This window comes from Paenibacillus favisporus (assembly GCF_040545415.1).
Taxonomy (GTDB): Bacteria; Bacillota; Bacilli; order Paenibacillales; family Paenibacillaceae; genus Paenibacillus_AQ; species Paenibacillus_AQ favisporus.
Window position 1 is genome coordinate 1,033,086 of the sequence record NZ_JBEPLV010000001.1, and the last position, 230,686, is coordinate 1,263,771.

The following is a 230,686-nucleotide window of genomic DNA, read 5'->3' on the forward strand; positions in this document are numbered from 1 at the left end:
GGACTAAAGAAAGAGGGAAATGCGAAAGGCCGAAAGACAAAAATCCTCTTGATCTCCCATGAGACGGGAGGCCAAGAGGATCGGAAAGTCCCCCTGCGGGGCTCAGAGGACCTGATCAGTTCTCCTGCTGGATGACTGGATGACGCAGGATGGTTCTCATTTTATGGGGAGGTGTTCTGCGCGGATCCGACAAATAAATTTCGTGATGCCGCCCCTTTGGTGTCAGGCGCTGGGCCTCAATATACTTGGAAATCTGCCGGATCGTTTCCGGCTCGGTACTGAACGGACCGACATGCAGCATCTGCACACAATCGCCCTCATACAGGCTTTCGAAGCTCACGGAGTGAAGGGGGGCAAGATGCGGTTTCTTGTTCACAGCCAGCATCCGGGCTTCTTCGAATCGTTCGGCCGATATAAAGTCCGGCATCCGGATCAGCAGCTTCCACATCCAATCGTCCCTTGAAGCATACATGGCGTCTTGTCCGGAATGGGACCTGGCCCACCAGAGTCCTTCGAGCTTGGCTACGGTAAAATCCTGATCCTCCGGTTTACACATCCCTTTTATGCCATAAGCTACGGTGTAGAGGGCTTCGGTCGCTTCAGCAAATCCTGGTCCGTTTGGATCGCCCTCACCGTCGATCGTGAGATAGGGGATCTCATCAAAATAGCATTTTTGCGGGACTTGAGGGGCGGAATAATACGAGGGGTACGCTTTGGTCAAATCCAGCTTGCGGTTATCCAATTTCATAAGGTTAGACTCCTTTCTTGTATTACAGGATAACCGCATCATACGACAACTTCCCTGACAGCTAGATTGTCAGGGAAGTTTAGGGCTTGTATGATGTTCGGCAATTTCGTGACAGAGTTCAGCGATCCGTTCTCCCAGCAGGGATGGTTCCAGCACAGATACGAGCTTACCGAAGGAAAGAAGAAGGTGGGGCATGTAGGTCAGCATCACGGAGAGCGGCATTTCGAATCGAAGCTCCCGGTCCGTGTGTTCGGTCAGAAAAGGCTGTACGAAATATTGATTCCCGATGGACTCCAATACGTCCGAATCGCCGCCAATTCGCACCGTAACCCAGGATGGGTCCGTTTTCGAATGACCGGCCAAAGTATCCCTGGCCAGATCAGTAAACGAAACATCTTCCGGCTTCTCAAACGTTTCATCCGTTACCTTCAGCTGTTCGATCCGGTCGACGCGAAACATTCGGACAGAACCCCGCAGCTCACAGTAAGCGGCGATATACCAGCGGTTCGTCCGGTAAGCCAGGCGGTAGGGGTGGATGCGGCGCATTCGCTCGGCATCTCCAGTCGTGTTGGCATATTGAATGCAGCACACACGGGAATGGGCGGCCGCTTCTTCAAGGTCGGAAAGTAACCGCTTAATCTCCCGGCTTGTTGAATAGGGGACGGCTTCCAGCCCGGCCTGATGTCGCCTTAATTCTTCTCCTTGGTCCTCATTCAGCCGGTGGCTGATTTTATCGAGAGCATGTTCCAGAGCGTCTGCAAACGGATACCCTGCCTGGGAAGCGATCCGCGCGCTGTGAGTCATCGCTTTCAGTTCATTGGTGTCAAAAAACAGCGGCGACTCCCGAAAGGAGTCCGGAAGCGTGAATCCGCCCCCATGACCCGGTTCCGCGACGACCGGAACGCCGCTCTGGCATAGGAGGTCGATGTACCGGTAGACGGTGCGGACGCTGACTTCCAACGCTTCGGCCAATTGTTCCGCCGTCATTTTACCCCTCGACCGCAAAAGCCACAGCAGCGACAGCATGTAATCCAGTTTGGGCATATGATGAGCCATCCTTCCATTTTCATAGTAACAATACAAATAAATGGGATATTTATCCGTTCCCCGTTTGTATGATATTCCCACAGTACCATGGGCGCGTCCGCGATGCAAAATCGATCCTAAAACCGCTTCAGCACACATATGGTGTAGGTAGAAGGGAGTGGGAAGATGGACAAGATCGTTGACAAGTATTACCTGCTGAAGCAGCGGCAGAGAGAAACGGAGCAGGAGCTTAAGCAGCTTCGCGAAGAAATTACCGCCTATTGTGAAACGCAGCAGGCGGATCAGCTGGAGATTGGAGCCTATAAGGTGAAGCTGGTATCGCAAATCCGCAAGGAATACGACGACCAGAAGCTGTACGAAGCGCTGCCGGACCCGGATTTGTGGCGGCTGATGTCCAAAGCCGACGGATCGAAAATTTCCAGTCTGGTCCGCCTGCGTGTTATCCCGGAAGAGAGGCTGGAGAATACGTACGAGGTCAAGCAAATCAAGCTGCTGCATGTGGATAAAATATAACTTCGAGATAGGAGGCTGCCCGGGTAAGGGCAGTCTTTTTGTTGATCCCGTATCGCTTCTCACACCAGGCCAAACAGCCTCTCCATAGAGAAGCTGTTGGATGTGTACCATATCACGCAATCGATCGCAACCGGCTTGCTTACGACTTCAACAACCATTACTTCTTCTCAAGCCGCTCAAGGAACGATGTTGCATAATAATTCAAAGTGAATGAAGCCTCGGAAGAAAGATACGCCTGCGTATTCTCTTTGCCGAGCTGCTCCAAGTACTTCTCTAAAAAGGATGCCGCCTGCTTCTTCGAGCCCTGCTCTAAATGATGTTTGACTTGCTTCAGGCTGTTTGTCAGCTGCGGGGCGAGGGGGCCTTTGAGGTCGCCTGTCGCCTTGAACTGCTCCGTATAATTCTCCAGCACCGTCATTAACCCGGGCGTGACCGTCACGCGGTTGGACACTGCGGATTCTCCGGCGCCGTTCTCCGCCTTGAGGTAATAGGTGTATTCCACACCCGGCTCGGCCGTGCGGTCATAATACGTATGAACCTTGGCATACCCGAGGTTGACGACCTCGCCGCCGCTTTCCCTGTACACGTTGGTTTGGGTCTCACCATTTTGGGATGTCCAGATGAGTCCGACAAAAGTGTCGCCCACCAGGCCCACTGTGAGATCGGAAGGGGCTGCCGGTACGGGCATGGCGATCCGCAGCCCATCTGTCTGATCCGTCTCACCCATTTCGTTGACAGCGGATATTTTGTAGGTATAACCTGTACTGCTTACGCTGATGCTGTCATCGATGTAGTGTGTCGAAGTTATGCTGTCCATCTTGGCAAAAGACTCCTCGTCATCCGCTTTCCTGTAGATGTTATAGTTCTCCGCGCCGGCCGCTGGCTCCCAGCTGATTTCGAACGCCGAAGCCGAAGCCGATCCAGCAGCCAGCCCTGCAGGCACTTCAGGCAGAAGAACCGGTGCTGCTGTTGTTGCTGCAGCGACGCCCGACGCCGCGGACTCGCCGCCTATTCCAGTCGCCGTTACTTTGTAGGTATAGTCGTGAGAAGGACTTACCGCTTTATCGGTGTAAGCGACGGCAGCAGCAGTGCCGATTTTGCTGTAATTGCCGTCCGTTCCGGCTCTGTAGACGCTGTAGCTCATCGCACCCGCCACCGGCTTCCATTCCAGCTCGACGGACAGGCTTCTCGCAACCGTGATGCGAAGATCGGACGGAGCCGAAGGCGCCGGTTGCGAAGCGTCGAAGTTAAGCACTTCCGCGGCTGCGGAGAGTGGAGATTCGCCGCCGGCATTTAATGCGGAAACGCTGTAAGTATACGTGACTCCCTGTTCAACAGCGGTGTCCTCGTAACCAGCCGCAGGGGTGCTTGCAACAGCTCTGGACACCGGATCCTTGGATGAGGAGCGGTAGATGAGATACGCACTCGATCCATCTACGGGAATCCAATGCAGCGATACGCCGGCACCGCCAGCCGGCTCACCTGCCAGACGGGAGGGGGCGTCCGCAGGCGGCTTCATTTCCGGATTCGCCGGTTTCAATATCACAAAATAAGGGCATTTCGACGTGTTATTATTCGCTCCCATAATGACATGAGAGCCTGCGGGGTAACGCTTTTTGTAGAGCTTATACTCCACCGGCTGACTGTCTGCGATCGTCTCGCCCGTCACCTCGTAGTTTGCGGTCAGCCAATCAGGCTCCGTCGTTATCCTCGAATCGTACGCGACATACACATCTGCGTCCGCCGCCAAATAGAAGGAGACCAGATCGCTGCTCGTCGAGCTTCTGGAGCCTACGGCCGAGCGGATCCACTCTAGGCCCTTCAAATGCTCCGGGACGGAATCAAACTTATAAATCTTGCTGCTGCTGCCGGTCATCCGGTCGCCGAATACGATGTCTCCAGGCTGGAGGTCATCCTGAACCGACCAGTTCGCCGCATTGGCGCTTCCGCTGCTGCTGTTGTCATTGATGATGACATTGCGGACCGATTTACCGTCCATGCTCGGCGCAGGCACCGGATCGGGGTCCGGTTCGGCAGGCTCTGCCGGCGGAATAAACGGTGGGCCGGACCATGCGGGAGGCGACATCGGATAGCTGGCAGGGAAGCCGGGAGCCGCCAGTTCGTTCAAATAGGCTTCCAGGTTCGTGTAGCCATCCCCGTCAAAATCGCCGTTTCGGTCTGCCGGGTTGGCCGGATTGAGATCATGCGCGAGCTCCCATTCATCGGGCATTCCGTCCTGATCGGCATCGGCAGGTGCCGTACCTTGCTTCAAAGGAGGAAAACCTCCCACATCATCCTCGTCACCGATGATCACGCCCGTCTGATTGCGGACACTGTTGATCACGCGTGTATCTACCGCATCCCTGACAAGGGACGAGCCGGCGTAATGCAAGATATGATCATAAGCTTGTTCCGGAGCCTCCGTATGAACCAGCGGGTACTCAAAACGTTCAGATACGACAACGCTCGGCCTCTCCGCCTCGACGATACCGGTTCCGGCATCTTTGCCGTTCAGCACACCGTCTTTGTTGCTGTCGATCCGGTTGTTTTCGAGATACACCTGATAATTCTCATTACCGCGAACGACGGCGTATTCGGGAGCGGCGGAATTTTTGCCGGCAATAAAATAATTCCCGACCACGTTACCGTAGCCCTTGGTCCCGGATTCGCCGCCCGCCACATACGGAAAGTCGCCCCAATTGTAGACGATGTTGTTCACAAAGTCGATTTGGCCCTTCGTTTTCGGGTTCCGGTCGTTATTGTGGGCATAGAGGTTATGGTGCATCGTGATCGTATTCATCTCGATCAGGCCGCCCATCGAGTGGGTGAGCAGGCCTTCGGAGATGACGGACCATTGGACGGTGATATTTTTGGACAGCGGATTTTCGTAGTTCTTGCTCTTGATGGACAACACTTCGTCCGTGCCCCACGAAAAACTGGAGTGGTCGATGATCACATTCTGGCAGTTTTCAAAATACATCGTATCGTCGTTAAAGCTTAGGTCGCCCATGCGAAAACGCAAATAGCGGATGACGATATCGTGGGAATCGATGAACCGGATATTGTTTCCCCGGATCGTTACACCATCCCCGGATGCCGTCTGACCGGCGATCGTAATATGGGATTTATCCTTCACGACGATTTGAGGGATCGTAATCTCGCCGGAGATGTCAAAAACGATCGTGCGCGGCGTATCGCCGGCTGTCATCAGCGCATCATGAAAGGTGCCCGGGCCTGTGAGCTCGTAGCTCGTGACATGATAAACTTCCCCGCCGCGGCCGCCCGCAGTCGCATAACCGAACCCTTCAGCGCCCGGAAAGGCCGGGAGCAGGGAGTTATCAGCCCGTGCCGTCGGCGATTGCAGCGGGTACATCGATAAAGCCCATACCAAGCATAACAAGAGTGCCAGATAACGCTTCATTTGCAGCCTCCTCAAATTTGAATTGGGATGCTATTCCCGTAAACTCCGCTTTTCCATCCTCCTCTTTTTGAAATGTCAACTAAAATTCATGTCCATTATAGATAGCGCTTACATTTGGCGGCAATCAATGATTCGTACAGCGGGTGTGCAATACGCGGAAATGGGAGAAGGTGTTGAATTTGTTGATTCTGCAGCGGATTGGTTTGTTGAAAGCGGAGATCGAAGAGATTTGCAGGTGTTCTGTAAGTGAAATGGTTCTGTCCGGCCAACCCCAAAATATGTTGTTATGAAAACCTGAAATGCTAATACACATACATAGTAAAGCGCTTTACTCCAAGGCTTCAAGGCAGAGATCCCAAGGCTTTACATCAAAAAGGAGGGGCAAGTATGGTCAAAGGGAAAAAGAAATGGCTGCTCGGATCCACCGCGCTCTTCTGCGCGTTAACGGTGGCGATGGCAGGCTGCTCAAGCGGCAGCGGCGGTACGAAGACGGCGGAGCCGGGGACGGACACGACGACGACCACGACCACCGGCAATACGGATTCTTCAGGTGAAGGAACCGCCAAGACGAAAACGACGATATCGATCACTTACCGGGACGACGGAATCGGGGAGAAGGGCACGTTCTACAAATGGCTGAAAGAGCTGTCCGAATCGTATCCGAACAAGGATGTGGAAATCAAGCCGACGCCGATCCAGGCATCCGAGGGAGATTATTTTGCCAAGGTCGCTCTGGCGCTGAAGTCCAAGGATACCGCTCCGGATATCGTTACGGAGGATACGTTTATCCTCAATTCCGATGCCAGCGCCGGTTACCTGGAACCGCTGGATGATAAGGTCAAGGCTTGGGAGGACTGGACGAACGGCTCCTTTATCGAGGCGATGAAAAAAGGGGTTACGGCCAGCGACGGCAAGGTATACGGAGTACCGTACAACACCGATTCGCGGGGACTGTGGTACAACAAGGAAATTTTCAAACAGGCGGGACTTCCCGAGGACTGGCAGCCGAAAACGTGGGACGACGTGCTGAACGCGGCCCGGACGATCAAAGAGAAAACGAAGGATGTCGTGCCGATCTGGATGAACATGGGCAAGGCGACAGGGGAAGCCACCTCGATGCAAACGTACGAAATGCTGCTGTACGGCACCGGGGAGCGTCTCTATGACAACGATACCAGCAAATGGATCATCAAAAGCCAAGGCATCATCGACGCATTGACTTTCATCCAGACGGTCAACAAGGAGAAGCTCGGACCTCCGCTGTCCAAAGTGCTGAACGGCCAGGCGGGCAACACCGCGTCCCGCGAATATTTGCCGAAAGGCAAGCTGGCGATTTCGCTCGACGGATCGTGGATTACCGGCAACTACTTTGATACCGGAGCAGCGCCTTGGCCGGAGTATAAAGACGTGCTGGGCTTTGCCCCGATGCCGACCAGCAAAGGCCAGGATCCGGGTTCCATCACGCTCGCCGGCGGATGGGCGCTGTCGATCCCGAGCAACGCGCAGCATAAGGACGAAGCATGGGACTTCATTAAGTACGCTTTGAACAAGGACAACACGAAAAAGCTGGTCATCGCTTCCGGCAACATTACCGTCCGTGCGGACGTCGCCAAGGATCCCGAATATACGGCTCAGCCGTTTAACGGTATCGCTACCGAATACCTGCAGCACGCCGAATTCAGACCGGCGCAGGACAAATATCCGGAAGTGTCCACGCAGATCCAGACGATGGTCGAGAGCGTCGCCACCGGAACCTCTCCTGCGGATGCTGCGAAGAAATACGCGCAGGACGTAACCCGGATTGTCGGAGAGGACCATATCGTAGAGAAGTAACGTATCAAAGCTTGCTCATGCTGCAGCTTCCGTCGGGAAAAGCGCGTGGGCAAGCGGTTTTATTTTCAGCTTAGGGGAAGGAGACGTAACCTGGATGAGCAGTTTAACCGTATCTTCCGTGTACAAAAAAAGGAAGTCGTATACATGGCTCTACTTCCTGCTTCCTTCAATCGCGATCATGCTCGTGTTTTTCATTTATCCGATCCTGTTAACGTTTTTCTATTCATTCACCAACCTGGCGTTGACGGGGGAAGCGGCCAAGGAACTGAAATTCGTCGGCTTCGACAACTATGCCCGCATGTTCCATGACCCCACGGTCCGGGTGAGCATTTGGAACACGCTGATCTTCCTGATTGGCTCGGCTGTCATCGGCCAGCAGGTGCTCGGATTTATCATTGCGCTCTTGATGAAGCACAAAAACCGGCTGTTTCGCCGGGTCATCGGCACGATCGTATTGGCTGGATGGGTCACGCCGGAAATCGTCTGCGCGCTGTGTTTATACAGCTTTTTCGGCGATGAAGGGACGCTGAATGCCATTCTCTCCTTCGTCGGGATCTCCGATGTGACCTGGCTTTATACCGTACCGATGCTGACCATCATTTTAGCGAACATTTGGCACGGCACCGCCTTTTCGATGCTGGTATTCCAGGCTGCACTCGACGACGTGCCGACGGAGATCGAAGAAGCGGCCGTCGTCGACGGCGCCTCCCGGCTGCAAATCTTGTTCCGGATCACCATTCCTTACATAAAAGACACCATTCTGACCAATATGATGCTCGTCACACTGCAGACGCTGGGCGTCTTTGGCCTGATCTATGCGATGACGGGCGGGGGACCGGGAACGTCGACGACGACGCTGCCGATTTTTATGTACAACCAGGCCTTCGTCAATTACCAGCTCGGGTACGGCACGGCCATATCGCTGCTGCTCCTCCTGTTGGGCATCGTGCTCAGCCTGTTCTACATCCGCTCGATGAAAGAGCAATAAACAAGGAGACTTCGTATGAACGCGAAACAACGCAATCTCATCTACCGTATTCTGCCGTATTTGATCCTTACCGTCATCGGGATCTGCTTTTTGCTTCCGCTGCTGTGGGTGCTGGTCGCGTCCGTCGATCCCAATGCGATGCAATCGCTCAAAATGCCAACCCGGCTCACGGGGGCTAATTACGGTGACGTGATCACGAACGGCGAGAACCAGCGCGCCTTTCTGATCGGCCTTGTGATGTCTCTGGGCCAAGCCGTCATCGTTGTCATTCTCGGTCTGCTGGCCGCCTATCCGCTGTCCCGGTATCAAATGAAGTATAAGAAACCGTTTATGCTGACCATTCTGTTCATGACTTCGCTGCCGATTACGGCAGTTATGGTTCCCGTGTATCAGCTGTTTCTCAGCCTGAAGCTGTACAACAATATCTTTGGCGTCATTCTATTCTACGTCGCTTCCTCGATGCCGTACGGCATTTGGATGCTGAAAAATTTTATGGATTCCGTGCCGAACGATATGGAGGAGGCCGCATGGGTCGACGGCGCCTCGGTGTTCACCGGCATTCGTAAGGTTGTAGCCCCGCTCATGATCCCCGGGATCTGCACCGTGGCCATCTTTACGTTCTCCGGAAGCTGGGGCAACTTCTTCGTCCCGTATATCCTGCTGCAATCCCCGGAGAACTTTCCGGCGTCGCTCAAGCTGTATCAGTTTTTCGGCCAATACGGCATGGCAGATTACGGCAAGCTGGCGGCATTCTCCGTCCTTTATGCGCTTCCGTCAGTCGTGCTGTATATTTTGTCCCAGCAGTTTATGTCCAAAGGGTTTGGGCTGCAGGGAGGTACAAAGGGGTAAACGGTGCGTTTTGTATTAGATGGGCTGGGCCGAGACTACTTGCCGGGTCTATGTCACAAGACGTGAAAAAGCAGGCAGAGGAACGGGAACGTTCCTTTGCCTGCTTTTTTTGGTCAAGCGGGGTGTTTCCGGCGTGATAGTTTCTTCGTTAGATAGATTTCCATTGGACGGGCAGTTGGCTGCTTACAACGTTTTGGCCAGCTCGTTCAGCTTATTCATCGTATTCCAGTTTCGCGACGTAGCCGGAGCGTCAGCCTTGGACAAATTCGCGGCAAGCTTGGAGTCCCGGATACTTTGCCGAAGCATCAGGTATACGACATCGCCGACGGTGTGGAAGTCATCTCCGCCTTTGTCTAAGGCTGCCAGCTTGTCCAGCGCTTCCTGGCTGGGCTGTGAGGTGCGAATGGAGACATGGATGCTTTCACCTTCGCCCAAAGCAGAGGCGTCATATGGACATCCCGCGATGATCTGTTGCATTTCCTCCGCAGATTTCAGGGCGACCGATACCGGCTTGCCGATCGCCTTTTCCAAAAACTGCTCCATTTTGGACTTCAGTCCATGCGGCTCTTCATCGCTTTTAAACAAGACGTTCCCGCTTTGAATATACGTTTTGACATCGTGGAAGCCCATGTCCTCGAACATTTTCTTGAGCTCGGTCATTTTCACCAGATTATGTCCGCCAACGTTAATGCCCCGCAGCAGTGCAATATATACTGTCATCAATCGGCCGCCCCGTTTCGTTTTTAACACAGTATACCATACATTAACTGGAATTCCGTTTAGGGATTCACGTGTGATCGCTCAGTTGTTCCAGCCTTTTCTCTGCTCTGTGAACGGACAGTGGGAGCACTTAAACCAGCCCAACCGGGCTGAAATTCGGCAGAATGGGTGAGTTCAGTGCACATCGATCATTTCTTCACATCTGTCCGGACCTCGTCAGGGAGCTTCAGAGTAAGAGTTCCGGACTGCTCCCGAATCTCCCCGTCTTGCGTCAGCTTATATGCCAGCTTGTTCAACTTTCCATCCGGATCTAGACGTCCCGCCGTATACGTATTGATGTTCACGATGCTGCCTTCGCGGTAATAAAAATAGGTCGTATCCTTCCAAGGTAACGGTCCGGTTGCGTCCGTAAATTTCTGCTGTGCAAATAGCTCCTCCACAGGTCTCATGCCCGGTGTGATGTGCGCCTGCCAAGTGACGATCTTCATACCACCTTTTAACTCGATCCTAGACACCAGGTTGTTGGAAATGACATAATACCGGGTGCCACCCCTTGAGGGAACAAAAAGATGGTGCTGAACCTTGAAAAAGACAAGAGGTTACCCGATTAAAAATGTTGATGTCATGACTTGCGCTGGAGACGGCTCCAGCGATTAGAATGCTTGAGAGAGGGGCTTGCTCCCCCTCAATCTATCCATCGCAAAGGAGAATGACCATGAAAATAGGTGTGATCGGAACGGGACACATGGGTGGAACGCTCGGGAAAAAATGGGCCGCAGAGGGGCATGAGGTGATGTTCGGCACTCGGGATCCGCATCATGAGAGAATTCAAGCTCTGCTTCAGGAGGCCGGCCCTCAAGCACAGGCAGGAACCGTGCAGGAAGCGGCTTCTTTTGGCGAAGTCATTCTGCTGGCCGTAATGGCGGACCAAGTGGAAAGGGTGCTGGCGGAAGCCGGGGCTCTAACCGGCAAAATTTTGATCAATTGCACCATCCGTTTCGACGGGCAGTCGGCAGATAAGGAAGTGCGTAGACTGGCGCAGGAGGCCAGGGTTGTCCGGGCATACCATACCCTTACTTGGGAAGTGCTTGCCCAGCCCCGATACGAGGAGGGCAATGCCACCGTTTATATCAGCGGGGAGGATGCCGAAGCAAAGGATACGGTTGCCCGGTTGTCCCGCGACATCGGGTTGGATCCGGTGGATGTCGGCGATTCCGAAAATATGGAACGGATAGAGGCTGGGATCGGCATGCTGTGGCAGGCGCTATCGCCCGTGTTCGGACGCGATTTCGGATTTCGCCTGCTCCGGCGGGAATCGATGGATGCTTAAATCCGGGAGCGGATCCATCATTGCTCATCCGTGAACGGTATCTCAGGCAGCATTCCGGTTTTCAACTACGACAAAAAGCCGATAAACCGTTTGGATGCAGCCGAGAGGGGAACGTTTTTGAGCGTCGCAATCCCAATGTGCCGAAGTGGAATCGGAGGTGTCAAAGGGATTTCTACCAGCTTGCCCGAGGCTAACTCTTCGGTGATGAATTGGCGCGTAATGAAGGTGAGCCCAAATCCGCTCTGGGCAAACTGGACTAAGAGATCGAGGCTGCCAAGCTCGAATTCCGGATGAAGGGTCGTGCCGTGCGCCCCGGCGTAGCTGTCAAGAAATCGGCGCGTACTTCCACCCGGTTCCAGAAGCAGCAGCGGGTACTGGTGAAGCTCCGCCAAAGGCAGCGGCTGCCGGGCCAGTTCCGCATACTTCGGATGCCCGACAAGGCAGTCCTGCTGGGGAGCGCTTGGCCGAAAATCGATTTTGGGGTCGTCCGCAGGCAGATTCACGATCCCGAAGTCGATTTTTCCTTCTTTTAACAAGGTGATCGTCTCTGGCGTCGTCCGGTTCGTGACATGCACCCGGATGTCCGGATACTGCTGGTGGAACTGTTCGAGGCATGGCAGCAGGTAGTGTTTGCACAAGGTGTCGCTCGCTCCAATATGGATTTCCCCAAGCAGCAGACTTTGCATCTCGGCCATCTTTTTCTCCCCGATGTCCAGCATCTGCATGGCCTGTTCCACATAGCTGTACAACACTTCGCCTTCTGCGGTTAACGTGACTCCTTTTGCTGTCCGGAAAAATAAAGCTCCACCCAGAGCACCTTCCAATTGCTTTAACGTATGGCTGACCGCAGGCTGGGTAATATGCAGCTGCTCTGCCGCCTTTGTCAAACTGCCTAGCTTGGCCGTCCAGTAAAAAACACGGTACCATTCCATTTGAATATTCATCGTCATTACCTCAATTTATATAGATCATTATTAATATCAATTTTACTTATGTGACCAATCCAAATTATAATGATCGCTGTAAAGGAAAACAAGAGGAGGCCAAATCATTGACCGTAACAGCGATTGTTGGAGCCAACTGGGGCGATGAAGGAAAGGGCAAGATGACGGACGTGCTGGCAGCCAAATCATCTTACGTGGTGAGATATCAGGGCGGAAGCAATGCCGGGCACACGATTATTAACGAATACGGGAAGTTCGGACTGCATATGCTGCCTTCCGGCGTATTTTATCCGCATGTGACGAACGTGATTGGAACTGGAACGGCGTTGGACGTGAACGTGTTGGTGAGCGAACGGGAAGCTTTGCTGGCAAGAGGCGTCCCCGAACCGAAACTGGCCATATCGGATCGGGCGCAGGTCGTCCTGCCGGTTCACCGGCTGCTGGATGAATTGGAAGAGGAACGCTTGGGGGCACGGAGCTTTGGATCGACGAAGCAGGGGATTGCCCCGTTTTACGCCGATAAATACGCCAAGCTCGGCGTGCAGGTGGCCGATCTGTACGATGAAGAAAGACTTCGGCGCCGGCTGCAACAGATGCTGGAAGCCAAAAATGTTCTGCTGACACATCTTTATGGTCATCAGCCTCTAACTCCGGAGGATCTCATGCCAGCATTACTGGAGCAGGGCGAGAAGATTCGTCCGTTCGTTTGTGATACGGCCCAAATGCTGAATGAGGCCTACCGCAAAGGGGAAGGCATTTTGCTGGAAGGACAGCTGGGAGCGCTGCGGGACCCGGATCACGGCATTTACCCGTTCTCCACGTCCTCCTCAACGTTAGCAGGATTCGCGCCGGTTGGTGCCGGCCTGCCGCCGTATGCCATATCCCAAGTGGTGGCGGTGGTCAAAGCTTATTCGAGCTGCGTCGGTGCCGGCCCGTTCGTGACCGAGCTGGCAGGCGAAGAAGCCGAGGAGCTGCGCCGGCGGGGTGGCGATGCGGGCGAATACGGCGTATTAACCGGACGTCCGAGACGAGTGGGCTGGTTCGATGCGGTAGCAACCCGCTATGGCTGCATGATTCAGGGAGCTACCGAGATCGCGTTAACCAACCTGGACGTGCTCGGGTACCTGGACCAAATCCCTGTATGCATCGGATATCAGCTGGCTGACGGGACGGTGACCGACCAGTTTCCAGTGAGCGCGAAGCTGGATGAGGCCAAGCCGGTTCTGCAGCATCACAAGGGCTGGAACTGTGACATTACCGGCATTCGTTCCTTTGAAGAGCTGCCTGAGGCGGCGAAGCGATATATCGAGATCATCGAAGTGACCGCACGGGTGAAAGTAAAATACGTATCCGTGGGGCCTAAACGGGACCAGCTGATCACGCGTAATCTATAGAGCTCGGGCGATTCGCCGATGGAGCTGCTTCAGCCCGAAAGCTTCCAGGCGGTCGCGGAGCGGCTGCTTCATAAGAAAGACGAGGAAGAAAATAATCACACGAGAACCTGACCGAGACTCCGGCAGTGTTTTCCGAGTAACCAAGCGTCAGAACGGTTCCCTCCGCGAAGGGGCCGTTTTTTTGTTTGTACAAGCGGCAGGCACATGAATAATTTCCCTCCAATGGCAAACAATACGGGGTAAAGGGAGGCTGATGCTTCATGTGTCAACGTTTTTCAATGGCCGCCGAGCTGCCGGAGGTTCAGGAGCATTTTCAAATCGAACGGGTGATGTATTACTATAAAAATCGCTACAACATCAGTCCGACGCAGCATATGCCGGTGGTGCTCCAGCAGGACGGGGCGCGGATTCTGGATGAATTCCGCTGGGGCTTTATCCCCTATTGGGGAAAAGACGCGATCAATGCGGACCTCCGGAATGTGCACCAGAACCCCAGCTACCGGAAAATGGTGGACAAGCAGCGTTGCGTGATCCCCTGCAACGGATTTTACTACTGGAAGAGAGAAGGCAAGAAGTCCTATCCCGTCCGTGTAGTGATGAAAAACCGCAGCATGTTCGGGGTGGCCGGATTGTATGAAATTTGGCGGGATACGCGTGGAGAGCCGCTGCGCACCTGCACTTTGGTCATGACGGATGCCAATCCGCTGATCGGTGAATTCGACGCCCGGATGCCGGCGATTCTGTCTCCCGGTGACATGGAGCGCTGGCTGGATGAAAGTACGATGGATCTGGACGCGCTGGATCCGATTCTGCGTACGCATTCGGCGGAAGAGATGCATGCATATGCGGTCACGCCGCTCATCGACAACGACACGCACGACACGGAGGAATGTATCCAGGAAATGAACCTGGAGCGGGCCTGGGTGAAACGATAATTCTTAGCAGTTTATCACTGCTTACGAAAAAGCCTTGCGGCTGAGGAGCGGGAGGGGATCTAACGCCTTTCCGAGCTGAATCAGCCCTAAGGCTTTTTGAGTTTGTCGCCGATGGCCAGCAAATTGACAACCCGGTATCTAAGTCAACGAAAAGGTGGACGTATCATGTCTCCGCGCACCAAAGAGCAAAATGAGGAAATCCGCAGGCAGCAGAAATCCAGATCCGGGTCGACCGGGGGGCAGCGGTTATGAAGCGTACCATTGAACTGAAGCATTGAACAACGTGTAACTAACAGGCAGGTCCATTCGTGATATCAGCGGATGGGCCTGCCTTTTTGATGCAAACAATCCCAGTGGGTCCGCATATTAAAAAAGCCGGCTGGGAAAGTTAACCGGTAACGGCCAAAGTTCATTTTCCTTGGTCCAGGCACATTGTCGCCAGATATATAACATGGAGGTAAGAAAGAGCGATGCCCAAGGATTTTATCGAAGCACTGAAAAGAAGACGTTCCATCTATACCATCAGCAAACAGAACGTGACCACCGATGAGCGTATTCAGGAAATCGTGGAGGACGCGGTCAAGCATGCGCCTTCCTCGTTCAATTCCCAAACCTCCCGCGCGGTCGTTCTGCTCGGGTCCAATCATGACCGCTTGTGGGATATTACGGAAGATATTTTGCGAGAGGTCGTCAACAATCCGGAGGCGTTCAAATCGACCGAGCAAAAGATCGGTTCGTTCCGCAGCGGCTACGGCACCGTTTTATTCTATGAAGACATGGACGTCGTCCGCAAATTTCAGGACCAATTCGCCGCCTACAGCGAAAACTTCCCGATATGGTCCAATCAAACCTCGGGGATGGTGCAGCTGATCGTTTGGACGGCGCTTGAGCTTGAAGGCTTCGGCGCTTCGCTTCAGCATTACAACCCGCTGATCGACGAGCGCGTCCGCGGCGAATGGAACCTTCCCGAATCCTGGAAGCTGATCGCCCAAATGCCTTTCGGCAAACCGACGGCCCCGGCGGGGGACAAGGACTTCCAGCCGATCGAAGAACGCGTGAAAGTGGTTCGCTGATCCATTGCGCTCATACCAGTAAACAATACCCGGTGTCCTTTATGAGGATGCCGGGTATTTTTGTGTACCATTGCATACCAGTTGTATCCGACTGGCGTGAGCACCTCTTTATGTTATAATATTTATTTTAGAAGATGACTTGAGTGTAAGGGTCCTCAGCGAAGGAGGAATGAGAATGAAACGGTGGAAACAATGGACGGGCATGGGTCTCCTGTTCTGTTTATTGCTCTCTGCCTGCACATCAGAGAAGGAAGAACCCGCGTCTGTACCTGTCCCGAATCCCGAGCCTGCGGAGCTGGGGCAAACACTGACCGTGGTCCCGACAGAATCAGCCAAGGCCGCTGCGGAAGATCCATCCCAATACCAGATACAGACTCGCTTGACGGACTTCCAGCTCCTAAGCGGGACGACGGGTATCGCGTGGGGACTGACGAGAAATGAACTGCGGATGTACCTCACGGAAGACAACGGAAAAACGTGGGTCAACATCTCGCCGGCTTCCAATGTACAATTTCCCGACAATTTAAAATATGGAAGAGACCTGTATTTCAAGGACCGGATGAACGGCTGGGTGGTCCGCAGCGCTTCCGGCACGTCGGAGACGATCGTGCTGCATACGTCGGACGGAGGCGGTTCCTGGAAAGTGGCCTCCATCCCGGACAAGAACAAGGTGACCTCGATCTTTTTCGATTCCAATCATGTCGGCTGGATTATGCTGACCGCGGAATCATCGACAGGCAAACAGGATAAAAAGCTGTATAAAACCGAAGACGGCGGAGCCAAATGGAAAATGGTGATGCATAATTATATCAGCAGCAATCAGACATCGACGCAAGGTGCTATTCCGCCGCTCGGCTATGCGATGGGCATGACCTTTACCAGCCCGGCAAAAGGCTTTGCGATGATTCAGGAGCTTGGGGTGCCGAAGCTGTACCGTACACAGGATGGGGGCAGCGAGTGGAGTGAAGGACCGGCGTTTTTTAACCGGGACAAGCTGGCGTCCTGCAGCGGATTTATTCCGTCAAGCCCGGAATTTTTCGATACGTCAAATACGGAAGGCTGGATTCCGGTCGGCTGCCAGGTCGGCGATTCAGCTAAGTACAACGGCTTTTTCACGACGGACCAAGGCCAGACCTGGACTTTTGCCCCTTTTAACCTGGGTTGGAATAAGGGCGTAAACCAGTCGCTCCGGCCTTCATTTATTAATTCTACACAAGGCTGGGCTCTGGTCGGCAATCTGGTGTATCACACCGAAGACCAAGGGAAGACGTGGATGCCGCTGCCCGCAAGCCGCGTGCTGACCAGCATATTAAAGGAATATCCCGAAGTCGGTAAGCTGCAGTTCAGCTCCCAGCGAGTCGGCTGGATGCTCGTTATGAAAAATGACGAAATGCGATCGCGGCTCCTTCAGACGATTGATGGGGGAATTACATGGAAAGTGCTCTGATCCCGTAAGATTGGCATCAAGTTCTTCAAATGGACGCATATACTGTTAATGACCATGCTATGCGTGTCACTGTGAAGCTTGAAGCTGGTGGATGGAAGGGGGAAGAGCATGGGAGATACGTCTTTCTGGATGTTCGATTTCTTCGGAAAGGTCATGCCGATCTTTTTTGTCGTTGTTATCGGAATTATTGTACTGTCTGCCGGAAAAGGTATTCTGCAGTGGGGGCGCAACAACAAGCAGCCCGTGCTCACCGTGGATTCCCGGATTGTCAGCAAACGCAGTCAGGTCAGCCATCATCAGCATCAAGATACCAATGACCATCTATCCAGCTATACGAAAACGACCTATTACCTTACTTTCGAAGTGGAGAGCGGCGACCGGATGGAATTTGCGGTCAGCGGCGAACAGTACGGTTTATGCGCCGAGGGCGACGCAGGCCGTCTTACCTTCCAGGGAACGAGATACCTGGGATTTCAGCGCTACATGCGCGTATCCGGAGAAGAAGGCACCCCCAGCGCTTTTCGGAGGATGAACCCATAGTTTCGGAACACGAATCCAAAGCATTGAATGGATGCGTCTTCGGCAGATCGCTCTGCCGGAGGCGCTTTTTTTCTGATTTGCGCGGGCGGTGTGCAGCACGGACGTTTCTTGATTCCCCGGCTGCGTTAAGGTTAAATAGAGACATCGAGATTAGATCTAAAGGAGGAATGGTCATGTCATTCGAAGGAAAAGTTGTCGTGGTAACCGGGGCGGCACAGGGAATCGGAGAAGGGGTTGCCCGGGCTTTTGCCCGGCATGGCGCGCTGGTCGTCCTGGGAGATCATCATGAGGAGAAAGGTGCGGCAGCTGCCGCCTCCATCCGCCAGGACGGGGGACAAGCCGTGTTTTGCCCGTGCGACGTGCGAAGTGAAGCGGATATCAAGCGGCTGATGCAGACGGCGCTGGACGAATACGGGAGACTCGACGTCGTGATCAACAATGCCGGCGTGTCACGCTGGAAGTCACCGTACGATCTGACGGTGGACGAATGGGATGACGTACTGAACACCAATGTCCGCAGCTGTTTCCTGGCGACCAGGGAAGCGGCCCGGATCATGAAGGAGAAGGGGAATCATGGATCCGTTGTGAACATGGCGTCGACCCGTTCACTCATGTCAGAGCCTAATTCCGAGGCGTATGCCGCCTCCAAAGGGGCGATCGTGGCCTTGACCCATGCGATGGCCGTCTCCCTTGGGCCGGACGGGATTCGTGTCAACTGCATCAGCCCGGGATGGATCGAAACGGGTGACTCCGCCCTGCGGGAGGAGGACCACAGTCAGCATCCGGCGGGACGAGTAGGTAAACCGGATGATATCGCCCGTGCCTGTCTATATTTGGCAGATCCGGACAATTCTTTTGTAACCGGGACCCACCTCGTAGTCGATGGGGGCATGACCCGCAAAATGATATATGAACCGTAACTTTTCGACTAATCAAAAGGTACTAATCCTTTCCAATTTTTCTCTATAGCCTTGTAAAAGGAAAAAATTAACTGGAGAATTTAGTTCCTTCTATGCAGTCGGGAAACCTGCTGCCCGAGGTGAGCCCAGCCTAATAAGGACTTGGGCTCATCTCTTTTTTCGACATCAATGCTATAATTACTCCGTTCTGCTAGAGATCTATAGGAATGGAGGGAAATTATGATTGTCAAAAGTTCTCGAATCCTGCTGACCGCGCTGATGTGCCTTTCGGCTTGGCTGCTGATGGGGTTTTCATCCCCGTCCGGACCGGTCAAAGCCACATGGGTATGGCAGACGGAGCTGATCGAGGATGGCGGGAAGGACCTGCTTGACTTTGCCCAAAACCAAGGAATCAACTTGATTTACTTACAGATTAATCGGGACATGCCGGCAAGCGAATATGAAGCTTTCATAAAAAATGCTCATGCGGACAGCATTGCCGTGCATGCGCTCGGTGGTGACCCGGGTTGGGCACAGACCAAGCACCGTGACCGGCTTGTGGGCCTGGTGGATTGGGTAAACGATTACAACAACGCTGAAGCGTCCGACGCCCAGTTCGACGGTATCCATCTGGACATCGAACCTTATGTTCTTCCGGAATGGGGCACCGACCCGGAAGGGGTCATCGGGACCTGGATCAATAATATACAAGCGTTCCTGGATGCGGCGCACGCTTCAGGCTCCGAGCTGGACCTCGGGATCGATCTTCCGTTCTGGTTTGACGGGTATACCGTCCCGGGCCAGGGCGACGAGAAGCTGAACGAATGGTTTATGAAGTCGTTTGACCATGTTACGGTTCTGGCTTACCGCAATACGGTTGATTCGGAACACGGCATCGTGGAACTGGCCAGGGACGAGATGGAATCCGCCCAGCGGCTCGGCACCAAAGTCCTCGTGGCCGTCAATACGAAGCAAATGCCCGGTGAGGAACATACGTCCTTCTACGGAAGCGGTAAAAGCGAAATGGATCAATCGCTTGCATCGCTGTCGGGCACGCTGGAATCCTATACCTCGTATGGAGGCATCGCGATTCACGACTTCCGCAACTGGGAGAACATGCCGGACGGCGGAGAGCCGGGAGGCACCAAACCGGATCCCGCACCTAATCCAGATCCGGAACCTGAGACACCTTCAGACGGCCAAGTGCCGGACCCTGATCCCGTTGACAGGGATAAGCAGGTGCGAGGTACATACGTATGGGAAGCCAATCAGGTCATGGAACACGGCCAGGAAATTATCGAATTTGCCAAGGAGAAGAAGCTGAACTGGCTGTTCGTCCGCCTGGACCTTCAGCAGCCGGTCGAAGCGTATCGTTCGTTTGTGAAGGAAGCCTCGGCGGCTGGCATCGAAGTTCACGCCATGGGCGGTCACCCGATTTGGGCACTGACGGAGAGCCGGCCGAAGATGATGAAACTGGTGAATTATGTGAAGAAATATAACCAGGAGGTGGCAGGGGACGAGCGTTTCCACGGTATCCATCTGGATATCGAGCCGTACGTGCTGCCGGAATGGAGAAAGGATCCGGACCACCTCCTTGAGGAATGGACAGGGAATTTGAGCGCTTTTGTCCAGGAAATCAAAAAGGATTCGAATCTGCAGGCCAGCATGGATTTGGCCGTTTGGCTGGACAAATACAAGGTCCCCGGCACGGATGAATCCATCAGCAAGTGGATGATCGACAAGATGGATTTTGTATCCCTGATGGCATTCCGCGATACGGCGGGAGGAACGAATGGGATCGCAGCCGTCTCCAAAGAAGAGATCGCCTTTGCCAATGAGCTTGGCAAGCCGATTCTCATCTCTGTCGAAATGAAGGACAGCGGGGAAGGGAACCATATTACTTTTGCCGAGGAAGGATCCGCCTACATGGAGGAAGAACTCGCGAAGTTGCCTGAGCTGCTGGCCGACTCGCCGTCCTATTCCGGAAATGTTGTTCACGCTTATGACTACTGGAGAACCGCGAAGCCTTAACCTGTTTTCCCTAGGCATTCACACAGATCTGCCGCCATGCATAACATAGGATGTAAACATTTTCGGACGACAAAGGAGTGTTGACCCGTATGGCGGATCAAGTGAAGCATTATTTTGCGAGAGGAAATACGGCGGACGGTTTATATACGCTGTTTGATTCGGTGCTGAGCGGCTTGGATACGGTCTTCGTACTGCAGGGCCGGGCAGGGACGGCGGTCTCGGCATTTCTCTCGGAGCTTGCGGAAGCATGGAGCCAAAAGGGCTGGAGCCTTCACTATATTCATCATCCGTTGAACCGAGACTGGCTGGAAGGCCTCATCCTGAAGGATATCGGCATCGGGGTTGTCGACGGCAACGCCTGGAGCGCCGATCCGGTTCTCGAAGGAACCGAAATCCGCATGATCGATCTGGAGGATGCGATTTCCACGGAGCTGCTGAACGAGCATGCCGGCGAAATGGAAGAAGCCGAACGGCAAACGAGCGCGCTCTACAGCGAAGCCTACGATACGTTCCAAAAAACGCTGCGGATCCATGATGAATGGGAAGCCTTCTATATCCAGAATCTGGATCGGGCCGTCATGGACCGGCTTGCCGAAGAGTGGGCGGAAGAACATCTCGTTCCGATCCGGCCAAGACGTGCCCATGCCGTTCACCGCTTCCTTGGAGCGGCTACCTGTGAAGGGGCTGTCGATTATGTTCTGAATTTAACGGATGGCCTCAAGAAGCGCGTCTTCGTCAAAGGCCGCCCGGGTTCCGGCAAATCGACGCTGTTTAAACGCCTTGCCAAAGCGGCGGAGGAGCGAGGGGTCGACACGGAAATCTATCACTGCGGCTTTGATCCGAACAGCCTGGACATGATTATTTTTCCGCAGCAGAGCCTGGCGATCTTTGACAGCACGGCGCCCCATGAGCATTTTCCGAGCCGTGAGGGCGACGAAATTCTCGATGTTTACGAGCTGGCGATTACGGCAGGAACCGACGAACAGTATGAGGATCAGATCGCCGAAATTCGCGGGCGCTACTCCCGCTCGATGAAGGAAGCGATCGCCCTGCTGGCCACAATCAGAGAAGTTCAGGAGCCCGTTCTGCGAATTTATGACCAGGCGGTCGACCGGGAGGCCATCCGCCGTTTGGCCAAAGGAATCTCGGCCGAAGTGGATGCCTTGACGAACTCGTCGGTCGTCGGCGATTAATTACGGTTATCCGCGTCTTTGCATCATAGGAAAGCCCCGGTTTCCAAATCATTGGGAACGGGGCTTTTTGGTGTATGGCTATCCCGCAGCGGCTTTACTTGACTTGCCTATGTCTGCTGTCTATGATGATACAAGCTCCGCAATCCATGAGAAGAGGGAGGAAATGAACCAAATGGACAAGCGCTCCTTTGTTTATGTCACCTATATTGCTGCGACGCCCGAAAACCTTTGGCAAGCGTTGACTGATGGCGACCTGACCGAAAAATACTTTTTCGGAACACGGGTGGAATCCGAGTGGACAGTCGGATCAGCTGTGAACTATCTGCGGGGCGGCGAGGTAACGGATTATGGTGAGGTACTGTCCTGCGATGCGCCCAAACAGCTGTCTTTTACTTGGACCTATAAAGGGGACAGCACGCCACGGAACAGCCCGGGCGTTGTCACCTTCGAGCTGCAGCCCATGGGTTCGGTCGTGAAGCTGATCCTCCGGCACGAGAACTTGCTGGACAGCGACTTTGTTGATGAGGAACGAACCTTTGAAGGGTATAACAACGGCTGGCCGGCGATCCTCAGCAATCTCAAAACCTTTTTGGAAACAGGCAAGACGATGCCGCCGATCTCCCTATAACGGCTTGCGGACACTAATTCCTTCAAAAGACAAAACGAAAGCCGGAGTTCTCGAGAAGAGAACTTCCGGCTTTTTCTGTTTGTTGCTGCTATAAGCGTTGTCTTCGCCAACATAAGAGGGTCATGCTAAGGGTTCAAGCTATTAGTTGACCTTAATGGACAACCGTTTTGTTATATTCCTCGATCTTGCTCGTAATTTCTTTGGCGGCATCATCCAATGCCTGCTTGGACGTTTTCTTGTTGTTAAGCACTTCCTCGATTGCCGTTTCTGTCAGCTGACGCGCTTCGGGGAACACACCCATCACCGCGCCTTGGGTAGCGAGGCTTGGTTCGGTTTGATGCAGCTGATCTACGGCCGTCTGGAACTGCGGGTACTGCTTCATGTTGTCTTTCACGTTCTGTTCGTCATAAGCTTTGGTCGTGATCGGGAAGTAGCCGGTATTGATATGCCATTCCGCTTGAGATTTCGGCTCGGCCAGAAATTTGATGAACTCCCAGGCTGCTTTTTGTTCGGCTTCCGGCCGATTGTTCAGGATCCAGTTGCTCGCCCCGCCGACAATGACTCCGCCTTTCGTTGCGGCGTCCGGCTTCGGCAGGAAGGCGGTGCCGACTTCAAACTTATTACCAGCAGCCTTAACGATGCTGCGCAGCGAAGCCGTGGAATCGAGCGTCATGGCGATTTGGCCGGCGGCAAATGCTTTGGACGTATCATCCGTCTTGCGACCGAGGTTCAAGAGCGACTTGTCGTCCACCATTTGCTTCCACCAATCAAGCGTCTTGACGGCCGCGTCACTGTTCAGCTGCGAGGCGGTGGCCATACTCGTTCTGCCGTTGCCGTTGTTCAGGAGCTCTGCGCCCTGATTGGCCAGCAGCTGCTCCATAAACCAGCCGTAGATCGCGAAGGAACCGCCGGCTTGTCCCTGCTTGGTCAGCTTCTTCGCCGCTTCCGCCACTTCGGCGTACGTGGCCGGCGGCTTCTCAGGGTCCAGTCCGGCTGCTTTGAACGCATCTTTGTTGTAGTACAAAATCGGGTTGGACGTGTTAAACGGCATAGAGTACAGCTTATTGTCAAATTTGTAATAGTTCAAAATGTTCGGTTCGAGGCTGGAAATGTCAAATTGGTCCGCATCAATGAACTGCTGTACGGGTGTAATCGCCTTGGTGTCGATCATGAAGCGGCTTCCGATCTCGTACACCTGAATCAGGGAAGGACCGCTGTCCGAGCCGAGCGAAGCTTTGAGCTTGTTCTGGCTCTCGTCGTACGTCCCCTGGTATTCCGCTTGAACGACGATATCTTTATGAGAAGCGTTAAATTCATCCACCAGCTGCTGTGCCGCTTTTCCCACATCTCCGCTCATGGAATGCCACCAGACCACTTTTACAGGACTGCTGCCGCCGGATGCGGAAGCAGCGGCATTTGCCGTATCTTCCCCGGAAGCTTGGCCGCCGCTGGATGTTCCGCATGCCGCCGTAATCAGCATCATGCAGGACAGCAGCATCATGGCGAGTGATTTCTTGCCGAATGGTTTCATCTTCAACAATCTCTCCCTTTTTGAAATCGTTAATTAATATATCGGAAATTATAAGCCGGCCGGAACGCCAACCGGCTTATAACAACGATCCGGTTCATTGAGTGTAAATGGACTGAATGTGCGTCGATAGACGTTTTCCTCATGCCACTAGCCTTTGAGCGCACCTGCCGTAATTCCCCGCACTAACGGCTTCAGACCGATGATCAGGAGCAGGAGGGACGGCAGCAGAAGCACCACGATGCCGGCCATGACGACGTTCCAGGCAGTGACCTCCTCAAACTGCAGCATGCCGATGCCGATCTGTACGGTCCGCATGCTTTCCTTGTTTGTAATGAGCAGAGGCCACAAATAATTGCTCCAATTCGTTAGAAAGGAATAGACGGCAAGGGTCGCCAGGGCCGGCGCCGACAAAGGCAGCACTAACCGGGAAAAGATGCGGAGATGGCCGCAGCCGTCCATTTTTGCCGCCTCGAACAGTTCTTTCGGCAGCTGCAAAAAGTACTGTCTGAGCAGGAACGTGCCGAACGCCGAAGCGATAAAGGGAACGATCAAGCCTTGATACGTATCGACCCAATGCCAGCTGCGTACGGTCAAATAATTGGGAATCATCGTGACTTCCCATGGAATCATCATCGTCGACAGAAACAGGGAGAACAGCAGCGCCTTGCCGGGAAAGCGCAAGAACGCGAAGGCATACGCCGCCAGGCTGGCCGTCATCAGCTGGCCGAGCATGATGGCCGTGGCGACGACGAAGCTGTTGCCGATGAACCGGGCCACCGGAATGGTCTGGAACACCTGAACGAAGTTGGCGAAATGCAGTCCCGACGGAAGCAGCCTGGGCGGGTACGCCGCCGATTCTGCACTGCTCATAAAGGCCGACGATAGCGTGTACAGCAGCGGAAACAAAATCGCCAGAGACGCCAGGATCAGGAGAAGGTACAGCAGCGGCTGGTGGATTCTGCTAAGGGTCATTGGTAATGCACCTTCTTTTCGCCGAATTTAAACTGCAGAATCGTCAGCGCCGTGATCAAGACGAACAGGATCAGCGCCTGCGCACTGCCGCTGCCGAAGCGATAGTTGATGAATGCATCCTGATAAATGTTATACACGAGCACGTCCGTGCTGTTCATCGGGCCGCCTTTGGTCAAAATGTTGATTTGGGCAAAGGATTGGAATGCGCTGATGACCGACACGACCCCAACGAAGAAGAGGGATGGAGAGATCAGCGGCAGCGAGATCCGGAAGAACGTTCGCACCGATCCGGAGCCGTCGATCTTGGCGCTTTCGTACAGGTCGTCCGGAACGCCCTGCAGGCCGCTCAGCAGCACGATGTAGTTAAAGCCGAGGTTCAGCCAGACGGTCATAATCGCGATCGAAGGCAGGGCCCACTTCGGATCGGTCAGCCATTGGATCGCCGGAATGCCGAGAAAGCTGAGCCCGTAATTCAGAATGCTGAGGGTCGGGTGGTACAGAATCATCCAGATGACAGAGCCTGTTCCGACCGAGACGGCCATCGGCAGAGAAAAGATGAAACGGAAGATCTTCATGCCTCTAAGCTTCTGGTGGGACAAGGAGGCAAGCAGCAGGGCCGCCGCGGCGCCGGTCGGCACGGTGAAAAGGATGTATTTTACGGTTACCCACAGGCTGTTATAGAACTGGTCCGAGCTCAACACGGCCTTGAAATTGTCGATTCCGACGAATTCGGCAATCCGGCCCTGCGGATCCGTCAAAAACAAGCTCAGGTAGACGGATTTACCAAGGGGGTAAAACAGGAAGATGCCGAAAACGATAAGAGAAGGAGCCAGGAAGCAATAGGCCAGCAGTCGTTCTTTCCAGCGGGAAACGCGCAGCGATTTCAGCGGGATGGCCCCGGCATGGGCGCGGGATCGGGGAGGATTTGGTAGCGTCATGTCTTTTTCCATCAGCCTGGTTCGACCTCACTTTATAATGATGTGGACTTTCCTTACCCAGTATAGAGAGGCGTTGTTAACGGGAAATCAGACGAATGTAAAGCTTTCCTGCGGAACGGACAACTTTGTCAAATGCTTGTAAATGAGCCGCATGAAAGGACAAGAAGCGCAATTTTTCTGGTCACCAACTGGGCGGATGCACATACACTGTAGAGGAAAACATCGAAGCAAGGAGGATGGACCTTTGGCTGTCATCAAAACCAATTCGGAGCAAACCAGGCTATTGGCACGGCTTATGAGAGCGGAAGCGGAATCTGAGGGAGACCTGGGCATGCTGATGGTCGGCAATGTCGGGGTGAACCGGGTGCTCGGCAACTGCCTGGATTTCAACAATATCCGCAGCATTCGGGATATGGTATTTCAAAGTCCCGGCGGGTTTGAGTCCACGCAAAAAGGGTACTTCTATCAAAGAGCGAGAGACGCCGACATCAGGCTCGCAAGGCGGTCGATTAACGGTGAAAGAACCTGGCCGGCTTCCAATGCACTGTGGTTTTTCCGACCGACGGGAGAATGCCCGCCGACCTGGTTCAACCAGCAACAAACCGGACGTTTTAAATCCCACTGCTTCTTCAGCCCATCCGCCGCGGATTGCCCACGAGTCTATGGATAGACCTTCAAGCAGCACATGGGACATGGTTTTCCAATCTGTTATATATAAAGGAGGAAGCAAAACACAATGATACCGCAACCGTTCCGACCTGTTACGTATTCTGGAGGAGGTTATCCCGGGGTCTCCGGCATGGGTCCGATGGGCCAGCACGTAATGATGGGTCCAATGGGGCAGCAAGGGATGATGGGTCAGCAGGGGATGATGGGACAGCCCGGAACTACGGGAACCGTTCCTCCGCCGGTGACCAGCGGCAGCCCGATGACACAGACCGGTGCTGTCGTCCAGGCACCGCCTTCCCAACAGTTTGAGCAGTCGTACGTAGAGAACATACTTCGCCTGAATCTGGGCAAAACGGGCACCTTTTACATGACATACGAAAACAACTCGCAGTGGAATGCAAAAATATTCACCGGCGTCATCGAGGCGGCAGGCCGTGACCACATCATCATCAGCGAACGTTCGACAGGCAAACGGATTATTTTGCTGACGATCAACCTGGACTACATCACATTTGACGAGCCGCTGACCTATCAATATCCGGGTGTTATCGGCAACCCGCCGACAACCCGTTAAACCGCATTTCGCCCATAAATCCCATAGCAAATGACGAAAAAGCCGTCCCTGGTGTCTGAATTGACAAGGGACGGCTCTTTTAGCCTGGCAACCGCTCGATTGCTTGAAATATCAGGCCGTCCCTGAATGATGCAGTCATACCTTGCCGTTTGACTGTGTAGTGTATAATTATATAATTAAGTATAGTGTATAAATTAAGCTAAAGATTTCGTTTATTTGAAGGGAGATGAATCCATTGGGAAGTTGACGGCCTATTCGCAGCAGTGGATAACGGTGGTTCGCCATTTTAACTTACGAAGGAGGTGTACCTATTTGCCGGTCAAGGATGACGGTGAATAGGAAGCAGATTGGGAGACCCCTTACCGAGTTTGATATGGGTTTTTATACTCGTATTATTGAACGGTTTTTTTGTATCGGTTGAATTTGCCATGGTCAAGGTCCGGAGCAGCCGGGTAGAGACCTTGGTAGAAGAAGGACGACGAGGCGCGGTGTATGCCCGCAAGATCGTCAACAATTTGGATGCGTATTTGTCCGCATGCCAGCTGGGCATTACGCTTGCTTCGCTGGGGCTTGGATGGCTCGGCGAACCGGCGGTCGCGACGCTTCTCAGACCTTTGCTTCATTCGCTAGGGTTTGGGGAAGCAGCTGTACACGGCATTGCGGTCGTCATTGCATTCCTGCTCATTACGATTCTCCATATTGTGCTTGGAGAACTGGCGCCGAAGACGATGGCCATCCGCAAGGCGGAATCGGTCGTGCTCATGTCGTCGGCCATCATGATCTATTTCAACAAATTGATGTACCCGTTCATTTGGGTATTGAACGGATTGGCAGGCAGCCTGCTGCGGGTGTTCCGTGTCGCCCCGGCTTCCGAGTCGGACTCGGCGCATACGGAGGAAGAAATCCGCATTCTGATGAAAGAAAGCAATAAAAACGGACTCATTGACAATACGGAAATGGCACTGGTTGATAACATATTCGAATTTGCGGAAACGACCGGACGGGAAATCATGATTCCCCGAACGGAGATGATCTGTCTGAATACTCAGCTGTCCCGGGAGGAGAATCTCGAGATCGCTTATGAAGGAATGCGGACCCGGTACCCTGTCTGTGACGGGGATAAGGACCATATCATCGGCTTCCTGCACATTAAAGACTTATTACATTCCACAACGCTTGAATACAATACTTTGATACGTCCGATCCTGACTGTGCCCGAATCCATTCAGATCAGTGCATTGCTGAAACTGATGCAGCGGGGCAAAACCCAGATCGCCATCCTGATTGACGAATATGGAGGCACATCCGGGCTGGTTACCCTGGAAGACATTATGGAAGAGATCGTCGGTGAAATTCAGGACGAATTCGACGAGGAGCGTCCGGGAATCGAGAAAATCCGCGACGACGAATATTCGATTGACGGATTGATGCTGATTGAAGAAATTAACGAACGCTTTGGTCTGGAGCTGGATACATCCGATTACGATACGATCGGCGGCTGGCTGTACTCACGCATCGAGGCGATTCCTCCGCAGCGAGGACTGTCGGCAGAACTGGACGGCCACATTTTCATAGTGGAAGAAACGGATAATAAGCGCATTTCAAGGATTAAGCTCCTGAAGCCAGAGGTCATGGTCGAGGAAGCGGGCGCGTAGAGTTGTAACATATAGGGAGAAGTTTACGGGAGCAGTCCGCGGATTGGCGGGTGCTTTCTAAAGGGCACAGTGCTGCGGCGCTGTGCTCTTTATATTCACAGGTTGGTCTTCAATTTTTCTTAGCAAATCGATAAGAAATCCTTATATTAAGTTCCATTTTGTGCTGAAAAGACAGCATTTCGATCGAATGCCGTTTGGACTATCGCACGGTGATTCGTTAAAGGAGTGGAACATCACGGAGTATTCACGTTATAATGATTACTAATTTGAGAGGGGGAACCGAGGATTGGATTACCGCATTGACATAAAATTCGAGCCCGTACATGAATTTATGAACAGCCTTCATACCTATATTTGCCGGGCGTCCTACAAAAAGATCGATCTGTCCCCTTCGTGGGCAACGGCCACCAAGAAACAGCTCAAGCCGGAATTTGCCGCCATGCTGGACGAGATGCTTGTGAATGGCGACTGGTGGAGCTTTGCTTACCTGCTGGGCCTCCTCGTTCCGGAGGGCAGGGGCGTCGAGGGATTCCTGGACTGGCTGGAGAAACTGACGATTCAGGACCTGGTCCAGCTGTTTACGGCGAATGGCAATGAGTTTCCGGACGAGGATCTGGAGGTTTTCCTGGCCCGGACGCGGTCGATGTTTGAGCAGTGGTACGAGCAGTATTTCCGGAACGTGGATCCGGCCATTCTGCAGGCGCTGGAACGGGAGAAAGAGGAGCGGCTGCAGCAGCTGACGGACGCGGACGGGGCGGATTTTGTCGACGAGACGACCAACGGCATGCTGTTCAAACCGGTGGACAGCGCGGACGAGCTGGTGCTCATTCCGCAATACCATTTTCAGCCGGTCAACATGGTGACTCATTATGGACGGACAATTTACTGCCATTATAATTCCCGCATTTATTTGGGAGACGATGATTATATTCCGACCCATGACCTGCGGATGATCCGCAGTCTCGGCGAGAAAAGCCGGCTTAAAATTTTGCGCTTTCTGCATGGAGGACCGCGGACGTTTACGGAAATCGTCAGTCATGTCCAGCTGTCCAAAGGCATTACCCATGACCACATCTCGAAGCTGCGCACCGCCGGGTTTATCTACGCCCATTTTGAAGGGGAGAACCTGACCGAATACAGCCTGAGAAAACGGGCCATCCATCAGATGCAGGAACGGCTGCTCGGGTACATAGAAGAAGGATGAAGCTTCGATACCGATTGGAACAGCAGAGCATGAGGGACCGGACCCTATTACACGAAGGGGGCATTCGGCAGCAGATCGTATAGACAGATGCGAGCAGATATAATTATAAAAAATAGCCTGGCCGTAGATTTACGGAACCAGGCTATTTGTACGTTAACCATTTACGGCCGGCTAAGTATATGATCTTTGGACTCTATCGCCGCTTTGAGCTCGTCCAGAAGCTGAAGCCACGTACGGACATGCCACTGCCTTGCAGCCATGCCTTGCGGCGTATTTTTCCATCCGATATGCATCACGCTGAGGCGGGTAAGGTCCTCCAGCTGTTTGAAATTGACCTGCACCATGGTTAAATCCCCGTTCAGATTCATCGTCTCCGCAAAAATTTCAGGTCCTTTCCACTCAAACTGCAGCACCCGCGGTTTCTCATATTTGAGCAGTTTGCATCCGGTCGGTGTCTGATCATTCGGGTCAGGGTACAGCTCGTATTTGCCGCCTTCCCATGGTTCAATCCGTGCTGCAGGAGCCAGCCACGCCTTGACGCGGTCTTCTTCCGTCCAAGCCCTCCATACCAGATCCAGCTCTTTTTCAATGAATATTTCGTGTTTAATGGTCACTGTAATGAAGTCTCCTTTGGCCAGTCGTCAATGAATCTATGATTTACCTTATCCTAGCATATTTTTACGGCCGAAGTCATGCCGAAACGGGAACAAACTGGGGACATCTCCTCAACGTTGAAACGGGCTGTTTCCCTTACAGAAAACGCATATGACAAACTTTCAGAAAAAAACTTTTAGTTCTCTATTTACAGAACTCGAAATGGTTTCTATAATAACGATATCATCTACAAATATAAATCATACTTAATTCATCGGAATGGTGAGTAAAAACGGGAGGTTATGATGATGAAAAAAGGAGTGTACTTGCTAACTTCGCTGTTGATCGTCGGATCAATGCTGGTTACGGCATGCTCGAACAATAGTGATGACGGGGGTTCATCCAGCGGAACGGCTCAAACGGAGCAGGGTACAAAAGATACAGCAGCTTCGTCCGATGCCGGAGGAACCTCTGCACTGACCGAGCCTTACACGGCAGCCGACTTGTCCAAACTGCCCGATGTGGCCAAGCAGCGTACGGACACAATTATCGTGGCGCTGACCGACCCGAGCGGCGCGTTCACACCCTATTTTACCCAGAGCGGTTATGACGGCAACGTCAACTCCCTGCTGTTCGGTTCGCTGGTGACGGTGGACGATAAGGGATTGCCGGTTCCGGACCTTGCGGAGAAATGGGACATTTCCGAAGATCAGAAGACGATTACATATCATCTGCGGAAGGATCTGAAATTCAGCGACGGCTCGCCAATGACGGCTGACGATGTCGCGTTTACGTGGACGATCCTGTTCGACCCGTCCTATGACGGGGATTCGATCATTCCGAGCACGATCGCGATCCAGGGCGCGCAGGATTATAAGGATGGCAAGGCGAAGAGCATTTCCGGCATCAAGGTGGTCGATCCGCAGACGATTTCCGTCACGCTGGATAAGCCGAACGCAACGGCGCTCGTCACGCTCGGCTCGAACATCTTGTCCAAGGCATACTACGGCAAGGATTATAAGTTCGGTGACCTGAGCTACATCAAAAACCTGCATCAAACGCCGGTCGGCAACGGCCCATACAAGCTGGAGAAATTCATTCCAGGCCAGGAAGTCCGTTTTGTCGCCAATGAGAACTACTATAAAGGCAAGCCGAAAACAGAGCACTTTATTTATAAAACGTCCGAAGGCGACGCTTGGCAGTACCTGGAGACCGGAGAAATTGACTACACTTCGTTCCCGGCTACAACCGAAAATATCGAGAAGCTGAAGTCCCTCGGCTTCACCAACATTTTGCCTTACACGGCCAGCAACTACGGTTACCTGCAGGTCAACTTGGAACACGAAGCGCTGAAGGATAAAAAAGTTCGCCAAGCGATCGCGTACGGCCTCGACCGTCAAAGCATCTACGTGGACGCGAACGAAGGTGCCGGTGCAGTAGCTAACATTCCGGCTCCGCCGATCTCCTGGGCTTACACCGAAGACGGCATTAACCCGTACAAATTTGATTCGGAAAAAGCCAAGCAGCTGCTGGACGAAGCCGGCTGGAAAGTGGGCGCAGGCGGCATCCGCGAGAAAGACGGCAAGAAGCTGACGATCCACTACCTGGGCTCGAAGAGCAAGCAGACGGATATCTTTATTCCGGTAGCTAAAGAGAACTTCCAGGCGATCGGCGTCGACTTCCAGCCGGAAGTGTTCGCCGACTTCAACTCCCTCGTGTCCAAAGTGGAGAGCGGGGATTACGATCTCGTATCCTTCTCGACTCCGCTGCTGCAGGATCCGTCGGACGGCGTCATGCAGTTTATCGACGGCGAGATCAAAGCCTACGACAATCCGAAGGTGAAAGAGCTCTATGACAAAGCGCTCGCGACTTCCGACATCGAAGAGCGCAAGGCCATCTACAAAGAGCTGTTCCAGCTGCTGAACGACGAGCTGCCGGTCATCTTCACGAACTACAAGAAGACGGTGTACGGTTACAACGGCCGCATCGAGAACCTGAAGGTCAGCCCGTTCGTCGGACTTGCCAACAGCTTGCCTGACTGGTCGCTGAAGCCGGTACAATAATCAGAAGGACCCACAATGGAGTCCCCCGACCGCGAAGCAGCCGCTTCTGCGGCGGGGGACCATGTAATTAGGAGGCGAATGATGGGCACTTATTTGACGAAGCGTATCATTTACATGATCGTCATCCTGTTTGCGGCATCCTTTTTGATCTTCAGCCTCTACGCGCTGACTCCGGGGGATTTTATCAGCAGCAACATTAAGCTGAGCCCGGAACGTAAAGCGGAGTTAAGGGAGATTTACGGACTGAGCAAGCCGCTGCTGGAACGGTACGGCATATGGATGAACAACGTATTTCACGGAGATTTCGGTTTCTCGCTGGCACAGCAGCAGCCGGTGCTGAAGCTGTTTAACCAGTATATTTGGAACTCCTTCCTGCTGGCGGTCGTATCCACGTTTTTGACCTGGGTCATCGCCGTGATCATCGGGGTCGTTTCCGCTTATAAGCAGTATTCGTGGTTCGACACGATCGTGATGGTGGCTATTTTTGCCGCCATGTCGATCCCTTCCTTCTTCATCGGCTTGTTCCTGATCAAGATTCTGGCCGTCGACCTGAAATGGCTTCCGCCGGGCGGGATGTTAACGACGGGAAGCAACGCGACCGGCTGGGCTTATATTAAGGAAGTCATCCATCATATGACGCTGCCTGTGATCGTCATGACGCTGCTCGGCGTCGGCTCGCTGACGCGCTATTTCCGCAGCAATATGATCGACGTCATCAAGCAGGATTATATCCGCACGGCCCGGGCGAAAGGGCTGAAGGAAGACAAAGTGCTGTTCAGACACGCTCTGCGCAATGCGCTTTTGCCGGCCATCACCCTGGTTGGCTTTGAGCTGCCGGCCCTGTTCGGCGGATCGATTATTATCGAAAAAATCTTTAACTGGCCGGGAATCGGCCAGCTGTATATGCAGTCCTTCAGCCTGCGGGACTATCCGCTGCTCATGGGCTTCACGATGCTGCTGGCCATTCTGACGGTTATCGGCACGCTGCTGTCGGATGTGCTCTATCACATCGCCGATCCGCGCGTGCGGCTGCATTAGGGAGGGGAGACGCTTATGGCCATTAACAGTACACCAATGACCGATGCCGTTCCGGCTGCAACAACGACGCCGAAGTCTTCCTCCTTATTTAAACAGTCGATGCGGAGGCTGCTGCGTAACAAGCTGGCGATTTTTGGACTTGTCGTCGTGGTCATCATGTTTATCGCTTGTTTCCTGGGGCCCGTATTTTCGCCTTATGCTGATAACAAGATTCATATGAACGTGATGAACAAAGCGCCAAGCATGAAGCACTGGCTCGGTACCGATGCCCTGGGGCGTGACGTGCTTACGCGGGTGCTTCAGGCTGGCCGCATTTCCTTGACGGTAGGTCTGGCTTCCATGTTCCTGTCCGTGTTTATCGGTGCGCTGCTCGGCGCGATCGCCGGCTACTACCGGGGGATTGTTGACCAAATCATTATGCGGATCGCCGATTTGCTTCTGACGATTCCGGGACTGCCGCTGCTGTTTATTTTCGGCGCGCTTCTGTCGGAGTGGAAAGTGCCGACGAATTATCGCATGTATATCGTCATGCTGATGCTCGGTCTCGTCAACTGGCCGGGGCTTGCCCGGATGGTGCGAGGGCAGATGCTCAGCCTGCGTGAGCGCGAATTCATGCAGGCCGCCGTGGTGCTCGGTCTGCGCGACCGCCGCAAGCTGTTCAACCACCTGCTGCCGAATATCGTTCCGCTCCTGATCGTCATTGCGACGCTCAATATTGGCGGATCGATCCTCAGCGAGTCGGTGCTAAGCTTCTTCGGCCTCGGCGTCATGCCGCCGACACCGACTTGGGGGAATATGATCGACGCGGCGAACAATTTGATCGATTTTCAGGAGCATCCATGGCTGTGGATTCCTCCAGGATTTTCTATTTTTATCACGGTAATTGCCATTAACATATTTGGAGACGGACTCCGGGATGTGCTGGATCCCAAACAGAAGAGGTAGGTGAACAGCGTTCTATGAAAGATCTCATTAAAATCGACCATCTGCGCACGCATTTCTTCAGCGACAAAAACGTGATCAAAGCCGTAAATGACGTCAGCCTGCGCGTCCGGGAAGGCGAAACGGTATGCGTCGTCGGCGAGTCGGGCTGCGGTAAAAGCGTTACCGCCATGTCCATCATGGGTCTGATTGAGGAACCGGGAGGTAAAGTGGTTGGCGGAAGCATTGAGTTTGACGGCCGGGACCTGCTGAAGCTCAGCAAAAACGAGCTGCGTACGATCCGCGGGAATGACATCTCCATGATCTTTCAGGAGCCGATGTCTTCGCTGAACCCGGTTCTGAAAATTGGGCAGCAGATTATGGAGCCGCTTATGGTGCACCAGAAGCTGAGCAAGAAGGAGGCCCGCGCCCGTGCGATCGAACTGATCGAGCAGGTGGGGATCTCGCGGGCAGAGCAAATCGCCGATTCCTATCCGCATGAATTGAGCGGCGGTATGCTGCAGCGGATCATGATCGCGATTGCGATCTCCTGCGGTCCGAAGCTGCTGATCGCCGATGAGCCGACGACGGCGCTGGACGTTACGATCCAGGCTCAAATTCTGGATATGCTGCGCGAATTTAAAAAGAAGTCGAACATGTCGATGATGCTGATCACCCATGATCTGGGCGTCGTGGCCGAAATGGCGGATTACGTCGTTGTCATGTACGCTGGCAAAGTCGTGGAAGAAGGCGAAGTGGTGAAGCTGTTCGAGTCGCCGAAGCATCCGTATACGCAGGGGCTGCTCAAGTCCAAGCCGATCATTAATCAGCGGCAGGATGAGCTGTATTCGATCCCGGGGCAGGTGCCGAATCCGCTGGATCTGACCGAATCGTGCTATTTCCATGACCGCTGCGCGCACTGCATGGACATTTGCAGAACGAAACAGCCGGCGCTTAAGGAAGTTGCGGATCAGCAAAAAGCCGCTTGCTGGCTGTATGAGGAGGCGGTTGTTCATGTCTGATGCATTGCTTGAAATCAGCCATTTGAAAAAATATTTTCCGATCCAGAAAGGTCTACTGAACCGCACTGTCGGTCACGTGAAGGCCGTTGACGATATCAGCATCACGATCCGGCCGGGCGAAACGTTCGGGCTGGTCGGCGAGTCCGGCAGCGGCAAAAGCACGGTTGGCCGCACGGCCATCCGCCTGATCGAGAAGACGTCAGGGGAGGTCAAGTTCAAGGGTATCAATATTTACGATCTCCCTCCCGAGGAACTGCGCAAGCTTCGGCCGAGCATGCAGCTGATCTTCCAGGATCCGTACAGTTCCCTGAACCCGCGGATCCGCGTCGGAGACGCCATTGGCGAAGCGCTGCTGGATCACGGCCTGGTGCCCAAAGCGGAGATTCGCGACCGGGTGCTGGAAGTGCTTCAATCCTGCGGATTGTCCTCTTATCATATTGACCGGTTCCCGCATGAATTTTCGGGCGGTCAGCGGCAGCGGATCGGAATAGCCCGGGCACTGGTGCTTAATCCGGATCTCATTATTGCCGATGAGCCCGTCTCGGCGCTGGATGTATCCATCCAGGCACAGATCATCAACCTGTTTCGCAAGCTGCAGGAAACCCGCGGGCTTGCGTACTTGTTCATTTCCCACGACCTCAGCGTCGTGGAGCATTTATGTACGCGGATCGGCGTCATGTACCTGGGCTCCATGGTCGAAACGGCCACCCGGGATGAGCTGTTTAAAAATCCGCTGCATCCGTATACGAAGGCGCTGCTGTCGGCCGTGCCGGTTCCGATTCCGAAGCTGAAGCGGGAGCGAATCGTGCTCAAGGGCGACATTCCGAGCCCTTCCAATCCGCCTTCGGGCTGCAAGTTCCATACGCGCTGCCCGTTTGCGGAGGCCCGCTGTAAAGAAGAAGTGCCGAAGTTTCGCGATGCGGGCGGCGGTCACTTCGTTGCTTGTCACCTAGTGTAAAATACCCCTTGTTAGGGGAAGGGAAACCCCCGTTTCGATCGAAACGGGGGTTTTTTAGTGCTTTTAATGAAAATGTGAGAAAAAGCAAAGAAAATGATGAAAAAATGATGAAACCTCTGAAAGGAGGCTGCCGTTAATAGTAGTGAAATTCAATATTTCCTAAAGGTAAGGTGAGAGTCATGACGAAGAAATGGATCAACCACAAACTGCTAGCCATTATTGCCGCCACTACCGTACTCAGTATGCTTCTCGCGACCGGGGCGGGTGCCGAACCAGCCGGATTCGATGATGCGGACATTTCCGCAGCCGCCGTAAAAGAACCGGGAGCCTTAACCACTCCTCCGCCTCCTGAACACTTCATCACGAGCTTCGCGTCTTTCACATACTTGAACAACTGCTATGCGTCAGCCTCGCTCGTCAATAGCACAACCGTGGCTTTAAAGGCCAGCACTTACGCCAAACAGAGCGTTGACAAGATTGGTCTCGATCTAACCCTGCAGCGCTGGACCGGATCTGCATGGGTCGATATGGAAACGAGACGGTACCTGGACACTGGAAACAGCACTATATCCGGGGATTACAACGGTACGGTGATCACGGGATATTATTACCGCGCCAAAGCCTACCATACCGTATATCAAGGATCTGCTTTCGAACAGACCACCACGTATTCCCCACAAGTGTTGGCCAAATAGGATAATAAATAAAAGTGACCGCCTGCGGGCGGTCACTTTCTGGTCACGCTGAATAGGGGGATGCCAACAAATCATTCATTAGGGAAGCGGCTCAACCAGGTTGAGAATTTCCTCTTTACTCGCCGTGCTTATGATGTATAGCTGCACTTTATTATATTTCATGATCAGCGAATTCATGTTGCTTTCGGTATAATAGGCTTCATAACCGTTCTTGAGCTTGATCTTGACAGGTTCTCCGTTCGTGAAATAACCTGTGCTGGAATTCGGGAGAACTCGGCTCACGGTAATAAACAGATTATCGTCTTCCTTTGGCCCGGTATAAAGCATGGTAATTTCGTTATATTTCTTTGTTTCGAGATCTTTTGCTATGACGGTGGATTGCTTGAAATGATAACGCTCCGGAATTCGGCCGCTAAAATCCGGAATGGTAAAGCTCAATTCTTTCTGCACTTCACTGAGCGAGCGCGTTGTGGGGACACCCTGTTCCGAAGAAATGATTTTCCCATCCCATGGCAGCGGTTCCGGCTCCCCGTCCATATAATTTGGCGGTGGAGGGGTTTTCGCGATACCTCCCGTATCAGTCTGATCGTCTTGGAGAAAAGCCACATTCTTAACGCCGTCTCCCCAGTCAACAATGGAGTCGATCAGCGGAGAAATGGCCTTCGTCACGGCTGTGGAGCTGAAAATGACCGCTCCGGCCACGAAAGATGCGGCCACCACACCGCCAAGCTGCAGGTGCCGATTACGTCTGCGGGAACGGTTCACTTCGTTCAGCCGGGCTTGAACCTTGTTCCAAGATGCCTTCTTGCTATCTTCGGACGTCAAGGAAGTTGAAGAGGCTGCCTTCTCGAAGGCGGAATCGAACCAATCTTCAAATTTTTCGCTTTTCATCCTTTACCCCCCACTCCTTAAAGAGCATTTTCTTGATACTTTCGCGTGCCCGGTACAGACGTTGTTTGACGGCATCCTCGGTAACTTCAAGCAGATCGGCGATTTCCCGGTATGACAGGCCCTTTCGCCAGCGATACTCGACCAGAACCCGGTATTCCGGTTTCAATTCCCTTAAATACTGAATAATCGATTCTTCCATGAACTTCGTTTCTACCGTATTTTCGATTGACACCGTCGGCTGTGCAATCTCTTCTTTATACATAAAGACACCTTCGACATCGACTTGGTTACGGTACTTTTTATTTTTTCGTAAATAATTTATGGTCGTGTTGCGCGTCACGACTTTGAGCCAGGCTTTCAGCTTGGCTTCATTTTCAAACACGGGTTTGCTTTTGATGATCTTAATGAAAGCATCCTGGATAATATCTTCCACCACGGAATGGTTTTTCACGATATACATGATCATGCCGTAGGCATAATCATAGTACTCATAATAGATTTCTTCCTGTAAATCCCGGCTGAGATCGTTGTAATCCGTAGACACAAGAAGCCGGATCATGTTCGGCATGGTTTTCCCCTCTTTCCCATTCGCCCGTCTCTCGTCTGTTTTATCTCATCTTTCCCATTTTACATGATATGTCCAGTTTAGCCTATTCTTTCATGTGAAACGGATACGGAAGAGACAGGGTGAATCAGGCTTAAATAGCCGCATTTTCTTCCGAAAAAGACGCTAGATCGGGCAATACCAATACAGGGTGAACCAAAAAGGGCGGTGAACGATTTTACAAAGATGGCTGTGAACAGGTAAGATTCACCACATATCAACAATGTGCAGAAGGGGCTTGAGCCATGGGGGATTACAGACGCAAATCGCCTGAAGAAATTCTCGAAGAAATCCATAGACTGCGGCGGGGGAGGCTCAAAATCATCATCGGGGCGGTAACCGGTTCCGGGAAAACCTATCACATGCTCCGCGAGGGTCAAACCCTGAAGTCCCAGGGGATTGACGTCGTCATATGCGCGGTGTCCACGCTGCAGCGTACGGAAACGAAAAAGCAGCTCGCCGACCTGGAGAGGGTGCCCAGCATCCACTGGAATGAAGGAGAAACGGAATACAAGGATCTGAATCTGCCGGGCATTGTAAGCCGGAATCCCGAAGTTGTGCTTGTAGACGGATTAGCTCATCGAAACCGCAAGCACGCCGAGCATCGAACCCGGCTGGAAGATATCCAGTTTCTGCTGAATCACGGCATCAGCGTCATCACGACCGTCAATGTGTATGAAATTGAAGGCATTCATGAACTTGCCCGCAAATGGACCGGGGTAGAGGTCAGGGAAACCGTTCCGCTAACGACTCTGGGTATGGCCGACGAGGTTCGGCTGATCGACGTTTCTCCGGAAACGCTCATCTCCAGGTTAAACGAAGGCCATTTGCGGAGCCTCCGGGACGGGGCGTCCTTTTCCCGCAAGGATTTGGCCCTCCTTCGGGAGCTTGCGCTGCGCTTGATGGCCGACGATGTGAACCAGTCGCTGGAGAAGTTCCGCGAGCACGAGGGCATCAGCGGTCCCTCCGGTGCCTCGGAGCGTATCCTGGTGGCGGCGCAATACCATTGGAACGGTTCGATCTATGTACGACGCGGACAGCAAATCGCAAAGCGCCTGAACGGCGAACTGCTCGTCGTTGTCTTTACGCGGCCCAAGCCGTTACTGTCACGCGAGCAAGAGGCATTTAAGCGTTCTTTGCACAAAATGGCGGACAAGACGGACGCCAAGCTGGAGGAGCTGCCTTTGTCGTCTCCAAGACGGTTTGCCAAGTCGCTGATCCGGTATGCTTTTGATAAAAAAGTGACCCGGATCGTGCTCGGGCATTCCCGGAAAAGCCCCTGGCAGGAGCTGTGGCAGGGTTCGGTGACGAACGGCATTCTGAAGCATGCGCATGGCATCGACGTGTTCTGGGTAGCCGACCGCACGGCGCAAGGGGAACCGCGGATTCTGCCGGCCCGACGAACGCAAAACAAGCAGGGGAAGGGGTATCACCGTCTCAGCCGTGAGGAAATGAACGAGAAAGTGAAGCGGATCGAGCGCGGCCGATTCAAAATTTATATCGGCGCGGCCCCCGGCGTTGGCAAAACGTACACCATGCTTCGCGAGGGGAATGACATATTGACCAAGGGAACGGATGTGGTTATCGGGTGGCTCGAGACGCATGGGCGCGCGGAGACGGCGGCGCAGGTCGGCAGTTTGCCTGTTATCCCACCGAAGGAGATTTCCTATAAAGGCGCTACGCTGTACGAAATGGATACAGAGGAGCTGCTGGCAAGAAGTCCGGAGCTCGTGCTCGTCGATGAGCTGCCTCATACCAACATGCCAGGCAGCCGTTTCCGCAAACGGTATGAAGATATTTTGCTTCTGCTGGAGAACGGGATTTCGGTCATAACAACCTTGAATGTTCAGCATTTGGAGAGCCTCAACGATGCCGTCGAGCACATCGCGGGCATCCGGGTCTCCGAGACGGTTCCGGACACGCTGCTGTCAATGGCCGATGAGGTGGAGCTGATTGACGTTACGCCGCAATCGCTGCAGGAGCGGATGAGGGAAGGGAAAATTTATGCGGCGGACAAGGTCGATCAGGCGCTGGGTTCCTTTTTCCGAACGGGGAATCTGATCGCGCTAAGGGAGCTGGCCCTCCGGGAACTGGCCGACGATGTGGACGAGCGGCTGGAGTCCTGGCAGCGGAATATGTCCCTTCGCGGACCTTGGAGAAAGGAAGAGGTGATCTTTGTGTGCATCCTCCCCGGGACCTCTGCCGAGCGTCTCATCCGGCGCGGATTCCGGATCGCATACCGCCTCAAGGCCGCGCTTCACGTGACTTGCGTCCGCATGGAAGGCCGGGATTGCGACCTGGGGCGATGGCAGGGGCTGACCGAAAGCTTGCAGGGGCATTTCGGCATTCTTGAAACAGACGGGTGGAAAGGACTGCCGGCCAAAGTGCTGGGACAGGCCGAACAAATTCATGCAACCCAGATGATTCTAGGACGCTCAGAAGAAGGAATCATGACTAGATATGCACGCCGAAGAATGCTGAAACGGCTGATTCATGGGGCAAGCCGGATCGATGTGCTTCTCGTATAATGCCACAAATGGTATATTAGAAGAACATTCCTTTTAATCATGAACAGGAGGAGAACAAGTTGACACAATTTGCGGCATTTGAAGGCGATTTTAATGGGGAAAAGGCGATCTGGCTGAAGCATGGGAAATACGAAGCGGCGGTGCTGCCTGAGATCGGCGCCAATCTGATTTTATTCCGTGATACCGAGCAAAACTTCAAGTTTTTGCGGGAACCGGAGGCCGGTGAAATGGAAGACTTCAAGGCAAATCCGGGTGTTTACGGCATTCCGGTACTGTTTCCGCCCAACCGTTACGATGGCGGCAAATTCGAATGGGAGGGCAAAGTCTACCAGTTCCCAATCAATGAAGAAGCCACGGGCAACCAGCTGCACGGATACATGCATACGATCCCATGGACCGTGGATTACATAACCAGCGACGCTTATGAAAGCGCAGTCGTAGTGTCCCAGCGCGTAGGAGAAGGGCATCTGTATAAAAAGTATCTGCCTTTCGATTTTACGATTACGCTGCGATACTCCCTGAACCGGGAAGGGCTGCGGCAGCAGGTCACCATCACCAATGACGGCAAGGAAAAAATGCCTGTACTGCTGGCGTTCCATACGGCGGTCAATGCCCCGTTCGTGCCGGGAAGCGAAGCGAAGGATTACCGGGTTAAAATTACGATCGGCCAGCGGCGTGAGCTGGATGACCGGATGCTGCCGACAGGCGCTTTCCAGCCGCTCTCTCCGGAGGAGGAGCAGCTCAAAGGAGAAGGCGTGTTCCCTTACTTCACCGAAATGGACTTCCATTATACGGCTGAACCGCAGGACGGACGCAATCGGATGGAGCTCACGGATACACGCACCGGGGACGTGCTGATTTACGACGTAGGTACCGGCTATAAGCACTGGATGGTTTGGAACCAGTTCGCCGGCGGCAAATTTTTCTGCCCTGAGCCTCAGATCAACCTCGTCAACGCTCCGAATATCAAAAATATTCCCGCAGAGGAAATGGGACTGTTCGGCTTGACCCCAGGCGAGAAGTGGGAAGAGACGAGCTTTCTGTATGCGCTCAAAAGAAATTAAGCATCGCGGCCGGGCTTCCTGATCCGCTCTTGAATAAACGACAAAACGCCGTGTCCCTGCTGCAGTGAGGGATACGGCGTTCTCTGATTTACCTGATAAATTACTCGTGCTGAAGCTTATGACCGCAGCTGCGGCAGAAATGATCCGAAAATGAGGCCGGTTCTCCGCATTTGGTGCAGTAGGCGCTTTTGGGAATCGAGTTTGAGGCGGCTGCCGGCTGAACGACCACCGTATGGAACTGCTGTCCGCAGAACGGACAGTAGGTTGCGTCCGCGGGAAGCATCTTGCCGCATCCGCATTCCTTCAGGTTTTGCAGGTGCTGGATTTTCCGCTGCAGCTCTTCCACTTCTTCTTCCAAGGCAAAAATGGCCTCCCGGTATTTCTGGATCTCCGCGCTCGGGATCGTGCCGTCCGGTTTCTCCAAGGACTGATGGACGATACGGCCGATTTCCGTATAATTTTTTTCGATTTCCTTTTCCTTCGCCGCCGCTTGAAACTTCAGGGTTGTGGATTCAACCGTGTTCTGCGCTTTCTTGCCGGCATCCGAAACGCCCTGCTTGATTTTGTTGAAAAAGTTGGACATGACGGGTTTTCTCCTCCTTGCGTCCGTGTTCTGATGAAGCCCCTGCGTCGGTCACAGCGGCTTTTCATATCCTGTCCAGTCGTTTGACTCGCTTTTATGCTATTGTATGGCTCTTCCCAATGCATTATAACTGAGCCGGGGCCGAAGGGAAAGTCCCGCCAGCGTCCTATACCGCGTCATTCGACAACTTTTGCATTATGTTAAAAAAGAAAATTCGGCCAAACATTAGTGACATCCAAGTTGTCACCAATAGGCTGATACAATGATTCTACAGCGTAAAGAGGTGAAAAACATGAACCGTATGGACCGCCTGATGGCGATACTCATCGCGCTTCAGCAGGGAAACCAGACGGCCGCAGGGCTAGCCGCCAAGCTTGAAGTGTCGCGGAGGACCATTTTGCGGGATATGCAAGCCCTCTCCGAAATGGGCATTCCGCTTGCCGCGGTGAGCGGCCCCCAAGGCGGATATTATCTGATGGAGGGCTATCAGCTGCCGCCGCTGCAGCTCAATTCCCGCGAAGCCCTCTGCCTGCTGTTCGCGCTGGAAGGGTTGACCCGTTACGCGGACACGCCATTCAATTCGGAGCGGTGGACCGTGATGGACAAAATCAAGGCCGTCCTGCCCCGGGAAACCGCGGAGACGGTCCATCCGATGCTGGATCGCCTGGAAGTGGAGGTGCCCAAGCGTAAGTATACCGTTCCGCACTTGAACGAGCTGCTGGATTATGCCTCCAGCAATCAATGGGTATCGGTGTTCTACCATTCGATGAACAACCGACGCAGGCTGCTGATCCATCCGCTTAGGATTTACGCCGCCAACGGGTTTTGGTACTGTGATGCCTACTCGCAAACCCACGGGGAGCAGCGGATCTTCCGGATCGACCGGATGACGGAGCTTCGTCCGGAAGACCCGCCTGAATTGGGTGAAGGCGATGGCGATCGTCATCAAGGAAAGTCGGAGCCGCGGACGGTCCATATCCGGGCGAAGCTGACCTACCGCGGAATGCTTCAGGTCGAGCGGGACGAGCATGTCGGGGAGAAAATCAGCGCGGTCGGAAACGAAGAGTGGCTGGCGGATTTTCATCTGCCGGTGTCGGAGTGGCATTGGGCCGTACAGCTTTTTTACGCGCTTGGTACGGAGGCGGAGGTGCTTGAGCCCGAGGCTCTTCGCCGGGAGGTTTGCGCCAAGGCTGCGGGTCTGCTGACAGTCTATGAGTCAGACCATACATAAGACGTTGGAGGAGATGATCAGGTGCTTAAGGAAAATGAACAAAAACCGCTGCACATCGAACGGTACGAGGACGCTTGCGATTTAATCGCCCGTGTCGGCATCCTGCCGCTGGCCGGCTTGATTCCGGGACATCCATCCCTGGACGGGGTCACTCCCAAGGAGAATTGGCATACGGGAACCGAACGGGATCCCTGGCTGTGGCGCGCCCGGTTTCCCGGCGACGGGACGGCGGCTTACGGCAAATTCATCAAAAAGAAGGCGGTGCTGATCGCGGCGGATTGGTTTCCGCAGGTGCTGCGGCTGCTTGGTAGTGAAGAGGATCCCGAGAAGCGTTACCGGGACGGCTTGCTATCCAAGCCGGCATGGGAGCTGTACCAGCTGATCCGGGACGACGAAGGGATCGAGACGAGGGAGCTGCGGGCCCGCGCGGGCATGAAATCACCGGACCAGAAAAAGGAGTTTGACCAGGCACTGGCGGAGCTGCAAGGGCAGCTCGCCATCGTCATTTCCGGTGTCAAGGAGAAGCGGAACCTGCTCGGAGAGAAAAACGGCTGGAGCAGCACCTCCTATCAGACGACAGAAGATTGGATGCGTCAGTATGGTATCGAGCGATTCCGGGGAACGAGGGAGCAGGCGCAGACTGAGCTGAAGATGAAAATGGAGGATGCATGTACACCGGAAGCAGCAGCGTACATGCATAAAGCGTTCGGCATCCGTTAATCAGAATTTAAGGAGGAACTGTTGATGGGAGCAAAGGAAGGAAGGTCAGCCCGTCTGGCAAAAGCCAGAGCATTCGTGCTTGCCAACGCGCGGCTGCTGGACCGGCGTCGTTATGAAATGGGGTTCGAAGGAGGTTCCGCAGATGGGGTTATTGCTGCGCTCAAAGCCTACCAGAACCCTGACGGCGGGTTCGGCAATGCCCTGGAGCCTGACATGCGTACATCCGCAAGCCAGCCTGTAGCGGTGGAGCAGGCACTCTGGATCATGGACGAGGCGAACCGGTTTGATCCGGATATCATCGCGGGGATCGCGTCATATCTCAAATCGATTACCGTCCCGGTCACAGGCGGTTTGCCCCGGGCGCTGCTGTCCGTCAATGACGCCCCGCATGCTCCTTGGTGGATAACGGAAGACGACCAGCAGCCATCGCTGAATCCGACCGGAAATATTCTCGGTCTGCTTTACAAGCAGACGGCCGTGAACGATTTCAAGCAAGAGGAATGGTTCACACGAAGCGTGGAATGTATCTGGAACCGGATTCCCCAGGCAGATCAGACGGATTATCATGACCTGCACCAATGCATTACCTTTTTGCAATATGCTCCCGATCGTGGAAGGGCTTCAGCGATGCAGGAGGAGCTGAATCGCTGGCTCCGGCAACCGGACGTCATTGAGCTTGACCCTCGCGCGGAAGGCTATGTCCACAAAGTGCTCGATTGGGCGCCTGTTCCGGCCAGCTACGCCGCGGAACTGATCTCCCCGGCGGATATCGAGCGTCACCTGGACAATTTGGAAGAACAGCAGGAGGCCGATGGCGGGTGGAAGGTGTCTTTCCCATCTATCAGTCCGGGCAATGGGGCGGAATGGCGGGGGCTGATCACGGTCAACCGGCTGATCACACTGCGGGCATACGGCAGGCTGTAGCAGCGTCATTTCATATAGGAATGGTATAACGCAAAAAAACAAAAGGACAGCATCCGGCTGTCCTTTTACTGTCCACGCTTCGATAAAGTTTGGTATGTAGCATCTAAATGGCCGGCATGACGTTGCCGCCGTTCACCGGAATGTAAGCCCCGGTAATAAAGCTCGACAAGTCGGACGCCAGGAACAGGACCGCATTGGCAATTTCCTGGTCGGTGCCTCGGCGCTTGAGGGGAACGCTGCTCGAATACCCTTCGCTGACCTCGGTGTTATTCTCCCGGTCGCGGTCGCTGATGGTCCACCCGGGTGCGACCTGATTGACCGTAATGTTATGCTCGCCGACCTCCTTTGCAAGCACGCGGTAGACGCCGTCCATACCGCGCTTGCCGGCAACGTAAGCGGATTGGCCGGGGAAGTTCTGCATGGAGCACTCGGTGTTGATCCCGATCATCCGCCCCTGCTTGCGCTCGATCATGGCCGGGATGAAGGCTTTGGCCAAAAGGACATTCTGCAGCACGCAGGATTCGAACTGGCTCCGGTAATCCTCGGCCGGCTGGTCCAGCACGCTGGTCCATTCATACTGAATGACAGCGTTTGCGACAACGATGTCAATCGCCTGCCACTCTCCCAGCAGGCGGTCTTTCATCGCCGTAACCGATTCGGCATCGGTGATGTCGGCTTGAACGGCGATGCAGCGCCGGCCCAGCGCCTCAATTTCCTGCTTCAGCTCCAGCGCTTTCTGTTCGTTGCCGCGGTAGTGGACGGCCACATCGGCCCCGGCACGGGCCAGTGTACGGGCCATGACCCGTCCAAGCTGGCCGGAGGCGCCGGTGATCAAAGCGGTTTTCCCCGTAAGATCTATGGATATCATCAAACTGCTCCTCTCCATGGTAGGTGAATTCGTACAAATCGTACCACCGGCATCCGGGAGCGTCAAATGGAATCCATGATTATACCTCAACGGGAGGGAGGAGGGGGGCGGCGTTTTGTAAACACAAAAAAGCACCCCGTCGGTCATGCGACCGTCAGGGGTGCTGCCAGTGAATTATGCCCAGTTTCCGTTGACAAACACCGGCTCTTCTTTGCCATCATGGGTGATTCCGGTAATGTTCATTTCGGGGGAACCCATCATGAAGTCGACGTGTGTGATGCTTTGGTTCATGCCTTGGGACTCAAGCTCGTCCTGTGACATCGTCTTACCACCTTGTATATTGAAGGCGTAAGAGCTGCCGATTGCCAGGTGGCAGGAAGCATTCTCATCATACAAAGTCGTATAGTACAGGATGTTGCTTTGTGAAATCGGAGACTGGAACGGAACAAGGGCTACCTCGCCAAGGTAGTGAGAGCCTTCGTCCATCTCGATCAGGCGTGCGAGCGTGTCCTGGCCTTCTTCCGCTTTGTAATCTACGATACGGCCGTTTTCGAATGTCAGTGTAAAGCGGTCGATGATGTTGCCGCCGTAGCTGAGCGGTTTGGTGCTGCTGACGGTTCCGTTCACGCCGGTTTTGAGCGGGGCGGTGAACACCTCTTCGGTCGGGATGTTGGCGACAAACGCCGTACCCTGCTCATTGACGCTGCCCGCCTGCGCCCAAATATGGCCTTCGGGAAGCTCGATCGTCAGATCCGTGCCCGGTGCCGTAAAATGCAGCTTTTGATACTTTTTGGCGTTCAGCTCATCCGATTTTTTCTGCAGCGTATCGATATGCTCTTCCCAAGCGGCGATCGGATCTTCGCGGTCCGCGCGGCACGCATGGAAGATGGCGTCCCACAGCTTGTCGACCTGCTGATCCTTCGGCGCATCCGGGAACACCTTCGCGGCCCAGTCCGGGGAAGGGAAGGCAACGCCCGTCCAGCTCATTTTATCCGCCTGCTGAAACTGGCGGTATTTCGCCATCGCCTGACCATAGGTGCGCTGATAATCGGCGATTCTTCCAGGCTCTACTCCTTTGAGCAGGTCGGGACTGGAGGAGAGAACGGTCAGGAAAGCGGCTCCGTTCTCAGCGAGCTCGGTCATTTCGCCCGCATACCAAGTCGGGGCTTCAAGGAAAGATTCCGCCGGTGCCAGATCGTACCGGAGCCGGGTGACCGCCTCGTCGGTATAATTGACTTTGACGAGCTTGGCGCCGATCTCATACGCCTTGCGGACGATCAGGCGAACGAGCGGGGCGGCGTCGATCGTTGCATTGACGACCAGCGTTTGTCCGGGCTGCACATTTGCGCCGATTTTGACGGCAAGCTCGGCATAATTGTTTAATTTCTCTTCGAACGAGAGCATAGGCTCTACCTCCACATATGTATTCAATTCTTCCTCATTATAAATTAACCACTGGATAAATAAAACACCTGACTACAAAAGAGCCCTCCTGTCATCGCTCCAGGAAGGCTCTTGCGGCTCCAATATTTCATCGTATGCAGAACAAGGATTCACAGCATTAATGGACCGATTGGAGTCAGTCCTTAAAATGCCCAGTTTCCGTTTTTAAATACAGGCTCTTCCGAACCGTCGGCGTTAACGCCGAAAATGTCCATTTCCCCCGAACCGATCATAAAGTCGACATGGGTCACGCTTGTGTTCAGACCGCGCTCAGCAAGCTGCTCCTGATTCATGTCCTTGCCGCCTTCAACACAGAAGGCGTAGGCGCTGCCGATCGCCAAATGGTTGGAGGCGTTTTCGTCAAAAAGCGTATTGAAGTACAAAATGTTCGACTCGGAAATCGGTGATTGATGCGGAACCAACGCGACCTCGCCGAGGTAGTGCGCGCCTTCGTCCATTTCGACGAGATGCTCCAACGTTTCCTGCCCCTGTTCGGCACTGACGCTTACAATCCGGCCATTCTCAAATGTAATGGAGAAGTTGTCGATGATGTTGCCTCCATAGCTCAGCGGCTTGGTGCTGCGCACCGTGCCGTTTACGCCCGTCTTCAGCGGCGCGGTGAACACTTCCTCGGTCGGCATATTGGCGACGAAGCTGTGTCCTTTCTCGTTGATGCTCTCGCCGGCTGCCCAGATATGTCCTTCCGGAAGCTCGATGGTCAGATCGGTTCCCGGTGCGATATAGTGGAGCTTCTTATATTTTTTGGCGTTCAGGATGTTCGATTTTTCTTCCAATGTGGCCAGATGCTGTTTCCAGGCACCGACCGGGTCTTCCTGATCAATGCGCACCGTATGGAAAATCGCTTCCCACAGCTTCTGCACCCGTTCAGATTCGGGAGCGTCAGGGAACACCTTTGCAGCCCATTCCGGCGAAGGGACAGCCACGATTGACCAGCTGAACTTGTCCGCCTGCTGGTAAGCACGGTAAGGTGCCATCGCCTGGCCGCGTGTTTTTTGGTTCATGGCAATCCGCTCCTGCTTGATCCCTTTCAGCAAATCCGGGTTCTCGGCAATCACGTGCAGCACGGCTGCCCCGTTTTCCACGAGTTCGATCATTTCCCCTGCAAACCATTTTGGTGGAATCGCGAAGACTTCATCGTCGGCCCGTTCATACTGCAGACGGGTAACGATTTCGTCGCTCCAATTGACTTTGACGAGCTTGGCGCCCGCATCATACGCTTTTTCCACGATTAAGCGGACAAATTCCGCCGACTGGATCGATGCGTTGACGACCAGCGTTTGGCCCTTTTGGACGTTGACGCCTACACGGACGGCAAGATCGGCATATTTGTTTAATTGACTGATGAAATCGGTCATGGATTCATCCCTCCAGATACTGGTTATCAACTGACACAAGTAGTATTGTACTAAATTGTTCCGCATAATGAAAACCTAAGCTCTGCCGTTTGATGGAAACGGCCGCCTCCATGGTATACTATAGTATCAAATACACCACTTAGAAGGAGCAATGGATTCATGGACTTTACAATTATCGAAGCCGGGATGAAGCTGGACGAGGAACGACACTACGTGGGGCACACCATTTTTACTTTGGAGGGGCATAAGTCCAAGTATGAGGTTACCTTTTTCAGCAAGAAGGGCAATGATTGGGATTACAGCCTGAACTATGCGGACGAATCGGGCATCGAAGAGGAGATGCTTCAGGCCGATGCGCGGCTGGAAGAGGATGACGACCTGTTTGATGCGCTGCTTGATGCCGCGATGGATACGATGGAAGACGCCGAATAGTCGGAAGGCTGGACGGAGCAGTCTATATTTTAAGTCATAAGGAAAGGTGAGCCGACGTGAACAATGAAGATGAGCTGGGTCTGTCTGAAACGATACAGGTCCATCTGAAAAAGAGCCTGTCCACTATTAAGGCGGAAATCGAGAGCATGCTGGCGACGATCGACCAGAAGGAATGCTGCATTCTGAACGAGTTTGAGCAGATCCACAGCGTCTTTACCGACATGCAGATGACGGCCGCATCCTATTATCTGAATGCGTATCTGTCGCCTTATACAGATCGCTATGTAGCATTGTCCACGGCGCTGCAGCATCTGTCGGAGCGGAATCACGGGGCGCTCATCGTCGTCAAAAGAAACGATGCGCTCCCGCCGCTGGTGCATTCCGGCATACCGGTCGGGGCAGACGTGTCGCATACCCTGCTGGAATCGATTTTTTATCCGGGGGGACCTCTGCACGACGGGGCGGTGCTGGTCGACAAGAACCAAATCGTCTCCGCCGGCAATGTACTGCCCGTTTCTAAAGCGCTGCGCGAGGGGAAACTTGGAACCCGTCACCGGGCCGCATTGGGGCTGTCAGAAATATGCGATGCGCTGATCCTTGTCGTTTCAGAGGAGACGGGGAGGGTTTCTTTTGCCCTGAACGGAACGCTCTACCCGGTACGCCCGGGGGAAATGGATTCACGGCCGGTGTTCAGCCCGGATGTAGCCGTCCCTGGAGGGGATTGAGGCAAGTTCGTGGCAGCCAGCAGATGCAGGATGGGAGTCAAACTTGTGTACGCAGAGCGATCTGACGCATAATGGACATACAGGCATGCTGCATGGCTCCATTAGAAAGGGTCGGCATCGGCGTCTCTACCCGATTTGTTCCTTCGCTGAACAAGGGGAAATGAGACAACGGACGCAGAGGGAAAGAGGTGCATCATTATTTTGTTTTACATCATATCGCTGATCGTCATTGCGATCGACCAACTGAGCAAGCTCTGGGTCCGCTCATCCATGGTCGTCGGAGGTTCGAGGCCTTTTCTTGACCCGTACGTTCATTTTGAGTACTACCAAAATTCCGGTGCCGCATTCAGCTCGTTCCAGGGCTACGGCAAGTTATTTGTCGTATTTGCGGTGTTTGTTACGGCCGTCATTATCTATTACCGGACCAAAGGCGTGCTTAAGGGGACATGGATGGAGCTGGCCACGGGCTTTCTCGTCGGCGGGGCGATCGGCAATGCGATCGACCGGGTGCTGTTCGGCAAGGTTACGGATTTTATCGTCCTCGGCCGCATGACAGGCATTATGAATATCGCGGATATCGCGATTAATATCGGCATCGTGGCCATTATTCTGTCCGTGATTTTCCGCCGCGAGCCCAAGCAGTCTTATTCCTGATGCCCTGTTAACGGACATTTGGAATCATGATGTGCAGACAGCAGACTCCCGGGAAGCCGGGAGTTTTTCGCGAGCTCGGGTTTTTCGGCTGTAAACGAAACAAATGGGCTACAATATGGTTAATAGTTTGATAGCGTGATCGGTCATTGAAGCAAGTCGAATCGACGCCATCATGGTATACGTACATATGGGGGTATGCAGATTGAAATCCAGATATTTGGCCGGGTATTCCCTGGCTGTTATGGGTGCGGGCTTTCTCGTCATGCTTTTCCTGCCGCAAAATTCGTGGGTCAAGCTGCTGCTGGGAGGCTTTGAAGCCGGACTCGTCGGCGGATTTGCCGACTGGTTTGCGGTCACCGCCTTGTTCCGCCATCCGATGGGGATTCCGATCCCCCACACGTCGCTGCTGCTTAAAAATCGCAACAAAATCGTCAATTCGCTCATCTCTGCATTGGAAACCGAACTTCTGAATAAGGAAAGCATCACGTCCAGACTTCGGCAGATGAAGCTGTTCCAGTCTGTGTCGACCGGGCTGTTCAAGCTGATCCGGCGGAAAGAGGTCCGCATGAAGCTCCTGTCTTCGCTGGAGCAGGCCGTTCGCGAACTGCCGCTGGAGAAAGCGGCCCCGCACATCCGGGACATGGTGCTTCGGTACATTCATAGCCGGAACATCACCGAATTGTTAAACCGTGTGGTCAAAGAGACGGAAGCGCACCAGTTGGACGAGAAGGTATTGGACTACGGACTGCTGTACGCCGCAGAATGGGTGAACAACCCGGACAACGAAATGATGCTCGGCAAGCTGGCGCATGCCAAACTGGACGAGCTTCAGCTTGGAGGAATGAAAGGCTTTGCCGTTCAGGCGATGCTGGGCTTTATGAACGAGGAAAAATTGGGAGCGATTTTGAAGAAGCTGATCCTCTCGGCATTGCTTGAAGTGGCGAATCCGGAAAGTCCATACCGGGAACGGGTTGTCAAAGGCATCCGGGAGCGTTTGGCCCAAGTAGCCGACAGTCCTGAAACGGAAAGCCGCATAAAGGGTTGGCTGGATGACAAGCTGAGCTCTGAGAACGCGGAAGCATGGATTGCCGGCCAGCTGAACCATATGCGTGAACGTCTGCTGCTGTGGATGGAAGCCGAACGGGAGCGAGGCGGGCGTATATGGATTCGTCTGTTCCGCTGGTGCCATGATTTGCTGAAATCCAAGGAAGAGTTAACCCTCCGGTGGGAACAAGGGGTTCTGGCAATGATCGTTCAGCTGGTGGAATCCAATTATTACCGAATCGGCGTGCTGGTGCGGGAAAATCTGGACAAGCTGGACGATCAGTCGCTCGTCAACATGCTGGAGGAGAAGGTCGGCAGCGACCTGCAGTGGATCCGGGTCAACGGCGCGATTTGCGGATTCGTGATCGGCATCGTGCTGAGCGCCATTCATTTGCTGATTTTAAACGGGTAAATTCAGGGGAAGGGACAGGTGAAGTTAATGAAAAGGAACCAATTGGGAACATCGGAACTGAACATCAGCGAGATCGGGCTGGGCTGCATGTCCTTGGGAACCGATGAGGCGCAGGCTGAGCGAATCGTTCACGCGGCGCTGGAGCGGGGCGTGAATTTTTTGGACACCGCGGATCTTTACGACAGCGGCAGAAACGAAGAAATTGTCGGTAAGGCGATCCGCGGGCGCCGGCAGGACGTTGTTCTGGCGACGAAGGTAGGAAACCGGAGAATTCCCGGTAAAGAAGGTTGGGTATGGGACCCTTCTAAAGCGTATATCCGCTCTGCGGTAAAAGAAAGCCTTCGCCGCCTCCAAACGGATTATATCGATTTGTACCAGCTCCATGGCGGTACGCTGGACGATCCGATTGACGAGACGATCGAGGCGTTTGAGGAGCTGAAGCAGGAGGGCGTGATCCGCTATTACGGCATTTCGTCGATCCGACCAAACGTGATCCGGGAATACGTAAAGCGTTCCGGAATCATCAGCGTCATGAGCCAGTACAGCATTCTGGACCGCCGCCCGGAGGAAGAGGTGCTGCCTTTACTGGCCGATAACCATATCAGTGTCATCGCACGTGGTCCGGTGGCTTCCGGTGTCCTGACCGAACAGGGCGGAGCGAAAGTGGCGAAGGGGTACCTGGATTACAGTTCCGACGAACTGATCCAGATCCGCGAGCAATTGCAGCGCCTGGTCAAGAATGACCGGAGTATGGGGCAGACCGCGATCCGGTACGCCTTGGCGAATCCGGTCGTGTCGACGGCCATCGCGGGAGCAAGCTCCCTGGAGCAGCTGATCCACAATACTGCGGCTGGAGACGCTCCGGCGCTCACTGACGAGGAGATCGAGCAGATTCGCAGCTTTAGTAAGGCTAATCAGTATACAGCGCACCGTTAATCACATTATTTTTCTTTATAAAAAGGAGCCGTCCCCGGGTCGTGAATGACCTTTGGACAGCTCCTTATTTTTTTATATGTTGGGACTTATAAAGAGACTTTATGGATTGTCAATAAGAGCATAGAAGTGCGGCTAAACGTTCTGAGTCAGCTTTAAGGCAGCCATCAAATCCGCTCTGCGTTCCGTCCGATTGACAAACAGCTCCCCGTTTTGGATATGGTCGATGTACAAAATCCCGTCGAGATGGTCCATCTCATGCTGAATGCAGCGTGCCAAATAATCCTCTGCCTCCATCACAATCGTTTTGCCCTCACGGGTTAACGTACTGATCTTCACGTATTTCGCCCGCTTCACGATACCGGTATACCCGGGGTAGGATAAGCAGGCTTCCGGTCCGGTTTGCTCCCCGGCGTGCTCGAGCAGCACCGGATTGATCAGCTCAATGAGCCCGCCCCCGCAGTCCATGACGATCACCCTGCGGAGAATGCCGATCTGCGGTGCGGCCAGGCCGGCTCTGCCTTCTTCCGCGTACAGGGTATCCGCCATATCATCCAGCAGCTTGTAAATTCTCGGCGTTATTTCCGTAACGGGTTTTGCTTTTTTGCGGAGAATCGGATCTCCGAAGGGAAGAATTTCTTTTTCCGACATGCTTGTTACCTCCAGTTTCAATAAACGTCTAGGCCCCTCTAACGTTCGATGGGGTATGATGCCATAAGTCGCTAGGAGTGCAGTCGAGAGCTGTGCACAGCGCATCCATCGTATCGGCCTTTATCTGCTTCGGATTGCCGTTCAGCAGGGCGCTGATCGAGGGGGGAGACAGCTCGTAGCCGGCTTTGTCTTTCAGTAGACGGGCCAGTGCGGCTCCCGTCCAAATTCCGCGTTCTGCCATCACTTGGCGCAGCATCCATATGAGCATCGCTTTCAAACCACCTTTGTATGTTCAGTATATGTATATTCAATCATTTAGGTGCTGCCTAATATTTTTAGGTACGAACTAATATAACACAACCAAGTGGCAAAAGGGAAGAACGAGGATATAAGCATAAGGGCGGTTAATATTGGGCAATTCTCGGAACCTTGTTATGGATCCATCTGTAAAATATAGCCATTCCATGCAGGGAAGCTTGTAGAATTTTGACTAACGGGAAGTGCTTTCACGAACATTAAATTTTTTTTGACGTATCTGTTGTCTAAGCCTGATTCTCTAGTATAATGGTAACGAAAGCCAATCAAGAAGGGATGCGTGATGCATGAAGTTCAGCGAGTACGAATACAAGCGGCCAGACGTGAAAGAAATTGAACAACGGTTTAAACAACTGATCCAGCAGTTCGAGCAGGCGGCTTCCTTTGAAGAGCAGGACAAGGCCATGTCCGATATCAACAAGCTGCGCAGCGAATTCGAAAGCATGGCAGAGATTGCCGTCATTCGCCATTCCATCGATACGAACGATGAATTTTACAAGGCCGAACAAGAATACATCGATGAAGCAAGTCCGGTCTATCAAGAATACATAACCGATTATTATAAAGCGCTGGTAGAGTCCAAATTCAGAAGTGAACTCGAAGCCAAGTGGGGAACGCAACTGTTCAAGCTTGCCGAGCTGGCGCTTAAGGCCTTCCATCCGGATATCATCGAGGATATGCAGCTCAATAACAAGCTGGCCACCGAGTACAGTCAGCTCATCGCCTCTGCGAAGATTCCGTTCGAAGGCGAGGAGCGGACGCTGTCCCAGCTGCTGCCGTTTGAGCTGTCGCCGGACCGCGACCTGCGCCGGAGAGCGTCGGAAGCGAGATATTCCTTCATGGCGGAGCATGAGCAGGATTTTGACCGGATCTACGATGAACTCGTGAAAACCCGGACGCGCATGGCTCAAAAGCTCGGATATAAAAATTACGTTGAGCTTGCCTATATTCGCATGAACCGTACGGATTATGACGCCGACATGGTGGCCAACTTCCGGAAGCAAGTGCTGGAACACATCGTACCCGTAGCCCAAAAGCTGAAGGAACGCCAGCGCGAGCGGATCGGCGTCGATTCCCTGCGAATCTATGACGACAATTTCAGCTTCAAGACTGGGAATGCGACGCCAAAAGGGGATGCGGACTGGATTCTGGAGCAAGGGAAGAAGATGTACGCGGAGCTGTCTCCGGAAACCGATGAATTTTTCAAATTCATGGTAGACCGGGAGCTGATGGATCTCGTCAGCAAAAAGGGCAAGCAAAGCGGCGGATACTGCACGTTTATCAGCAAATACGAATCGCCGTTCATTTTCTCCAATTTCAACGGCACTTCCGGAGATATTGACGTTCTCACGCACGAAGCCGGCCACGCCTTCCAGGTCTATTCCAGCCGTCATTATCAGGTGCCGGAATACCTGTGGCCTACGTATGAATCGGCCGAAATCCATTCCATGAGCATGGAGTTCTTCACGTGGCCGTGGATGGATAACTTCTTTAAGGAAGACACGGAGAAATACCATTTTGACCATCTGTCCAGTGCGCTTCTCTTCATTCCGTACGGCGTATCCGTCGACGAATTCCAGCACTTCGTGTATGAGAATCCGGAGGCGACACCGGAGGAACGCAAACGCGCTTGGCGTGAAATCGAGAAGAAGTATTTGCCGCACCGGCAGTACCCGGACAACGAATACCTGGAGCGGGGCGGCTTCTGGCACAAACAGGGGCATATCTTCCAGGCGCCGTTCTATTACATCGATTATACGCTGGCGCAAATTTGCGCGTTCCAGTTCTGGAAGAAGATGAACGAGGACCGCGAAGCGGCTTGGGCGGATTACCTGAGACTGTGCCAGGCGGGAGGATCCCGTTCCTTTACCGGACTTGTGGAGCTTGCCGGACTGCAGTCGCCGTTTAAAGACGGCACCGTCGCTTCGGTGATCGGCGTCATTGAGAACTGGTTGAACAGTGTGGACGACAAAGCTCTGTAAAATTAAATACTTGCGAATAAAAATGTAGAAAGCAGGCATTGGGGATGAGCCCCATGCCTGCTTTTTGTGTATGACGTAATTTTGGTGCACACGTTTTCCGCTGACCGGAATCGGGTAAGCATCAGTAGCAGGAGGGTGGTTTTCCCATTAAGTTGGAGATTACTGTACAAAGCGATCCATCCTGGTTTATACCACCTAAAGCAGGCAAACAGGTATTTGTCCTCACGGAGCATATGCGTTATTGCGGTGAATATACTTGTTCTAAGGCTTATGTGCGTAAATGGGACGTAAATGAATGAATGGAGGTGATCTTTTGACGATGGTTAGTGAACATGGTGCAGGCAGGGCATTGATTCAGGGCATCGGTACGGCGCTTCCGCCTCACCGCCTTTGCCAGGATGACGTATTTGCCAAAATCGAAGCTTCGTTAAGGGAAGATCCCCACGCGCTAAGGTGGGCGAAAAGAATATTTAAGCAATGCGGAGTCCAGGTCAGGTACACCTGTGAGGAGGATTTTCTCAAACCTGCCGATCAGTGCACGTATCTGTCCACGGACAAGCAGCAGGCTGCCCCTTCGACCTCCAAGCGGATGGAGGTGTACCGGAGAGAATCGGTTCCTCTCGCGGAGAAGGCGGCGGAAGAAGCTATGCGTGATGCGGGAGTGGAGGCTTCCGGAATCACTCACATTCTGACGGTAAGCTGCACCGGTCAATTTCTTCCCGGATTAGACACCGCCTTGATTCATCGGCTTGGATTGTCTGCGCGGATTCAGCGGATCCCGCTTACCTTTCAAGGCTGCGCCGCCGGTTTGAGGGCGATTCAGTTAGCACAGCAAATCGTGTCTGCGAGCCCGGCCGCGACGGTGCTCATCGTTTGCGTCGAACTGTGCACCATCCATTTGCAGCCTTCAGGATCCCGTGAAGCCTTGTTCGGCGCTTCATTTTTTGGGGACGGGGCTTCGGCATGTATCGTCAGCTCCGGTGAAGCCGACCAACAGGGAGGGTTCGAACTCGGCGGAGGACACTCTGTGCTCCTTCCGGACTCTGCAGACGAAATGATTTGGGAGGTCGGGGACACCGGTTTTGATTTATACCTCTCCCCCAATATCCCCAAGCTGCTCAGAACGTTCCTGCGGGATGAAGTGGACCGGCTGCTGGACGGAGGAGCACTTCCGCCATTATGGGCGATCCATCCGGGAGGACGGGGCATCGTAGATGCCGTCCAGGATTTGTTCGGACTGGAGGACAGCCAGACCGAATTCAGCCGGAACGTGCTGCGGGACTCCGGGAATTTATCCTCGGCGACGCTGCTGTTCGTATTAAAAGGAATGAGAGAGCGTTTGAGGGAACAAGGCGAGGGTGAACGGTCCGGAGTGGCCCTGGCGTTTGGCCCGGGCTTGACTGCAGAACTCCTTCGATTTACGTATGTTCCATCATTCGTTACGAAACGGGAGTCAAGTTATGAGTATGCCGGCCTTTAAGCGGTTAAACCGGCGGGCCGTGGAAGAGGAATACATGGACGACTTCAGCACGGGCGGCGACGAGCTGCTGGAAGCGCTGCGCCATTTGCGACGGCTGAACCGGATCTTTGGTGCTTCGTCTCCATCCTTATACGGGTTCAAGCGGTTGTGGCGTCAATCCGGCCGACCGGACAGGGTATCGGTGCTGGATATTGGCGCCGGCTCGGGAGATGTGAACCGCCGCATTCTGCGCTGGGCTGCCCGAAACGGGGTCGATGTCCGGATTACATTAGTGGACATTACGGAAGAAGCCTGCGAGGAGGCCAGAAACCTGTACCAGCGGGTACCGAATATTACGGTCAGACGCTGCGATTTGTTTGACCTTCCGGAAGGCAGCGCCGATATCGTCATGTCATCGCAGTTCCTACACCACTTTGACGACGTCCGGCTTCCCGAAGTGGTGGGGCAGATGCTGAATGCATCCCGTCTGGGCGTCGTGATCAGCGATATTCATCGGCACTGGATTTCGTGGTCCGCCGTTTGGGTCGTGGCGCACCTGGTTTCAGGCAACCGTTATATACGGCATGACGGGCCATTGTCGGTTGCGAAGGGTTTCAAGTCTTCCGATTGGATCAGGCTGAGACAGCGGCTGCAGGAGCGGGATATTCAAGCGGACTTGCTGTACAGCTGGAAGCCGTTATTCCGTTATGTGGCTGTTGTTCATAAAACGGGAAAAGTATAAATCAGCGAAAGGAGATGATTCCCATGCAGGACGCGGTCGTGATCGGAGCTGGCCTTGCCGGCTGCAGTTTAGCTATCCGGCTGTCTGCCCAAGGGTGGAAGACCGTGCTCATAGACCGACAGTATTTTCCCCGTCATAAGCCATGCGGGGAATTTCTGTCTCCGGAGGCGAGAGAGACGCTGGCCAGCCTTGGTGTAGCGGAGGCTGTCGAGCGAATGGAGCCGAATCCGATTCACCGGGCCCGCCTGGTGCTGAGGCATGGACAGGTGCTGGAAGCAGCGCTCCCCGGTACAGGCTGGGGCATCAGCCGTTATACGCTGGATGCCGGCCTGCACAGGGCTGCAAGGGAGGCAGGCGTGGAAATACGGGACGCGACGACGGTCACAAGCATTCATGCCCGTGAGGATGGAGGCGGATATATCGTCGGGACCCGGACCGGCGGACTCAGCGATACGCTGGAGGCGAGGACGGTGATCGCCGCCTGGGGCTGTCACCGCCGGCCGGATTTGATCGATTATGAAGAAATAGGGCAGGACGGGCATGCCTACATCGGGATTAAAACGCATGTGACCGGGCTTGCAGGGACGGAAGCCGTGGAACTTTATCTGGTTCCCGGAGGCTACATCGGGATCGCCCCTGTGGAAGCGGGCACCTATAATGTAGCCGCGCTTCTGCGGCGGGATCGGTTGAAAGGCGCGGGAGTGAAGATGAAAGAGCTGCTGGATTTTGCGGCAAGCGGCAATCCCCAGCTTGCCCGCCGATTGTCGGAAGGAACACCGACCGACGGGACGATGATCTCGACCGCGCCGGTATATTTGTCCCGCCGGCCTCAGCCCTGGCGGATGATTCCGCATGCCGGAGATGCCTGCGCGATGATTCCGCCGCTCTTCGGAGACGGGATGAGCGCCGCCCTGCGCTCGGGCATTCTGTGCGCCTCGTTTGCCGACCGCTATTTGCGGGGCGAGCTGAGCATGCAGGACTGGGAGCGGCTGTATACCGAGGCTGTGCACCGTGAATTCAGCGGTATTTTGCGAAAAGGGCGCTTTTTGCAGGCGATCAGCGGCCGGCCCTCTGCCGGAAGGATTCTGTCAGGCTTTGCCCGGCTGTTCCCGCCGGTCGCGGATTCATTGGTCAAAGCGACGCGGCTGAAGAACACGATGTCTTAGTTGGATTGCAGACCGCATGCCGACAGGAGGAGGGAATCGGGTGATTTACCGTTTCATAACCGGACTTGCTCTCCGCTATCCTGCGTGGGTGCTGGCATGCTGGACTGCGCTGCTCGTCCTGTGCGGTTCGGCAGCGATATCACTGCCTTCCATCCTGAAGGATCACGGGCTGCGTACGGAGGGAACTTCCGCACAGGTCGAGCGGATCCTGTCGGAAGATTACCAACTCCCCAATGAACCGGCCGTTGTCGTCTTCGAACGGGAGCCCGGAGCCTCCCGCGCTTCGTTGGAATCGGGAATCCGGACTGTATTGGAACATCTCCGGCGGGTGGACGGCAGTCTGACCGTCATTTCACCCCTGGAGCATGAGGGGATGCTGGACAACCAAGCCGCCTATGCCCTGTTGGGGTTGAACAACCAGGATCAGACCGCCGGGACGGGGCTTGACGCCATTCGTTCAGCTTTGTCCGAGCCGCCCGGTGTGAAGATTACGCTGACCGGCAAGCCTGTCGTGCAGGACGATGTCAACCGGGCGAGTATGCACGACTTGAAGAGGGCAGAGCTGATCGGTCTGCCGCTGGCCTTTCTAATCTTGTTCTACGCGTTCGGCGGCTGGATCTATGCCCTCATCCCCATCGCAGCAGGGTGCACGGCCGTGGGCGTTTCGATGGGGATTCTTTATTGGCTTGGGAGCGGCGTGCAGCTGGAGCTGTCCAACTTCGTGCTGAACGTCATACCCATGGTCGGCCTGGCGCTCGGCATCGATTTTGGACTGATTCTTGTCAGCCGCTTCCGTGAGGAATGGGGAGCATCCAGCGGCCGCATAGAGCTGGCGCTGTCGGTCACCATCAGGCAGGCTGGCAGGGCTGTGCTCTATTCGGCCGCCTGCGTGATCATGGGGCTCATCGCCATTACATTCATCCGGATGCCGATGTTCCGTTCGGTCGCCGTCGGGGCAATGGTGGTCGTTTTTGTATCGGCTCTGGTGAATTTAACGCTTGTCCCGGCCTTTTTGACCTTATGGTCACCGGTGATCCCGATTCGGCGGAGTTCCGCAGCGGCAGCAGCCACCTTCAAGCCCGGACTGATGCAGCGATGGACCCGCTACGTCATGGAGAGGCCAGTCCGGATGACGCTGTTGTCCGCAGCGCTTCTGCTGACAAGCATCCTGCCGATTCGCTACTTGCAGACCTCCGTTCCTGATGCTGCCTCTCTGCCGTCAAGCTATCCGTCACGGCTTGGTGCGGAGCTGGTCGATTTCCGTTTCAACGCCCCTTTTACCTCAGTGATCCCGATGGTGGTGATTGGACGCGGGAATGCCTTGTCGGCAGCGGAATGGAGCGCAGCTTACAAGCTGTGGCAAAGGTTGAAGGCGGACCGGGATGTGCTCCGGGTGGATTCCATCTTTTCCAATATCCCCAAGTTCAATGATCAGTCGGGGGTCTTGTTAAACCCCAAAATGCTGCAGCAGCTGCCACAGAATACGAGCCAACCGCTCGTTCGTAAGGACAACCTGTTGATGTCAGTAACGCTTCGGCCAGGCATGGATGATAAGCAAACCGAGGCGTGGTTGCAGAAGTGGGAAATTCAAGGACAGAGTGAGAAGGACATTCGGATACTGCTTGGGGGAGAAGCCAAGTACCGGCTGGAAGTAAGTGAAGAGATCAAAGCCAGGCTCCCTTCGGTGCTTCTCTGGATGGCTATAACCAATTTTGTGGTGCTGTTCGCAGGTTTTCGTTCGATCATCATACCGGTCAAAGCACTGCTGATGAACCTGCTCAGCCTTACGGCTTCGTTCGGGGTGCTGGTGTACTTTTTTCAAGATGGGATGCTGGGGGGCGGATCAGGCAGCATTGCTGTCATGATCCCGGTATTTATCTTCGGATTGGTGTTCGGGGTAAGTATGGATTACGGCGTTTTCCTGCTGTCCCGAATGACCGAGGTGTTTCATCGTACAGGAAATGCTGAAATGGCGATAGCTGCGGGACTCTCTTCCACAGGGAAAGTGATCACTTCAGCGGCAGCCATCATGATCGCCGTCACTTTGCCGTTTACCGCAGGGGACGTCGAAGGAGTCAGACAGCTTGGGTTCGGTATCGCTGCGGCGATCCTGATCGATGCGACCCTGATCCGCTTTATGCTCGTTCCAGCGTTAATGAAGCTGATGGGGCATGTCAATTGGTGGCTGCCGCATCAGCTTCGCCGCTGGTTATTTACGGAGTAACACCTGCTGGATCTGATGATCCGGCCCTTTTTTTAAGATCAGCTTGGCACGCGCCTTCGTCGGCAAAATGTTCTCCATTAAATTTTTAAGATTGATCGTTCTCCAGATTTCCGACGCGTTCTGCACGGCTTCCTCTTCGGAGAGACTGGCAAATTTGTGAAAGTAGGACCTTGGATCTTGGAAGGCGGTATCGCGCAGCAGTTGGTAACGCTCGATATACCAGCTGCGGATGTCCTGCTCTTCGGCATCGATATAGATCGAGAAATCAAAGAAGTCGCTGATAAAGACCGGCGCCTCCGTATTGACCTGAAGGACGTTAATCCCTTCCAGAATGAGGATGTCCGGCTGGTCGATCAGCTGCTCCTCGTCCGCCAGAATATCATAGGCCAGGTGCGAATAGACCGGGGCCTTCAGTGCAGGCTGTCCGGATTTGACGCTGCTAATAAACTGCATCAGTTTCTTGATGTCGTAGCTCTCCGGAAATCCTTTTTTGTTCATGATGCCTTTTTCCTCAAGGACGCGGTTCGGGTACAGAAAGCCGTCCGTCGTCACCAGGTCCACGCGCGGATGCTCCTGCCATCTGGACAGCAGCGTTTGCAGCAGGCGTGCGGTCGTGCTTTTGCCTACGGCTACGCTGCCGGCGATCCCGATGATATAAGGCGATTTGGGCGCTCGGATGCCGGTGAATGTGTTCATCTTTTCTTGAAGCTGCTGGAAAGCACTTACATACAAATGAATGAGGCGGGTCAGCGGAAGATAAATGTCGCGCACTTCCCGCAGCGAAATTTTCTCATTCAAGCCTTTGAGGCGTTCAAATTCCTCTTCTGTCAGCGGAAGTTTCGAGTCCTCTTGTGCCGCCTTCCAGTCTTTCCGGTCAAATGTATAATAAGGGGAGTATGTGTTCATGGTACACTCGCTTTCTAAACAAAGTAGGGCCATGCCAAACCAGCTCCTGTCGTTTCAAGAGTATGTAAACGGGAAGTGAATCCCAAAATAAACTGTGACATTGCGCGTTACTAATGCGAACTGAATTATAGCATGTTAAGCGGCTTAAATAAACCTTAGGGTTAAAAATGGATACCAGAAAAACCGTTCAATCGACAAAAGGGTTTGGGCTTTCGGGAACAAGAGGTATAATAGGATCAGTGCAAGCCAAATCATGCGAGAGCGGGACAAGTGAGCTGAGGACGATGGACATTGAAAGACAAAGATTAGCAATTGAGGCAGCCAGACTGTATTACCAGTCCGATTACAGCCAGCAGGATATCGCCGAGCGGCTTGGCGTTTCCAGGCCGACAGTTTCGAGACTGCTTCAGCATGCCAAGGAACAAGGATACGTGCGGATCGAAATTGTCGACCCTGGCGAAGATTTAAACGTACTGGGCCGGAAGCTGAAGCGCAAATACGGCTTGGATACGGTACAGGTCTGTTATTCCCCGTTAAACCAGTACGAGGAGATCAAGAAGCATATCAGCAAAAAGGCAGCCGAATTCCTCCACGAGATCGTCCAGGACAAGGATATTATCGGGGTCACTTGGGGGACCACAATGCATGCTGTCGCGCTTCAGCTTGCGCCCAAGCAGGTAAAAGGCGTCGAAGTCGTACAGCTGAAGGGCGGTGTCAGCCATTCCCACGTCAACACCTACGCGGCGGAGACGGTGAACCTGTTTGCGGAGGCGTTCCAGACGGTAGCGAGATACCTGCCGCTGCCGGTCATCTTCGACAACATCGAGCTGAAGCGGATCGTGGAGGAAGACCGGCATATCAGCCGGATCATCGAGCTTGGCAAACAGGCGAACATTGCCGTGTTCACGGTCGGTACGGTGAAGGAAGACGCGCTGCTTTTCCGGCTGGGATATTTTAACGAGCAGGAGCAGGAGCTGCTGAAGAAGTCCGGTGCCGGAGACATCTGTTCACGTTTTTTTGATGAAACGGGCCAGATCTGCAGCGAAGAGATCAATAACCGGACGGTTGGTATCGATCTTCACGAGCTTCAAAAGAAGGAAAAGTCCATTCTGGTTGCCGGTGGAGAACGCAAGGTGGAGGCCATTCAAGCGGCTCTCGCGGGCAATTACGCAAACATTTTGATCACGGATCAGTTTACAGCGCAGGCTCTGATCTCTTAGAAAATCATTCATTTCATATCGATTGCTTTTTTTGAATTCCGTCCGGATTACATAGGGCGGATTTTTTTTGCACACATTACGGGAGTGGGCAGAACGATTTGTGAACATAATTTCACGATCTATTTACATATGTTCAGGCCGGTGTTATGATAGTCGTGCAGCTTGAAAGAAAAGCTTTTCAATTCCAGGGAATTGGATAAATAAAAGAATAACCTATCATGAATCAAGGAGTGGATCAGAATGACAAATTTGGCGGGAATGATCGATCATACCCTTCTTAAGGCAGATGCCACCCGGGCCGAGATCAGCAAGCTGATTGACGAAGCGAAGAAGTATGAATTCGCATCGGTGTGCGTGAATCCGACCTGGGTCAAATTCGCTGCAGAACAGCTGAAGGATTCCAAAGTAAAGGTTTGTACGGTCATCGGTTTTCCTCTGGGAGCCACGACTTCGGCCGTCAAAGCATTTGAAGCGAAGGACGCGATCGCTGGCGGCGCAACGGAAGTTGACATGGTTATTAATATAGGCGCGCTGAAGGACGGCGAGGACGATCTCGTGGAAGCCGACATCAAAGCGGTAGTAGATGCGGCTGCCGGCAAGGCTCTGGTCAAAGTCATTATTGAAACCTGCCTGCTGACGGACGAAGAGAAGGAACGCGCAAGCCGCTTGGCGGTTAAGGCGGGAGCCGATTTCGTAAAAACTTCGACGGGCTTCTCCACGGGCGGTGCTACTCCGGAAGACGTTCGCTTGATGCGCCAAACGGTAGGTCCGAACATCGGCGTCAAAGCATCCGGCGGCGTGCGCAGTCTCGAAGACATGAACAAAATGATCGAAGCGGGCGCAAGCCGTATCGGTGCCAGCTCTGGCGTCAAGATTATGGAGGGCGGCCAATCCTCGGCTTCCTATTAATAAGGAAGGTAAGAATCTCGCGCTAAAGTAAAGTGTGCATGAAATGAACGGAAGCGGTTCACATCGGAATATGGCAAACCGGGTCGGAAAGCTTCCGTTTCTATTAATACCAAGCCTGTAAGCGCTTAATAGATTTGGTTTCATAAAAAATTTCAACTGGGGAGACAGCTATGAAATATTTGATTGCGGTACTAGGGTTACTTGTTGTTTTTGCCCTGTCTTTCGTGGCCAGCAACGACAAGCGGAAGATCCGCTACCGCCCGCTGGTGATTATGATCATTCTCCAGATTATTCTGGGGTACGTTCTGCTCAACACCGTTCTCGGCACCGTGCTGATCAAAGGCTTTTCCGGTATTTTTGAAAAGCTGCTGGTCTATGCCGGAGAAGGGGTGAACTTCGTGTTCGGCGGTATCGCCAACGAAGGACAGGCGCCGTTCTTCCTCGGCGTGCTGCTGCCGATCATTTTCATATCGGCACTGATCGGCATCCTGCAGTATTTTCGCATTCTGCCGTTTATTATCCGGTACATCGGCCTCGTGCTGAGCAAGGTGAACGGGATGGGCAAGCTGGAATCGTATAACGCGGTCGCTTCCGCGATCCTGGGCCAATCCGAAGTGTTCATTTCCGTGAAAAAGCAGATCGGCCTGCTGCCGAAGCACCGGCTGTACACGCTCTGCGCCTCGGCCATGTCCACCGTTTCAATGTCGATCGTAGGCGCCTATATGACGATGATCGAGCCGAAATACGTGGTTACCGCGCTGGTGCTGAACCTGTTCGGCGGGTTTATCATTGCTTCGATTTTGAACCCATACAAGGTGACCAAGGAAGAAGATGAACTTGTCGTTCAGGAAGAAGAAAAGCAGTCCTTCTTCGAAATGCTGGGCGAATACATTATGGACGGCTTCAAAGTCGCCATTACGGTTGCAGCCATGCTGATCGGCTTTGTCGCCCTGATCGCCCTGATCAATGGCATATTTGACGGCATCTTCGGCATTTCGTTCCAGGAACTGCTGGGTTACATCTTTGCACCGTTTGCCTTTGTTATGGGCGTTCCATGGAAGGAAGCGGTGGAAGCGGGCAGCATTATGGCCACCAAGATGGTGTCCAACGAGTTTGTTGCCATGCTGGAACTCGGCAAACATACCGCATTGTCCGCACGCACGACCGGCATCGTATCCGTGTTCCTCGTTTCCTTTGCAAACTTCTCATCCATCGGTATTATCGCTGGTGCGGTCAAAGGCCTGCATGAGAAGCAGGGTAACGTCGTCGCGCGTTTCGGCTTGAAGCTGCTGTATGGGGCGACGCTGGTCAGCGTCTTGTCCGCGATCATCGCCGGACTGTTTCTATAAAAGACTTGCGTCATGTATACTCAAGGATGAAGGAGTGATAGAAACTTATGCCAAACTTTAAACGTATCCACCTGATTGTTATGGACTCCGTGGGGATCGGTGAAGCGCCGGATGCCGCCCAGTTCGACGATTTTGACGTCGATACCTTCGGGCATATCGCCCGTGAGCGCGGCGGCTTGAACATGCCGAATATGGGCAAGCTCGGCCTGTCCAATATCCGCGAAATCGAAGGGATTGCCAAAGCGGACAAGCCGCTGGCGTATTATACAAAAATGCAGGAAAAATCCGCAGGGAAAGACACGATGACCGGCCACTGGGAGATCATGGGGCTGTACATCGATACGCCGTTCCGGGTGTTCCCCGATGGCTTTCCGGACGAGTTGATTCAGCGAATCGAAGAGAAGACAGGCCGCAAAGTCATCGGCAACAAGCCGGCGAGCGGCACTGAAATTATCGACGAGCTCGGGGAAGAACATATGAAGACGGGAGCGCTCATCATCTACACCTCAGCGGATTCCGTGCTTCAAATCGCGGCTCACGAAGAGATCGTGCCGTTGAAAGAACTCTATGAAATTTGCGAATTCTGCCGGGAAATTACGCTGGACGATCCGTACATGCTGGGCCGGATTATTGCCCGTCCGTTCGTGGGCCAGCCCGGATCCTTCAAGCGTACCGCCAACCGTCATGACTATGCGCTGAAGCCGTTTGACCGCACCGTGATGAACGAGCTGAAGGATGCGAATTTCGACGTGATCGCGATCGGCAAAATATCCGACATTTATGACGGGGAAGGCGTGACCAAGGCGATCCGCACCACATCTAACATGGACGGCATGGATAAGATCATCGGTGTTATGGATGAGGACTTTACGGGACTCAGCTTCCTGAACCTGGTGGACTTTGATGCGCTGTACGGCCACCGCCGCGATCCGCAAGGATACGGGCAAGCCTTGGAAGAATACGATGCTCGTTTGCCTGAAATGTTTGCCAAGATGACGGATGACGACCTTCTGATCATCACAGCGGACCACGGCAACGATCCGACATACCGCGGCACCGATCATACGCGTGAATACGTACCACTGTTGGTATATTCACCGCGCTTCGCCAATGGAGGCAGTGAGCTCGCGCTTCGGAAGACGTTTGCTGATATCGGTGCAACCGTGGCCGAGAACTTTGGCGTCACGATGCCGAAATACGGCACCAGCTTCCTGGGAGACCTGAAGTAGCACGATTTTACAATATACATGAATCCATGATCTATGGGGAGGAAAAGAAATGAGCACTCATATTGGAGCCAAGGCAGGAGAAATCGCAGAAACGATCCTTTTACCGGGGGATCCGCTGCGGGCCAAATTTATCGCGGAAACGTATTTGCAGGATGTGCAATGCTACAACGAAGTGAGAGGCATGCTCGGTTTTACAGGCACGTACAAAGGACAGCGTATTTCCGTGCAGGGAACCGGCATGGGAATTCCGTCGATCAGCATATACGTCAATGAACTGATCCGCGAATACGGCGTCAAAAATCTGATGCGCGTCGGCACGTGCGGCAGCATGCAGGAGCATGTACATGTGCGTGACGTCATCCTTGCGCAGGCTTCCTGCACCGATTCCGGCGCCAACCGCCACCAATTCGGAGGATACGATTTTTCGCCGATCGCAAGCTTTAACCTGCTGAAATCCGCGTACGATAAAGGGATTGAAAAAGGTCTGAAGCTGCACGTAGGCAACGTATTCAGCTCGGACATCTTCTACCGTGACGATAAATCCATCGTTGAGAAGCTGATGGAGCACGGCGTTCTGGCCGTTGAGATGGAAACGACAGCCCTGTACACGCTGGCAGCCAAGTTTGGCGTCAATGCATTGACCCTGCTGACCGTTAGCGACCACCTTCTGACCGGTGAAGAAACGAGTGCCGAGGAGCGCCAAACTACGTTTAACGACATGATGGAAGTGGCTCTGGAAACGGCGATCGGACTGTAAAGGCAGCATTCTTTCATCCCATTCACAGACTAACAATCCCATGGAAAGCGAGGCAGACATCCGATGAGAATGGTTGACTTGATTGAGAAGAAACGGGACGGCGGCGAGCTGTCCACGGAAGAGATTCATTTCATTATTGATGGATATACCAAAGGGGATATCCCCGATTACCAAATGAGCGCGTGGGCCATGGCTGTATTTTTCCAGAACATGACGCAGCGCGAGCGCGCCGATCTCACCATGGCTATGGTGAATTCCGGCGACACGATTGACCTGTCCGCCATCGAAGGCGTCAAGGTCGACAAGCACTCCACCGGCGGTGTGGGCGATACGACGACGCTGGTGCTGGCACCGCTCGTAGCGGCGCTGGACATTCCGGTGGCCAAAATGTCGGGCCGCGGTCTGGGCCATACCGGCGGTACGATCGACAAGCTGGAGGCGATTGAAGGCTTCCACGTGGAGATTGACCGCGAAGAATTCGTTCGTCTGGTGAACCAGGACAAAATCGCCGTTATTGGGCAGACCGGTAACCTGACGCCGGCCGACAAGAAGCTGTACGCTCTGCGCGATGTGACCGGCACGGTCAACTCGATCCCGCTGATCGCTTCCTCGATCATGAGCAAAAAAATAGCCGCTGGCTCAGATGCCATCGTGCTCGACGTTAAGACGGGCGCCGGCGCTTTCATGAAAACAGTGGACGATGCCAAGGAACTGGCTCACGCCATGGTCAGCATCGGCAACAACGTCGGCCGCAAAACGATGGCCGTCATCTCTGACATGAGCCAGCCGCTCGGACTCGCGATCGGCAATGCGCTGGAAGTGAAGGAAGCCATTGATACGCTGCAGGGCAAAGGACCGAAGGACCTCGAAGAGCTCTGCCTCGCCCTGGGCCGCCAAATGGTGTTCTTGGCGAACAAAGCAAGTTCCCTGGAAGAAGCCGAAGAGAAGCTGAAGGAAGTTATCAAAAACGGCAAAGCGCTGGAGAAATTCAAGGAGTTCATCAAGAACCAGGGCGGCAACCCGGATGTCGTCGACCATCCGGAGAATCTCCCGCAGGCTAAATACCAGATCGAAGTACCGGCGAAGGAAGACGGCGTAGTCGCCGAAATCGTCGCCGACGAGATCGGTACGGCGGCCATGTGGCTGGGAGCCGGCCGCGCGACCAAGGAATCCGAGATCGATCTGGCCGTCGGCCTGATGCTGAACAAGAAGATCGGGGATTCTGTGAAGAAGGGTGAGTCGCTCGTCACGATCCATGCGAACCGCGAAAACGTGGACGACGTCATCGCCAAGATTTACGAAAATATCCGAATCTCCGATCATGCCGAAGCGCCAACACTGGTGTACGGCATCATCACAGAATAAGCCCTACAGGCTGGAGCCTGGAACTTGCAGAAGTTCCAGGCTTTTTATATGGCTTCAGGTTTCATTGACCAAGCCGTTAAATCAAGGTATACTTCAGCATATGTAGTTGATTAGTAAACAATTTTTTCGAGGTGAAGAGTATTGGAGCAGACAGGCAGTGTTTCCAGGTGGATATCGGTGCTGCACCGCCAGTTTCAAGTCTATTTGAACCGGGAATTGAAGGAGCATGACATTAATTCGTCGGAGTACATTTTCCTGGTCAACTTGTATATCGAGGACGGGGTATCGCAGGAGAAGCTGTCGGCCAACCTGTTTATCAACAAAGCGGCGACAGCACGGGCTATCAGCAGGCTGGAGGCGCTCGGTTATGTCAAGCGTATTCGGGATCCTCAGGACAGCCGGGCGTATTTGGTGACCCTGACCGAGAAAGGGCTGGAGAAGCGGAAGTTTATCAGGTCGAAGCTGAAGGCGTGGACGGAGATCATTTCGAGCGGCCTGACCTCCGAGGAGACCGATGACATGATCCGCAAATTAAAGATCATGTCCGCCAATGCGGTCGCGGAGACGAAGGGATTGACATAAATCAGCCGGCCGAGCAACGCAGCGCTCTGTCCGTGGAACGCCCAACTGCGCAGAAAACGTACTGAATTTTTAAAAACAGAAAAAGGAATGGGCTACGGGATGCCTCATTCCTTTTTGTGTACCCGTTTGGACGGGAGTTATGCCGTTTTCACTCTTGGTACGGTAGACATAACGTCATATAAAGTGGACGAGTCGATATCCGATCCGAAGAACGCGACCGCGAGCACGACGAAGAGCAGAATCAGGCCCCATAGGAGCACGCCGATAATACCGCACACGAGCCCGGCAATCGCCATGCCTTTTCCTTGTTCATACCCCCGTTTGAGTTCCTTAAAAGAAAGGGCGGCAAAGATGATCGCCAGAATCCCCAGGATAAATCCTATGTACAAAATCATTACGCTTAGGATGCCGAGCACCATTGAGGCAATGGCTTTGCCATTCGTCTTGGGCGGCGTCATTGGCGGCTGCGGCTGAAAATGTTGATACGGGTCTGGTGAATGTGGATCCAACTGTGATTTCCTCCTCCTGCATTTGGCAGAACGTTTTATGTTTATATATTCTGCTTAACATGTCTATTATCACTTAGCCGGACCTATTTGTCGATATTTTTTCGGACGAAATTCCCAGATTTGACGCACTTTTGCCTGTTTTATCCGAACACAGGAAGCAATCATGAAACCAGTGCTTTCTATACGCTGAAACTCTTTCGGAGCTCCGAGGGGGATACATGCTTGTATTTTTTGAAGGCCCGGCTGAAATAATAGATGTCCTTGAAGCCGGAAGACAGGGCAATCTCCGAAATGTTCATTCTGGAGTTGCGCAGCAGGTATTCGGATTTGTTGATCCTAAGCGTGTTGACGTATTCGGTCACCGTCCGCGCCGTAAGCTCCTTGAACAGGCGGCTGAAATGAAAACGGCTGAGGCCGGCCAGCCCGGCCAGCAGATCGACGGACAGTTCTTCTTGGTAATGCTCCTCAATATATTGAAAAATAGGGGTAAACCGCTCCAAATTTTTCAGCCTGTACAGGCTCTCTTCCGGAGAAAGCGTATCTTTGCCGTAGCGGCGCAGCAGTATGGCTAGCAGACGGTACAGATAGGATTTGATCGACAGCTCATAGCCGAGTTCCCGTTCGTCCATTTCCCGGATCAGGGATGTGGCGCACTCGGTAATTTCCGGATCGCCGGAAATTTTGCTTGCGAACATGATCTGGTTCTGCGTAATCGGCGTAATAAACTTCGTTTCGACAGCGTCCGGTGTCTGGCTCTGCAGCAGTTTGATATCGACGATCATCGCATAATAGACCAAATCATCGGACAGGCATACCCCGTAATGCAGGTCGTTGCTGTTCACGACCACCATCTCACCCGCTTGAACTTCATAAGGAACCGAGTTCAGCTCGATGAGCGCGGAGCCTTTGGTAAAATACAGAAACTCCATATGATTGTGCCAATGGTGGGTAAACAGCGTTTTCCCGTATTCCTTGGCGGTACAATAATGGATCTTCATCGGAAAAAAACGGTCGGGCATATCCATCGGCTCCAGCAGAGCAAGGGGTCTATCCATCCAAGTCACCTCAAAATCGCACAATAAGATAAATTATTAGCATAGCTCTTCATGGCAGTTCCGCCTGTTCTTATTATAATTCAATATATATAGGTTGAACTAATCTTTTTACACCGTTATAGCCTGATCGTGTTTGCCTTTTTATGGGTGACATTCACGCGCAGGAAGGACTGCATGGGTTCAATCTACATTTGGAAGCCAAATGCGAGAACCAAAAGGAGAGTTGAAAACGCATGGATAAAGTAAGAGTAGCTGTAATCGGAGCAGGGTCCATATCGGAGTCCCATTTAAACTCGTATCAAAACAACCCGGAGGCAGAGATCGTCGCGATCTGCGATTTGAACGGGGAAAGAGCCAAGGCCGCTGCCCAGAAATACGGAGCTCCGAAAACATATACCGACTATCATGAACTGCTGGCCGACCCGGACATCGATGCCGTGAGCATCTGCACATGGAACAACCAGCATGCCGAAATCAGCATTGCGGCCGCCAAAGCGGGCAAGCATGTCCTGGTGGAAAAGCCGTTGTGCAGAACGGTTGAGGAAGCGCTTCAGATCCAGGAAGCCGCGCATGCCGGCGGAAAGGTGTTCCAAGTGGGCTATGTGCGCCGCTTTGACCCGAACGTCGCAGTGCTGCAGAGCTTTATGGAGAGCGGCGAAATCGGTGAGCTGTACTACGCCAAAGCCTCGCTCCTGCGCCGTGTAGGCAATCCGGGCGGCTGGTTCGCCGACAAGGAGCGCTCCGGCGGCGGACCGCTGATCGATATCGGCGTGCATGCGATCGACCTGTGCTGGTATATGATGGGCAAGTCGAAAGTGAAATCGGTGTCCGGCAACGTATACCACAAGCTGGGCAACCGCAGCCATGTGAAGAACTATTCTTTTTACAAAGCGGCCGACTACGACGCCAGCAAAAACACCGTAGAAGATATGGCGAACGCCTTGATCCGTTTTGAGAACGGAGCGTCGCTGCTCGTGGACGTAAGCTTTTCCCTGCATGCAAAGCAGGATGAAGCAGCGATCAAGCTGTTTGGTACGAACGGCGGCTTCGAAATTGATCCGGCTCTGGTCATCGTCACAGAGAAAAACGATACGATCCTGAACATTGAGCCGCAGGTGGACCATAAAGGCTTTAACTTTGCCGCCGCTTTCCAGAACGAAGTCAATCATTTTATCGAAAATATTAAAAACGGCACGGAGCCGATCGCCACGGTCGACGACGGCGTGGAAATGATGAAGATTCTGAACGGCATTTACGAATCCTCTGAGAAGGGAGTCGAAATTCAGCTATGAAAATCGGAGTAAGCACATACAGCCTGTACCGTCCGATTCAATCGGGTGAAATCACGGTTCTGGGCGCGATCGAGAAAATCGCCGAGATGGGCGGAGAACACGTGGAAATCGTTCCGATCGGATACACTTTGACCGGGAATCCGGAGCTGGTGGATCAGATCGTGGCCAAGGCGAAGGAAGTCGGGATCGACGTATCCAACTATGCGATCGGCGCTAACTTCGCTGTGGACACCGAGGAGGCTTACCGTAAGGAAATCGAGCGCGTCAAAGGAGAAGTGGACATCGCCGCACGCCTTGGCGTGAAGCTGATGCGCCATGACGTAGCCAGCCGCCAAGACACATCCATCAAACAGTTCAACCAGGAGGTTGGACGTCTGGCGGAGGCATGCCGCGAAATCGCCGATTATGCGGCGCAGTATGGCATTACGACAAGCGTGGAAAACCACGGCTATTATATCCAGGCAAGCGACCGGGTACAGACGCTGGTTCAAGCCGTGGACCGGCCGAACTTCCGGACGACGCTGGACGTGGGCAATTTTATGTGCGCGGACGAAGATCCGGTGGCCGCCGTCAAGAACAACATTCCTTATGCTTCGATGGTGCACATCAAGGACTTTTATCTGCGTCCAGCGGCCCTTAATCCGGGTGACGGATGGTTCCGCACGGCCAGCGGGAATTTCCTGAGAGGCGCCATTGCGGGGCACGGAGACATCAACCTGCGCGAATCGATTCGGATCATCAAGGAATCCGGATTTGACGGGTATTTCTCGATCGAGTTTGAAGGAATGGAAGACAGCTTTCAGGGGACAAAAATCGGCCTGGAGAACGTCAAACGCTTCTGGAACGAGGTATAGGCCGGGAATCAAAGCAGCCAATCTTTTAAATGATTCAGCATAAACAAGGGAGAGGTGACTGGAATGAACAATAAAATCGGCGTTATTGTCGACAGCTTCCGGGTCGGGGTCCGGGAAGGACTGGCCAAGGCGAAGAAGGTAGGAGCGGACGGTGTGCAGATCTATGCCGTGAGCGGAGAAATGGACCCGGCTAACCTGTCTGCGGCGCAGCGCAAGGAACTGAAGAGCTATATCGAGTCTCTGGGACTGGAAATTTCGGCGCTGGTGGGCGACCTCGGCGGATACGGTTTCCAGGATAAGACGGTCAACGCGGAGAAAATTGAGAAGTCCAAGCGGATTCTCGATCTGGCGGTAGAACTCGGAACCAGCGTAGTAACGACGCATATCGGACTTGTACCGGAGGACAAGAACAGCGAAATCTACCAAACGATGCACGATGCATGCGAGGAACTGGCTTCTTATGCCACCAGCATGAACGCTTTCTTTGCGATCGAAACAGGCCCTGAGCCTTCCGCACGACTGAAGGATTTCCTCGACGGGCTTGGCTCGAAGGGCGTATCCGTCAACTTCGACCCGGCAAACATGGTCATGGTTACCGGCGACGATCCGGCTGAAGGGGTGCACAACCTGAAGGATTACATCGTACATACCCACGCCAAAGACGGTATCCGTCTGAAAGAAGTACCTGCCTATTACATCTATGAAACCCTTGGCTTCGAGCCGCCGGCCAACGAGAACAATACTTTTGTTCCCGGGGAAGGGCAGTATTTCCGCGAAGTGCCGCTTGGCGAAGGCAGCGTGAACTGGCAGAGCTATTTGCAGGCGCTGAAAGATATCGGCTATCAAGGATACTTGACCATTGAGCGCGAGGTCGGGGAGGATCCGGAGGCGGACATTTCCAAAGCGGTGCAATTTTTGAAGCAGTTTCGGGGATAATCAGCCACTTGGCATGTATGAACTACTCCTCGAAAAATGAACGAATGACAAAACAGCGAATGCGATCGATAGGATCGGCATTCGCTGTTTTTTGCTATTATTCATCTTCTGTGTTGACGGCAATGCTGATCGTTTCGGATACCCATTCCCGTTCATAGACGCATCCGTCGACTTCCGCCAGGGTCCGGAACAGAAAATAGCCGTTTATTTCCTCAAGCTGTCCGTCCACCGGATCGAGAATCTTGGCTGCATACCTGAACGTGAGTGAACCGCCAGGGTCCACGGAGCCCAACAGGACATCATGGGGAGGATTAATCGCTTTGCCGTTTACGATCACGGTGCCTGCCTGCAAAAGATTGGGATCCTGCATCCAGCCGACGAGAACCACGGACGCTCCTAAGCTTCCACTGTTATTCAGTTTGACGGTAATCAGCAGTTCATCCCCTGGCTCAAGTACGTAATGGGCGGCATGTGCCGTTGCGGTCAGGCTGGGGGCCAGCAGCTCAACTATGGCCGTATCGGGTGAGGTGCGCTGGCGGACGATCCGGCCGTCGGGCAGGTGGAAGGCGTAAGATACGGTTGCTTCGTTTGGTACACGCAGCGGGGCTGCAGACGGTATAAACGGGTCAACGCTTGCTTCATAAGTGATGCTTACTTGCTGCCCCGGAGAAAGGGTCCCCAGGAAGAGCCCATCCATCAATGGTGACCCTTCCAAGTTTTGACCATTTAGCCGTACGCTTCCCGGAACGAGGGATAATCCCTGGGGAAACGCATCCTGCAGCGTTGCATCTACCGCTTGGCTGCTCGTATTCTGCACCGTACATTCGTAACCGATCATACAGCCGATGGTTGCCCGGTTTCTGTTTGACTTCTTGCTGAGACTGACCTCAGGGTCGATCACGTTCACTTGAAGCTCATTGGCCATCGCCGTATACTCCATCCCGTCAATGTAATACTTCATGCAGCTTTGGATGACCACGGAATCGGTGTCCACCATCCCGACTCTTAAGCTGACTCTGATGCGGATGGAAGCGCCGGGAGCGATCGTCCCGATCGGAATTCCATTTTCGGGCTGCACGTCCGGGTATAGGACGTCATTGATGACGACACTGCCCTGTACAAATGTTAATCCCGGTGGGAGCGTAATAAAGATCACCGCTTTGGATAGCGGTACACTCCCTTGATTTGTCACCAGAAGTTCGTAGAACAGTATGTCCCCGATAAACGTTTGGTAGGTGCTGACGTCGGCGATTAGCGATACGGAAGAAGGTAACACGGACAGCGTCACCGGGTTGGAGGCGATGGAGCCGCGTACCGTTCTTCCCCCGAGGGATTGGAACGTGTACTCAGCACGTCCTTCATTGGTGATTTGCAGCGATGGGGGGATCGCCACCACGATCGCCTGAAACACAACATACACCGAAGCATCAGGCCCCAACATGCCGAGATCGATACCTGAACCGGGGTGAGCCCCCGGGACGGGGGCGCCGTTCTTCAAGACACTATTCGGAATAAACGACAAACCGGCTGGCAGCGGATCGTACAATATCAAGCCGGCTTCGCGATTGCCATCATTGCGTATTGAAAAGCTGTAGGTCACCATTTGATTCAGCGAAACGACGCTATTTTGGACAAACTGGCTGAACTTCAGCAGTGGGCCGATCCATGGCGTATCGACGGTATTGGAGTAGGCAACCGACTCGGCTCCACCAACGCTAAAGCGGACCATGGTTTGATTTTTTAAAATAAAATCAGATGTCAGCCCGGACTTCATAGGGTCGTCACCCGTACCTGGAACGACACGATCACAGTGTCTCCAGCCCCGATGATGCCGACTGTAATGCCTGTATTCGGATTGGCGGTCGGTCTAGGCGTTCCGGCGACCGTAACACTGCCTGGTACAAACGCCGAACCTGTCGGTACCGGGTCAACAAGAACAACGTTGTTGACGGCTTCGATTCCGTTATTTGTGACGGAAATAGAGTACGTAATGATGTCTCCGACGACCGCGTCAACGGACGGTGTGCTTTTGACGACGGAAACGTCAGGCGAAGAAACCGGAATCGTCAGCACGTTGGATAGGGAAGTTCCGGTAACGACCACCCCGTCCGGACGCGTAAAGGAGAAGTTTACGGTTGCCTGGTTCACGAGCTGCTGCGGGTTTGGCAGGGTATCCACCGTCACTTCCATGGTAACGGTCACATGGACGGTCTGGCCAGGATTGATCGTGCCGATGGAGAATCCGGTTGAAGGGTCCGCACCTGGCAGCGGCACGCCGTTTACCTGAATACTGTTAGGGACAAAGACAGCTCCGTTGGGAACAGGATCGGTTAATGTTCCTGTCGCCGCAATGTTGCCTGTATTCGTCAGCGTTACCGTATAGACGATCGTATCTCCAACCGTGGCGTTCGTCGTATTGGCCGTTTTGTCGGCACTGATCATAGCCTGATAGACAGGGACGGACGTAACGTTGGAGAACGCGGTGCCGGTGAATGTGCCAGAGTTGAACGTTACGGACGATTGGTTGGTCAGGTTGCCGTCGTCAGGGATGGACAGGACGGTTACGTTAAACGTCACGGTTACTACAGCACCAGGGGCGATCGTACCCAGCTGGATGCCAGCCGCCGGATTGGCCGAGGGCTGGGCAGTTCCGTTAACCGTTACGCTGCCCGTTACAAACTGGCTCCCTGCGGCGATCATATCCGAGAAGACCGCATTGGTGACATTTTCAATTCCATTGTTGGTTACAGTGATGGTATAAGGAACCACCGTGCCCACCGAAGCTTCAGCAGCACCGGAAGCTTTGACGACGGCGACGTTTGGTGCAGATACCGGAATCGACAGCGTATTGGAGGCAAAAGAACCATTGATGACCCGGGAGTCCGGGAGCGTGAAGGTAAAGGCTGCGGTCGCTTGGTTGGTCAGCTGCTGGGTTGGCGGTACCGCATCAATAACTGCCGAGAATGTGACGACCGCATCTGTCACGACAACCCCAAGGGGGATTCCCGCAGCCGGATCGGCTCCCGGCACCGGCTGGCCGTTGAGAATTACGCTGTTTGGCACAAAAGTCGTTCCGGCAGGAAGTGTATCCGTTAAGGTGACGGCCGCACCGAAATTGCCTGCATTGTTCATGCTAACGGTAAATACGACCGTATCGCCGACGGTTGCATTGGTCGTGCTGGAGGTCTTTTGCGCGGTGAAGATCGGCTCAAATACCGGGGTAGTAACGGTATTGGAGAAGGTGACCCCGGAGAAGGTACCCGACGTAAAGCTGACCGAAGACGTATTTGCGAGCTGGGCAGGCGTTGGCAGCGAGGTCACCGTGATGTTAAAAGACACGGTAACCGTGGCTCCCGTAGCAATCGTGCCGATGATGATGCCTGTGGCCGGATTGGCTGCAGGGCGGGGTGCACCGTCGACTGTGACGGAACCGGGCACTAAGGCGGCACCTGGCGGAATCGGGTCGGTAAACAGGACGCTGCTGACCGTCTCAATCCCGTTGTTCGTGATCGTCGTCGTGTAAGTCGCCGTATCGCCGACCGTCAGCGCGGTTGACGGCGTGCTTTTGACGACCGTAACGTTGGGAGCGGATACCGGGATGGTCAGTATATTGGATACGGCTGTCCGGGTAAAGGAACGGCCGTCCGGAAGAATAAAAGTGCCTGAGACGGCGCCTTGGTTTACAAGCTGCTGCGGGGATGGCAGCGAAGTGATATTAACCGAAAATACGGCTGTCGCCGCCTGTCCCGGATTGACGACGCCGACAGGTATACCCGTGCTGGGACTTGCCCCCGGAATCGGTGCCCCGTTAACCAGAACGCTGTTTGCGACGAAAATGGTCCCTGACGGAATGTTGTCCGTTAACGTGATCTGAGCAGGATAATTTCCTGTGTTTCCGATCGAGAACGTATACGTGATGGTATCGCCCACAGTGGCATTTGCGGTACTTGCCGTCTTGGCCACAGTTGGCACGCCGTTGAGTACCGGAGTGGTCACACTGTTGGAGTCGGCAAGTCCCGAGAAACTCCCTGACGTAAACGTTACAGTTGCCTGATTGCTTATGATCCCGCTGACGGGAACGGAATTTACGGAGACGCTGAAATTTACCGTGACGGTGGCGCCGGAGTCTATCGGGCCGAGCGAAATGCCGGCGGACGGATTTGCTGTTGGGGCAGGCGTGCCGTTAATCGTTACGCTGCCGGCCACAAATGACGCGCCCGCCGGAATACTGTCGGTAAACTGGACGTTGTTGACCGTTTCGATCCCTTGATTGGTGATTACCACAGAGTATACGATGGTATCCCCAACGGTCGTCGAAGTCGTGGCCGTCGATTTGACCACGCTCACGTTCGGCGCGGATACGGGAATCGTAACGGTATTGGATAATGCGGAGCCACTCAGCGTCCGGCCGTCAGGCGGCGTATACGTAAAATTGGCCGTCGCCTGGTTCGTGATGAATTGCGGGCTCGGCAGCGAGTTGATCACCACCACAAAAGTCAGAACTGTGCTTGCTCCGGGCGCTAGAGTCCCTAGATCGATGCCGGCTGCCGGGGATGCGCCCGGTATTGGAAAGCCGTTTACGATGACGCTGTTGGGAGTAAACGTAGTCGAAGCCGGAATCGTATCCGTCAGCGTAACGGCTGCTCCGAGATTGCCGCTATTACTGACCGTTACCGTGTACGTAACGGAATCACCGACGGTGGCATTGTTCGTATTGGCACTTTTGGTCACAGCGATTTGCGGTTGTATGACAGGCGTCGTCGTAATGTTCGAAGACGCGGTTCCTGAGAACGTGCCAGATGTAAAGCTTACGGTTGACTGGTTGTTGATCTGCGATGGAATCGGCATGGTTATCCTCACCTCAAAAGTTACGGTAGCCGCAGAACCAGGGGTCAGGGTACCGATTGAAATGCCCTCGGACGGAACTGCTGACGGGCGCGAGGTACCGTTAACAATTACGCTTTGAGGAATAAACGAAGCGTTTGAAGGGACGTTGTCGATCAGGTTGACGTTGTTGACATTGGACGTTCCGTTATTCGTGACCGTGCTTGAAAAAGTCAGGACGTCCCCCACGACAACATTCGGCCTCGAGGCTGTTTTGACAACGCTAACGTTCGGAAGCGCTACAGGAATCGTTACTGTATTGGACGCTGCAGATCCCGTAACTTGCCTGCCGCCCGGTAATGTATAGGTATAGGATGCCGCCGCCTGATCCGTAAGCTGTCTCGAAGCGGGCAGGGAAGTAATCGTAACAACAAAGCTGACCGTTACCGCAGTGCTGGCCGCGAGAGAACCCAGAGGAATTCCGGTCACGGGACTAACGCCTGGAACGGGATTGCCGTTAATGAGCACGCTGTTTTCAATAAATACGGAGCCAGGCGGAATGTTATCGGTCAGCGTGACGGCAGCAACCGTGTTGCCGGTATTACTTACTTGAAACTGGTAGGAAAACGTGTCTCCAACCGTGGCGTTTAGCGTACTGGCCGATTTCACAATGTTGATGACCGCCAAAAAGACGGGGATAGCCAGTGTGTTGGACAGGGAGGTACCGCCAAAGGTGCCGGACGTAAAAGCGACGCTGGCCCGGTTACTCAGCTGCCCTGTGCCTGTCAGGGAATTGACGCGGACTTGGAACGTTACGACGGCAGTGGCCCCTGCACCCAAAGATCCGACGGACACGCCGCTCGCGGGATTTCCGCCGGGAACCGGGGTTCCGCCTACCGTCACGCTCCCGCTGATCAACGATGTCCCCTCTGGTATCGGGTCCGATACGATGACATTGCTCACAGGACCGATCCCGTTATTGGTCGCTGTAATGGTGTAGGTTATAACGTCCGATACGGTCGCCGCCGACGTGTTGGCGCTCTTGACCACCGTCACGTTTGGCGCAGAGGCCGGAATCGTCAGCGTGTTGGAGGTTGCCGATCCCGACAGGGTGCGCCCGCTTGGCAGCTGGTAGTTATAACTGGCTGCTGCCGTATTGGCCAGCGACGGCGGAGAAGGGAGCGAGTTCAGCACGACCTGGAAAGTGACGGGAACGGAGCCCCCTGCTCCCACGGTCCCTGCGCTTATGCCTCCGGTTGGAGTGGCCCCGGGCACTGCTGCTCCTCCAACCGTAACCGAGTTCGCTACGAAGCTGGTTCCTGAAGGAATGTTATCGGTCAGTGTAACCTGGGCTGCCCGGTTCCCGCTGTTCCGGACCAAAAGCGTGTAAGTAATCGTGTCGCCAACCGTGGCGCTTGAGGTTGAGGCGCTTTTGGCAATCGTGATGACCGGCTGGTAGACGGGGGTCGTCATCGTGTTCGACACCGCCGTCCCTTGAAAGGCACCTGAGCTGTACGCTACGGTCGACTGGTTCGACAAGGCCCCGGATGCGGGGACGGATTGAACGGCAATCTGAAATGTTACCGTAACGGAGCTTCCTGCTGCCAGAGTTCCCAGGGATACACCGCTGGCGGGATTAGCTGATGTCACCGCTGTGCCGCCGACGGTTACACTGCCGGGTACGAAGGCGGCACCGGAAGGAATGGCATCGGTGAATACGGCATTCGTCACGGCTTCTGTACCGTTATTGGCTACTGCAGACGTATAGGTCAGCGTCTCTCCTACGGCAATATCCGAGAAATTAGCGCTCTTCGTAACCGTAATATTCGGCAGGGTTACCGGGAGCGTGAGCGTGTTCGACGATGCAGAACCCGATATCGTTCTTCCCGCTGAAGGCGTGAACGTATATGCAGCAACGGCCTGGTCGACAAACTGCGGTGGAGAGGGCAGAGAGTTCACCTGTACCCGAAATGTTACCATCGCAGATGATCCCGCACCAATACTGCCAAGCGCAACGCCTGCCGCAGGATTTGCCCCTGTAATGACCGTTCCGTTAACCGTGAACGTGCCGGTAACGAAAGAACTGCCTGTCGGGATGTTGTCGGTGAGCGTGACATTTGCGGCGATATTTCCGGAATTGGCCACCAAAATGGTGTATGTAACGGTGGAGCCTACTGTCGCATTGGTCCGGTTGGAGCTTTTGGTCAGCGTAAGGGCCGGCGATACGACGGTAACAGTGACCGCATTCGATGGGATTACGCCGGTAATCGTCGACCCGCCAGCAACGCTTTGGAAGGAGAAGGAAGCGTTCGCTGTGTTGACTAGCTGGTTGGAGGATGGCTGTGCCGTTACCGTTGCCCGATAAGTGACTGTTGCTGAAGTGCCAAAGTTTAACGTCCCTAGCGGTGATCCTGCAACAATATCGTAGGTCGGGCGGGGTATACCCCCAACCGTTACACTGCCGCTGACGAAGCTCAATCCCGCCGGCAGTGCATCCGAAAGGACAACGCTGTTGGCATTGGCGGTACCTGTATTGCTTACCGTCACCGTATACGTGATGACATCGCCGACAACGGCAGTCGTCGTGCTGGAGCTCTTGGCTACGGTGATGGCCGGCGCGTTGATGTCCACTTGAATCGCATTCGCGTTTACCGCATAAGCATCTCCTGAGGTCGTGAGGATCAGTACTGCTGATGACTGGTTGTTGACAAGCCGGGAGGAGACGTCGACATTCGTGATATCCCAGCCCTGACGGCCCCCAATGATGTTGCTTCCGGGCGCTCCGTTGGTCTGGTTGCGGGTCCCGAACGTCCCGGTCGTATTCAATTGGCCGGCATCGTTGTTAATCTGGGATGCGAAAAAGTTGTTGGCAAAGTTGTTTGGGCCAGACAAGGCGGAAGCCGTATTAGATGTCGGGCCGAACAACGCCTGATCTCCGGTCCGGTTGGCATCGCCTTCCTGGGCGCTGAACAGCGCTCTGCCCCCCAACGCGCCCGAAACCGGGGTAGCAAACCCCGTCAGGGTCGTCGTAACCGGGTCGGAGTTGGCCTGAACCAGGACGGCGCCCGCACGGATCGACATGTTCCGGAAGGGAAGGGAGGGATTCTGGTAAATGACGCCCAGCGTCCATCCGGCGTGATTTCCTGTAGGATCGTTAGCGATGACGATGGTTCCCACAACGCCGCCGGTCGTATAAGTACCTGCACCTCCTTGCTGAACCAGCGATGTAACATTCGCGGACCGGACGTACGCCGTCATTCCGTTTCCGAAATCTATGGAATTGGCGGTTGCCGGATCGGGAGTAACGCTGTTCGTTCCTGCCGGCGTAATAAACGTAACGGGATTGTTAATTGAGCTGCTGAGATTAACGCTGCCTGAAATAATGTAAGATCCGCCCCAGATCAGTTCGGCATATAAAACCGTACTTCCGGTGGGAAGGGATAATACAGCCGAAGAACTGTTGCTCTGAAAAGCGTTCGTCGTTCCTGCCGGATAGCTTCCAAAAACCGAGCTGGTGTTGGTCGTCGCAAACGCACCAATACTGTCGAGCGTTCCCGGAACGCCCGTCGTGTCCGATCGGCTGAGTCCGAGGGTATTCCCGGTAAACGTGACCGCTCCCGTAGCATTGAAAGTTGCTCTAACGATTAGAGGAATATGATCACCCCCTTTGTGTCAAATCCGGAAGAGACGAAAGAAAGGACCTGAATAACAGAATGGCACAATTCAAGGTATGAAGAATGAACCGGGGGTATGTGAAATTGCGGGGCTGAAATAAAAAACTTATCATTCCGATCGCACAAAAAAGATCCGCAAGCTTATCCACACACAGCGATCTCATCCCAAATGAGAAGTTTGTGGCAGACCTTGCGGATCATCGGTGGGCTTTGCGGATTTTATAGACACATTTTCGGTCGCCCATGGCGAGACACTCGTCGCGGGATACCTCGGCCCCAAGCAGCGATTCGAACAGCTTCAGCTCGCAGGCGCACGCATGATTGTATTTTTTCGCAATTTGCGATATCGGACAATTATGCTCAAATAAGGTATACTCATCTTCATTGTTTTTTTGAAGCTCAACCATATAGCCGTTTTCGTTTTGAATTTCGGCCAGCTGTTCGACCTTTTCGGCAAAGTCTTTGCCTTCCATTTTACCGGCATGGTTTTTCAGCAGCGATTCGCCCCGACGGTCAAAGAGGTGGTTCACCATTTCCGTCCCTGCATCCTGCTCGAGTTCCCCGAGAAGATCCAGTGTAAGCGAATGATACTTGTTGGGAAAAAAATCTTCAGCCTGCTCTGTCAGACGATAGATCGCGGAAGGCCTTCCCATCGGCTGCCGAATCGTCTTGGATTCGATCAAGCCTTCTTTTTCTAGCGTGTTGATATGGCGTCTGACCGCCATGCTGGTGATACCAATAAACTCCGTAATTTCCTTTGCACTGAGTTCGCCTTTGGTTTTCAGCATCTGCAGTATTTTGTCCCTGGTTGAAATATCCAGCTGTTGATTCATGTTAACACCGCCTATTCACTGATCCGGGCCATACATTTCTTTGTAAAAATGAATTCAAAGTATAAACAGCCTGTCGATTTGGAAATCAACAGGCTGAACCAATCGCAAATCGTCAATTATTTGGATTTGTAGAAGTTTTCCGCTTTTTGGATCATATGTTTTTCTTCTTCCGGAAGATCGGTATCATAGTATACCGCACCTACCGGGCAGGCAACTTCGCAAGCACCGCATTCGATGCAAATATCCGAGTCAATAAAATATTGATCCGGACCTTCCTCGATACAATCGACAGGACATACATCCACGCAATCAGCCGCTTTTTCGTCTATGCAGGCCGAAGTAATTACATAAGACATTTGTTTCACCCTTTCAAATTAATTAAATATCATGGTTAATAATTCTCTGAGCCAAATTCATAAAAATACGCCATTGCTCGCTGTCATCCCCAAATACGGCCGGGGATTTCTCCGGGTCCGCCGGCTGGCCGGGCGCAGAAAGCGGGATCTCAGCCAGCAGCTTGGTGTTGAGCTGCTCCGCGAGAGCAGCTCCGCCGCCTGTGCCGAACAGATCATGCCTCTGACCGGAGGGGTCGGTAAAATAAGACATGTTCTCGATGACTCCGAGGATCGGATGGTTGGTCTGAATCGCCATCTCACCGGCCCTGGCAGCAACATGATTGGCAGTAGGGTGGGGCGTGGTCACCAAAATTTCCGAGCACTGCGGAATTTTATTGTGAACATCCAAGGCAATATCACCTGTACCCGGAGGAAGGTCCAACACGATGAAATCGAGCGGACCCCATTCCACTTCATTCAGGAACGTGCCGAGCATCTTGCCCAGCATCGGGCCGCGCCAGACGACGGGCTTGTTGCCTTGTACGAAAAATCCGGTTGAAATAACCTTGATTCCGTGCCGTTCTACCGGTACGATTCGGTTATTATGCTTCTTCGGGAGATCATGAATTCCCATCATTTCCGGAATACTATAACCATAGACATCCGCGTCGATGATTCCTACGCGTTTACCCTGCTTGGCCAGTGCCGTAGCCAGGTTGACGGTTACCGTAGATTTGCCGACACCGCCTTTGCCGCTGGCGATCGCGATGAACGTCACGCCAGAATCGGCGGCGACGAGCGGGGAATTCATCAGCGTTGGTGCACGGCGTACCGATTTATTCAGCTTAATTGCTATAATATCATTTTTTTCTTCATTTGAAATGGCTTTAAACCGGATATGCACGTCCGCGATGCCGATTCCCTTCAAGGCGCTGACAATCTGTTCCCCGATGCTCTCTTTGCTTGCGGACATGTCGGGATCCAGAAGCACCGATAGAGCCGCATGGTCCTTATTGATTGTAATATCCCGAATCAAGCCGAGCTCAGCAAGGGGGCGCTTATGCTCATGGTCTTTCAAATGGGTCAGGGCAGCGACCAGGTCTTCTTTGGTCATGGTTGATCACCTTCATTCTCTATCTATGATAGATTGAACTGGTGCATGAAACGTCGTTTCTTCAGTCCATTCTATCCCTATTACAGTATGGCTCAAAACAGCAGTACAGACCTCCTGTAGATAAAACCGGCGATTTCTAGCCCTTTTACGGATCAGTTCCCGTCGTGTTTTCCCATTACAGAACAGGTATGTACTATTATCAGAGTAATTGTAGTTCACACGGGTAATATAGTCAACATATATGTATATAAAGTAAAGAATATTTACGGAACAAGTATTGACAAAGAGAACGCTCAATTATAATAATTAGTATACGTTTATGTTTACTAATTAGGGGCTCACACCCGTGAAGGGAGGTTCAATTCCCCATTGGACTCGAATATGAATCAGGATCCCGGACAACGGGCGGATCAGGGGAATCGGGAAGCGCGCCCGACGTCTTTTTATGAGCAAATGGGCGGCGCAGACACGATGAAGGCGCTGGTGGAAGCCTTTTATCCCAAAGTGGTGGAGCACCCGCTGCTTGCTCCGCTGTTTCCGGAGAATATATTGCCTGTCATGAAGAAGCAGGAAATGTTTTTGACCCAGTATTTCGGAGGACCTCAATTATACACGATGCAGATGGGCCATCCCCGCATGCGGGCTAGGCATCTTCCGTTTGCCATCACGCCAAAGCGCGCGGAAGCCTGGATCGGCTGCATGCAGCAGGCCATGGAAGAGGTTATTGAGGATGAAATGCTGCGCCAGCAAATGATGGAGCGGCTTGCGATGACTGCATTCTTTTTCGTCAATACGGATGAAGGCGAAGTCGAATATTAAGGAAACTACAAACAGAAAAGGAGTTAACATCATGAAGCTGGTTGGAATATCTGGCGCGATCATCGGCAGCAAGACGGCTCTTGTGGTGAACAAAGTGCTGGAAGAGGTCAAGAAGCAGTATCCCGATGTGGAGACGGAGCTGCTCGATATGAAAGATTACGATGTGCAGTTCTGTGACGGACGCGATCCATCGGCATATACAGGCGACACGAAAAAAGTGATCGATGCGGTCATTTCCAGCGATTTTTGCTTGATCGGCACACCGATCTATCAGGCGTCGATGTCCGGCGTGCTGAAAAACCTGTTCGACCTGATTCCGGTCACGGCGCTGCAGCAAAAGGTCGTAGGATTCGTCGCCACAGGCGGAACGTACCAGCATTATCTGGTGATTGAGAACCAGCTGAAGCCGATCGCGGGATTTTTCCGTTCTTATGTGGCGCCAGGCTATGTCTACGTCCATGATGATCATTTTAACGAATATAAAGAGATTACGGATCCGAACGTGTTGGAGCGGATTGAGCGGCTGGCCCACGAGCTTGTCTTTATGCAAAAACGGCTGAAAGGTTCCGAATAATACCTTTCACCAAAGAAGCGTACATATTTTAGCGTTGGATGAGTCCTGATCGAAAAGATCGGGGCTTTTTTTGTCGTATCTTCCTCCAATATGTCGTATAATAGATCCGGGTATGATAGATTTATAGATTGATAGAAAGCCGTGGTCTTGAATCACGCGGTATTATTTGAGGTGAACACATGCGAAAATGGGCAACATTGATCGTCGCGGTTATCATTGTCGGCGGCGCGCTGATCTATTTTGCGAACAGCAGAGGAACGGCCAAGGATGAGGCGACCGTACAGAATCCTCCGGCTCTCGCCCAGGGCGGCGGAGACCAAAGCGATAATGGCGGTACAGTAGATCCTGAAGGCACCAGCGGAGACGGAGATACTGCATCGGATAACGGCAGCACATCGGATACGGAAGGCACGAGCGGTACCGGCAGCGATGCCACGGGAGGCGCCGGTGACGGCACGACCGGCCAGAATGCCGGACAAACGGATGATGGCAAGGATTCCGCTGCAACCGGCGGCAATTCAGGCCAGGATGCAGGGAATGGATCGGACGAACCAGCTGGCGGAACATCGGACAACAGTGAATTTGTCAATACGTACGACGTTGAGCATGTCGTATCCAATCCGACAAGCGATACGGTACTGGTCAATAAAACGTATCGTTTGCCGGAAGGTTACGTTCCACCGGACCTCGTCTATCCTGACGTAGCATTCACGTTTTCGGAAAAAATAGACAAGCGTAAAATGCGCAAAGTGGCCGCATACGCTCTGAAAGAGCTGTTTGACGCGGCCAAGCAGGACGGCGTTTACTTGGCCGGCGTATCGGGATACCGCTCCGAGTCCCGCCAGACGACATTATATAACAACTATGTGGATCGGGACGGCGTCAAAGCAGCCGATACCTACAGCGCGCGACCAGGCCACAGCGAGCATCAAACCGGTCTGAGCATTGACGTGTCAGGAACCGACGGCAAATGCGCCGCGGAGAGCTGCTTTGCAGGCACGAAGGAAGCGAAATGGCTGGCTGACCATGCTTACGAATATGGCTTTATCATCCGTTATCCGGAAGGAAAAGAATCGATTACCGGCTACAAATACGAGCCGTGGCATATTCGCTACGTCGGCAAAGACATTGCCGAAGACGTGACGAAGAAGGATATCACGCTCGAGCAGTATTTTGGAAGCGCGGTTCCGGTATCCAAATAAAGCAGGCTGCAATAAACAGCAGAAAGTTATGAAGGAAGCCCAGTTTATGCTTCTGATCATGACATTCTGCTGTTCTTTGTTGGGTTTGTCCAAATGGAAGCTGTATCGCACCAGGGCAAGGCTTATTTGCGTTTTTTTTCAGCGATGTGTACGATGGAATTTGCGGGTTTAACAAAATATCAGGCTGATGCCAATGATGAATATAGAAGGGTTGTGTCATGATTATGGATTCCGATTTGAATATTAAATTAACATCTTATTCCAGCAAGGGCGGATGCGGCTGCAAAATCGGCCCTGCCGATCTGAGCCAGGTGCTTCGCGGCTTGCCGCCGGCAGTGCATGATCCGAATCTGCTGGTTGGGCTCGATACGAGCGATGACGCCGGCGTATACAAGCTGAATGACGATTTGGCGCTTGTACAGACGCTTGATTTCTTCACGCCGATCGTGGACGATCCGTATTCTTTTGGTCAAATCGCCGCGGCGAATGCGTTAAGCGATATTTATGCGATGGGCGGAAAACCGCTGACGGTGCTCAATATCGTCGCCTTCCCGATATCCACGCTGGATAAACGCGTGCTGACCGAAATTCTCCGCGGAGCGGGGGATAAAGTCAAGGAAGCGGGCGCCACGCTCGTTGGCGGACATTCGATTGACGACAAAGAGCCGAAATTCGGTTTATCGGTCACCGGACTGGTGCATCCTGATAAAGTAAGAAGCAACGCGGGAGCTCGGCCCGGAGACAAGCTCATCCTGACCAAGCCGATCGGCGTGGGCATCATGACTACTTCGATCAAGAAAGATCAGCTCACCCCGGAAGAAATCCGGCGGGTGACGGAAGTCATGTCGACGCTGAACAAGAAAGCGGCAGAAATTATGGACGGCTATGATGTCCATGCCTGCACCGATGTCACCGGGTTTGGCTTAATGGGCCACTCGCTTGAGATGGCCAAAGGCAGCGGGGTGGAAATCCGGATTCGCAAGCAGGATGTTCCCGTCCTGCCGCGGGTTCGTGAGCTTGCGGAGCAGGGACTGGTTCCAGGCGGATCAAAAAATAACTATGCGCATGTGCAGGACCATGTGATTTTCCCGGAAGAGATGGACGAGACGGACCGGTACATTTTGTGCGACGCGGTTACCTCCGGCGGCTTGCTCATTTCTGTAGGGCCGGATGAAGCGGAGCGTCTGCTTCAGGAGCTGGTGGATGCCGGCGTGGAAGCGAAACTTATAGGTGAGGTTACCGCACAACATAGCGGGCAAATTGTGATTGAGTAAGGAGCTGTATCATGTTTCAGGATATACAGATCGAGAAGCTTAATGAACTGAGAGCAAAAAATGAAATCACCGTCATCGATGTCCGGTCCCCGTCCGAGTATGCGGAATCGACGATTCCGGGAAGCATCAACATCCCTTTCTTCAATGATGAAGAGCGGGCGGAGATCGGCACGCTGTACAAGCAGGTGAGCACCCAGGCTGCGAAGGAGCGGGGCCTCGAGATTGTGTCCGCGAAGCTGCCTTCCTTCGTAAAGCAATTTGCTGAAATTCAAGGGAATAAGGCGGTATTCTGTTGGCGCGGCGGCATGCGGAGCCGTACGACGGCGACAGTGCTGTCCCTGATGGGCATTCATGTGCACCGGCTTGAGGGCGGCTACCGGACTTACCGGAAATGGGTGGTCGACACGCTTCAGAGCATGGATTTTGCTCCGGACGTGTACGTGATCCATGGCAACACCGGAACGGGGAAAACCTTGATTCTCCGGGAACTGCAGGAGAAGGGCTACCCGGTCGTTGATCTTGAAGGGATGGCGGGGCACCGCGGTTCCATTTTCGGCGAGATTGGCCTGAAGAGCAGCAACCAAAAGACCTTCGATGCCCTGCTGGTGGAGTCCCTGATCCGATATCAGGATTCTCCGTACATTCTGCTTGAGGCGGAGAGCAAGCGGATCGGAAAGGTGGTCCTGCCTGAATTTCTGGTCCAGAAGAAAGAGATGGGGCGGCATATCGTGCTCGAAGCTCCGGTGGAGCTGCGGGTGAAACACATTTTGGACGATTACCGCCCGTGGGAGTATCCTGCGGAAAGCCTGCTTGCTTTCTCAAAGATCAAGTCGCGGATCCATACGCCGATCGCCCAGGAAATCGAATTCAGCATGCAGCAAGGAAATTATGGAGCAGCCGTGAGACTGCTGCTGGAATACTATTACGATCCGAGATATGCGCATACCACCGAGGCTTACGGGGAAGCTTTCCATCAGGAACCGGTACTTGCCATCGGGTCGGTTGAGCAGGCGGTACAGCTGGTCGAGGAACGGATTCAGAGAGACCAGGAGCATGTCCAGGCAGCGGCGGAAGATGTACAAGTGAAAAAGCATCAATCCGTATAAAATTTAGGAATGGGAAGGGCCAGGGGACTGGTTCACCCGTACAATGCAAAAAGAAGGAATGCGCTGATGAGCGCATTCCTTCTTTGTTTAAGAGATCAGAAAGTATAAGTTTCGGAGCTTCTGCTTCCTGATCTCGCAAGAAAAACTTCAGCTAAACGCGGTCTGTCTTCATTGAAGGTACGTCGATAGATGTTTTTCTCATGATCGTAAGCACGGATCAGCGTTACATGCTGGCCCAGAGACTGCGCCGCAGCTCCGCCGGTCTTGAACCGGCCGTGCGTGCGTTCAGCAGTTCTACGAGCTCCTCCGCGCACCGCTCCGGCCGGTAAACCTCGCGTGGAACGGAATGGTACGGGCTCATGCGGAAGCCGTGAGGTGCTGTAGCCGTACCGCCGGTGCTGATGGCATGCAGCCACCGGTCCAGGACAAGCGGGCTCAGGACTTCCCCATAGCCGCCGCTGACAAAATATTCGCAGTTTTTCTCCTCTTGGCCCGGAATGGACTCACAGAACAGCATGGGCAGCCCTTTGGCCATCGCTTCGGTGCAGGTCATCCCGCCCGGCTTTGTAATGAGCAGGTCGGAGGCATCCATCCATTTGCTGACTTCCTTCGTCTGCCCGATCACAACGATATTTGGATGCGAGAATGCAGGCGAGCTCTTTAATTTGGTTAGCAGCTTCTGGTTATTCCCGACACAGAACACGAGCTGTACGCGGTCCTTCCACTGGGCGAGCTGGTAGAACAGCTCCTTGTTTGCGACCAATCCCCAGCCGCCGCCCATAATGAAGACCGTCGGCATGTTTTTCAGCTTCAGCTTCCGCCTTACCGCCGCTTTATCTTCCTTCGTCCAAAACGTCGGATGGACCGGGATGCCGGTTACGTTCACGCTGTTTGGATGAACCCCGCGTTTCAACAAAATCCGGCGGACGGATTCCGTCGATACGAGGAACTGGTCCACCTGACGGTTCATCCAGGAGCCGTGTGCGTCGTAATCGGTAATGACCGTGCAGAGCGGAACGTCCAGTCCGGAAGCCTTCAGCCGTCCGATGATTGCGCTGGGGATCGGATGGGTGCAGACGATGAGGTCGGGTCTCAGCTGACGGATCACATCAGCCGTATGATTGTAGAACAATTTATGGAGCGCCAAAGCGGTCAGACGCTTCAGCGGTTTGTCATGCTGTTTTCGATAAAGCATGCCGACAAGGGCCGGATTGGTGCTTACCGTGAGACGGTAGGCCGACAAGATCCATGGAGCTACGGTAGGATTCAGAAAAGAGCCAAGCTCGATCACCTTGGTATGCACATTGGGTTGAATTTCCTTCATGCCAGCAGCCAGCGCATAACCCGCCTGGGTATGACCGCTGCCGAATCCCTCGGATAATATGAGTACACGCTTCTTTTGCACGATTGTTCACCTTCTACCTAGATTAATTTCGGGCTTCGCTAGAGAGCGGCCCTCGTTTCTATAAAAAAGTTTGCTTATGTTATAAGTGGGTAAGCTTATGTAATGAACCTGCTATAGTAACAGTGTATGCTTTCATGCGTTCAAACAAAACGGCCCGTGGACCAGTCTCAAACTGGACTTAAGTCGGGGGGCGCTGCTCACGATCCACTTAGCTACCTTTGACCAGTGACATCATATTCATTAGACGCTTGAGAGTCACGGCAGCCCTGCAAATGGAATATAGAAACTGGATTCATAGGTTCGTGATCAAGTTCGGCTAGCATGCGTTGAGAAGGGTGCAGAAGGGGAAAAAGGTCGGTCCTGCGGGTTACGCCTCCGGCCGATTCAGCGGATACAGCGCGGCACGCGTAAGCCATAGGGCCATCTCCTCAGCCGTCTCTTGCATTTGATGGTTCAGCCAATAGTAGATGAGCCCCATCATCCCGCCGGAGGAGAAGGAAGCCTGGAGCGCGTCTGTGGTGAAAGCGAGCAGTTCGCTCTTGATCACCTGGTCCAGCTGGACAGGGAAATTCTTGACATTCATCATGATGGTGTAGAATGCCGCATGCTGACGGATATGCTCAAACAAGGCCACGGCTGAAGAAATCGGTTTACCGGATTCCTCATAATCCTTCCTGGCCGACTCATGGGTATAGGAAGGATTGCGCATCGCGCTGCGAAGCGCCGTAAGAACGCCGGATGCGGTTTGGTTCAGCAGGTCATCCTTGTCGTAATAATGAAGATAGAAGGTCGAACGGTTCACGCCCGCTTTTTCCACAATGTTGCGGATGGTGATCGAAGCGTAGTCCTTTTCTGCCATAAGGCTGATTAAAGCCTCGGATAGATAGTGCTGGGTGTAGGTGACTCGTTTGTTCATATGTCTAATATCCTCCAGATGTTATTGAAAACGCTGTAAAATAGACATTTTCGGCCAGATTGACGTTTGATCGCCAAATTGGACGGGCGCTATAATGATTATAGACAATGTGTTGTCTAATTCAAAGGCTGGAGGTAGGTTGGTCATGAAGCTACAAGACAAAGTAACGGTTATTACAGGTGCCGGATCAGGAATGGGAAAGGAAATGGCTCTTTTATTCGCTAAGGAAGGCGCCAAACTGGTTCTCGCTGATATCTCCCAGGCCTCTCTTGACCAAGTCGTTGCGGAAATTCAGCAGCAGGGCGGTACCGCAGTTGGGGTCATCGCGAATGTTGCCAAGGAAGAAGATGTGCAGAACATGATCGATACCGCAGTGAATCAGTACGGATCGCTGGACGTGCTGGTCAACAATGCGGGAATTATGGATAAAATGGTGGCAGCGGCCGAAGTGACCGACGAACTGTGGGAGCGTGTCTTCGCCGTCAATACGACAGGCCCGATGCGGGCGATCCGCAAAGCGCTTCCAATTATGGTCAAGCAGGGAAAAGGCGTCATCGTCAATACGGCATCCGTCGGCGGTTTGTTTGGCTCCCGGGCAGGGGCAGCTTATACGGCGTCCAAGCATGCCGTGATTGGTTTGACCAAAAATGTCGGCTACCAGTACGCGAAGCTCGGCATTCGCTGCAACGCGATCGCCCCGGGCGGTGTGGAGACCAACATTATGTCCGATACGCCTAGTATGGATATGAACGCGCTTGGCGTGCAGCAAGCGATGGCCGGCATGGGCGTGAATCCAAGAACCGGCAAGCCGGATGAAATCGCGAAGGTCGCTTTGTTCCTCGCCTCGGACGATTCCAGCTTTGTAAACGGTACGGTCATTACAGCGGACGCCGGCTGGACGGCTTATTAATCCCGCTTCATCCCGAATGGTTCGATCCATCCGCTAAATGTATACTTTCTGATTTCCCATTAAAAAAGCGCCGTCGTTCGTGCCTTTTCGGCACCACGATCGGCGCTGTTCTGCTTTCTTATTGCTGACTACCTGTGTCATCGGTTTGCGGCTCCAGGATTTACGCCCCCCGAGAACCGGATCGCTGGAAACCTTTTGCGGCTTCCCGGAATCGATCATCTTCAGTCTTTTCATCTGTAGATTCCTCCATCGTTATCATGTTCGCCCGGGAACCGGTGTCTAACTTCACGGCAAATCAAAGCTTCCGGGGTTCAACTGATTATAGCATAAACGGTCTTTCTGTTTAGCACAAGATGCTGTGGCACAAAAATTTTCCTGGAAAATCCAAATTGGAGGCCAATTCTCTAACGTCCCATGTTATAATCAAAATGGTTTATATTGGTATAACAGGGAGGAAGAAGGATGGACGAACAACAACATGCCGCGGGCATGCCAAAAAATCAGGCAAAGGAGAGGAGCTTAAGAAACACATCTGTAGCCAAAAAAGTGCTTGCAGGCACACTTGGACTCAGTCTGCTGCAGGTGCCCTTGTTGGCATCAGCAGACACAGTCAGCGGGACTTCCGTTGTGAAGGATTCCGTAGTTTCAGCGTCCCAGGACAGCGGCTCCACAGCCTCGAAGGGACTCAATCCGGCTGACGCCAAAATTACGAAAGCCCAAGCGGAATCGCGTATCAGGTCTTTGTTTCCTGAATTGAAGGATGCAAAGCTGAACGGAGTAACCTATGGTGAGCAGAACGTGTACCCATCCAACACGAAGAAGGTATGGGAGCAGAATTGGACGATTCAACAGGGGAACCACTCGATGGGCTTCAGTACCGAAGTGGATGCGATTACAGGAGATATTCTCAGTTATAGTTATCCATATATGTACCCGTTAGACGATTCCAACACAGCCTATTACCCGCCGGCGGTTTCCGAGCAGGAAGCTCAGAAAATCGCCGAGGCGTTTATACCCAAAGCGGCTCCTTCTATTAAAGCAGGTACGATGAAACCGTCAAACCAGAACCTCTATTCATCCAACAAGGCGTTGTTCGGACCGGTTCAGTATTCATTTTCTTACACGATTGACGTCAATGGGATTCCTGCCGACAATGAGTCAGTGAGCCTGGACGTGGACGGCAACGGAAATATCGTCCGCTTTAACCGCAATACTAACCAGGGGGATTATCCTGCGGCGAAAGCCACCATCAGCAAGGAAGATGCGGAGAAGAGGCTTGAGCAGGGCTTGTCCGTAACGCTGGCATACATACCGTCCACCTCGCTGTACGATACGTCCGCCAACCGGGAATGGAAGATCGGCTATGTTCCAGACCGTACATTGGAGCCGATGGATGCCAATTCAGGGAAGCGGATCGATACTATTTTTGGCAAGGATTTGGAAGGCCCAAGCCAAGCGGTTAGCTATACTGCATTAAAGGCTTCCGGTAAATTGTTCACCCCGAACAAAGGCGGGCAGCTGACTTCGGACGAAGTGCTGCAGCGGCTTCAAGGCATTGCCCCGGGCCCGGATTACCAGATCCAATCCAATCTCGGCAATTATTGGGGCGGCACCGGTAAGCAAGCTTGGAGCTTGAACTGGAACAAAAGAACTGCCGGGATATACCGGGATGACAGCAAGTACGCGTATGTGGACGCCGACACAGGGCAGCTGCTGAGCTACCATCAGTTCCAGTATCCGGATGCCGAACCGGCCAAAGCTACCGCTCCGTCCGTGACAGAAGCCCAGGCACAAGCGAAAGCCATTGAGCTGGTGCTGGCCCATTATCCGAATGCCGCCGAAGTTTTGAAGCTGTCAGATGCCAAAACATTGAATCCGGCATCGGGCACGGTATATCAATTCGTGTTCCAGCGTTTCTACAAGGACTTGCCTGTTAACGGAATGACTGTGAGCGTCTCCATTGACGGCAGCGGCAAGCTGCTAAGCTACAATGCGGATACCTACCTGTCGGATAAGGATATCAAAGCGTTAGATACCCTGACAGCAAAAGTTGATGCGAAAGACGCACAGCAGCGTCTGCTGGACGATCTCAGCGTGGAGCTTCGGTACATCAGCAGCGGCGGTTACACAGTGGATAACACGTACGTGGAACCGGCTGTTCGATTGGCGTATGTTCCAACGCTGAACGGAGACCGGAACGTAGGATATATCGATGGGGTTACAGGGAAAACCGAAGCATTAAGTCTGCTGCCTGTTTCGAACAAGGACAAGAGCGCTGCGCTTCCGAGCGATGCGGCAACCCACGCCTCAAGCAAGGATTTGGCGACGCTGCTCGAATACCGCGTGTTGTCGCCTGGTGAAGATGGCTTGCTCCATCCCGATGCGGAGCTGACTTTGGGGGACTGGATCCAAATGATGGCAAAAGGGGTTTACCCGGATCAAGGCTATTATGGGGGCCAGTATCAACCAGTCTTCACCGACGTTCCAGCCGACAGTCCGATCGCGGGAGCGGTACAGCTGTTCATGGATAAAGGCTGGCTGAAAGACGTGAAATCCTCGGAGCTGCATCCGGAGCAGAAGCTGACCCGTGAAGCGGTGGCCACCAGCCTGACCACGGCTCTGCATTACAACCGCCTGTCCAAGTTCTTCCAGCAGGATGCACAGGCGTTGTCCCTCTCCGACGCGAATGCGATCCAGGACAAAGGCGCTGTTGCGCTTATGCTGAAGCTCGGACTGATGGACGCCGCGGGGGGCAAATTCGACCCGGCAAAGCCGGTCACCAAGGCTGAAGCGGCGACGATTATGGTCCGCTTGGCACATCTCCAAAGCAAAGTGGATACCCCGCTTAACCAAAGACGATACTAGTCATTTTACGTGATCGAGCCTGGGGTCCATTACCCGGGTTGCCACTTGAACAACAGCCGCAGTCTCCGGACTGCGGCTGTCTGTATGTTAAGGCTTATTTAACGTAACTTTTAACGGCAGGGGCTTCATATTTACTCATCATGTCCAGCAATACAGACACATTTGGCTCAATGATAGCCATGGATTGGTACTGCGGCTGCATGAACTGTTCCCGTACCATATGCTCAAACAGGGAGATCATCGGATCGTAATAACGATTCACGTTCAACATGCCAATGGGCTTGCGGTGAATGCCGATCTGGGCCCATGTGAACGCCTCGAAAAACTCCTCCATCGTGCCCGGTCCTCCCGGAAGCACGAGGAATGCGTCGGCGAGCTCCGCCATTTTAAACTTCCGGTCATGCATCGTACCGACCACATGAAGCTCGGTCAACCCTTGATGCGAAATTTCCCGGTCTACCAGCACCTGTGGAATGACGCCGATGGTCTGCCCGCCTTCAGCAATGACCGTATCGGCCAGTACGCCCATGATCCCTACGCTGGATCCCCCATAAACCAGGGTTAACCCGCGGCGTACCATTTCTTTGCCCAGCTCGACTGCCGCTTCCCGATACGCCGGTGACGCACCGTAACTTGATCCGCAATACACAGCTAAATGTTTCATAACATAACTCCCTTCCTTCGAGCCTTCTCTGTTTAGGTCTATTTCATTATAAATGATTTTCCGGACCCATGGTCGTGAAAATCTCCTGCGTTAGGTTAAGCCAAAGTAAAAAACGCTACTCCAAAGTTCGTGCTCAAGTCACGGTTTATTGGATGGAAAAAGGGGAATATTAAGGGAGAATCACCACTCGAACGCGGACTCATTTACCAATATCTATGACAAGGCGGAACAACCATGATATCCTTTGTCTTGACCTTGAAACGGCTGCTGACCGGACTGTTTCATGCGTTTAAACTGAAAAATTTCCAGGTTTTCTTTGTCTTAATTGTTCTGCTGCTTGTTTCTGGCACGATTTTTTATACTACGGAAGAAAACTTAGCTGTCATAGACGCGCTGTATTTCTGTATCACGACGCTGAGTACGGTAGGTCATCCGGACTTCATGCCCAAGACGGGACTCGGCAAAATTTTTACGATGATTTATATCGTTGTGGGCACCGGCCTCTTTATGGGGATGCTCAGTTATGTCGCTTACGGGGTCGTTCAGAGCAATCAAAAGGACGGCGATATTGATACGGAACGTGACCGTTTTAAGAAGAAGGCTAAGCATAAATAATATGAAGCAGGCGAACATCTCCGCGGGATTCCGCGGTTTTTTTGTACGATTAACGTCACGAATGAGGAAGTCCGGGTACGAAGCACTATGTTATAATTTACGGGAAGGTTGAACATGCAGTCATCTTGGAAGCAGGAGTGAAGCGTCTTGAAAACAGTCGTCATTATCGGCGGGGGGATTACGGGGTTGTCGGCCGCGTATTATTTGCGCCGGACCTTAAATCAATACAGCGGGCAGACGGAGCCGGCGAACATCATTCTCGTTGAAGCGGAACAGACGCTGGGCGGAAAAATGCGGACCGTATACGACGGCGGTTTTACGATGGAATCCGGCGCCGATTCGATCGTGACCCGGAAAACGAATGTGGCTCCGCTGATTCAGGAACTGAACCTGGCGGATCAGGTCGTCTATAATGCGACGGGTATTTCCTACATCTATACGGACGGCAGGCTGAAGCAGATACCGAAGGATGCCGTCTTTGGGATTCCGACCAGTATTGAATCGCTTGCCACAACTGAGCTGGTATCCGCGGAGGGCAAGGTGGAAGCCCTGAAAGACCTGTATACCCCCAACGAGCATTTCACAAAAAATGATTCGGTCGGTGCGTTTCTGGAAGCCTTTCTTGGAAAGGAGTTCGTGGAGAAGCAGATCGCGCCCGTCTTGTCAGGCGTTTATTCAGGCAAACTGAGCGATTTGACGATCGCATCAACGCTGCCTTACTTGATCGATTATAAAAACGAATACGGAAGCCTGATCAAAGGGCTGTCCGAAAATCGCGCAAAATTTCAAAGCGGCGGGCAAAAAAAGTTCATGTCCTTCCAAAACGGTGTTTCAGCGTTGATTGATGCCTTAGAGCAGCAGCTGACCGGAACGGAGATCGTGAAGGGGGTACGGGCCGAATCTGTGGCCAAGGATGGAAGCCGTTATGCGGTGACGCTGGCAGACGGCCGCGTGATTGATGCTGACTATGTGGTGCTCGGCACGATGCACTATGCGGCACAGCAGCTGCTTGCGGATCCGGTATTGGACCAGGAATTCAACCAGCTGAAGAACAGCTCCATGATCAGCGTTTACGTCGGTTTCGATCTTCCGGATGCCGAGCTGCCCGCAGACGGCACGGGCTTTATTACGGCCGATGGCAGCGACATTACGTGCAATGCCTGCACATGGACAAGCCGGAAGTGGGAGCATACCTCCCGTGAACGTAAGCTGCTCGTCAGACTCTTTTACAAAAGCAGCAATCCACGCTACGATGAGCTAGTTCAGTTAAGCGAGAGAGAGCTGCTGAACGTTGCGCTGGAAGATATCCGTAAGAGCCTGGGGATTACCGGCGAGCCGGTCACCCACGAGGTCACGAAGTGGCATAACGTGATGCCAAATTATCATATCAAGCACCACAGCATCGTCAAGGAGCTTGAACAGAAAATGGCCGAGCGGTTCCCGAACATCTATCTGGCCGGATGTTCCTATTATGGCGTCGGCATTCCGGATTGTATTGCTAACGGCGAGCAAACGGCATATAAAATCGCTGCACAACTGTAGGCTTAAAAACGATCAAACAGCAAATACAAGCGAATAGAGCGAGTATGCGCGAACAGCCGCCCGAAAGGGCGGCTGTTTAGCATTGCCCTTCACATCGGAGGCTTGGAAGACGATGCGATGCTTGAGCATTTTCCCGCCTAGCCCGATAATATATTTAGCGAGATTTTGGCAGAAACGGGGGAGAAGCTTGCATGTTAGAAGCTATCAACGAAGCAGTGAGCATCAATTCGCTCATTTGGTTGTTTCTTGCTGCATTTATGATTCACGATTTTGAAGAAATCATTACGGTGGAAGGCTGGATGAGGCGAAATTATGATCAGCTCAGCCGGATCGTCCCTAAGGGAGCGGGGCGGATTCTCAAAGATTTTTCTAATATCACCGGTTCCCAGTTTGCCGTACCCGTATTTTTCGAGTTTATCTTATTCATCCCTTTTACATACTTGGCCGCCGAGCATCGTTGGATGCTTCTGTTTACAGGCTTTAATACGATTATGCTTATCCATGTATTTACGCATGTGGGGCAGAGTATATACCTTCGGAGATATACGCCTGGCGTGGTGACCGCGGTGCTGGTTACACTTCCGTATTCAATGTACTTATTTTACCGCCTGCTGGATGCAGGCTTGGTATATGGCTCAGACCTCGTCTGGAGCATCCCCGTTGGTGCTGCTACCGTGCTGCCTGTCGTGTGGATCGGTCATCAGTGTGCGCGGCGGATTGCGCCGAACAGGTAAGGGGGATGGACGTCCCTGTTAGGATATTTTGACCTGAGCATGTTCCGTTCGGGCTCTTCCGTTCTCTGGCAGCAAAAAAGGAGCCCTAAGGCTCCTGCCGGAGATCAGTTTCTAATGCCGTTCACCGGTGTCATCTGGAGGAAATAAAACTTTCCTTTTTTATTAATCTTACCGGTAATGGTGGCTGCGCCTTTCTTTGTAAAAATGTATTCGTTCTTCTTGATCTGCACCGAGTAGCCTTTCATTTGAATTCCGAACACAGCTTTGGCTTTGGGCTTGATCGCGGAAAGGGCCTGGTTTTTGCTGAGAACGGGCTTGGCAAAGGATTTGGCGAAGTCTTGGTCGCTCGTCCAATCCTGGCCGAGTAAATTTTGGACCTCCCAGACCTTACCGGTTTTTGCCCCGATGACGACGTGATTGTTATCCTCATCGTCCCGGAAGTTCCAGACAAATTTCTTGTCCCCAGTTTTTTCGCGCAGCACATATTCGAACGGTTTGGTGAGGCTGATGCCCAGCGTCTTCAGGGACTGATTCGCTTTATTGGCAAGCTGTGCTTTGACGGAGGCTAATGAATAAGTCATGCTGGCCGATATTTGGTTCCCTTGATCCAGATCGATGTACAGGCTCTGGTTGTTCCCCCAGAGAACCCAATAATTTCGGGGAGCATTATCCTGGTAAGGGGAGTAAACACGCCAGATGGCTTCTGTTTTGAACTTGTGATCCGTGTCATAGGTTTTCAAGAAGGCAGCCGTTTTATTGGCCAGGGCTGCACCGATAACCGCATTGGTATTCGAAGATTTATAGATGATGCTGGTCGATTCCACCCGTTTCTTTGCCGGATTATACTGCTGGTTAAACTCGGCATCGATTTGACCGCTGAGTCTTCCGTAAATAAACAGGGGCTGGCCGTTTGCATCCTTATCCACGCTCGTAAATTCGATCTTGGTGCTGCCTGAGAGTTTGTTCAGAACTTTTGTCAATTGAGCTTCAACTGCAGGATCCAAGCTTACGGAAGATGCTTCGATTTGCGCTTCAGCAGGCATGGATTGGGGTGCCGCATAGATCGGGGCAGCAGACAGCAGCAGCGAAAGGGCGGCGGCCGATAAGGTGATAGAACTCCATTTTTTCATTTGTTGTTTCCCTCCTGTGTCTTGGTTCCAAATGGTTTAGGTATTCATGCACTAGACGTCGTTAAATATGAAAATGTTTCAAGATATGGATTTTTTTATATAGATTTATTGAATTTATAGCTTAAATCAAGGGGAGAAGCTGCTTCGCATAAAAGGAAAGTTCGCTTTCCGATTCTAAATCGCGAAGGAGTGCAAGCTGCAGAAAACGTCTCGGCTGGTCCTTCGCGGATTCTTCCCGAAGCATGGCGGCGACCTCCGCCAGTTCATTCTTTCTCTGGTTCGGTACAGCGATATCCGGAATGATCGACGCTATTTTTTGGATCAGCGCATCTTTTCTCCCTTCGCGGGATGCAAACAGGCCCTTGAGATCGATTTGAGAATATTCCGCCATGAGCTCGTCGGTAAGCAGGGAGGGAGCCGGCCCTTTTGCCAACCCCTCCATTAGATCGTCCATCCGCTCAGCGATGAACACAGCTAATCTTTTTTTGTCGATAGGCAAATAACCGAACAACAGGTGAAAGGTATACTCTCGAATTAGACCGCTGAGCATTGCAGTGGCATCCCACTTCCACTCCTCGATGCCAGGCCCGTACCGGCGGAGCAGAATATCTTGATAGTACAGGAACATGCTCCTTCTCATTCCGTTCAGAACGTTTTCGATTTTATCGTTATTGACCGGAGGCAGCTCGTTATGGTCACGCGAAATATAGTACCCGTGCTCCACATAAAAATCGAACTGATAGGCAAGCTCCTCCAGATAGGTTTCTTTCGTCGGCAGCTGCATTTTCCGGATTCGATCGACAGCATCGATCATGTCCTGCCGGCGCTTCTCCAATATGCTGATGTACAGTTCCTCTTTCGAACTGAAATGCTTGTACAGCGAGCCTTTGGCGATGCTGCAATCGTCGGCGATATACTGTATGGAAGTCGCCTGGTAACCTTTTTCTGCAAAAAGCCGGATTGCCGACTCCAAAATTTTCTCCTTCAGCACACTCATTCGTGCCGCCTCCTTCGTTGGCGCTCAATCACTACTCATGTCTAGCTCAGATACGTTTCCGAACGCGATGTGCGGTTACGGGAATGACCATAAGGTTCTTGTAAAAACTAATGGGTCACATTACAATTATCTTATCGGCCTACAACATTTGTGTCAAATCCAAATCACGCTTTATGCGGCCGGTCCATCTCAATGATGGTGCTTGAAAAGGAGAGAAAACAACTTGCTGGATATGGTAGTGGAAGTCAAAAAAGCTCAAGAGGGCGATCTCGATACTTTTGTCATGCTTATACGCCAACTGGAATCACGGCTGTACGGCTTGGCCAAGTCTATTGTGAAGCGTGACGAGGATTGTGCGGATGCAATCCAGGAAACGCTGCTTAATGCGTATAAGTCGTTAAATACGTTGAAGAAGCCCGAATTTTTCAATACTTGGATCATCCGGATTTTGATCAACGAATGCAATCAAGTGCTGCGGCTTCGAAGACGAACCATCGTCATGGGTGAGCTTCCCGAAACGAACTACCCTCTCGCTGCTCATGGTGCAGATCATCAAACGAGCGACCTGCAGGAGGCTGTTGACCGGTTAAACGATACGCTAAGACTGGTTGTGCATTTGTTTTATTATCAGGACCTGTCGGTCAAGCAAATCGCGGAAATCCTTGATATTTCGGAAGGCGCCGTCAGGGCAAGGCTGCATCGGGCAAGGGGCGTACTTGCGGATTGGATGAACTCAATGCGAATGAACTTTGCGGGGATTTGAAAAACGATAATAATCACTCATAAACGGTAAGAATAGATACTTATACAGAAGCATCGTATGGATAAAATAAATGATCCATGCCAGGAAAGGAACATGCCGATATGCCTGCAACATCCGTCGGAGTCATCATCACGAACCGTACCGTATTCCTCGCCTGCCATTCCACGGGCAATACGTTTTACGATCTGCCAAAAGGTATGCCAGAGGAGGGAGAGACACCGGAGCAGACCGCATGCCGGGAAGTCCGGGAAGAAAGCGGCCTTAACATTCTACCGGATCAAATCAAGGATTTAGGCGTGTTCCCGTATAACCGAGCCAAAAACCTTCATCTTTTCTTATGGGAGACGGAATCTCTCCCCCTGATAGAGGAAATGGCCTGTACCTCTACGTTTATTGACCGATACAGCGGTCAGGCGAAGCCGGAGGTAGACGGATATGAATACATCGGTTTCGATCAAGCCGTTAACATGATGACCGCGAATATGGCACGCGTAATCCGTGATGCGGAACGGCGTATCCGGGAAATGACCTGAGTTTAATCCAGACAACGTAGCCGCCTTTAGCAGGCGGCTTTTTTGCTGCGTGTTCACGTCCTCTGCGAAGCTTTCTGGAGTAATGGTAACACCCAGTTCTATCAAGTTATTGACAATTGTCAGGCTGGGTTTACTATAAACATGGAAGGAAAAAATTAGGTATTTCATATACCGGCAGGGGGTCTGGATGAAATTGTTAACGGTTACTTATCAAGAAATTGAACCTAAGCTGCAAACGGGGGATATTCTGCTGGCACACGGCGTCGCCAAAGGCAGTCAGCGGATCGAAGAGCTGGAGCATTGTCCATGGTCGCACGTGGCGATGGTGGTCCGGGCGCCGGACGGTGAAGCGCTGCTGTGGGAATCCACGTCACTGGATAATCTGGAGGATACTTGGCTGCATGTCAAGAAATCCGGTCCTCAGCTCGTTAAGCTTCGTGACCGCCTGTCTACGGACGTCGGGAACCATTATGACTCGATCTTCGCAATCCGTCAGCTTCAAGCTGATCGTACACCGGAGATGCAGGCTATGCTCGATCGCTTCATTGAAGAAGTGCATGGTGCAGTTTTTCCCGACAAGAAAAGAATGTATTGGGAAATTATAGAGGGAAAGTTCGGGATAACATCTTCATTCCGCGACTTTTTTTGCAGCAAATTGTTAGCTGAAACGTATATCCGGCTCAAACTGCTGTCCTCCGCCAAAGCGCCTAACAGTTACGAACCTAGAGATTTCACATCGAAGCATCGTTTGTCATTGCTTGGAAACGCCAGACTCGGCGACGAAATTTACTTGGACGCCTCTTCGTTTCGTGCATGAGTTGGCGTCGCCGCATCAGGGCTGCCGTTTTTGCTGTGCTGGTTTTCACTGCAGCCTGGAATCCGGCGGTAATCTCCGCTTCGTCTTCACTGACTGTGAAGAACGGCGAAATGCAGCTCTCCGGATGGGACTTTAGAAGCGACGGATCGATCGAACTGAACGGGACTTGGGAATTTTACTGGAAGCAGCTCCTCTGGCCGGATGATTTGCAGAGCACAACGTCACCAGAGGTCAGCGGATATGTGGAAGTCCCCGGCTACTGGACGAATCACAGGCTGAACGGATCACCGCTTCCGCCGGACGGCTATGCAACGTATCGTATGGTGATTCGCGGGCTTCACCCGTCGGACGATGTGGCCATTAAACTGCGGAATATGTATTCTTCTTACGCTTTGTGGGTGAATGACGAACTGGAGGCTTCATCCGGACAACCCGGAACGACGCCCGAAAACACATCTCCAAAGTATGGTGCCTCCATCGTCGTACCGGTTAAACCCAGCCCGGAAGGGAGCTTGACACTGCTGATCCAGGTGTCCAATTTCACTTATCCCAAGGGAGGAATCAACAATTCTCTCGAGCTGGGAGATGCCAAGCTGCTTCAGAAGGAGAGGTCAGGAGAGCTGGTTCAGGACAGCCTGGTCATCGGGGCGCTGCTTGTCATGGGAATCTACCATCTGTTCTTGTATGGATTCAGGCGAAAAGATGTGACCCCGCTGTATTTCGGGTTGTTCTGCATGTGCATCGTCTTTCGAACGATGCTGGTCGGTTCGAGATACATTCTGGAGATCCTTCCCGGTTTTTCGTGGGAATGGTTCGCCAAAGCCTCCTATTTAACGGTTTACGTGGGCGAATTTTTCTTGATCTCATTTATTTATTATTTGTTTCCTCAATATTTGTCGCGTTCCGTTCGACGCGTTACCCAAATGTTTACCCTCATCTTGACTTTGCTTGTGCTTACCACGGATATACGGATCTACGATTATTCGCTGCTGCCCTTTGAGATTTATTCGATCGGCCTCGTGCTGTACGCCATTTATGCTTCTTACCGGATCGCCCGTCAGCGCCAGGAAGGGTCTCTGCTGCTCATCCTCGGGTTTAGTTTGATCTTCGTGACCGCACTGAATGATACGCTGAACCGGAAAGGCATTCTCGATACCCCGGCACTGCTGCAATTTGGCGTACTTAGCTTTGTTTTTATGCAATCCCTGCTTATATCCAAAAAATTTTCCCGTGCCTTCTCCCAGGTCGAGAGCTTATCGGAGCGCTTGTTAACGCTGGATAAGCTGAAAGATGAATTTTTGGCCAAAACATCCCATGAACTCCGGACACCGCTGCACGGCATTATCGGACTGGCAGATTCGCTGATCGACGGAAGCTCCGGCAAACTCCCTCTGCCCGTGATCGAGCTGCTGCGGCTCATGAAAATCAGCGGGCAGCGGCTGGCCCATCTGGTGAACGACATCCTGGATTTCTCCAAGCTCAAACACCAGGAGATTACTTTGCACAAAGTGACGGTGGATTTGCGCCTTGCCGTCGACCTGACCCTTCAAGTCCTTAAGCCTCTGGCAGTAAACAAGGGACTCCATATGGAAAATAAGCTGCCGGACGATCTGTATGTAATAGCGGACGAGAACAGGCTTCAGCAAATATTGCATAACTTGATTGGCAATGCCATTGCTTATACAGAATCCGGAACCGTCGCGATCACGGGACGCAAGTCGCACGGTCAAGCCAAAATTCAGATTAAGGATTCGGGAATCGGCATTGCTGAGTCGGACTTGTCCCGCATTTTCGAATCGTTTGAGCAGGTCCATCCCATGAACGGTCCTCAGGAGGGCGGAACCGGTATTGGGCTGTCCATTACGAAGAAGCTGATTGAACTGCATGAAGGCGAGATTGAAGTGGTGTCCAAATTGGGCGAGGGCTCAACGTTCAGCTTTACGCTTCCGCTGGCGATGCCGCAAACACCACGGATACAGCCGAGAACGGCGCTCTCTTCACAGGACACCGTGGTGCAGGATCGGCATACGGATTGGAGCATGATCCGGACAACCGCGGAACCCGCGGAAGCCCAGACACATCTGCCTTCAGTGCTTATCGTCGATGACGACCCGATCAACGTCCAGGTGCTGCTGCAATTTCTCGGAGGGAAATATGCGCTTATGTCAACGGGAAGCGGGCAAGAAGCCGTGGAATGGATCAGGAACGGCTACAAGCCGGACATCGCTCTGCTGGATGTGATGATGCCGTTTGTCTCGGGGCTTCAGGTGGGCCAAGAGATACGCCGGCATTACAATTCCGGTGAGCTGCCGGTGATTTTCCTCAGCGCCAAGAGTCAAATGACCGACCTCGTTGCAGGCTTTGAGCATGGCGGCAACGATTATCTTGTGAAGCCGGTCGACAAACAGGAGCTGTTGGCAAGATTGGAATTGCATCTGCAGCTGGTCCGCTGGAACCAGACCCTGGAGCGCGAGGTTGAAGCAAGAACGATTGAGCTGGAGCATTCGCTTGAGGAGCGGGCTAGAGCGATGTCCGAAGTCTCGGTCCTCGCCGAGCGCAACCGGATTGCCGGCGAAATCCACGATCATGTGGGGCATATTCTTACGGCGAGCATCGTTCAGCTTCAAGCCGGTCTGAAAATGTTATCCACGAGCGCCCCTGAATCGGTCGACAAGTTGAATCTAGCATCAGAATTGGTTCGCAAAGGGCTCCATGAAATGAGGAAATCGGTACATATGCTGGGCGAGGAAGCAGCGGCCGCATCCTCGTTCCAGGATTCCCTGCTGCAGATCATAGAAGATTCGGAAAAATACGCTGAGGTGACACTGGAGCACATCATTGAAATCACGGATGGCCGTCTGGAGCCGGAAGCGGAAAAGCTGATCCGCCATGCACTGCAGGAAGGCATCACGAACGGCATCAGGCATGGCCGGTGTACGCATTTTCGGTTCGAGCTGGTGGAAGATGACGGCGCGGTCCGGTTCACACTGGAGAACAACGGCTTGCCATTTGCATCGGATCGGCTTGGTTTCGGTCTGACCATGATGCGGCAAACGATCCGCCGAAGGGGTGGAACCTTCCGGATCGGCACGAATGAAGGTGCAGGCTGCCTATTAGTGCTCACACTGCCAAGTAGAAGGGAGGATCAATGATGTCAAAACTAACGATACTTATCGCAGAAGATCAGACGCTTGTGCGGGAAGGCCTTGAGACCATCCTTAATCTGGAAACCGATATAGAGGTTGTAGCGACAACCGACAACGGCCAAACCGCCTATGAGCTTACTAAGAGCTTGAGGCCGCAGCTTGTGCTGATGGACATCGAAATGCCGGTGATGAACGGGATTACGGCGACCCGGCTGATTAAGGAGTCGAGCCCGGAGACGATTGTTCTGATTTTAACGACGTTTACCAATGAAGATTATATTATTGAGGGTCTTGCCAGCGGAGCGTCCGGCTACCTGCTCAAAGATTTTTCATCCGACAAACTGATTCACTCATTGAAAGAGGCGGTTCGGGGCGAGCTGATGCTGCCCTCCAAGCTGGCGGCCAAGTTTGCTGCCCGTATGCGCACAGCAGCAGCCCCCAGGCAGCCCGGAATCGATTATGGGCTGACCCCGAGGGAGCTTGAGATCGCCAGGCTGATTACGGCACATAAGAACAACCGGGAAATTGCCGATACGCTGTACATCACCGAAGGGACGGTGAAAAACTACATCAGCGTGATTTATGAGAAAATCGGGACGAATGACCGGACCAAGGCCATCCTGCTGCTGAAGCATGCCTTGGAGGCTGTAAACTAAATGAAAATGAACTTCTCAACAGCACCGTTTCCTCTTCAAAGGAAGCGGTGTTTTTTTTATTCCATAAGTATATCGGTGAACCAGGATCCCGTACAGTTACTTTCGTCATATCCCGGTCATATGACAAAATGTACACTTCAGTCACTTATCGACAGCAAGGAATGCCCGTTATGATGAAGGCGTTGAGAGCATAACCGAATCGAAGGAGGAATTTAAAAGTGACGACGGTGAACACCAATTTAAACGGAACGGACGCTGGTTCAATCTTTGATCCAAATACGACGGATCCGGATAAGCTGAAAATGCAGGCGGACGCGATGCTGTTCGTATCTGACCTGCAGGTCAACCAGGTGCTGAAGCAGCAGTGGACTTCGCTCTTGGCCAATATCAAATCGAAAATCGACGCGAATCCCCCGGCCGGCAGCGACAAAGAGACCGTATATAAAGAAAAAATCAAAATCATCAACAACTTTTTGGCGCAAAAAGGGTATGAAACCACTTCAGTGTATGTGCTTGAGCTAACCCGTACCGATTTTTACGAAGACCATTTGAAGGAAAGCGAACCGAATGCGGAGTCCGACCGTTTCGTCCAGGACATCCTGGCGAAGACCCCGCTTCTGGCCGGCTGGCAGGATACGATGCAAAAGGCAACGGATACCGATACGTCGGCGCCGGATCAGTTCCTGGCTCAGCACGGCTATAACTGTACCGCGAAGCAGGTCAACGCTTCTTTTAAGGCGATGCGGAATGTAGACATGAAGTTCTGGACAGGTATTTATGGCAATACGGTGATGACCACATCCGACGGCACAACGGATACGGGACCCGTAGTCATTATTTACGACAGCCTCGACGGGATCTCGATTGGCAGCGATATGCTGGATAAAGATTTGAATAAAGTCACTTACAAGGACGGCGTACTCAGCTGGACGAAGGATGACTTTACGGTGAATCATTCGGGTCAGCTGACATTCAGTCAGGTTACCCGGGCAGCCAAAGACGATAAAGATGCATACGTCGGCAATGAGTTTTTCGGTACGATTACGTATTCCAACAGCGACGGCACCGAAAAGAAGGAAAGCATATTTGGACGGATCGGCAAGCCGCCGGAAGGTTCTTCGGGCAGTCACGACGGAAATCGGAAATCGTGCCCTACTCCGCCATCCGTACAGCTGTCCGTCGTTGATAAAGCGATGAAATACCTCGGTTACTTTATGGCTGCGGTGTTCGTCGTGGATTTCATCGCCTCTGTGCCTAAGCGGTTTAAGGCCATATCGGAATTCGTAGAAAAAATCAAAAAGCCGAACGAACCGAATAAACCGGAAGTCGAGAAGAAGCTCGACAGCACCAAAGAGGAAATCAAGGAATCCAGTGATCCGAAAGCGCTCGAGGAGAACGGTTCGTTTGTGGACAATATCGACAATGTGCAGCCGGAAAATTTCAACAATGAGCAGGGACTCGACTTCATTAATAACGAGCAGCTGCCGCCGGCAAGCGATGTTCAGGCGATGGAGCAAGGCATTGAAAACATGAACGAAAACGGAGAAATCAATCAAAACGAGGAAAATGTTCAAGAGGATCCAAATCCGGTTGACGATAAATTTCAAGGCAATGAGGAAAACGAATTTGAGGGCTTAGCTGAGCTGTTTGGGGAGGCGTAATGGTGATGAACAATAATGCGGTGGCGCAGGACCAGGCACGTTTTTGGCAATTGTTCGTTCAAGCGATATCCGGGCATCTGCCGGGCAGCGATCCGAAAAATTTCATAGCGGCGGCCGGACGGGTGGACTCCCATCTGGGCAGCGAGACTGAAGTCGTCGCTCTGACGGACGCCTATAATGTAGGCAATACGATTCCTTCCTGGGGGTTAACGTGGAGCGGCGCGTTCAATAATAAGCTGTTCGAAATTTACCAGCAATGGGTCCGGGATATCGTCCCTGCCGGCAGTGGCGATTCGGGAAGCGGCGGCTCGTCTTCCGGCGGGGGATCGGCCGATCCGCTGGACACGCAAATCGAGGATCTCCGGTCAAAAATCGCGCTCCTCAGCAGCGACGTTTCCAAAATAAACCAAGGCATCTATTCGGACTGGCTGAACGAAGTTTGTGCGGAGCTCGATTCAACGGGAAAAGCATGCAGCGTGTATTTTACCAATCCGCCGGATCCGACCTGGGCTAACTTCCGTACCCAGCAAATGGGAACCGAAGATTATAAGGCAAAGGTAGAGTCGCTTCAAACGACATACGGCGCCCTGCTCGGCGGAATGACTGAACAGCTGAACGCCCTGCTGCTGAAAAAGTTCGGACCTGGCTACCAGGAGCTGGCCGATGCGACCGAAGCGGTCGCACTCGCCGATCCTTTCGAGCCTCATTCAGCGGATGAGCTGCAAAAAACGGCTCAGTTCCAAATGACGATCAAGGAGAACGATACGACAGCAAGTGTTCCCCGGTTTAAAACGAGCGAGCTTAAAGACGTCCGGGAATGGCTTATCAAGCAAAATGGCATCGCTACGAAGAACGGAGGTCCGCTGTTCGGAGAGCAGGCAAACGTGCAGATCGCATTAAATGATCAGCAGCAGACCGAAAGGGACAGCTCATGGAAATTCAGTGCCAACGTGGGCATCCCCATCGACTGGTTCTGGCTTGGCGGAAGCACCAATGATTCCGGATCCACACAGTTTAAAGAGGATTATTCTTACGATATTCTGATCACGTATCAAGATGTGATTACCGTGAATATCAACCCGGGGGATTGGTTCTTCGAAGGACTGCTGTCCACGTATAAGGATTACACCAACTGGCCGCAGGGCAGCGTGTTTGCAGGTAAACCGCTTTGGGGCGAATCCGGACTCATGAATATTGTCGTCAAGGGAGTCGTCCTTGGATACGCGCCTTACTTGAGATTCTCATCCAAAGACTGGACCAACACAACGACGCAAACCCAATGGTCCGCCAAAGCAACGTTTGGCATCGGCCCGTTCAATTTCGAGTCGGCGTCCGCTTCCGGTTCCGATTACAGCTCGATGACGACCCAGCTCCAGGACGGTTTCGAAGTTCGTGATACGAGCGGAATTCCGAAAATCATTGGTTTAATTGTGGATACCCCCAATGGATGATCCATCCACTCCGATACATGCTTCCTTAGCTTCATCCCCGATGCTGGATTCAGCCCCTATGGCCGTTCAGCAGCCGTCTTCCCAAGAGGCGGCTGCTCCCCAGCCAACGAAGGAGCCGCTATGGCTGATCAATGTCGATGCGGCGTTTAAGGTCGGCTGTCTTGTGGCATTGCTGCTGATCTTGTGGTATTTGGCACGCCTTGTCTTTTTTCAGGCGCTATCAGAAGGAGAGATTTATTTTCTGACCATGACGCTGTGCGGGTCCGTAGGAGGTGTAACCAGCTTCCTGCTGGTTAAAAACACGGATACCGACACCGGGATGCACTTTAGGGACAACAAGTCGTTTTACCTGCTGGTCACCGCGGTGTTCTGCGGAAATATTGCTTCCTTTTCCGTACCGCTGCTGCTGAATTTCATTCAATTGGAGAATGTGATCAGCACGCAGGTACCGCAAATATTTGTATTCATCGGGGTGTGCCTGATCGCAAGTACGTTTTCCGCACGGATCATAGGCAGCATTTCATCCCGGATCATTAAATTGAATGAACATTCAACGATTAATATCAATAATGATAAGCAAGGGTAAAGCGTTAAGGGATAGGAGAGTGCTGGCATGCTGCTGCGCTCTTCTTTTTTTGTCTGCCGTCAACAACACTGCGGATTCTAATCGGTTTTTAATCTTGTTCTTTTATAGTGCAGTGATACGAATGCTGGAAAGAATGCAGCGGTAAGCGGTCATCGTCATAGAAACATTCACTGAAGATGTAAAAGCAGCCGTCTATTCGTTTAAATTTTAGTGGTGGAAACATCCGATTAAAGATATCATGATGGATATAAATCATAGAATGGGGCTATCTCGGATGCGGATTGATATGAGCAAAAATGGGTTTAACGAGGGATTATATCCATGAATATTCCGGAACTTCCTGTATTATCTACTAAACTATACATCCCGCAGCCACGAACGAGGCTCGTCTCTAGGCCGCGTCTGATGGAGCGGCTGAAGGCGGGGATGGGGCGTAAGTTGACCTTAATTTCTGCTTCCGCCGGCTTTGGCAAAACGACACTGATCAGCGAATGGGCTGCCGGTTGTGAACGGCCTGTCGCTTGGGTGTCTTTAGACGAAAGGGATAAGGATAGCCTGCGTCTGCTTACGCTCCTAGTCGCTGCTTTGCAGACAATAGAGCAGCATTTCGGAGAAGCCGTAATGCGTGCAATCCACTCCCAACCGCCACCGGAAGCCGAATCGATGCTCACAATGCTGCTGAATGAAATTTCAACAATACCGTTTGAATTCGTCCTTGTGCTGGATGATTATCATGCTGTAGGAGACAGGCAGATCGATCATACCATCGCGTTCCTGGTCGAGCATTTACCGCCGCAAATGCACCTGGTGATCGCGACTCGGGAAAACCCGCAGCTTTCCCTCAGCCGGCTTCGCGCCGCTGGCCATTTAACCGAATTGCGCGACACCGACCTGCGCTTTACTTCAGGCGAAGCAGCCGAGTTCCTCAATCAGGTGATGGGGCTGCGTCTGTCAGCAGAGGATATTGACGCGCTGGATCATCGTACCGAGGGCTGGATCGCGGGGCTGCAGCTCGCGGCTCTATCGATGCAGGGACGTAATGACATTCCCGCTTTTATCCGTTCCTTCGCCGGAGACAACCGGTACATCGTCGACTATCTGGTCGAGGAGGTTCTTCAGCGTCAGCCGGCCGATGTCCGCAATTTCCTGCTTCAGACCTCGATTCTGGATCGGCTGCATGGCCCGCTGTGCGATGCCGTAACCGGCCAGAACGAAGGGGCAGCTCGGCTTCAATCGCTGGAGCAGGGCAGCTTCTTTATCGTGCCCCTGGATGACAGGCGGCAGTGGTATCGCTATCACCATCTCTTTGGTGAAGTGCTGTCCATACATTTAAGAACGGATCAGCCTGACCTCATTCCTGAACTGCATCGGCGTGCGAGTGAGTGGTACGGACGGCACGGCTCCAATGCTGAAGCAATAGGGCATGCGTTGGCCGCCGAAGACTTCCCGCGAGCGGCGGATCTGATCGAGCAGGCTTGGGCAGCCATGCGCAGGAGCAGGCAGGAGTCTGCAGTACTCGGGTGGATTCAGGCGTTGCCCAGGGAAATCATTCGTCATAGGCCCGTTCTCAGCGTTGAATATGCATGGGCGTTACTTGCCGTCGGCCAGGTCGAAGGGGCAGAGGAACGGCTGCGCGATGCCGAGCGGTGGCTGGAGAATTCCTCATTGGATAGGACGCCGGAAACTTCAGCAACCGATATGTGTTACGTAGACGAGGAGGAATTTCGCCGCCTTCCGGGCACCATTGCCGGATACCGCGCCGCTTATGCCCAGGCCATGGGGGATATACCCGCCGCCATTACATATTCGAAGAGGGTCCTTGAGCTCGTTCCGGCGGACGATCATCTTCGGCGCGGCGCGGCAGCCGCACTCCTTGGTCTTGCGGCCTGGACGAGCGGTGATCTTCAGGAGGCGTACCGGATATTCAATGAAGGAATGGCGAATGTCCGGCGGGCAGGGAACATCTCGGACGCGATCGGGGGCTCCATCGCTCTGGCTGATATAAACATAGCGTTGGGACGGCTTCGCCAGGCCATGGATATCTTTCAGAATGGATTACTGCTTGCTGCGGAGATGGGTACTCCTGAAATGCGGGGCACAGCGGACATGTACGTCGGAATGAGCGAGCTAAGCCGGGAGCAGGGGGACTTGGACGCCGCCATGCAGCATCTGCACAGAAGCCAGGAGTTGGGTGAGCAAATGGGACTGCCCCAATATCCATATCGCTGGCGGGTAGCTATGGCGCGTATTCGGCAATCGCAAGGAGACTTGGATGGCGCGCTTGAGCTGCTGCAAGAGGCTGAGCAGCGGTATGTCGGTGATTTTTTTCCAAACGTGCGTCCGGTGTCAGCCTTAAAAGCACGCGTGTGGCTGGCTCTGAATAGATGGAGCGAGGCTGCGGAGTGGGTACACGAACAGGGTCTCTCCACATCGGATGACCTGCACTATCTGCGCGAATTTGAGCACATAACCCTGGCCCGGGTACTTTTGCACCGGCATCCAAGTAACCTTGCACAGATTCAGGAAACGTTGGGATTCCTGGAACGCCTGTCCCAAGCAGCGGCAGACAGCGGAAGGACGGGGAGTCAGATCGAGATTTTGATCCTTCAAGCCCTTGCTCATCACAGCCAAGGTGACATGTCCTCCGCACTTGCGCCGCTGGAGCGTGCCCTGACTCTGGCAGAGCCGGAAAGGTACGTTCGGATTTTTGCAGACGAGGGCCAGCCGATGGCCGCTTTGCTGGAAGCAGCATGGAATGGAGGGATCTGTCCAAACTATGTGCGGCTTCTACTGCTATCCTTTGGCAAGGAGGGGAGCGGATCGGCTGCGAAAAAGGCAGTTGGAGAGCCGCTGAGCGAACGGGAGCGGGACGTGCTGCGTCTGCTCAAAACCGATTTGAGCGGGCCTGAAATCGCACGTGAGCTTCACGTCTCGCTGAATACGCTGCGAACTCATACCAAAAACATTTATGACAAGCTTGAGGTGAACAACCGTCGGGCAGCCGTAAGGCGCGCCGAAGAGCTTGATGACTTGTGACATCGCAATTTTCGTATAGCTCCGGACCTGGAAGAAGCAATAAGCCCAGGATCGGGGCTCTTTTTTATGCCAATTACTTCGAATGAATGTATGGTGACCATTTAAAATCACCACATCTGGTGATGCCGTCTCACCACATGATCTTGTATCTTCAATTTAGGAACGGAGCCGCACGATGAAAGGAGACTGACCACGACATGAAATGGAAAGGAAATTAAGGGAGGCGGTTGAATGAACGAGACACATGATATACGAGATAATCCAAATGAGCCTGAACGGTATGAGATTCGGTTTCAGGGATATCTCGGCGACCGGTGGGCTGACGGGTTCGAGGGACTTCGTCTCGATCAAGAGCCAGACGGAACATCCATTTTGACCGGACCTGTGGCCGATCAACCCGCCTTATACGGCTTGCTTAGAAGATTCCGCGATCTCAACCTACGGCTGATTTCAGTCATCCGGCTAGAACCACAGCAGGAATCACCATCAGAGATTAATAGGACACAAGAAGGCTGTCAGTAAATATACCGGAGTGAACAGAACTTGCTAATCGTCGACAAGAATAAAACAAAGAGGAGAAAACGATATGAACATTACAGCTTATAGCGTCATTCGTTGGAGCGGTTTATCCGCCATCTTGGCAGGCATTCTTTTTATCGTCATCCAGGCAATTCATCCGCCTGAACTTCTATCATCCGTTACCACAAAGGCCTGGGCCATCGTCCATTACATGACCCTCGCGATGTCTCTGCTCGGACTGCTCGGAATAACCGGAATTTATACAAGGCAAGTTCATGTAGCCGGGTGGACCGGATTGGCCGGTTTTCTCCTGTTTGGTCTCTTTTGGACAGCTACAACGGCTTTCACCTTCGTAGAAGCTTTTGTTTTACCAGTTATCGCTGCAGATGCACCGAGTTTCGTGGAGGGGTACTTAGGGATTTTTGCCGGATCATCAGCCGTGTCCAACCTTGGGCTCCTGCCCGGAGTAGCACCTGTAGGCGGTGGGCTGTATGTGCTCGGCGGTCTGCTGCTTGGCATAGCTACGTTCCGCGCCGGTATCCTCCCGCGCTGGACAGCTGTTCTGTTGGCTTGCGCCGCTGTGTCGACACTGGCTTCATCACTGCTTCCACACCCGCTGGATCGGGTATTGGCGGTTCCGATGGGAATCGCTCTCGCAGGTATGGGTTATGCGGTTTGGTCAGAACGGAGTCTTGAAGCAGCGCAGCGACAGGTCCGAAAACAACACGGGGGGAGAAAAAATGAGAGCCATCGTATATGAACAATACGGACCGCCACATGTGCTTCAGCTCAAGGAAGTGACCAAGCCGGCCCCTAAAGCCGGCGACATATTAATCAAGGTCTACGCTACAACCGCTGCAGCAGGAGATTGGCGATTACGCAGGGCGGACCCTTTTCTGGCAAGACTGTTCAACGGATTGTGGAGACCGAAGCGCATCCGGGTTCTCGGATTTGAATTGGCCGGTGTGGTCGAATCCACTGGATCCAGCGTTACCCGCTTCAAGCCAGGGGATGCCGTCTACGCAGCCTGTGGCAACAGCTTTGGTGCATATGCGGAATACAAATGCCTGCCCGAGGAGGGAAGCGTGGCGCTAAAGCCGGAGAATATGACGTTTGAAGAGGCGGCTGCCGTTCCGGTTGGCGCCCTCACAGCGCTCCAGTTTCTTAGAGCAGGGAAAATAAGAAGCGGCATGCGCGTACTCGTATATGGTGCTTCAGGCAGCGTCGGGACGTATGCCGTGCAGCTGGCAAAGCACTTTGGAGCGGAAGTCACCGGAGTATGCAGCGCTTCGAATGCAGAGCTGGTGACTTCAATCGGTGCCGATCGGGTTGTGGATTATACGAAACAGCAGCTGCCTAATGACGGCCCGCCTTACGATATTATTTTCGACACGGTGGGAAAAAGCCCCTTTAGTGCATGCGTCAAGCTTTTGGCACCCAACGGTGTCTACCTTCGGGCTTATCATGTGAACCCGGTGATCATCGTTCGCGGGCTGTGGGCCAGCTTGACGAGCAGCAAGAAGGTGATTGGCGGAAATATGAAGGAAAACGCGAAAGACTTGGCCTTTCTGAAGGATCGGATCGAAGCGGGTCAGCTCCGGGCGGTCATCGACCGTCGTTACCGGCTGGAGCAAGCCGCCGAGGCACATGCCTATGTTGAGCTAGGCCACAAGAAAGGCAACGTAGTTCTAACCGTCTGTGAGGATTGAGGCGCCCGTTAATAACGCACATCACTTGACGTGAACGCCCCGAAGTTCACGAAACTGCACTGGCGTCATGCCTTCGTTTTTGCGGAAACGCTGAATAAAGTACGTACTGCTGGTAAATCCGACCGTCTCCGCGACCTTTTTCACGGTCCAACCGGTTGAAATCAGCAGGGATTTGGATTGAAGAATACGGCATTCGTTCAAAAATTCGATCGGCGTTTTGCCGAACAAACTGTGAAACTGCCTGCTGAAATGGGAGGGACTGTACTCTGCCTGGCTCGCCATTTGCTCGAGCGTAAGGGGTTGATGGCTGTGAGTGCGAATCCACTGCGCCGTCTCCATCAGCTTGGTGCGCATCCCCGGCTGAGGACGTTCTTCCGAACCATCTACGTACATGATGAACTCGGCAAGCATCTCGTACAGCATCGCGGACAACCGTGCTTCGCCTTCCTGCAGCGGGTGAAGGCCGGTAGCCAGGAGATCCGACCACAGCCGATCAAGCCGGTCCGCGCCCTCCCACGAAAATACCCATGCCTCCCGTTCACCTCTCCCTTGAAGTAACGTACTAAGCCCAGGAGCCGTAAAATGAACCCACCGGATATCCCAAGGCTCGTCTTGATCGGCATAATACCGCTGGGGAACACCGGGGCCGCATAGAAAGCCGGTACCTTGGCCAAGTTCCAGTGTGGTTTCACCGACTTGAATGTATCCTTTTCCGCCGCGTACGATATGCCAGTTATAGGTGGAGAGTCCGTGCGTCCGGTTTTCACTGTGTGATGGCTCATCTGCATAATGTCCGAACGACTCGGGATAACAAATGAGGTTCGTGAAGCGCGGGCTCGGAATGAAGTAATTGATTCTCATATCTCAGCTTCCTTTTTAGCATAATTGTTATACTATAGTATCAAAATCTTACGATTCCAGCCTCATATGATTAATAATATAATGGGTTCAAGAAGATGTTATCAAGCAAAATAATGATACATATTGGAGGATATGCCTATGTATTTCGGCGTGGATTATTACCCTGAGCATTGGCCCGAAGAACGTTGGGCCGTCGATGCCCGAATGATGCGGGAAGCGAATATCAACATTGTCCGGCTGGCGGAATTCGCCTGGGCCAAACTGGAGCCGGAGGAAGGACGGTACGACTTTGCGTGGCTCGATCATGCCATTGAAGTGCTGGCCAAGGAAGGGATCAAAATCATTTTGGGAACACCGACGGCGGCGGCTCCCAAGTGGCTGATGGACAAATATCCGGATATGTACCCCGTCGATGTCCACGGCCTGACCAAAGGTTTTGGTACACGGAGGCACTATTGCGTTAATCATCCGGTGTATCGGAAGTATTCCGCAAGCATTGCTCGGGTCATGGCCGAGCATTACAAAGACAATGAGCACATCGTTGCTTGGCAGATCGATAACGAATTCGGCGGTCCGTGCTACTGCCAGAGCGATCTGCATGCCTTTCGGATCTGGCTCCGCGAAAAGTACGGCACCGTCGACAAGCTGAACGAAGAATGGGGAACCGTGTTCTGGAGCCATACTTACCGCAGCTGGGAAGAAATTATGCTTCCCACGTATGCCGCAAGCGACGGCTTCAGCCAGGGCGGTTCCGGCGGATTGATGTCCACCCCATATAACCATAATCCCGGCATGCAGCTCGATTACCGCCGATTCTATTCCGATTCGACGGCCGCCTATCAGCGGCTTCAAATCGAAGAGATTCGTGCATGCAGCTCCCTGCCGATCACCCATAACTTGATGGGTCATTTCAGCGAGATCGATTACTTCGATTTAGGCAAGGATCTTGACTTTATCTCTTGGGATAACTATCCGAATAATATGTGGGGCAAATCGTCGCCTCTGACCGTCGCCATGGCCCATGATCTGATGCGCGGCATCAAAAATCAAAACTACTGGATGATGGAACAGCAGAGCGGTCCGTGCGGCTGGCACTCGTTGGGTGATACGCCGGAGCCGGGACAACTGCGTTTATGGACCTATCAGGCGATCGCGCATGGAGCGGATGCCATGGTCTATTTCCGCTGGCGGGCCTGCACGGTCGGCATCGAACAGTATTGGCACGGCATCCTTGATCATGACGGCGTCGGCCGGAGAAGGTACCGGGAGATCACCGCGATCGGACATGAACTCAAAGAACTGTCACCCCTGTTCGTAGGGGCCGCCAACAACAATACCGTAGCCCTCATTAAAAGCTATGATCAAGTGTGGAGCCACCGCGCTCAGCCTCATAACCGGAATTTCAATTATGAAGCTCTGCTGGCAGGCTACTACGATGCAGTTGCCGGGCAGCATGTCGGCGTAGACGTGGTCAGCGTGGAGACTGACTTTACACCTTACAAGCTTGTTCTGATGCCGGCATTTAATTTGATGACGGAGGAGATCGCAGACAAATGTGAGTCATATGTGGCAGGCGGCGGTTCGCTGCTTATCACGTTCCGGTCGGGAACACGTACCTGGAATAACCGGATGACGACTTTGACCCTGCCGGGCTTGTTCCGGAGACTGGCAGGCGTTGAGCTGGAAGAATATGACTCGGTTAATTTCGGCCGGACCGTATCCGTGAGCGGAGAGTTCGGGGACGGTACCGCTTCCATGTGGTGCGATGTGCTTAAGCTGGAAGGGGCTGAGAGCCTCGCGGATTATGAGAGTCATTATTACAGCGGAACACCGGCAGTTACTGTTCACACCTATGGTAAAGGGAAGGTTTATTACGTCGGGTGCGACCTGGATGACCGGGCGATGGAGAGCTTGATGAAGCTGGTTCTGGAAAGGGAGGGCGCTGTCCCATCCTTGCCCCAAAAATATGATGGAGTCGAGGCAGTAGAAAGAGAAAAGGATGGCAAAAGCTACTTAATGCTGCTGAATCACCGCAGTGAATCCGTCGATGTAGAACTGGGGGGCACGTATATAGATGCCTTGAGCAAGCAAACCATTGAAGGCCGCATTCTTCTGGAACCATACGCCGTGCATGTGCTTTTAAACCAAGGTGGTTAGAGTGTGGTTCGTAAAGGAGCATAACCAATTTCTTCGCTGACCCCATTCTGAATAATTTCGGGTGAATCCTCCATAATAGGGAAGTACATCCAAGAGAAAATGGAGGAAAAGCATATGCTCGAAAACCTGGAAAGCAACTATGACTGCAGCAATGCCGGGGAGGATTTGCATCAGCCTAAGCAGGAGCTCGCCTCGCTCCGGGGCATGGGCAAGGAAGACCCCAAGACGCAGGAAGACATTAACCGCCTCGAGAATCAGATCGCATTTATTATGAACAAATGTGACATTAATCATTAGTTTGGCAGCAGCACTCCTAAACCCGGTATGTACCTATACCGAGTCGCAGGGTGCTTTTTTCATGGATTAAGCCTTCGGAAAATACATCGTTTGCTGCACCCGGCATTGCCGTGATTAAAGACGGTCGTTCCTATTAGGGATGATCGTCTTTTCGTATGAGGAAATGATTCCCTTACTAAAGTGTAAGGCATATGTAAGGCTTTCTCTATTCAAATCACTTTCAATCTAGCTTACATTAGCGAGGTGCGGCGGAAGGAAAATAAGTAAATCGCAATCGACTCATGAAGCCAGGCAGATGTCAATGAACTAGGGAGAGAACAAGAATGAACGCATTGAAATCATGGATCAAATTAGGCTTGTTATTAGTTGCAGCCGTTATGACTATCAGCAGTATCGCTCCAGGAATCGTGTGGGCGGAGTCCAACGATAAGATCCAGAAGATCGAACAGTATGTTAAAAACCAGCAAAGCATCAGTAAAATACCCGGAATCTCTTTGGTGATAGTCGAGAAAGGGGAGACGGTGTATCAAAAAGGCTTTGGATACGCGAACGTAAAGACGAAAACTCCCGTAACTTCCGATACGTTATTTGAAATCGGTTCGACGACCAAAGCTTTTACAGGTTTAGCGATTTTGCAGCTGGAGAAGCAAGGGCTGCTGCATCGGACGGATGATGTTCAAAAATACATTCCATGGTTAGAGCTGACCTATCACGGTGTGCCGCAAAAGATAACGATTAACCAGCTGCTGCATCATACCAGCGGCATCGCCTCCAATACGATCACCCGGATCCCTGAAAGCAAAGCGGACAACGCGCTTGAGCTGACGGTAAAAACATTGCAGGGCCAGACGCTGAACCGAAAGCCGGGAAGTTCCTTTAAATACGCAACGATCAATTACGACGTGCTGGGCCTAATTATCGAAGGGGTCTCGAACATGCCCTATGATCAGTACGTGAAGCAGCACATTTTAGATCGGATCGGCATGACTAGCTCGTTCGTGGGTGTACCGTCGACTCAACCAGACCATATGGCTTCCGGCTATAAAATCGGATGGATGAATCATAGGCCATTCACACCTCCGATTTATCGGGGCAACACCCCTGCGGGTTATATCGTCAGCAATGCGAATGATATCGCGAAATGGATCAAGCTCCAGCTAAAGAGCGCTCCCGAACAGGTCATCGATCCCAAACTGATTGAGGAGTCGCACAATCCGGACAAGTCGGTACATCCTTTTGACCAGAATACGTATTATGCCAACGGATGGGCTGTCATGAGCAAAAGCAAGGAAAAAGTTATTTTTCATGCCGGTGAGAATCCGTCATTTACGTCGTATTTTATTTTGCAGCCGGATCAACAGCTGGGTGTGGCGATTCTCGCCAACATGAACACGAGCTATACAACGGCAATTGGACAAGGCGTGATGGACTTGTGGGAGGGGCGGGCTCCGGCGATGAATCATACCGACAGCTATCAACTGCTGGATCGCATCGTGAGTATCCTCGAAATCGTCGTCATTTTATTCGGTGTATTATGGATTGCCTTGTCAGCCCGTATCGTCAGAAAGTTAGCCGTTAAACAACGCAGAAGAAGCCCTTTAACCGGAAAAAGAAAGCTGCTGCTGCTCATTCATATTGGTATGGTTGCTGCCGTTCTAATATTGATAAGCATGCTGCCGACCCTCCTGCTCGGAGGATTACCTTGGACATTCATTCAAGTATGGGCGCCGACGTCTATTCCTGTTTTTCTGTATAGCGTCGTCACGGCGTGCATCCTTTATTTTATCTACGGATTGCTTCTACTCTTCACAAAAAAATGAAAAACCAATAGAGCTGGATTATAATAAGTAATCATGTCGAAATGTAAAATAATCAAGCAGTGAGGGAAACCAATGACGATCGACGAAATCATTGAATACTGTCTGTCCTACCCGGCCTGTTATGAAGACCATCCGTTTGGAGCAGAATGGACCGTAATCCGCCATAAAGGGAACAAAAAGAGCTTTGCGCTGATTTTCAATCACAACGATCACTTGTGCGTCAATTTGAAATGCGAACCGAGCCGGGCCGATTTCTTGCGCAGTGTGTTCCAAGAAGTGACGCCGGCGTATCACATGAATAAGGAGCACTGGAATACGGTGATCCTGGATGGGGACCTCCAGGATGATGATATCCATGAGATGGTGAAGCACAGCTACGAATTGACGAAGCCCAAGATCCGATTGAGAAAGGCTAAACAATAGTGCGCTGCCTGAACGCCGTCAGGAGTTATTTCGGTATAGAGGCTGTTTCTTTTCACGAATGAACAAGGCCCTGGAATGACAACATAAGGAAGTGGTATACAACTCACTTTTCCAGAGGAGGATATCTGTCATGGCTCACCAGAAAAGAAGAAATGAAGCAGCCTGGAAGTCACGCAAGCAAGAACAGCATCCCCATGGCAAAATCAAATCGCTGAAGGAATTGTCCAGCGAATATGATGAGGAGCATACTGCGAAGTAGGGAAGAGGAGACTGACGGGCTGATGTCCGGCAGTCTTCCTTTTTGTCCACGATGGCAATAAGGCACTAACGTGCCATTGATCAAAATATGCAAGTCACTTCACATTTCCAGTCTTTACAAGTTGGAAAAAGTGTATTATATTTGTTTGTGCAAACATTAATTTGAACATGGAATCGAGGCAGCGACATGTTGGACACTTATTTTAAAGAATGCTTGTATTTCACAGCCAATCGCCTCAGCAGGATTATTACCAAGATGGCCGAAGATGAATTTGCACCAAGTGGACTAAACCCAACCTCTGCATTTCTGATGCTGAGGGTGCTGGAGAAGGACGGCATCTCGCAAAAAGAAATCGGCCAAAGCCTCCATCTTAAGCCTTCCACCATTACGCGGCTCATCGAGAGCCTTCAAGCCAAAGGACTTCTCAGCAGCCGCCAGGACGGCAGACTGTCCTTGATTTACGCAACAGACCGGGGAAGAGAGATGGAGAGTCAAATCCACGAATGTTGGCAAAAGCTGCGGCAGCGTTATAACACAATATTAGACAGCCAGGATGATGAACTCTCGCTTCAGCTGAACGAGGTAAGCAACCGCTTGGAAAGCGCCGAATGACATGAGCATTCGGTTTTTCAATCGCACAACATTTGCTTGTGCAACTAAATGAAATATTGGAGGAGATTGAATGAATCAGCCGGTTCTTATCGTAGGCAGTACGGGGAAAACAGGGCGTCGGGTATCAGAGAAGCTGCTGCAAAAGGGAATACCGGTCCGTTCCGGATCACGTTCCGCTGAGCAGCCCTTTGATTGGAGCGATTCGTCCACATGGGAGCCTGTACTGCAAGGGACAAGGGCAGCGTATATTACCTATTATCTGGACTTGGCCGTTCCGGGTGCTGCTCAAGCCATCGGTTCGTTCGCGAGATTGGCCGTAGAAACCGGCGTGCGCCGATTAGTTCTTTTGTCCGGCCGAGGTGAGGAGGAAGCTCAGCGGAGCGAACTTGCACTGCAGAACTCCGGCGCGGACTGGACGATCCTCCGCTGCAGCTGGTTTTGCCAGAATTTCAGCGAGAGCTTCCTGTATGACATGGTACAAGCGGGAGTGGTAGCACTGCCGGCAGGAAGCGTGAGAGAACCGTTCATTGATGCAGACGATATTGCAGATGCAGTCGTCTCGGCTTTGACCGATGACCGGCATATCGGGCAGCGGTATGAATTGACGGGTCCGCAGGCGATTACTTTTGCGGAAGCTACGTCCTTGATCGCTCAAGCCTGTCAGCGGAATATTCGGTATGTCGAGCTTACTTCCGAACAATTCCTATCCATGCTAACACAACAACAAGTACCTGATGAGTATGTAACACTGCTGTCTTATTTGTTCTCCACCGTGCTGGATGGCCGAAACGAGATTCCGGCGAATGGAGTGGAGCAAATTTTAGGAAGGAAGCCAAGGGATTTCTTCGACTTTGCACGGCAGGCGGCTACTGAAGGAGCTTGGGTTTAAAACAATAATTTAGCAAAGCGGTTCATCAAATCATAGGAGGAAATAACTGTGGTGAATTTTTTATATTATCTGACCTTCGCATCTACGTTAGGATCCGGATTGCTGGCCGGCGTATTTTTCACCTTTTCGGCATTCGTGATGACGTCGCTTTCCCGCCTTTCTGCAGAGCAGGGCATATCTGCCATGCAGTCGATCAATTCGACGATACTGCAATCGTTGTTTATGCTCGTTTTTATGGGGACCACCATCCTAAGCGTTGTTTTGGGCATTGTTTCTCTCTTCAAATCGGGCACCCATAGCGGGGTCTATGTAATCGTTGGCAGCTTGTTTATTTTTGTCGGAGTGTTTCTGGTTACGGCCATCTTCAATGTTCCGCTTAATAATTCTCTAGCAGCTGTAAGTCCGGGGGCTGCCGAGGGAGCGCAAGTATGGAGCGAGTATATTGCCGGCTGGGTACCCTGGAATCATGTAAGAACGATTTCCTCCATCGCAGCGCTGATTTCCTTTATGATTGCTATCCGTAAATGGTAATCATGCTACATCAATGCCTGATAACCACTGATCCTGGATCAGTGGTTTTTGCCTATTTCTCATACAAATATGTTGCCGACCACATTTATGTGTTGCCGACCACCTATTTGTGTGTTATAGTTGCACTGTTACCAAATATGTTGACGACCACATATTAAGAACAGACCTTACAGAAAGTGAGGATCATTAGATGGAAGAGAATAACAAGCATCATGTTGAAGTTCCCGGAGATGAAGTCAGCGCGGTGAGGGAGTTTCCCGTAAGTTTCTCGATATTCAGCATGGCGCGCTCACACCGCGGGCTTGCGGCCCAACTGCTGCGGGAAGCAGGCTTGTACCCTGGCCAGGAAATCGTACTGATGCAATTGTGGCACCAGGACCACCGTTCGCAGAACAGCTTGTGCCGGTCGACTCGTTTGGACCACTCCACGATCGCTAAATCGGTTCGTCGTTTGGAAGACGCCGGACTGGTTATAAGCAGCCGCTCCGAAGAAGATAAGAGAGTCACTATCGTATCGCTCACTCAGGCAGGACGTGATATTGAACGCAGGGTGAATGACGCGTGGAGTAAGGTGGAAGCCTTGACGACCGAAGCACTCACAGCAGACGAACAAATGATATTTGTGACCTTGGCACGCAAAATAGCTGCTTCTTTGGAGGCGGCAGAGGAATAAGTGAAAACAAAAATCTATCAAAAAATTTAAGGAGATGTTCATATGTCTAAAATGATGCAAGCAGCTCAAATCCATGAATATGGCGGCCCGGATATGTTGAAAATGGGAGAAGTGGAGGTTCCTCAACCGAATACGGGCGAAGTGCTTGTCCGCATCGTATACGCTGCCGTAATTCCGCTGGACTTTAAACTTCGTAACGGTTGGGTTCAGGATGTATTCCCAGTTACATTCCCTTACATCCCGGGTTTCTATGCTTCCGGGCACATCGAAGCGGTAGGCCCCGATGTTACGGCGTTCAAGCCGGGTGATCGCGTATTCGGAAATGTAAAGGGTGGCTATGCCGAATATGCTGTTGCGTCGGCCAACGAATTGGTCCACATGCCGGCTTCATTATCCTTTGAAGATGCGGCAACGATCAAGGCTGGAGCGGAAGCGGCTTGGAAAGCATTGTTTACGGAAGGTGAGCTGGAGCCCGGCCAAACGGTTCTGATTCATGCAGCAGCAGGAGGCGTGGGACAGTTCGCCGTTCAGCTGGCCAAGTGGAAGGGAGCCACTGTGATCGGTACGGCTTCCACAGCCAATCTTGATTTTGTAAAATCCTTGGGCGCGGATCACGTCATCGATTACACAACAACCCGGTTCGAGGAGGTTGTTCCCCGTGTAGATCTCATCGTAGATTCCGTTGGCGGGGATACGGAAAACCGATCCTGGTCTGTGCTCAAACGCGGCGGAATATTGGTTTCACTCACCCAGCCACCATCCGCAGAAGCAGCTAAAGAGCATGGCGTCACTGCTAAGTTCAACACCAAATTTCCAACCCCAGAAGATTCGGTAACGATTGCAGGACTGATTGCTGACGGGACACTTAAAACGTCAATCGATGCCAGTTTTCCGCTGAATCAAGCTAAGAACGCTCTGGAGAAAAGCGAGACCAGACATGGGCGCGGCAGAATTTTACTCCATGTAAGCTCAAGTTAAAATCAGACCATTCCATTTGTAATGATTTATTTAAACTAGTAAGACGGTAGTTTTATTGATTGGCTGTGAAATTGCATAAAAGTATTTAATCATGTATAATATAAGAAATTCATACATCGGAACACCGGAGGAGCCTGTCACGACAGGCTCTTTCTGCGTTCTTGTAGGAGAGCCCTGTCGTTGACGGGCTCTTTTTGTGCCTTTTTCCGGATATGGATGGTGGAGTTCAAGGCTGGTCACAATATTCATACTCGAAGGAGGCGCTTAAATGTTGGAAATTTTGCTGTACCTGGCTATTATTTTGCTCGCTACCAAACTGCTTGGGGACTTGTTCGTCAGGCTCGGTCAGCCTGCTGTTCTGGGAAAGCTGCTTGCTGGCATTCTTGTCGGTCCTGCTGTGCTTGGCTGGATTCATCCGAATGAATTTATATCCATCTTCTCAGAGATCGGCGTCCTGCTGCTGATGTTTATAGCGGGTCTGGAAACCGATTTGGAACAGCTGCGAAAAAATTGGAAGTCGGCGTTCGCCGTAGCGGTTGGAGGCATTATACTGCCGTTTATCGGCGGCTATGGAGCCGCATCTGTCTTTGGCCTGAGCAATAACCAGGGACTTTTCCTGGGCTTGCTGCTTTGTGCCACTTCGGTTAGCATATCCGTTCAGACTTTGAAAGAAATGGACCGGCTGAACACAAAGGAAGGCACGACGATCTTGGGTGCAGCGGTTGTGGATGATGTCATCGTCGTCGTCCTGCTGGCTGTGATGATGAGCTTGCTTGGCACCGGTCACGACATCTCCCTTGGCCTGCTCATCGGCAAAAAGCTGCTGTTTTTTGTCGTTGCCATCGTTGTCGGTTGGCTGGTGGTACCTTGGTTCTTGAAGTTTTTTGCACCTCTGCGCGTAACAGAAGCCATCATCAGCGGAGCGCTTATCGTGTGCTTTACCTTATCGTATTTTGCCGATCTGATGGGTGTAGCCGCCATTATTGGCGCTTTTGCGGCGGGCATTGCCGTTTCTCGGACCCCGTTCAAGCATGACGTCGAGGACCGCTTGGAGCCGGTGGCTTATTCCATCTTCGTCCCCGTATTTTTTGTCAGCATCGGTCTCAACATTACGTTTGAAGGTGCTGCTAACCAGCTGCTCTTCATGGGTGTAATTACGATTGTTGCGATTCTGACCAAACTGCTCGGAGGCGGGCTGGGCGCCAAGCTTACCGGGTTTAACGGCCGCTCATCGCTCGCGATCGGGTCGGGAATGATTTCTCGCGGTGAGGTAGCTCTCATTATAGCGGCAACGGGTTTGGAGTCCGGACTGCTGCTGCAGAAATACTTCACCTCCGTAGTTATTGTCGTGATTTTGACGACGCTTGTCACGCCGCCTTTGTTGAAGATGTTATTTTCGGGCGAAAAAAAGAGAGGAAACCAAGCGTCAAAGGAGAATGGGTAAATGGAACCTGCAGCGGATGGTAGATAGCTTTGGAGATCCCCTAAGGAACTTGATCAGGCTAATAAAATTGGTCAAAAAAACGATCCCCGCTTGTTAAGCGGGGATCGTTGCGGTTGGAATCAGGAATCAATGTCAGATTTCCGACTTTTCCCCGGTATTATCATCCTTCGCTCCGGTTTTCCACGTTCAAGGAAGGCGGTATTCTTAAACATGTAAGCACTTCCATTCTGGAAGGCAGCGGCGGAACAGAAATCGGTGTTCATCCTGCTGACCGCCGTTCCTACTACGAAATGGATTGGTGCAACCGGTTATCCCGTAAGTGGCAGGTGTAGTGCCGCAGAGGTAAATGCGGATTGTCCGGGATAGGAAGTAGGATGGAGGAGGGACGATGGAAATCGTTACTGCGGGAATTCCCGCGAGAACGGAGAAGCCGCGAAGGCGGCTGCTAATGAAGATATGGAAATACAAATGGCTGTACGCCTTGCTGCTGCCGGCACTGGCCTGGGTCATTGTGTTCGATTACTTGCCTTTGTATGGCATCAGCATCGCGTTTATGGACTACAACGTCATCCAAGGATTCGGGGCCAGTAAGTGGGTGGGTTTCGCACATTTCCGGGAGTTGTTTGCGTCGGAGATGTTCCTGAACGCTTTTCGCAACACACTGCTCATCAGCCTGTACAAGATGATCAGCGGATTTATCTGTCCCATTTTGTTAGCGCTGTCGCTAAACGAAATTCGGACCAAATGGTTCAAGAAGACACTGCAGACGGCCGTTTATCTGCCGCGTTTCGTGTCCTGGGTTGTCTACGGCGGCATCATTACGCTGCTGCTTTCGCCGGAGACCGGCGTGATTAACAAAATCGTCGAATGGTTTGGTGGCAAACCCGTATATCTGCTCGTCGAGCCTGCGTATTTCCGGATCATTCTCGTCGTCACCGATGCCATGAAAGAAATGGGCTGGGCAGCGATCATTTATTTGGCCGCCATCGCCGGGCTGAATCCCGAAGTGTACGAAGCCGCGGTGATGGACGGAGCGACGAGGTTCCAACGCATCATCCACATCACGCTCCCGGGCATATCGAGCACGATTATCGTCATTTTCATCCTAAGGGTCGGCTATCTGATGAGTGCCGGCTTGGACCAGGTGCTCAACCTGTACAACCCGATGGTGTTCGAGGTTGGCGACATTCTCGACACCTACATCTATCGGGTAGGCATCGAGCAGTTCAGCCTCAGTCTCGCGGCGGCGGCAGACGTCATCAAGGGAATCATCGGCTTCGTCATGGTGCTGATCGCCAATCAGATCGCGAAGCGAATCAATGATTCCGGCATTTTCTGACAAAGGAGAATCCGAATCGTGAAGCTCACTCGAGGCGAATCCATTTTTATCGCTACCAACTATTTCGTACTGTCGCTCATTACGCTCATTATCATGATTCCGTTCTGGTATGTTCTATGCGTGTCCGTAACGCCATACTCGATCTTCAGCGAAAAGAACGGGCTGGTGTTGTTCCCGACATCGCTCAGCTTTGATTATTTCGCCTACTTGCTCAAGAAGGGATCGCTCATCTATAACGCTTATGGGGTGACGATCCGTAATACAGCCGCCGGTGTCCTGCTTGCGCTTCTGCTTACGGCAGCGGCTGCTTACTCCCTGGCGGAGAAGAAGCTGCCCGGCCGGCGGATCATTATGCTGATCTTCGTGTTCACGATGTTGTTCAAGGGCGGTTTAATTCCGACATATATCACGATCAAAAATTTAGGTCTGCTGAACACAGACTACGTACTGATCCTGGTCATGGCCTTTAGTGCCTTTAATATGATCATTATGAAATCCTTCTTCGAAGGTATTCCAGACAGTCTGAAGGAATCTGCTGCAATTGACGGGGCATCCGAGATCAGGACGCTGCGTTCGATCGTTCTTCCGATGTCGATGCCGGTCATTGCCTCGATCGGCTTGCTCTACATGGTGACGTACTGGAACGATTTCTTCAATGCGCTTCTGTATGTCACGGACTGGCACAAAGCGCCGGTGCAGCTCGTATTGCGCACCATCATCGCGAGTTCCAGCCTGCCGCCTGAATTGCTCGAAGCGGCAGGGAGAACGCCGCCGCCCACGATCGGAATCCAAATGGCGGCTATTGTCATCGTAGCGCTGCCGATGATGGTTCTGTATCCGTTCATTCAGAAGTATTTTGAACAAGGCATGCTGATCGGTTCAGTTAAAGGGTAATCAACCATTTAAGTGAAATTACAGGGGGATGTCTGTATATGTCAAAGACAGTTAAACATTGGGGTTACGGCGTACTCGCCGCCTTACTTTTGGGAACGCTTACGCTGTCGGGATGCGGCAGCAACAACGATGGAGGCGGGAGCGCAAGCCCCGAGCCGGGAAATCCGTCAGGTACGTCTGAAGCGACTGGGGAACAATCCCCTTACGAGCTGAAGTGGCTGAAGGCACAGGATATTTCACTGCCATATGACCCTTCGAAGGACGCGGTGAAACAAGCGATTGAGGCCAAGCTGAATATTAAGATCATCCCGGAGATGGTCGATGTCCAGCAGTACAAAACGAAGCTGAATCTCAAGATGGCGAGCAGCGACATTCCGGACGTGACGAAGATCGATTTTGCCGATGACTTTCAGAAATACGCGCAGCAAGGAGCTTTCGTTGATCTGACCGACCTCATTAACGAAAAGGACACGCCGAATATTATGAAGGAAGTACCGCCGGATGTGTTCGAGCAGGCGAAGGTGAACGGCCGCATCTACGGGATTCCGTATCAGGGCGGGCCGGGGGCGGGGTATCGCTGGGACTTGGTCATGCGTAAGGACTACATGGAGCAGGCAGGCGTTTCCGTACCAAAGACGCTTGACGAATATTATAACCTGCTGAAAAAGGTCAAGGAGCAGCATCCGGATGTCATTCCGCTCGGCGGTTATACGTCCCAGATCGGACAGGTAAAATTCGCGAACAATTCCTTCGACAACGTGTTCGGCGCGTTCGGCGTCACACCCGGTTTTTTCACAGAGAAGGATGGGAAATTCAGCAACTATGACATCGATCCCCGGATGCGTGACGCGCTGCTGTTTCTCCAGAAGATGTACAAGGAAGGTCTTATCGACAAGGAGTTTTCGACGATTAAGGAAGAGCAGCTGCGTGCAAAAATTTTCAGCGGCAAGGTGTTCTCCTGGATGGGCTGGTGGTCGACGGCCAGCGATTACGACACGCAGATCGAGACCAATGAACTGATCAAGAGCGGTAAACTGGCCAAGGACGGTTCACTCCCGAACCAGGCTGATCAGCCCTTCAAATACTTGACTTTGACCGGGTCACTGCTGGGGACGGACGGTACGGCCGTTGCGCCAATGGGGGCACCGTTCTCGCAGATGAATGCTATTAGCGCAAAAACAAAAGACCCGAAGCGCGTACTGTCGATCATCGAGGATTCGCTATCCGAGGAGAACCAGATGTTGACCGTCTGGGGCATTGAAGGCGAGGACTATTCCCTCGTAGACGGGAAGCTTAAGACGAACACGACCCTCGTCGATCCGAAGACACAGCAGGATCCGAAAGGCAACTTCAGAGGCACGCAGAGCTATCTATTCGCTCCAGGACTGAAGGGCTGGCCGCATTACCTTGAGTCGCTGCCGCTGCGGTTCTCCGAAGCACTCGGCGTCGCGATCAACAATGAGCATCAAATCACCGACGCTTCCAATTACCTTGAATCGCCGACGAAAATCGCCAAGCTGACAGAGCTGGATACGATGCGTGACTCGGTATTCACTCAAATCATTATGGGTGCTGACATCAAGAAATTCGACGAATTCGTAGAGAAATGGAAGTCGCAAGGGGGCAATCAAATTCTGAGCGAACTAGAAGCTTCCTATCAGAAAAAAGCAGGCAAGTAAAAACGTAACGTCAGCAGCCTTCCTGGTGTAATCCGGCCATCCCGGAAGCATTGGGGAGGTGCTTTGCCGTTTGAATAGAGAACGTCTCGGTTTCAGAGGAACGCAGCGGGTGAAAGCCGCCGGCATCTCACGATATTGCAGGAGATTTAGGCGGAAAGAGGGAAGAAGCTAAATAAAGCGTTCGCCTCCACGATGACTATAGATTGTGATTTACTTGGAGGTTTAAGGAAAACAATTTGGCAAGGGAGGGTTTGGTGATGGTCACGAATAAGCGCCACACCAGCTTGCTGGCCCGGATCAGTCTGCCGGTTTTTGCGCTGGTCGTGACGGTCATCGCCCTGTTCGCCGCTTCGGCAAGCTACCTTCTCATCCGGGTGCAAAATGAACATACGCGTCAGATGGCGGAACAATCAATGAAGTTCGTGCACCGCAATCTGGAATATCAGCTGGACACAATGAACAATATGGCCGCCTTTCTGCTGTCCAACCAATCGATCGAAAATTTGCTCGAGACGGAGCATTCAGCTCCCTACGAAGCGGTCAACGACTTCTTCACCCTGCAGACGAATTTGCAGAATCTGTCTCTCTTGTCACTGTTGAATGATGCCAATTCCGGCAGTATCGTTCAACAGACCTATGTCGTCGCCGTCGCGTTGGAGCCGGAGAGCGGCCTGTACACCCTCGCGACCGACCATTTCGACCCGGTGACCGGCATTTACAAATCGACGGACCTGAAGAACGAGAGCTGGTATCGTGATCTGATCTCCGGAGGGCGTCGCAACGTCTGGTGGGGACAAAAGGCTGGACGCTCGGGGATGGCGATGATCTATTCGGCAACCAAGAAAATTAGCACCAAGGACGGCCGCGTGATCGGCTCTGTCATGATCGGGGCGGATACCGGAAGCATCCGGAGCCTGTTCGAGAACGCTGCGCTGACATCAGGCTTTCACCTTTTGGTGGATGAAGAAGGCCGTGTCATTTACAGCGAACGGTATGCATTTCTCGAACCGGCCGGCGGGCTTCCGTTCGTTCGATCGGCCAACTGCGATGGAAGCTCGGCCGACGCGAAAGTGGAAGGGACGGTGCACCGTGTCACGTGTGTAAAAATGGACAATGGCTGGAAGCTTTTGACCGCCGTTCCAAAGAGCCACTTCGGCAGATACACGTTTGCCATCTCGGCGATCGGCGTTTTGGCTGCGATCGCAGCCGTACTGATCGCGGGACTGTGGCTGCGGCGTATCGTCATACGGGTTACCGTTCCGATTACCCGGCTCGTTAACGCTGTTCAGCGTCCCGAAGTGCTTGCATTCCGTGAGCCGCTGCCCAAATTGAAGTCAGGCATTCACGAGGTTGAGACGCTGAACGAGAAATTCGCGTCCATGCTGGTTACGCTTCACGGCCTGATTGAGAAGAGCTTTGAGGAGGAGATTGAGCGGCGCCAGCTTCAGTTGGAACTGCTGAATGCCCAGATCAACCCTCATTTTCTATACAATACACTTGATCTGATCAATTGCCGTGCCATTTTGGCCGGAGACCGGGAGACGAGCGCGATCGTGCGCTCGCTGGCCAATGTGTTCCGATTCGGTTTGAACCGGGGCCAAACGTGGATCTCCTTGGACAATGAGATCAAGCAGGTAGAAGCCTATTTACACATCCAGCAAATGATGCACGACGATCTGCTCGCCGAGTTTCATATCGCTTCCGATCTGCACGACATCGTCATTCCTCACTTTATTCTGCAGCCGCTTGCGGAGAATGCCATCGTTCACGGCTTTGCCGGGCGAACGGACGATTGCCGTATCGCGATTACCGCACAGGCGGAAGGGACTACGCTTATTCTGCGCGTCGAAGACAACGGAAAGGGATGCAGCATAGAGGAGCGCAATCGTGTGCTGCGGGAGCAGGAGTCGGGGGAACACGGATTAACGTCAAACTCATCTGCCGAGAACGGTTATGGAACGCTGAACGTGCATCGGCGGATACAACTGCAATGCGGGCCAGGCTTTGGGCTGCGCTACGTGCCCGTGGACGAAGGAACATGCGTTGAAGTTGTACTCCCGCTGCGTTCCCATGTTCAAATCGACCCTGAGGAGGAATCGCCTGATGTATAAACTGCTGATCGCCGAGGACGTCAAACTCGTCCGGGAGACGCTGTCGCGCTCCATCGACTGGGAGCGGCTCGGCATTGAACTCGTCGGAACCGCCAAGAACGGAGAGGAAGCACTCGAATGGTTGAAGCGCGATCCTCCGGATCTGCTCCTTACCGATATCGGCATGCCGAAGGGGAATGGCCTGGAGCTGATTGAGGCGTTCCGGGCCAGCAAGCCGGACATGAGGTGCATCATCCTGTCGGGGCTGAACGAATTCGAGTACGCGCGGCAGGCGATCAAGCTGCAGGTGCAGGAATACATTATGAAGCCAATCGATCCGGAGGAGATCGAGCAAGTATTCGCCAGAATCGTTGCGGAGCTGCACAAGGAGCGGGAGGAACAGCGCGGTGTCGAGCTGATGGAACAAAGGCTTAAGGATCGACTGCCCAATTTAGCCCAGACGCTGCCAATGGCTGAGTGGTCCGGCAGCCTCAAGAAGAAGAAGCTTGTCGAACAAGCGATCCAGGCTATTCGTGAAAATTATTCGCGGAAGGATCTGTCGCTTTGGGACGTTGCCAATGAGGTTGGCCTTAGCGAGAAGTATGTAAACGCGCTGGTCAAGGAAGTGACCGGCATGACGATCAACCATTGGATCGTCAAACTGCGTATGGAAGAGGCGGCCCGGCTGCTGAAGGATCCCGCGAATCGGATTTACGAGATATGCGACCGGATCGGTTATGCTGATCAGGACCATTTTCGCGAAACGTTTAAGAAGCAGTTTGGACTGACCCCTACAGACTATCGAAACAACTACATTTAAAGGAGCGATCAGGGAATGCAAATGGAACAAACGGACCTGAAGGCTGCGGCGGACCGCGTCTATCGCTATCTGATGTTCAGCAGCCCGGAGAGCTGGGGCGGACACGAATGGGCTGAATGGGCGATGGAACGGAACCGCTGGGATTGGAATCCGGGAGTCGGCTTAATCGCGGCAGCCGATTATGGAGCCTTCTGCGGAGCGGAAGGGATGATACAGGCAGTAGAGGTCTGGACGGAGCAAAACATTGGCGGATCCGAGAAGCTAAAGGTCATTAACTCACTCGCACCCTACGCGATATTCCCCTTGCTCTACCGGCAGACCGGTAACCGCTTCTACAAGGACAAGGCAGAGGAGATGGCGATTTGGTTAATCAAGGAGGCGCCGCGAACAAGAAATGGTGCGTTTGAGCATACCGTCACCGAGAGCGCCTCGTTTAGCGAGCAGGTATGGGCGGACACCGTCTTCATGGCCATCCTCTTCTTGGCCCGGACGGCCCGGTTAGCAGGGAGAAAAGTGCTTGCGGAAGAAGCGATGAGCCAGACGCTGCTGCACCTTCAGACGCTGCAGGACAAGGAGACGGGGATGCTATTCCATGGTTGGAACGGCGAGACGGGGGATTGGATGTCGGCCGCACGGTGGAATCGGGCTAACGCCTGGATTGCCGTTGGCGTGCCCATGATTGCAGAAGAGGCGGGCGAACTGTGCGGCGACATGAAGCTGATCGGCGAGCTCCGCGAACGATATTCGCGATTAGCCGAGACGCTCGTCCGCTGTCAAAATGAGAGCGGCTTGTGGCCGACGGTCTTGGACCGTCCCTACTTTTATGAGGAGACGTCGGGTTCCGCAGGCATCGCCTGCGGATTGTACAAAGCGGTACGCGCCGGATGGATTCCTGCGGAATTAGCACTTGCCAGCGCTGATCGCGCAGTCGCCGCCGTTCTCACGCAAGTTCGTGAGGATGGCGCTGTCCTTGGCGTCTCGGGAGGTACGCCAGTGCTGGGTAGCGTCGAGGCTTACGATCATGTCCCGACTTTTCCAACGCTTTACGGCCAGGGGCTCGTTCTGCTGCTGTTCGTGGAGAAGCTGCGGATGATCGCTTCAACATGACGATGTCGCTGGATGGATACATTAATGACGCGAATAGGCGACATCTGGGTGACTTGCACACCATGCCCAAGAAGACTAGACTTGTTGAAACAGACCAGCTTACTGACATAGGGTTTACCATTGTAATACAGGAAAGGAGTATTTGAATATGGCACGCGTTCTATTTATTAATGCCGGATCAGAGGGGCATATCAATCCGACGATTGGCGTTGTTCAGGAGCTGACCTCGCGCGGTGAAGAGGTTGTATACTTTTGCATCGAAGCTTTTCGGGAGAGGTTGGAGAAAGCGGGAGCGGTCGTACGGACAATTGACGACCAGAAATTTATCAAAGCCTTTATCTCCGGCGGAAGAAACTATTTGCTGGAAAGGGTCAACGGTCTCTTGCTGACGGCTGATGTCGTGATCCCCAGCGTTCTTGAACAGATCCAGGGAGAGCATTTTGACTATATCATCCATGACTCCATGTTCGGCTGCGGACGTTTGCTGGCGGAGATTCTTAAACTTCCCGCCATCAGCTCTTGCAGTACTTTTGCAGAGTCCAAACCATCTTTCGACCATACGATGGAACAATTTTTCAACGATGTCCCTGAAGAGATCACTAAACCGATCAACGATAAGTATCAAAGCCTGACGGCCATGATCCAGCAAAAATACGGCGTCGAGATCCATTCTCCTTACGAGGCGTTTTGTAACCCTGCATCACTTACGATTGTCTATACAGCAAGGGAGTTCCAGCCGGGAGGGGATACATTCGATCCGTCGTATAAATTTGTGGGTCCATCCATCACTTCGCGGTCCATGGAAGATGACTTTGACCTTTCTGAAATCCAGGGGAAAAGCCCGATCTACATTTCACTGGGCACCGTCATGAATCAGGCGCTGGATTTCTATAAGCTTTGTTTTGAGGCATTTGGAAGTTCCGATCATACGATTGTTATGTCGGTCGGGAGTAAAACCCCGATATCCGATTTAGGAGACATCCCGGATCATTTCATCGTCAAAAGTTATGTTCCGCAAACCGAAGTGCTGCAGTACGCCCAACTATTCATTACTCATGGCGGGATGAACAGTGCTCATGAAGGCCTATACTTCGGAGTTCCGCTTATTGTCCTCCCGCTCAGCGCGGATCAGCCTGTCATCGCGGGGCAAGTCACCCGTACCGGTGCGGGCATGACCTTAGACATGCAGAGCTTGACGGCCCATCAGCTGAGGGAAGCAGCAGACATGGTTTTAAGCCGCGCTTCTTTCAAGGAAGCCGCCGCAAGGATGGGCGAATCTTTACGCAAATCAGGTGGCTACCGGCAAGCGGTCGATCATATTTTCGAATTCAGAGATCGGCATTCGAACTAAGGCGGAAGATCTCCGTTTATCCGCTGCTGATGAAGAGTGGCAAATTGAGATCGTACAGCAAAAGGTCCCGGAATTATTCCGGGACCTTTGTTGTTTCCGTAATCAGACTTCTCTTGAGCCGGACCAAAGCATCGACGTTCCGCGTCGTGATGGAGGCGACCCCCATACTTGCGAACCGTTCCATCCATGTCTCCTCATTGACGGTCCACACGAAAACCGGAAGCGAGCGGGCTGCAGCCAGTTCCAACAGTTCCTCTCTGACCAGCTGGTACGGAACATTGAGGCCGATGCAAGTTGCGGCAGCTGCATCCTCACAGGTACGACGGACGGCATCCGTATACTCTTGGGTTAGAAAAAGCTCCGTGTCGACATTGAGCAGCTTTCTAAGCTCCGGTTGCGTTTGCTGCACAAGCATGGCCCGGTCGGGTCCGCAGCCTGTCAGCAAGACTTGGTCCACCATCTTGTAGTGATGAATGAGCGCCGCAGCCGCTTCGACGCTGTCATCGGTTTTGAGATCCAGATTCGCGGTGATACCGGCAGCCTGAACCCTGGCCAGCATCTCTTCCAGCCTTGCGATTGTCATTGTCCCGGATTTGCCGGCGTAGTCTACGCTGAGAACCAGCTCCTGCAGTTCTGCCATATTCATTTTCGAAACATGAATGAGCCTGCCGTCCTCCGTCCGCCATTCATCGTCATGGGCAAGCACGGCGATCCCGTCCCTGGTGACCCGGACGTCTTCTTCAATAATGTCGGCGCCAAGCCGGATGCCGGTCTTGATCGAGGATAGCGTATTATCGAGCGTATCCATACAGCCGCTGTGTGCCGTGATCAGTGGAAATGGTGCTGTCATTGCGCGTTATCACACCTCCCGGTTCATTAAAATAAATGGGGTTGGTAAAAGCGATCATCGTGCGGATTCCGCGGATTGTTCCCCACAGCTCCGCACGCACCCACCGCAATCCTTCGCGTGAAAGCGTCACATTGCAGCCCTTGCTATCTGCAGCATAGGGGAGTTCCGATACCATACCAAGATTGCTGTGAAAGCGCAAGGTATAGAGTTGTTCCGGCAGCTCCCAATGCTCTTTCCGTGCCTCGAAATCGGCAGCTGCCTGCAGTTCGATCGTGTGATCCGGCGAAGTTCCCTCTGGGACGGCATCCCCTATGCCGTAAAGTTGGCCGCCGAAATGGACGCCAAGATCGAGCCGCGGCCCAAGAGTGACGGAGGCTCTTCCAGCGGAAAGGGCTGCGACCGCCTTGTCGGTAATCGAGCCTCCATGCTCTTCCATAAGCAGATACGTGACGGACAGCGGTTCATCCGTCTGTTCCTGGCGGTGCCAATCCCGTCCGGAAGTCGCCGCGATCCGGAAGCCTTCGTTCAGCTTGTCAGTCCAGAGGCGAAATGCGCGGGCGTTGTTATTTTTCAGCGGGGCAAAGGTCGTGGACCACACTTCGATATAATCAAGGTCATTCCAGTCACGGAGCTCGAATTCCCAATAGCAGCCGGTGCACATGGGACTGCCGGGGCGAAAAGGGTGGGCCATGCCGGCGATACCGCCTTGCTCGTGCACTCGGGCGAGTCCAGCGTGAATGTCACCAGGACCTACCGGACGCCAATCGATATAGTCCTTTACGCCAAGCGTCACCATATGTCCGAAAAAGGTGGTCCATTCCATGCCTTGAATGATGTTCATGCCCGTCTGCTGCTCAACCGTCTCTTTATTCCATAAGCCGGACATCGTGTTGTGGTCTGTCAAGGCGATGCAGTCAAATCCAAGAGCTTTTGCGCCGGCAGCCAATTCTTCCAGGCTCTGACCTCCATCACTGTGAAAGGTATGGGTATGAAGCTCACAAGCCATCCAGTTCATCCATGGTCCTCCTCATGCCAGATTTGCAGCGAGTAGCGGCAGTCGTCCGTCACGATGGCATGCAGGCTCAGGGTAACCGTCCACATGCCTGCCTGCAGCGCCCCTTTGCTCAGTCCGGGAGACGATTCAAGCCCGGAAATAAACAAATGCTGCTCCGGATCATGGCGGTGGGCAGCCCCGCGGTGGCCGGAAGGGTCGTCAACGGACAGCGTGATCAAATTTTTCAGCGGAAGGTAGGACTGCCATTTGGACTTGGCCTGTTCACGGAGTTCATCCTCAATATATCGGTCAAGACCCTGCTCAATCAGCATTTTCGCCTTGGCGCCATCCTTCAGATTTTTCGGACTGTAGGAAAAGTCGATTTTCATCCGCCCTCCGGATTCGGCCAGAAAAAAACGGTAAGCGATATGCGTTTTGGAGCACTCCGGCGTTACAGCTCCCTGTACGTTAACGAGTAAAGTATTCATGATGAACGCACGCTTTCTTCTTTGATCATGGAGCGGATATAGAAATATCCGACAAAAGAGCAAAGCAGGAAGGTAAAGAAAGCTGTGGCCGCCGCCAGCTGGCGGTCCTGAAACACACTGAAAATTTGCTCCATAGACACGCCCAGCATTTGCGGCGCATTGGGTCCAATCAGAAAGGGAGCGGTGAAAGAACCGATCACGCCCATAAATACAAAGGTAAGGGCGACGAGCAGCGTCTTGAACGTCAGCGGCAGAATGAGCCGGAAAAAGATTCTCATCCGTCCGGCACCCACATCCTTTGCGCTTTCAATGACTGCATCGGGTACGCCCGACAAGGCCGAGCCCAGCAGCATCGTCGTAAACGGAATATTAAACCAAAGATTCGCGAGAATGATGCCCTTCATGTCAAATATAATCCTTGGAAAGCTGTCCGTACCCAGATGGTACAGGATCCTTGCCATCCAGCCATGGTTGCCGAGAAGCTGAATCAGGCCATACGTCGCAATGACCGATGGGATAAAGATCGGTATCATGTAGGTGCGCCGGATCCACCGTACCGCAAAGCCGTTATTGAACCGCATATACACAGCCAGCGAATAGCTGATAAGCAAAACCAGGATGGAGGAAACAATGGTAATTTCCAAGGTGAAAATAATGTTGGAGCGCATCAGTTTGTCCGTGAACAAATAGGTGTAATTGGATAAATCATACCCGCCGTTATCATTCTTCAAGCTTTCGCGGAGTGAACTCATGATCGGGATGACGACAATCAGCACCAGCACGAGAAAGGAGGGAAGGACCATGGAAATGCCCAGGATCCCTCTTTTGAATGATTTACTCATTGTGCAGCCACTTCGCTTTGCCAGCGTTTGTTGATGTCTTTGTCCAGATCGCCAATGTTGAACGAACGGAATCCTTCGGAAGCGCCTTTAAAGGAATCCTGTACCTCCTGAGACATGTTCGTCAGCTTGATGCCCGGGAAGCCGTGCATTTTATCGACGACGACATTCTGGGCTTCAGGCGACAGCACAAAATCAAGGAATTTGTACACAGCGTCTTTCTTCTCGGATAATTTCGGTACCATCAAGTAAGTCGGTCCGCCGTTAAATCCAGGCGTGATTTGCGTAATTTTTGTCGTTTCCGGGAGCTGTCCTTTATCCAGCTGATCCAGCACCATGTCGGACCAAGCCGGAATCATGTCGACTTCGCCGCTCGTCAGCAGATCAAGCGTACCTTGGTTTTTCTTAGGATAGATGCCCTTGCCGTACATGTATTTGCCCAGATCCTTCAAGAGGGAGAATCCTTGATCCCATTGGCTTTCAATGCTCGGATCCGTGTTGTGAATCGCGTCTTCGGGCAAAAATTTGTAGATGCTGGTCGTGACGAAGGAGCTTCCTGCACCACCGGTCGACGGATCGTTGTAGGCAAACCGCTCCGGATGGCTGCGGATCCACTCATATACTTCATCCAGCGTTTTCGGCACATCCTTGACGGTTTCGCTGTTATAGGCAAGGACAACCGCCGAGGAGCGGTAAGGGATCGCGAGGTTAGACACATCGTTCAGCGTGTTTTGGTCCACGTTGTTCAAATTCGGAATATGGTCCGTGCTTAAATTGTCCCATAAATCGTCCTTTTGCCCTTTGGTCACCACACCGAGGCCATCTTCAAAGAGGTCAATATCACCCGAGCCTTTGCCGGATTGTTTCGCGGCAAGAATGCGGTCATAGGTCGGCTGCGCTCCGGTGCCCGATGGCACGTAGACGGCTTTAACCTTGATGTCGGGATTCTTTTCTTCGAACATCGGAATCAAATTTTTCCACAAATCGTCCACGTTCTGTGATCCGGAATAATAAAACGAAAATTCGACCTGTTTGCTTGACGTACCCGTACCTTCAGCAGCCGAACTCGCGCCGCTGTCCTTACTGCTGCCGCAGCCGGACAACAGAGAAGCCGCGAGGACAAAGGAAGTAACAAATGCAAATGCCGATTTCTTATTCAACATGGAAGTAAACCCTCCTATAGGTTTGTAAAGTTGGTTGATTCCGATTACGTCTTACGGATACGCGATAACCTTAGCAAACTGAACGGAAACGGACTGCCCGTTAGACAGTTCATTGATTTGATCGCGTGCCTGGAAGGCGCGGATGGTGCCATAACCTTGTACATCAACGGAAACTTCGGCATAATGCCCGAGGATCATGATTTGCTTGACTGTGCCCGGCAGACCGCTGCCGCCGGCCTGATCCAGAATAATATCTTCCGGCCTTACGGCAACCGTGACATTGCCCGTGAGACGGGAGGGGTTCGGGAAGCGAATAGAACCAACCGTAATTTGATCTGCGTCAATCACCCCCTTTACGAAGTTCATTTTCCCGATGAACTGAGCCACATAGAGTGACTTCGGCGCATCGTAGATCTCCTGGGGGGAGGCGATTTGTTCAATGTTGCCGTGATTCATAACGACAATCCGGTCCGAAATCGACAATGCCTCTTCCTGATCGTGGGTGACAAAAACCATGGTCAGGCCGGTATTGGCCTGGATTTCCCGCAGTTCCTCGCGCATCTCGTGCCGGAGCTTCGCATCCAGTGCCGAGAAAGGCTCATCGAGCAGCAGGACGGCGGGATTCAGCAGGAGCGACCTGGCAACGGCAATCCGCTGCTGCTGGCCTCCGGACAGCTGTGCTGGGAATTTGCTGCCAGCTCCCGGAAGACGAACCAGCTCCAGCACGTCCTGAATCGCTTTTTCCCTGTCCTTCTTTTTGATTTTGCGGATTTTCAAGCCAAACGCGAGGTTATCATGGACCGACATATGCGGCCACAAATTGTAGCCTTGAAATACCATGGATGTAGGCCGTTTCTCCGGCGGAACCTTGACCACGCTCTTTCCTTCGATCAAGATGTCTCCCGAGTCCGGTTCAAGAAAACCGCCGATGCTGCGCAGCACCGTGGTCTTTCCGCATCCGGAAGGCCCAAGCAGGGTGATCAATTCTCCTTTCTGCACGTCCAGCGAGATATCCGATACGCCGTCGCCAGTTTTATAGCGTTTGGACAGGTTTTGAATTGATAACTGAATGTTCATAGGGACCTCCTTAATACATCTATCGCGATCTATTTATTTGATCTGGAAACCGCTCGCCAGCACGTCCGCGCTGACGAAACGCTGGGCAGCCACCAGCAGGATGATGGAAGGCGCCGTTAAAATGATGGAGAACACCGCACCGGCATACGCCGGATAATCGCTGATAATCGAATACATGACGATCGGCATCGTTTTGAAATCGGGAATACCGACCAGGAAGGTGCCCTGTGCTTCATCGAGGGAATTCAAAAAGGTGAAGATCGAAGCCACCAGAATCCCGGGCAGGGCCATCGGCAGCGTAATGCTGCGGAACACGCGGAACGGGCTGGCGCCGACGTCTCTCGCAGATTCTTCCTGCGCCGTATGAACGTTCCGGAACGCGGAAGTCGGGATCCAGGTCATGAACATCAGCACATTAATAATGTGGATCAGGATGACCCCCGCCAGCGTGTTCATCAGACCAAACTTATAGAACAGCACGGCGATCGACACGTACAGGCCCATTTTGGGGAAAGCATGGGTGAGGAGGAAGGAGAACAGGAAAAATCGGCTTAACGGAAAACGGATCCGGGCAAATGCGTACGCCGCCGGGATGCAGAGCACGATCGATATGCCCGTCACCAGCGCTGCGATCACAAAGGAAAGCCCGATGGATTTGGCGATGTCCTGCTGCTGAAAGACGAAGGTCCACCATTTGAGCGACCAAACGGAGGGAAGCAGATCGGGATAATTCCATTTGCCTGTGAAGGCCAGAATCGCCAAATTGAGCAGCGGCCCCATAAAAAAGATGACAAACACGACAAGTGCAACAAATTCAAAGATTTTCTTTGGTCCGATGGCTTTGAAATACCAGCGCATGGATCAATCTCCTTTCGTTTTTACTAATATGGATTTAAGTAGATTGACGAATAATCAGTTCGGGCACCAGCTCAATATCCAGCTCGTTAACCGGCTGCTGGTCAATCAGCTTGTCCAGGAGGGTGCAGGCGGTTCTGCCCATCGCTTCCGTGTCCACCTTGATGGTCGTTAGGGAAGGGGTATAAATGGAGGCGACGTCGATGCCATCAAAACCGATAACAGCCACTTGGTCCGGAATGCGGACCGATTGCTCGATCAGAAATTTCATCGCACCGAGCGCAATCATGTCATTCGTCGCAAAGAGGGCCGTATAGCCTCCTGACTTGAAATCAGGCCAATGCTGCCGCATCATTTCGTATCCTTGCTCAAAGGTGGATGCCTGCGGGTAGGCGAGCGATGACGGATCGAGAGGAGATCCAACACCATTCAAATAATCGCGAAAGCCGTGCAGTCTTAAATAATGGCTCCGGTGGGTCTGCGGTCCGGCCAGCACGAAGATTCGCCTGTGCCCTAGACCGGTCAAATATTCGGCTGCCATCATGCCTCCGTCCTGATCCCGGTTAACGACATGTACCACATTGTCGACATCGGTAGATCCGTTCACCATGACGTAAGGAATGCCAAAGTTGTGAATATAATCGATCACATTTTGCTGCAGCCGGCTGATCAGAATGAGTCCGTCCACGCGTTTCTCCAGCATAAAATCGGCGGATCGAAGCGACATCTCATGATCTGTCGTCACAAAGACGGAATAGTTCATGCGGGCCGCGGTCGCCAGAATGGCATCCACAATTTTGCCGTAAAACGGGTGGGACGCAATCGGGTATTCCCTGCGGTAAATCAGGACTCCGATGTTGTGCGTCCGCTGGGATACCATGGCCCTGGCTACAGCGTTCGGCTTATATTGCAGTTCTTCAATGACTTTAAGCACCGCGTCCCTTGTTTCCGGGTGAATATACCCTTTTCCCGAAATCACTCTGGATACGGTTGACTTGGACACCCCGGCTAACTGGGCAATTTCCCGGATCGTATGACTCATGACTAACCCCGCTTTCTGAATGTGAGACCGTTCCCACATCCCAAGATTAACTCGTGAATGTAAGCCGCGTATGAAACGAATTGGCGATCATTATAAAAGCCAATCTCGATGAAAGCCTTTTAATAATCCATATTTAGGGAAAATGACATTAGAACCGCTTCGTTAAGCTTTACATCCGGAAGGAGCAGCATCGTGCCCGGAACGCTTCAAGGCCCAATACATGAATGCTTAAGCTCATTTCGGTTCGATCCAGAACGAGAGGAGTTGGCTAAACGTGGATTTTGTAAAATGTCGGATTGTAAAACATTCGTAAAATGGATTTCTGCTGTCGTGGAACCCATTCGATCGAACCAAAACCGTCGAAATCGGACCATTCAAAGAGAAGCCATGGGCTTCCCTTCTATGAATTTTTAGACCAGGTTCGCATTTAAGGTGGTGAAATGAAAGTGATATGAAGGGGAGTTTACTCTTTGAAAATAAGCATGCCCGGGTAAGAGGGAGAATGATGGAACGATAGCAGGGGAAGAGTGATGAAGACGGGTTGTATAATGCTGCGAAAAGAGAGAGGGGAAGCATCTAAATCTATCGGATCTCATTGCGGTAGGAGGCGACTTGATGGTTTGTTACCAGGTGCAGTCCTCTGCCGACTGTAGGGAGTCTTGAAGAAAGTGTTTTGCGTCGTCCAATTTTTTCTGTAATTCTTCAATTTCATTCATCTTCTCTTCGATGATTTCCAACTGTTGTTCTCGCGCAAGTTCTTTTCGGGAAAGGATATCCTTAATCTCATGAATCGAGAAGCCGGCTGAGAGTAATGATTTTAGACTCATCATGAATGGGATTATTTTTTCGTCATAGGCCCGGTAATTATTTTCATCTCTTACCATGTAGGTCTCCGGGATAATCCCCTTTTTTTCATAGTAGCGGAGGGTTGAAATCGGCAAATCCACCATTTTGGAAACGTCGCTAATCTTCATCGAAATCATGCCAAATCCTTTCTTGCTATGAACTATAGTTCATAGTTTATGCTTTCCTCATGATAACTTAATGAATTTCAAAGGGTCAAATGAGTTATCAGAATACACATCAAAAAAAGAGGAGAGGTATCCATATGAACATTACGATGAAAACAATGATTTTACCCATATTATGAAAGGGAGACGTTCGATTCGGGTCTATGACCCCGCTTTTAAAATATCCAGAGAAGAGCTTAAAGAGATGATTGAAGAAGCTGCCACAGCCCCATCTTCAGCAAATTTGCAGCCTTGGCGCATCGTTGTCGTTGAAAGCGAAGAAGGGAAAAATACGTTGCGGCCTTTGATCCGCTTCAATACCCAGCAAAATGACACATCTTCGGCCATGCTGCTGATCTTTGGGGACATGAAATCTTATGAGTATGCGGAAGAGATTTTCAATACGGCGGTGGAACAGGGGAAAATGCCGCCGGAAGTCCGGGACCGGCAATTGGAAAGCATTCTTACGATCTATCCTTCGCTCCCTAAAGAAGTTGTAAATGACATTGTAAAAGTGGATAGTGGATTGCTGGCCATGCAGCTCATGCTCACCGCCAGAGCTCATGGTTATGATACCAATCCTATCGGTGGATTTGAGACGGATCAAATCGCAGCTGCTTTCGGATTAGATCCGGAAAGATATACTCCGGTACTCATTCTTGCCATCGGTAAAGCGGAAGAAGAAGGTTATGAGTCCGTTCGTTTGAGCGCTGATAAGATCACCTTTTGGAAATAAGCAGTTTATGATTTGCCGTAAAATGAACAAAGGCCTGGGTTACGAATCCAGGTCTTTGTTTGTTAATATGTATGAGAACGGATGGATATCAGATCCAGAGAACATGGATGGAGGTGAATTTCATGATGATTCGGGAGCAGTGCACCTGCCCGCTGGAGGTTGTTCATGACATCATCAAAGGGAAATGGAAAACGATGATCATTTATCAATTGAAAGACGGAAATACGTCCCTGGCCCAACTGGAACGGGATATTGACCAGATCACCCAAAAGATGCTGCTGCAGCATCTTAAAGAACTGATTTCCAGCGGGATTGTGGATAAAATTAAAACGGAAGGGTACCCGCTGCATGTAGAGTATTTTCTGACGGAGCGGGGAAAAAGGCTGTTGGATGCGGTACTTATTATGCAGGAGATCGGAATTGATTATATGGTGGAACGGGGACAGACGGAGCTTCTGGACCGCAAAGGCATTCCATACCCACAAAAAAGTGGGTAATTCACCATTCATGATACCGATATTATAATGCGGTAAGAAACTACTCTTACAAATTAAAGGAGACCATGACCCATGAATACCGCATTCATAATGGTAGACATTCAGAAGGATTATTTTAAAGGGGGCCGAAACGAGTTATTCCGTCCCGACAAGGCATTAACCCATGCGCAGGAAGCTTTAACTCTGTTCCGGGGCAAGAAGTTACCGATCGTTCATATTCAGTGTATTCTTCTCGATGACAACGCCACATTTTTTCTTCCCGGTACGGAAGGGATTCAACCGCATGAAGGCATCTTACCCGAGCCTGGCGAAAAAGTGATCATCAAGCATACGCCGGACAGCTTCTTCCAAACGGAATTACAGCAGCATCTTGAATCGCTGAATGTAACCCGGTTAGTCATTTGCGGCATGATGAGCCACATTTGTATCGATTCTACCGTAAGATCCGCAAACCGTCTGGGTTATGAAGTTCTCGTGCTTGATGAAGCGTGCACAACCAGAGATTTACTCTGGGATGGTGCCGTGATTTCTGCACAAACCGTTCATAATACGTTTATGGCATCCTTGGACGGCACTTTTGCTCAAGTGATCCCAACCAGCAGTCTCTACGAGCGGATCTAAGCTTCATACATAGACTTTAATTAGTCGACACGTAGTCGACACGTCGTATAATTAAGATTCAAAGGGTTACCCCAAATATTCTCTATTAACTTACCCATGGTCCAAAAGCTTAAAAAAGCGCGGTCCATGGGTGTTTTTTTGTGCCCATTTTTCCCGGATGGTCCGTCGGTTTCTAAAAATTGTAAGAAAATCTATATATCATGTTTAATTTGCGAAGTGTTATGTAACCGCTGTCATTTTATAATTTTCACAGAAAGGAGGAAAGGAAAAAGAGAAGGACTAGCCGTGTTGAGCACAGCAGAGCCAAGAGAATCCAATGGCAGACAGTTGTAAGGTGCAAAAAAAACATGAGGAGGCAGTTTATGTTGAAACGGAGTAAAAAATGGTTAACGGTCGTTCTTGCAGCTTCCATGAGTCTTGGATTATTTGCAGCTACCTCAAATGCAGCCACGACGGACTATTGGCAAAATTGGACCGATGGCGGGGGCACGGTGAATGCCGTCAACGGATCCGGCGGAAATTACAGCGTGACCTGGCAAAATTCCGGGAACTTTGTTGTCGGCAAAGGCTGGAATACCGGATCGCCTAACCGGACGATTAACTATAATGCCGGCGTCTGGGCGCCGTCCGGAAATGGATATTTGACGCTCTATGGATGGACGAGAAATTCCCTCATTGAATATTACGTCGTGGACAGCTGGGGAACTTACCGGCCTACCGGAACCTACAAAGGAACCGTGACGAGTGACGGGGGCACCTATGATATTTATACGACCATGCGGTATAACGCGCCATCCATTGACGGCACACAAACCTTCCAGCAGTTCTGGAGTGTCCGGCAGTCGAAAAGAGCGACCGGGGTCAATTCTTCCATCACGTTCAGCAATCACGTCAACGCATGGAAGAACGCAGGCATGAATTTAGGCAGCAGCTGGGCTTATCAGGTATTGGCAACGGAGGGATACCAGAGCAGCGGAAGCTCTAACGTAACCGTGTGGTAATCAGCATGAGGCTGCTTTTCATAAGTCATACACATTAATCCATCCAGACATGTTGAAGGCCGTTTGCCATCAGACGAACGGTCTTCGACGTTGAAGGATACTGGCATCGGTCCGCCGCGGTCTATCTTTTTCCTATTCGTCCTAAAGGAGAAATCCCTATGAGAAAGCTATGGGTTTGTATTTTACTAGCAGCTATGTTTTTGGCCAGCGCTTGTTCACAAGAAGAAACGGGCAAGCAGGAAGATATGGTGTACGTTAAAGGCGGGACTTTTAAGAGCAATGGCTCCAACTATACTGAAACAAGCATGACCCTTTCAGACTTTTATATCGGCAAATACGAGGTTACCCAAGCGGAGTGGGCCAACGTCATGGGCAGCAACCCCTCAGCATTCAAAGGCGATCAGCTGCCGGTAGAGATGGTGAGCTGGTATGACGCCGTGGAGTATTGCAACAAACGAAGTATCCAGGAGGGCTTAAAACCGTTTTACAACATAGACAAGGATCATAAAGATCCGAACAACATAAACGAAAACGATCAAATAAAATGGACCGTAACGGTCAATCAGAAAGCGAACGGTTACCGGCTGCCTACAGAAGCAGAGTGGGAATATGCCGCAAGCGGAGGTCTGGAGGGCAAAGGTTTCAAATACAGCGGAAGCAATAAAGCCGAGGATGTCGCATGGTACTGGAGAAACGCCGGGGATAAATATTTATCAGGGGATTGGAACTGGCCGGTTATCGAGAGCAACCACAACCGGACGAAACCGGTCGGTACCCGGAAATCCAATGAGCTGGGTCTTTACGATATGTCCGGCAATGTAAGGGAATGGTGCTGGGACTGGTATGGCGACGGCACGGTTCGTCAAGGCGGTTCCTTCCGGGTTGTGAAGGGGGGCGGCTGGATCGGGGATATCAGCAACACTGAGGTTTCATTTCGAGGCAAATTCGATCCCAACGGATTCGGCCCCGATCAGGGATTTCGTGTCGTCCGCGGGAAATAAAGGGGGGAAGCCCTCTTTTTTTGTTGAGGAGCCAACCGCCTGATTCTCCGAAGCATTCGTCATGGAATAGAACACGCGGACCTGGGCACGTGTCATGCGTCTCCCGCATATGATATGCATGTCATGGGATTCAAACGACAAACCAAAAAGAATTGAGGGAGATCCAACATGAACAACTCCATGCGTGCAGTGTGGCCCAGGGAGTTACGTGACCCGAGCGGGACCCGCTTCGATTCCGACAAGGAAAAGAAAGACGCAGCCGTCTCTCGGGATCCGGACCGGGGATTGACGATGGTCATCGATAAAGGCCTCGGCAGAAATACGTTCGCAGATGTGATCGAAACCGCCTCGCCTTACATCGACTGCATCAAATTTGGATTTGGAACGGCCCCGCTGTATAGGACGGATATGCTTCTATACAAAATCGGCCTTGCCAAACAGCACGGCATATCCGTAATGACAGGCGGCACCTTGCTGGAAATTGCCGTTCAGCAGGATATCGTGCCTGCGTTCTTTGATACGGTGTGCAATCTTGGTTTTAATGCGCTCGAAGTATCCGACGGTACGATCGAACTGTCCCGCCAAAAACGCACAGAGCTGATCCGGGAAGGAAAGAAGCGCGGACTTCGGGTCTTTTCCGAATTTGGGAAGAAGCTGTCCGGTTCCTTGATTGATGCCGCTATTCTTGCAGATACCGTGGAATTGGATCTGGCTGCAGGCGCCGAATATGTTACGGTCGAAGCCCGCGAGTCGGGGGTCAGTGTCGGCATTTTCGATAAACATGGGGAATGCAGGGAAGATGTGGTGGACGACATCCTCAAATTCGTTCCGGATCACCGGACACTAATTTGGGAGGCGCCCCTTAAAAACCAACAGGCCATGCTCCTGCGCAAATTCGGATCCAATGTTCACCTGGGAAATATCGCTCCGACCGAAGTCATGGCACTTGAGACACTCCGGCGCGGACTTCGCCAAGACACGTTTGAATTCGGCCTCAAGGAGAAAACGCCGGATGAATTTTGTTATATGATTTAACAATGACTGCGGCCGCGTAAATCGCGGCTTGTTTTTTTGCGATGACATCCCTAAATCCCATAAAGACCATAAAAAATAATGAACAATCTCGACAAATCCGTTCAGTATTAAACAAATCCCGTATATTTAACAATTGCATGTTCGCTCATGGGAATTATAATGGAAGTCGACGATTAGGGCTTACATAACAACTGAAACGGAGGCCTGATTTATGGATTACATGAAGCTCGGTAATACGGGTATGGATGTCTCGCGGATATGCCTTGGTTGTATGAGCTTCGGCGAAGTGCAGCCGGGAGGGCATCAATGGGTGCTTGATGAGGAGCAAAGCCGCCTGATCATTAAAAGGGCGCTCGAGCTCGGGATCAACTTTTTTGATACAGCGAATGTTTATTCCGGGGGAACCAGCGAAGAGATCACTGGACGCGCATTAAAGGATTATGCGAATCGGGACGAGATTGTCCTCGCTACCAAGGTCTGGGGGCGCATGCATCCAGGCCCCAACGGTGGGGGGCTCTCCCGGAAGGCGATTATGAGCGAAATCGATAAAAGCCTGAAAAGACTAGGCACCGACTATGTAGATCTCTACATCATCCACCGCTGGGATTACAACACGCCGATTGAAGAAACGATGGAAGCCCTGCATGATGTAGTGAAGGCCGGAAAGGCAAGATATATCGGTGCTTCCGCCATGTATGCGTGGCAGTTTCAAAAGGCGCTGTATACGGCAGAGAAGCATGGCTGGACGCGCTTTGTCTCCATGCAAAATCACCTGAACCTCATTTATCGCGAAGAGGAACGGGAGATGATGCCGCTGTGCAAGGATCAAAAAATAGCGGTGACCCCTTACAGTCCTTTAGCATCGGGAAGGTTGATCCGCGATTGGTCGGAAACGACGCACAGATCGGAGACCGATCAAGTCCAAAAATCCAAGTACGATGCGACGGCGGATGTAGACCGGCTGGTCGTTGAGCGAGTGGCCTCGATTGCAGAGAAACGCGGTGTACCCCGTATCCATATCGCGCTAGCCTGGCTGCTGCAAAAGGAATCGGTAGCTGCTCCAATCATAGGGGCGACGAAAATCGGCCAGGTTGAAGATGCTGTAGGTGCGCTTTCCGTTAAATTATCTCCGGAAGAGATTGCATTTCTGGAAGAACCGTATGTTCCGCATCCGGTTGTCGGAGCGCAGTGAAAAAAAGAAAAGGCAGCTCACTTGCTGAGCTGTCTTTTTTTGTGTGGATCAGCGGGTTGTTCCATTTAATTAAGACTATTTAATTAAGACTATCTTTTGCACGATTCATAGACTTTCTTTGGGCAATGAATGGTACAATACGAATGGAATAATAGAAATGATCATGAACGGAAGGATGTTAGCCATGAGCGAATCGAGTCAGGAATATATCGTCATCTCGGCTGCGAGGGAAAACAATCTCAAAAACGTTTCCCTGCAAATACCCAAACGGAAAATTTCGATATTCACCGGGGTATCCGGATCAGGCAAATCATCGATCGTTTTCGATACGATTGCCGCAGAATCTACGCGATTGTTGAATGAGAATTTCAGCATGTTTGTACGGACGTTCCTGCCCAAATATCCGCAGCCGGATGCGGATGCGATCGAAAACCTGAGCATGGCTGTCATAGTCGATCAGAAGCGGCTGGGCGGAGGGTCCCACTCCACAATGGGAACCATTACCGATATTTCCCCCATACTCCGGCTGCTTTTCTCCAGAGTGGGTCAGCCTTATGTTGGAGGGGCGAACATGTTCTCGTTTAACGATCCGCAAGGCATGTGTCCCGAATGTAACGGAATTGGCCGCAGCCTCGGGGTCGACATGAGCAAAGCGGTGGATATGTTCAAGTCGCTCCGGGAAGGGGCCATTATGCTGCCGGGATATACGGTGGACGGATGGGAATGGAACATGCTCATCCAGTCGGGCTCCTTTGATCCGGATAAGAAGCTCAGCGACTATTCGGATGAAGAATTGGATCAGCTGCTGTATGGCAAGGCACGGAAAGTGAAGATGGATTTCGCAGGTAAGGCAACCAATATTACCGTCGAAGGCGTCATTGAGAAGTTCACCAACAAATATATCAAACAGGACGTGAAAACGAAGTCCGAACGCACGCAGCAGACCGTTGCTCCGTTCATGACCGAGGGGCCCTGCTCCAGCTGTCACGGCGCAAGGCTTAGTCAAGCGGCGCTGGGCTGCAAAATTAATGGACACAACATCGCGGAGCTGTCTTCCATGGAAGTCGGGCATCTTATTCGCGTGATTCGGGAGATTGACGATGCCGCGGCAGCGCCGATGGTCAAGTCGCTGACGGAACGGCTGCAGCATCTGGTGGATATCGGCCTTGATTACTTGACGCTGGACCGTGAGACAGATACTTTATCCGGCGGAGAGTCGCAGCGCGTCAAAATGGTCAAGCACCTGAGCGGAAGCCTGGTGGATGTCACTTATATTTTCGACGAGCCCAGTGTCGGACTTCATCCTCGCGATGTGCACCGGTTAAATGAACTGCTTCAGAAGCTGCGCGACAAAGGCAACACGGTGCTGGTGGTTGAGCATGATCCCGATGTCATCAAAGTAGCGGATCATATCGTCGACGTCGGACCCCATGCCGGCAGCCGCGGAGGAACCATCGTCTATGAAGGAAGTTACTCCGGTCTGTTGGAATCCGGCACATTGACGGGTACTCATATGAGGCGTCAGCTCCAGCTCAAGCAAGATTGCAGGCAGCCATCCGGCAAGCTTTCCATCCGGAATGCCAATCTGCATAACTTGCAGAACGTGAATGTCGATATACCATCCGGGGTTCTGAACGTTATAACCGGCGTCGCCGGCTCTGGGAAAAGTACCCTAATTAACGATGTATTCCTCAGTCAGCATCCGGACGCCATCGTCATCGACCAATCGGCAATCGGCGTGTCGACACGCTCGAACCCTGCGACCTACACAGGCATACTGGATGATGTGCGCAAGGCGTTTGCTTCCGCGAACAAGGTGAGTCCAAGCTTATTCAGCTTTAACTCCAAGGGGGCCTGCGAGAATTGCCAAGGGCTGGGCGTAGTGTACTTGGATCTTTCGTTCTTCGAAAGCGTGAAGCTGCCATGCGAAGTCTGCGGAGGGAAACGATTTAAGGAAGAAGTGCTCGAATACAAGCTGAATGGCAAGTCCATAGCCGAAGTACTTGAGATGACGGTCGAGCAGGCTTTGGAATTTTTCCAGATCAAAGAGGTTGTCCGCAAACTCCAGGCCATGAACGATGTGGGGCTGAACTATATCACCCTCGGCCAGCCGCTCAGCACGCTCTCTGGCGGGGAATGCCAGCGTATCAAGCTGGCTAGCGAGCTGCATAAGAAAGGCAGCATCTACGTGATGGACGAGCCGACGACCGGCCTGCATATGTCGGATATCGGCCACCTGCTTGAGATCATGAACCGCCTGGTGGATGCCGGAAACACGGTGATCGTCATTGAGCATAACCTGGAAGTGATCAGCCAAGCGGATTGGATCATCGATATGGGACCGGACGGAGGCAGCAAGGGCGGACAGGTGGTGTTCGAAGGCACGCCGCAAGAGATTATCCACGCGGAGCAGTCGATCACGGGAAAATACTTGAGGTAACCATCCAATAAACAAACGTGAACGTAAAAACCTATACTACCTTCTGATAAAGCCGCGATTTACGTGGCTTTATCAGATATATGAATGTATTAAGCCCGGAGACAGGGCTTCCTGAGAAGTTTGTTTTCGGGATAAAATCAAAGTTATTCTGCAACGGCTTGATCATAAGGTATTCAAATAACATCACAACAATGAGGAGGTGGAAATCGATGTTAAGTAAGAACAACGAAAATAAACTAAAGCAGATTGTCCAGGAACAGCAATTCGGGCATGCATCAGACTATCTAATGGATACCGTGCGCCAAGGCATTCGTTTGAGCAAAAGTGGGGTAGAAGATTACAAGGCAGTTGGAAGCTCCCGCATTGGTGGTGATCCGGATCTTCCGGCTGATGTGGAATGGCCTGTGGATTCAAAGGGAACTCCCATGACGTTCCTGGCCCAGCTTAGGCTGCGTGAGCTGATGGATTATGATGAAGCTTCCCGATTTCCGGCAAACGGCGCGCTTTATTTTTTCATTGGAATCGATGAACCGGCTTATGACATTGAGCATAAAGTGCTCTATTTGCAGGAGGAGCAGCTTCAAGCAGCGCAGCGGCGGCATGCACCGGAAGTGACGGCACTGGAAGACGCATTTACGGGTTACAAGGTGTCGGCAAGGTCCACCCTGGAGCCGCCTAATTACGGTTATGTGGATTACGAGCAGGTGGAAGACGATGAGCATGATTACGAACATTACGAGGAGCTTTGCTTCGAACTGACCGGATACACCTCTAATGACCTGGCGATGATGTTCGGCTATCCCGAAACCCAGCATGGCGATTGCGAATACGAAGCGGCACTGAAGCTGCTGACCGGCGAAAAATACAACTATTCCGAAACGGAGGCGCTGAAGCAGATCACTCGGCACCTGAACGGTGACCCGGATCGGGCGCAGCAGGAAATCAGGGATACCCTGTTGCTGTTAGCACTAGATTCGGACGATGATGTAGGTTTTTGCTGGTGGGATGCCGGCGAACTGCAGTTTTTCATCCGGAATGAAGATTTGCTGGCCGGCAATTTTGATCGTACATACTGCTCCCTTTATTCGAGCTAGGGTGCAGCGGTTCGAGTAGAAAAAAGCATGGAAGCTCGGAAGTAATGACCCAATCCTACCTGCAGAAGGCTGCGCACGTCGATGCCTAAAGATTTTAACGATGAGGAAATGGCAAATTTGAAGGATATGCTTACCCGATTGCAGTAATAATATAAGCCAATACTGAATAAGCACTATAAAACATCAAGGAAGGAAGTACACATCATGATCATCGTTCATGCCAAACTTGACATCTTGCCGGAGCAAGAGGAACGCTTTTTGAAGGAAGCCGCTAGCCTGCTTGCTGCTACCAGAGCGGAAGAGGGTAATATCAGCTATGAATTGTTCAAATCCGTGGAGCAAGAGCACTATTATACCATGGTGGAGATTTGGAAGGATTTTGGAGCCGTTCAGGCGCATAACAGCAGCGACCATTTCCAGGCATTCGTGCAGACGGCCAAAATGCTGCTGGCTTCTCCAATGGAGTTGAAAGTTTTTCAGGGCGAGCCTGTGCAGGCTTAACGAAAGCGAATTGAACTAATCCCTAATCTCCCCAATTGGAGGTTGGGGATTTTTTGTTATCTGTTAAATGTCATTCAGTAGAAGTCCCTTATATAAAGACTCTTCCTCCGCACCCATTTCAAAGGTATACTTTTGGAAGAATACGGTTTGGAAGGAGTACCTCATCTTGGCAAAATGGGATAACATGCTGGCCATCCTTTGGATGCTTAAATCCAGAAAAAAGCTGACCGCCGCGCAAATAGCGGATCAATTGGAGATCAGCGTTCGGACGGTTTACCGCTATATCGATGCATTAAGCGTCAGCGGCGTTCCGATTGTTGCTGATTCAGGGCATGACGGAGGGTTCTATATATTGGAGACCTTCAAGGAAACGCCTTTATTTTTTCGGTCGGTAGAACTCAAGGCGATCGTAGACGCATCGAAGTTCGCGAAGGGTGTCGGGTATCCGTATACGGATGAACTCGAGCAAGCGCTGGAAAAAATTGAACACAGTTTGAATGAAGAACAAATGCTGGATCTGCAGCGTCTGACGAGCGGCTTCAGTGTCATCTCTTCCGCGTCCCATCCGGGTATTGTTCCTATGCTCCGGCAGTTGGAGCAGGCGATTTTGGACGGACAGACGCTTCTCATCGCTTACCGTAAAGAAAACTCCGATTCGGCCAAAGATCGGAGTATCGATCCCTATGGGTTGACCTTACGCAGAAACGAATGGTATCTCATCGCATTCTGCCACCAATCTTCCGAAATTCGGACTTTCCGTGTGGACCGGATCGAGAGTGTATTCCGGACGGAAGCCTTTTTCACCACGCCGGAGAACTTCTCGACAGAGGACTATTTCCGCGAACAATCGCACAAGGAGCGAGAAGCGGAAGGACCGATGGTGTTAATCCGAATTGAAGGAGATACGAGGAGTCTGGATGCGATATGCAGCCACTGGCATATGCATCACTATTTGACGGAACGTACCGACGCCGAAGCGCGGTTCCTCATCGACACCCCAACGATTGACAAATATCTTCCGAGATATCTGCTTACCTTTGGAACGAGCATCCGGGTGTTGGAGCCGATCGCGTTGAAAAATCAAATCAAAGCAATGGCCTGTCAAATCGCCGAGCTGTATGCGGAAGATGAAAATTGAACTTCACTGACGGGGGCTGTCAGTGAAGATGCCTATAATGAATGTAAACCATGAAACTTGAAGGAGGAAGATGAATGTCTACATTCAGAATGGAGCATAAAAACCCGGAGGGATTATTCCAATCCAAAGCGTTCAGTCAGGCGATTACCGTAAGCGGAAAGGCAAAAACAATTTATATCGGTGGGCAAAATGCCGTTAATGCGTCAGGCGAACTTGTTGGACCCGGTGATTTGGAAGTACAGACCAAGCAGGCGCTGCATAATATCGCAACGATTCTAGCATCTGAAAATGCAAGTTTCGCCAATTTGGTTAAACTCAATATTTATTTAGTCAGCGGAAGCGATCCCCGAGTTGGTTACAAAGCATTTCAGGAGATAGCGGGTGAATTAGAACATCCTCCTTTGGTCACGGTTCTATTTGTTTCGGAATTCGCCCGCCCATCCGTTCTCCTTGAAATCGACGGCATTGCTGTCATCGAAGATAACGATTAAGCAGCGGATGATTCAGACTCCGGCTCCATTTCGTACTGGGTACGAAGGGGGGCCGGTTTTTTTGATTTTGCTTGGGTTACAGGATCAATAGAACAGAGGCAGGATAGCCCGAATGGAATCTGAAATTATATCAACTTCATCCGCACCCGATATATTGTGTGTTATAATGTACAAAAAGGATGGTATAACGCACGAATTGGCCGGCCTGTGACCACACTTAGAGACGCATCGTTATTTTATTTTCCGGCTCAACAACGAACAACACCGAAAAGAATAGAGGATAAAAGACGTGACAGAGAATGTTCAACTCCATCAACAAGAAATCGAAGTGAAAGAAGACAGCTTGCTGCAGGGGATCAGAGACTGCATCCCCACACTGCTGGGTTACTTAAGCATTGGATTCGCCGCAGGTGTCGTAGGCAAAACCTCCGGTTTATCCGTCCTCGAGATTACCTTGATGTCCACCTTGATTTATGCCGGTTCGGCACAATTTATAATGGCGGGCATGATTGCGGCGCATGGGTCGGCGGCAGCCATCATTCTTACGGTATTCATCGTCAATTTGCGCCATCTACTGCTCAGCGCAGCTATGTCGCCTTATTTCCGCCACCTGTCCGCATTCAAGACGATGTTAATCGGCACGCTGCTTACAGACGAAACTTTCGGGGTCGCCATGAATAAGGCGATGAATCGCAGCTCCCTCAGTGAAAAATGGATGCACGGCCTTAATATTACCGCATATTTGAATTGGATCATCGCCACCATCGCGGGAGCGTTTTTCGGGAAGTGGATTACCGATCCTGAGAAATACGGCCTTGATTTTGCACTGACCGCCATGTTTATCGGGCTCCTTGTCCTCCAGATGATCAGCAGAAAGATCATCCGGAAAGATCTCATCGTAGCCGTCTGCGCGGTTCTGATCGTGCTCGGAGCGGGCTCCTTTGTATCCGGGAGTGTGGCGGTTATTATAGCAACCATCGTGGCGGCTGCCATTGGAATGGTGGTGGAAAAATGGAAATAAGATGGCACATCCTGCTGGCGATCATGGGCGCCTCCGTCGTCACGCTTCTTCCGCGCGTTCTTCCGCTCGTGTTGCTGAGCCGTATGCAATTGCCTGAGTGGACCATGCGCTGGCTTAATTACGTACCTGTTGCCGTTATGGCGGCATTAATTGCGCAGGAGCTGTTCACGACGGACGGAAAGGTCCATATTTTACAGCATTACGTTGAAATTTTGGCCGCCATCCCTACCTTTGCGACGGCGATCCTGACGCGAAGCTTATTAGGAACGGTAGTGGTAGGCATTCTTTCCTTGATGGTACTCCGGTTTGTGCTGTAAGCGGATGACGCAAAACAGATGCTGCTTCAAAAAGAAAGACTGTCGGTGATCATTTACCGGCAGTCTTTTTTCATGGTCATTCGGTGCATAACCCGGAAAATGCTCCAAATCAGACAACGGAACACGAATGATTATTATGGAGATTTCCGCTCACACAATCTACAATGAAGGCGCAAGTCTCGGATAGCAATAAAACAACCTCCGACATCCACCAGCTGGTATACAGCCGGCGGATGTTTCTTTATCTTTTCTAAATATTCCTGCGGCGATAGAATGAATGTTGAGATCCTAACCATCATTGTCCATGGCGGACAAGCTGAAAAACGGGGGTGCCCATGTCGTTGATCAAACGTCCCAAACTGAGCATTTACTTGAGGCTGGTGCTTACTTTTCTGTTTATCGTGGCTCCTCTCTATGCAGTCAGCGCCCAGATGAACCGGGTCGGACAGAACTCCGTCAAGGAGGAAATCTCCAGCTCCATGCTGGCAAAAGTGCATTTTTACTTGGCTTCGCTGGACCAGGACTTCAGTAAAATGATCAAGCTCGGCAGAGAGTATATTACGGACGATGATATCGGTAAGCTCAGCGTGGCTGCCTCGATCATGCCGGATTACGAGCGGACGAAGGCGATGCTGCGCCTGCAGAAGCAGATGCTGCTCCTGAAGGCATCCAGCAGTTACATTACCAATGCAAGCATTCATATTTCGATGCTGGATCGGACCATCTCATCCAACAATGGTGTGGATATCATCCCCAAGGATGAATTCAACGTGCTGAGCACATCGGAACAACGGGGGTATTCGCCGTTTATCGCCTGGAAAAACCGCTTGTTTATCAGTATGCCTTACCCCGAAAACATTCTGTCCGAAGAAGAACCCTCTTATCTCGTCGATATAGAAATTGATCAAAAGGAGATCGTCAAGGCGCTGGGCGACATGATTGACAACGCTCAAGGCGGCGCCCTGCTGATCGACGACCGCAACCAATGGAGCCTCTCGAGCCTGCATCGTCCTGAGACGGAAACGGGCTTGCGTGATTGGGTTACGGGTAAAATCAGCTCCGGGTCCAAGAAAGGAGTAGAGTCGATTGAAATCGGATCGAAAGTCTATTTTATCAGTTATGAGCACTCCTCGACCATGAATGCTGTCCTTCTGACCTATTTGCCTCAGGACAGCGTGCTGGGACCTTTGAATACCTACCGGTTCTGGTTTCGCCTTTTTTCCATCATCTCGATTTTTATCATTGCCTATTTCTCCTACATCATTTATCGATTGATACATCAGCCATTGCGGACTTTGGTGAAGGCATTTCGCTCGGTCGAACACGGGAATTTCAACCATGTGGTTTCCTACCGTTTCAAGGATGAATTCTCATACCTTTACATTCAATTTAATGCAATGCTGGAACATATCCGCGTGTTGATTCACGAAGTGTACGAGCAGAAATACCGGGCAAAGGTGTCGGAGTTCCGGCAGCTGCAGTCGCAGATTAACCCCCACTTTTTATACAACAGCTTCTTTACACTCTCACGCATTGCCAAAAACGAGGATTACGAAGGCGTGACCACGTTCGCTCAATACTTGGGGCAATACTTCCAATTCGTCACGCGCGACGGCGACGGGGAAGTGACGCTCGAGGCGGAGTGGATGTTTGTCAAGACGTACGTCGATATTCAATCCTTCCGGTTTTCGAACCGTATTTCCGTACAGCTGGGTGAGCTGCCGTCTGCTTACAAGAAGCGGGAAGTTCCAAGGCTGATTCTTCAGCCGATCGTCGAAAATGTGTATAACCATGGGCTGGTGAACAAAAAGAAGGACGGCATGATCGAAATCACCTTTGAGGACGCCGCCAATGGGATTGTGATCGCTGTGGAGGATAATGGGGACGAATTGACGGATGAACGTTTAAGAGAGCTGCAGTCCAAGCTTGGGACGGGGCAACCCCCGCTTGAGACGACGGGACTGGTCAATGTCCATCGAAGAATTCAAATTAAATTCGGTGATCGCTATGGTCTCCGGATGTCGAGAGGCAAGCTGGGCGGGTTAAGGGTCGAAATGACAATTCCTTCGGAGGGTGAGGACAGAATATGAATCGTTTGCTGATCGTTGATGACGAACCCATTATCGTTGACGGAATCTATCGTCTTCTGCAAGAGGAAGAAGAACTGCAATTGGATCTGCACCGCGCTTATGGCGGAGATGAAGCCTTGGAGAAGCTGAATGCGATCCGGTTTGACATCGTGCTGTCGGATATATGGATGCCCGGGATGACCGGCCTTGAGCTGCAGGAGCATATCAACGAGAGATGGCCGGCCTGCAAAATCATTTTTCTGACCGGGCACCCGGATTTCAATTACGCGCAGACGGCCATTCGCAATCAGTGCATGGATTACATTCTCAAGACCGAAAGCGACGAAACGCTGCTGCGCAGCGTCCGAAAGGCGATCGAGCTGCTGCAAACCGAACGAATGAATGCCGGATTTCTCGATAAAGCTTCGGAGCAGTTTCAGCTAGCCGTACCGGCGCTGCAGAGAGAAATTCTTCAAGGATTTTGCGAAGGAATCCAGCCGCTGAAATCGCTGAAGCCCGAGCTGCTGAAGAGTTTATCCATTCCACTTACGCTTGACGGGAAGGTCATGCTGGTTATGGGGAGGGTCGACCGCTGGCCCATTCAAATGACAAAGGCTGCGGATAAAGCGCATATGATGTTTGCCATCCATAATATTGCGAAGGAATACCTGTCTTCCTGTGCGCTTCAATCCGTCGATGTAGAGCATAACCGCTTTTTCTGGCTGATCCAGCCTAAGGTGCTGTTGGAATGCGGTTCAACCCATGCAGCAGCCCCTGAGGACGAATGGTCCCGAACGATCAGGTTTGTTCATGGCACCCTGGAAATGATCCAATCGACGAGCCTGGAGCTGTTGAAGATTCCTCTTTCACTGGCGGCTGCTAAAGAAGGGGTGGAATGGAGAGAAATCCCGGCCCGATATCAGAAGCTGCGCGCAGGCCTTAGCCGCGGGCTGGGAATCGGCCAGGAGACCATCCTGATCGAAGGCCAGCAATCGGGAGATTTTTCGGTGGACGAAAGTGAAATTCAGAAGCAAACGATACGTCAATTGGTTCGAAAATGGTCGGGGAACGACTACGTCTCCGAAGAGGAGAAGCAGGAAATGCATAAGCTGCTTTCCTTACTGTCCGGTATGATGGACCCGTTTTACGAGGATGTTGGTTTTTTTCTCGAAATTTACTACGCCATCGCTTCGCATCTGTTGACTCAATTGAACCGGTGGGCTGTGGATCATGCGGCGCTAGAGGAAGTAGAGATGGACCGGGTGTCTCATTATCAGCTGCACGCGACCAGAAAAGACGCATTCCATTATTTGATTCATGCGGCACTGCGACTGATCGAAGCGCGTGATGATGAGAAAAAGGAGCATACGAATCAAGTGGTATCCAGGTTGAACCGCTATGTGGAAGAACATCTGGACTCCGACTTGTCCCTGACGACGCTCTCGGATCTTGTACATCTGAATCCCTATTATATGTCGAGATTGTACAAACAAATGACCGGCGTGAATTTGCCTGATTATATCACCGACGAACGGATCAAAAAAGCAAAAGAACTGGTCGTCGAATCCCATTTGAAGATGCATGAAATATGCAAAAAAGTAGGGTTTGAATCCCCTGCCTATTTTACACGGATTTTTAAAAAGAAAACGGGCAGTACGCCCCAGGAGTTCAGAGAAAAGCACCAGCCGACCAGATTTAAATAATTGATGCAGCTGGTGTTTCGCAGCAGTGCTCCAAGTCGTGCAATTCGAGCAAGTAATGTGCAATTCTTATTATGGGATGGCTAAATACGTCACTTTATAATATGGGTAAGGCCTAGAATCACCGGTCGACAGACCGCTTGTCCAGAGCTCGGCAAGTGGTAACCCGTGGATCACGAGGGCTGAAAAGCGATAACAGAAATGGGAGGGTACTCATGAAGTCAGTCAAAGCTATGCTGGCGCTTCTCGCGGTCAGCTCGATGATTGTCGTATCGGCCTGCGGTTCTTCCACAAACGAATCTTCGGATACCAAGCCAGATGCCGGCTCGGATAAGGCTGCTTCCACAGCAGCTTCTGCAGGGCCGCTCAGCAAGTACACGTCGCCAATCGAAGTGACTACGGTGAGAACCGCGGATGCTTCGGTAAAGTTTGCCGGCAGCGATACCCTTGAGAATAACGAGTGGACCCGTGCCTATAAGGACGAACTTGGCATCAATCTGAAATTTAAATGGATCGCTACCAGCGGTGATGATGCGACCCAGAAAATGAACGTCATGATTGCATCAGGAGATCTTCCCGACATTATTCCGGTTAACGCAAATCAGCTCAAACAATTGGTAGACGCCGATATGGTCGAAGATTTGTCGAGTGTTTATGAAAAGTATGCAACTCCGCTGGCCAAACAATTTATGGATGGTGCACAGCTCGATTCCGCCAAATTTGATGGTAAGCTGATGGCCATTCCGAATACGAACTCGTCCATTGATGGAGCGAACGTCCTTTGGGTTCGGACCGACTGGCTCAAGAAGCTGAAGCTGCCGGAGCCAAAAACGATGGATGACGTCTATACAATCGCAGAGGCCTTTGCCAAGCAGGATCCTGATGGAAACGGAAAAAACGACACCTTCGGACTGGGGATCAACAAGGGCATCGTCGGCGGCGGCATCATGGGTCTTGGCGGCTTCTTTAACGGTTTCCATGCTTATCCCGGAGCGTGGATTAAGGATAGTTCCGGCAGCTTAGTCTATGGTTCCATCCTGCCTGAGACAAAGGCGGCGCTGCTGAAGCTGCAGGAAATGTACAAAGCGGGGCTGCTGGATAAGGAGTTTGGCGTGAAGGATGGAAACAAGACGGGCGAGGATGCGGTTGCAGGAAAAATCGGGCTGTATTACGGAGCGATGTGGAATCCGATCAATCCGCTCCAGAAAGGTAAAGACCTGGATCCGCAGATGGAGTGGGAGGCCTACAAAATCGTCTCCGTTGATTCCGATCCGGCAAGGCCGCAAGTCGGAAATCCGGTATTTGCGTATTATGCAGTCAAAAAAGGCGCCAAAAATCCCGAAGCGGTCATGCAGATGGTCAACTTGTTTATCGAGAAGGGTTGGGGTGAGAAGGCGGATTTCAGCCACTTCTTCAGTTCCCCGGATGGCATCGAGCTGTTTAAGCATGCGCCATTCAATGCCTGGTCTCCAACGAAAAACCTGGATGTTCACCTGTCTGTCATCGAGAGCTTAAAAACCGGGGACACATCCAAGCTGAATGGAGAACAACTGACGACTTACGAGAAGATCAAGCAATTTAATAACGGTGACAATAAGCAATGGAATCAGGCGAGGGTGTTCGGCGATTCCAGCTCATTCGCGGTCATCAACCAGTATCAAAAGGAAAACCTGCCGCTCATGAACGAGTTTTTCGGAGCACCGACCGAGAGCATGGGGGACAAGAAAGCGACACTGGACAAAATGGAACTGGAGACATTTACCAAGGTTATTATGGGCGAACCGATCAGTGCGTTCGATAAATTTGTCGAGGATTGGAAAAAGCTTGGCGGAACCGATATGACCAACGAAGTTAATGACTGGGCCAAATCGGTCAAGTAATCAAAGAAGGGCAGGCGATGAAATGACATTCAAGAAATGGAGGCATGAACTGCCGCTTCACTTTATGCTTCTGCCGGCGCTTGTCCTCCTTGCCGTGTTCAGCTATTGGCCGATGGTAGGCATCGTCATCGCGTTTCAGAAATTTTATCCGAATAAGGGCTTTTTCGGATCGGAATGGGTCGGCTTGGACAATTTTCTCTACGTGTATCATCTTCCCGGTATTTCCCAAATCGTATTCAACACGATCTTTATTGCCGTCATGAAAATTATCGCAGGCCTTGTGGTTCCGATCACGGTAGCGCTCCTTCTGAATGAAATGGCGAGAGAGAAGATCAAGCGGATGATCCAGACGCTCATCTATTTGCCTCACTTTTTGTCATGGGTCATCTTGGGAGGCGTTTTGATCGATGTGTTGTCGCTGAAGGGGATTCTCAATCAGTTTCTCGGCTGGTTAGGAATGGATCCGGTTTATTTTCTGGGCGACAATCACTGGTTTCCGTATGTGCTGGTTGCCACGGATACGTGGAAGGACTTTGGCTTCGGTACGATTGTATATTTGGCAGCGCTTACCGGAATTGATCAGTCGCTGTACGAAGCGGCAGAGATCGACGGTGCAAGCCGTTGGCGGCAGACACTGAACATTACGATCCCCGGTATTTTGCCGGTCGTCGTCCTGATGACGACGCTAAGTCTGGGAAATGTGCTGAATGCCGGATTCGATCAGGTGTTCAATCTGTACAGTCCGCAGGTGTATGAAAGCGGGGATATCATCGATACATTCGTATACCGGATCGGATTGATCGATGCGCAATACAGCGTGGCGACGGCCGTAGGCTTGTTCAAATCCGTGGTGTCGCTTGTGCTGATCTCTTCATCATACCTGTTGGCTTACCGGTTTGCCGGATACCGGATCTTTTGACGGAGGAGGGGACTTCATGGTTCGAAAACGGGGGATCGGCCGCACCTTGTTTGTGGCTTTCAATTACACGTTTCTTCTCGCTATCTCCGTCCTGTGCCTGCTGCCGCTTGTTCACGTGCTTTCGGTATCATTTAGCTCCAGTGCAGCGGCGATGGGCGGATTGGTCAAATTATGGCCGGTTCAATTTACGCCGAATGCTTACGAATACGTATTGAAAAAGCCTGAATTCCTAACTGCATTATGGATCACGTTGAAACGTGTCGTGCTTGGCGTATCCATCAGCATGTTTCTCACCATTTTGACCGCATATCCGCTGGCAAAAGAGAAATCGAAATTCAAATGGAGAACGATGTACGCGTGGCTGCTCGTCCTGACGATGCTGTTCAACGGCGGCCTCATCCCCTGGTATATGACGATAAAGTCCCTGGGGATGCTCGATTCGATTTGGGCGCTCGTATTACCGGGGGCGGTTCCGGTTTTTAACGTGATCCTGCTGCTGAATTTTTACCGGGGGCTGCCCAAGGAGCTGGAGGAGTCCGCCTTTATGGACGGAGCCGGCCATTGGACGACGCTTTGGCGCATTTATGCGCCGCTGTCATTGCCTGCGCTGGCGACGATCGGGCTGTTCACGATTGTCAGCCATTGGAACAGCTGGTTTGACGGTCTCATCTTGATGAACTCGCCGGAAAACTACCCGCTCCAGAGCTATTTGAGAACGATCATTGTCGGTCAGGACCTCACGATGCTGACTTCAACCGATTTGTCGCTGCTTCAGGATTTATCGGAACAAACGGTGAAAACGGCCCAGATTTTTCTCGGGGCACTGCCGATCATCCTGGTGTACCCGTTCCTGCAGCGCTTCTTTATTAAAGGGATTGTTATGGGCAGCGTGAAAGGATGACGAAACAATGAAAACGAACATGCGTGTACCTGATTCATGGAGCCATCACTTCCTGGAGCCTCCGAAGTTGACGGGAACCTTATTTTGGCTGCATGGGACGGAAAGCCCCGAAGAGCTCCGGAAGACATTCGACTTGGCCGTCGGGTCGGGAATCGGAGAGCTGACGCTGGAGTCGAGACCCCATTGGGACTATCTTGGGCCGAAGTGGTGGTCGGACTTGAAGCTGATTCTGGGATGGTGCCGGGAAGCCGGGGTGAGTGCCTATCTGTTCGATGAAAAATGGTATCCGAGCGGTGTGGCCGGCAATACGATCCAGAAGCTCGACCCGGCGTTTCGGCGTTCGTCGATCCGCCTCCAATATATACGCTACCGCGGGCCGCTGAATCGGGTAAGCCTGATGCCTCCATGGACGCACCGGAGCCGGTCTGTTGTGATAAACGTGTATGCCTACCCGATGTCGGAGGGGGTGATCGGTTACGAGCAGGGTGTTGATTTGACCGAACGCTTGCACCGCCCCGATTCACCGCACATGCACGGGATCGTGCACGGCATCCACTGGGACGTCCCTTCGGGAGAGTGGATCGTCTGCTTTGTCATCGAAGATAAGACCGATAACTACATCGACCCCCTTCACCCGGGAGCCGTGCAAGCTTTCATTGACCGCGTGTATGAATCGTCGAAAAGAGAAGTCGGGGTGTATTTTGGCAATCCGGTCCGAGGTTTTTTCTTTGACGAACCGGCTTATTTCAATCTTGAACAGGAAATACCTTGGGGCTATGAGCTGCGTCGGCGGTTTATTGAAGCGAAAGGATACGATCCGATCCGATTTTTGCCGGCATTATGGCTGAAAGGGGAGAGCAAGGGCAGCGAATGTTTCATTTACGATTACTATGATTTTCTGAATAAAGCATACGCGGATACTTACTGCCGACCGATTCACGAATGGTGCCGCAATCATGGGCTGAAATATATCGGGCATTGGTACGAACACGAAGCGAGCCCGAATCATGGGGAAAGGTACATGTTCCATGAGCGGACCACGGAGGGACCGGGCGACTTTTTTGAAGTTTCCCGGTTTGCAGATGAAGGCGGGATTGACGTCGTTTGCAACCAGATCATTCCGGGCCACCGGAATCGGGATTATTGGGGGCTGCCTAAGCTGGCCAGCTCCGCCGCCCATGTCTATGGCCTGAAAGACGATTTGGCCATGTCGGAGACGTTTGGGGCCTACGGCTGGCATCTGGGCCTTAGGATGATGAAGTGGCTGACCGATTGGCAGGCCGTGCGGGGGGTCAATCATTTTATTCTGCATGCTTTTAACCCGAAGTGGCCCGATCTGGATTGCCCTCCTTATTTTTATGACGGTGGACTAAATCCGCAATGGCCTTATTTTCCGGCCTATATCCAGTATGTGAACCGGCTCTCTTATTTTTTTCGCGAAGGGAGGCATGTCGCATCGCTGCTGCTTCTATATCCAGGGGCTCTCGGCAATGCCGGCGAATCGACCCCGATCGAGGATGTCCAGCAGGTGCTCCAGGAGAATCAATACGACTACGACCTCGTACCACAGGAAGAGCTGCTGCTGTCCCGAATCGCCGGGGGCCGGCTGGAGATACGAAGCGAGAGCTACGCAGCGGTCGTTGTTCCCGGGACGGAGGCCGTAACGGAAGTGCTGCTTCATAAGCTTCATGAGATGGTTCAGTCGGGCGTTCCCGTAATGTTTGTAAACCGTCGACCGACGGGGGTCTTGAAACGGAAGCAGGAAGCAATGCCACGGTCACCGTTCCTGTCAGGGCCGGGCATGCATCTGGCAAGCGACCCGTCCGATCTGCCGGAATTACTTCGCCACAGCGGTATTTCCGCGCAGCTCCCTTTTGAAGGAAGCGGCCGGGAGAACCTGCGCATCCTCCACCGGATCAGGGAGAACCAATCTCTATGGATGGTCAGCAATGAAGATGTAGAAACCGCTGTTGACGGATGGATCCGTCTGCCAGGGGAACCGGATGTAAACGCCCTGCATGCCTGGGAGCCATTGACTGGCGAACGATGGCATCTGCGGTCACGGATTTCACCAGACACGGCTCATGAGCGGGAATTTCACCTGCGGATTCCGCCTTACCGTTCACTGATTCTGATTCCGACTGTTCTCGATGTCCAGGAAGAAGTGCAGGGTCCCGTTCCGGCGGCCTATATCCGCGGCGGGCAGCAAAGCGGTGTCATTGACATAGACAGCGGGCAGATTCACTTTGACTGGCAGGGAGAAGCGAGGCGCGGGTTACCGTCGTGGCTCCGCTTGGATCCTTCTTATTCCGGTACACTGGCATATACCTGGACCATGGATATACCGCCATCCGAGCTGGAGGCTTTGAATCGGGTTATTCTGGATCTCGGTCACGTGGAGGAAATTGCGGAGGTGGAGGTGAACGGCACATCAGCCGGATTCAGCTTTGTTCCGCCATACCGCTTTGATGTGATGCCATGGCTGGCCCCCGGCTTGAACCGGTTTAAGGTATGCGTCACCAATGTCGTATCGAACCTCATGAGCAAGGCGGAAGAACTCGAGGACGCAGGCCCGGATTGGAAAGAGCGCCGTGAACAGTTCTCGATCCCGGAGGATGGCGGGCTTCTCGGACCGGTTCGGCTGGAATTCCATCATACGATTGGAAGTGAACGCAATGGATATCGTCAGTAAACTTACGGATGCTTGGTGGCTATCTGCCCGGGGCTCGGATCCGGATCACGTAAATGAACATAACGCTGCACGCAACGAGGTTGCCTATTTCCGCCGTTCGTTTTCACTGGTCAAACCGGCCACGCTTGTGCTGTCAATCAGCGCCCACAGCCGCTACCGCTTATGGATCAACGGGCAAGCCGTTCTTTCAGGCCCATGCAAGGGGGATCGCTGGCGTCATTACTACGAAACGATTGACGTAAGTTCATACCTGACTGCAGGCGACAATGTCCTTGCCGTAAAAGTGGTGGCATACAGCCCATATGAAGCACAGCCGCCAGGCTGGGGAGGACCCTTCAGCGTAACGTCCAACGCAGCAGGCCCTTGCCTGATCGCCAGCGGACGCTGCGTTGCGGAAGACGGGGAAGTATTGGCGGATCTTGCAACAGGCAAGCGTGGGGACGAATGGCTGGTCTGTTTGGATGACGCGGTTTCCTGGGAAGCGTATGGGCCCACGCATTTTATGGGGGGAATGGAGCGGGTCGATGGCGCGCGGCTGCCTCGTCACTGGAACCTTCCGGGGAGTGCGGAGAACGGGAAATGGCTTATTCCGATCCGAAGATGGAAGGCGGGCGGCAGACCTTACGGCATCATTCCGCCGTTTCCGCTGATGGAGCGTCCCATCCCGCTCCTCTATGAGACGAGTCGCCGGTTCAGGAGTGAAGTTGATGTAAAGAAAGGAAACGGTGAGCTGTTTTCGTTCATTGAAGGCGCAGCGGAGCCGCAGCCGGATGTCATCCCCCCGCATTCGAAGCGGAAGGTAGTTCTTGACGCAGGCGAGCTTACGACAGGTTATATCATCCTCCCCCTGTCTGGCGGGCGGGGCAGCCGGGTTGCACTGTTGTATGCTGAAAGCTTTTCCAAGCACCGGGAAGGCGGCTTCCCGCTAAAGGGCAAGCGGGACGATGCAATGCGGTATGATCTGATCGGGCAGCAGGACGTGTATTTTCCGTCAGGGGGGAGGGAGACTTACGAGCCGTTCTGGTTCCGGACCTTCCGCTTCATGCAAATTGAGGTGGAGACCTGTGACGAGCCATTGGTCATTGACCCCCCGGAGTTCAGGGAAACGGGATATCCGCTGGATGTCCAATCAGCGGCTGTGTCCTCCACCGCCTGGATTCGTCCATTATGGGATGTAAGCGTCAGAACACTGCAGCGATGCATGCATGAAACCTATGAAGATTGCCCTTATTACGAGCAATTACAGTATGCCATGGATACCCGGCTGCAAATTCTTTTCACTTATGCCGTCAGCGGAGACTCCCGCCTGGCTCGCCGGGCCATCGACGATTACCATGCTTCACTGCTGCCGGAGGGGATTCTCCAAGCGCGGTATCCATGCATGGAGTCGCAGGTCATTCCTGCCTTTTCGCTCCATTGGATTCTCATGGTTGAAGATTATTACTGGCAAACCGGTGATCCATCGGTTGCCGTGCGTTACCGGGCCACGATCGACTCGGTTCTGGACTGGTACGACCGCAAGCTCGGGCCGCAGGGACTCGTATACCGGTTAGGCTATTGGGAATTTATCGATTGGGTCGAAGCATGGGATGAACTGAACGGTGCGCCGACGGCGACGCTTACCGGTCCTTCTACGATCCATAATCTCCTGTATGTCTATGCGCTTCAGTCCGCAGCAAGATTAAGCCGACTCGGGAATCGCTTTGAGATTGCACACGAATATGAGGCGCGGGCCGGGCATGTGCTTCAGGCTTTGCAGCAGCTATGTTGGTCGGAATCTTCAGGATTGTACCGTGAAGGTCCCGAATGCGAACAGTACAGCCAGCACGCCCAAGTCTGGGCCGTGCTGACCGGCCTTGCATCTGGAGAGCAGGGACGGCAGTTAATTCGGCGGATGATGGATCGGGATGATCTGCTGCCGTGCTCGTATGCGATGTCTTTTTATTTATTCAGGGCGATAGAAAAGGTAGGACTATACGAAGAAACGGAGCAGATGTGGAAGCCGTGGCGAGACCTGTTGGAACTGAACCTGACCACCTGGCCTGAGGATCCCTTCATGCAGCGCAGTGACTGTCATGGCTGGGGCGCCCTGCCTCTGTACGAATTCACCCGCTGCTTGCTGGGGGTGAGGCCCGAAGCACCCGGCTGGGAAACGATCCGGATCGAACCGCATTGCTTGTCGCTGCAGGATATGCGGGGGCAAGCGATAACCCCCAAAGGAACGGTTCGAGCGAATTGGTTCATCAAGGACGGCGTATTTCATATTACCGGTGAATCGCCGGAAGGTACGCCTCTTCTCATTGCTATGCCAGATGGCAGCAGCTGCAGCATGCCGCAGGGTGGAGCTTTCCGTCTGTCATGCCTTGTTGCTGGAAATTCTGAAACGAGTTTGGATCGGGAGGGAAATGCATGAACCGCAAACCGGGAAATTGGAAGCTGGGCACCTCGTTCAGCCTGGCCAACCCGATCGATTTGAACCAAGCGGCCGAATCTGGAATCCAGTGCATCGAACTGACGTGGCAGCCGCTGGATATTTTCGATCCGGAAGTCAAAATGAAGTGTGATGAGGTGGTAGCTGCTGCCCGGCGTCTGGGAATCGACGTCTGGTCGCTGCACATTCCTTTCGGCACGGCATGGGACCCGTCCAGTCTAGATCAGGACACCCTGGAACAAGTCGTCGCCAAAGTCCGGCAGCTGTTCCGTTATGCTGCGGACTGGGGGATCGGGACGCTGGTATACCACCCTAGCTGGGAACCAGTTCCACCGGAAGAAAGAGCGCTCCGTTTAAAGACTTCCAAACAAACGCTCGCTCTTCTTGCTCAAGAAGCGGCCGCTGGCGGTCTTCGGCTGGCGGCGGAGTGCCTCCCGCGCACTTGTCTCGGGCATTCGGCGGATGAAATGGAGTTTTTGACCGAAGGTAATCCGGAGCTCGGCGTATGCTGCGACGTCAATCATTTGTTTAAGGAAAAACCGCAGCAGTTCATTGAGAAACTGGGCGGACGGATTGTGACGACGCATATTTCGGATAATGACGGAACGGACGAAAAGCATTGGATGCCGGGAACAGGGAACCTGGAATGGAATGAAATCCTTAATGCGTTTGCTGCAGCAGGCTACCGGGGACCCATGATGCATGAAGTCAGAAACCCGGATCCGGAGGCCATCACGGTGAATTGGCATCAAATCCTTGACGCAAGTTCTAAACCATGAGGAGGTTATAAACATGAGTATTCGAAAATTCAGCATCAGGTCCCGTCTGCTGCTTCTGATGATGACCGCGGTAACGTTCACGATGGTGAATCACCATGCTTCAGCCGATCCCGGTCTGCACAAGGATTATTGGATTGCCGTGACGGATCAGGGTTCGGAGGAAATTCGTGTTTACGATCCCGAGAAGGAAGACTGGAACCAGTCTAATGCACTGAAATGGTCTTGGGCGCCCACAGATAAAAACGGTTTTGGCGGACTGCTGCAAGGCTGGGGTCTGCCATCCGACGTGAAGCTGCGGGAAGGTAAAACGGGGGGCAAATTTATGGTTGTGACCGACTCCAGAGGGCTTGCTGCGCTTGTTCCGTATCCTTCGGGCAACAGCAGAGCATGGGGCGTCATCGTAGGCGGTAACCCGCATGCAGCCGAGCTGCTGCCGGACGGCAACGTAGCGGTTGCGGCGAGTGCCGGCGGTTGGGTGCGGGTCTATACGGCTTCGCAGGGAGCCGATTCTTCAACGTATACCGAATTTTCGCTGCCTGGTGCGCACGGTGTGCTGTGGGATCCGGCTCAAGACGTACTGTGGGCCGTCGGCGACTACGATTTAATTGCCCTGAAAGTGCAAGGAACACCGGCAGCGCCTGTTCTGAAGGAGGTTCTCAGAAAGCGGCTGCCCACCAATTGGGGCCACGACCTCTTTGCGGTCTATGGAGATACCGACAAGTTGTGGGTGACCTCCAATACGCAGGTGTATCAGTACAGCAAATCCACGGATTCCTGGTCTGAAGATTATCCGGGGGCCGCTGAGATCAATCACCATTGGGTGAAGAGTGTAGGCAACCAGCCTTCCGGGCAAGTTGTGATGACTAACCAGAAAGAAGGCACAAAGTACACTTGGACCACGGATGCGGTTGACTTGTACCAGCCGGCGGATCAGCGTCTCGTTACAGGCGGAGCCTTCTATAAAGCCCGGATTTGGAATTCGGATTATCAATAAAAATGAATTTGCGGGGAGGAGCCACGAGCTCTTCCCCGCTTTTTATCCTCTCCTTTCCTCTTACTGGGTGTTATAGTATGCTTGTCTTATAAGAAAGGAGAGGGAATTCATGGTAAAACAATTGATCATCGGTGATGCAAAGCATGAGTTGGCCATTACGCGCCGCATCCTGGAACGCCTGCCCGAGGAGCATATGACATGGAAGCCGCATGAGAAATCGATGACGCTTGGCGGACTGACTACGCACCTGATCAACCTGCTGAACTGGCAGGTCGCGATTTTTCTTAGCCCGGAATTGGATCTATCGACCGTGCCGCTCCGGCGGGAAGCTCTGACAAGTCGTCAGGACATCCTGGATGAATTTGATGCAAACGTCGTCAAGCTGGACAAGCTGTTAGACGATTGTGACGAACAAGCGCTTGGCGAGGAGTGGACCTTGCGTAACGGCGACCATATCATCCTTCGCCAACCACGGGCTAACGCTCTTCGTACTTTCGGATTAAGCCATATGATCCATCACCGGGCACAGCTCGGGGTATATTTGCGGCTTCTCGATATTCCGGTACCGGGCCTCTATGGTCCTTCGGCCGACGAAAATGGCCAATAATAAAGAAGACTAAACTTACAGTCGCAGAGCTTCGGCATGGATCGCCGTACGCTGCGGCTGTTTTTTTGGCCGAATGTTATGATGTCTTCCTGGCGACAATGTAGTTCGTATCATGCGAAATTCTGCTTTTATATACGACAAGATTTGACGTAGTTAGGTTATATCATGGACATTGAACGTTAGATCAACGATAGGAGTGATACGTGATATGAAACCACTACGTGGAAAAGTTGCTTTGGTCGCTGGAGCAACACGAGGCGCCGGCAGGGGCATCGCTGTCGAATTAGGGGCAGCAGGGGCAACCGTATACGTCACAGGAAGAACGACGCGCCAACAACGATCCGAATACAACCGTCCTGAAACGATTGAGGAAACGGCAGAACTGGTAAGTGCTGCGGGAGGACAAGGAATTGCCGTTCAAGTCGATCATCTCCAGCCTGAGCAGGTCCAGGCCCTTATCGCCCGTATTGAGAAAGAGCAGGGGAGATTGGATATTCTGGTCAATGACGTATGGGGCGCTGAAAATTTGACAGACTGGAATGTGCCTGTATGGGATCACTCCCTCGAACGTGGATTTCGTATGCTTCGCCTTGGCATCGACACGCATTTGATTACAAGCCATTTTGCCCTGCCGTTGTTGATCAGAAATAAGAACGGACTGGTGGTCGAAATGACGGACGGCACCGCTGAGTACAATCATAACAATTACCGCATATCGATGTTTTATGATTTAGTCAAAAACTCAGTCATTCGCATGGCACAATCACTTGCGCATGAACTAGCGCCTTATCAGTGTACCGCAGTGGCCATGACGCCGGGTTGGATGCGTTCTGAAATCATGCTTGATCATTTCGGTGTGAAGGAAGAAAACTGGCGTGATGCTACCGAAAAGGAACCCCATTTCATCATATCGGAATCTCCGCGTTATGTAGGCCGTGCAGTTGCAGCATTAGCTGGCGATCCGGAAGCTGCCCGGTGGAACGGGAAGTCCTTGTCAAGCGGTCAGCTCGCAAAAGTCTATGGTTTTACGGACCTCGACGGTTCGCAGCCAGACTGCTGGCGGTACCTTGTAGAAGTTCAGGAGGCAGGCAAACCAGCAGATGCCTCTGGATATCGTTAGTCGCTGCTAGTTTGATGTCATGAAAAGCGTACTTAAAGAGCCGCATAAACTGCGGCTTTTTATGCGTTTAACGGTATGATGAATCCCGGATACTTGACGTACATCTTGCCCCTCTCTGCTATCATTGTCATGCTGCACAACATTGTTATTAGGTGGTGTGAACTTGACATCTCCCTCAAGCCCGTACTAATGTTGTTTCAAGAGGTGGAATACATGAGCAAGAAGCAGGACATAATGGCGGCCACGCTGGATTTGATCCATGAAGAGGGGCTGCAGTCGGTGACCTTTTCCAAAATATTTAAGAAAGCCAACGTAGGTTCCGGCACGGTATATAACTATTTTGCCAATAAAGAAGAGTTGGTGAATGCGGTTTACAAAGAAGCGCGGACACATATGGGGGAGTACCTCCTTCACGGTTATAACCCGGATGCGAGCCTGTATGAGCGATTTAAATGCCTGCAGCTGAACAGGTTGAAGTTCGGGATCGATTCACCCAAAGAGTTTTTGTTTATCGACAGCTTTTCCTTTTCCCCGTATATTTCGCCGGAGCTGCGGAACATGGGCGATGCCCTCCATTCGAGTGACGTGGTCATTTCTTTGATCGTTGAGGGCCAGAAGCAGGGAATCATGAAAGAAATGGACCCTCACTTATGCCATCAGCTCATCCATGGGATCATTTCTTCCATCGTGAAAGGGTACTATATTCAGAAATATCCGTTAGACGAGGTCCAGGTTCAGCAAGTGCTGGAAGCCTCATGGAAAGCTATACTTGTGTAGAAACAGCCTTTTGGACGCCTGCGGTCCTTAAAAGGCTGTTTTTATGTTGTTTTGACTCCTCCGATTAATGAATTTCTTATCAAATTTAACCTTCAGCTGCCCTCATCTGTTATCCTCTTTGGCTCTTTTGGGGTGTTTAATCGTGTCGTTTCCGGCGATCTCAAAGCGGTGAAATTTAGAATATATATTCCAATATGGACAATAACTGCACTTTGAATCTAAAACATTGGATTGGAATTAATATTCCATCTTTCTTAATTTCCTTATCTACTATGTTGATTGTAACTCAATAAAACAAGGGAAGGATGCAGCCTTTTACACTTTAGAAACCTACCGTTTATCATGTTTACGGAACAATTTCAGCGATCTAGCCTTCGGATTGTAAATAGAGTCAAACTTGTTCGTATGGAATACACATTCCAAAAATTCTTGACTTAAGGAAATGTCTGAGTTATATTTATCTTGGAACGAACATTCCAAACCTATGTTGAGGAGGCATTTTTGATATGAGTAAAGTTTGGCTGATTACAGGCAGTTCCCGGGGATTTGGACGCAGTCTTGCAGAAGCGGTACTTGCAAAAGGAGATCAGCTGGTGGCAACAGCCCGCAATACAGAACAAATCGCCGATCTTGCAGCACGCTATGGCAGCCAAGTCCACATCGTTGAGCTGGACGTAACCCGGTTTGAGCAGGCTGAGACTGCCGTGCAAGCCGCCTTCGAAACGTTTGGGCGTTTGGATGTACTAGTGAATAATGCGGGTTACGGCAATATCTCTTCCATTGAACAAACTCCGATGGATGACTTCCGGGCTCAATTGGAAACGAACCTTTGGGGTGTCATTAACGTAACGAAAGCAGCGCTGCCGCACCTGAGAGAGCAGGGTCACGGACATATCGTCCAGTTCTCCTCGATCGGCGGCCGCATCGGCGCGCCCGGTCTAGGACCATACCAAACGGCAAAATGGGCGGTAGAGGGCTTCTCCGAGGTGCTTTCCAAAGAAGTTGGACCGCTCGGGTTAAAGGTTACGCTGATCGAACCGGGCGGTTTCCGTACCGATTGGGCAGGTTCCTCAATGAAGCATATCGAGCCTATCGACGATTATAAGGACACGGTCGGCAATCATTTGAAGCATGCTCGGGAGACTACCGGCAGGGAGAACGGAGATCCCGATAAAGCTGCGCAAGCGATCATTTCCATCGTGAATGAGGATAACCCGCCGCTCCGCTTACTGCTCGGAAGCGATGCTGTTGCGATTGCGAACGCAGTGGATAAGGGCAAATTGGAAGAAACCAAGCGTTGGGAGAAACTTAGCCTGTCCACGGACTACACGGCAAAAGAATTGGATCCGGAGGTTTCGCGCATGATTCAAGCGCTTCCGGAGTCATGATATAAGCGGATCCACTTATAACAACAAGGAGATGACATCTTGACTCAAATATCATTGAATAACCAGGTTCTTACACTGATCAATGTATTTACCGTTGAACCGGCAAATCAGGAACGGCTGATCGAACTGCTGACCGACGCAACGAATGTTTCCGTCCGACACGCCCCAGGATTTATAACATGTATTCTCCATCGAGGTACGGATGGAACGAAGGTTACGATGTATTCCCAATGGAGAAGCGCAGAGGATTATCAAGCCATGCGAAATGACCCTAGGCCGCTTCCGTATCTGCAGGAAGCTTTGAAAATAGCGAAGTTTGAGCCGGGGATGTACGAAATTGTCACGACATTTGAAGCAGCCGGCGATTAAAAGAGGATTAGAAAGATACCGTGCACATCACGGTGTCTTTTTTTTGATCCATCAACACTGCCATTCACTTGGATGCTCCGGTGATGACAACAGCACGTTCTGTGCCAGCGGACCTTGCTGATCCGGAACGGTTCGTGGAGGCCGATTTATCCTCAAATGAAGGAACGATGAAGGTCATCGAAGCTGTTAAAGAGCGGTTCGGCACGATCGATATCGTCGTCAATAACGTAGGGGGGAGCAGCACACCTCCAGGAGGTTTTTTTGCGGCAAGTGACGAACATTGGCTCGAAGCTCTAAACTTGAACCTATTGGCTGCTGTACGCTTGGATCGGGGACTGCTCCCGTTGATGCTCGAAAAAAGGAAGGGGGTCATCATCCACATCTCATCCATCCAGCGGGTATTGCCCCTGGTTGAATCTACAATTCCTTATGCAGCTGCAAAGGCGGCGTTAAGCAACTACAGCAAAAGCCTTTCGAAAGAATTTTCTCCACAAGGCATCCGTGTAAACCGCGTTGCTCCCGGCTTTATTCAAACGGCTGCAGCAGACGCGATGATGGAGAATATCGCACAGGTAACAGGCAGCTTCGAAAGTGCGCTCCAATCGGTCATGGATGCATTGGGAGGAATTCCCGTTGGACGACCTGGATTTCCGGAAGAGGTTGGCGAACTTGTCGCTTTTCTGGCGTCAGAACGTGCTGCTTCAATTACGGGCGCTGAATATGTCATTGATGGAGGAACCGTCCCTACCGTCTAATTAGAAGGAATCAACGAAGCAATCAGAAATGAAGCTGCTCCTCTGTATAAAATCGGGTATTTTTTATCCATATTAAGACAGCCTGATGTATTCCAAACGTATAGAGGAGCAGATAACAGTGAAAAACAAACGGCTTAAGGCTTTACTTATAACCTTGACGCTTATTTTCAGCATGATTCAGATCGCAGCACCTGCACAAGCCATGGTGGATGGGAAGAAGAATCCGGTTTGTATCAGCCCTAAAATGGTGCAGCTGAAAACCGATATGCAAAAAGCTTGGATTGACCATACCATCTGGACAAGAAGTTATATTGTCAGCGCCATTTCGAACCGTCCGGATCAGCAGGACGTATTGGACCGGCTCCTGCGGAACCAGCAGGACATCGGTAATGTGATCAAACCCTATTACGGGGAAGCTGCCGGTAATAAGCTGGCTGAGATTCTAAGAGAACATATTCTCATTGCAGGGAAAATTGTCGCGGCAGCCAAAGCGGGTAACCAGGCGGATGTGCAAAAGTTAGAAGCGGATTGGCATCGTAACGCCGACGATATCGCCAAATTTTTAAGCGCTGCGAATCCGAATTGGTCGTTTAAAGAGCTGCAGGATATGCTGTACACGCACCTTCAACTGATCACGGAAATCGTCCTTGACTGCCTCAAGGGAGACTGGAAAGCAGATATCGCGGCAACCGACAAAAACGAGATCCATATGATTCATTTGGCAGACATCCTGACAGAAGGCATTGTGAAACAGTTTCCCGAGAAATTTTAAACAACCTAAACTGGCGATGCATAGCAATGTAGCTTTTCATATCCTCTCGTTCGGGAGGGTGTGGGAAGCTTTTTTTTTCTGCCGTGGATGTTTTCACATTTCGTTTGCTTTTGGTATGACTGGAATCACAAGGCAGGCTTCGAAGATTCCTTATACTGGGGCTGTAAATGAGTTCTGCATCACGATATGGGAATGAATCCACTACAGGAGGTCCTTTCAATGAGTCAATTAACGCTTCAAACGCACGTAGCCGACATCGTCACAGCCGTACCGCAGTCAGCCGATCTGTTCCGCGCATTGCGCATCGATTTTTGCTGCGGAGGCAAAATCCCTCTGGAGGAAGCAGCGACTACACGGAAGCTCGATTCCAGCGCTGTTCTGGAACAGATCCGGACACTGGAGACGAAAATGGCGGAGTATCAGGACAGCCGGCCTGGAGATCTGGCGGAACCGGAGCTGATCGAATACATTCAGAAGAAGCATCACGCTTTTTTGCGCGAAGAACTTCCCGCGTTAACGCCTTATGTGACAAAGCTGGCCCGCGTCCATGGAGAACGTCATCCGGAGCTGCTGCGGGTGCAGGAATTATTCACTGATTTGAAAAGTGAACTGCAGGAGCATACGGAGGACGAAGATCACAACGTATTTCCGCAGATCCTGAAATCTATGGCGAATCCGAATCCGCAGCATTTGGAGGAACTTCGGCTGCTGCTGCCCGGGCTGGAGCAGGAGCATGAGCAGGCCGGACATCTGCTGAAGGAGCTGCGGGAAGTGACCGGCGATTTCTCCCTACCGGCAGATGCCTGCGGCACGTATCGGCTTGTCTACCAGCGGCTTGGACTGCTGGAAAAAGACACCTTCGAGCACATCCATTTGGAAAATAACGTGCTGTTCGAGCGGATTCGCGAGCGGTGCAGCTGATCCGGATAACGGTGATTTAGAGGCCCCTCTCTTCACGACGTGAAGAGGGGTTTTTTTTGTGGGAGGAAGGGGAGGCCCCATTCGGTTGCCGAAGTTCGCATGAAAGAGCGGGGCTCAGGCTCTATGAAAAGGACAGAAAGGGAATGGGGGCAGACTAAACGACTTTTAAGGTTTCCACTTTCGCAACTGTATCACCAAACAGGGAATGGATTCGGGGTGGAAAGTTTACGTGCCGCCTTTGAATCTGTGTTCCTACATCTTTATCTGATCCAGGAAACACGGATTTAGGCAGCGGCTGGAACCCGGAATCCATCCCACCCCATGGACAAGTGTAGAAGGTACCTCCCAATCTGTTGACCGCACTTTTTTCGCGGCATCAGGGGGTTCAAACTGGCTCCCCTCACCAACCAAGGGATTTCTCGCCCGGATATAGGAGTTTCCCTGATACCAAACGCAGCAGCAGGCTCTCATAATGGAGGCATACGAATGGACGACACATTGATTCCCCGATCATGGTCATTCACGTAAAGGAGTTGAACCGTCCAATGAAACGGAAGAAGGGACTGAAGTTCTTCAAACGATTGGAAAGCTATTCGGACAACTGGTCCGTTCTTGAAGAGAAAAGCCGGGACTGGGAGGACATGTACCGCAAGCGCTGGTCCCATGACAAAGTTGTGCGCACGACACACGGCGTGAACTGCACCGGCTCGTGCAGTTGGAAGGTGTTTGTGAAAAACGGCATCATCACCTGGGAAAATCAGCAGATCGATTATCCATCCTGTGGTCCCGATATGCCGGAATTCGAGCCGCGCGGCTGTCCGCGCGGAGCTTCGTTTTCCTGGTACGAATACAGCCCGCTCCGCGTGAAATATCCGTATATGCGCGGCAAGCTGTGGCACATGTGGAATGAAGCGCTGAACCAGTATGGCGACCCAGTCGCAGCTTGGGCCAGCATCGTGGAGGATCCTGAAAAAGCGAGAAGCTACAAAAAAGCGCGCGGCAAAGGCGGTCATGTACGCGTCTCTTGGGCGGATGCGACCAAGCTGATCTCCGCGCAGCTGATCTATACGATCCGCAAATACGGACCGGACCGCATTGCCGGCTTCACCCCGATTCCGGCGATGTCGATGATCAGCTACGCATCGGGGGCGAGATTCATTTCTCTGCTCGGAGGCGAAATGCTGAGCTTTTACGACTGGTATGCCGACCTGCCGCCGGCTTCCCCGCAAATTTGGGGCGAGCAAACCGACGTGCCGGAATCCAGCGATTGGTACAATGCCGGCTACTTGATCATGTGGGGCTCGAACGTGCCTTTAACGCGGACGCCGGACGCCCACTTTATGACGGAAGTGCGCTACAAAGGCACAAAGGTCGTATCGGTGGCGCCGGATTATGCGGAGAACGTCAAGTTCGCCGATAACTGGCTTGCCCCGAATCCGGGAACGGATGCGGCGGTCGCTCAAGCGATGACGCATGTCATTTTGAAAGAGTTCTACCAAGAACGTCAGGAACCGATGTTCCTGAATTACGCCAAGCAGTATACAGACATGCCGTTCCTTCTTCTGCTGGATGAACATGAGGGCAGGTATAAGGCCGGACGATTCCTGCGCGCAAGCGATCTTGGCGATACGACCCCGCATGCGGAGTGGAAGCCGGTGATTTACGACGAAAACAAAAATGAAATTACGGTTCCAAACGGTACGATGGGACAGCGTTGGGAGCCAGGCAAGAAGTGGAACCTGATTCTGGAACGCGAGGACGGATCGGTCATTGCGCCGGCGCTTTCCGTGGAATCCCAGGGGGGAGAGCGGCAGTCGATTTGCTTCCCGTTCTTCGACAATAACGCCAACGGCACGTTCGAACGCCAAATTCCGGCGAAAAAAATTCAGCTTGCCGACGGTACCGAACGCCTCGTGGCAACGGTATACGACCTGATGTTAAGCCAATACGGTATTGTCTCAACCGACAGCGGGTCACAGGGGGGCGGATACGACAATGCGGATTCCTTCTACACCCCGGCCTGGCAGGAAAAGATTACCGGCGTGAAGGCTTCGATCATCGTGCAGATTGCCAGGGAATTCGCGCAAAACGCGCTGGATACCGGCGGCCGTTCCATGATCATCATGGGCGCAGGCATCAACCACTGGTTCAACAGCGACACGATCTACCGCTCAATTCTGAACCTGGTCATTTTGACGGCTTCCCAAGGCGTGAACGGCGGCGGTTGGGCGCATTACGTCGGCCAGGAAAAATGCCGCCCGATCGAGGGCTGGTCCACGGTTGCCTTCGCCAAAGACTGGCAGGGGCCGCCGCGGCAGCAAAATGCGACGTCGTTCTTTTATTTTGCGACCGACCAGTGGAAGTACGAAGAAATGGGTGCGGATTCCTTGAAATCGCCTACGGGCGGGGACATCCGTTACCAGCATCCGGCGGATTATAACGTCCTTGCGGCGAGACTCGGCTGGCTGCCGTCCTATCCGCAGTTCAACAAGAGCAGCCTGGCTTTCGCGGAGGAAGCGGCCAGCCATGGGAAAACGACCAACGAGGAGATCGTGAAGCATGCGTTAACGCAAATCGTCTCTGGAGATACCAAATTCGCTGCCGAAGATCCTGATGCGCCGGAAAACTTCCCGAGATCGCTGTTCGTATGGCGCTCGAACCTGATTTCCAGCTCCGCAAAAGGGCAGGAGTATTTCATGAAGCATTTGCTTGGCGCTTCGGACAGCCTGCTCTCGACGCCGAACGAAGAGGAGAAGCCGGAAGAAATGGTGTGGCGCGAAGACGTGGAAGGCAAACTGGATCTGTTGGTCGCGCTCGACTTCCGGATGACCTCGACGCCGATGTATGCCGACGTGGTGCTGCCGGCAGCGACCTGGTACGAGAAAACCGACTTGTCCTCCACCGACATGCATCCATTCGTCCATCCGTTCAATCCGGCGGTGGATCCGCTGTGGGAATCGCGCTCGGACTGGGACATTTATCGGACGATTGCACAGACCTTCTCGGAGATGGCCAAAACGCATCTTCCCGGCGTATACAAGGACCTCGTGGCCAGCCCGTTGGCGCATGATTCGATCAGCGAAATCGCCCAGCCTTATGGCAAGGTGCTCGATTGGCGCAAGGGCGAGATCGAAGCGGTTCCGGGCAAAACGATGCCGAACCTGACCGTTGTCGAACGCGACTACACGAAAATTTACGACAAATTCGTGACGCTTGGCCCTAGCCTGGCGGCAAGCAAAATCGGGGCGCACGGCGTCAGCTTCTCGGTGGCCGAGGAGTACGAAGAGTTGAAGCGCATGAACGGAAGCTATGATGACGACACGATCAAAAACGGCCTGCCGAAGCTGCATACCGCCAGAAATGCGGCGGATGCCATTCTCCATATCTCTTCGGCGACGAACGGGAAAGTATCGCAGCGCGCCTGGGAGTCGGCGGAAAATGACACCGGCGTGAGCCTGAAAGACATATCCGCGGACCGCGCGGCGGAGCGTATCACGTTCCAAAGCATCACGGCCCAGCCGCGGGAAGTCATCCCGACGCCGGTGTTCAGCGGCTCGAACAAAATGGGGAGAAGATACTCGCCGTTCACGACGAACATCGAGCGGCATGTGCCTTTCCGAACGCTGACCGGCAGACAGCATTTCTATATCGATCACGAAATTTTCCTGCAATTCGGCGAAGCGCTGCCGGTCTATAAGCCGACGCTGCCGCCGATGGTATTCGGTCCGCGCGACAAGCAGATTACCGGCGGCAAAGACACACTCGTGCTCCGCTATCTGACGCCGCACGGCAAATGGAATATCCACAGCACGTACCAGGATAACCTGCACATGCTGACGCTGTTCCGCGGCGGGCCGACAGTATGGATCAACAACGACGATGCGGCGGCAAACGACATCCAGGACAACGATTGGCTGGAAGTCTACAACCGCAACGGCGTCGTCACCGCCCGCGCCGTCGTCAGCCACCGGATGCCGAAAGGCACGATGTACATGTATCATGCGCAGGATAAGCACATCAACGTGCCGGGCTCGGAAATTACGAAGGACCGCGGCGGCAGTCACAACGCACCGACGAGAATCCACGTGAAGCCGACCCAGATGGTCGGAGGTTACGCCCAGCTCAGCTATGGATTTAACTACTACGGACCGATCGGCAATCAGCGGGATGTGTACGTGGCTGTCCGCAAAATGAAAGAGGTGGATTGGCTTGAAGATTAAAGCGCAAGTCGCCATGGTCATGAATTTGGATAAATGCATTGGCTGCCATACGTGCAGCGTCACCTGCAAGAGCACCTGGACGAACCGTCCGGGCGCGGAATATATGTGGTTCAACAATGTGGAAACGAAGCCGGGCGTCGGCTACCCGGTCCGTTGGGAGGACCAGGAGAAATACAAGGGAGGCTGGACGCTGAAAAAGGGCAAGCTGCAGCTGAAATCCGGCAGCAAGCTGTCCAAAATCGCGCTCGGCAAAATTTTCTACAATCCCGATATGCCGGAAATGAAGGATTACTACGAGCCATGGACCTACAACTATGAGCATCTGACCAACTCCGGTGAGAAGAAGCATCAGCCTGTGGCCCGCCCGAAATCAGCGGTAACCGGCGAAACGATGAACCTGGAATGGGGCCCGAACTGGGAGGACGATCTGGCGGGCGCCCATGTAACGGGTCCGAAGGATCCGAATATCGAAAAGATCGAGGAAGAGATCAAGTTCAACTTCGAGCAGACGTTCATGATGTATTTGCCCCGCCTGTGCGAGCACTGCCTCAACCCCAGCTGTGTAGCGTCCTGCCCTTCGGGCGCAATGTACAAGCGGGACGAGGACGGCATCGTGCTCGTGGACCAGGAAGCTTGCCGTGGCTGGCGCTACTGCATGACCGGCTGCCCATACAAAAAGGTGTACTTTAACTGGAAAACGAACAAGGCCGAGAAATGCACTTTCTGTTTTCCAAGAATCGAAGCAGGGCTGCCGACGGTATGCTCGGAGACCTGCACCGGCCGCATCCGGTATTTGGGTGTGATGCTGTATGACGCCGACCGCGTGCAGGAAGCGGCCTCCACGCCGGATGAAAAGGATCTGTACCAGGCGCAATGCAGCCTGTTCCTTGATCCGCACGATCCGGCGGTGATCGAGCAGGCGCGCAAAGACGGACTATCCGAAGAATGGATCGAGGCGGCCCAAAACTCGCCGGTCTATAAACTCGCCATCGAATACAAGCTGGCCTTCCCGCTTCATCCGGAGTACCGGACGCTGCCTATGGTATGGTACGTGCCGCCGCTCAGCCCCATCATGAACTACTTTGAAGGAAGAGATTCGATCGAAAATCCGGACATGATCTTCCCGGCGATCGAGGAGATGCGCACGCCGATTCAGTACCTCGCCAACCTGCTGACGGCAGGGGATACGACAACGGTGAAGGATGCTCTGCAAAAGATGGCGATGATGCGCTCCTATATGCGGGCCCAGTCGTCCGGTGCCAAGTTTGACGAAGCGCGGCTGGCGCGAGTCGGCCTGACGGCAGGTCAAATGAAGCAGATGTATCGGCTTCTTGCCATTGCCAAATACGATGACCGGTTCGTGGTACCGACATCGCACAAAGAAAACCATATGGATGTATACCGCTCCCAAGGCCTCGAAGGCTTCAGCATGGGCTGCAGCGGCTGCGGACCGGCAAGCCCGCAGGGCAAAACCGGCAAGGAACTGTACGAAGAAAATTTCTATGGGGGGATCTGGCGTGATTAATCTCGAAAAGCTGCAGAGCGATCAAACTGTATTCGGTTTTTTCGCTCAAATGCTGACTTACCCGGAGAAGCTGGATTTCCACCCGTCCGTGCTGGAGGAGTCGCTGGACTCCAAACATCCGGCCTATACTTCGGTCCGTACATTCTGGGACCTGATGCATGAATACAGTATGGAGCAGATCGAGGAGATGTACGTTCAGACGTTCGATTTTCAGAAAAAAACGACCTTGTACATGACCTTCCATAAATTTGAGGACAGCCGGGACCGGGGACAAATGCTGGCCAAGCTCAAGGAAACGTATCAGCTGTACGGCCTCGATATTGCCGGCTCCGAGCTGTCCGATTACCTGCCCCTCATGTGCGAATTCGTCTATGCCGCCAACTGGCAGGGGCATGAAAAGGAAGCGGCGGAGAGCCTGGATCTCATGCTGGCGGTCATGGAGGACGGCACCTACCATTTGCTGAAAGCGCTGGAGAAGTCCGGCAGCCCGTACGCTCACTTGATCCGCGGTCTGCGCGAAACGTTTAAAGCATGTATCCAGCAGGAGACGGAGGTGTATGAGCATGATTAACCAGTTTCTATGGGTCATATTCCCCTATGTGAGCCTCGCGGTGTTTGTCGTCGGACATATTTACCGGTACCGTACCGACCAGTTCAATTGGACGGCCAAGTCCAGTGAGTTTATCGAGAAAAAGCAGCTGAAGCTGGGCAGCCTGATGTTCCATCTGGGCATCATCCCGGTGATCGGGGGCCATGTCGTGGGCTTGGCTATTCCCCAATCGTGGATGGAAGCGGCGGGAGTCAACAATCATATGTACCATATCGGTGCGGTATATATCGGCAGCGTCTTTGGCCTGCTGACCTTGGGCGGCATGATCCTGCTGACCTCGCGCCGGTTCACGATCCGTAATGTCCGCCGGCTCAGCTCCGCGTCGGACATGATTGTCAATGTGCTGCTGCTGTTCATTGTGTTCATGGGCATATACAGCACGCTGGTGACGAACGCCGTCCAGCCGGAGTTCAACTACCGGGAGAGCATCTCGGTCTGGTTCCGGGATTTGTTTATGCTGCGGCCGGATGCAGCGCTGATGGTAAATGTGCCGCTGTCGTTCAAGATTCACATTCTGGCAGGATTCGGGATTTTCGCGCTGTGGCCGTTTACCCGGCTCGTGCACGTATGGAGCGTTCCGTTGAATTATGTAGGCAGAAGATATATCCTTTATAGGAAGCACCGCAATTATGAATCGTAGACCAAAGAAGGCGAACAGCCTTCTTTTCTACATCAAGGGGAGCTATGGCCATGAAGAATCAGCCGAACTATCAATACCAAGCGGAAATCGAAAAGCTCCGGGACCGGTTTCAATTCGATTTCGTGTCCCTGGCTCTGGTTCAGCCGGCTGAGGACCGATTCGTATTGACCTGGCAATATGCCTCCGGCAACATGAACGACCGCTATAAGCGGATTGTGCTGCATTCAGGGAAAGGCATTGCGGGCATCGTATTCAAAACCGGCAAGCCGATGCTGATCCAAAATGTGAACACCGATATCGAATCCCGGGATTTGTTTAATTATCCGATCATCGTGGCGGAGCAGCTGAAGAGCCTCGGGGCTATCCCGCTGTGGGAAGCAGCGCGGGTTCAGGGCGTCTTGCTGGTGGGCTACCGCGCGGAGAACCGCCTGACCCAAGCAGCCTTCGATCAGTTCCAGGAGGGACTTGGCAGGGAATTTGGCGCTTTTCATGCGAGGGAGGTGGGACAGCCTTGATTCGGATGACAGATGAACATTTAAATGATCTTCTGAAGAAGATGTATGCGAACAGCATGGAGGCGATCTTTTTTATCGATGAAAAAGGCAGCGTCGTCGCCATGAACCCGGCCGCGGAGAATATACTGGATATCGACGTGATCGAACGGATGCAGTCCGGCGTCGACGATTCCTTCTGCCAGGCCTGCAAGGGCTACACGGACGAAAAAGACCAGATTTCGTGCTCCAAATGCTATTTGGACTATCCGAAAGGGGATTTCTCCTCATTCCAGGTCTATCTCAAAACAAGGGGCGAAGGCGTCGTTCCTTATGCAGCCAGCTATCATACCATCGACGAGGAGCGGGGAATCCGCGTGCTCATGCTGTTGGATCTGACTAAACAGCAGAAGACGCAGGAGATGCTCCAGCGCTCGAATCTGCTGAAATACGTCATTAAAGCGCAGGAGGATGAGCGAAAGCGGATATCCCGGGAACTGCACGACAGCGTCGCCCAGGAGCTGCTGAGCTCGCTTGTGGACCTGCGCGTGGTCAAATATATGGAGGTTGGCGAAGATGTGCTGAAGAAGCTGCAGCAGACTGAAGTGTCGCTGACTCGGCTGCTGGACGACATCCGCCATTTGTCCGTGGAGCTGCGGCCCGCCTCGCTCGATGACCTGGGGCTGGAAGCGGCGTTCCGCTCGCATTTCAAATGGATCGAGAAAAACTACGGCCTGCTCGTCGATTTCTCGGCGGAGCTGTCCGCGGCCCGTTACGGCAGCGAGATCGAGACCGTGGTCTACCGCGTATGCCAGGAAGCCGTCCTGAACGCGCTGAAATACGCCGGTACAGACGAGGTGCATGTCCGGTTATGCGAAGAGGACGGGGTCCTGCAGCTGACCGTCAAGGATGACGGAACCGGATTCAATATGAATGAGAATGAAGCCAAGGGCACCGGCCTTGGCTTATACGGGATGCGTGAGCGTGCCGAACTTGTCGGCGGCCAGTTCATGCTGTATTCGGCCATCGGCGGAGGGACGAAGGTGGAGCTGCGCATTCCGTGTTCAGAGGAGAACGAGAGGGAGAGGGAGACCGATACACGATGAAAATTGTCATAGCGGATGATCATGCGGTGGTCCGGAGCGGCTTTTCCATGATTCTGAACTATCAGGAGGATATGGAAGTCGTGGCGACGGCCGCTGACGGCATGGAGGCTTACGCCATGGTGGCAAAGCATCAACCGGACGTGCTGCTGATGGACCTCAGCATGCCTCCGGGCGAGAGCGGCCTGATTGCCACGGGCAAGATCAGCAATGATTTTCCCAATACGAAAATACTGATCCTTACCATGTACGATGACGACGACTATTTGTTCCATGTGCTGAAAAACGGCGCCTCCGGCTACGTGCTCAAAAACGCGCCTGATGAAGAGCTGGTCTCGGCCATCCGGATGGTACATAAGGGAGGAACCTACATCCATCCGCAAATGGCCACGTCCCTGGTTCGGGAGTATATTAAAAAGGACAGCGAGAGCGCGGATAACGATCCGTTTAACAGCCTGTCCCCACGGGAAATCGAGATTTTGCCGCTCATCGCCAAAGGCTACGGCAACAAAGAGATTGCGGAGAAGCTGTATGTCTCCGTCAAAACGGTGGAGGCCCATAAGGCCAAAATTATGGAGAAGCTGAACCTGAAAAGCCGCCCGGAGCTGGTGGAGTATGCGCTAAAGAAAAAACTGCTGGATTTCTAGCGTTTTTAAGGATACCGGGTGTTCCAGCCACAGGATATAGGGAAGTTCCCCTGACGAATTCAGGGAACTTCCCTATTATCTTTGTGAATATCGTCACGTACAATAAGGCATGGGGATCAATGAAGTCAGCCATTCATCACGTTCAGAAAAGGTGGTTGAAATGATCAAAAAAGCGCAGCTGCCGCTGCAGACGATGAATTTGGTGCTTGGATTTATGGTATGGGTTATCATTTCCGCATTGCTGCCGTTCATTCGGGAGGACATATCCATCCCGGCGGACCGACTGGCGATCCTGACCGCGATCCCGGTAGTGCTGGGCTCGGTGCTCCGTTTGCCGCTGGGATACTACGCCAACGTCCTGGGCGCACGGATCGTGTTTATCGCAAGCTTTATTCTGCTGCTGTTTCCGGTTTATTTTATCAGCACGGCCACATCCTTTAGGCATCTCGTGATCGGCGGCCTGTTCTTGGGTGTCGGAGGAGCCGTCTTCTCGGTCGGTGTCACCTCGCTCCCTAAATATTATTCGAAAGAAAAGCTGGGCTTGGTTAATGGAATTTACGGAATGGGCAATGTCGGTACAGCCATTACCACCTTTGCCGCACCTGTCATTGCTACGCAAATCGGGTGGGCGCGTACCGTCCAGCTGTATTTAATTCTGCTGCTCGCGTTTGCGGTGCTGAACGTATTCCTGGGTGACCGCAAAGAGACGAAGGTCAAAACGCCGCTCATGGAGCAGATCAAAGGCGTCTATAAAAACGATAAACTGTGGTATTTTTCATTGTTCTATTTCATCACCTTCGGTTCGTTCGTTGCGTTTACGGTATACCTCCCCAACTTCCTGGTTTCGAATTTTGAGCTGGCGAAGGTGGATGCGGGGATGCGCACGGCCGGATTCATCGTGGTGGCGACCTTCTTGCGACCGGTGGGCGGGTGGCTGGCGGACCGTTTTAAGCCGCTGTTCCTGTTAATGGCTGTATTCGTCGGTCTTACGATTGCAGCCATCATCTTGGCGTTCTCTCCGTCGATCGGCCTCTATACCGTAGGATGTTTAACCATCGCGGTAGGCGCCGGACTTGGCAACGGGATCATTTTTAAACTGGTGCCGCTGTACTTCAACAAGCAGGCGGGGATCGTGAACGGGATCGTGTCGATGATGGGCGGCCTTGGCGGCTTCTTCCCGCCGCTGATGCTTTCCTTTATCCATTCGGTGACCGGTCAGTATTCGATCGGTTTCATGGCGCTCTCCCAAATTGCGCTCGCCAGCCTCGTCATCGTCGTTTGGATGTATTACCAGGATAAATTGGCCGTTTCTTCGGAAGTGTTCAATTCCACAGGGCAAGGTATTCTCGTAACGGACCTGAGTGGAAAAATCCATGCCGTGAACCCGGCATTCACGAAGCTGACGGGCTACACGGAGGAGGAAGTGATCGGCAAAAATCCGAGCATCCTGAAGTCCGGCCGTCAATCCGGTGAATTTTACAGCACGATGTGGGCGGAAATCAAGGAGCGGGGAAGCTGGCAAGGGGAGATCTGGAACCGTCGAAAAAATGGCGAGGAGTATTTAGAGTTATTAATCATTAATGCCGTTAAAGATGATGCCGGAGACGTTATCCAATATGTCGGAACGTTCAGCGATATTACGAACAAGCCTACAAACGACCGCTATGGAGGCGGAAGTTCAAAGCTGAAAACCAGTCCGCAGCTGCAAGGATAAAGCGGGCTGAAGCATGTACGGCTATACGAAGGAGGAAGGAAACATGGCGGTAAACCCTCAGTTGGATCAGCTGGCAAGACCGATGCGCGACCTGCGGATTTCCGTGACAGACCGATGCAACTTCCGCTGCACGTACTGCATGCCGAAGGAGATCTTCGGGGATGACTATGCCTTCATGCCCAAGGAGCAGCTGCTGTCATTTGAGGAAATTACACGGGCAGCCAAGGTATACGCATCGCTTGGCATACGAAAGATTCGCCTGACCGGCGGTGAGCCCCTGCTGCGTCGTGGACTTCCCGAGCTCATTCGTATGCTTGCTGCTATTCCGGGGATTGATGATATCGGGCTGACGACGAACGGCCTACTGCTTGGGGGGCAGGCAGAGAGCCTCTATCATGCCGGGCTTCGGCGGGTGAATGTAAGCCTGGATGCGCTCGATCCGGAACGCTTTGGCCGTATCAACGGAAGGGGCATTCAGCCGTCTGTCATTATCGCCAGCATGGAACGCTCCCGCAGCATCGGAATCGAGGTTAGAGTAAATATGGTCGTGCAGAAAGGCCTCAACGATCAGGAGATCGTCCCGATGGCGGCTTTGTTCAAAAAACTCGGCATCACGCTCTGCTTCATCGAATTTATGGACGTGGGAAATGACAACGGCTGGCGTATGCAGCAGGTCATGACGAAGCGGGACATCTTCGAACGGCTGGGTGGCGATGCCGAGCTGATGCCGGTCTCTCCGCGCTATCCCGGGGAAGTGCCCAAACGGTACCGCTACAGAGACGGGGATTGCGAGGTTTGCTTTATCTCGTCCGTATCGGAAGCATTCTGCTCCTCCTGCACACGGGTCCGTTTGTCTTCGGACGGTAAAATGTATTCCTGTCTGTTTGCCTCCAAAGGGTTCGATCTCCGAAGCCTGCTGCGATCCGGCGCATCGGATGAACTGCTGCTTGCGGCCATCCGCGGCGTGTGGGAGAAGCGGGAAGACCGGTATTCGGAAGAGCGAACGGAACAAAGGGCGATGAGCAGAAAAAAGATTGGTATGTCCTATATCGGCGGCTGAGCGGCCTGAACCCAAAGGCGTGAACAGCCAGCCATGGAAAAGGAGCAGAAGGTGTATGAAAAAAATAAGCATGGTCATTCCACGGGAGCACGGGGGCTGGGCGATGGTCAGCATTCCCTTTATCATCGGCATGATGTCGGCGAACCCCGTTCTTCTGCATCTTCCCTTGTTCCTTGCCTGGCTGTTCCTGTATTTGTCATCCTATCCGCTGCTGCAGGCTTTAAAAAAGACGACCAAGCGGACCTGGTGGCTCAAATGGGGGGCAGGTTATGCGGCGGTGGCCCTCCTGTGCCTCATTCCGGTGCTGCTTCAGGAGTTATGGCTGTTCTGGTTCGCACCGGTACTTATCCTGCTTCTCACCGTAAATATCTGGCATGTGCGGCGAAAGTCCGAGCGGGCGCTGCTGAACGATGTTTGCGCGATTCTGCTGTTCTGTACCGCCGGCGCGGCGGCTTATCTGCTGGGTGGCGGAACATGGGGCAGGGAACTGGCGGAGGTTGTGCTGTACAACTTCCTGTACTTTATGGGAACCGTTTTTTTCGTTAAATCCGTATTTCGTGAGCGGAAAAATATACGGTGGACCCTCTATGCGAAGGTATATCATATCATCGCGCTGGTACTGCCGCTGCTTTTGCTCAGCCCTTGGATGTGCTTGCCATTTGTTTATCCGCTGATCAAGACATGGATGTACTCCGGCAAACCGTTAAAGCCGATGAGGGTAGGTATCATGGAAATTGTCGGTTCCGTGCAATTTGTGATTCTAACTCTGATCCTGCTGTAAGCGAGAAAAGCCGTCTGAAAACGCAACAGTACCCAATACATCAAAAATGCCTATTTGTTATGAAAAGCGGCAGACCCGGGCTCGAAAGTCCTAGACTGCCGCTTCTTTTTGCATGGGATTAACCGGGCTAGCCGATCTGGTGTTATTGCCCCACAGAAAACTTTTCATGAAATTTCTCATCCAACAGCTTAATTTCCGCTCTTTGACTGACGGCATGATCCCCAAGCATGACATCAATAATAAAATCATTGCTCAGCATCTGGCGGTACATCGCGGTAAGTTCTTGTTCCGACAATTCCCCCATGGCCTTCGTTTCGCTCGGTACGACTGGGATTCCGGCCAGCTCGACCAAGCGAAGGTTTTGTTTAATATCAGCAGCGATTTTGCTGAGCGTGCGTTCGCTTCTTGCAGTCTCCAGATCGACCACACCCTCGTCCGTATAGAAATGCTTGTTGCCCACAGCAACCGCAGCATGCGAAACATGGAATGCATACATATCATGTTGGATCTCATGATGCAAACCCGCCGTTTCAAGGACTTTGGCCAGTTCTTTGACCCTTTCGCTCGTCTGTCCATTGATTTCACCAAAAATGGTCCCTTGGTGTTTTTCCGAACCGAATTGGGCGTGTAATACATCCTCTTTCATGTCTCCACCTGCCCCGGGAAATCCGGGGAGCAGCCGGTCGCCCACGATATCTAACCAGGATTCATAACCGATGGTGTTGGTCAAAGTGACAATCGTTTGGCTCCGGTTATTTTTGATCGCAGACAGGGCGGATTCGGCTTGATCAAACCGTACCGGGACAAAGATAAAATCGTAAATATCGTCGTCCTCAAGCTTCCCGATCGTCGTGATCGACATTTGCTTTATCATGCCGTGATCGTTGTAGCGCAGTCCGTTCTTTTGAAGGGCTTCGAGCCTCTTTCCCCGAGCCAACAGTGTGACATCCAGACCTGATTGGGCAAACCGGAGCGCGTATATGCTGCCAACGATACCTGCGCCAAATATTAAAATTCTCTTTTGTTTTGTATTCAACAATGATCTACCCTTTCCATGAATTAGTCAGAGATTGCTTAAGCAACATCTGTTGGGTAAGATAATAGTATGGCAAGCTAATGTTTTCAATCGGCAGATGAAGCGGAACGTTGCATAGACAACATATTTTGAAATTTGATGTTTTAACAGGAGGCTGGATATGGTAAATCAGCAGGATCCGAGGGTATTGCGTACACGCCAGTTAATCAGGGAAGCGTTTAGGGAGCTTCTCCTAAAGAAAGACTTTGATTCCATAACCATTAACGATATTGCACAAAGAGCAACGATTAACCGCGCCACCTTCTATGCGCATTATGAAGATAAATACGCTTTGCTGGAAGAAATCACCGAGCAGGCTTTTCGCGATCGAATTCCTGATCAAGTGCTGAATGCACGCGACTTTACGGATGAAATCTGTGACGGGCTGATTATGATGACTTACCACTACATTATGGATTTTTATCGGATATGCAGATTGGATTCCAAACCGATTGCATCGCTCGTCGATGAGAAAATCAAGCAGCTGCTGCAGCAATCCATTGAGGACATTTTACGGAGAGGGAATCTTCATCTCATGGAAGACAGCCATACGAAAATCATCTCGGCGATGACTGCCTCTGCGATTTATGGCGCTGCGCATGCTTGGTTAACGGTGGGAGAGAATGACCGAACCGATATACTTGTGGGCATTGTTCGTCCCTATGTCATGAATGGCCTGGGTCTGCCGAAAGTGCCTTAAGGTTACGCTCTAAACAATCTGATGTTGTATTTACTATTAATTACTTAAATCATTCGCACCTTTCATTTTGTTGCAAATGCAATAAAAATAATATAATATTGATCAAGAACGATTGAACAGTTGAAAAGGATGAGGAGCTGCCCGTATGAAAGAAATTCTGCGCGAAATCGGAATGATTGCCAGGGCGTTGGATTCAATCAGCAACATCGAATTTAAGGAATATGACCTGACGAAAGGGCAGTATTTGTATCTTGTCCGGATTTGCGAGAGCCCGGGGATCATTCAAGAAAAGCTAGCCGAAATGATTAAGGTAGACCGGACTACTGCAGCCCGTGCCATACAAAAGCTTGAAGCGAATGGCTTTATTGAGAAAAAGGCGGACGAGCATAACCGAAAGATCAAAAAACTTTTTCCGACGGAAAAAGGGCAATCGGTATATCCTTTTATTCAAAGAGAACATGATCATTCGAATCGGGTCGCGTTAGCGGGATTTTCGGAAGAAGAAACAGATACCATTTTTCAACTTCTGCAAAGGGTTAGAAAGAATATCGAAGTAGATTGGGAATACGTCAAAAAGGGGAACAAGAGGGGTTATTGATTTTAGATAAAGGAGCTTTCGACTAACATGACAGTACGCATAACAAAGTGCAGCCGCGAAGATTTACCGCGGCTCCGGGAAATCAGCATCGAAACATTTACGGATACCTTTAAAGACCAGAATTCACCGGAGAATTTGAAAGCCTATTTGGAAAAGGCATTTAACGCCGAACAGTTGGAAAAAGAATTGGCCCATAGCTCTTCGGAGTTCTATTTCGTCTATTTCCATGATGAACTTGCCGGATTGTTAAAGGTCAATATGAATGATGCCCAAACCGAACCCATGGGCAATGATTCGCTTGAAATAGAGCGGATTTATATTCGTAGCCAGTTTCAAAGAAAAGGGCTTGGCCAATATTTAATCAACCAAGCGATGGATATCGCTAAAACTCACAACAAAAAGAGACTGTGGCTCGGAGTTTGGGAAAAGAACGAGAACGCCATCCGCTTTTACGAAAAATTAGGTTTTGTTCAAACCGGCGCGCACTCATTTTATATGGGGGACGAAGAACAAACGGATTTTATTATGCAAATAGCCTTGGCCTAATGCCAAGGCTATTCTAGATCATTATTCATTAGAGCAGGGAATGCTCTGCTTCCGGAATACTTTCTGCTGGGTCCGGCTGGTTTCCCCCAATCGGCCGTAAGTGACGGAACTGGATCGAGACCAAAACGATGATACCAAGCATGATGACTCCACTTACAGCTGCAATCGCGTGAAACCCGCCCATAAAAGCTTTACTTGCCCCCTCGAAGAGCGAAGTACCGGCTTCCCCGGTGAGAGTTTTTGCTGTCTCGATCGCCCCGGTCAAACTGTCGCGTGAGAGTTGTGAAGAGGATTCCGTGAGGTTGGCAGGGATCGAGCTCGCCACCTGGCTGCGATATACGACGGTGCCAATGCTGCCCAAAACGGCAATGCCCAACGCAAACGCAAATTCTCCGCTTGTTTGCAGCATGGCTGCGGCCGATCCTGCCTTTGCCGGCGAGACCGAGCCGATCACCAGATCGCTGGACAGGCTGGGTAATGGAGCAGCACCCAAGTTGAACAGCACATACCCGATGACAAGATAGGTGAGGTCGGATTCACTGCCCACCTGAGTGAGGAACAGGCATCCTGTCGCGGAGATCAAAAGGCCTCCACCGATCAGGCGAGCCGGGCGCACCAGGCGTGCGGCAAACGGTGAGAGTAACATCCCGGCCATGGAGGCGATGGCTCCGGGGAGCATAAATAACCCTGCTTCAAGCGGAGGCAGCCCCTTTACGAATTGCAGATACTGCCCGATATAGAGCATCGTTGCTCCCGTAAAAGTGATGCCGAACATGCCTCCCAGCGCGGAGCTGAATCCCCGGTTCGCAAATAGACGCAGATCCACCAATGGACTGGTCAACCTTTTCTGCCTCGCAACGAAAAACACGCCGAAGACTAAGCCAGCGAATACAAGCAGTAATGGTGCAATTTGCAGGCCGTATTTGGCTATTTGTTTAAGTCCATAGATGACCGGCAAAATGGCAAGCAACGACAACCAAACACTTGTTACATCAAGAGGGCCGGTTTGGGGATGACGATATTCCGGCAGCAGAACGGGTCCGGTAAGGACCAAAATCAACATGATGGGCAAGGAAAGCAGGAATACCGAGCCCCACCAAAAGTGATTTAACAGCATCCCGCCGAGGACCGGACCAAGCGCCATGCCGCCCATGGAGCACATCATCCATATGCCAATGGCGAGAGAGCGCTGCTTGGGATTGCGGAACATGCTGCTGATTAAAGCTAACGTAGAAGGCGCGACCGTTGCCCCGGCGATCCCCAGCAGCGCACGCGCTGCAATCAGAGTCCATGCATTTGGAGCAAACGCAGCTAATATGGAAGCTGCCGCGAAAGATATTCCGCCGATCATCAAAAGTTTCCTGCGGCCGATCCGGTCTCCCAGCGAGCCCATCGTGATTAGAAATCCGGAGAGCATAAATCCGTAGATGTCGATGATCCATAATTGCTGTGCGCTGTCTGCGCCCAGGTCGGCGCTGATATGCGGCAGTGCGAGAATCATCACGGAGAGATCAATCGAGACCAGAAGGGCAGGCAGCGCCAGTACGGCAAGTCCGATCCATTCCTTTAGGCCGGCTTTCAGCTCATTGCTGTACGATGTGCTGCTCATTTGGATCCCACTCCTCGCCTTGCATACTTAAAAAACGGTGTGCTGTGTTGAAGTTGTCGTTTCGTCATCATCATCGATCTCCCTTTTTAATTTTTTGCCGGCAATTGAATCTTAGGACATGACGCTGCGTAAGGTTCAAGGGGAAATTTTACATCTGAGTACCAGCTATGAGACGGATCCGAACAGGGGGACAAAAGGATTAGGACCAGAACCACCCTGATTTAGGACTATAATGACTTGAATGAGCATGGATTCAGGTTAAACTACAATAGAACGATCCATTCCTTGCAGGAGTTCCAATAAACAGCTGCTCTGTAATGTGGAGGTTGGCAAAGGTAGGAAACTGATTTCATTCATACAGACAACATAACATCAATTTTATGGAGGTGTCCGTGTATGAAGTGGAGGTTTACGGAAAGGATGGCTGTCATGGCCCAGACTTGGAGGAGCAGCAAACGATTGACCTTATTTATCGCTATTCTTCTCTGCGCATCCATGCTGATGCCCGCTGCAGCCAGTGCAGCATATTACAACACGTACTCCACCGTCGCTACGCTGGGCAATGCCAATGATTGCTACGCCGCTCAGGGATTTGCCGTGGGATCAACTTACGTCTATTCTGTAAAAGTCAATGGCGACAACAATAAGGCGGTCATTTATCGTACCAAAATGAGTGACGGTACTACAACGCTCATGACCAACGGGGATAACGGATCTACTTACGCAACCTATCTCGGCCATGCCAATGATGTCGTTCTCAGCTCCAACGACGGCAATTATTATATGTTCGTCGTCACCATGAACGCTGGCAGCATGAGTCTCGTGAAACTGAAATATGTAGGAACGACTTATTACAAAGTAGGTAATTACACTATTAAATACGATGGTGCAGACAAGGCGATGTCGGGTGTGAAAATTACGAGCAAAGACGCGAGCAACATAAACTTTTTATTCAAATCCGGACGAACCTTGTACAGAGGTTCGCTGCCGCTAACCGCATCCAGTGGAACGATCCATGTAACAAATAGCTTCTCTCTGAATATTGAAGATGCCAAGGTCAACGGCAGTACGATATCCAATATCACTTCGTATGCTTTCCAAGGCTTCGGTTATTATAACAACACCATCTATGTTCCGATGACATATAAAAACGTCAGCATTGTGCTCGTTTATCGCAATATTTCTACGGCTTCGGGCACTATTCAAGCGGATCCCAATCTATCGTTCCGCGTGACGTCTTCAGCATTTCCTGACCTGTTTGAGATCGAGGGCGTTGGAGTTGCGAACGGAGATAAGTTATGGTTCAGCACTAACCGGAGAACCGAACCCGGAGATACGGCGCATGACGGCGTGCACTATTTTAACGATTTCAGCGCTTCCTGATGGGAGCCGCCCACCTATAGACCAATTTTTGTAAAAAAAAAGAACCGCACATGGAGCCCAACTCCCATGCGGTTCTTTCGTTTGCCCTTACAAGGTGCTGAACACGATATTACGCAGCTTGCGCGTAATTGGCATCGTGCCGCCATCTTTTTTCTGGATCATAAACAAGATCGTCAGTCCGTCCCGTGGGCTGTTGCTGAAGTAAGCCCCCAGCCAGCCGTCCCAGCCGTATTCGCCCGGGCTGCCGATAAATCCGGCTTTTCCGGGGTCGGTCATGATGCGCATCTGGTTGCCATAGCTGTGGCCGCGCATGGTGTGCCACGTATCGAAGCCTTTTTGCTGCCACTCGGTTAATGCCGCCGACGTCATATATTGAACCGTTCTTGGCTTTAACAGTTGAACATCATTGTAGCTGCCTTGATTCATCAGCATCGTCGTGAACTTGGCAGCGTCGTCTATCGTGGATGCCAGGCCGGCTCCGCCGGACTCGTATGCCGGATCACGGTCCAGCTGATGGGCGATGCCAAGGTGGCTGTGTGAGTACAGCTTTAAGCCGCCTTCGCCATCATCCTGATAGGTTTTCACAAGACGGTCTCTTTTTTCTTCAGGCAGCCAGAATCCGGTATCTTTCATGCCCAGCGGCTCGAATATTTCCTTTTTCAAAAATTGTCCGTACCGCATACCGCTCACCGCTTCTACAATGGCGCCAAGCACATCGGCCGACGTTCCGTACTGCCAGTACGAGCCCGGCTCGAACGAAAGCGGGATCTGGCCCAGGCGGTTCGCGAACTCCAGTGTGCTCATCGGGTTATCACCGTTCAACCGGCTGCCCAGCTCCTGGAACAATGCGTCCGTTTGCTGTCCGCCTTGGTTCGTTCCGCCGTATACTAATCCAGATGTCATATTCAATAAATCGTGAATGTTGACTTCGCGGCCGGCCGGAACCAGTTCGCCGTTTTTCTCAACCTGCTGGTTTTTGAAACCCGGAATGTAACGGCTTACAGGATCGAACAGATCGATAGCTCCACGCTCCAGCAGCATCATGATGGAGGTGGAAGTCACCGGCTTCGTCATCGAATATAACCGGAAAATCGAATCCCTTGTTATCGGGCGCCCCGACTCAAGGTCAGCTAATCCGTCTTCATGGTAAAAAACTTCGTTCCCGTCCTTAAGCACCATGAAGTTCGCGCCGGCGATCTCCTTGTTATCAATACTTGCTTTTAACGTATTTTTCAATAAGTTGGTGATGTTTGGTTCCAGCATGCCTCTGATGACTCCTTCTCGAATAAGTTCACTGCAACGATTGCGGATTTGAAACAACTTGCTATTGAAAATATTAAGCGCTTTTGGAGTGGTTGTATAGTGCCGAGTTCAAAGCAATCTGCAAAAAGGACCCGATTTTAAGTTCGGATGAAGGTCCAGGGTATGAAAACAAGGCCAGGCGCTCATGTTATGGATGGAGGTGAGCGTCATGACTGGAAGAAACAACAAGCCGAAAAACGACGGCCCTGCATCTTCGCCAGAACGGCTGGATCAATTCGGAGAGAAGCTGGCTGAAACCGGGGGAAATCAACCGATGAATCCAGGCAAGAAGAGTGGAAAGAGCTGCTGAGTGAAGTAGTACCGCGAAGAAACGGCTTCCGTAAACCGGAGCCGTTTTTTCTTTCCTGCATGTCGATTCACTAAATACACGACATCAGAGGTGACATGATTTTCGGGAAAAGCTAAGGTTACTATACAAAGCGCCTATAAGGCAGGTGCCGTTGCCAGGTCAATTGCCCCGACATAGGAATAAGCAGATGAGTACAGCTGACTCCATGATCGAGGATGGTGGACATACAATGACACAAAAGCGGAATACAGCCGGCACCCCATTGACCGGAAGAATCGTGGTGCCTGGCAATCCGTCTTACAATGCGGCCAGAATGGAATACAATCGGCGCTTTTCCAAGTTTCCACGGATCATCGTATTTTGCCAACGAACGCAGGATGTTATCAACGCAGTGAAATGGGCTCGTGAGCGAGGAGTACGGTTTAGAGTCCGCAGCGGGAGGCACAGCTATGAAGGATTTTCGTCTGTCAATGGCGGGTTAATTATCGATGTGAGCGAAATGAATAGCGTGAAGGTGGATCGCAAAAACATGGTGGCCCATATACAAACAGGCAATCCACTTGCCCGCGTATACAGAAAACTATGGAACAAGCGGTTAGCCCTGCCGGGTGGAACGGCGCCAGATGTGGGCATTGCCGGGCTTACCCTGGGAGGCGGAATCGGGCTGCTCTCGCGAAAGTATGGACTTACCTGCGATAACCTGAAACAGGTGAAGATGGTTGTGGCTTCAGGACGGCGAGGGGCGAAGCCGATCATCGCCAACGAGAAGAAACATTCCGATCTGCTCTGGGCATCACGAGGGGGCGGGGGAGGGAACTTCGGGATTGCTACCGAATATACGTTTCGGGTAAGGCCCATCCAGAACGTCTCCATCTACAGCATCACCTGGAAATGGCGCGATCTGGAGAAGGTATTTCCGGCTTGGCAGCGCTGGGCTCCTGCGGTTACGAACCGCTTAACTTCAACCATCGAGGTCGCCGCGAAACAGGTGGGGACCATTGTGTCTACCGGACAGCTGCTGGGAAGCGGGGAAGAACTGCGGCGATTCATCCAACCTTTGCTGCAAACAGGAAACCCGGTTAAGGTGATGGTAAGGACAGTACCTTTTATCGAAGCGACCCAATTTTTTGCCCAAGGGGATCTCAATCTGGAGCCGAAGTTTAAAATTACCGGAGCATTCGGGTTTAAGCCGCTGCCTCGCGAAGGCGTGCGAGTGATTCGTGATTTTCTGTCCCATGCGCCTAATCAGCATTCTACTGTGTGGTGTCAAAGCTTAGGCGGGGCGGGAAGTGCGGTAAGCCGGATATCCCCGACTGCGACCGCCTATCCACATCGGAAGGCAGAGACAGTCTATGAGCTGTCGGCAAGATGGAGGAACGACGGCGAGCAGCAGCGGAATATCCAGTGGGTGACAAGGTTCCGCAAAGCGTTACGTCCCTTTGTCAAAGGGGATTATGTAAACTTCCCCGATCTGCAAATCAAAAACTGGCCGAAGGCGTATTATGGAGTGAATGTTAACAGGCTGAAGCGGGTTAAGCGGAAATATGACCCCCATAATGTATTCCGTTTTGCCCAAAGTATCCCGGTGGGGAAGAAGTCACGGCAGTAAAACTGAACATACTCGCTAATTTTGAAACAAATAAAGATCGCTCCCCATCGTGAGAGGAACGATCTTTTGTTTATCCTTGATGAGATGCGCAAGGAGCGGTTCTACCACTCGGCTACGCTTCCGTCCTTGTGGCGCCACAGCGGATTTTGCCATTGATGGCCTATTTTCGCCATCTCGCGCACCTTTTCTTCGTTAATTTCGATCCCTAAGCCTGGGCCGTCCGGGATTTTAACGTAACCGTTTTCATAATGAAAAACAGCGGGATCGATCAAATAATCAAGCAGATCATTTCCTTGATTGTAGTGGATGCCTAAGCTCTGCTCCTGGATGAAGGCATTGTGGGCGGTGGCATCGACCTGTAAGCAGGCGGCCAGTGCAATCGGACCTAACGGACAATGAGGAGCAGCCGCGATATCGTAGGCTTCCGCCATGCTGATGATTTTCTTGCATTCCGTGATGCCGCCGGCATGGGATAAATCAGGCTGGATGATATCCACGTATCCGCCGGACAGCAGATGCTTAAAATCCCATCTTGAGAACATCCGCTCTCCCGTCGCAATCGGAGTGGAGGTTAACGAGGCGATCTCTTTCAATGCTTCATTATTTTCAGGTAACACAGGTTCCTCTAAAAACATAGGTTTAAACACTTCGAGCTCTTTAGCCAGTACTTTTGCCATGGGCTTATGTACGCGGCCGTGAAAATCGATTCCGATTCCGATGTGGTTTCCGACAGCGGTCCGAATCGCCGCAACGTTTTCCAACACTTTTTCGACCTTGTCATAGCTATCGATGTATTGCAATTCTTCGGTTGCATTCATTTTAACGGCTTGAAAACCTTTTTTCACACACTCCAGCGCCATTTGTGCCGTTTCACTTGGGCGATCCCCGCCGATCCAGGAATACACTTTCATCGAGTCCCGGCATGCGCCGCCGATCAACTGATAGACAGGTGCATGATAGAACTTTCCTTTAATATCCCAAAGAGCTTGGTCTATACCGGCAATCGCACTCATCAGGATCGGGCCGCCGCGGTAGAATCCAGCACGGTACATCACATTCCAATGATCTTCAATGCGCAAAGGGTCCTTACCGATTAAATAAGTCATCATCTCCTCGACCGCCGTTTTTACCGTTGCGGCTTTCCCTTCAATAACAGGCTCTCCCCAACCTGCAATGCCCTCATCCGTTTCGACTTTTAAAAATAACCAGCGTGGTGGTACAAGGAATAATTCATAACCTGTAATTTTCATTCGTAACCCACCTTATTCATATTTTTATTGAGCCGCAGAAAAGATTTGCTTTACGTTATCAGATCATCCCACCTCGCATCATGTTTTCCTGTAAGAGTCGAAATCTGCAAATTACGCTGCATGAACTTGGCTGTATACCAAGAGTATACTAAAAAGTCAGCCAAAAGCGGTCTTTTTTTAATTAGCAATTCGAACAAGAGGGAGCGAACTGGTAGACTCACGCCCCTGACTATGGTGAAAAAACTTCTGCCTGCTTCATGCCCTCGCTGATATAAGCTGCGCGGTACTCTTTTGGCGGCGTTCCCGTTAACTGCTTGAACAGCTTAGAGAAATAATGAACCGACGAGAAGCCGTATTTCTCGGAAATTTCCGTGATGCTCAAATGGGAGAACCGCAGATCATCTTTGGCACGGTTAATCCGGAAATGGTTCATATATTGCGTGGGTGATAAGCCGGTGGCCTGATGAAATTTTTCAAAAAAATAGCCGCGGCTCATGTGAAGCTCCCGAAAATACACTTCCAGCGGCTTCACGCTGCCGGTCATCAGATCCTGATCCAGCCGTTCTAAAAGATGAAGCATTCGCGGATCGGGGATATTGTTCTCCTTGAGGGCGAAGGTGAGAAAGTACTCCATGAACTGCTGGAAATTGGATTGAATCTTGAGACCGCGGTAATAGGTTCGCTCGTTTATGTATTCATTGTTATTAAAAAAAGTCTCAAATCCATCCATCCAGATTCGCAGCTTGCTTACCGTCATCAATTCGGGAATTGGCACAGGGAACTCAGGCCCAATGAGCGGAGGCTGCAGTTGAGAAAGGTCGAAACAGATCATGTTGGGCGTCGAGAAGGCTTCTCTGCGATCGATTAACGTCCAATCAAAATAGCAGCAATAGTGAACCATTGGCTCTTCCCAATCTGCATACCAATCATGAAGCAAGCCCGGCGGCATATATACGAGAGAACCGGGAACGACCGGGTGGTCTTCTCCCCGAAACCGAATGATGCCCTTACCCTCGCTGATCAGATAGAGCGATGAAGCGTAGCAAGTACGCGATAGGCTGCTCTGGCCTCTGGAAAATGGATATAGGCAGGCATGGTAAACGTAAGGATGAAGATTGGCAAAATCCATTACAGACCATCTCCTTTTCTCCGAAAATAGGCATGACGATTGTATAAAAGATATACGTTTCTGTAAATACGCAGCCCACAGAACTTGATACAATTTTTAAGAGATTTATCATTTAACCCTGAAGATGAAGGATGACGAATGCATAAAGTTTTAGGAGCGTGACAGGAATGGCGAAAATCAAAGAAATATTGTGTCTGCACCATAGTCACCTGGATATCGGCTACACGCATCCCCAGCCGTTACTGCTGGAGCTGCAGAAAGACTATATTGATGAAGCAATCCGGCTGTGCCTTCAATCGGAGCATGAGCCAGAGGATGCAAAATTCCGCTGGACCTGCGAGGCCACGTATCCCGTTATGCAATGGCTGGAGACAGCCGCCTCTGAGCAAATTTCCGATTTCCGCAGATTGCTGCACAATGGACAGATCAGTATTGCTGCACTTCCGATGCATACGACGCCGCTTGTGCATACGGATCAGCTTGCACGAATGCTTCGGCCGGTTCGCGAGCTGCGGGAGCGATTTGGCGTCTCCATCAAAACGGCGATAAATCATGATGTCAACGGGCAGCCATGGCCGCTCAGCCAGGTATTGCTCGATGCGGGGATCGAGTTTTATATAACCGGGATTAACGTCCATTTCGGGGGCATACCGCTGCCACGTCCTGCCGTGTTTAACTGGACAACCCCCGACAATCGGCAGCTGCTGACGTTCCTGGGCGAGCATTATTCTCTGTTCAGCCAGTTTTTCCACACGAGTCAGGATGATACCCAGCTGATGGCGCAAGGGATTAGGGACTATATCGATCGTCTGGAAGGGGAGGGTTATCCATACGATTTCGTGTACTTAACGGCAACCAATCCGCCGCTGTATGACAATAACTGCCCGGACCCGAACCTGGTGTCGCTGATCCGCCGATACAATGCAGAAGGACATGACCAGAAGGTGATTTTCGCGACTCCGGAGATGCTTCTGAAGCGGGTTCGACAGGTGCCGAAAGAACAAATCCAGACTCATTCGGGCGATTGGACGGACTACTGGAATTTCGGCGCGGGAAGTTCCGCGAAAGAAACCAAGATCGTTCGCCAAACGAAGCAAAACCTGAAGAAGGCTGATTTTCTTGAAGCGATCCAAGGGACGCCAAACCTGCAGTACTCGAAAGCGAAAACCGAGGCATTGGAGCAGGCGCTGCTGTATGATGAGCATACCTGGGGTTCATGGGGTTCGGTCAACCTCCCTGACCATCCGCTTTCGATTTCGATGCAGCTGCACAAGAGGGTGACAGCGTACAAATCGGCAGACTTGTCTGCTTACGCGTATGCCAAACAAATGGAAGCGATTGCAGGGAACCCGCGACAATCCCGTGAGCCTGGCGGTGTCATGCTGGTCAACACCTCAAGTGAAACGCAGCATGCGGAGGTCAAGGTGCCTGAATACTACCTCGGCAGCGGTCGTCATTTAGCCGCTTCGCGTGTCATGGACTTCTTGCCATACACGCAGGAGGTACAGAATTATAAATCGTATGGAACGGTAGAGATGGCACCATTTTCGTGGAAAAAGATCCCGTTTGCCCGGCTAGAAGCCCGGCTGGCCGCCTCGTCCAACCGTATTTCGGTCACGGAAGGGGTGATCGAAACGCCATTTTACCGGATGACATACAACCCTGTCAGCGGAAGAATTGTGCAGTTATTCGATAAGATACATCAGTGGCCTATGCTCGACGAAAAGAGCCCATGGACGTTATTTGAGTTTGTTCAGGAGACGATCGACGGGCGCCACAATCATGAGCATCGAAGCACCTTGTTCCCGCGGGATGTCGACAAAGGGAATCGCAGCATATCCGTCTGGAATCATGAATGGAAAGCAAAACGTGTCGGTGCCAACCGGCTGCAAGCTTATTCGGTCGAACAAACCAGTGATTCGGTAACGTATGTCTTGCAACTTGAAGCGCCGGGGGTTTCCAGTCTGGAACAGCGGATTACCTTTTCTGCCATCCATCCCCGAATCTGCCTTGCTGCATCCATGAATAAATCGGATATAAGGACGCCCGAGTCGATCTATTTCGCCTTTCCGCTGCAGATGGATCAAGGCTGGCGTGCCCATTATGATACAGCCGGCTTGCTAGTCGAGCTAGACAGGGAGCAGCTTGGCACCGCTTGCCGGGACTGGGTGACGGTTGACCAAACGGTATCCATCTATGATCAGCAGAAGGGGATCACCTTAGCCTGTCCCGATGCGCCGCTCGTTCAAATCGGCGATTTTCATTTCGGCAAGGAGAGTAAGCAGATCGACCGCCAGGAAAATCCGCTGCTGCTTGCATGGGCCATGAACAATTATTGGGATACCAACTTCTGGGCCAGTCAACCGGGAGAGATCGTTTTGCATTATGAGCTAAGTCCGTTCGGGCAATTTGATCCCGTTGAGGCATATCGTGCGGGCATCGCTGCAGCGGATCCTATAGCCATGAATGCAGCGGTGATGTGTGATAGGGAGGAAGAAGGGCAGTGGTTTAGCCAGTCAAGCGGTACAGTCGTCCTGCTATATGTGAAACCGGCTGTGGATGGGAATGGGTTTATTCTGACCCTGCGAAATGCCGGAACCGAGACGTCCGAGTATACCTTTAGCGTAATGGATAGAGAAGTCGAGGCTGCCTACTTGGTTAATCCGCTGGGGGAAGTGGTTCGTCAGATCCCAAGCAGCAGTAAAGATGTACAAATGATCATGCAGCCAGGGGAATTAGCCTATTTGAAGGTTATCCTTAAGTAGGTCAATACAAGGCTTTATCTAAAAAAGAAAACGTTAAACCAAAAAGCCTTAACCCTTATTATAGGGCTAAGGCTTTGCTTAAGAGATCAGAAAGTATAAGTTTCGGAGCTTCTGCTTCCTGATCTCGCAAGAAAATCATCCTCTAGACGCGGTCTGACTTCTTTGAAGGTCCGTCGATAGACGTTTTTCTTATTTATCAAGCAAGTCTCATCTTGAAATCCTGATAGCCGAACTCGCGCACGACGCGGCAGCTGCCGTCTTTCTCCTGCACGGCGATGGCCGGCAGCGGCATGCCGTTGAAGGTATTCGTTTTGACCATGGAGTAGATCGCCATGTCTTCGAATACTAATCGGTCGCCGCTCTGAAGCGGCTGATCGAAGGAGTAGTCTCCGATGACGTCGCCAGTAAGGCAGGTCGGACCTCCGAGCCGATAGGTGTACGGCTTCTCACCGGCTTCGCCTGAGCCGATGAGCGGCGGACGGTAAGGCATTTCCAGCACATCCGGCATATGACAGGTGGCCGAGGTGTCCACGATGGCGATCTCGATGCCGTTACGATGGATATCCAGCACGGAAGTGACCATATAGCCCGCATTCAGCGCGATGGCTTCTCCGGGTTCGAGGTAGACTTCCAAGCCGTATTTGGATTGCATACGTGTAATACAAGCCTCGAGTCTCGGAATATCGTAGTCGTCTCTCGTGATATGGTGGCCGCCGCCGAAATTGATCCATTCCATTTGCGGCAGCCATTGTCCGAACTTATCTTCGACGGCATTCAGCGTGGTTTCCAAATCGTCGGAGTTCTGTTGGCACAGGGTATGGAAGTGCAGCCCTGTAACGCCGTCCAGCAGCTCCGGCTGGAAATCCTCCCGCTTCACACCGAATCTTGACCCCGGCGAACAGGGATCATAGATTTCATGCCCCACTTGCGTCGAGCATTCCGGATTGATGCGAAGGCCAACTTTTCTGCCGGCTGCAAGAGTTTTATCCTTATACTTTGCCAGCTGGGAGAAGGAGTTGAAAATGATATGGTCGCAAATGGAAACAATTTCGTCGATCTCATCTTCACGGTAAGCGGGGGCAAAGACATGATTTTCTTTGCCCATTTCCTCATGGCCCAGCCGTGCCTCGAATAATCCGCTGGCGGTCGTACCGCTTAAGTATTTGCCGATAAGCGGGTACATCTCGGTCATGGAAAAAGCTTTTTGCGCAAGCACGATCTTGGCACCCGTACGCTGCATGACACCGTTCAAAATGTTCAGGTTTTTCTCAATGAGTTCTTCACTGACTACAAAACAGGGTGTAGGTAACTCCTCGAACCGCATCTTAACGAACAAGCTCCGGCTCTCTTGCTTCTTCAGGCAAGGCGTCAACCAGCACAGGGTTAAAGTCTTCTACCCAAGGAAGGCCCCATTTGTTCAGCTCTTCCATGAATGGATCCGGATCGAACTCTTCGACGTTGTATACGCCCGGTTTGTTCCATTTGCCAGTGAGGACCATCGCAGCGCCGATCATGGCAGGAACGCCAGTTGTATAAGAGATCGCTTGGGAGCCGACTTCTTTGTAGCACTCTTGGTGGTCGCAAACATTGTAGACATAGTACGTTTTATCTTGGCCGTCTTTTTTCCCTTTGAAGATACAGCCGATGTTGGTTTTACCCACCGTACGAGGTCCGAGGGAAGCCGGGTCCGGAAGCACGGCCTTCAGGAATTGCAGCGGAATGATTTGTTTTCCTTCGAATTCGATCGGTTCGATGGAGGTCATTCCTACGTTTTCAAGCGCCTTGAGGTGCATCAGGTAGCTTTGGCCGAACGTCATGAAGAAGCGAATGCGTTTCAGTCCAGGGATGTTTTGCGCAAGGGATTCCAGCTCTTCATGGTACAGCAGGTACATGTCCTTTTGGCCGACTTCAGCGAAGTTATACTCGCGTTTGATTTCCATCGGTTTCGTTTCGATCCATTCCCCGTTTTCCCAGTAGCGGCCGTTGGCGGACACTTCACGGATGTTGATCTCCGGGTTGAAGTTGGTGGCGAAAGGATAACCGTGATCTCCGCCGTTGCAATCCAGAATGTCGATATATTCAATTTCGTCGAAATAGTGCTTCAGCGCGTAAGCCGAGAATACGCCGGTAACGCCTGGGTCGAATCCGCTGCCGAGCAGAGCTGTAATTCCTGCTTTTTCGAAGCGCTCGCGGTATTCCCACTGCCATTTATATTCAAATTTCGCCGTATCTTCCGGCTCATAGTTAGCCGTATCCATGTAGTGTGTTTTAGTTGCCAGGCAAGCATCCATGATCGTCAAATCCTGGTAAGGAAGGGCCAGGTTCATAACGATATCCGGCTTCACTTCGTTGATCAGAGCGATCAGCTCATCCACGTTGTTGGCATCGACCTGTGCGGTCGTAATTTTGGTTTTTCCACCGTCAAGTTTTGCTTTCAGTTCATCGCATTTGGACTTGGTACGGCTGGCAATGCAGATTTCTTCGAAGACATCGCTGTTTTGAACGCATTTATGAACTGCTACAGATGCTACGCCACCGGCGCCGATGATTAGTGCTTTTCCCATTTTTCAATCAATCTCCTCATCCAATTCAATTTTTTCTGTAAAAACGGCAACAAAAAAGCAAGCGAAACACGCACCATGCGCATCACACTTGCTTGATATAGTCAAATAATAAGAAATTCCAATAAGCATAACCGGACAAACCCCTAGTGTGCTTATCATTCAGCCATAAAACGCAACGTTTCATGGAAGGGCTCTTAATATTCAAATATACTTTGTTAGGATCAGAGTCTATATAGCAAATAATTACTTTTACCACTCTTATTGACCGTTTCACAAGTTGTGTGCGTCAGCACTGGTTATAAAGTTACCAACTTATAAAATTTGAGCTTTTAACTCAATCAATAAGGCAACGAAAGTTGCCAGTCGGCATTTGACCCGGCTGTCCGTATGGCCTTAACTTCCCGAGAGGAAGTGGTCAAAGTTTATCTGCTTGGAAAGATCCTAATATATCCGAATATTTCGCTTTCCAAAATTTACGCTTCTCCATAATAGCAGGATAGGCAATATTGAGCAAGAGGAAATTTAAAACAAATGAGATCGTTTTGCACTGGACAAGCTCCGAACGATGTGTATGAGCGTTGATAATGAGCAAATCAGAAGAAATTCTGACTCTTGATAAGTGTTATTATTGTGGTGAAAAAGACTTATCGAAGGGGATGAAACCGTGGCGAAAAAACATGAGGAAGAACATAATCCTGACCAAGAATTTCTGTCACTGCTCGCTTCACCGGCAAGAAACGCACTGCGGCATCACGGGATCACTTCATTGGAAGAACTCTCCAAATATACGGAAAAAGAGATTTTGAAAATTCACGGAATGGGTCCGAAATCTTTACCCATCTTAAGAACCGCATTAGAAGAAAAGGGACTGTCATTCAAAAGTTGATAAAGTCCCTGGATCGGAGGCAGCGGTGTGGAACCTGCTTATCTGCTGAAATATGAATATTTAAAACGCGTCCCGGTAACGGCAGGGAATTTTCAATCCCACGATCACTATGAAATCTTTTATTTCCATGAGGGCAAAGGGCAGTATTTGATCGGCGACAAAATTCATGTTCTCAAACCAGGTACACTCATCGTGATGCATGGTTTGACTCTTCATATGCCTAAGAGTTTTGAAGGGCATCCCTATGTGCGGACGCTTCTGAATTTTGATCCCGGTTACTTTCGCGCTGCATCCGAGCATGTATTCTCGATCAATCCTCTGCAGCCTTTCGAAAGACTTCGTAACTACAAAGTTCAGCTCAGCATGGAGGAGCAGGATGAATTCGAAGAAATGCTGCGTAAATTGAACCGCTTATATTCCGCACCGGATGCCGTCTCCCATGAGCGGTTTCGGGTCTTGTGTCTGGATGCGCTTTTTTTCATTTGCCAGGTGCTGATGAAGCCGGTGAAAGAAGAAGCCGGTTTTCCGTCCGAAAAAGAGCAGCACGTTCAGAACGCGTTGTCCTATATCGAACAACATTATATGACCGATATTCGTCTCGACCAGTTGCAAGAGAACCTGCATATCAACAAGTATTATTTGGTGCGCATTTTTCAAGAAGTTACGGGGATGACGATATTTCATTACATTTACAGAAGACGGATCAATCAGGCCAAAATCCTGTTTTTGCTCGACCCGGAGAAATCGGTGACGGATATTTGTTACGAAACGGGCTTTAAAAATCATTCCCATTTCAGCAAGGTGTTCAAGCAATGGGAGGGCAAAACACCGACGCAGTACAGACGCTTGGTAAAAAGTCAATTTTAGAACATTTAGGATACCAACCTGGTCAACCGGAAAGTACCTTCAGCGTCTCGCCGCCTGCTACACTAATCCATATCGACAGTTAAGCCTAGTCGCTGCGAATTTAAGGAGAGGTGATGCGTGAGTGCTGGTACTAACCGGATTTGCCGATGAAATTTCCGATCGTTTGGAGGAACAGCTCGACGTGCTTGTGTCCGAAGGCATTTCCTATTTGGAGCTCCGGAGCGTGTATGGTAAAAATGTACTGGAATTGACCGATGAAGAATTGATCCGATTGAAATCTGCATTAAGCAAAACAAGTATTCGCGTGTCCTCCATTGGCTCGCCAATCGGTAAATACCCGATTCAAGACCCCTTTGCCCCCGAACTTGCGAAATTAAAGCGTGCATCGGATATCGCCAAACAATTGGATGCCCGTTATATCCGCGTATTTTCTTATTACATCCCCGACAATGAAGATCCGGAGAACTACCGCGGCGAAGTGTTCTCCCGTATGAAGATGCTGACCGGAATAGCTGAGGAGGAACATATTACGCTGTTGATGGAAAATGACAGCGGCGTTTACGGAGATACCCATGAGCGCTGCTTGAGCATTCTGCAGCATTGTGACTCTCCTTGCCTGAGACTTGCCTTTGATCCCGGCAATTTTGTCATGAACCGGGTGATGCCGGTGAGTGAGGCGTACCCGCAGCTCTCAACTTACCTCGAATATATACATATCAAGGATGCGGACCAACAGTCGCGCATGTTTGTCCCGGCAGGCGAAGGAGACGGCGAGTTTTCAGCGTTTGTGAAAGCACTGAAGGAGAGAAGCTTCTCCGGATTTTTATCCATCGAGCCTCATCTGCACCGTGCATTCCCGGAACAAGAAGGACCCGAGCGATTTAAAATAGCGGCACAAGCCTTAAAAAGGCTGCTGTTAAATGAAGGCTTGGCTTGGTCGTAATCGTATCGAATACTCAAAGGAGAGGGGCTATAAGCATGAGCGTGCAGAAAGTGAAGCTCGGATTGGTCGGTTTAGGAAACATCGGAAGAACTCATATCCATAATATAAAGTCGATGGAGCAAATTGAGCTTGTAGGCGTGTGTGATACGGTTCAAGAGCGGGCGGACAGGTTTGCTGCCGAATGCAGCACAAAAGCATATTACAGCCATTTGGAGCTGCTCGAGCAATCCGGGCTCGAGGCGGTCATTATAGCGGTGCCGCATTACAGCCACCCGGCCATTGCAAGTGATGCGTTCGAACGCGGAATCCATGTGCTCTGCGAGAAGCCATTGGCCGTTCATGTCAATGACGCCAGGCTTACCATCGATGCTTATGCCGAGGCCAAGAAGAAGTTTCCGGATCTGGTATTCGGCATGATGTTCCAGGAACGGACGCTTCCCTATTATAAAAAAATCAAGGAAGTGGTTGGCAGCGGTGAACTGGGGCAGCTGACGAGAGCCACTTGGATCAATACCGCTTGGTTCCGATCACAGTCTTATTATGACAGCGGTGATTGGCGGGCGACCTGGGCGGGCGAGGGAGGCGGCATCCTGACCAATCAATGCCCGCACAATCTCGATTTCTATCAATGGGTTTTCGGGATTCCGGCAAGAATCAGCGGACATGCCCATATCGGCAAGTACCACCATATTGAAGTGGAAGACGAAGTCACCGCTTATTTCGAGCATGATAACGGCATGATCGGGCATTTTATCGTGACGACTGCAGAATCACCGGGCGTGAACCGTCTGGAGATCGTTGGGGAGAACGGAAGACTTCTGTACGAAAACAATAAGCTTCGGATCTACCGCAATCATATTTCCATGCTGAAGCATCTGCGCGAAACGCAGGACGGGTTCGGGAACGTGGAGTATAAAGAAGAGGAAATCGAAGTTGATACAAACGTGGAATCAGGGCATAAGGTGGTCACGGAAAAATTCATTCAAAAAATAAGCACAGGGAAAGGCGAGCTGATTGCGGAAGGGACGGAAGGGATCCGGTCGGTCACCATCGCCAACGGAATTATGCTCTCATCTTTCACTAAGCAAATGGTTGCCGTGCCATTTGACGCGGATCAATACGAGGAGCTGCTTCGAGAACTGATTTCGACTTCCAAGTTTCAAAAGTCCGCCTCCAAAGAGTTGAAAACGGATATGACGCAGTCATTTTCCAAATAAGCGGACCTTCTGCAGGACGAGATTAGTGCGCGTTAAAAACAGCAGCAGTCGGTGCAGCGGTTTGAGGCAATTCCTGGGCAACGATATGTTCATGTCCGGCAGCGCTGGGCATGAACATATATTGCTGTAAAGGACCAACGGCATAAAGTTACTGTACCGTTTTCTTCTTGAAAATTTCATGCAGTCCAAGCATCGCAGCCCCCAAGGCAGACCCGTACTCTTTCCAGTGGAAAACGACGATCGGCGTGTCTCCATAGGGGGAGTGATCAGCTTCGTGAATCGCATGCACGAGACGGTCGAAAAACGCCGCATTGTCAGTAATCCAGCCGCCCAGAATCATTTTTTGCGGATTGAGCATTTCCAGCATTTTTCCGCAATAATCGGCAATATCACGGATGATGAGCTCCCCTTGGTCACTGAAGGGCTGGACGCCGGCGAGAACCAGGTCCATAAAGGCATGAACCGTTGCTTCCGGCGACATGGATCCGAACTCTTCCGGATGGTTCGTGCGAAGTCTTTCCGCAAGGATGGGCGTGCAATACGGAGAGAGGTGAGTGGTTCGTCCGGCCGCTCCGCTGGAGCCGCGATAAATCTCCCCGTTCAGGACAAGTCCAGCTCCTGTGCCTTGGCCGATCAGCAGGAAAATAATGGTATGCTCATTTTTGGCGGCTCCGCTGAATCGTTCGGCAAATCCGGCGGCGTCCAAATCATTAGCCAGCAGTACCGGAATCGAGAGTTCTTGCTCTAACACTTGACGCATAGGGAACTGTTCCAGCTGCAAATATTTAGAAGAGATGACGATGCTTTGCGTCTCATCGAGTCTCCCCGGCAGGGAAATGCCGATGCGTCTGATGAGCTCACGGGGAATCCGCTGCTTATGGATGAATTGCTGCAGCTGTTTCACCAGCGAAGTTCGAATTTCGTCCTGGCCGCGCACCGATTCCAGGCTTTGGCTGGCCACCAGCTGACCGTTTAGGTCGAGCAGCACGCAATGCGCCGGAGAACTCGAAATATCGACGCCAATGACGTATCCGCCGTCAGCGCGAATATTCAGCAGGGTCATTTTTCGACCGACACCTTTACCGGCCATACCGGTCTCATGCACGAGCTGTTCGCGGATGAGCTCCTCGATCAGCACGGAAACGGTCGTCGGGCTCAGCTTGGTTTTTCGTGATAATTCGACACGGGATATCGGTCCATGTTCAAAAATCATATGCAGCAGTGTCGAAACGTTGATCTCCCGCAGCATCTGCTGGTTTCCTACTTTATTCGTCATCGCATTCTCCTACTTTCGGAAGTTATGATTGGCCGAGTCCCCGTCAGGACAGGAGTGCTGATTCCTGGCGGCTAGGCTGAAAGAGGGCATAGGAACGGGAGTGTAGCCTATTCTTGTGTCAATGCGATTATAGAAAAATGCCCATTGTGCTGTCAACGAGTCCCAGTCGAGGCGGGCAGTGGAAGGGATAGCAAATAAAATAAAAAAACACATTGACAGGGCCGTAAAGGCGTCCCTATAATGATCACAAACGTGCCTCAAGGAGGCGGATTTTTTTCGTTAATTAATTTGTCCGGTGGAAAAATTAATCACAAAGGGAGGGTGATACCGAGTTCAATCTTTGAGAATCCCGCTAGGCGTGCAGCAGTCATTTATTCCGAGGAGGGGAATTACTATGACATCCTGGTTGGACCGCACAGTTCTCAAAAAGGCCAAAAAATACAAAATCCTGTACCTGATGATTCTCCCCGGTATCGTCTACTTGCTCATCAATAACTACATTCCCATGTTTGGCATCATCATCGCTTTTAAGGAAATCGACTTCTCCAAAGGGGTCTTCGGCGGGGATTGGATTGGTTTTCGAAACTTCGAGTATCTCTTCAAGACGTCCGAAGCCTACATCATCACCCGGAACACCATCCTCTACAACGTTGTATTCATCATACTCAATCTTGTCTTCGCCGTTGCGCTGGCCATACTGCTGGCCGAAGTGAAACAGCGGTTTTTAAAGCGCTTTTACCAAAGTGCCATTTTGCTGCCCTATCTTATCTCTACGGTCATTGTCGGTTACCTGGTATTTTCGTTATTAAGCATGGAAACAGGCTTCATGAACAAATCGGTCCTTCCTTTTCTCGGACTGGAACCCGTCATGTGGTATACGGAACCGAAATACTGGCCGGTCATCCTCACTATCGTCAAGTTGTGGCACAGCGTCGGCTATTTGTGCATCATTTACTTTGCCGCCATCGTCGGCATCGACCAAGAGTATTATGAAGCAGCCACATTGGATGGGGCAGGGAAGTTCAAGCAAATTTTCCACATCACCCTGCCGTCCCTTACTCCCGTCATCACCATCATGACTTTAATGCAGATCGGGCGGATTTTCTACGCGGACTTCGGTCTGTTCTACCAAGTGACGCTTGACTCCGGGCCGCTGCTGCCAACAACCAATGTGCTGGATACATACGTATATCGGGCGCTGCTCAAGAGCGGGGACATCGGAATGGCTTCCGCCGCAGGCTTCTACCAATCCGTGATTGGCTTCGCGCTGATCCTCATTTCCAACTTTGTTGTGAAGAAGATAAACCCCGACAACTCATTGTTCTAATAAGGAGGCGAAGTCCTTGAGAAGAACACGGATTGAACAAGTCGTTATCCATTTCATATTTTGGTTGATTGTCGCGTTTTGCCTGGTGCCGTTTCTGCTGCTGATTACGGCCTCGCTCACCGATGAGGATGCGATTATACGGGAAGGTTACTCGTTTTTTCCCAGTGAATGGAGCCTGGATAGTTATGTATTCATTTTTCAAAAATCGGGGGAGATCCTTAATTCTTACGGCATCTCCGTCATTGTGACTATTTTAGGTACACTGGCCAGTCTGGTCCTGATGACTTTGCTCGCTTATCCGCTGTCGAAAAAGGATTTACCGCTGCGCAATTTCTTTTCATTTATCGTCTTCTTCACGATGCTCTTCAACGGTGGACTTGTTCCGACCTATTTAATCTACTCGAATGTTTTTCATATTACCAATACCTTGCTTGCGCTGATCGTCCCGGGTCTTCTGGTTAGTGCCTTCTATGTTATTTTGCTGCGGACGTTTTTTACCGTATCGGTTCCGGAAGCGGTACTCGAGTCGGCGAACATGGATGGAGCGGGGGAATTTCGCATATTCGTGCAAATGGCGCTGCCGCTGTCTCTTCCCGTGCTGGCAACGGTTGGACTATTTCAGGTGATTAATTACTGGAACGACTGGTTTAACGGACTCATTTACATTTCAGACTCCAGGCTGTACAGCATACAGGTGCTTCTGAATACCATTTTGCTGAACGTACAATATTTGCTTGATAATGTAGACTATTCTTCAAGGGTGGACGGCAGTTCCATCCCGACCCAGGGCGTCCGCCTGGCTATTGCCGTGATCGGCGCGCTGCCGATTGTGGTAACGTATCCGTTCTTTCAGAGATTTTTCGTTAAAGGGCTGACCGTCGGGGCGGTCAAAGGATGATATCCCTGCAGCATGTTAAGGAGGTGATGGAGAGCTGCCAGAGATTGTTGGACGTGGTTATAAAAAAAGAAACCAAATCAGGGAGGCTAATCCATGAAAATCAGCATTGGCGGTTTTTCTTTTTTCAATATGATCCGGGAAGGGAAGATGGATACGTTCGGGTACCTGGAATCTTCCAAGTACAGATACCATCTCGATACCGTTGATTTGTGGAACGGGACCTTTGAAGGGGTTAAGGACGACATTTTTTCACTGCCTGATGAAGCTTATATTCAACGTCTGGCCGAAGCGATACGGGAAAAAGAAATGACGATTATCAACATCGCGGTGGATGGTGCGCATTTATGGGATGCAGATCCTGATAAGCGCAGCAGGCTTTATGAAAACGCTGTCGCCTATCTATCCATTGCCGAGAAGCTTGGAGCGCGCACCATCCGCATCGATGCGGGAGATCATAGCTCGGCGCCCGGGACGGAAGAGCAGTTCGAATATGTAGTAAACAAGTTCGAAGCGTTGAGCCGGAGAGCGGCTGAGCTTGGGCTCATCGTCGGACCTGAAAATCATATGGGAACCTCCAAAGATCCAAAATACTTAAAAAAAGTGGCCGAAGCGGTCAATCACCCGAACTTTGGCATATTGCTCCATATGGGCCGCTGGGATACGGATGAAGACATTGGCGACACGTTGGTCGCGCCGTGGGTCTATCATACGCATTTTGACGGCAAGACGGTAGGATCACCAAAGGGCGAACAAATGGTGAGGGCACTGCTGGATGCCGGCTATGACGGATACTGGGGCATCGAGTACAACGCGCCGGACAATCAATACGCAGAGATGGAATGGGCAATCGCTTCCGTGAAGCGGTTATTGAGCCGTTTAAAATAAAAAACCGAAGGGATGATTGACATGGGAAGAACCGTTCGCATTGGCATGATTGGGGCAGGTTTGATCGGCAAAGCTCACCTGAGAAATTACGCGAATATGGAGGATGTTCAGATCGTGTCCATTTGCGACATCAATGAACAGGAAGCCCTCAAGGTCGCGCATGAGTTCCATATTCCCCACGTCTATACCGATTTCAGAGAAATGCTGAAGCGCGATGACATTGAAGCCGTTGATGTCTGTCTGCACAACAATTTGCATGCCCCCGTGACGATAGCCGCTTTCGAGGCAGGCAAGGACGTGTACTGTGAAAAACCGATAGCAGGGACATACCGGGATGGGCTGACCATGCTTGAAGCGGCAGAAGATTACGGCAAGAAGCTGCATATTCAGCTGGGCACCTTGTATCGAAAAGAGACCAAGGCGGCAAAAGCGCTGATCGACGGGGGCATGCTCGGCAAGCTGTATCATGCCAGGGCTACCGGCCATCGCCGGAGAGGACGTCCTTATATTGACGGATACGGGACCCCAGCTTTTCTAAACAAACAAATCGCCGCCGGGGGTGCGCTGATCGACATGGGGGTTTATCATATCGCGCAAATGCTGTACCTGCTTGGCACACCGAAGGTGGAGCGGATTTCGGGCAAAGGATACCGGGAGATGGATGTGGATGCCGGGCGTGCCGGGCAGGCGGTCTTTGACGTGGAAGAGTTGGGGCTGGGGTTCATTAAATTTGAAGGCGGCGCGACGCTCGATATTATCGAAGCGTGGAGCATTCACCTGGGAAGCATCGAAGGCTGCTCTGTGGTTGGGGATAAAGGGGGCATCAAGCTGCCGGCCTATTCGGATCAGCAAATTTTGGCCCCGTTCAGTTTTCATACGACGATTTGCGATATGGATGTCAACGGCAGCGTCAACCTGGATGAGATGGACGGACGCTGGAATCATTTGAAGCCGAATTATGACGCATACCAGTCCTCGCAGCATCACTGGGTCGCCGCGCTGCAGGGAAGAGTGGAGCTGCTTCCCACGGCCCATATCGCTTCACAGACGATGCTGATCAGCGAAGGCATTTATTTATCCGACCGGCCTGGGCGGGAAGTAAGCAGTGACGAGATCATCGAACAATCCCTGTCGAAAGCGATCCAGCTCTAATGCTGCCTTTAAGGAAGAGGAAGGTCCAACCGGCGGCCGGCCTTTCCTCCGGATCGTTGCCGGCACTGAAACGTTTCAACTTTTTCCTGTATGGCACGATTGCGATTTTGACTTCATTCTTTCCTTTATATTTTCAAAACATCGGACTCAGTAAAGTGGAAATCGGCATGATTATGGCCGGTGGGCCCTTCATTTCCATCTTCGCCAATCCATTCTGGGGTTATTGGAGCGACCGGCTGCAGAATGTGAAACGTATTCTCATTTTTCTTCTGACCGGGAATTTGTTAGCGACGATCGTAGTGTTTCAGCTCCGTGAATATGCCGTCATTTTCGCCTTCATGCTGATCTTCTTTTTCTTCAACAGTCCCACGTTCTCGCAGAGCAACAGCCTGATTCTGAATGCCATCGAGAACACGAACTACAAGTTTGGCGCATTTCGCCTATGGGGTTCACTGGGATGGGCGATCATCGCCGCGTTGGCCGGACCGGTTCTCAGCTGGATGGGGCTGGTGAATCTTTGGATGTTGTACGGGATCATGATGCTGATCTCACTGGCATTTACCATCGGACTCCCTCAGGGCAGAGTGACTTCCAAGCCGAAGACCGAGAGACAAAGCTATTGGAAAGTGATGCTGTCGAGCAAGCTGTTCTTTGTATTCGTTATCCTTGGCATCCTCATTTCGGTTCCCAACTCGATCAATCAAACGTTCGTCACACTGTACATTTCCAACCTGGGAGGCTCCAACGAATTGATTGGCTGGTCGGTGTTCCTGTCGGCGATCTTTGAAATTCCAGTGTTTCTGCTGTTTGACCGATTCTTGAAAAAATCGGCAAGGATGATGCTGGGAGGGCTCGTCATCGTAAGTATCCTGTTCGTGATCCGCTGGTTATTGATGTCGGTTGCCGGCGGACCGCTCCAGGTGATCTTTATCCAAGTGCTGCATTGTATTACGTTCGGTGGCTACTACTATATCGGAACCAGTCTGACCGCACTGTTAATACCAGCCGAGTACAGAGCGACCGGGCAGGCCATTTATGCCCTGACGTGGGGTGGTATTTCCGGCATCATCGCAGGTCTGTTTGGCGGTTGGATGTTCGATTATTTGGGTCCCCAAACGATGTATTCGATTTGCGCGATCATATCTGTAGCAGGGGTGGCAGGTTTTACGTTCATGTGGATGAAATACCGCAAGCAGTCCGAGTTGGCGGCATCATGAAGATCGGGATCGGACGAATGCCGCTGTGACGCGGCGTTCGTCACCCTTTCTGCTGCACTTCAGCTCCAAGCGTGGAGATTCCATATTGAAGATCCTGGGAGGTCAAAAGCCTATGTGGAAAAAGTCGGTTCATTCCTTGTTGTTCTTTGTGCTGGCTGTTACCGTCGTTTTGAGCGGATGTTCAAGCTCCTCTTCGAACGGTGAGAAGAAGCCGTCGTCGTCAACGCAAGAAGCGTCTGGTGACGGTAAACTTGCCCCTTATGAAATTACGATCGCTTTCTGGGGACCGGATCAGCGTGATCTTGGTCTTGTGGAGCAGGAGATCAGCAAGATTACAAAAGAAAAAATCAATGCAACCGTCAAACTGAAACGCATTGAGGCGGCTGCGTGGACACAGCAAAAAGTGCTGATGTTCTCCGGCAATGAGAAACTCGACCTGGTGTTCACGGGGGAAGACCAATATATTTCGGAAGTCGCGCAAAAAAAGCTGCTGCCCATCGATGACCTGCTTCAGTCCCATGGCCAGGATATCCTTGCCGCCTTCGATCCGGACGTACTGGCTGCGGCAAAAATTGACGGCAAAATATACGGCGTTCCAACGATCCGGGACTTTGCCGCTTATCCGACTATTCTGATGCGAACGGATTGGTTAAAAGAGAGCAATATGGACGTCAGCCAGGTGAAAACGATCGAGGATTTGGAGCCGATTTTTGAAAGCGTTAAAAAGAAGCATCCGGAAGCCAATATGCTGGGTAAAGCGTCAGGAGGAGGTTCCATTGCCTATCCACTGCTGCAGACAACGATTGATCCACTGGGCGACATGATCGGTGTACTTACCGATCCGAATCAGCTGAAGGTCGTTAATTTGTATGAGAGCGAGGAATATGCGAAGTTCATCGGGGTGATACGTCAATGGTTCCTGGCAGGATACATCCCCAAAGACATTGCAACGACTTCGCAAACCGGCCGGGATTATATCAAGGCAAACATCGGGTTCGCGACACCCAATAAAGGCAAGCCGGGGATCACGACGCAGACGGGGGCATGGGCCGGCAAGGAGCTGACGGAAGTCGCACTCGCGCCGCCCAAAATGAATACGCTGACGATTATGAACGCGATGCTTGCCATTGCGGCCAAATCCAAAAATCCCGAGCGTGCGATGATGTTTCTGAATTTGCTCTACTCGGACAAACAAATCATCAATTTGCTGGATTGGGGGATTGAAGGAAAGCACTATCAAGTGAAGGAAGACGGGACGATTGACTTTCCTAGTGGTGTGGATGCGACGAACAGCGGCTACAACATGAGACAAGGGTGGATGTTCGGGAATCAGCTGCTGTCTTATCCGTGGTCGACGGACAGTCCGGATATATGGAAGCAAATGGAGGCGTTTAACCAAAGTGCGGAGAAGTCTGCAGCGCTCGGATTCACCTATAACTCGGAGCCGGTCAAAACCGAACTGGCCGCGATCCAGAATGTCGTTCAGCAATATTCCAAGGCGCTTGAGACAGGAACTCTGGATCCGGATGTGTACCTGCCAAAATTTAACGCAGCATTAAAATCGGCCGGAATCGATAAAGTGATCGCCGAAAAGCAAAGGCAGCTGGATGCGTGGGCTGCAAGCAATAAGTGAAGGACCTCTCAGTACCAAGATAAAGTAGTCAATACGATCAAACCTCGAAATCATCGTGCAATCTGCGCAGGCGGTAAGCGTTCATGGCGGATTCGCGCAGCTCCTCAAGAATGGTGTAATTCGCCCATGCCCCTGCGATCGCGCCGATCCCTGGCAGCATCTGCAGCATTTTCCGAAAATCGATCGCATCGCGATACTCGATCTGAAAAGTCTCCCAGTCCATCGTCCTTGAATATTCGGTATCGGATAGCCATTGTTCCTTTTCTATATGCCAATTTTTGATGGAATCGAGCAGCATGGCACGGTTATCCGGCCCCGAAAACGTCATTTGAAATACCTTGAGAATAAACACCCGCTCGGAGAAATGTTTCGTGTCATAACCGTAAACATGCGCCAGCTCGAACAAAAATTTCATCTTGATTGCGATGAGAGCCGGAAAGTCTACCATACCAAGGATGATGCCGCCAGCTCCCGTTCCAGCACCCTCAGCAACCGCAATTTTATGGTACAGGGCAAACAGGTCTTTTGCTTCTTGATCGGCAGCTTCCAGATCCATCGTACTTTGCACCGGACGCCTTGGGGTGTATTCCGCGCCGAACAGTGCCGTGCGCACGATCGACCGGATGGTGGTCGTGATGACGTTTTGCACCTTTGGGGGAATCAAATGGTTGATCCGGCTGCCGACGGTTTTCGATGCTTTTTCCATCCATCCCGGCGGTTTGAACAGCTTTTGTTCCCAATCGGCAACTTCCCTTTGGACTTTATGTTCGTAATTCATGATCCATCGCTCCTCCAATGTGCTTGCTTTATTCTATTGTAACGAATAACGCCTTGATTCGGACCAGACTGCAGCAGGTTTCTGACCTCGACTAAAGTCCAGCACCGCAAAGAGGTTCGTCAGAGACACTACTTTCACGATTCCGCAATCCTGAAGAAACCTTCACGCCCTTGGCGTTATAGGATTAAGGTGATGAATGGCGTTGGCCAAAGGAGGAAAAATCACCATGAACATGATTGAAGATTGGATTCGTGAATTAAACAGGGAAGCCGAATCGACACGCTTACTTCTTGAAAGGCTGCCTGAAGACAAACTTTCTTGGCGGCCGCACCCGAGGTCGATGTCTCTGGGACAGCTCGCCCTTCATGCTGCGGGAGTTCCCGGGGGGCTGGCTCAATTGCTGGATGAGGCGGTCAGCGAAGCTCCGGTCGTTCCGCTGCCGGAGCCGACCACCCGGAAAGAAGTGCTCGAAGCACTGGAATGGAGCGTGTCTCTCGCCGAGAGCAAGCTTCGGGAATGGGGAGAAGACGGGCTAAGAAGAAACTGGAGGCTCGTCAGCAAGGGAGAGACCATTTTGGAAGCTCCCCGGATCGACATGGCACGTTCGCTGATGTTCAATCACGTTTATCATCACCGGGGGCAGTTGACGGTCTATCTCCGACTGCTCGGAATATCCGTTCCTGGGATGTATGGCCCGACCGCGGATGTACAATAACGGAAATTTTCAGAGAACGACTCCAAGAGGGAAGATGGAGCCGATAACGCTTTGAAAGAAATATTAACTCTTCAGAATAGGTTGTTAAATATCAAAAAAGAACCTGGGTATCTGCCCAGGTTCTTTCTTATTGCACAAAAAAAGACGTGATGATATAATCAGATCACGACTGTTCATGTTATAAAGTCATAAGTATCTTATCTTACATTTTAAGTGTAACATGCCGGTTAAACTCTTGTCAAATGTTTTTTTCTCAATCTAATGGTTAGGGAGATGGTCGAATGAGTTCAATGGTTCTTGGGTTTCATGAAATCGAAAAATCGCAGCTTTACCTCGTTGGCGGAAAAGGGTTAAATTTAGGAGAATTATCCAAAGTTGACGGAATCCAGGTCCCCGAAGGATTCTGTATTACAACAGAGGGGTATCAAAAAGCCATCGGACAAAACGAAACGTATCATGCATTACTCCAACAACTAACCATGCTAAACGCAGATGATCGAGACCAAATTGGTGAGATCAGCGGGAAGATTCGGCAGACCATTACTGAAGCGGAAATTCCTTCCGATGTGGTGGAGGCAGTGACTCACTATCTCTCCCGGTTCGGCGAGGAACACGCTTACGCTGTGCGTTCTAGTGCAACTGCCGAAGATTTGCCGCACGCTTCTTTTGCAGGGCAGCAGGATACTTATTTAAATATCATCGGTGTTGACGCCATTCTGCAGCATATCAGCAAATGCTGGGCCTCGTTATTTACGGATCGCGCAGTCATCTACCGTATACAAAATGGATTTGATCACCGTCACATTTATTTATCCGTGATCATTCAAAAGATGGTATTCCCGCAGGCTTCAGGGATATTGTTCACCGCTGATCCAATGAGCGGAAACCGGAAGCAGCTGTCCATCGATGCCAGTTTTGGACTTGGGGAAGCACTGGTCTCCGGTTTGGTATCCGCTGATAATTATAAAGTACAAGGAGGGGAAATCCTCGATAAGAGGATAGCAGCCAAAACATTGGCGATCTATGGACAAAAAGAAGGCGGAACCGAAACACGCCAAATCGATCCGGCACAGCAGAAGGCCCAAACCCTTACCGATCAACAAATTGTAGAGCTGGAACGGATCGGAAGACAGGTCGAAGCTTATTTCGGCCAGCCGCAGGACATCGAATGGTGTTTGGCTGATGATACATTTTATATTGTTCAGAGCCGGCCGATTACAACGCTATACCCGATCCCTGAAACAAATGATCAAGATAATCACGTCTATCTATCTGTTGGCCATCAACAAATGATGACAGATCCGATCAAACCGTTGGGATTGTCTTTTTATCTGTTAATTACTCCTGCACCTATGCGTATAGCGGGCGGAAGGCTGTTCATTGATATTGCGCCTAGGCTGACTACCACTGCCGGCCGGGAAGCTTTATTAAAAAACTTGGAATCCGATCCGCTTTTCATAGGCGCAATCGAGAACGTAATCGAGCGAAACTTTGTCAAATTAGTACCGAGTGATCCAACAGCACCCATTCCCGCTAAAAGTATTACAGATAAGCCGGCAGCCTTCGAGAACGATCCGGCTATCGTTACTGACTTGATCCAGCGGAATCAAGCCTCGATAACAGCTTTAAAACAAAAGATTCAAATGAAATCCGGGGCAGAATTGTTCGATTTCATCCTCGAAGACATCCAGGAATTAAAGAGGATTTTATTTGATCCGCAAAGTACGGCTGTGTTTATGTCGGCTATCAATGCTACATTTTGGATCAATGAACATATGAACAAATGGTTAGGCGAAAAAAACGCAGCCGATACGCTTTCTCAATCCGTGCCCAACAATATTACTTCGGAAATGGGCTTGGCGCTGCTGGATGTCGCGGATGTGATTCGCCCTTATCCGGAAGTCATTGATTATTTGCAGCATACAACAGAAGATCACTTTCTGGACGAACTGGTGAAGTTTGATGGAGGAAGGGAAGCCCGGGAAGCGATCTATGATTATCTGAGCAAATACGGCATGCGGTGTACTGGAGAAATCGATATCAGTCGTACCCGTTGGAGCGAAAAACCGCTTACGCTGGTCCCAATGATCCTGAGCAACATCAAAAACTTTGAGCCTCATGAGAGCCGCCGGAAATTCGAGCAAGGCCGCCAGGAGGCTCTGGCCAAAGAACAAGAATTGTTAAATCGGTTGAGACAGCTGCCGGACGGCGATCAAAAAGCCGACGAAACGAAACGGATGATCGATCTCGTCCGAAATTTCATCGGGTATCGGGAATACCCTAAATATGGCTGGGTGAGCCGCTACTTTGTTTATAAGCAGGCTTTACTGAAAGAAGCCGAACGACTCGTGCAAGCCGGCGTCATTCATGATGTAGAAGATATATACTACCTTACTTTTGAAGAGCTTCACGAAGCCGTTCGCACCAATATGCTGGATGATCGGATCATCAGCAAACGCAAAGACGAGTATAAAGTATATGAAAAGCTGACCCCACCGCGTGTCATCACGTCTGAAGGCGAAATGTTTAGAGGTTCGTACAAACGGGGAGATCTCCCGGCCGATGCGATTTTGGGTCTGCCTGTTTCTTCTGGAGTAATAGAAGGAAGAGCTCGTGTCATTTTAAGCATGGAAGATGCAGCTTTGGAAGAAGGAGATATCTTGGTTACCGCATTTACGGATCCAAGCTGGACCCCATTGTTTGTATCCATCAAAGGTTTGATCACGGAAGTAGGCGGCCTGATGACCCATGGAGCCGTGATCGCGCGTGAATATGGCCTGCCGGCCGTAGTCGGAGTGGATCATGCGACCAAGCTCATCAAAGACGGGCAGCGAATTCGTGTGAATGGAACAGAAGGGTACATTGAAATATTGGAATAGCTGGGGTCGTCAAGTTATTCTGTTGTTGTTAACGGCTTGTTTTTAAAGGAACGAATCCAAGGCATTGCACGTAACATGACCCAGCTCATGAATGGATTATGAATGGAGAAGCGCTTCAGCATCGCCTTGGCTGCTTCCACCTCACGAAATGCATACTGGCTCATCTCAGCTTGATAAGATGCAATGGCTTCCTCTAAAGGTTCGCCTTGGGATACTGCTGCTTTAAGTTTTTCAGCGAGAAGTGCTGCATCTCGTAGAGCTGTGTTGCCTCCATGAGATCCAGTTGGTGGCATAGCATGTACTGCATCGCCCATTAAAGTGATTCGGGACACCGGCCAGGAAGACGGCTTCCTGGCCGCTTTTAATTTTACCAGCATGGTGTAATCTGCATCGGCTTGATTCACGAACCGCCGCAGCACGGGATGAAAATCCAGGGCAGTCTCTAGTGCAAAGCGATGCAGTATTTCGGAGTCAAGTTTCTCTTGAGATATCGGAAACAGTTCTTTTGGCAAGAGAAGAGCCCACATGACATAATCGTCAGAAATGGGAGGTAATTGCTCTGCTCCAAATCGAGAAAAAGCCGCTTGCGGAGCTTCGCGAAAGTTCATCGTCGTAAAGAAAAAGCCTTTACCCGCTTTTCCAATGGCGTATACGCCGCTCGTTTTCAGTGGAGCAGGAACGATGGACTGCCCGTTATGCAGAAGAGGCGTGCGACCATAAATTCCCCAGCTGTTCGCATCCTCCGGGTCGCAGTCGGGCAACAGCTGCTTGCGTAATGCCGAGTTTACACCATCGGCACCGATGACGAGTGAAGCATGTGTATAACTTCCGTCAGAAAAGTGAAGGGTGGCGCCATCCGCTGCCGCATCGGCCCGAACCGCCTTTTTTCCATAATGAATCCGATCCTGCAGCCCTTCGAGCATAATCGTACGCAGCGTTTGGCGATCGGTTTGACGCGGCGTTCGTAAATCGGTACCACTCCGATCCCCTTTGAATGTAAGCTTGAAGACCTCTCCAAGGTTCTGATTTGTAACTCGAAAGTAAGAATCTTCGTCCGTGGGCGATGTGGTGGCCAAAAACAACTCGAATAAACGCGGCGGAAGACACTTGTGAAGTCCTGCCACCCCGTGCTCGTCTAACGTGACCCGGTATCCCTGGCGGCGGGCAAACGGTTCCGGATCACTTTCGTACACATGCACATCGAACCCGGCGCGAAGTAAAGAATGGGCCAAACACAATCCGCTTAACCCAGCTCCAGCAATAGCCACTGAAATTTGGGACATATCTATCAGCCTCTTTTCATTTGCTCATCGGCAATTTTATTGATACAATGAAAGCAGCAAAATATTTTATCTCATGAGATAAGATAAATATAAAAGAGGATGATTTTTATGTCAACAAGCAAAAACATCAATATTCTTACTGATGAATTACGGAATAACAGTACGGCAACGATTCTGTTTCACCAAGCCATTGCTGCAAAGTTAGGAATCAATTCCACGGATCACAAATGCTTGGATGTCATTATGAAGAACCAGCCGCTTACAGCCGGTCAGCTTGCTACATTGACTGGATTGACAACGGGAGCAGTCACGGGCGTTTTGGACAGGCTGGAAAAGGTAGGCTATATTTTTCGTGAACAAGATCCGGAAGACAAGAGAAGGGTCAACATTTACATGAACCAAGAAAATGCAGAAAAGAACATTGTCCCGCTCTTCAGTTCATTTGCAGCGGAAATGAATCAACTGCTATCTAATTATGATGATAAGGAACTTGAGTTCATCATTGATTTTATTAGACAGTGCAATCGTGTGTTAATGAAATTTACTGAAAAACACTAATTCGATGCCAGACTGAAAAGAGGGGGCTTTACCGGTTCCGTTTATGGAAGGTACAAGCCCATTCTTTCCTGGATCACCTCCAAGATCTCTTTCGGCATCTCCCTGATCTTGATATCACCACCCAGGAAAAGCAGCCAATTGGTTATTGCGGTCATTTCTTCGGCTTTATCGACATGAACATATGTCCTTAAAATGGCTGTCGTTTGGTAAGGATTCGTATAGGACAGGGATACTTTTATAGGATGGTATTTTCTGAATTGCGCTATCGCTTTTGGACCCAGCTCAATGACCAGGTTGGTGATTTCTTCCTGCTTACGTAGTTGTTCTTGGATCTTTTTCTTACTTATTCTTTTTTTTAAAGGGTATGGCTCTACATTGGTAAGGTCATCAACAGGAATAATCCTTCTCTTCTCTTCCTTCAAATCAAATCCCTCGATCAGCCAGACGCTTTTCTCACGATAGAGGTGCAGGAGATAAATGGGATAGGACTTGATTTCCATCTCTTCTTGGATGGTGATCCATAAATATTCATCCCTGAGAAGGACTTGGATGAGCTTTTCCAGCATCGGATGGGGGAGGTCCGACAGGTCGAGCAGGTCGGGATTATTGGGGTTGGTTCCTTCAAACAGCAAAATTTGATTCAACAGGACAAGGTCATCCTGCTGGTTTTTCGAAATCAGGCCAAGCAATTTCTCGGCCAGCGATTGGCGGCTCTTCAAATAAGGGAGCTGTTGATTTCTTGTAGCCATGAAGCCAATGAACAAGGCTTTAATTTCGTTATCGGTAAAGCGGACCGTGGGCAGGATCGAGTTGTTCATGACGAAATACCCGCCATCCCTGCCGACTTCTGCAACAAGCGGCATCCCCATCGCTTCGATTTCCCGAATATCCCGGATCGCCGTCGATCGGGAGATGTTAAATTCCCGCATGATTTCGGAAATCGTAAAGTGGGCACGGTTGTTGATATACCGCATGATGATATTAATCCGTTCAACTTTTTTCATAGGAGTCTCCTAAACAGTATCACTTTTTGACATGATTCAAGGTTATTATAAACCTATCAAATGAAAACACAAATCATTTGAACAAATTTTAAAAAAAGGATGGTAATCAAAATGGCACAATATACGTTGGAAAAAAAGGACAGCTTTATCGTATTGGGGATTGGAACGGAACTGAAGAGCGATTACACAGACTACGCCGGCATCAACAAAGAAAAAGCAGAATTCTGGTCGGCTGTCGAAGAAGATGGAAGGCTGGATACGTTAAAATCCATCGCCGCTAATGATTTCATTTTTGCCGTGAACGAAGCGGTGAACAACAAGATGATGTACTATGCCGGCGTCATGACGGATGCTTCGCTGCCAGAGGCAACGAGAATGATCCAATTCCCTCAGGGCGAATACCTCGTTGTTAAAGGGGAAGCGCCGACATCCAATGATCTGAGCAATCAGCTTGCTGGCGTTGCGTTTGGTCAAGTGCTGCCGGAAGCGCAAGATTATGCTTATGTTGGAGGGCCGAATGCAACCGTTGAGATGGGGCAGCGGGACGGCGTCGTATTTGGCGAAATGTGGATTCCTGTTGTAAAGAAGTAAGTAAATTCGTGAAGTAATCGGGGCGGATTTTGCCCGAAGTGAGTTCTAAGGTGTAACGCCTTGCAAAACTTTTAGGAGGGATAGAAATGTCGTATATCGTTGATTTTAAAAATGTGTCCACCGTTGGTGTTGAGTCTTCTCCAGTAGCAGAAGCGCTTGCTGGGCTTCGGGCGAATGAGGCCCGTTACTTCATGAACAAGTATAAGCACAAATTTACGGTCATACCCGCAAGCGAAAGCCAGGAGACTCTGGATTATGTGAACCGGATTTTGAAAGAAGAACGAGAGATCGAGTTTTCAGCCAAGCCTTTGGAAACATCGCAATTTCAAGTCGAAAATATTCAATTCACCTATGTCTTTTATGAAGATGGTCTGGGGCTCAATGTAATGTATACGGTGGATGACCCGAAGAAGCGGGCCGTTGGTTTTAAGCTTTCGGACGGGATGGAGGAACCGAAGGAGCTGGAAAAGTTTAAGTTTGCCCGGCAGAAGTCTAAATTGGCTGGAACGATCCGGGGCTCGTTTTTTGTCATCA

Annotated in this window: 206 protein-coding genes (1 of these 206 running past the window's edge); 153 read left to right on the plus strand and 53 right to left on the minus strand. The window is 51.9% G+C overall.

Translation table 11 applies throughout. The features are described 5' to 3' along the window. Window positions 1-115: 115 nt before the first annotated feature. Both ABID47_RS04890 and ABID47_RS04895 read right to left on the minus strand, forming a co-directional pair. Window positions 116-748, minus strand: coding sequence for a GyrI-like domain-containing protein (locus tag ABID47_RS04890; RefSeq protein ID WP_354495112.1), 633 nt, complete (start codon window positions 746-748; stop codon window positions 116-118). 69 nt (window positions 749-817) lie between these two features. Beyond that, window positions 818-1,792 (minus strand): helix-turn-helix transcriptional regulator, encoded by a 975-nt coding sequence (locus ABID47_RS04895; RefSeq protein ID WP_354495113.1) that lies wholly within the window; start codon window positions 1,790-1,792, stop codon window positions 818-820. A gap of 168 nt (window positions 1,793-1,960) precedes the next feature. Here ABID47_RS04895 and ABID47_RS04900 point away from each other — a divergent pair, with 168 nt between their 5' ends. Then, on the plus strand, window positions 1,961-2,308 hold the full coding sequence (locus ABID47_RS04900) for a hypothetical protein (protein ID WP_354495114.1): 348 nt from the start codon (window positions 1,961-1,963) through the stop codon (window positions 2,306-2,308). Between the two features lie 157 nt (window positions 2,309-2,465). Here ABID47_RS04900 and ABID47_RS04905 read toward each other — a convergent pair whose 3' ends face one another. Then, window positions 2,466-5,729 carry an FIMAH domain-containing protein gene (locus ABID47_RS04905; RefSeq protein ID WP_354495115.1) on the minus strand — a complete coding sequence of 1,088 codons (3,264 nt, stop codon included), beginning with the start codon at window positions 5,727-5,729 and terminating at the stop codon, window positions 2,466-2,468. Between the two features lie 387 nt (window positions 5,730-6,116). Here ABID47_RS04905 and ABID47_RS04910 point away from each other — a divergent pair, with 387 nt between their 5' ends. The 3 genes from ABID47_RS04910 (at window position 6,117) to ABID47_RS04920 (ending at window position 9,399) form a co-directional block, all read left to right on the plus strand. Beyond that, a complete protein-coding gene (locus ABID47_RS04910; RefSeq protein WP_089547804.1) occupies window positions 6,117-7,562 on the plus strand; it encodes an ABC transporter substrate-binding protein in 1,446 nt (481 codons plus the stop codon). A 94-nt stretch (window positions 7,563-7,656) separates the two neighbouring features. Then, window positions 7,657-8,550 (plus strand): carbohydrate ABC transporter permease, encoded by an 894-nt coding sequence (locus tag ABID47_RS04915; RefSeq protein ID WP_251676634.1) that lies wholly within the window; start codon window positions 7,657-7,659, stop codon window positions 8,548-8,550. A 15-nt stretch (window positions 8,551-8,565) separates the two neighbouring features. Further along, window positions 8,566-9,399, plus strand: a complete 834-nt coding sequence (locus tag ABID47_RS04920; RefSeq protein WP_354495116.1) for a carbohydrate ABC transporter permease — start codon at window positions 8,566-8,568, stop codon at window positions 9,397-9,399. 183 nt (window positions 9,400-9,582) lie between these two features. Here the strand turns inward: ABID47_RS04920 and ABID47_RS04925 are convergent, their stop codons facing one another. Both ABID47_RS04925 and ABID47_RS04930 read right to left on the minus strand, forming a co-directional pair. Beyond that, entirely contained in the window at window positions 9,583-10,119 is a 537-nt protein-coding gene (locus ABID47_RS04925) for a DUF1697 domain-containing protein (RefSeq protein ID WP_116229977.1), read from the minus strand. A gap of 188 nt (window positions 10,120-10,307) precedes the next feature. Next, the gene (locus ABID47_RS04930) at window positions 10,308-10,607 is read right to left on the minus strand and encodes a hypothetical protein (protein WP_354495117.1); all 300 of its coding nucleotides are present in this window, start codon (window positions 10,605-10,607) and stop codon (window positions 10,308-10,310) included. A 227-nt stretch (window positions 10,608-10,834) separates the two neighbouring features. On the opposite strand from ABID47_RS04930, the gene ABID47_RS04935 reads away from it, so the two are divergent. Continuing rightward, window positions 10,835-11,449, plus strand: a complete 615-nt coding sequence (locus ABID47_RS04935) for an NADPH-dependent F420 reductase (protein ID WP_435530586.1) — start codon at window positions 10,835-10,837, stop codon at window positions 11,447-11,449. A 65-nt stretch (window positions 11,450-11,514) separates the two neighbouring features. Here ABID47_RS04935 and ABID47_RS04940 read toward each other — a convergent pair whose 3' ends face one another. Continuing rightward, complete coding sequence (locus ABID47_RS04940; RefSeq protein WP_354495119.1) at window positions 11,515-12,393, minus strand: LysR family transcriptional regulator; 879 nt, start codon at window positions 12,391-12,393, stop codon at window positions 11,515-11,517. A 107-nt stretch (window positions 12,394-12,500) separates the two neighbouring features. Between ABID47_RS04940 and ABID47_RS04945 the strand changes: the two genes are divergently transcribed. From ABID47_RS04945 to ABID47_RS04985, 9 genes are all read left to right on the plus strand, one after another. Next, window positions 12,501-13,787 carry an adenylosuccinate synthase gene (locus ABID47_RS04945; RefSeq protein ID WP_354495120.1) on the plus strand — a complete coding sequence of 429 codons (1,287 nt, stop codon included), beginning with the start codon at window positions 12,501-12,503 and terminating at the stop codon, window positions 13,785-13,787. 260 nt (window positions 13,788-14,047) lie between these two features. Further along, a complete protein-coding gene (locus ABID47_RS04950; RefSeq protein ID WP_105442337.1) occupies window positions 14,048-14,722 on the plus strand; it encodes an SOS response-associated peptidase in 675 nt (224 codons plus the stop codon). Between the two features lie 470 nt (window positions 14,723-15,192). Beyond that, window positions 15,193-15,795, plus strand: coding sequence for a nitroreductase family protein (locus ABID47_RS04955; RefSeq protein WP_145947847.1), 603 nt, complete (start codon window positions 15,193-15,195; stop codon window positions 15,793-15,795). Between the two features lie 175 nt (window positions 15,796-15,970). Further along, on the plus strand, window positions 15,971-17,242 hold the full coding sequence (locus ABID47_RS04960; RefSeq protein ID WP_354495121.1) for a WD40/YVTN/BNR-like repeat-containing protein: 1,272 nt from the start codon (window positions 15,971-15,973) through the stop codon (window positions 17,240-17,242). A gap of 108 nt (window positions 17,243-17,350) precedes the next feature. Then, entirely contained in the window at window positions 17,351-17,782 is a 432-nt protein-coding gene (locus ABID47_RS04965; RefSeq protein WP_354495122.1) for a DUF2500 domain-containing protein, read from the plus strand. A 173-nt stretch (window positions 17,783-17,955) separates the two neighbouring features. Beyond that, the gene (locus ABID47_RS04970; protein ID WP_354495123.1) at window positions 17,956-18,702 is read left to right on the plus strand and encodes an SDR family NAD(P)-dependent oxidoreductase; all 747 of its coding nucleotides are present in this window, start codon (window positions 17,956-17,958) and stop codon (window positions 18,700-18,702) included. A 219-nt stretch (window positions 18,703-18,921) separates the two neighbouring features. Beyond that, window positions 18,922-20,712 (plus strand): glycoside hydrolase family 10 protein, encoded by a 1,791-nt coding sequence (locus ABID47_RS04975; protein WP_354495124.1) that lies wholly within the window; start codon window positions 18,922-18,924, stop codon window positions 20,710-20,712. A gap of 89 nt (window positions 20,713-20,801) precedes the next feature. After that, on the plus strand, window positions 20,802-21,905 hold the full coding sequence (locus ABID47_RS04980) for a hypothetical protein (RefSeq protein ID WP_354495125.1): 1,104 nt from the start codon (window positions 20,802-20,804) through the stop codon (window positions 21,903-21,905). Window positions 21,906-22,077: 172 nt separating this feature from the next. Continuing rightward, entirely contained in the window at window positions 22,078-22,533 is a 456-nt protein-coding gene (locus ABID47_RS04985; protein WP_354495126.1) for an SRPBCC family protein, read from the plus strand. 151 nt (window positions 22,534-22,684) lie between these two features. Here the strand turns inward: ABID47_RS04985 and ABID47_RS04990 are convergent, their stop codons facing one another. The 3 genes from ABID47_RS04990 to ABID47_RS05000 form a co-directional block, all read right to left on the minus strand. Next, window positions 22,685-24,064, minus strand: coding sequence for an ABC transporter substrate-binding protein (locus ABID47_RS04990; RefSeq protein WP_354495127.1), 1,380 nt, complete (start codon window positions 24,062-24,064; stop codon window positions 22,685-22,687). Between the two features lie 147 nt (window positions 24,065-24,211). Then, a complete protein-coding gene (locus tag ABID47_RS04995; RefSeq protein WP_354495128.1) occupies window positions 24,212-25,036 on the minus strand; it encodes a carbohydrate ABC transporter permease in 825 nt (274 codons plus the stop codon). Continuing rightward, the gene (locus tag ABID47_RS05000) at window positions 25,033-25,974 is read right to left on the minus strand and encodes a carbohydrate ABC transporter permease (RefSeq protein WP_354495129.1); all 942 of its coding nucleotides are present in this window, start codon (window positions 25,972-25,974) and stop codon (window positions 25,033-25,035) included. Before ABID47_RS05000 ends, ABID47_RS04995 begins: the two co-directional genes overlap by 4 nt. Before the next feature lie 244 nt (window positions 25,975-26,218). Between ABID47_RS05000 and ABID47_RS05005 the strand changes: the two genes are divergently transcribed. The 4 genes from ABID47_RS05005 (at window position 26,219) to ABID47_RS05020 (ending at window position 30,076) form a co-directional block, all read left to right on the plus strand. Then, a complete protein-coding gene (locus ABID47_RS05005) occupies window positions 26,219-26,644 on the plus strand; it encodes a cell wall hydrolase (protein ID WP_145024455.1) in 426 nt (141 codons plus the stop codon). A gap of 66 nt (window positions 26,645-26,710) precedes the next feature. After that, a complete protein-coding gene (gene gerQ / locus ABID47_RS05010; RefSeq protein ID WP_354495130.1) occupies window positions 26,711-27,217 on the plus strand; it encodes a spore coat protein GerQ in 507 nt (168 codons plus the stop codon). A gap of 347 nt (window positions 27,218-27,564) precedes the next feature. Next, window positions 27,565-28,872: a hemolysin family protein gene (locus tag ABID47_RS05015; protein ID WP_076171613.1), complete on the plus strand. Its 1,308-nt coding sequence runs from the start codon at window positions 27,565-27,567 to the stop codon at window positions 28,870-28,872. A gap of 286 nt (window positions 28,873-29,158) precedes the next feature. Continuing rightward, window positions 29,159-30,076, plus strand: a complete 918-nt coding sequence (locus ABID47_RS05020) for an ArsR/SmtB family transcription factor (protein ID WP_354495131.1) — start codon at window positions 29,159-29,161, stop codon at window positions 30,074-30,076. A gap of 161 nt (window positions 30,077-30,237) precedes the next feature. Here ABID47_RS05020 and ABID47_RS05025 read toward each other — a convergent pair whose 3' ends face one another. After that, window positions 30,238-30,690: an SRPBCC family protein gene (locus ABID47_RS05025; protein ID WP_354495132.1), complete on the minus strand. Its 453-nt coding sequence runs from the start codon at window positions 30,688-30,690 to the stop codon at window positions 30,238-30,240. A 288-nt stretch (window positions 30,691-30,978) separates the two neighbouring features. Here ABID47_RS05025 and ABID47_RS05030 point away from each other — a divergent pair, with 288 nt between their 5' ends. From ABID47_RS05030 to ABID47_RS05055, 6 genes are all read left to right on the plus strand, one after another. Continuing rightward, a complete protein-coding gene (locus ABID47_RS05030; protein ID WP_354495133.1) occupies window positions 30,979-32,733 on the plus strand; it encodes an ABC transporter substrate-binding protein in 1,755 nt (584 codons plus the stop codon). 81 nt (window positions 32,734-32,814) lie between these two features. After that, a complete protein-coding gene (locus ABID47_RS05035; RefSeq protein ID WP_076171622.1) occupies window positions 32,815-33,771 on the plus strand; it encodes an ABC transporter permease in 957 nt (318 codons plus the stop codon). Between the two features lie 36 nt (window positions 33,772-33,807). Beyond that, a complete protein-coding gene (opp4C, locus tag ABID47_RS05040) occupies window positions 33,808-34,716 on the plus strand; it encodes an oligopeptide ABC transporter permease (RefSeq protein ID WP_397341697.1) in 909 nt (302 codons plus the stop codon). A 14-nt stretch (window positions 34,717-34,730) separates the two neighbouring features. Further along, on the plus strand, window positions 34,731-35,714 hold the full coding sequence (locus tag ABID47_RS05045) for an ABC transporter ATP-binding protein (RefSeq protein ID WP_076171628.1): 984 nt from the start codon (window positions 34,731-34,733) through the stop codon (window positions 35,712-35,714). Then, complete coding sequence (locus ABID47_RS05050; RefSeq protein ID WP_354495134.1) at window positions 35,707-36,672, plus strand: ABC transporter ATP-binding protein; 966 nt, start codon at window positions 35,707-35,709, stop codon at window positions 36,670-36,672. The genes ABID47_RS05045 and ABID47_RS05050 overlap by 8 nt, the downstream gene beginning before the upstream one ends. Window positions 36,673-36,851: 179 nt before the next feature. Next, a complete protein-coding gene (locus ABID47_RS05055; protein ID WP_354495135.1) occupies window positions 36,852-37,367 on the plus strand; it encodes a hypothetical protein in 516 nt (171 codons plus the stop codon). Between the two features lie 78 nt (window positions 37,368-37,445). On the opposite strand, the gene ABID47_RS05060 is transcribed toward ABID47_RS05055, so the two are convergent. Together ABID47_RS05060 and ABID47_RS05065 are read right to left on the minus strand one after the other, a co-directional pair. After that, the gene (locus ABID47_RS05060) at window positions 37,446-38,258 is read right to left on the minus strand and encodes a DUF4367 domain-containing protein (protein WP_354495136.1); all 813 of its coding nucleotides are present in this window, start codon (window positions 38,256-38,258) and stop codon (window positions 37,446-37,448) included. Beyond that, complete coding sequence (locus tag ABID47_RS05065) at window positions 38,239-38,826, minus strand: RNA polymerase sigma factor (protein WP_076171639.1); 588 nt, start codon at window positions 38,824-38,826, stop codon at window positions 38,239-38,241. The genes ABID47_RS05060 and ABID47_RS05065 overlap by 20 nt, the downstream gene beginning before the upstream one ends. A gap of 281 nt (window positions 38,827-39,107) precedes the next feature. On the opposite strand from ABID47_RS05065, the gene ABID47_RS05070 reads away from it, so the two are divergent. Next, window positions 39,108-41,390: a histidine kinase gene (locus ABID47_RS05070; RefSeq protein WP_354495137.1), complete on the plus strand. Its 2,283-nt coding sequence runs from the start codon at window positions 39,108-39,110 to the stop codon at window positions 41,388-41,390. Window positions 41,391-41,449: 59 nt separating this feature from the next. After that, window positions 41,450-42,454 carry an aldose 1-epimerase gene (locus tag ABID47_RS05075; RefSeq protein ID WP_116230000.1) on the plus strand — a complete coding sequence of 335 codons (1,005 nt, stop codon included), beginning with the start codon at window positions 41,450-41,452 and terminating at the stop codon, window positions 42,452-42,454. 100 nt (window positions 42,455-42,554) lie between these two features. On the opposite strand, the gene ABID47_RS05080 is transcribed toward ABID47_RS05075, so the two are convergent. Further along, a complete protein-coding gene (locus ABID47_RS05080; RefSeq protein WP_354495138.1) occupies window positions 42,555-43,037 on the minus strand; it encodes a double zinc ribbon domain-containing protein in 483 nt (160 codons plus the stop codon). A gap of 292 nt (window positions 43,038-43,329) precedes the next feature. On the opposite strand from ABID47_RS05080, the gene ABID47_RS05085 reads away from it, so the two are divergent. Genes ABID47_RS05085 through ABID47_RS05095 form a run of 3 tightly spaced genes read left to right on the plus strand, consistent with a single transcriptional unit; the run spans window position 43,330 to window position 45,912 of the window. Continuing rightward, the gene (locus ABID47_RS05085) at window positions 43,330-44,268 is read left to right on the plus strand and encodes a helix-turn-helix transcriptional regulator (RefSeq protein WP_354495139.1); all 939 of its coding nucleotides are present in this window, start codon (window positions 43,330-43,332) and stop codon (window positions 44,266-44,268) included. 21 nt (window positions 44,269-44,289) lie between these two features. Further along, window positions 44,290-44,988: an AlkZ-related protein gene (locus tag ABID47_RS05090; protein ID WP_354495140.1), complete on the plus strand. Its 699-nt coding sequence runs from the start codon at window positions 44,290-44,292 to the stop codon at window positions 44,986-44,988. Window positions 44,989-45,012: 24 nt separating this feature from the next. After that, the gene (locus tag ABID47_RS05095) at window positions 45,013-45,912 is read left to right on the plus strand and encodes a hypothetical protein (RefSeq protein WP_354495141.1); all 900 of its coding nucleotides are present in this window, start codon (window positions 45,013-45,015) and stop codon (window positions 45,910-45,912) included. Window positions 45,913-46,015: 103 nt separating this feature from the next. Here ABID47_RS05095 and ABID47_RS05100 read toward each other — a convergent pair whose 3' ends face one another. From ABID47_RS05100 to ABID47_RS05110, 3 genes are all read right to left on the minus strand, one after another. Next, window positions 46,016-46,780 (minus strand): SDR family NAD(P)-dependent oxidoreductase, encoded by a 765-nt coding sequence (locus ABID47_RS05100; protein WP_435530587.1) that lies wholly within the window; start codon window positions 46,778-46,780, stop codon window positions 46,016-46,018. Window positions 46,781-46,954: 174 nt separating this feature from the next. Beyond that, window positions 46,955-48,184, minus strand: coding sequence for an aminopeptidase (locus ABID47_RS05105; RefSeq protein ID WP_354495142.1), 1,230 nt, complete (start codon window positions 48,182-48,184; stop codon window positions 46,955-46,957). Between the two features lie 182 nt (window positions 48,185-48,366). Continuing rightward, a complete protein-coding gene (locus tag ABID47_RS05110) occupies window positions 48,367-49,599 on the minus strand; it encodes an aminopeptidase (RefSeq protein WP_354495143.1) in 1,233 nt (410 codons plus the stop codon). A gap of 159 nt (window positions 49,600-49,758) precedes the next feature. Here ABID47_RS05110 and ABID47_RS05115 point away from each other — a divergent pair, with 159 nt between their 5' ends. The 5 genes from ABID47_RS05115 to ABID47_RS05135 all read left to right on the plus strand — a co-directional run bounded on the left by ABID47_RS05115 (window position 49,759) and on the right by ABID47_RS05135 (window position 53,802). Beyond that, window positions 49,759-50,031, plus strand: coding sequence for a hypothetical protein (locus ABID47_RS05115; RefSeq protein ID WP_354495144.1), 273 nt, complete (start codon window positions 49,759-49,761; stop codon window positions 50,029-50,031). A gap of 56 nt (window positions 50,032-50,087) precedes the next feature. Continuing rightward, entirely contained in the window at window positions 50,088-50,756 is a 669-nt protein-coding gene (cdaS, locus tag ABID47_RS05120) for a sporulation-specific diadenylate cyclase CdaS (RefSeq protein ID WP_076171658.1), read from the plus strand. 201 nt (window positions 50,757-50,957) lie between these two features. Next, the gene (gene lspA / locus ABID47_RS05125) at window positions 50,958-51,410 is read left to right on the plus strand and encodes a signal peptidase II (RefSeq protein WP_221223914.1); all 453 of its coding nucleotides are present in this window, start codon (window positions 50,958-50,960) and stop codon (window positions 51,408-51,410) included. 202 nt (window positions 51,411-51,612) lie between these two features. Then, complete coding sequence (locus ABID47_RS05130; protein ID WP_354495145.1) at window positions 51,613-52,866, plus strand: DUF445 domain-containing protein; 1,254 nt, start codon at window positions 51,613-51,615, stop codon at window positions 52,864-52,866. A gap of 27 nt (window positions 52,867-52,893) precedes the next feature. Then, window positions 52,894-53,802, plus strand: a complete 909-nt coding sequence (locus ABID47_RS05135; protein ID WP_354495721.1) for an aldo/keto reductase — start codon at window positions 52,894-52,896, stop codon at window positions 53,800-53,802. Between the two features lie 132 nt (window positions 53,803-53,934). Here the strand turns inward: ABID47_RS05135 and def are convergent, their stop codons facing one another. Together def and ABID47_RS05145 are read right to left on the minus strand one after the other, a co-directional pair. Further along, window positions 53,935-54,450: a peptide deformylase gene (gene def / locus ABID47_RS05140; protein ID WP_354495146.1), complete on the minus strand. Its 516-nt coding sequence runs from the start codon at window positions 54,448-54,450 to the stop codon at window positions 53,935-53,937. A gap of 28 nt (window positions 54,451-54,478) precedes the next feature. Continuing rightward, the gene (locus ABID47_RS05145) at window positions 54,479-54,718 is read right to left on the minus strand and encodes a helix-turn-helix domain-containing protein (protein ID WP_076171668.1); all 240 of its coding nucleotides are present in this window, start codon (window positions 54,716-54,718) and stop codon (window positions 54,479-54,481) included. Window positions 54,719-55,052: 334 nt separating this feature from the next. Between ABID47_RS05145 and ABID47_RS05150 the strand changes: the two genes are divergently transcribed. From ABID47_RS05150 to ABID47_RS05170, 5 genes are all read left to right on the plus strand, one after another. After that, a complete protein-coding gene (locus ABID47_RS05150) occupies window positions 55,053-56,747 on the plus strand; it encodes a M3 family oligoendopeptidase (protein ID WP_145132516.1) in 1,695 nt (564 codons plus the stop codon). Window positions 56,748-57,066: 319 nt separating this feature from the next. Beyond that, window positions 57,067-58,227 (plus strand): type III polyketide synthase, encoded by a 1,161-nt coding sequence (locus ABID47_RS05155; RefSeq protein ID WP_354495723.1) that lies wholly within the window; start codon window positions 57,067-57,069, stop codon window positions 58,225-58,227. Next, entirely contained in the window at window positions 58,214-58,948 is a 735-nt protein-coding gene (locus tag ABID47_RS05160) for a methyltransferase domain-containing protein (protein WP_354495725.1), read from the plus strand. The genes ABID47_RS05155 and ABID47_RS05160 overlap by 14 nt, the downstream gene beginning before the upstream one ends. Window positions 58,949-58,971: 23 nt before the next feature. Next, window positions 58,972-60,114 (plus strand): NAD(P)/FAD-dependent oxidoreductase, encoded by a 1,143-nt coding sequence (locus ABID47_RS05165; RefSeq protein WP_354495147.1) that lies wholly within the window; start codon window positions 58,972-58,974, stop codon window positions 60,112-60,114. 40 nt (window positions 60,115-60,154) lie between these two features. Then, window positions 60,155-62,338, plus strand: coding sequence for an MMPL family transporter (locus tag ABID47_RS05170; RefSeq protein ID WP_354495148.1), 2,184 nt, complete (start codon window positions 60,155-60,157; stop codon window positions 62,336-62,338). Here the strand turns inward: ABID47_RS05170 and coaA are convergent. Next, window positions 62,324-63,244, minus strand: a complete 921-nt coding sequence (coaA, locus tag ABID47_RS05175; protein ID WP_076171678.1) for a type I pantothenate kinase — start codon at window positions 63,242-63,244, stop codon at window positions 62,324-62,326. The two genes, ABID47_RS05170 and coaA, sit on opposite strands and share 15 nt — an antisense overlap. A gap of 284 nt (window positions 63,245-63,528) precedes the next feature. On the opposite strand from coaA, the gene ABID47_RS05180 reads away from it, so the two are divergent. The 7 genes from ABID47_RS05180 (at window position 63,529) to ABID47_RS05210 (ending at window position 70,655) form a co-directional block, all read left to right on the plus strand. Further along, on the plus strand, window positions 63,529-64,464 hold the full coding sequence (locus tag ABID47_RS05180; protein WP_076171822.1) for a sugar-binding transcriptional regulator: 936 nt from the start codon (window positions 63,529-63,531) through the stop codon (window positions 64,462-64,464). Between the two features lie 240 nt (window positions 64,465-64,704). Further along, a complete protein-coding gene (gene deoC / locus ABID47_RS05185; protein ID WP_145024503.1) occupies window positions 64,705-65,373 on the plus strand; it encodes a deoxyribose-phosphate aldolase in 669 nt (222 codons plus the stop codon). A 170-nt stretch (window positions 65,374-65,543) separates the two neighbouring features. Next, the gene (locus ABID47_RS05190) at window positions 65,544-66,722 is read left to right on the plus strand and encodes a NupC/NupG family nucleoside CNT transporter (protein ID WP_251676573.1); all 1,179 of its coding nucleotides are present in this window, start codon (window positions 65,544-65,546) and stop codon (window positions 66,720-66,722) included. A gap of 47 nt (window positions 66,723-66,769) precedes the next feature. After that, complete coding sequence (gene deoB, locus ABID47_RS05195; protein ID WP_116230017.1) at window positions 66,770-67,951, plus strand: phosphopentomutase; 1,182 nt, start codon at window positions 66,770-66,772, stop codon at window positions 67,949-67,951. A 49-nt stretch (window positions 67,952-68,000) separates the two neighbouring features. Further along, window positions 68,001-68,708: a purine-nucleoside phosphorylase gene (deoD, locus tag ABID47_RS05200; protein WP_076171689.1), complete on the plus strand. Its 708-nt coding sequence runs from the start codon at window positions 68,001-68,003 to the stop codon at window positions 68,706-68,708. A 63-nt stretch (window positions 68,709-68,771) separates the two neighbouring features. Then, window positions 68,772-70,073, plus strand: coding sequence for a pyrimidine-nucleoside phosphorylase (locus tag ABID47_RS05205; protein WP_251676570.1), 1,302 nt, complete (start codon window positions 68,772-68,774; stop codon window positions 70,071-70,073). Window positions 70,074-70,214: 141 nt separating this feature from the next. Continuing rightward, the gene (locus ABID47_RS05210) at window positions 70,215-70,655 is read left to right on the plus strand and encodes a MarR family winged helix-turn-helix transcriptional regulator (protein WP_354495149.1); all 441 of its coding nucleotides are present in this window, start codon (window positions 70,215-70,217) and stop codon (window positions 70,653-70,655) included. A gap of 137 nt (window positions 70,656-70,792) precedes the next feature. On the opposite strand, the gene ABID47_RS05215 is transcribed toward ABID47_RS05210, so the two are convergent. Both ABID47_RS05215 and ABID47_RS05220 read right to left on the minus strand, forming a co-directional pair. Beyond that, a complete protein-coding gene (locus ABID47_RS05215) occupies window positions 70,793-71,113 on the minus strand; it encodes a DUF4190 domain-containing protein (RefSeq protein ID WP_076171824.1) in 321 nt (106 codons plus the stop codon). A gap of 230 nt (window positions 71,114-71,343) precedes the next feature. After that, complete coding sequence (locus ABID47_RS05220; RefSeq protein WP_076171697.1) at window positions 71,344-72,219, minus strand: AraC family transcriptional regulator; 876 nt, start codon at window positions 72,217-72,219, stop codon at window positions 71,344-71,346. Window positions 72,220-72,452: 233 nt separating this feature from the next. Here ABID47_RS05220 and ABID47_RS05225 point away from each other — a divergent pair, with 233 nt between their 5' ends. The 3 genes from ABID47_RS05225 (at window position 72,453) to ABID47_RS05235 (ending at window position 75,301) form a co-directional block, all read left to right on the plus strand. Continuing rightward, window positions 72,453-73,511 carry a Gfo/Idh/MocA family protein gene (locus ABID47_RS05225; protein ID WP_354495150.1) on the plus strand — a complete coding sequence of 353 codons (1,059 nt, stop codon included), beginning with the start codon at window positions 72,453-72,455 and terminating at the stop codon, window positions 73,509-73,511. After that, a complete protein-coding gene (locus ABID47_RS05230; RefSeq protein WP_076171703.1) occupies window positions 73,508-74,365 on the plus strand; it encodes a sugar phosphate isomerase/epimerase family protein in 858 nt (285 codons plus the stop codon). The genes ABID47_RS05225 and ABID47_RS05230 overlap by 4 nt, the downstream gene beginning before the upstream one ends. 63 nt (window positions 74,366-74,428) lie before the next feature. Further along, entirely contained in the window at window positions 74,429-75,301 is an 873-nt protein-coding gene (locus tag ABID47_RS05235) for a sugar phosphate isomerase/epimerase family protein (protein ID WP_089547762.1), read from the plus strand. Window positions 75,302-75,398: 97 nt separating this feature from the next. On the opposite strand, the gene ABID47_RS05240 is transcribed toward ABID47_RS05235, so the two are convergent. The 5 genes from ABID47_RS05240 to ABID47_RS05260 form a co-directional block, all read right to left on the minus strand. Continuing rightward, entirely contained in the window at window positions 75,399-77,075 is a 1,677-nt protein-coding gene (locus ABID47_RS05240) for a DUF11 domain-containing protein (RefSeq protein ID WP_354495151.1), read from the minus strand. Next, window positions 77,072-83,383: a DUF7507 domain-containing protein gene (locus ABID47_RS05245; protein WP_354495152.1), complete on the minus strand. Its 6,312-nt coding sequence runs from the start codon at window positions 83,381-83,383 to the stop codon at window positions 77,072-77,074. Before ABID47_RS05245 ends, ABID47_RS05240 begins: the two co-directional genes overlap by 4 nt. Window positions 83,384-83,996: 613 nt before the next feature. Further along, window positions 83,997-84,632: a helix-turn-helix transcriptional regulator gene (locus tag ABID47_RS05250; RefSeq protein WP_105442372.1), complete on the minus strand. Its 636-nt coding sequence runs from the start codon at window positions 84,630-84,632 to the stop codon at window positions 83,997-83,999. Between the two features lie 116 nt (window positions 84,633-84,748). Then, window positions 84,749-84,988 (minus strand): indolepyruvate ferredoxin oxidoreductase subunit alpha, encoded by a 240-nt coding sequence (locus ABID47_RS05255; protein WP_076171713.1) that lies wholly within the window; start codon window positions 84,986-84,988, stop codon window positions 84,749-84,751. Between the two features lie 22 nt (window positions 84,989-85,010). After that, a complete protein-coding gene (locus ABID47_RS05260; protein ID WP_354495153.1) occupies window positions 85,011-86,081 on the minus strand; it encodes an Mrp/NBP35 family ATP-binding protein in 1,071 nt (356 codons plus the stop codon). A 453-nt stretch (window positions 86,082-86,534) separates the two neighbouring features. Between ABID47_RS05260 and ABID47_RS05265 the strand changes: the two genes are divergently transcribed. The 5 genes from ABID47_RS05265 to mnmH all read left to right on the plus strand — a co-directional run bounded on the left by ABID47_RS05265 (window position 86,535) and on the right by mnmH (window position 91,056). After that, window positions 86,535-86,900, plus strand: a complete 366-nt coding sequence (locus tag ABID47_RS05265; RefSeq protein WP_234489955.1) for a globin domain-containing protein — start codon at window positions 86,535-86,537, stop codon at window positions 86,898-86,900. Between the two features lie 31 nt (window positions 86,901-86,931). Then, window positions 86,932-87,474 carry an NADPH-dependent FMN reductase gene (locus ABID47_RS05270; protein ID WP_089547757.1) on the plus strand — a complete coding sequence of 181 codons (543 nt, stop codon included), beginning with the start codon at window positions 86,932-86,934 and terminating at the stop codon, window positions 87,472-87,474. A 179-nt stretch (window positions 87,475-87,653) separates the two neighbouring features. Further along, the gene (locus ABID47_RS05275; protein ID WP_354495154.1) at window positions 87,654-88,676 is read left to right on the plus strand and encodes a M15 family metallopeptidase; all 1,023 of its coding nucleotides are present in this window, start codon (window positions 87,654-87,656) and stop codon (window positions 88,674-88,676) included. Window positions 88,677-88,900: 224 nt separating this feature from the next. Beyond that, a complete protein-coding gene (gene selD / locus ABID47_RS05280; protein WP_435530598.1) occupies window positions 88,901-89,950 on the plus strand; it encodes a selenide, water dikinase SelD in 1,050 nt (349 codons plus the stop codon). 11 nt (window positions 89,951-89,961) lie between these two features. Beyond that, window positions 89,962-91,056, plus strand: coding sequence for a tRNA 2-selenouridine(34) synthase MnmH (gene mnmH, locus ABID47_RS05285; protein WP_354495156.1), 1,095 nt, complete (start codon window positions 89,962-89,964; stop codon window positions 91,054-91,056). A gap of 223 nt (window positions 91,057-91,279) precedes the next feature. Here mnmH and ABID47_RS05290 read toward each other — a convergent pair whose 3' ends face one another. Next, window positions 91,280-92,461: an MGDG synthase family glycosyltransferase gene (locus tag ABID47_RS05290; RefSeq protein WP_354495157.1), complete on the minus strand. Its 1,182-nt coding sequence runs from the start codon at window positions 92,459-92,461 to the stop codon at window positions 91,280-91,282. A 367-nt stretch (window positions 92,462-92,828) separates the two neighbouring features. After that, complete coding sequence (locus tag ABID47_RS05295; protein ID WP_354495158.1) at window positions 92,829-93,377, minus strand: TetR/AcrR family transcriptional regulator; 549 nt, start codon at window positions 93,375-93,377, stop codon at window positions 92,829-92,831. A 145-nt stretch (window positions 93,378-93,522) separates the two neighbouring features. Between ABID47_RS05295 and ABID47_RS05300 the strand changes: the two genes are divergently transcribed. Further along, the gene (locus ABID47_RS05300; RefSeq protein WP_076164369.1) at window positions 93,523-94,287 is read left to right on the plus strand and encodes an SDR family oxidoreductase; all 765 of its coding nucleotides are present in this window, start codon (window positions 93,523-93,525) and stop codon (window positions 94,285-94,287) included. A gap of 33 nt (window positions 94,288-94,320) precedes the next feature. On the opposite strand, the gene ABID47_RS05305 is transcribed toward ABID47_RS05300, so the two are convergent. Beyond that, window positions 94,321-94,521 (minus strand): hypothetical protein, encoded by a 201-nt coding sequence (locus tag ABID47_RS05305; RefSeq protein WP_354495159.1) that lies wholly within the window; start codon window positions 94,519-94,521, stop codon window positions 94,321-94,323. Window positions 94,522-94,749: 228 nt separating this feature from the next. Between ABID47_RS05305 and ABID47_RS05310 the strand changes: the two genes are divergently transcribed. After that, entirely contained in the window at window positions 94,750-97,152 is a 2,403-nt protein-coding gene (locus ABID47_RS05310) for a YcdB/YcdC domain-containing protein (protein WP_354495160.1), read from the plus strand. A 94-nt stretch (window positions 97,153-97,246) separates the two neighbouring features. Here the strand turns inward: ABID47_RS05310 and ABID47_RS05315 are convergent, their stop codons facing one another. Then, the gene (locus ABID47_RS05315) at window positions 97,247-97,816 is read right to left on the minus strand and encodes an LOG family protein (RefSeq protein WP_089547749.1); all 570 of its coding nucleotides are present in this window, start codon (window positions 97,814-97,816) and stop codon (window positions 97,247-97,249) included. 234 nt (window positions 97,817-98,050) lie between these two features. Here ABID47_RS05315 and ABID47_RS05320 point away from each other — a divergent pair, with 234 nt between their 5' ends. From ABID47_RS05320 to ABID47_RS05330, 3 genes are all read left to right on the plus strand, one after another. Then, window positions 98,051-98,431 (plus strand): potassium channel family protein, encoded by a 381-nt coding sequence (locus tag ABID47_RS05320; protein WP_116230033.1) that lies wholly within the window; start codon window positions 98,051-98,053, stop codon window positions 98,429-98,431. A gap of 147 nt (window positions 98,432-98,578) precedes the next feature. Beyond that, window positions 98,579-99,973: a protoporphyrinogen oxidase gene (locus ABID47_RS05325; RefSeq protein ID WP_354495161.1), complete on the plus strand. Its 1,395-nt coding sequence runs from the start codon at window positions 98,579-98,581 to the stop codon at window positions 99,971-99,973. A gap of 191 nt (window positions 99,974-100,164) precedes the next feature. Continuing rightward, a complete protein-coding gene (locus ABID47_RS05330) occupies window positions 100,165-100,707 on the plus strand; it encodes an HXXEE domain-containing protein (protein ID WP_354495162.1) in 543 nt (180 codons plus the stop codon). Between the two features lie 104 nt (window positions 100,708-100,811). On the opposite strand, the gene ABID47_RS05335 is transcribed toward ABID47_RS05330, so the two are convergent. Further along, window positions 100,812-101,837 (minus strand): hypothetical protein, encoded by a 1,026-nt coding sequence (locus tag ABID47_RS05335; RefSeq protein WP_354495163.1) that lies wholly within the window; start codon window positions 101,835-101,837, stop codon window positions 100,812-100,814. 121 nt (window positions 101,838-101,958) lie between these two features. After that, on the minus strand, window positions 101,959-102,834 hold the full coding sequence (locus ABID47_RS05340; RefSeq protein WP_354495164.1) for a TetR/AcrR family transcriptional regulator: 876 nt from the start codon (window positions 102,832-102,834) through the stop codon (window positions 101,959-101,961). A gap of 232 nt (window positions 102,835-103,066) precedes the next feature. Between ABID47_RS05340 and ABID47_RS05345 the strand changes: the two genes are divergently transcribed. From ABID47_RS05345 to ABID47_RS05400, 12 genes are all read left to right on the plus strand, one after another. Then, on the plus strand, window positions 103,067-103,597 hold the full coding sequence (locus tag ABID47_RS05345; RefSeq protein WP_354495728.1) for a sigma-70 family RNA polymerase sigma factor: 531 nt from the start codon (window positions 103,067-103,069) through the stop codon (window positions 103,595-103,597). Window positions 103,598-103,698: 101 nt separating this feature from the next. After that, window positions 103,699-104,130 carry an NUDIX domain-containing protein gene (locus tag ABID47_RS05350; RefSeq protein WP_354495165.1) on the plus strand — a complete coding sequence of 144 codons (432 nt, stop codon included), beginning with the start codon at window positions 103,699-103,701 and terminating at the stop codon, window positions 104,128-104,130. Window positions 104,131-104,317: 187 nt separating this feature from the next. Further along, a complete protein-coding gene (locus ABID47_RS05355; RefSeq protein ID WP_354495166.1) occupies window positions 104,318-104,947 on the plus strand; it encodes a hypothetical protein in 630 nt (209 codons plus the stop codon). A 35-nt stretch (window positions 104,948-104,982) separates the two neighbouring features. Further along, the gene (locus ABID47_RS05360) at window positions 104,983-108,099 is read left to right on the plus strand and encodes an ATP-binding protein (RefSeq protein ID WP_354495167.1); all 3,117 of its coding nucleotides are present in this window, start codon (window positions 104,983-104,985) and stop codon (window positions 108,097-108,099) included. Then, on the plus strand, window positions 108,099-108,749 hold the full coding sequence (locus tag ABID47_RS05365; RefSeq protein ID WP_354495168.1) for a response regulator transcription factor: 651 nt from the start codon (window positions 108,099-108,101) through the stop codon (window positions 108,747-108,749). Before ABID47_RS05360 ends, ABID47_RS05365 begins: the two co-directional genes overlap by 1 nt. Window positions 108,750-108,967: 218 nt before the next feature. Beyond that, a complete protein-coding gene (locus ABID47_RS05370) occupies window positions 108,968-110,410 on the plus strand; it encodes a hypothetical protein (protein ID WP_354495169.1) in 1,443 nt (480 codons plus the stop codon). Window positions 110,411-110,415: 5 nt separating this feature from the next. Further along, window positions 110,416-111,861: a hypothetical protein gene (locus ABID47_RS05375; RefSeq protein ID WP_354495170.1), complete on the plus strand. Its 1,446-nt coding sequence runs from the start codon at window positions 110,416-110,418 to the stop codon at window positions 111,859-111,861. 58 nt (window positions 111,862-111,919) lie between these two features. After that, window positions 111,920-112,447, plus strand: coding sequence for a YEATS-associated helix-containing protein (locus tag ABID47_RS05380; protein ID WP_145945351.1), 528 nt, complete (start codon window positions 111,920-111,922; stop codon window positions 112,445-112,447). 438 nt (window positions 112,448-112,885) lie between these two features. Next, a complete protein-coding gene (locus tag ABID47_RS05385) occupies window positions 112,886-115,483 on the plus strand; it encodes a LuxR C-terminal-related transcriptional regulator (RefSeq protein ID WP_354495171.1) in 2,598 nt (865 codons plus the stop codon). Between the two features lie 231 nt (window positions 115,484-115,714). Beyond that, the gene (locus ABID47_RS05390; protein WP_354495172.1) at window positions 115,715-116,005 is read left to right on the plus strand and encodes a hypothetical protein; all 291 of its coding nucleotides are present in this window, start codon (window positions 115,715-115,717) and stop codon (window positions 116,003-116,005) included. Window positions 116,006-116,069: 64 nt separating this feature from the next. Continuing rightward, window positions 116,070-116,762 carry a hypothetical protein gene (locus tag ABID47_RS05395; RefSeq protein WP_354495173.1) on the plus strand — a complete coding sequence of 231 codons (693 nt, stop codon included), beginning with the start codon at window positions 116,070-116,072 and terminating at the stop codon, window positions 116,760-116,762. Then, complete coding sequence (locus tag ABID47_RS05400; RefSeq protein WP_354495174.1) at window positions 116,743-117,711, plus strand: NAD(P)-dependent alcohol dehydrogenase; 969 nt, start codon at window positions 116,743-116,745, stop codon at window positions 117,709-117,711. The genes ABID47_RS05395 and ABID47_RS05400 overlap by 20 nt, the downstream gene beginning before the upstream one ends. A 21-nt stretch (window positions 117,712-117,732) precedes the next feature. Here the strand turns inward: ABID47_RS05400 and ABID47_RS05405 are convergent, their stop codons facing one another. Continuing rightward, window positions 117,733-118,572: a helix-turn-helix transcriptional regulator gene (locus tag ABID47_RS05405; protein WP_354495175.1), complete on the minus strand. Its 840-nt coding sequence runs from the start codon at window positions 118,570-118,572 to the stop codon at window positions 117,733-117,735. A gap of 138 nt (window positions 118,573-118,710) precedes the next feature. Between ABID47_RS05405 and ABID47_RS05410 the strand changes: the two genes are divergently transcribed. From ABID47_RS05410 to ABID47_RS05500, 19 genes are all read left to right on the plus strand, one after another. Next, window positions 118,711-120,729, plus strand: a complete 2,019-nt coding sequence (locus ABID47_RS05410) for a beta-galactosidase (protein ID WP_354495176.1) — start codon at window positions 118,711-118,713, stop codon at window positions 120,727-120,729. 114 nt (window positions 120,730-120,843) lie between these two features. After that, a complete protein-coding gene (locus ABID47_RS05415; RefSeq protein ID WP_354495177.1) occupies window positions 120,844-121,026 on the plus strand; it encodes a DUF2524 domain-containing protein in 183 nt (60 codons plus the stop codon). Window positions 121,027-121,349: 323 nt separating this feature from the next. Continuing rightward, window positions 121,350-122,846: a serine hydrolase domain-containing protein gene (locus ABID47_RS05420; protein ID WP_354495178.1), complete on the plus strand. Its 1,497-nt coding sequence runs from the start codon at window positions 121,350-121,352 to the stop codon at window positions 122,844-122,846. A gap of 72 nt (window positions 122,847-122,918) precedes the next feature. After that, window positions 122,919-123,269: an MmcQ/YjbR family DNA-binding protein gene (locus ABID47_RS05425; protein ID WP_354495179.1), complete on the plus strand. Its 351-nt coding sequence runs from the start codon at window positions 122,919-122,921 to the stop codon at window positions 123,267-123,269. A 130-nt stretch (window positions 123,270-123,399) separates the two neighbouring features. Further along, the gene (locus ABID47_RS05430; protein ID WP_219845392.1) at window positions 123,400-123,528 is read left to right on the plus strand and encodes a DUF6254 family protein; all 129 of its coding nucleotides are present in this window, start codon (window positions 123,400-123,402) and stop codon (window positions 123,526-123,528) included. A 255-nt stretch (window positions 123,529-123,783) separates the two neighbouring features. Beyond that, window positions 123,784-124,140: a MarR family winged helix-turn-helix transcriptional regulator gene (locus tag ABID47_RS05435; RefSeq protein WP_354495180.1), complete on the plus strand. Its 357-nt coding sequence runs from the start codon at window positions 123,784-123,786 to the stop codon at window positions 124,138-124,140. A gap of 70 nt (window positions 124,141-124,210) precedes the next feature. Continuing rightward, the gene (locus ABID47_RS05440; protein ID WP_354495181.1) at window positions 124,211-125,029 is read left to right on the plus strand and encodes an SDR family oxidoreductase; all 819 of its coding nucleotides are present in this window, start codon (window positions 124,211-124,213) and stop codon (window positions 125,027-125,029) included. 48 nt (window positions 125,030-125,077) lie between these two features. Further along, on the plus strand, window positions 125,078-125,560 hold the full coding sequence (locus ABID47_RS05445; protein WP_354495182.1) for an anthrone oxygenase family protein: 483 nt from the start codon (window positions 125,078-125,080) through the stop codon (window positions 125,558-125,560). 190 nt (window positions 125,561-125,750) lie between these two features. Then, entirely contained in the window at window positions 125,751-126,233 is a 483-nt protein-coding gene (locus ABID47_RS05450) for a MarR family winged helix-turn-helix transcriptional regulator (protein ID WP_354495183.1), read from the plus strand. A 42-nt stretch (window positions 126,234-126,275) separates the two neighbouring features. Continuing rightward, window positions 126,276-127,211 (plus strand): NADP-dependent oxidoreductase, encoded by a 936-nt coding sequence (locus tag ABID47_RS05455; protein ID WP_354495184.1) that lies wholly within the window; start codon window positions 126,276-126,278, stop codon window positions 127,209-127,211. A 271-nt stretch (window positions 127,212-127,482) separates the two neighbouring features. Next, on the plus strand, window positions 127,483-128,655 hold the full coding sequence (locus ABID47_RS05460; protein WP_354495730.1) for a cation:proton antiporter: 1,173 nt from the start codon (window positions 127,483-127,485) through the stop codon (window positions 128,653-128,655). A gap of 113 nt (window positions 128,656-128,768) precedes the next feature. Beyond that, window positions 128,769-128,987, plus strand: a complete 219-nt coding sequence (locus tag ABID47_RS05465; protein WP_354495185.1) for a hypothetical protein — start codon at window positions 128,769-128,771, stop codon at window positions 128,985-128,987. Window positions 128,988-129,043: 56 nt separating this feature from the next. Further along, window positions 129,044-129,994 (plus strand): ABC transporter permease, encoded by a 951-nt coding sequence (locus ABID47_RS05470; RefSeq protein WP_354495186.1) that lies wholly within the window; start codon window positions 129,044-129,046, stop codon window positions 129,992-129,994. A gap of 18 nt (window positions 129,995-130,012) precedes the next feature. Next, window positions 130,013-130,888: a carbohydrate ABC transporter permease gene (locus tag ABID47_RS05475; RefSeq protein WP_105442525.1), complete on the plus strand. Its 876-nt coding sequence runs from the start codon at window positions 130,013-130,015 to the stop codon at window positions 130,886-130,888. A 38-nt stretch (window positions 130,889-130,926) separates the two neighbouring features. Then, window positions 130,927-132,567: an extracellular solute-binding protein gene (locus ABID47_RS05480; protein ID WP_354495187.1), complete on the plus strand. Its 1,641-nt coding sequence runs from the start codon at window positions 130,927-130,929 to the stop codon at window positions 132,565-132,567. A 257-nt stretch (window positions 132,568-132,824) separates the two neighbouring features. Beyond that, the gene (locus tag ABID47_RS05485) at window positions 132,825-134,678 is read left to right on the plus strand and encodes a cache domain-containing sensor histidine kinase (RefSeq protein ID WP_354495188.1); all 1,854 of its coding nucleotides are present in this window, start codon (window positions 132,825-132,827) and stop codon (window positions 134,676-134,678) included. Then, window positions 134,671-135,477, plus strand: coding sequence for a response regulator transcription factor (locus ABID47_RS05490; RefSeq protein ID WP_354495189.1), 807 nt, complete (start codon window positions 134,671-134,673; stop codon window positions 135,475-135,477). Before ABID47_RS05485 ends, ABID47_RS05490 begins: the two co-directional genes overlap by 8 nt. A 15-nt stretch (window positions 135,478-135,492) precedes the next feature. Beyond that, window positions 135,493-136,584 (plus strand): glycoside hydrolase family 88/105 protein, encoded by a 1,092-nt coding sequence (locus ABID47_RS05495; RefSeq protein ID WP_354495190.1) that lies wholly within the window; start codon window positions 135,493-135,495, stop codon window positions 136,582-136,584. A gap of 148 nt (window positions 136,585-136,732) precedes the next feature. Further along, on the plus strand, window positions 136,733-137,935 hold the full coding sequence (locus ABID47_RS05500) for a macrolide family glycosyltransferase (RefSeq protein WP_354495191.1): 1,203 nt from the start codon (window positions 136,733-136,735) through the stop codon (window positions 137,933-137,935). Window positions 137,936-138,008: 73 nt separating this feature from the next. Here the strand turns inward: ABID47_RS05500 and ABID47_RS05505 are convergent, their stop codons facing one another. From ABID47_RS05505 to ABID47_RS05545, 9 genes are all read right to left on the minus strand, one after another. Beyond that, window positions 138,009-138,785 (minus strand): glycerophosphodiester phosphodiesterase, encoded by a 777-nt coding sequence (locus ABID47_RS05505; protein ID WP_354495192.1) that lies wholly within the window; start codon window positions 138,783-138,785, stop codon window positions 138,009-138,011. Beyond that, on the minus strand, window positions 138,727-139,800 hold the full coding sequence (locus ABID47_RS05510; protein ID WP_354495193.1) for a CehA/McbA family metallohydrolase: 1,074 nt from the start codon (window positions 139,798-139,800) through the stop codon (window positions 138,727-138,729). Before ABID47_RS05510 ends, ABID47_RS05505 begins: the two co-directional genes overlap by 59 nt. Beyond that, the gene (locus ABID47_RS05515) at window positions 139,797-140,267 is read right to left on the minus strand and encodes a hypothetical protein (protein WP_354495194.1); all 471 of its coding nucleotides are present in this window, start codon (window positions 140,265-140,267) and stop codon (window positions 139,797-139,799) included. The genes ABID47_RS05510 and ABID47_RS05515 overlap by 4 nt, the downstream gene beginning before the upstream one ends. Beyond that, on the minus strand, window positions 140,264-141,109 hold the full coding sequence (locus ABID47_RS05520) for an ABC transporter permease (RefSeq protein WP_116230060.1): 846 nt from the start codon (window positions 141,107-141,109) through the stop codon (window positions 140,264-140,266). Before ABID47_RS05520 ends, ABID47_RS05515 begins: the two co-directional genes overlap by 4 nt. Next, entirely contained in the window at window positions 141,106-142,269 is a 1,164-nt protein-coding gene (locus ABID47_RS05525) for an extracellular solute-binding protein (protein WP_089547722.1), read from the minus strand. The genes ABID47_RS05520 and ABID47_RS05525 overlap by 4 nt, the downstream gene beginning before the upstream one ends. Window positions 142,270-142,320: 51 nt before the next feature. After that, on the minus strand, window positions 142,321-143,346 hold the full coding sequence (locus tag ABID47_RS05530) for an ABC transporter ATP-binding protein (RefSeq protein WP_354495195.1): 1,026 nt from the start codon (window positions 143,344-143,346) through the stop codon (window positions 142,321-142,323). A gap of 33 nt (window positions 143,347-143,379) precedes the next feature. Then, window positions 143,380-144,204: an ABC transporter permease gene (locus ABID47_RS05535; protein ID WP_076164462.1), complete on the minus strand. Its 825-nt coding sequence runs from the start codon at window positions 144,202-144,204 to the stop codon at window positions 143,380-143,382. A gap of 34 nt (window positions 144,205-144,238) precedes the next feature. Next, on the minus strand, window positions 144,239-145,243 hold the full coding sequence (locus tag ABID47_RS05540; RefSeq protein ID WP_354495196.1) for a LacI family DNA-binding transcriptional regulator: 1,005 nt from the start codon (window positions 145,241-145,243) through the stop codon (window positions 144,239-144,241). A 623-nt stretch (window positions 145,244-145,866) separates the two neighbouring features. After that, entirely contained in the window at window positions 145,867-146,226 is a 360-nt protein-coding gene (locus tag ABID47_RS05545) for a helix-turn-helix domain-containing protein (RefSeq protein ID WP_354495197.1), read from the minus strand. A 163-nt stretch (window positions 146,227-146,389) separates the two neighbouring features. On the opposite strand from ABID47_RS05545, the gene ABID47_RS05550 reads away from it, so the two are divergent. The 41 genes from ABID47_RS05550 to ABID47_RS05750 all read left to right on the plus strand — a co-directional run bounded on the left by ABID47_RS05550 (window position 146,390) and on the right by ABID47_RS05750 (window position 193,203). After that, window positions 146,390-146,989, plus strand: coding sequence for a nitroreductase family protein (locus ABID47_RS05550; protein WP_354495732.1), 600 nt, complete (start codon window positions 146,390-146,392; stop codon window positions 146,987-146,989). Between the two features lie 122 nt (window positions 146,990-147,111). Beyond that, window positions 147,112-147,486 (plus strand): winged helix-turn-helix transcriptional regulator, encoded by a 375-nt coding sequence (locus ABID47_RS05555; protein WP_354495198.1) that lies wholly within the window; start codon window positions 147,112-147,114, stop codon window positions 147,484-147,486. Window positions 147,487-147,558: 72 nt separating this feature from the next. After that, complete coding sequence (locus ABID47_RS05560; RefSeq protein WP_354495199.1) at window positions 147,559-148,107, plus strand: cysteine hydrolase family protein; 549 nt, start codon at window positions 147,559-147,561, stop codon at window positions 148,105-148,107. Window positions 148,108-148,469: 362 nt separating this feature from the next. Further along, window positions 148,470-149,108 (plus strand): glycoside hydrolase family 11 protein, encoded by a 639-nt coding sequence (locus ABID47_RS05565; protein ID WP_076164478.1) that lies wholly within the window; start codon window positions 148,470-148,472, stop codon window positions 149,106-149,108. A gap of 158 nt (window positions 149,109-149,266) precedes the next feature. Further along, window positions 149,267-150,109 carry a formylglycine-generating enzyme family protein gene (locus tag ABID47_RS05570; RefSeq protein ID WP_251676485.1) on the plus strand — a complete coding sequence of 281 codons (843 nt, stop codon included), beginning with the start codon at window positions 149,267-149,269 and terminating at the stop codon, window positions 150,107-150,109. Between the two features lie 168 nt (window positions 150,110-150,277). After that, window positions 150,278-151,144, plus strand: coding sequence for a phosphosulfolactate synthase (comA, locus tag ABID47_RS05575; protein WP_354495200.1), 867 nt, complete (start codon window positions 150,278-150,280; stop codon window positions 151,142-151,144). A gap of 211 nt (window positions 151,145-151,355) precedes the next feature. Further along, window positions 151,356-152,336, plus strand: a complete 981-nt coding sequence (locus ABID47_RS05580) for an aldo/keto reductase (protein ID WP_354495201.1) — start codon at window positions 151,356-151,358, stop codon at window positions 152,334-152,336. Window positions 152,337-152,520: 184 nt separating this feature from the next. Continuing rightward, a complete protein-coding gene (locus ABID47_RS05585) occupies window positions 152,521-154,776 on the plus strand; it encodes an excinuclease ABC subunit UvrA (protein WP_354495202.1) in 2,256 nt (751 codons plus the stop codon). A 209-nt stretch (window positions 154,777-154,985) separates the two neighbouring features. Further along, complete coding sequence (locus ABID47_RS05590) at window positions 154,986-155,870, plus strand: YwqG family protein (RefSeq protein ID WP_354495203.1); 885 nt, start codon at window positions 154,986-154,988, stop codon at window positions 155,868-155,870. Between the two features lie 204 nt (window positions 155,871-156,074). Beyond that, window positions 156,075-156,371: a putative quinol monooxygenase gene (locus ABID47_RS05595; protein ID WP_354495204.1), complete on the plus strand. Its 297-nt coding sequence runs from the start codon at window positions 156,075-156,077 to the stop codon at window positions 156,369-156,371. A gap of 166 nt (window positions 156,372-156,537) precedes the next feature. Next, window positions 156,538-157,509: a helix-turn-helix transcriptional regulator gene (locus ABID47_RS05600; RefSeq protein WP_354495205.1), complete on the plus strand. Its 972-nt coding sequence runs from the start codon at window positions 156,538-156,540 to the stop codon at window positions 157,507-157,509. A 74-nt stretch (window positions 157,510-157,583) separates the two neighbouring features. Further along, on the plus strand, window positions 157,584-158,000 hold the full coding sequence (locus ABID47_RS05605; protein WP_354495206.1) for a RidA family protein: 417 nt from the start codon (window positions 157,584-157,586) through the stop codon (window positions 157,998-158,000). A 289-nt stretch (window positions 158,001-158,289) separates the two neighbouring features. Beyond that, complete coding sequence (locus ABID47_RS05610) at window positions 158,290-159,021, plus strand: AzlC family ABC transporter permease (protein WP_354495207.1); 732 nt, start codon at window positions 158,290-158,292, stop codon at window positions 159,019-159,021. After that, window positions 159,012-159,338: an AzlD domain-containing protein gene (locus tag ABID47_RS05615; RefSeq protein WP_076164501.1), complete on the plus strand. Its 327-nt coding sequence runs from the start codon at window positions 159,012-159,014 to the stop codon at window positions 159,336-159,338. Before ABID47_RS05610 ends, ABID47_RS05615 begins: the two co-directional genes overlap by 10 nt. 335 nt (window positions 159,339-159,673) lie before the next feature. Beyond that, the gene (locus ABID47_RS05620; protein ID WP_354495208.1) at window positions 159,674-161,428 is read left to right on the plus strand and encodes a sensor histidine kinase; all 1,755 of its coding nucleotides are present in this window, start codon (window positions 159,674-159,676) and stop codon (window positions 161,426-161,428) included. After that, a complete protein-coding gene (locus tag ABID47_RS05625; protein ID WP_354495209.1) occupies window positions 161,425-163,110 on the plus strand; it encodes a response regulator in 1,686 nt (561 codons plus the stop codon). Before ABID47_RS05620 ends, ABID47_RS05625 begins: the two co-directional genes overlap by 4 nt. 212 nt (window positions 163,111-163,322) lie before the next feature. Continuing rightward, window positions 163,323-164,987 (plus strand): extracellular solute-binding protein, encoded by a 1,665-nt coding sequence (locus ABID47_RS05630; RefSeq protein ID WP_354495210.1) that lies wholly within the window; start codon window positions 163,323-163,325, stop codon window positions 164,985-164,987. Between the two features lie 22 nt (window positions 164,988-165,009). Then, window positions 165,010-165,906: an ABC transporter permease gene (locus ABID47_RS05635; protein WP_354495211.1), complete on the plus strand. Its 897-nt coding sequence runs from the start codon at window positions 165,010-165,012 to the stop codon at window positions 165,904-165,906. Window positions 165,907-165,922: 16 nt separating this feature from the next. Further along, a complete protein-coding gene (locus ABID47_RS05640) occupies window positions 165,923-166,807 on the plus strand; it encodes a carbohydrate ABC transporter permease (protein ID WP_354495212.1) in 885 nt (294 codons plus the stop codon). A 7-nt stretch (window positions 166,808-166,814) separates the two neighbouring features. Further along, the gene (locus ABID47_RS05645; RefSeq protein WP_354495213.1) at window positions 166,815-169,499 is read left to right on the plus strand and encodes a glycosyl hydrolase; all 2,685 of its coding nucleotides are present in this window, start codon (window positions 166,815-166,817) and stop codon (window positions 169,497-169,499) included. Beyond that, on the plus strand, window positions 169,483-171,912 hold the full coding sequence (locus tag ABID47_RS05650) for an alpha-L-rhamnosidase-related protein (protein ID WP_354495214.1): 2,430 nt from the start codon (window positions 169,483-169,485) through the stop codon (window positions 171,910-171,912). The genes ABID47_RS05645 and ABID47_RS05650 overlap by 17 nt, the downstream gene beginning before the upstream one ends. After that, complete coding sequence (locus ABID47_RS05655; protein ID WP_354495215.1) at window positions 171,909-172,709, plus strand: sugar phosphate isomerase/epimerase family protein; 801 nt, start codon at window positions 171,909-171,911, stop codon at window positions 172,707-172,709. The genes ABID47_RS05650 and ABID47_RS05655 overlap by 4 nt, the downstream gene beginning before the upstream one ends. 13 nt (window positions 172,710-172,722) lie before the next feature. Beyond that, a complete protein-coding gene (locus ABID47_RS05660; RefSeq protein ID WP_354495216.1) occupies window positions 172,723-173,703 on the plus strand; it encodes a DUF6528 family protein in 981 nt (326 codons plus the stop codon). A gap of 109 nt (window positions 173,704-173,812) precedes the next feature. Beyond that, complete coding sequence (locus tag ABID47_RS05665) at window positions 173,813-174,310, plus strand: DinB family protein (protein WP_354495217.1); 498 nt, start codon at window positions 173,813-173,815, stop codon at window positions 174,308-174,310. A gap of 208 nt (window positions 174,311-174,518) precedes the next feature. Continuing rightward, window positions 174,519-175,430 carry an SDR family oxidoreductase gene (locus ABID47_RS05670; protein WP_354495218.1) on the plus strand — a complete coding sequence of 304 codons (912 nt, stop codon included), beginning with the start codon at window positions 174,519-174,521 and terminating at the stop codon, window positions 175,428-175,430. A gap of 213 nt (window positions 175,431-175,643) precedes the next feature. Beyond that, window positions 175,644-176,207: a TetR/AcrR family transcriptional regulator gene (locus tag ABID47_RS05675; RefSeq protein ID WP_145018153.1), complete on the plus strand. Its 564-nt coding sequence runs from the start codon at window positions 175,644-175,646 to the stop codon at window positions 176,205-176,207. A 506-nt stretch (window positions 176,208-176,713) separates the two neighbouring features. Then, window positions 176,714-177,595 carry an oxidoreductase gene (locus ABID47_RS05680; protein ID WP_354495219.1) on the plus strand — a complete coding sequence of 294 codons (882 nt, stop codon included), beginning with the start codon at window positions 176,714-176,716 and terminating at the stop codon, window positions 177,593-177,595. Between the two features lie 39 nt (window positions 177,596-177,634). Further along, window positions 177,635-177,964 (plus strand): antibiotic biosynthesis monooxygenase family protein, encoded by a 330-nt coding sequence (locus tag ABID47_RS05685; protein ID WP_354495220.1) that lies wholly within the window; start codon window positions 177,635-177,637, stop codon window positions 177,962-177,964. Between the two features lie 80 nt (window positions 177,965-178,044). Further along, a complete protein-coding gene (locus ABID47_RS05690; RefSeq protein ID WP_354495221.1) occupies window positions 178,045-178,719 on the plus strand; it encodes an SDR family oxidoreductase in 675 nt (224 codons plus the stop codon). A 118-nt stretch (window positions 178,720-178,837) separates the two neighbouring features. After that, window positions 178,838-179,491 (plus strand): glycosyltransferase, encoded by a 654-nt coding sequence (locus tag ABID47_RS05695; RefSeq protein ID WP_354495222.1) that lies wholly within the window; start codon window positions 178,838-178,840, stop codon window positions 179,489-179,491. A 219-nt stretch (window positions 179,492-179,710) separates the two neighbouring features. Continuing rightward, entirely contained in the window at window positions 179,711-180,412 is a 702-nt protein-coding gene (gene ric, locus ABID47_RS05700) for an iron-sulfur cluster repair di-iron protein (RefSeq protein ID WP_354495223.1), read from the plus strand. Window positions 180,413-180,957: 545 nt separating this feature from the next. Then, window positions 180,958-184,632 carry a nitrate reductase subunit alpha gene (locus ABID47_RS05705; RefSeq protein WP_354495224.1) on the plus strand — a complete coding sequence of 1,225 codons (3,675 nt, stop codon included), beginning with the start codon at window positions 180,958-180,960 and terminating at the stop codon, window positions 184,630-184,632. Next, the gene (gene narH / locus ABID47_RS05710) at window positions 184,622-186,157 is read left to right on the plus strand and encodes a nitrate reductase subunit beta (RefSeq protein WP_354495225.1); all 1,536 of its coding nucleotides are present in this window, start codon (window positions 184,622-184,624) and stop codon (window positions 186,155-186,157) included. The genes ABID47_RS05705 and narH overlap by 11 nt, the downstream gene beginning before the upstream one ends. Beyond that, complete coding sequence (gene narJ, locus ABID47_RS05715; protein ID WP_354495226.1) at window positions 186,150-186,728, plus strand: nitrate reductase molybdenum cofactor assembly chaperone; 579 nt, start codon at window positions 186,150-186,152, stop codon at window positions 186,726-186,728. Before narH ends, narJ begins: the two co-directional genes overlap by 8 nt. Next, window positions 186,715-187,407 carry a respiratory nitrate reductase subunit gamma gene (gene narI / locus ABID47_RS05720; RefSeq protein ID WP_354495227.1) on the plus strand — a complete coding sequence of 231 codons (693 nt, stop codon included), beginning with the start codon at window positions 186,715-186,717 and terminating at the stop codon, window positions 187,405-187,407. The genes narJ and narI overlap by 14 nt, the downstream gene beginning before the upstream one ends. Window positions 187,408-187,457: 50 nt before the next feature. After that, window positions 187,458-187,922 carry a GAF domain-containing protein gene (locus ABID47_RS05725; protein ID WP_354495228.1) on the plus strand — a complete coding sequence of 155 codons (465 nt, stop codon included), beginning with the start codon at window positions 187,458-187,460 and terminating at the stop codon, window positions 187,920-187,922. After that, window positions 187,919-189,004 carry a sensor histidine kinase gene (locus ABID47_RS05730; RefSeq protein WP_354495229.1) on the plus strand — a complete coding sequence of 362 codons (1,086 nt, stop codon included), beginning with the start codon at window positions 187,919-187,921 and terminating at the stop codon, window positions 189,002-189,004. The genes ABID47_RS05725 and ABID47_RS05730 overlap by 4 nt, the downstream gene beginning before the upstream one ends. After that, window positions 189,001-189,648 (plus strand): response regulator transcription factor, encoded by a 648-nt coding sequence (locus tag ABID47_RS05735; RefSeq protein WP_076164548.1) that lies wholly within the window; start codon window positions 189,001-189,003, stop codon window positions 189,646-189,648. The genes ABID47_RS05730 and ABID47_RS05735 overlap by 4 nt, the downstream gene beginning before the upstream one ends. A gap of 160 nt (window positions 189,649-189,808) precedes the next feature. Then, window positions 189,809-191,362, plus strand: coding sequence for a nitrate/nitrite transporter (locus ABID47_RS05740; protein ID WP_354495230.1), 1,554 nt, complete (start codon window positions 189,809-189,811; stop codon window positions 191,360-191,362). 43 nt (window positions 191,363-191,405) lie between these two features. Continuing rightward, window positions 191,406-192,422: a GTP 3',8-cyclase MoaA gene (gene moaA / locus ABID47_RS05745; protein ID WP_354495231.1), complete on the plus strand. Its 1,017-nt coding sequence runs from the start codon at window positions 191,406-191,408 to the stop codon at window positions 192,420-192,422. A 55-nt stretch (window positions 192,423-192,477) separates the two neighbouring features. Further along, entirely contained in the window at window positions 192,478-193,203 is a 726-nt protein-coding gene (locus tag ABID47_RS05750) for a YwiC-like family protein (RefSeq protein WP_354495232.1), read from the plus strand. 142 nt (window positions 193,204-193,345) lie between these two features. Here ABID47_RS05750 and ABID47_RS05755 read toward each other — a convergent pair whose 3' ends face one another. Then, window positions 193,346-194,239, minus strand: a complete 894-nt coding sequence (locus ABID47_RS05755; RefSeq protein ID WP_354495233.1) for a ketopantoate reductase family protein — start codon at window positions 194,237-194,239, stop codon at window positions 193,346-193,348. A gap of 160 nt (window positions 194,240-194,399) precedes the next feature. On the opposite strand from ABID47_RS05755, the gene ABID47_RS05760 reads away from it, so the two are divergent. From ABID47_RS05760 to ABID47_RS05770, 3 genes are all read left to right on the plus strand, one after another. Further along, window positions 194,400-194,978, plus strand: coding sequence for a TetR/AcrR family transcriptional regulator (locus ABID47_RS05760; RefSeq protein WP_354495234.1), 579 nt, complete (start codon window positions 194,400-194,402; stop codon window positions 194,976-194,978). Between the two features lie 145 nt (window positions 194,979-195,123). Next, entirely contained in the window at window positions 195,124-195,576 is a 453-nt protein-coding gene (locus tag ABID47_RS05765; RefSeq protein ID WP_354495235.1) for a MarR family winged helix-turn-helix transcriptional regulator, read from the plus strand. A gap of 27 nt (window positions 195,577-195,603) precedes the next feature. After that, entirely contained in the window at window positions 195,604-196,122 is a 519-nt protein-coding gene (locus tag ABID47_RS05770) for a GNAT family N-acetyltransferase (RefSeq protein WP_354495236.1), read from the plus strand. A gap of 28 nt (window positions 196,123-196,150) precedes the next feature. On the opposite strand, the gene ABID47_RS05775 is transcribed toward ABID47_RS05770, so the two are convergent. Continuing rightward, complete coding sequence (locus ABID47_RS05775; RefSeq protein WP_354495237.1) at window positions 196,151-197,731, minus strand: MFS transporter; 1,581 nt, start codon at window positions 197,729-197,731, stop codon at window positions 196,151-196,153. Between the two features lie 396 nt (window positions 197,732-198,127). Between ABID47_RS05775 and ABID47_RS05780 the strand changes: the two genes are divergently transcribed. Further along, entirely contained in the window at window positions 198,128-199,114 is a 987-nt protein-coding gene (locus ABID47_RS05780) for a hypothetical protein (RefSeq protein ID WP_354495238.1), read from the plus strand. Between the two features lie 87 nt (window positions 199,115-199,201). On the opposite strand, the gene ABID47_RS05785 is transcribed toward ABID47_RS05780, so the two are convergent. Beyond that, a complete protein-coding gene (locus ABID47_RS05785; RefSeq protein ID WP_354495239.1) occupies window positions 199,202-200,377 on the minus strand; it encodes a serine hydrolase domain-containing protein in 1,176 nt (391 codons plus the stop codon). A gap of 208 nt (window positions 200,378-200,585) precedes the next feature. Here ABID47_RS05785 and ABID47_RS05790 point away from each other — a divergent pair, with 208 nt between their 5' ends. After that, entirely contained in the window at window positions 200,586-200,726 is a 141-nt protein-coding gene (locus ABID47_RS05790; protein ID WP_354495240.1) for a hypothetical protein, read from the plus strand. 229 nt (window positions 200,727-200,955) lie between these two features. Then, on the plus strand, window positions 200,956-202,335 hold the full coding sequence (locus tag ABID47_RS05795; RefSeq protein WP_354495241.1) for an FAD-binding oxidoreductase: 1,380 nt from the start codon (window positions 200,956-200,958) through the stop codon (window positions 202,333-202,335). 101 nt (window positions 202,336-202,436) lie between these two features. Here the strand turns inward: ABID47_RS05795 and dgoD are convergent, their stop codons facing one another. Next, window positions 202,437-203,585, minus strand: coding sequence for a galactonate dehydratase (gene dgoD, locus ABID47_RS05800; RefSeq protein ID WP_354495242.1), 1,149 nt, complete (start codon window positions 203,583-203,585; stop codon window positions 202,437-202,439). A gap of 229 nt (window positions 203,586-203,814) precedes the next feature. Continuing rightward, window positions 203,815-204,714 carry a helix-turn-helix transcriptional regulator gene (locus tag ABID47_RS05805; RefSeq protein WP_354495243.1) on the minus strand — a complete coding sequence of 300 codons (900 nt, stop codon included), beginning with the start codon at window positions 204,712-204,714 and terminating at the stop codon, window positions 203,815-203,817. Window positions 204,715-204,881: 167 nt separating this feature from the next. Between ABID47_RS05805 and ABID47_RS05810 the strand changes: the two genes are divergently transcribed. Continuing rightward, window positions 204,882-207,479 carry a glycoside hydrolase family 38 N-terminal domain-containing protein gene (locus tag ABID47_RS05810; protein ID WP_354495244.1) on the plus strand — a complete coding sequence of 866 codons (2,598 nt, stop codon included), beginning with the start codon at window positions 204,882-204,884 and terminating at the stop codon, window positions 207,477-207,479. Window positions 207,480-207,675: 196 nt separating this feature from the next. Here the strand turns inward: ABID47_RS05810 and nspC are convergent, their stop codons facing one another. Beyond that, entirely contained in the window at window positions 207,676-208,803 is a 1,128-nt protein-coding gene (gene nspC, locus ABID47_RS05815; protein WP_354495734.1) for a carboxynorspermidine decarboxylase, read from the minus strand. Window position 208,804: 1 nt separating this feature from the next. Then, window positions 208,805-210,043, minus strand: a complete 1,239-nt coding sequence (locus ABID47_RS05820; protein WP_116230109.1) for a saccharopine dehydrogenase family protein — start codon at window positions 210,041-210,043, stop codon at window positions 208,805-208,807. A gap of 664 nt (window positions 210,044-210,707) precedes the next feature. On the opposite strand from ABID47_RS05820, the gene ABID47_RS05825 reads away from it, so the two are divergent. The 4 genes from ABID47_RS05825 (at window position 210,708) to ABID47_RS05840 (ending at window position 213,956) form a co-directional block, all read left to right on the plus strand. Continuing rightward, the gene (locus ABID47_RS05825; protein ID WP_435530588.1) at window positions 210,708-210,929 is read left to right on the plus strand and encodes a DNA-directed RNA polymerase subunit alpha C-terminal domain-containing protein; all 222 of its coding nucleotides are present in this window, start codon (window positions 210,708-210,710) and stop codon (window positions 210,927-210,929) included. Between the two features lie 27 nt (window positions 210,930-210,956). Next, window positions 210,957-211,796 (plus strand): helix-turn-helix transcriptional regulator, encoded by an 840-nt coding sequence (locus tag ABID47_RS05830; protein WP_354495245.1) that lies wholly within the window; start codon window positions 210,957-210,959, stop codon window positions 211,794-211,796. 121 nt (window positions 211,797-211,917) lie between these two features. Further along, a complete protein-coding gene (locus tag ABID47_RS05835; RefSeq protein ID WP_354495246.1) occupies window positions 211,918-212,739 on the plus strand; it encodes a sugar phosphate isomerase/epimerase family protein in 822 nt (273 codons plus the stop codon). A gap of 35 nt (window positions 212,740-212,774) precedes the next feature. Next, on the plus strand, window positions 212,775-213,956 hold the full coding sequence (locus ABID47_RS05840) for a Gfo/Idh/MocA family protein (protein WP_354495247.1): 1,182 nt from the start codon (window positions 212,775-212,777) through the stop codon (window positions 213,954-213,956). Window positions 213,957-214,104: 148 nt separating this feature from the next. Here ABID47_RS05840 and ABID47_RS05845 read toward each other — a convergent pair whose 3' ends face one another. Further along, window positions 214,105-215,232, minus strand: a complete 1,128-nt coding sequence (locus ABID47_RS05845) for an ROK family transcriptional regulator (protein ID WP_116230110.1) — start codon at window positions 215,230-215,232, stop codon at window positions 214,105-214,107. 394 nt (window positions 215,233-215,626) lie between these two features. On the opposite strand from ABID47_RS05845, the gene ABID47_RS05850 reads away from it, so the two are divergent. The 6 genes from ABID47_RS05850 (at window position 215,627) to ABID47_RS05875 (ending at window position 222,344) form a co-directional block, all read left to right on the plus strand. Next, window positions 215,627-216,559, plus strand: a complete 933-nt coding sequence (locus ABID47_RS05850; RefSeq protein WP_354495248.1) for an ABC transporter permease — start codon at window positions 215,627-215,629, stop codon at window positions 216,557-216,559. 16 nt (window positions 216,560-216,575) lie between these two features. After that, complete coding sequence (locus tag ABID47_RS05855; RefSeq protein ID WP_354495249.1) at window positions 216,576-217,457, plus strand: carbohydrate ABC transporter permease; 882 nt, start codon at window positions 216,576-216,578, stop codon at window positions 217,455-217,457. A 93-nt stretch (window positions 217,458-217,550) separates the two neighbouring features. Next, window positions 217,551-218,342 carry a sugar phosphate isomerase/epimerase family protein gene (locus tag ABID47_RS05860; protein ID WP_354495250.1) on the plus strand — a complete coding sequence of 264 codons (792 nt, stop codon included), beginning with the start codon at window positions 217,551-217,553 and terminating at the stop codon, window positions 218,340-218,342. A 21-nt stretch (window positions 218,343-218,363) separates the two neighbouring features. Then, window positions 218,364-219,494, plus strand: coding sequence for a Gfo/Idh/MocA family protein (locus tag ABID47_RS05865; RefSeq protein ID WP_354495251.1), 1,131 nt, complete (start codon window positions 218,364-218,366; stop codon window positions 219,492-219,494). Then, the gene (locus ABID47_RS05870; protein ID WP_354495252.1) at window positions 219,494-220,711 is read left to right on the plus strand and encodes an MFS transporter; all 1,218 of its coding nucleotides are present in this window, start codon (window positions 219,494-219,496) and stop codon (window positions 220,709-220,711) included. The genes ABID47_RS05865 and ABID47_RS05870 overlap by 1 nt, the downstream gene beginning before the upstream one ends. A 112-nt stretch (window positions 220,712-220,823) precedes the next feature. Further along, window positions 220,824-222,344, plus strand: a complete 1,521-nt coding sequence (locus ABID47_RS05875) for an ABC transporter substrate-binding protein (protein WP_354495253.1) — start codon at window positions 220,824-220,826, stop codon at window positions 222,342-222,344. Window positions 222,345-222,381: 37 nt separating this feature from the next. Here ABID47_RS05875 and ABID47_RS05880 read toward each other — a convergent pair whose 3' ends face one another. Further along, window positions 222,382-223,122, minus strand: a complete 741-nt coding sequence (locus tag ABID47_RS05880) for an EcsC family protein (RefSeq protein WP_354495254.1) — start codon at window positions 223,120-223,122, stop codon at window positions 222,382-222,384. Window positions 223,123-223,348: 226 nt separating this feature from the next. Between ABID47_RS05880 and ABID47_RS05885 the strand changes: the two genes are divergently transcribed. After that, entirely contained in the window at window positions 223,349-223,837 is a 489-nt protein-coding gene (locus tag ABID47_RS05885) for a DinB family protein (protein WP_354495255.1), read from the plus strand. 281 nt (window positions 223,838-224,118) lie between these two features. Continuing rightward, a complete protein-coding gene (gene ppsA, locus ABID47_RS05890; RefSeq protein ID WP_354495256.1) occupies window positions 224,119-226,716 on the plus strand; it encodes a phosphoenolpyruvate synthase in 2,598 nt (865 codons plus the stop codon). Between the two features lie 14 nt (window positions 226,717-226,730). Here ppsA and ABID47_RS05895 read toward each other — a convergent pair whose 3' ends face one another. Next, window positions 226,731-227,999 carry an FAD-dependent oxidoreductase gene (locus ABID47_RS05895; protein ID WP_354495257.1) on the minus strand — a complete coding sequence of 423 codons (1,269 nt, stop codon included), beginning with the start codon at window positions 227,997-227,999 and terminating at the stop codon, window positions 226,731-226,733. A gap of 108 nt (window positions 228,000-228,107) precedes the next feature. On the opposite strand from ABID47_RS05895, the gene ABID47_RS05900 reads away from it, so the two are divergent. After that, entirely contained in the window at window positions 228,108-228,557 is a 450-nt protein-coding gene (locus ABID47_RS05900) for a MarR family winged helix-turn-helix transcriptional regulator (RefSeq protein ID WP_354495258.1), read from the plus strand. A 41-nt stretch (window positions 228,558-228,598) separates the two neighbouring features. On the opposite strand, the gene ABID47_RS05905 is transcribed toward ABID47_RS05900, so the two are convergent. After that, on the minus strand, window positions 228,599-229,561 hold the full coding sequence (locus ABID47_RS05905) for a helix-turn-helix transcriptional regulator (RefSeq protein ID WP_354495259.1): 963 nt from the start codon (window positions 229,559-229,561) through the stop codon (window positions 228,599-228,601). A 111-nt stretch (window positions 229,562-229,672) separates the two neighbouring features. Between ABID47_RS05905 and ABID47_RS05910 the strand changes: the two genes are divergently transcribed. Further along, on the plus strand, window positions 229,673-230,152 hold the full coding sequence (locus ABID47_RS05910) for a GyrI-like domain-containing protein (RefSeq protein ID WP_354495260.1): 480 nt from the start codon (window positions 229,673-229,675) through the stop codon (window positions 230,150-230,152). An 86-nt stretch (window positions 230,153-230,238) separates the two neighbouring features. Beyond that, on the plus strand, window positions 230,239-230,686 hold the 5' portion of the coding sequence (locus ABID47_RS05915; RefSeq protein ID WP_354495261.1) for a phage tail protein. It continues 14 nt past the right edge of the window; 448 of the gene's 462 nt are visible here — the first part of the coding sequence; its start codon is at window positions 230,239-230,241; the stop codon falls past the right edge of the window.

Excerpts from the sequence above, each read along its gene's own strand:
- ric (WP_354495223.1), top strand. The coding sequence starts at position 179,711 with ATGAGTCAATTAACGCTTCAAACGCACGTAGCCGACATCGTCACAGCC.
- ABID47_RS05585 (WP_354495202.1), top strand. The coding sequence starts at position 152,521 with ATGAGCGAATCGAGTCAGGAATATATCGTCATCTCGGCTGCGAGGGAA.
- ABID47_RS05680 (WP_354495219.1), top strand. The coding sequence starts at position 176,714 with ATGAGTAAAGTTTGGCTGATTACAGGCAGTTCCCGGGGATTTGGACGC.
- ABID47_RS05630 (WP_354495210.1), top strand. The coding sequence starts at position 163,323 with ATGAAGTCAGTCAAAGCTATGCTGGCGCTTCTCGCGGTCAGCTCGATG.
- ABID47_RS05740 (WP_354495230.1), top strand. The coding sequence starts at position 189,809 with ATGATCAAAAAAGCGCAGCTGCCGCTGCAGACGATGAATTTGGTGCTT.
- ABID47_RS04985 (WP_354495126.1), top strand. The coding sequence starts at position 22,078 with ATGGACAAGCGCTCCTTTGTTTATGTCACCTATATTGCTGCGACGCCC.
- ABID47_RS04950 (WP_105442337.1), top strand. The coding sequence starts at position 14,048 with ATGTGTCAACGTTTTTCAATGGCCGCCGAGCTGCCGGAGGTTCAGGAG.
- ABID47_RS04915 (WP_251676634.1), top strand. The coding sequence starts at position 7,657 with ATGAGCAGTTTAACCGTATCTTCCGTGTACAAAAAAAGGAAGTCGTAT.
- ABID47_RS05070 (WP_354495137.1), top strand. The coding sequence starts at position 39,108 with ATGGGGGATTACAGACGCAAATCGCCTGAAGAAATTCTCGAAGAAATC.
- ABID47_RS05785 (WP_354495239.1), bottom strand. The coding sequence starts at position 200,377 with ATGCTGGAACCAAACATCACCAACTTATTGAAAAATACGTTAAAAGCA.
- ABID47_RS05620 (WP_354495208.1), top strand. The coding sequence starts at position 159,674 with ATGTCGTTGATCAAACGTCCCAAACTGAGCATTTACTTGAGGCTGGTG.
- ABID47_RS05750 (WP_354495232.1), top strand. The coding sequence starts at position 192,478 with ATGAAAAAAATAAGCATGGTCATTCCACGGGAGCACGGGGGCTGGGCG.
- ABID47_RS05000 (WP_354495129.1), bottom strand. The coding sequence starts at position 25,974 with ATGACGCTACCAAATCCTCCCCGATCCCGCGCCCATGCCGGGGCCATC.
- ABID47_RS04960 (WP_354495121.1), top strand. The coding sequence starts at position 15,971 with ATGAAACGGTGGAAACAATGGACGGGCATGGGTCTCCTGTTCTGTTTA.
- ABID47_RS05450 (WP_354495183.1), top strand. The coding sequence starts at position 125,751 with ATGGAAGAGAATAACAAGCATCATGTTGAAGTTCCCGGAGATGAAGTC.
- ABID47_RS05655 (WP_354495215.1), top strand. The coding sequence starts at position 171,909 with ATGAACCGCAAACCGGGAAATTGGAAGCTGGGCACCTCGTTCAGCCTG.
- ABID47_RS05895 (WP_354495257.1), bottom strand. The coding sequence starts at position 227,999 with ATGTCCCAAATTTCAGTGGCTATTGCTGGAGCTGGGTTAAGCGGATTG.
- ABID47_RS04975 (WP_354495124.1), top strand. The coding sequence starts at position 18,922 with ATGATTGTCAAAAGTTCTCGAATCCTGCTGACCGCGCTGATGTGCCTT.
- ABID47_RS05165 (WP_354495147.1), top strand. The coding sequence starts at position 58,972 with ATGCAGGACGCGGTCGTGATCGGAGCTGGCCTTGCCGGCTGCAGTTTA.
- ABID47_RS05095 (WP_354495141.1), top strand. The coding sequence starts at position 45,013 with ATGGGAGCAAAGGAAGGAAGGTCAGCCCGTCTGGCAAAAGCCAGAGCA.
- ABID47_RS05845 (WP_116230110.1), bottom strand. The coding sequence starts at position 215,232 with ATGACGAATAAAGTAGGAAACCAGCAGATGCTGCGGGAGATCAACGTT.
- ABID47_RS05500 (WP_354495191.1), top strand. The coding sequence starts at position 136,733 with ATGGCACGCGTTCTATTTATTAATGCCGGATCAGAGGGGCATATCAAT.
- ABID47_RS05550 (WP_354495732.1), top strand. The coding sequence starts at position 146,390 with ATGAAAGGGAGACGTTCGATTCGGGTCTATGACCCCGCTTTTAAAATA.
- ABID47_RS05035 (WP_076171622.1), top strand. The coding sequence starts at position 32,815 with ATGGGCACTTATTTGACGAAGCGTATCATTTACATGATCGTCATCCTG.
- ABID47_RS05770 (WP_354495236.1), top strand. The coding sequence starts at position 195,604 with ATGACAGTACGCATAACAAAGTGCAGCCGCGAAGATTTACCGCGGCTC.
- ABID47_RS05390 (WP_354495172.1), top strand. The coding sequence starts at position 115,715 with ATGAACGAGACACATGATATACGAGATAATCCAAATGAGCCTGAACGG.
- ABID47_RS05350 (WP_354495165.1), top strand. The coding sequence starts at position 103,699 with ATGCCTGCAACATCCGTCGGAGTCATCATCACGAACCGTACCGTATTC.
- ABID47_RS05880 (WP_354495254.1), bottom strand. The coding sequence starts at position 223,122 with ATGAATTACGAACATAAAGTCCAAAGGGAAGTTGCCGATTGGGAACAA.
- ABID47_RS05330 (WP_354495162.1), top strand. The coding sequence starts at position 100,165 with ATGTTAGAAGCTATCAACGAAGCAGTGAGCATCAATTCGCTCATTTGG.
- ABID47_RS05265 (WP_234489955.1), top strand. The coding sequence starts at position 86,535 with ATGGGCGGCGCAGACACGATGAAGGCGCTGGTGGAAGCCTTTTATCCC.
- ABID47_RS05425 (WP_354495179.1), top strand. The coding sequence starts at position 122,919 with ATGACGATCGACGAAATCATTGAATACTGTCTGTCCTACCCGGCCTGT.
- ABID47_RS05100 (WP_435530587.1), bottom strand. The coding sequence starts at position 46,780 with ATGATATCCATAGATCTTACGGGGAAAACCGCTTTGATCACCGGCGCC.
- ABID47_RS05505 (WP_354495192.1), bottom strand. The coding sequence starts at position 138,785 with ATGACAGCACCATTTCCACTGATCACGGCACACAGCGGCTGTATGGAT.
- ABID47_RS04980 (WP_354495125.1), top strand. The coding sequence starts at position 20,802 with ATGGCGGATCAAGTGAAGCATTATTTTGCGAGAGGAAATACGGCGGAC.
- ABID47_RS04895 (WP_354495113.1), bottom strand. The coding sequence starts at position 1,792 with ATGCCCAAACTGGATTACATGCTGTCGCTGCTGTGGCTTTTGCGGTCG.
- ABID47_RS05820 (WP_116230109.1), bottom strand. The coding sequence starts at position 210,043 with ATGGGAAAAGCACTAATCATCGGCGCCGGTGGCGTAGCATCTGTAGCA.
- ABID47_RS05780 (WP_354495238.1), top strand. The coding sequence starts at position 198,128 with ATGAAGTGGAGGTTTACGGAAAGGATGGCTGTCATGGCCCAGACTTGG.
- ABID47_RS05515 (WP_354495194.1), bottom strand. The coding sequence starts at position 140,267 with ATGAATACTTTACTCGTTAACGTACAGGGAGCTGTAACGCCGGAGTGC.
- ABID47_RS05160 (WP_354495725.1), top strand. The coding sequence starts at position 58,214 with ATGCCGGCCTTTAAGCGGTTAAACCGGCGGGCCGTGGAAGAGGAATAC.
- ABID47_RS05255 (WP_076171713.1), bottom strand. The coding sequence starts at position 84,988 with ATGTCTTATGTAATTACTTCGGCCTGCATAGACGAAAAAGCGGCTGAT.
- ABID47_RS04890 (WP_354495112.1), bottom strand. The coding sequence starts at position 748 with ATGAAATTGGATAACCGCAAGCTGGATTTGACCAAAGCGTACCCCTCG.
- ABID47_RS05085 (WP_354495139.1), top strand. The coding sequence starts at position 43,330 with ATGAACCGTATGGACCGCCTGATGGCGATACTCATCGCGCTTCAGCAG.
- ABID47_RS04920 (WP_354495116.1), top strand. The coding sequence starts at position 8,566 with ATGAACGCGAAACAACGCAATCTCATCTACCGTATTCTGCCGTATTTG.
- ABID47_RS05335 (WP_354495163.1), bottom strand. The coding sequence starts at position 101,837 with ATGAAAAAATGGAGTTCTATCACCTTATCGGCCGCCGCCCTTTCGCTG.
- mnmH (WP_354495156.1), top strand. The coding sequence starts at position 89,962 with ATGTTTCAGGATATACAGATCGAGAAGCTTAATGAACTGAGAGCAAAA.
- ABID47_RS05220 (WP_076171697.1), bottom strand. The coding sequence starts at position 72,219 with ATGGATAGACCCCTTGCTCTGCTGGAGCCGATGGATATGCCCGACCGT.
- ABID47_RS05150 (WP_145132516.1), top strand. The coding sequence starts at position 55,053 with ATGAAGTTCAGCGAGTACGAATACAAGCGGCCAGACGTGAAAGAAATT.
- narI (WP_354495227.1), top strand. The coding sequence starts at position 186,715 with ATGAGCATGATTAACCAGTTTCTATGGGTCATATTCCCCTATGTGAGC.
- ABID47_RS05665 (WP_354495217.1), top strand. The coding sequence starts at position 173,813 with ATGGTAAAACAATTGATCATCGGTGATGCAAAGCATGAGTTGGCCATT.
- ABID47_RS05320 (WP_116230033.1), top strand. The coding sequence starts at position 98,051 with ATGATATCCTTTGTCTTGACCTTGAAACGGCTGCTGACCGGACTGTTT.
- ABID47_RS05510 (WP_354495193.1), bottom strand. The coding sequence starts at position 139,800 with ATGAACTGGATGGCTTGTGAGCTTCATACCCATACCTTTCACAGTGAT.
- ABID47_RS05640 (WP_354495212.1), top strand. The coding sequence starts at position 165,923 with ATGGTTCGAAAACGGGGGATCGGCCGCACCTTGTTTGTGGCTTTCAAT.
- ABID47_RS05535 (WP_076164462.1), bottom strand. The coding sequence starts at position 144,204 with ATGCGCTGGTATTTCAAAGCCATCGGACCAAAGAAAATCTTTGAATTT.
- ABID47_RS05775 (WP_354495237.1), bottom strand. The coding sequence starts at position 197,731 with ATGAGCAGCACATCGTACAGCAATGAGCTGAAAGCCGGCCTAAAGGAA.
- ABID47_RS05810 (WP_354495244.1), top strand. The coding sequence starts at position 204,882 with ATGGCGAAAATCAAAGAAATATTGTGTCTGCACCATAGTCACCTGGAT.
- ABID47_RS04930 (WP_354495117.1), bottom strand. The coding sequence starts at position 10,607 with ATGAAGATCGTCACTTGGCAGGCGCACATCACACCGGGCATGAGACCT.
- ABID47_RS05625 (WP_354495209.1), top strand. The coding sequence starts at position 161,425 with ATGAATCGTTTGCTGATCGTTGATGACGAACCCATTATCGTTGACGGA.
- ABID47_RS04925 (WP_116229977.1), bottom strand. The coding sequence starts at position 10,119 with ATGACAGTATATATTGCACTGCTGCGGGGCATTAACGTTGGCGGACAT.
- ABID47_RS05455 (WP_354495184.1), top strand. The coding sequence starts at position 126,276 with ATGTCTAAAATGATGCAAGCAGCTCAAATCCATGAATATGGCGGCCCG.
- ABID47_RS05545 (WP_354495197.1), bottom strand. The coding sequence starts at position 146,226 with ATGATTTCGATGAAGATTAGCGACGTTTCCAAAATGGTGGATTTGCCG.
- ABID47_RS05725 (WP_354495228.1), top strand. The coding sequence starts at position 187,458 with ATGAAGAATCAGCCGAACTATCAATACCAAGCGGAAATCGAAAAGCTC.
- ABID47_RS05045 (WP_076171628.1), top strand. The coding sequence starts at position 34,731 with ATGAAAGATCTCATTAAAATCGACCATCTGCGCACGCATTTCTTCAGC.
- ABID47_RS05250 (WP_105442372.1), bottom strand. The coding sequence starts at position 84,632 with ATGAATCAACAGCTGGATATTTCAACCAGGGACAAAATACTGCAGATG.
- ABID47_RS05860 (WP_354495250.1), top strand. The coding sequence starts at position 217,551 with ATGAAAATCAGCATTGGCGGTTTTTCTTTTTTCAATATGATCCGGGAA.
- ABID47_RS05675 (WP_145018153.1), top strand. The coding sequence starts at position 175,644 with ATGAGCAAGAAGCAGGACATAATGGCGGCCACGCTGGATTTGATCCAT.
- ABID47_RS05435 (WP_354495180.1), top strand. The coding sequence starts at position 123,784 with ATGGCCGAAGATGAATTTGCACCAAGTGGACTAAACCCAACCTCTGCA.
- ABID47_RS05295 (WP_354495158.1), bottom strand. The coding sequence starts at position 93,377 with ATGAACAAACGAGTCACCTACACCCAGCACTATCTATCCGAGGCTTTA.
- ABID47_RS05180 (WP_076171822.1), top strand. The coding sequence starts at position 63,529 with ATGGACATTGAAAGACAAAGATTAGCAATTGAGGCAGCCAGACTGTAT.
- ABID47_RS05480 (WP_354495187.1), top strand. The coding sequence starts at position 130,927 with ATGTCAAAGACAGTTAAACATTGGGGTTACGGCGTACTCGCCGCCTTA.
- ABID47_RS05595 (WP_354495204.1), top strand. The coding sequence starts at position 156,075 with ATGATCATCGTTCATGCCAAACTTGACATCTTGCCGGAGCAAGAGGAA.
- deoD (WP_076171689.1), top strand. The coding sequence starts at position 68,001 with ATGAGCACTCATATTGGAGCCAAGGCAGGAGAAATCGCAGAAACGATC.
- ABID47_RS05155 (WP_354495723.1), top strand. The coding sequence starts at position 57,067 with ATGGTTAGTGAACATGGTGCAGGCAGGGCATTGATTCAGGGCATCGGT.
- ABID47_RS05205 (WP_251676570.1), top strand. The coding sequence starts at position 68,772 with ATGAGAATGGTTGACTTGATTGAGAAGAAACGGGACGGCGGCGAGCTG.
- ABID47_RS04910 (WP_089547804.1), top strand. The coding sequence starts at position 6,117 with ATGGTCAAAGGGAAAAAGAAATGGCTGCTCGGATCCACCGCGCTCTTC.
- ABID47_RS05420 (WP_354495178.1), top strand. The coding sequence starts at position 121,350 with ATGAACGCATTGAAATCATGGATCAAATTAGGCTTGTTATTAGTTGCA.
- ABID47_RS05565 (WP_076164478.1), top strand. The coding sequence starts at position 148,470 with ATGTTGAAACGGAGTAAAAAATGGTTAACGGTCGTTCTTGCAGCTTCC.
- ABID47_RS05135 (WP_354495721.1), top strand. The coding sequence starts at position 52,894 with ATGAAAAGGAACCAATTGGGAACATCGGAACTGAACATCAGCGAGATC.
- def (WP_354495146.1), bottom strand. The coding sequence starts at position 54,450 with ATGTCGGAAAAAGAAATTCTTCCCTTCGGAGATCCGATTCTCCGCAAA.
- ABID47_RS05310 (WP_354495160.1), top strand. The coding sequence starts at position 94,750 with ATGGACGAACAACAACATGCCGCGGGCATGCCAAAAAATCAGGCAAAG.
- ABID47_RS05050 (WP_354495134.1), top strand. The coding sequence starts at position 35,707 with ATGTCTGATGCATTGCTTGAAATCAGCCATTTGAAAAAATATTTTCCG.
- ABID47_RS05030 (WP_354495133.1), top strand. The coding sequence starts at position 30,979 with ATGAAAAAAGGAGTGTACTTGCTAACTTCGCTGTTGATCGTCGGATCA.
- nspC (WP_354495734.1), bottom strand. The coding sequence starts at position 208,803 with ATGCGGTTCGAGGAGTTACCTACACCCTGTTTTGTAGTCAGTGAAGAA.
- ABID47_RS05635 (WP_354495211.1), top strand. The coding sequence starts at position 165,010 with ATGACATTCAAGAAATGGAGGCATGAACTGCCGCTTCACTTTATGCTT.
- ABID47_RS05795 (WP_354495241.1), top strand. The coding sequence starts at position 200,956 with ATGACACAAAAGCGGAATACAGCCGGCACCCCATTGACCGGAAGAATC.
- ABID47_RS05875 (WP_354495253.1), top strand. The coding sequence starts at position 220,824 with ATGTGGAAAAAGTCGGTTCATTCCTTGTTGTTCTTTGTGCTGGCTGTT.
- ABID47_RS05060 (WP_354495136.1), bottom strand. The coding sequence starts at position 38,258 with ATGAAAAGCGAAAAATTTGAAGATTGGTTCGATTCCGCCTTCGAGAAG.
- ABID47_RS05555 (WP_354495198.1), top strand. The coding sequence starts at position 147,112 with ATGATGATTCGGGAGCAGTGCACCTGCCCGCTGGAGGTTGTTCATGAC.
- ABID47_RS04990 (WP_354495127.1), bottom strand. The coding sequence starts at position 24,064 with ATGAAACCATTCGGCAAGAAATCACTCGCCATGATGCTGCTGTCCTGC.
- ABID47_RS05805 (WP_354495243.1), bottom strand. The coding sequence starts at position 204,714 with ATGGATTTTGCCAATCTTCATCCTTACGTTTACCATGCCTGCCTATAT.
- ABID47_RS05605 (WP_354495206.1), top strand. The coding sequence starts at position 157,584 with ATGTCTACATTCAGAATGGAGCATAAAAACCCGGAGGGATTATTCCAA.
- ABID47_RS05910 (WP_354495260.1), top strand. The coding sequence starts at position 229,673 with ATGGCACAATATACGTTGGAAAAAAAGGACAGCTTTATCGTATTGGGG.
- ABID47_RS05245 (WP_354495152.1), bottom strand. The coding sequence starts at position 83,383 with ATGACGGCGTACGTCCGGTCCGCGAATGTTACATCGCTGGTTCAGCAA.
- comA (WP_354495200.1), top strand. The coding sequence starts at position 150,278 with ATGAACAACTCCATGCGTGCAGTGTGGCCCAGGGAGTTACGTGACCCG.
- ABID47_RS05840 (WP_354495247.1), top strand. The coding sequence starts at position 212,775 with ATGAGCGTGCAGAAAGTGAAGCTCGGATTGGTCGGTTTAGGAAACATC.
- ABID47_RS05485 (WP_354495188.1), top strand. The coding sequence starts at position 132,825 with ATGGTCACGAATAAGCGCCACACCAGCTTGCTGGCCCGGATCAGTCTG.
- ABID47_RS05580 (WP_354495201.1), top strand. The coding sequence starts at position 151,356 with ATGGATTACATGAAGCTCGGTAATACGGGTATGGATGTCTCGCGGATA.
- ABID47_RS04935 (WP_435530586.1), top strand. The coding sequence starts at position 10,835 with ATGAAAATAGGTGTGATCGGAACGGGACACATGGGTGGAACGCTCGGG.
- ABID47_RS05885 (WP_354495255.1), top strand. The coding sequence starts at position 223,349 with ATGAACATGATTGAAGATTGGATTCGTGAATTAAACAGGGAAGCCGAA.
- gerQ (WP_354495130.1), top strand. The coding sequence starts at position 26,711 with ATGATACCGCAACCGTTCCGACCTGTTACGTATTCTGGAGGAGGTTAT.
- ABID47_RS05235 (WP_089547762.1), top strand. The coding sequence starts at position 74,429 with ATGAACAATAAAATCGGCGTTATTGTCGACAGCTTCCGGGTCGGGGTC.
- ABID47_RS05410 (WP_354495176.1), top strand. The coding sequence starts at position 118,711 with ATGTATTTCGGCGTGGATTATTACCCTGAGCATTGGCCCGAAGAACGT.
- ABID47_RS05115 (WP_354495144.1), top strand. The coding sequence starts at position 49,759 with ATGGACTTTACAATTATCGAAGCCGGGATGAAGCTGGACGAGGAACGA.
- ABID47_RS04905 (WP_354495115.1), bottom strand. The coding sequence starts at position 5,729 with ATGAAGCGTTATCTGGCACTCTTGTTATGCTTGGTATGGGCTTTATCG.
- deoB (WP_116230017.1), top strand. The coding sequence starts at position 66,770 with ATGCCAAACTTTAAACGTATCCACCTGATTGTTATGGACTCCGTGGGG.
- ABID47_RS05405 (WP_354495175.1), bottom strand. The coding sequence starts at position 118,572 with ATGAGAATCAATTACTTCATTCCGAGCCCGCGCTTCACGAACCTCATT.
- ABID47_RS05490 (WP_354495189.1), top strand. The coding sequence starts at position 134,671 with ATGTATAAACTGCTGATCGCCGAGGACGTCAAACTCGTCCGGGAGACG.
- ABID47_RS05300 (WP_076164369.1), top strand. The coding sequence starts at position 93,523 with ATGAAGCTACAAGACAAAGTAACGGTTATTACAGGTGCCGGATCAGGA.
- opp4C (WP_397341697.1), top strand. The coding sequence starts at position 33,808 with ATGACCGATGCCGTTCCGGCTGCAACAACGACGCCGAAGTCTTCCTCC.
- ABID47_RS05315 (WP_089547749.1), bottom strand. The coding sequence starts at position 97,816 with ATGAAACATTTAGCTGTGTATTGCGGATCAAGTTACGGTGCGTCACCG.
- ABID47_RS04900 (WP_354495114.1), top strand. The coding sequence starts at position 1,961 with ATGGACAAGATCGTTGACAAGTATTACCTGCTGAAGCAGCGGCAGAGA.
- ABID47_RS05790 (WP_354495240.1), top strand. The coding sequence starts at position 200,586 with ATGACTGGAAGAAACAACAAGCCGAAAAACGACGGCCCTGCATCTTCG.
- ABID47_RS05305 (WP_354495159.1), bottom strand. The coding sequence starts at position 94,521 with ATGAAAAGACTGAAGATGATCGATTCCGGGAAGCCGCAAAAGGTTTCC.
- ABID47_RS05190 (WP_251676573.1), top strand. The coding sequence starts at position 65,544 with ATGAAATATTTGATTGCGGTACTAGGGTTACTTGTTGTTTTTGCCCTG.
- ABID47_RS05340 (WP_354495164.1), bottom strand. The coding sequence starts at position 102,834 with ATGAGTGTGCTGAAGGAGAAAATTTTGGAGTCGGCAATCCGGCTTTTT.
- ABID47_RS05400 (WP_354495174.1), top strand. The coding sequence starts at position 116,743 with ATGAGAGCCATCGTATATGAACAATACGGACCGCCACATGTGCTTCAG.
- dgoD (WP_354495242.1), bottom strand. The coding sequence starts at position 203,585 with ATGAAAATTACAGGTTATGAATTATTCCTTGTACCACCACGCTGGTTA.
- ABID47_RS05615 (WP_076164501.1), top strand. The coding sequence starts at position 159,012 with ATGGAAATAAGATGGCACATCCTGCTGGCGATCATGGGCGCCTCCGTC.
- ABID47_RS05240 (WP_354495151.1), bottom strand. The coding sequence starts at position 77,075 with ATGAAGTCCGGGCTGACATCTGATTTTATTTTAAAAAATCAAACCATG.
- ABID47_RS05570 (WP_251676485.1), top strand. The coding sequence starts at position 149,267 with ATGAGAAAGCTATGGGTTTGTATTTTACTAGCAGCTATGTTTTTGGCC.
- ABID47_RS05345 (WP_354495728.1), top strand. The coding sequence starts at position 103,067 with ATGGTAGTGGAAGTCAAAAAAGCTCAAGAGGGCGATCTCGATACTTTT.
- ABID47_RS05495 (WP_354495190.1), top strand. The coding sequence starts at position 135,493 with ATGCAAATGGAACAAACGGACCTGAAGGCTGCGGCGGACCGCGTCTAT.
- ABID47_RS05440 (WP_354495181.1), top strand. The coding sequence starts at position 124,211 with ATGAATCAGCCGGTTCTTATCGTAGGCAGTACGGGGAAAACAGGGCGT.
- ABID47_RS05260 (WP_354495153.1), bottom strand. The coding sequence starts at position 86,081 with ATGACCAAAGAAGACCTGGTCGCTGCCCTGACCCATTTGAAAGACCAT.
- ABID47_RS05365 (WP_354495168.1), top strand. The coding sequence starts at position 108,099 with ATGTCAAAACTAACGATACTTATCGCAGAAGATCAGACGCTTGTGCGG.
- ABID47_RS05415 (WP_354495177.1), top strand. The coding sequence starts at position 120,844 with ATGCTCGAAAACCTGGAAAGCAACTATGACTGCAGCAATGCCGGGGAG.
- ABID47_RS05215 (WP_076171824.1), bottom strand. The coding sequence starts at position 71,113 with ATGACGCCGCCCAAGACGAATGGCAAAGCCATTGCCTCAATGGTGCTC.
- ABID47_RS05275 (WP_354495154.1), top strand. The coding sequence starts at position 87,654 with ATGCGAAAATGGGCAACATTGATCGTCGCGGTTATCATTGTCGGCGGC.
- ABID47_RS05705 (WP_354495224.1), top strand. The coding sequence starts at position 180,958 with ATGAAACGGAAGAAGGGACTGAAGTTCTTCAAACGATTGGAAAGCTAT.
- ABID47_RS05870 (WP_354495252.1), top strand. The coding sequence starts at position 219,494 with ATGCTGCCTTTAAGGAAGAGGAAGGTCCAACCGGCGGCCGGCCTTTCC.
- ABID47_RS04970 (WP_354495123.1), top strand. The coding sequence starts at position 17,956 with ATGTCATTCGAAGGAAAAGTTGTCGTGGTAACCGGGGCGGCACAGGGA.
- ABID47_RS05850 (WP_354495248.1), top strand. The coding sequence starts at position 215,627 with ATGACATCCTGGTTGGACCGCACAGTTCTCAAAAAGGCCAAAAAATAC.
- ppsA (WP_354495256.1), top strand. The coding sequence starts at position 224,119 with ATGAGTTCAATGGTTCTTGGGTTTCATGAAATCGAAAAATCGCAGCTT.
- ABID47_RS05380 (WP_145945351.1), top strand. The coding sequence starts at position 111,920 with ATGGCCGTTCAGCAGCCGTCTTCCCAAGAGGCGGCTGCTCCCCAGCCA.
- ABID47_RS05590 (WP_354495203.1), top strand. The coding sequence starts at position 154,986 with ATGTTAAGTAAGAACAACGAAAATAAACTAAAGCAGATTGTCCAGGAA.
- ABID47_RS05080 (WP_354495138.1), bottom strand. The coding sequence starts at position 43,037 with ATGTCCAACTTTTTCAACAAAATCAAGCAGGGCGTTTCGGATGCCGGC.
- moaA (WP_354495231.1), top strand. The coding sequence starts at position 191,406 with ATGGCGGTAAACCCTCAGTTGGATCAGCTGGCAAGACCGATGCGCGAC.
- ABID47_RS05530 (WP_354495195.1), bottom strand. The coding sequence starts at position 143,346 with ATGAACATTCAGTTATCAATTCAAAACCTGTCCAAACGCTATAAAACT.
- ABID47_RS05065 (WP_076171639.1), bottom strand. The coding sequence starts at position 38,826 with ATGCCGAACATGATCCGGCTTCTTGTGTCTACGGATTACAACGATCTC.
- ABID47_RS05225 (WP_354495150.1), top strand. The coding sequence starts at position 72,453 with ATGGATAAAGTAAGAGTAGCTGTAATCGGAGCAGGGTCCATATCGGAG.
- ABID47_RS04965 (WP_354495122.1), top strand. The coding sequence starts at position 17,351 with ATGGGAGATACGTCTTTCTGGATGTTCGATTTCTTCGGAAAGGTCATG.
- ABID47_RS05735 (WP_076164548.1), top strand. The coding sequence starts at position 189,001 with ATGAAAATTGTCATAGCGGATGATCATGCGGTGGTCCGGAGCGGCTTT.
- ABID47_RS05670 (WP_354495218.1), top strand. The coding sequence starts at position 174,519 with ATGAAACCACTACGTGGAAAAGTTGCTTTGGTCGCTGGAGCAACACGA.
- ABID47_RS04995 (WP_354495128.1), bottom strand. The coding sequence starts at position 25,036 with ATGACCCTTAGCAGAATCCACCAGCCGCTGCTGTACCTTCTCCTGATC.
- ABID47_RS05270 (WP_089547757.1), top strand. The coding sequence starts at position 86,932 with ATGAAGCTGGTTGGAATATCTGGCGCGATCATCGGCAGCAAGACGGCT.
- coaA (WP_076171678.1), bottom strand. The coding sequence starts at position 63,244 with ATGAACACATACTCCCCTTATTATACATTTGACCGGAAAGACTGGAAG.
- ABID47_RS05650 (WP_354495214.1), top strand. The coding sequence starts at position 169,483 with ATGGATATCGTCAGTAAACTTACGGATGCTTGGTGGCTATCTGCCCGG.
- ABID47_RS05145 (WP_076171668.1), bottom strand. The coding sequence starts at position 54,718 with ATGCTCATATGGATGCTGCGCCAAGTGATGGCAGAACGCGGAATTTGG.
- ABID47_RS05525 (WP_089547722.1), bottom strand. The coding sequence starts at position 142,269 with ATGTTGAATAAGAAATCGGCATTTGCATTTGTTACTTCCTTTGTCCTC.
- ABID47_RS05660 (WP_354495216.1), top strand. The coding sequence starts at position 172,723 with ATGAGTATTCGAAAATTCAGCATCAGGTCCCGTCTGCTGCTTCTGATG.
- ABID47_RS05540 (WP_354495196.1), bottom strand. The coding sequence starts at position 145,243 with ATGAGTCATACGATCCGGGAAATTGCCCAGTTAGCCGGGGTGTCCAAG.
- ABID47_RS05900 (WP_354495258.1), top strand. The coding sequence starts at position 228,108 with ATGTCAACAAGCAAAAACATCAATATTCTTACTGATGAATTACGGAAT.
- ABID47_RS05470 (WP_354495186.1), top strand. The coding sequence starts at position 129,044 with ATGGAAATCGTTACTGCGGGAATTCCCGCGAGAACGGAGAAGCCGCGA.
- ABID47_RS05765 (WP_354495235.1), top strand. The coding sequence starts at position 195,124 with ATGAAAGAAATTCTGCGCGAAATCGGAATGATTGCCAGGGCGTTGGAT.
- ABID47_RS05905 (WP_354495259.1), bottom strand. The coding sequence starts at position 229,561 with ATGAAAAAAGTTGAACGGATTAATATCATCATGCGGTATATCAACAAC.
- ABID47_RS05865 (WP_354495251.1), top strand. The coding sequence starts at position 218,364 with ATGGGAAGAACCGTTCGCATTGGCATGATTGGGGCAGGTTTGATCGGC.
- ABID47_RS05230 (WP_076171703.1), top strand. The coding sequence starts at position 73,508 with ATGAAAATCGGAGTAAGCACATACAGCCTGTACCGTCCGATTCAATCG.
- deoC (WP_145024503.1), top strand. The coding sequence starts at position 64,705 with ATGACAAATTTGGCGGGAATGATCGATCATACCCTTCTTAAGGCAGAT.
- ABID47_RS05110 (WP_354495143.1), bottom strand. The coding sequence starts at position 49,599 with ATGACCGATTTCATCAGTCAATTAAACAAATATGCCGATCTTGCCGTC.
- selD (WP_435530598.1), top strand. The coding sequence starts at position 88,901 with ATGGATTCCGATTTGAATATTAAATTAACATCTTATTCCAGCAAGGGC.
- ABID47_RS05375 (WP_354495170.1), top strand. The coding sequence starts at position 110,416 with ATGAACAATAATGCGGTGGCGCAGGACCAGGCACGTTTTTGGCAATTG.
- ABID47_RS05055 (WP_354495135.1), top strand. The coding sequence starts at position 36,852 with ATGACGAAGAAATGGATCAACCACAAACTGCTAGCCATTATTGCCGCC.
- ABID47_RS05645 (WP_354495213.1), top strand. The coding sequence starts at position 166,815 with ATGAAAACGAACATGCGTGTACCTGATTCATGGAGCCATCACTTCCTG.
- ABID47_RS05355 (WP_354495166.1), top strand. The coding sequence starts at position 104,318 with ATGAAATTGTTAACGGTTACTTATCAAGAAATTGAACCTAAGCTGCAA.
- ABID47_RS05395 (WP_354495173.1), top strand. The coding sequence starts at position 116,070 with ATGAACATTACAGCTTATAGCGTCATTCGTTGGAGCGGTTTATCCGCC.
- ABID47_RS05520 (WP_116230060.1), bottom strand. The coding sequence starts at position 141,109 with ATGAGTAAATCATTCAAAAGAGGGATCCTGGGCATTTCCATGGTCCTT.
- ABID47_RS04940 (WP_354495119.1), bottom strand. The coding sequence starts at position 12,393 with ATGAATATTCAAATGGAATGGTACCGTGTTTTTTACTGGACGGCCAAG.
- ABID47_RS05430 (WP_219845392.1), top strand. The coding sequence starts at position 123,400 with ATGGCTCACCAGAAAAGAAGAAATGAAGCAGCCTGGAAGTCACGCAAG.
- ABID47_RS05560 (WP_354495199.1), top strand. The coding sequence starts at position 147,559 with ATGAATACCGCATTCATAATGGTAGACATTCAGAAGGATTATTTTAAA.
- ABID47_RS05760 (WP_354495234.1), top strand. The coding sequence starts at position 194,400 with ATGGTAAATCAGCAGGATCCGAGGGTATTGCGTACACGCCAGTTAATC.
- ABID47_RS05105 (WP_354495142.1), bottom strand. The coding sequence starts at position 48,184 with ATGCTCTCGTTCGAAGAGAAATTAAACAATTATGCCGAGCTTGCCGTC.
- ABID47_RS04955 (WP_145947847.1), top strand. The coding sequence starts at position 15,193 with ATGCCCAAGGATTTTATCGAAGCACTGAAAAGAAGACGTTCCATCTAT.